This window comes from Kitasatospora sp. NPDC015121, from assembly GCF_055562955.1.
Genome location: NZ_JBVHEH010000006.1, coordinates 1 through 163,874, shown reverse-complemented (window position 1 = coordinate 163,874; position 163,874 = coordinate 1). Strand labels below are relative to the sequence as shown.

At 76.2% G+C, this 163,874-nt stretch carries 121 protein-coding genes and 1 pseudogene; 65 read left to right on the top strand and 57 right to left on the bottom strand.

What is annotated here, in order from left to right; translation table 11 throughout:
• Together ACZ3J7_RS10690 and ACZ3J7_RS10685 are read right to left on the bottom strand one after the other, a co-directional pair.
• A partial coding sequence (locus tag ACZ3J7_RS10690; protein ID WP_465618993.1) for a hypothetical protein occupies window positions 1-630 on the bottom strand: 630 nt, incomplete at its 3' end.
• A gap of 163 nt (window positions 631-793) precedes the next feature.
• A complete protein-coding gene (locus ACZ3J7_RS10685; RefSeq protein ID WP_465618991.1) occupies window positions 794-1,165 on the bottom strand; it encodes an ArsR/SmtB family transcription factor in 372 nt (123 codons plus the stop codon).
• 100 nt (window positions 1,166-1,265) lie between these two features.
• Here ACZ3J7_RS10685 and ACZ3J7_RS10680 point away from each other — a divergent pair, with 100 nt between their 5' ends.
• From ACZ3J7_RS10680 to ACZ3J7_RS10665, 4 genes are all read left to right on the top strand, one after another.
• Complete coding sequence (locus ACZ3J7_RS10680; RefSeq protein ID WP_465618989.1) at window positions 1,266-3,260, top strand: heavy metal translocating P-type ATPase; 1,995 nt, start codon at window positions 1,266-1,268, stop codon at window positions 3,258-3,260.
• Window positions 3,261-3,357: 97 nt separating this feature from the next.
• Complete coding sequence (locus ACZ3J7_RS10675; protein WP_465618987.1) at window positions 3,358-3,771, top strand: (2Fe-2S) ferredoxin domain-containing protein; 414 nt, start codon at window positions 3,358-3,360, stop codon at window positions 3,769-3,771.
• A 193-nt stretch (window positions 3,772-3,964) separates the two neighbouring features.
• Complete coding sequence (locus ACZ3J7_RS10670; RefSeq protein ID WP_465618985.1) at window positions 3,965-4,465, top strand: RrF2 family transcriptional regulator; 501 nt, start codon at window positions 3,965-3,967, stop codon at window positions 4,463-4,465.
• Between the two features lie 244 nt (window positions 4,466-4,709).
• Window positions 4,710-5,936: an MFS transporter gene (locus ACZ3J7_RS10665; RefSeq protein WP_465618983.1), complete on the top strand. Its 1,227-nt coding sequence runs from the start codon at window positions 4,710-4,712 to the stop codon at window positions 5,934-5,936.
• A gap of 20 nt (window positions 5,937-5,956) precedes the next feature.
• On the opposite strand, the gene ACZ3J7_RS10660 is transcribed toward ACZ3J7_RS10665, so the two are convergent.
• The gene (locus tag ACZ3J7_RS10660; protein ID WP_465618981.1) at window positions 5,957-6,691 is read right to left on the bottom strand and encodes a hypothetical protein; all 735 of its coding nucleotides are present in this window, start codon (window positions 6,689-6,691) and stop codon (window positions 5,957-5,959) included.
• Window positions 6,692-6,995: 304 nt separating this feature from the next.
• Here ACZ3J7_RS10660 and bioB point away from each other — a divergent pair, with 304 nt between their 5' ends.
• From bioB to bioD, 3 genes are all read left to right on the top strand, one after another.
• The gene (gene bioB / locus ACZ3J7_RS10655) at window positions 6,996-8,204 is read left to right on the top strand and encodes a biotin synthase BioB (RefSeq protein WP_465618979.1); all 1,209 of its coding nucleotides are present in this window, start codon (window positions 6,996-6,998) and stop codon (window positions 8,202-8,204) included.
• Window positions 8,204-9,547 (top strand): adenosylmethionine--8-amino-7-oxononanoate transaminase, encoded by a 1,344-nt coding sequence (locus tag ACZ3J7_RS10650; RefSeq protein WP_465618977.1) that lies wholly within the window; start codon window positions 8,204-8,206, stop codon window positions 9,545-9,547. The genes bioB and ACZ3J7_RS10650 overlap by 1 nt, the downstream gene beginning before the upstream one ends.
• A gap of 185 nt (window positions 9,548-9,732) precedes the next feature.
• The gene (gene bioD, locus ACZ3J7_RS10645; RefSeq protein ID WP_465618975.1) at window positions 9,733-10,464 is read left to right on the top strand and encodes a dethiobiotin synthase; all 732 of its coding nucleotides are present in this window, start codon (window positions 9,733-9,735) and stop codon (window positions 10,462-10,464) included.
• A 138-nt stretch (window positions 10,465-10,602) separates the two neighbouring features.
• Here bioD and ACZ3J7_RS10640 read toward each other — a convergent pair whose 3' ends face one another.
• The gene (locus ACZ3J7_RS10640) at window positions 10,603-11,199 is read right to left on the bottom strand and encodes a Dps family protein (RefSeq protein WP_465619366.1); all 597 of its coding nucleotides are present in this window, start codon (window positions 11,197-11,199) and stop codon (window positions 10,603-10,605) included.
• A gap of 260 nt (window positions 11,200-11,459) precedes the next feature.
• On the opposite strand from ACZ3J7_RS10640, the gene ACZ3J7_RS10635 reads away from it, so the two are divergent.
• The gene (locus ACZ3J7_RS10635; RefSeq protein WP_465618973.1) at window positions 11,460-13,583 is read left to right on the top strand and encodes a vWA domain-containing protein; all 2,124 of its coding nucleotides are present in this window, start codon (window positions 11,460-11,462) and stop codon (window positions 13,581-13,583) included.
• Window positions 13,584-13,636: 53 nt separating this feature from the next.
• Window positions 13,637-15,709, top strand: coding sequence for an NAD-dependent DNA ligase LigA (gene ligA / locus ACZ3J7_RS10630; RefSeq protein ID WP_465618971.1), 2,073 nt, complete (start codon window positions 13,637-13,639; stop codon window positions 15,707-15,709).
• Between the two features lie 42 nt (window positions 15,710-15,751).
• Here ligA and ACZ3J7_RS10625 read toward each other — a convergent pair whose 3' ends face one another.
• A complete protein-coding gene (locus ACZ3J7_RS10625) occupies window positions 15,752-15,970 on the bottom strand; it encodes a DUF6480 family protein (protein WP_465618969.1) in 219 nt (72 codons plus the stop codon).
• A 268-nt stretch (window positions 15,971-16,238) separates the two neighbouring features.
• Here ACZ3J7_RS10625 and ACZ3J7_RS10620 point away from each other — a divergent pair, with 268 nt between their 5' ends.
• From ACZ3J7_RS10620 to ACZ3J7_RS10610, 3 genes are all read left to right on the top strand, one after another.
• Window positions 16,239-16,715 (top strand): hypothetical protein, encoded by a 477-nt coding sequence (locus ACZ3J7_RS10620; RefSeq protein WP_465618967.1) that lies wholly within the window; start codon window positions 16,239-16,241, stop codon window positions 16,713-16,715.
• A gap of 190 nt (window positions 16,716-16,905) precedes the next feature.
• Window positions 16,906-17,085, top strand: coding sequence for a hypothetical protein (locus ACZ3J7_RS10615; RefSeq protein WP_465618966.1), 180 nt, complete (start codon window positions 16,906-16,908; stop codon window positions 17,083-17,085).
• Between the two features lie 67 nt (window positions 17,086-17,152).
• Window positions 17,153-19,066 carry an ATP-binding protein gene (locus ACZ3J7_RS10610; RefSeq protein ID WP_465618964.1) on the top strand — a complete coding sequence of 638 codons (1,914 nt, stop codon included), beginning with the start codon at window positions 17,153-17,155 and terminating at the stop codon, window positions 19,064-19,066.
• A gap of 28 nt (window positions 19,067-19,094) precedes the next feature.
• Here ACZ3J7_RS10610 and ACZ3J7_RS10605 read toward each other — a convergent pair whose 3' ends face one another.
• A complete protein-coding gene (locus ACZ3J7_RS10605) occupies window positions 19,095-19,691 on the bottom strand; it encodes a TetR/AcrR family transcriptional regulator (RefSeq protein ID WP_465618962.1) in 597 nt (198 codons plus the stop codon).
• A 95-nt stretch (window positions 19,692-19,786) separates the two neighbouring features.
• On the opposite strand from ACZ3J7_RS10605, the gene ACZ3J7_RS10600 reads away from it, so the two are divergent.
• From ACZ3J7_RS10600 to ACZ3J7_RS10550, 11 genes are all read left to right on the top strand, one after another.
• The gene (locus ACZ3J7_RS10600; RefSeq protein WP_465618960.1) at window positions 19,787-20,365 is read left to right on the top strand and encodes a dihydrofolate reductase family protein; all 579 of its coding nucleotides are present in this window, start codon (window positions 19,787-19,789) and stop codon (window positions 20,363-20,365) included.
• A 57-nt stretch (window positions 20,366-20,422) separates the two neighbouring features.
• On the top strand, window positions 20,423-21,178 hold the full coding sequence (locus ACZ3J7_RS10595; protein WP_465618958.1) for a dienelactone hydrolase family protein: 756 nt from the start codon (window positions 20,423-20,425) through the stop codon (window positions 21,176-21,178).
• 135 nt (window positions 21,179-21,313) lie between these two features.
• Window positions 21,314-21,508 carry a hypothetical protein gene (locus ACZ3J7_RS10590; RefSeq protein WP_465618956.1) on the top strand — a complete coding sequence of 65 codons (195 nt, stop codon included), beginning with the start codon at window positions 21,314-21,316 and terminating at the stop codon, window positions 21,506-21,508.
• 82 nt (window positions 21,509-21,590) lie between these two features.
• Window positions 21,591-21,812 carry a hypothetical protein gene (locus tag ACZ3J7_RS10585; RefSeq protein WP_465618954.1) on the top strand — a complete coding sequence of 74 codons (222 nt, stop codon included), beginning with the start codon at window positions 21,591-21,593 and terminating at the stop codon, window positions 21,810-21,812.
• A 502-nt stretch (window positions 21,813-22,314) separates the two neighbouring features.
• On the top strand, window positions 22,315-23,289 hold the full coding sequence (locus ACZ3J7_RS10580; protein ID WP_465618952.1) for a TauD/TfdA dioxygenase family protein: 975 nt from the start codon (window positions 22,315-22,317) through the stop codon (window positions 23,287-23,289).
• A 33-nt stretch (window positions 23,290-23,322) separates the two neighbouring features.
• Entirely contained in the window at window positions 23,323-24,534 is a 1,212-nt protein-coding gene (locus ACZ3J7_RS10575; RefSeq protein WP_465618950.1) for an ROK family protein, read from the top strand.
• A 50-nt stretch (window positions 24,535-24,584) separates the two neighbouring features.
• Entirely contained in the window at window positions 24,585-26,201 is a 1,617-nt protein-coding gene (locus ACZ3J7_RS10570) for an ABC transporter substrate-binding protein (RefSeq protein WP_465618949.1), read from the top strand.
• Between the two features lie 3 nt (window positions 26,202-26,204).
• Window positions 26,205-27,149, top strand: coding sequence for an ABC transporter permease (locus ACZ3J7_RS10565; protein WP_465618947.1), 945 nt, complete (start codon window positions 26,205-26,207; stop codon window positions 27,147-27,149).
• Window positions 27,150-27,156: 7 nt separating this feature from the next.
• Window positions 27,157-28,002, top strand: a complete 846-nt coding sequence (locus ACZ3J7_RS10560; protein WP_465618945.1) for an ABC transporter permease — start codon at window positions 27,157-27,159, stop codon at window positions 28,000-28,002.
• 34 nt (window positions 28,003-28,036) lie between these two features.
• Window positions 28,037-29,674 carry an ABC transporter ATP-binding protein gene (locus ACZ3J7_RS10555; protein ID WP_465618943.1) on the top strand — a complete coding sequence of 546 codons (1,638 nt, stop codon included), beginning with the start codon at window positions 28,037-28,039 and terminating at the stop codon, window positions 29,672-29,674.
• On the top strand, window positions 29,671-32,007 hold the full coding sequence (locus ACZ3J7_RS10550; RefSeq protein WP_465618941.1) for an arylsulfatase: 2,337 nt from the start codon (window positions 29,671-29,673) through the stop codon (window positions 32,005-32,007). The genes ACZ3J7_RS10555 and ACZ3J7_RS10550 overlap by 4 nt, the downstream gene beginning before the upstream one ends.
• A gap of 107 nt (window positions 32,008-32,114) precedes the next feature.
• On the opposite strand, the gene ACZ3J7_RS10545 is transcribed toward ACZ3J7_RS10550, so the two are convergent.
• Window positions 32,115-32,555: a GNAT family N-acetyltransferase gene (locus ACZ3J7_RS10545; protein ID WP_465618939.1), complete on the bottom strand. Its 441-nt coding sequence runs from the start codon at window positions 32,553-32,555 to the stop codon at window positions 32,115-32,117.
• 154 nt (window positions 32,556-32,709) lie between these two features.
• Here ACZ3J7_RS10545 and ACZ3J7_RS10540 point away from each other — a divergent pair, with 154 nt between their 5' ends.
• Both ACZ3J7_RS10540 and ACZ3J7_RS10535 read left to right on the top strand, forming a co-directional pair.
• A complete protein-coding gene (locus ACZ3J7_RS10540) occupies window positions 32,710-33,486 on the top strand; it encodes a hypothetical protein (RefSeq protein ID WP_465618937.1) in 777 nt (258 codons plus the stop codon).
• Between the two features lie 183 nt (window positions 33,487-33,669).
• A complete protein-coding gene (locus ACZ3J7_RS10535; protein ID WP_465618935.1) occupies window positions 33,670-34,458 on the top strand; it encodes a hypothetical protein in 789 nt (262 codons plus the stop codon).
• Window positions 34,459-34,465: 7 nt separating this feature from the next.
• Here the strand turns inward: ACZ3J7_RS10535 and ACZ3J7_RS10530 are convergent, their stop codons facing one another.
• Window positions 34,466-35,146: a class I SAM-dependent methyltransferase gene (locus tag ACZ3J7_RS10530; RefSeq protein WP_465618934.1), complete on the bottom strand. Its 681-nt coding sequence runs from the start codon at window positions 35,144-35,146 to the stop codon at window positions 34,466-34,468.
• A 298-nt stretch (window positions 35,147-35,444) separates the two neighbouring features.
• On the opposite strand from ACZ3J7_RS10530, the gene ACZ3J7_RS10525 reads away from it, so the two are divergent.
• Entirely contained in the window at window positions 35,445-36,599 is a 1,155-nt protein-coding gene (locus ACZ3J7_RS10525) for an ROK family protein (protein ID WP_465618932.1), read from the top strand.
• Between the two features lie 33 nt (window positions 36,600-36,632).
• Here the strand turns inward: ACZ3J7_RS10525 and ACZ3J7_RS10520 are convergent, their stop codons facing one another.
• On the bottom strand, window positions 36,633-37,304 hold the full coding sequence (locus tag ACZ3J7_RS10520; protein ID WP_465618930.1) for a hypothetical protein: 672 nt from the start codon (window positions 37,302-37,304) through the stop codon (window positions 36,633-36,635).
• A 120-nt stretch (window positions 37,305-37,424) separates the two neighbouring features.
• A complete protein-coding gene (locus ACZ3J7_RS10515) occupies window positions 37,425-38,174 on the bottom strand; it encodes a GntR family transcriptional regulator (protein ID WP_465618928.1) in 750 nt (249 codons plus the stop codon).
• Window positions 38,175-38,415: 241 nt separating this feature from the next.
• Here ACZ3J7_RS10515 and ACZ3J7_RS10510 point away from each other — a divergent pair, with 241 nt between their 5' ends.
• Window positions 38,416-39,219, top strand: coding sequence for an exodeoxyribonuclease III (locus ACZ3J7_RS10510; protein ID WP_465618926.1), 804 nt, complete (start codon window positions 38,416-38,418; stop codon window positions 39,217-39,219).
• Window positions 39,220-39,253: 34 nt separating this feature from the next.
• Here the strand turns inward: ACZ3J7_RS10510 and ACZ3J7_RS10505 are convergent, their stop codons facing one another.
• The 4 genes from ACZ3J7_RS10505 to ACZ3J7_RS10490 all read right to left on the bottom strand — a co-directional run bounded on the left by ACZ3J7_RS10505 (window position 39,254) and on the right by ACZ3J7_RS10490 (window position 42,488).
• The gene (locus ACZ3J7_RS10505) at window positions 39,254-40,306 is read right to left on the bottom strand and encodes an SGNH/GDSL hydrolase family protein (RefSeq protein ID WP_465618924.1); all 1,053 of its coding nucleotides are present in this window, start codon (window positions 40,304-40,306) and stop codon (window positions 39,254-39,256) included.
• Between the two features lie 190 nt (window positions 40,307-40,496).
• Complete coding sequence (locus tag ACZ3J7_RS10500) at window positions 40,497-40,703, bottom strand: heavy-metal-associated domain-containing protein (protein ID WP_465618922.1); 207 nt, start codon at window positions 40,701-40,703, stop codon at window positions 40,497-40,499.
• A 116-nt stretch (window positions 40,704-40,819) separates the two neighbouring features.
• Window positions 40,820-41,437 (bottom strand): sigma-70 family RNA polymerase sigma factor, encoded by a 618-nt coding sequence (locus tag ACZ3J7_RS10495; protein WP_465618920.1) that lies wholly within the window; start codon window positions 41,435-41,437, stop codon window positions 40,820-40,822.
• A 271-nt stretch (window positions 41,438-41,708) separates the two neighbouring features.
• Window positions 41,709-42,488 carry a hypothetical protein gene (locus tag ACZ3J7_RS10490; protein WP_465618918.1) on the bottom strand — a complete coding sequence of 260 codons (780 nt, stop codon included), beginning with the start codon at window positions 42,486-42,488 and terminating at the stop codon, window positions 41,709-41,711.
• A gap of 193 nt (window positions 42,489-42,681) precedes the next feature.
• On the opposite strand from ACZ3J7_RS10490, the gene ACZ3J7_RS10485 reads away from it, so the two are divergent.
• Entirely contained in the window at window positions 42,682-42,909 is a 228-nt protein-coding gene (locus ACZ3J7_RS10485; RefSeq protein WP_465618916.1) for a hypothetical protein, read from the top strand.
• A 153-nt stretch (window positions 42,910-43,062) separates the two neighbouring features.
• Here the strand turns inward: ACZ3J7_RS10485 and ACZ3J7_RS10480 are convergent, their stop codons facing one another.
• From ACZ3J7_RS10480 to ACZ3J7_RS10460, 5 genes are all read right to left on the bottom strand, one after another.
• The gene (locus tag ACZ3J7_RS10480) at window positions 43,063-43,938 is read right to left on the bottom strand and encodes a geranyl diphosphate 2-C-methyltransferase (protein ID WP_465618914.1); all 876 of its coding nucleotides are present in this window, start codon (window positions 43,936-43,938) and stop codon (window positions 43,063-43,065) included.
• Window positions 43,939-43,967: 29 nt separating this feature from the next.
• Window positions 43,968-45,320: a family 2 encapsulin nanocompartment cargo protein terpene cyclase gene (locus ACZ3J7_RS10475; RefSeq protein WP_465618912.1), complete on the bottom strand. Its 1,353-nt coding sequence runs from the start codon at window positions 45,318-45,320 to the stop codon at window positions 43,968-43,970.
• Between the two features lie 695 nt (window positions 45,321-46,015).
• Window positions 46,016-48,520 carry a glycoside hydrolase family 9 protein gene (locus ACZ3J7_RS10470; RefSeq protein ID WP_465618910.1) on the bottom strand — a complete coding sequence of 835 codons (2,505 nt, stop codon included), beginning with the start codon at window positions 48,518-48,520 and terminating at the stop codon, window positions 46,016-46,018.
• Between the two features lie 392 nt (window positions 48,521-48,912).
• A complete protein-coding gene (locus tag ACZ3J7_RS10465) occupies window positions 48,913-50,016 on the bottom strand; it encodes an LLM class flavin-dependent oxidoreductase (RefSeq protein WP_465618908.1) in 1,104 nt (367 codons plus the stop codon).
• On the bottom strand, window positions 50,013-50,819 hold the full coding sequence (locus tag ACZ3J7_RS10460; protein ID WP_465618906.1) for a GNAT family N-acetyltransferase: 807 nt from the start codon (window positions 50,817-50,819) through the stop codon (window positions 50,013-50,015). Before ACZ3J7_RS10460 ends, ACZ3J7_RS10465 begins: the two co-directional genes overlap by 4 nt.
• 715 nt (window positions 50,820-51,534) lie before the next feature.
• Between ACZ3J7_RS10460 and ACZ3J7_RS10455 the strand changes: the two genes are divergently transcribed.
• The 4 genes from ACZ3J7_RS10455 to ACZ3J7_RS10440 all read left to right on the top strand — a co-directional run bounded on the left by ACZ3J7_RS10455 (window position 51,535) and on the right by ACZ3J7_RS10440 (window position 56,145).
• On the top strand, window positions 51,535-52,782 hold the full coding sequence (locus ACZ3J7_RS10455; RefSeq protein WP_465618904.1) for an LLM class flavin-dependent oxidoreductase: 1,248 nt from the start codon (window positions 51,535-51,537) through the stop codon (window positions 52,780-52,782).
• A 29-nt stretch (window positions 52,783-52,811) separates the two neighbouring features.
• Window positions 52,812-54,215 carry an NtaA/DmoA family FMN-dependent monooxygenase gene (locus ACZ3J7_RS10450; protein WP_465618902.1) on the top strand — a complete coding sequence of 468 codons (1,404 nt, stop codon included), beginning with the start codon at window positions 52,812-52,814 and terminating at the stop codon, window positions 54,213-54,215.
• Window positions 54,212-55,045, top strand: a complete 834-nt coding sequence (locus tag ACZ3J7_RS10445; RefSeq protein WP_465618900.1) for a DUF1684 domain-containing protein — start codon at window positions 54,212-54,214, stop codon at window positions 55,043-55,045. The genes ACZ3J7_RS10450 and ACZ3J7_RS10445 overlap by 4 nt, the downstream gene beginning before the upstream one ends.
• 605 nt (window positions 55,046-55,650) lie before the next feature.
• The gene (locus ACZ3J7_RS10440; protein WP_465618898.1) at window positions 55,651-56,145 is read left to right on the top strand and encodes a hypothetical protein; all 495 of its coding nucleotides are present in this window, start codon (window positions 55,651-55,653) and stop codon (window positions 56,143-56,145) included.
• A gap of 209 nt (window positions 56,146-56,354) precedes the next feature.
• Here the strand turns inward: ACZ3J7_RS10440 and ACZ3J7_RS10435 are convergent, their stop codons facing one another.
• Window positions 56,355-57,884, bottom strand: coding sequence for a UDP-N-acetylglucosamine 1-carboxyvinyltransferase (locus ACZ3J7_RS10435; protein ID WP_465618897.1), 1,530 nt, complete (start codon window positions 57,882-57,884; stop codon window positions 56,355-56,357).
• A gap of 213 nt (window positions 57,885-58,097) precedes the next feature.
• The gene (locus tag ACZ3J7_RS10430; protein ID WP_465618895.1) at window positions 58,098-58,790 is read right to left on the bottom strand and encodes a helix-turn-helix domain-containing protein; all 693 of its coding nucleotides are present in this window, start codon (window positions 58,788-58,790) and stop codon (window positions 58,098-58,100) included.
• 115 nt (window positions 58,791-58,905) lie between these two features.
• On the opposite strand from ACZ3J7_RS10430, the gene ACZ3J7_RS10425 reads away from it, so the two are divergent.
• Window positions 58,906-59,658, top strand: coding sequence for an NAD(P)H-binding protein (locus ACZ3J7_RS10425; RefSeq protein WP_465618893.1), 753 nt, complete (start codon window positions 58,906-58,908; stop codon window positions 59,656-59,658).
• A 171-nt stretch (window positions 59,659-59,829) separates the two neighbouring features.
• On the opposite strand, the gene ACZ3J7_RS10420 is transcribed toward ACZ3J7_RS10425, so the two are convergent.
• A complete protein-coding gene (locus tag ACZ3J7_RS10420; RefSeq protein WP_465618891.1) occupies window positions 59,830-60,645 on the bottom strand; it encodes an SDR family NAD(P)-dependent oxidoreductase in 816 nt (271 codons plus the stop codon).
• 182 nt (window positions 60,646-60,827) lie between these two features.
• On the bottom strand, window positions 60,828-61,670 hold the full coding sequence (locus ACZ3J7_RS10415) for an LLM class F420-dependent oxidoreductase (protein WP_465618889.1): 843 nt from the start codon (window positions 61,668-61,670) through the stop codon (window positions 60,828-60,830).
• A gap of 209 nt (window positions 61,671-61,879) precedes the next feature.
• Here ACZ3J7_RS10415 and ACZ3J7_RS10410 point away from each other — a divergent pair, with 209 nt between their 5' ends.
• The gene (locus tag ACZ3J7_RS10410) at window positions 61,880-62,863 is read left to right on the top strand and encodes a cupin domain-containing protein (protein WP_465618887.1); all 984 of its coding nucleotides are present in this window, start codon (window positions 61,880-61,882) and stop codon (window positions 62,861-62,863) included.
• A 23-nt stretch (window positions 62,864-62,886) separates the two neighbouring features.
• On the opposite strand, the gene ACZ3J7_RS10405 is transcribed toward ACZ3J7_RS10410, so the two are convergent.
• The 4 genes from ACZ3J7_RS10405 to ACZ3J7_RS10390 all read right to left on the bottom strand — a co-directional run bounded on the left by ACZ3J7_RS10405 (window position 62,887) and on the right by ACZ3J7_RS10390 (window position 65,591).
• Window positions 62,887-63,795 carry a squalene/phytoene synthase family protein gene (locus tag ACZ3J7_RS10405; protein ID WP_465618886.1) on the bottom strand — a complete coding sequence of 303 codons (909 nt, stop codon included), beginning with the start codon at window positions 63,793-63,795 and terminating at the stop codon, window positions 62,887-62,889.
• An 86-nt stretch (window positions 63,796-63,881) separates the two neighbouring features.
• Window positions 63,882-64,511 carry a hypothetical protein gene (locus ACZ3J7_RS10400; protein ID WP_465618884.1) on the bottom strand — a complete coding sequence of 210 codons (630 nt, stop codon included), beginning with the start codon at window positions 64,509-64,511 and terminating at the stop codon, window positions 63,882-63,884.
• A 71-nt stretch (window positions 64,512-64,582) separates the two neighbouring features.
• A complete protein-coding gene (locus ACZ3J7_RS10395) occupies window positions 64,583-64,816 on the bottom strand; it encodes a hypothetical protein (RefSeq protein ID WP_465618882.1) in 234 nt (77 codons plus the stop codon).
• 151 nt (window positions 64,817-64,967) lie between these two features.
• Entirely contained in the window at window positions 64,968-65,591 is a 624-nt protein-coding gene (locus ACZ3J7_RS10390) for a class I SAM-dependent methyltransferase (RefSeq protein WP_465618880.1), read from the bottom strand.
• Window positions 65,592-65,640: 49 nt separating this feature from the next.
• On the opposite strand from ACZ3J7_RS10390, the gene ACZ3J7_RS10385 reads away from it, so the two are divergent.
• Window positions 65,641-66,216 (top strand): hypothetical protein, encoded by a 576-nt coding sequence (locus tag ACZ3J7_RS10385; protein ID WP_465618878.1) that lies wholly within the window; start codon window positions 65,641-65,643, stop codon window positions 66,214-66,216.
• An 8-nt stretch (window positions 66,217-66,224) separates the two neighbouring features.
• Here the strand turns inward: ACZ3J7_RS10385 and ACZ3J7_RS10380 are convergent, their stop codons facing one another.
• From ACZ3J7_RS10380 to ACZ3J7_RS10370, 3 genes are all read right to left on the bottom strand, one after another.
• Window positions 66,225-69,536, bottom strand: a complete 3,312-nt coding sequence (locus ACZ3J7_RS10380) for an ATP-binding protein (RefSeq protein ID WP_465618876.1) — start codon at window positions 69,534-69,536, stop codon at window positions 66,225-66,227.
• Window positions 69,537-69,633: 97 nt separating this feature from the next.
• On the bottom strand, window positions 69,634-72,531 hold the full coding sequence (locus tag ACZ3J7_RS10375) for an FG-GAP-like repeat-containing protein (protein WP_465618874.1): 2,898 nt from the start codon (window positions 72,529-72,531) through the stop codon (window positions 69,634-69,636).
• Window positions 72,531-75,071 carry a S8 family serine peptidase gene (locus ACZ3J7_RS10370; protein WP_465618872.1) on the bottom strand — a complete coding sequence of 847 codons (2,541 nt, stop codon included), beginning with the start codon at window positions 75,069-75,071 and terminating at the stop codon, window positions 72,531-72,533. The genes ACZ3J7_RS10375 and ACZ3J7_RS10370 overlap by 1 nt, the downstream gene beginning before the upstream one ends.
• Before the next feature lie 189 nt (window positions 75,072-75,260).
• Between ACZ3J7_RS10370 and ACZ3J7_RS10365 the strand changes: the two genes are divergently transcribed.
• Entirely contained in the window at window positions 75,261-75,842 is a 582-nt protein-coding gene (locus tag ACZ3J7_RS10365; protein WP_465618870.1) for a DUF4232 domain-containing protein, read from the top strand.
• A 12-nt stretch (window positions 75,843-75,854) separates the two neighbouring features.
• Here ACZ3J7_RS10365 and ACZ3J7_RS10360 read toward each other — a convergent pair whose 3' ends face one another.
• The gene (locus tag ACZ3J7_RS10360) at window positions 75,855-76,994 is read right to left on the bottom strand and encodes a C40 family peptidase (protein ID WP_465618868.1); all 1,140 of its coding nucleotides are present in this window, start codon (window positions 76,992-76,994) and stop codon (window positions 75,855-75,857) included.
• A gap of 216 nt (window positions 76,995-77,210) precedes the next feature.
• Here ACZ3J7_RS10360 and ACZ3J7_RS10355 point away from each other — a divergent pair, with 216 nt between their 5' ends.
• From ACZ3J7_RS10355 to ACZ3J7_RS10345, 3 genes are all read left to right on the top strand, one after another.
• Window positions 77,211-77,942 (top strand): class I SAM-dependent methyltransferase, encoded by a 732-nt coding sequence (locus ACZ3J7_RS10355; protein ID WP_465618866.1) that lies wholly within the window; start codon window positions 77,211-77,213, stop codon window positions 77,940-77,942.
• Window positions 77,943-77,978: 36 nt separating this feature from the next.
• Window positions 77,979-78,347 carry a VOC family protein gene (locus tag ACZ3J7_RS10350; protein WP_465618864.1) on the top strand — a complete coding sequence of 123 codons (369 nt, stop codon included), beginning with the start codon at window positions 77,979-77,981 and terminating at the stop codon, window positions 78,345-78,347.
• 109 nt (window positions 78,348-78,456) lie between these two features.
• Window positions 78,457-79,449: a universal stress protein gene (locus ACZ3J7_RS10345; RefSeq protein ID WP_465618862.1), complete on the top strand. Its 993-nt coding sequence runs from the start codon at window positions 78,457-78,459 to the stop codon at window positions 79,447-79,449.
• 102 nt (window positions 79,450-79,551) lie between these two features.
• On the opposite strand, the gene ACZ3J7_RS10340 is transcribed toward ACZ3J7_RS10345, so the two are convergent.
• Window positions 79,552-80,514 carry an FkbM family methyltransferase gene (locus tag ACZ3J7_RS10340; RefSeq protein WP_465618860.1) on the bottom strand — a complete coding sequence of 321 codons (963 nt, stop codon included), beginning with the start codon at window positions 80,512-80,514 and terminating at the stop codon, window positions 79,552-79,554.
• Window positions 80,515-80,789: 275 nt separating this feature from the next.
• Here ACZ3J7_RS10340 and ACZ3J7_RS10335 point away from each other — a divergent pair, with 275 nt between their 5' ends.
• The 6 genes from ACZ3J7_RS10335 (at window position 80,790) to ACZ3J7_RS10310 (ending at window position 90,991) form a co-directional block, all read left to right on the top strand.
• On the top strand, window positions 80,790-81,371 hold the full coding sequence (locus tag ACZ3J7_RS10335; RefSeq protein WP_465618859.1) for a hypothetical protein: 582 nt from the start codon (window positions 80,790-80,792) through the stop codon (window positions 81,369-81,371).
• A gap of 10 nt (window positions 81,372-81,381) precedes the next feature.
• Complete coding sequence (locus tag ACZ3J7_RS10330) at window positions 81,382-83,529, top strand: glycosyltransferase family 2 protein (protein ID WP_465618857.1); 2,148 nt, start codon at window positions 81,382-81,384, stop codon at window positions 83,527-83,529.
• A gap of 72 nt (window positions 83,530-83,601) precedes the next feature.
• Window positions 83,602-84,711 carry a glycosyltransferase family 4 protein gene (locus ACZ3J7_RS10325; RefSeq protein ID WP_465618855.1) on the top strand — a complete coding sequence of 370 codons (1,110 nt, stop codon included), beginning with the start codon at window positions 83,602-83,604 and terminating at the stop codon, window positions 84,709-84,711.
• Window positions 84,712-84,793: 82 nt separating this feature from the next.
• Window positions 84,794-89,368 (top strand): glycosyltransferase, encoded by a 4,575-nt coding sequence (locus ACZ3J7_RS10320; protein WP_465618853.1) that lies wholly within the window; start codon window positions 84,794-84,796, stop codon window positions 89,366-89,368.
• A complete protein-coding gene (locus tag ACZ3J7_RS10315) occupies window positions 89,365-89,979 on the top strand; it encodes a class E sortase (protein ID WP_465618851.1) in 615 nt (204 codons plus the stop codon). Before ACZ3J7_RS10320 ends, ACZ3J7_RS10315 begins: the two co-directional genes overlap by 4 nt.
• Window positions 89,980-90,268: 289 nt before the next feature.
• On the top strand, window positions 90,269-90,991 hold the full coding sequence (locus tag ACZ3J7_RS10310) for a carbohydrate-binding module family 20 domain-containing protein (protein WP_465618849.1): 723 nt from the start codon (window positions 90,269-90,271) through the stop codon (window positions 90,989-90,991).
• A gap of 95 nt (window positions 90,992-91,086) precedes the next feature.
• Here the strand turns inward: ACZ3J7_RS10310 and ACZ3J7_RS10305 are convergent, their stop codons facing one another.
• Window positions 91,087-91,527, bottom strand: coding sequence for a hypothetical protein (locus ACZ3J7_RS10305; RefSeq protein ID WP_465618847.1), 441 nt, complete (start codon window positions 91,525-91,527; stop codon window positions 91,087-91,089).
• Window positions 91,528-91,629: 102 nt separating this feature from the next.
• Window positions 91,630-92,061 (bottom strand): ankyrin repeat domain-containing protein, encoded by a 432-nt coding sequence (locus ACZ3J7_RS10300; RefSeq protein WP_465618845.1) that lies wholly within the window; start codon window positions 92,059-92,061, stop codon window positions 91,630-91,632.
• Window positions 92,062-92,209: 148 nt separating this feature from the next.
• Here ACZ3J7_RS10300 and ACZ3J7_RS10295 point away from each other — a divergent pair, with 148 nt between their 5' ends.
• The 8 genes from ACZ3J7_RS10295 to ACZ3J7_RS10260 all read left to right on the top strand — a co-directional run bounded on the left by ACZ3J7_RS10295 (window position 92,210) and on the right by ACZ3J7_RS10260 (window position 102,836).
• Window positions 92,210-94,972: an AfsR/SARP family transcriptional regulator gene (locus ACZ3J7_RS10295; protein ID WP_465618843.1), complete on the top strand. Its 2,763-nt coding sequence runs from the start codon at window positions 92,210-92,212 to the stop codon at window positions 94,970-94,972.
• 176 nt (window positions 94,973-95,148) lie between these two features.
• A complete protein-coding gene (locus tag ACZ3J7_RS10290) occupies window positions 95,149-96,615 on the top strand; it encodes an aldehyde dehydrogenase (protein WP_465618841.1) in 1,467 nt (488 codons plus the stop codon).
• 29 nt (window positions 96,616-96,644) lie between these two features.
• Window positions 96,645-97,721 (top strand): zinc-binding dehydrogenase, encoded by a 1,077-nt coding sequence (locus tag ACZ3J7_RS10285; RefSeq protein ID WP_465618839.1) that lies wholly within the window; start codon window positions 96,645-96,647, stop codon window positions 97,719-97,721.
• Window positions 97,722-97,833: 112 nt separating this feature from the next.
• Window positions 97,834-98,454 (top strand): TetR/AcrR family transcriptional regulator, encoded by a 621-nt coding sequence (locus tag ACZ3J7_RS10280; protein ID WP_465618837.1) that lies wholly within the window; start codon window positions 97,834-97,836, stop codon window positions 98,452-98,454.
• A gap of 153 nt (window positions 98,455-98,607) precedes the next feature.
• The gene (locus tag ACZ3J7_RS10275) at window positions 98,608-99,750 is read left to right on the top strand and encodes a GDSL-type esterase/lipase family protein (protein WP_465618835.1); all 1,143 of its coding nucleotides are present in this window, start codon (window positions 98,608-98,610) and stop codon (window positions 99,748-99,750) included.
• Between the two features lie 116 nt (window positions 99,751-99,866).
• Entirely contained in the window at window positions 99,867-101,246 is a 1,380-nt protein-coding gene (wecB, locus tag ACZ3J7_RS10270; RefSeq protein ID WP_465618833.1) for a non-hydrolyzing UDP-N-acetylglucosamine 2-epimerase, read from the top strand.
• A 10-nt stretch (window positions 101,247-101,256) separates the two neighbouring features.
• Entirely contained in the window at window positions 101,257-101,541 is a 285-nt protein-coding gene (locus ACZ3J7_RS10265) for a hypothetical protein (RefSeq protein WP_465618831.1), read from the top strand.
• Complete coding sequence (locus ACZ3J7_RS10260; protein WP_465618820.1) at window positions 101,538-102,836, top strand: glycosyltransferase; 1,299 nt, start codon at window positions 101,538-101,540, stop codon at window positions 102,834-102,836. The genes ACZ3J7_RS10265 and ACZ3J7_RS10260 overlap by 4 nt, the downstream gene beginning before the upstream one ends.
• Before the next feature lie 138 nt (window positions 102,837-102,974).
• Here ACZ3J7_RS10260 and ACZ3J7_RS10255 read toward each other — a convergent pair whose 3' ends face one another.
• Together ACZ3J7_RS10255 and ACZ3J7_RS10250 are read right to left on the bottom strand one after the other, a co-directional pair.
• The gene (locus ACZ3J7_RS10255; RefSeq protein WP_465618818.1) at window positions 102,975-103,622 is read right to left on the bottom strand and encodes an NUDIX hydrolase; all 648 of its coding nucleotides are present in this window, start codon (window positions 103,620-103,622) and stop codon (window positions 102,975-102,977) included.
• A 125-nt stretch (window positions 103,623-103,747) separates the two neighbouring features.
• Window positions 103,748-104,287: an OsmC family protein gene (locus ACZ3J7_RS10250; RefSeq protein ID WP_465618816.1), complete on the bottom strand. Its 540-nt coding sequence runs from the start codon at window positions 104,285-104,287 to the stop codon at window positions 103,748-103,750.
• A 232-nt stretch (window positions 104,288-104,519) separates the two neighbouring features.
• Between ACZ3J7_RS10250 and ACZ3J7_RS10245 the strand changes: the two genes are divergently transcribed.
• The 5 genes from ACZ3J7_RS10245 to ACZ3J7_RS10225 all read left to right on the top strand — a co-directional run bounded on the left by ACZ3J7_RS10245 (window position 104,520) and on the right by ACZ3J7_RS10225 (window position 113,559).
• Complete coding sequence (locus ACZ3J7_RS10245; protein ID WP_465618814.1) at window positions 104,520-104,933, top strand: hypothetical protein; 414 nt, start codon at window positions 104,520-104,522, stop codon at window positions 104,931-104,933.
• A gap of 4 nt (window positions 104,934-104,937) precedes the next feature.
• Window positions 104,938-105,984: a hypothetical protein gene (locus ACZ3J7_RS10240; RefSeq protein ID WP_465618812.1), complete on the top strand. Its 1,047-nt coding sequence runs from the start codon at window positions 104,938-104,940 to the stop codon at window positions 105,982-105,984.
• Window positions 105,985-106,090: 106 nt separating this feature from the next.
• Window positions 106,091-110,290 carry a CHAT domain-containing protein gene (locus ACZ3J7_RS10235; protein ID WP_465618810.1) on the top strand — a complete coding sequence of 1,400 codons (4,200 nt, stop codon included), beginning with the start codon at window positions 106,091-106,093 and terminating at the stop codon, window positions 110,288-110,290.
• Between the two features lie 65 nt (window positions 110,291-110,355).
• Window positions 110,356-111,399 carry an ADP-ribosylglycohydrolase family protein gene (locus tag ACZ3J7_RS10230; protein ID WP_465618808.1) on the top strand — a complete coding sequence of 348 codons (1,044 nt, stop codon included), beginning with the start codon at window positions 110,356-110,358 and terminating at the stop codon, window positions 111,397-111,399.
• Window positions 111,400-111,603: 204 nt separating this feature from the next.
• Window positions 111,604-113,559 carry an FUSC family protein gene (locus ACZ3J7_RS10225; RefSeq protein ID WP_465618806.1) on the top strand — a complete coding sequence of 652 codons (1,956 nt, stop codon included), beginning with the start codon at window positions 111,604-111,606 and terminating at the stop codon, window positions 113,557-113,559.
• 71 nt (window positions 113,560-113,630) lie between these two features.
• On the opposite strand, the gene ACZ3J7_RS10220 is transcribed toward ACZ3J7_RS10225, so the two are convergent.
• From ACZ3J7_RS10220 to eccD, 13 genes are all read right to left on the bottom strand, one after another.
• The gene (locus ACZ3J7_RS10220) at window positions 113,631-114,296 is read right to left on the bottom strand and encodes a sigma-70 family RNA polymerase sigma factor (RefSeq protein WP_465618804.1); all 666 of its coding nucleotides are present in this window, start codon (window positions 114,294-114,296) and stop codon (window positions 113,631-113,633) included.
• A gap of 138 nt (window positions 114,297-114,434) precedes the next feature.
• On the bottom strand, window positions 114,435-115,685 hold the full coding sequence (locus ACZ3J7_RS10215; protein ID WP_465618802.1) for a S8 family serine peptidase: 1,251 nt from the start codon (window positions 115,683-115,685) through the stop codon (window positions 114,435-114,437).
• The gene (locus tag ACZ3J7_RS10210) at window positions 115,682-119,029 is read right to left on the bottom strand and encodes a right-handed parallel beta-helix repeat-containing protein (protein ID WP_465618801.1); all 3,348 of its coding nucleotides are present in this window, start codon (window positions 119,027-119,029) and stop codon (window positions 115,682-115,684) included. The genes ACZ3J7_RS10215 and ACZ3J7_RS10210 overlap by 4 nt, the downstream gene beginning before the upstream one ends.
• A gap of 88 nt (window positions 119,030-119,117) precedes the next feature.
• Window positions 119,118-120,599, bottom strand: coding sequence for a hypothetical protein (locus tag ACZ3J7_RS10205; protein WP_465618800.1), 1,482 nt, complete (start codon window positions 120,597-120,599; stop codon window positions 119,118-119,120).
• A gap of 113 nt (window positions 120,600-120,712) precedes the next feature.
• Window positions 120,713-137,242 carry an EndoU domain-containing protein gene (locus tag ACZ3J7_RS10200; protein WP_465618799.1) on the bottom strand — a complete coding sequence of 5,510 codons (16,530 nt, stop codon included), beginning with the start codon at window positions 137,240-137,242 and terminating at the stop codon, window positions 120,713-120,715.
• A 77-nt stretch (window positions 137,243-137,319) separates the two neighbouring features.
• The gene (locus tag ACZ3J7_RS10195) at window positions 137,320-137,637 is read right to left on the bottom strand and encodes a hypothetical protein (protein ID WP_465618797.1); all 318 of its coding nucleotides are present in this window, start codon (window positions 137,635-137,637) and stop codon (window positions 137,320-137,322) included.
• A complete protein-coding gene (locus tag ACZ3J7_RS10190; protein WP_465618795.1) occupies window positions 137,630-138,070 on the bottom strand; it encodes a YbaB/EbfC family nucleoid-associated protein in 441 nt (146 codons plus the stop codon). The genes ACZ3J7_RS10195 and ACZ3J7_RS10190 overlap by 8 nt, the downstream gene beginning before the upstream one ends.
• Before the next feature lie 43 nt (window positions 138,071-138,113).
• On the bottom strand, window positions 138,114-140,129 hold the full coding sequence (locus tag ACZ3J7_RS10185) for a hypothetical protein (RefSeq protein WP_465618793.1): 2,016 nt from the start codon (window positions 140,127-140,129) through the stop codon (window positions 138,114-138,116).
• 72 nt (window positions 140,130-140,201) lie between these two features.
• Window positions 140,202-140,651, bottom strand: a complete 450-nt coding sequence (locus tag ACZ3J7_RS10180) for a hypothetical protein (protein WP_465618791.1) — start codon at window positions 140,649-140,651, stop codon at window positions 140,202-140,204.
• Window positions 140,652-140,656: 5 nt separating this feature from the next.
• Window positions 140,657-140,962: a hypothetical protein gene (locus ACZ3J7_RS10175; RefSeq protein ID WP_465618789.1), complete on the bottom strand. Its 306-nt coding sequence runs from the start codon at window positions 140,960-140,962 to the stop codon at window positions 140,657-140,659.
• Window positions 140,963-141,023: 61 nt separating this feature from the next.
• On the bottom strand, window positions 141,024-141,374 hold the full coding sequence (locus ACZ3J7_RS10170; RefSeq protein WP_465618788.1) for a WXG100 family type VII secretion target: 351 nt from the start codon (window positions 141,372-141,374) through the stop codon (window positions 141,024-141,026).
• Window positions 141,375-141,516: 142 nt separating this feature from the next.
• Window positions 141,517-142,977 (bottom strand): type VII secretion protein EccB, encoded by a 1,461-nt coding sequence (gene eccB, locus ACZ3J7_RS10165; RefSeq protein ID WP_465618786.1) that lies wholly within the window; start codon window positions 142,975-142,977, stop codon window positions 141,517-141,519.
• A gap of 129 nt (window positions 142,978-143,106) precedes the next feature.
• Window positions 143,107-144,480, bottom strand: a complete 1,374-nt coding sequence (gene eccD, locus ACZ3J7_RS10160) for a type VII secretion integral membrane protein EccD (RefSeq protein WP_465618784.1) — start codon at window positions 144,478-144,480, stop codon at window positions 143,107-143,109.
• A gap of 209 nt (window positions 144,481-144,689) precedes the next feature.
• On the opposite strand from eccD, the gene eccCa reads away from it, so the two are divergent.
• Window positions 144,690-148,694 carry a type VII secretion protein EccCa gene (gene eccCa / locus ACZ3J7_RS10155; protein WP_465619364.1) on the top strand — a complete coding sequence of 1,335 codons (4,005 nt, stop codon included), beginning with the start codon at window positions 144,690-144,692 and terminating at the stop codon, window positions 148,692-148,694.
• Window positions 148,695-148,726: 32 nt separating this feature from the next.
• Here the strand turns inward: eccCa and ACZ3J7_RS10150 are convergent, their stop codons facing one another.
• Both ACZ3J7_RS10150 and ACZ3J7_RS10145 read right to left on the bottom strand, forming a co-directional pair.
• On the bottom strand, window positions 148,727-149,311 hold the full coding sequence (locus tag ACZ3J7_RS10150; protein WP_465618782.1) for a DUF4240 domain-containing protein: 585 nt from the start codon (window positions 149,309-149,311) through the stop codon (window positions 148,727-148,729).
• A 47-nt stretch (window positions 149,312-149,358) separates the two neighbouring features.
• Entirely contained in the window at window positions 149,359-149,793 is a 435-nt protein-coding gene (locus ACZ3J7_RS10145) for an Imm63 family immunity protein (RefSeq protein ID WP_465618780.1), read from the bottom strand.
• A gap of 32 nt (window positions 149,794-149,825) precedes the next feature.
• On the opposite strand from ACZ3J7_RS10145, the gene ACZ3J7_RS10140 reads away from it, so the two are divergent.
• Together ACZ3J7_RS10140 and ACZ3J7_RS10135 are read left to right on the top strand one after the other, a co-directional pair.
• Complete coding sequence (locus ACZ3J7_RS10140; protein WP_465618778.1) at window positions 149,826-150,803, top strand: NAD(P)-dependent oxidoreductase; 978 nt, start codon at window positions 149,826-149,828, stop codon at window positions 150,801-150,803.
• Between the two features lie 63 nt (window positions 150,804-150,866).
• Window positions 150,867-153,629, top strand: a complete 2,763-nt coding sequence (locus ACZ3J7_RS10135; RefSeq protein WP_465618776.1) for a hypothetical protein — start codon at window positions 150,867-150,869, stop codon at window positions 153,627-153,629.
• Between the two features lie 68 nt (window positions 153,630-153,697).
• Here the strand turns inward: ACZ3J7_RS10135 and ACZ3J7_RS10130 are convergent, their stop codons facing one another.
• On the bottom strand, window positions 153,698-154,555 hold the full coding sequence (locus ACZ3J7_RS10130) for a hypothetical protein (protein ID WP_465618774.1): 858 nt from the start codon (window positions 154,553-154,555) through the stop codon (window positions 153,698-153,700).
• A gap of 379 nt (window positions 154,556-154,934) precedes the next feature.
• Here ACZ3J7_RS10130 and ACZ3J7_RS10125 point away from each other — a divergent pair.
• Window positions 154,935-155,600: pseudogene (locus ACZ3J7_RS10125) on the top strand (AfsR/SARP family transcriptional regulator); the annotation flags it as partial.
• A gap of 85 nt (window positions 155,601-155,685) precedes the next feature.
• Here ACZ3J7_RS10125 and ACZ3J7_RS10120 read toward each other — a convergent pair.
• Window positions 155,686-156,117, bottom strand: coding sequence for a hypothetical protein (locus ACZ3J7_RS10120; protein ID WP_465618772.1), 432 nt, complete (start codon window positions 156,115-156,117; stop codon window positions 155,686-155,688).
• Between the two features lie 252 nt (window positions 156,118-156,369).
• On the opposite strand from ACZ3J7_RS10120, the gene ACZ3J7_RS10115 reads away from it, so the two are divergent.
• The gene (locus ACZ3J7_RS10115) at window positions 156,370-157,008 is read left to right on the top strand and encodes a ClpP family protease (RefSeq protein ID WP_465618770.1); all 639 of its coding nucleotides are present in this window, start codon (window positions 156,370-156,372) and stop codon (window positions 157,006-157,008) included.
• A 1-nt stretch (window position 157,009) separates the two neighbouring features.
• On the top strand, window positions 157,010-157,606 hold the full coding sequence (locus ACZ3J7_RS10110; protein WP_465618768.1) for a ClpP family protease: 597 nt from the start codon (window positions 157,010-157,012) through the stop codon (window positions 157,604-157,606).
• Window positions 157,607-157,634: 28 nt separating this feature from the next.
• Here the strand turns inward: ACZ3J7_RS10110 and ACZ3J7_RS10105 are convergent, their stop codons facing one another.
• From ACZ3J7_RS10105 to ACZ3J7_RS10090, 4 genes are all read right to left on the bottom strand, one after another.
• Entirely contained in the window at window positions 157,635-158,102 is a 468-nt protein-coding gene (locus ACZ3J7_RS10105) for a helix-turn-helix domain-containing protein (RefSeq protein ID WP_465618767.1), read from the bottom strand.
• Between the two features lie 109 nt (window positions 158,103-158,211).
• Window positions 158,212-160,695: a DUF7617 domain-containing protein gene (locus ACZ3J7_RS10100; RefSeq protein ID WP_465618765.1), complete on the bottom strand. Its 2,484-nt coding sequence runs from the start codon at window positions 160,693-160,695 to the stop codon at window positions 158,212-158,214.
• 264 nt (window positions 160,696-160,959) lie between these two features.
• On the bottom strand, window positions 160,960-161,730 hold the full coding sequence (locus tag ACZ3J7_RS10095; protein ID WP_465618763.1) for a polysaccharide deacetylase family protein: 771 nt from the start codon (window positions 161,728-161,730) through the stop codon (window positions 160,960-160,962).
• A 105-nt stretch (window positions 161,731-161,835) separates the two neighbouring features.
• Window positions 161,836-162,828: a LysR family transcriptional regulator gene (locus ACZ3J7_RS10090; protein ID WP_465618761.1), complete on the bottom strand. Its 993-nt coding sequence runs from the start codon at window positions 162,826-162,828 to the stop codon at window positions 161,836-161,838.
• A gap of 220 nt (window positions 162,829-163,048) precedes the next feature.
• Here ACZ3J7_RS10090 and snpA point away from each other — a divergent pair, with 220 nt between their 5' ends.
• Window positions 163,049-163,717 carry a snapalysin gene (snpA, locus tag ACZ3J7_RS10085; RefSeq protein ID WP_465618759.1) on the top strand — a complete coding sequence of 223 codons (669 nt, stop codon included), beginning with the start codon at window positions 163,049-163,051 and terminating at the stop codon, window positions 163,715-163,717.
• Window positions 163,718-163,874: the final 157 nt, after the last annotated feature.

Genomic DNA, 163,874 nt, shown 5'->3' with positions numbered 1-163,874 from the left:
GGGGCGGGGGCCGGCTCCGGGGGGGGGGCGGGGCCGCGGGGGGGGGGGGGGGCCGCGGGGGGGCGCACAGCCCCCCGGGCGGCGCCCCCCCCCGCCGGGGGGGGGGCGGACGACGGCCTCGGCGGCACCGTGCGCGACGTCGGCCGAGAGCAGCACCAGGAAGCTGCCGATCACGCACAGTCCGGCCGGGATGCCGGTGGCGAGCCGGACCAGCGCGGCGCGCTTGGTCTCGTACGCCTCGCGGGTGAGCACCGTGCGGGTGTCGTGGCGCTGCAGGTAGTAGCCGGCCGCGTCCTTGCGGGCGTCCTCGGCGCCGCCGGCGGTGGCCAGGCCGAGGCCGACCAGGCAGAGCGCGATCCCGTACCAGAGCTTCAGCCCGCGCGGCAGGTGCCAGACGTACAGCACGGGGTCGAACCAGCCGCCGTGGCGCGGGCAGGGGATGGCGACCAGGCAGCGCACGAGCGCCGCGAGCAGCAGCAGCCCCACCGCGCCGGCCAGCCCCGCCCACAGCCAGACCGGGGCGACCAGCCGCAGCGGCGGCGCGGTCGCCGCCAGGCAGAGCAGCTCCGCCGCGAAGAGCCCCCACGCCGTGGCGAAGGACACCCGGTGTCCGCCCGTCAGCGCTTCCACGCCCCGCCCCCGTTCCCGATCTTGTGAAACCGGGGCAGCCTACCGCCGCGCCTCCCGCCGCCCCCGCCCGGGTGCCGCGACCGGCTGCGCGGACTCCGCCGACTCCGCCGACTCCGCCGACTCCGACCTCGCCGCAGCCGTCGGCTCCGTCGGTCGGGGCGGGTCAGCCGAGGTCGTCGGGTTCGGCGTCGCTGAGGCCCAGGCGCAGGTGCTCGATGTGGTAGACGGCCTGGTCGAGGAGGCCGGCGACGTGGTTGTCGTACAGCTCGTAGACGATCGAGCGGCCGTTGCGGCGGCCGACCACCAGGCCGAGGTTGCGCAGCAGGCGCAGTTGGTGCGAGCAGGCGGACTGTTCGAGGCCGGCGGCGTGGGCGAGTTCGGTGGCCGCGCAGGGGCCTTCGCGCAGGCGGGAGAGGATGAGCAGCCGGGAGGGCGTGGCCAGGGCCTGGAGGGTGGTGGCGATCCGGGCGGCGCTGTCGGCGTCCAGGGGGGTGCGCGGGACGGCGCTCTTGGCGGGGGAAGCTCCATGACCCATGTCGACCATCGTACAACCGATGCATGAATGAGCCTTCATATGTTCATGTATGGTGGCTCGGTCGCCCTCCCCCGCTCACCCCCCGAGGTCTGCCGCCGCCATGTCCGCCACCCTGACCGAGCGCCCGACCGGGGCCGCCCCTTCCCGGACCGGGGCCGCGCCGCGCCGGCGCACCCGGGTCCTCGCCCTGCCGGAGGCCCGTTGGGCCGCCGCCGCGCTGGCCGCCTTCCTGCTCGCGCTGCCGCTCCAACTGGCGGGCGCCCCCGCCTGGGCCTGGGGCCCGCCGTACGCGCTCGCCTACGCGTGCGGCGGCTGGGAGCCCGGCTGGGCGGGGCTGCGGGCACTGCGCGGGAGGACCCTGGACGTGGACCTGCTGATGGTGGTGGCGGCGCTCGGCGCGGCCGCGATCGGGCAGGTGCTGGACGGGGCGCTGCTGATCGTCATCTTCGCCACCTCCGGCGCGCTGGAGGCACTGGCCACCGCGCGGACCGCCGACTCGGTCCGCGGCCTGCTCGACCTGGCCCCCGCCCGTGCGACCCGACTGCTCGCCGACGGCACCGAACAGAACGTCCCGGTCGAGGAGTTGGCGGTCGGCGAACTGGTACTGGTGCGCCCCGGCGAGCGGATCGGCGCGGACGGCACGGTGCTGGACGGCAGCAGCGAGGTCGATCAGGCGAGCATCACCGGCGAGCCGCTGCCGGCCGCCAAGCGGGCCGGTGACGAGGTGTTCGCCGGGACGCTGAACGGCACCGGCGCGCTCCGGGTGCGGGTCGGCCGGGACGCCGCGGACTCGGTGATCGCCCGGATCGTGCGGATGGTCGAGGAGGCGTCGGAGACCAAGGCGCCCACCCAGCTGTTCATCGAGAAGGTCGAACAGCGGTACTCGCTGGGCATGGTGGCCGCGACCCTGGCGGTGTTCGCCGTCCCGCTGCTGGTCGGCGCGGCCTTCGCGGACTCGCTGCTGCGCGCGATGACGTTCATGATCGTGGCCTCGCCGTGCGCGGTGGTGCTGGCGACCATGCCGCCGCTGCTGTCCGCGATCGCCAACGCCGGGCGGCACGGCGTGCTGGTGAAGTCCGCCGTGGTGATGGAGCGCCTGGGCCGGGTGGACACCACCGCGCTCGACAAGACCGGCACCCTCACCGAGGGCACCCCGCAGGTCACCGACGTCCGCCCGCTGCCCGGCTCCGGCCTGGACGAGGACGCCCTGCTCGCGCTCGCGGCCGCCGTCGAGCACGCCAGCGAACACCCGTTGGCCCGCGCCGTGCTGGCCGCCGCCCGCGCCCGCGGCCTGGCGCCCACTCCGGCGTCCGACTTCGCCTCCACCCCGGGCGTCGGCGTCCGCGCGAGCGTCGACGGCCGCCCGGTGGCCGTCACCGCGCCGGGCACGGCCGTCCCCGGCGCCGCCGCCGGCGCCCTCCCCGCGACCGCCGCAGCGACCGCCGCCGGAGCCGTCGCCGAACTGGAGGAGGCGGGCCGGACGGCCGTGCTGGTCTCCCGGGACGGCGTCCCGGTCGGCGTGCTGGGCATCGCCGACCGCCTGCGGCCGGACGCCGCCGCCACGGTGGCCGCGCTCGGCGCGCTGACCGGGACGGCCCCGGTGCTGCTGACCGGCGACAACCCGCGCGCCGCCAGGCTGCTGGCGGCCGAGGCCGGGATCGCCGACGTCCGGGCCGGGCTGCTGCCGCAGGACAAGGTCGCGGCCGTCCGCGCGTGGGAGGCGGCCGGGCGGCGGGTGCTGGTGGTCGGCGACGGCGTCAACGACGCGCCCGCGCTGGCGGCCGCGCACGTGGGCGTCGCGATGGGCCGGGCCGGCTCCGACCTGGCGTTGGAGACCGCCGACGCGGTGGTGGTCCGCGACGAACTGGCCACCGTACCGGCCGTGGTGGCGCTCTCCCGGCGGGCCCGCGCGCTGGTGGTGCAGAACCTGGTGATCGCCTCGGTGTTCATCACCGTGCTGGCGGTGTGGGACCTGGTCGGCACCCTGCCGCTGCCGCTCGGCGTGCTCGGCCACGAGGGCTCGACCGTCCTGGTCGGCCTGAACGGGCTGCGCCTGCTGCGCGACGCCGCCTGGGACCGGGCGGCCGCCCGGTGAGCCGCCGCCCCCGGGGTAGGGTCACCGCCGTGACCCGAGCCGTGCCCCGAGCCGTGACCCGCCCCCTGACCGCACCCACCACCGCAGGAGCCGTCCGATGAGCCGCCGTTCCCGGGCGAAGGCCGCCGAGCAGACCCCGAGCGCGCCCGCCCGCTGCACCGTCTCGGTCTGCCGGGGCTGCTGCTGCGGCACCCCGAAGGTCCCGGTGCTCGACCACGCCGCCCAGCTCGCCGACCTGCGCTCCTCGCTCGCCGACGTCGCCACCGTCCGCCCCGTCGCCTGCCTGGACGCCTGCGAGCACGCCAACGTGGTCGTCGTCCAGCCCTCCGCCGAGGGCCGCCGGGCGGGCGGCCGGCCGGTCTGGCTCGGCCTGGTCAACGACCGCGACGCGTCCGCCGACATCACCGCCTGGATATCGGCGGGCGGCCCGGGCCTGGCCCCGCTGCCCGACATCCTCGACCTGTACGTCTTCTCCCCGTCCCGCCGCGTGCGGGAGCAGCTGGGCGGCTGAGGCCGCCACCGGCGCCGGCCGGCCACCGGCCGGCCGCGCACCACCCGCCGATGCCGGCGCGGCTGCCGGAACGGGCCGAGGAGGCGTCCGCCCGCGTCGAACCGCTCCACCCGTGACCGCCGGGCCGCAGCGTCGGCGCGCTGCCTCCGCGCCGCTGGCGCGGGCGGGTTCCGGATGGCTAGCATCCAGGATCATGCGGACGAGCGAAGGCGTGGAGTGGGCCCTGCACTGCTGCCTCACCCTGGTCTGGGTGGGCGGCGCGGAGGCGGCGCCGGAGCCGGTGCCGTCGGCCCGGCTGGCGGCGATGTTCGAGCTGTCGCCGACGTACCTGAACAAGGTGCTGCAACGGCTCACCCGGGCGGGCCTGCTGACGTCCGTCTCGGGGCCGCGCGGGGGCGTGCGGCTGGCCCGGGAGCCGGAGCGGATCACCGTGCTGGACGTGGTGACCGCCGTCGAGGGGCCCGACCCGCTGTTCGCCTGCGCCGAGATCCGGCAGCGCGGCGCCGCCGCGGCGGGCGCGGCGCCGCACGAGTTCGCCCGCCCGTGCGGCGTGGCCGGCGCGATGCGGCGGGCCGAACTGGCCTGGCGGCGCGAGCTCGCCGCCCAGACCGTGGCCGACCTGGCCGCGGCCGCCTCCCCCGCCTCGGTGGCCCGGACCCGCGCCAACCACGCCCGCCTGGCGGGCCGTTCGTAACCGGGCCGCGCCTTCGGGCCGCGTCCTCCGTCCGCCGCGCCGAGGCCGACCCCGACGGGCCCGAGGGCCCACCAGAGTCCTGCCGTCCGGGACGCACGTCGCCGCCCCGCCCCGGGCTCCGGGCGTCCGTCTGTCGGATGCGGCCTTCCACGGACCGGCATTCCGGATAAAGTTGATCCCGAATCATTCGGGACACCATACATCCCGAATGCCGTCCGTACGCTTGCCCGAGGAGTGCCCTCCTGTGACCGACGTGCTCAAGGCCCCACCCCGCCGGACCCCCGCCGAGCACGGTCTCGGCACCGTCGCCGTACTCGCGCTCGGCACCTTCGCGGTCGGCACCGACGCCTTCGTCACCGCCGGGTTCCTGCCCGCGATGGCCGCCTCGCTGCACGTGTCGACCTCGGCCGCCGGGCAGTCGGTCAGCCTGTTCGCCGCCGGGTACGCGATCGCCTCGCCGCTGCTCGCGGTGGCCACCGCCCGGCTGCCCCGGCGGACGCTGCTGGTCGGGGCGCTGGTGCTGCTGGCCGTCGCCAACGCGCTGACCGCGCTCGCCCCGAACTATCCGGCGCTGCTGGCGGCCCGGCTGTTCGCGGCGCTGGGCGCGGCGGCGTTCACGCCGACGGCGGGGGCGACCGCGGCGGCGCTGGTGCGGCCCGAGCGGCGCGGGCGGGCGCTGGCGGTGGTGATCGGCGGGCTGACGGCGGCGACCGCGCTGGGCGTGCCGCTCGGCCGGGTGGCCGCCGTCGGGCTGGGCTGGCGCTCCGCGCTGGGGGTGGTCGCGGCGCTGACCGCGCTGTGCGCGCTCGCGGTGCGCCTGGCGCTGCCCGCGCTGCCGGGCACCGAGCCCGTCCCGCTGCGGACCCGGCTGGCGGCGCTGCGCCGCCCGGGCGTGCTGGGGGTGCTGCCGCTGACGGTGCTCGGGATGGCCGCCTGCTACGTGCCGTACTCGTACAGTGTGCCGGTGCTGGCCGCCGTCGGGGTCTCGGGGCGGTCGGCGGTGGTCGCGGCGCTGGTGCTGTACGGGGCGGGCGCGGTGGCGGGGAACCTGCTGGCCGGGCGGTTCGCGGACCGGCGCGGGCCGGTCCGGGTGCTGGCGGTCGGGTACGCGGCGATGGCGGCGGCGTTCGCGGCGATGGCGGGCCTGGCGGCCGGGCACGCCCGGGCCGGGGTGGTGGCGGTCGGGGCGCTGGTGTTCCTGTGGGGCGCGAGCAGCTGGTGCCAGACGCCGCCGCAGCAGCTGCGGCTGCTGGCGGCCGCGCCCGCGCAGGGGCCGCTGCTGGTGTCGCTGAACGCGTCCGGGGTCTACCTGGGCATCGGCACGGGCAGCGTGCTGGGCGGGCTGGTGCTGCCGGCCGGCGCGGCGGCGGTCTTCGCGCTGGCGGCGGCGCTGGCGCTGGCGGCCGGGGTGCTGCTGCGGGCGACGGCGGGGCGGGCGGGCGACGCCTCCGCCGGCGGGGCCACCGGGTGAGCGCTACCGCCGGGTGAGTGCTACTGCATCCACATGAACGGCTGGCCGGCCACGGCGGCGGCGGAGCGGTTGCTGGTGGTGAGCAGCGCGTCGGGGGCCTCCCCGGCGCGCTGGTCGAGGTAGCGGGTGACGGTGATGGTGATGTGGTGGCCGACCAGTTCGACCCGGGTCGCCGACATCGGCTTGACGCCCGCGGCGGGGGCGAACAGGCCGTCCGGGTAGGTGAATTCGAACTCCCCGACCTTCTCCCGGACGGCCTGCAGGGCCTTGCCGGCCGCCTCGGGGTCGAGGAAGCGCAGCACCGTGACGCTGGAGACCACCGGCTGGTCGGAGCGGGTCAGCGCGACGCCCAGCCAGCCCTGGCAGCTCAGCTCGGCCAGGACGTCGCGGGACTTGTCGTTCTGCACGGCCCGGCAGTCCGCCCCGTCCCGGGCGGCCGAACGGCGGGCCCGGTAGCCGTCGTACTCGTAGGCCCGCTGGGACGGGAAGTACCGCTCCGTCAGGAAGGACTGGGACTCGGTCAGCGGCTGGACCGGCTGCCCGTCGGCGGTGGACGCGGCGGGCTTGTCGCCGGTGGACTGGCCGGCCGGGGCCGCGCCCTGCTTCGGAGTCGCGACCACCCAGACCCCGCCGGCCGCGAGCACCGCGACGACGCCCCACAGCACGGCCAGTCGACGCCGCTCACCCGCCGCCCGGTGCCCGGCCGGCGGCTGCTCGTCGTCCGCGCGCGCGGGCGCCCCCCGCTGGATGGTCATGGCGCAGATTCTAAGCAGGTGATCGGACGGTCATTCCTTCGGGTCGAACGCACCCGCACCTTCGGACCGCCCGAGGCCGCCCGAGGTCGCCCGGGTCCATGCGGGACCGCGTGGACCGCGTGGACCTCGCGCCGCCGCAGCCGCTCCGGTCGGGATGCCGGCGATCCCCGGACCGCTCCGCCGGCACCGGGGGTCCGGGGTTCACTGTGAGCGGCGACACTGTGACCACTTGCACAGCTCGTAGGGCGATCTTCTGGCGGGTTCCCTATGGCGGACGCCGGGGCGGCCCGGGCAGGATCGGGCCATGGACCTCCTCGACATCCTGACCGACAAGGGCCTCCGCCGGGAACTCCCCACCCGGGAGGAGGCGCTGGCCGTGCTGGCCACCACCGACGACCAGTTGCTGGACGTGGTCGCGGCCGCCGGCCGGGTGCGCCGGCAGTGGTTCGGCCGCCGGGTGAAGCTCAACTACCTGGTGAACCTGAAGAGCGGCCTGTGCCCGGAGGACTGCTCGTACTGTTCGCAGCGGCTCGGTTCCAAGGCGGAGATCCTCAAGTACACCTGGCTGAAGCCGGACCAGGCCGCCGAGGCCGCCGCCGCGGGCGTCGCGGGCGGGGCGAAGCGGGTCTGCCTGGTGGCGAGCGGGCGCGGCCCGACGGACCGGGACATCGACCGGGTCGCGGACACCATCGCGGCGATCAAGGGCGCGGACGAGGGCGTCGAGGTGTGCGCCTGCCTGGGCCTGCTCTCCGACAACCAGGCCGAGCGGCTGAAGGCGGCCGGCGCGGACGCGTACAACCACAACCTGAACACCTCCGAGTCCACCTACGGCGACATCACCACCACCCACACCTACGCGGACCGGGTGGACACCGTGACCAAGGCGCACGGCGCGGGGCTGTCGGCCTGCTCGGGCCTGATCGCGGGCATGGGCGAGAGCGACGAGGACCTGGTCGACGTGGTGTTCGCGCTGCGCGAGCTGGACCCGGACTCGGTGCCGGTGAACTTCCTGATCCCGTTCGAGGGCACCCCGCTGGCCGAGGAGTGGAACCTCACCCCGCAGCGCTGCCTGCGCATCCTGGCGATGGTCCGGTTCGTCTGCCCCGACATCGAGGTGCGGATCGCCGGCGGCCGCGAGGTGCACCTGCGCTCGATGCAGCCGCTGGGCCTGCACATCGCCAACTCGATCTTCCTCGGCGACTACCTGACCAGCGAGGGCCAGGCCGGACAGGCCGACCTCGACATGATCAAGGACGCGGGCTTCGAGGTCGAGGGCGCCGACCAGACCACCCTGCCCCGCCACCGCACCCACGCGACCGCCGGCGCGGGCTGCGGCGGCCACCAGGAGAGCGCGAGCGCCTGCGGCAGCGGCGGCGGTGGCTGCGGCCCGTGCGGCGGCCACGGCGAGCCGGCCGAGCTCCCCGCCGCGGAGGCCGAGACCGACGAGGCGCGCACCGACCTGGTCCGGGTCCGCCGTCGCGGCGCGGGCACCGAACTGGCCCCCAACGCCTGATGGCCCACCAGGAGAACCCGGACGCCGCCCGGCTGCTGGAACTGGACCGGGCGCACGTCTGGCACCCGTACGGCCCGATGCCGGGCACCGCGCGGCCGCTGCTCGTCGAGTCGGCCGAGGGCGTGCGCCTGCGGCTGGCCGAACCGGTGGGCGGGCACCGGGAGTTGGTCGACGGCATGTCGTCCTGGTGGGCGGCGATCCACGGCTACCGGCACCCGGTGCTGGACGCGGCGGTGCGCGGCCAGCTCGACTCGATGAGCCACGTCATGTTCGGCGGGCTCACCCACCGCCCGGCCGTCGAACTCGCGGTCAAACTGGTCGAGTTGACGCCGGAGCCGCTGCAGCACGTCTTCCTCGCCGACTCCGGTTCGGTGTCGGTCGAGGTCGCGCTGAAGATGTGCCTGCAGTACTGGCGCTCGCTCGGCCGGCCGGAGAAGCACCGGGTGCTGACCTGGCGCGGCGGCTACCACGGCGACACCTTCCACCCGATGTCGGTGTGCGACCCCGAGGGCGGGATGCACCACCTGTGGGGCGGCGTGCTGCCCCGGCAGCTGTTCGCCGCCGAGCCGCCCGCCGGGTACGACGCCCCGACCGACCCGGCGTACGTCGCGCACCTGGCCGAGGTGATCGGGCGGCACGCGGACGAGCTGGCCGCCGTCATCGTCGAACCGGTGGTGCAGGGCGCGGGCGGGATGCGCTTCCACACACCCGGATACCTGCGCGTGCTGCGGGAGTTGTGCGACGCGCACGACGTGCTGCTGGTCTTCGACGAGATCGCCACCGGTTTCGGCCGCACCGGCGAACTCTTCGCCGCCGACCACGCGGGCGTCTCCCCGGACGTGATGTGCCTCGGCAAGGCGCTGACCGGCGGCTACCTGACGCTGGCCGCGACGCTCTGCACCGGCCGGGTCGCCCGGGGCATCTCGCGCGGCGAGGTCCCGGTGCTCGCGCACGGCCCGACCTTCATGGGCAACCCGCTGGCCGCCGCCGCCGCCAACGCCTCCATCGACCTGCTGCTGTCCCGGGACTGGCGCGGCGAGGTCCGCCGGATCGAAACCGGGCTGCGCACCGCGCTCGCCCCGTGCGCCGGACAGCCCGGTGTCGCGGACGTCCGGGTGCTGGGCGCGATCGGCGTGGTACAGCTGGACGCCCCGGTCGACATGGCCGCGGCGACCGCGGCGGCGGCCGAACAGGGCGTCTGGCTACGGCCGTTCCGCGACCTGATCTACACCATGCCGCCGTTCGTCAGCACGGACGCGGATGTCGCCGCCATCGGCCGGGCGGTCACCGCGGCGGCCGCGGCCTCCACCGCCGCCACCAGCGCGAGCGCCGGCGTCAGCTAGAACACCGGGCCACCGGGCCACCGGGCCAGGGTAGGTCGCGGAGTGGGCGGCGGCGGCCCGGCAGGTCTCGGCCGGGCGGTGCGCAGTCGTCGCCGACCCGCTCCGGACCGCCCTGGCCCGCCCTGACCCCCCGACCGCGTCGATCGCCCCCACCCTCCCCTCACCCCGCCAGGAGCACCGACACCATGTCCCCCGTCCTGTTCGTCACCGGCACCGGCACCGAGGTCGGCAAGACCCTGACCACCGCCGCGGTCGCCGCGCTATGCCCGGAACCGGTGGCGGTGCTCAAGCCCGGCCAGACCGGGCTCGGCCCGGACGAGCCGGGGGACGCGGACGAGGTGGCCCGGCTGGCCGGGCCGCTGGTGCGCCCGGTCGAGCTGGCCCGCTACCCCGAGCCGCTGGCCCCCGAGACCGCCGCCCGCCGGGCCGGGCTGCCGACCCTCGCCCCCGAGGACGTCGCCGAGGCGGTGGCCGGGCTCGCCGCCGACCACCGCACCGTCCTGGTCGAGGGCGCGGGCGGCCTGCTGGTGCGCTACGACGAGCGGGGGCGCACCCTGGCCGACTTCGCCACCGCCTGCCGGCACCTCGGCCTGGACGTCGAGTTCCTGCTGGTCGCGGCGGCCGGCCTGGGCACCCTGAACGCCACCGCCCTCAGCGCCGAGGCCCTGCGCCACCGCGGCCTGCCGCTGCGCGGCGTCGTCGTCGGCTCTTGGCCCGCCGCCCCCGACCTGGCCACCCGCTGCAACCTCGCCGACCTCCCCACCGCCGCCGGCGCCCCCCTCCTCGGCGCCCTCCCGGCCGGCGCCGCCGCCCACTCCCCCGCCACGTTCCGCCCGGTCGCCGCCGCCGCCCTCGCCCCGTCCCTGGGCGGCGACTGGGACGCCGCCGCCTTCACCGCCGCCCACCGGAGCGCCTGACGCACCCCGGCCGCGGCGCCTCCCCGCCGTTCGGCCGCAGCGCCGCCCGGCCGCAGCGCCGCCCGGCCGCAGCGGCGTCCGGGCGCGCCGGAGGCCGCCCCCGGGCGGGGGGCGGCCTCCGTGGGGGGGCGGGGCGGGTCAGCCCGCGTTCTTGCCGCTCTTGCGGGTAGCCTTCTTGGCGGCGCGCTGCTCGGTGGGGGCGTCCGCGGTGGCCAGGGTGCCGCTGGAGCTCTCCAGGTGGGCGCGGACGAACCACTGGTACTGCTCCAGGTCGCGCAGCTGCTCGATGAGCAGGTCCTCGGTGGCGGGGTCGATCTTGCCGGCCAGCTCGACGGCGTTGCGCAGTTCGGTGATGACGCCGTTGTAGACCAGGTCGAGGGCGCCCAGGTGGGCGATGGCGTCGGCCCGGCCGATGCTGTAGTCGTCCCAGCCGCGCTCGGCGACCAGGCGTCCGGGCGTGCCGTACGCGACGCCGCCCAGGGTGGCGATCCGCTCGGCGACGTCGTCGGCCATCAGGCGCACCCGGTCGACCTGGGGGTCGAGCATCTTGTGGACGGCGATGAAGTGCGGGCCGACCACGTTCCAGTGGATGTGCTTCAGGGTGAGGTGCAGGTCGTTCAGCGCGTGCAGTCGCCCCTGCAGTGCGGCGATCAGTTCCGCCCCCTGCTCGGTGGTCAGGCCGGGGACGGTGTAGGCGGGGCGGTCGGCGGAGCGGGCCACGGTGGTTCTCCTCATCGCGGGGTCGGTCACGGGGTCGGACACGGGTCGGATCCGAACGGTGTCGTCCTGACGCCTCCCCCATTCCGCGCGAGTCATGGCTATCGATCCGCCGAACGGGTGAACGCCTCCCCTCGTCCGCCGGAGCGGGCGCCCCCCGGGGCGGCGCCCGGCCCGGCCCGCGCGTCCACCGTGGTGACCTGTCTGCGTGGCGGCCGGGGTGTGCGGAGGGCTCGGCATAGCGTCGGGGGATCTGCGGCGTGACGAGAGGACCAGCGATGCGACGGGCCACCGTGACAACTTCCGCCCTGGCCGTACTGGCCGCGCTCGGGGCCGCGGGGGCCGCCCCGGCGGCGGTGCCCGGGCCCGGGGCGGGCGAGGCGGTGGTGACGGTGCGCACGGGCGGGGACCGGACCGGCGCGCAGGCGGTCGGCCCGCTGGCGGGCGTCCGGCTGGGGCTGTTCGCGGCGGCGGGGGACGCGGCGCCGGTCGACCCGGGGTGGGGCGTGTGCGTCTCGGACGCCGACGGCGACTGCTCCTTCACGGTGCCCGGCACCGGCCCCGGCGGAGCCAACGCGGGACGCCAGCTCACGGTGCGGCAGCTGGACGGCGGGGCGCCGGCGGGCTGGTTCGCCAACCCGGTGCTGCGCACGGGCCCGGGCAGCGGCTCGGACTCGGTCGCCTCCCCGTACGCCTTCACCACCCCGGCGCTGGCCGCCGGGAACACCTACCGCTCGACCGCCGACTTCATGGTCAGCGACGACTACAAGAACCTGCCGACGGCCTCCGGCGGGGTGTGGCAGAACTCGCGGGACAACCCGCCGCTGCCCGTGCACTGCGGCCTGGACGTGGCCCTGGTCCTGGACCTGTCGGCCTCGGTCGGCAGTGAGCTGCCGTTCCTGAAGGCCGCCGCCGACCGCTTCACCGACGCGCTGACGGGCACGCCCTCGCGGCTCGCGGTGTTCTCCTTCGACCAGGCCTCCCCGGCGACCAGCGTGGACGCGAACCACCCGGAGCTGCACCCGGTGTCGACGCCGGCCGGCGCGGCGGCGTTCAAGTCGCTGTACGCCGGTTGGACGCTCGGCAAGGGCACCAACTGGGACACCGCGCTGTGGTCGGTGGCGAAGGCCGACCCCGGGTACGACGCGGTGGTGGTGCTGACCGACGGCAACCCGACCCGGTTCGCGGACGACGCCCAGGGCGACGGCTCGCGGACCCACTTCCGGGACGTCGAGAACGGGATCTTCTCCGCCAACTCCGTGAAGGCGGAGGGCAGTCGGGTGATCGCGCTGGGCGTCGGCAAGGGCGTCGAGGGCGACTCCGGGTTGAACCTGCGGGCGCTCTCCGGGCCGACCGCGTACACCGACGGCGGCGACCTGACCGCCGCCGACTACTTCCAGACCAAGGACTTCGCCACCGCCGGGCAGCAGTTGCACGACCTGGCGCTGTCGCACTGCGACAACAGCGTCACGGTGGTCAAGCAGCTCGTCCCGGCCGGCACCACCGGCGAGGACACCACGGGCGCGGTGAACGCCCCGGCGGGCTGGACGTTCGGGGCGAGCACCGGCACGCCGGGGGTCGGCGGGCTGCCCCGAGAACTGACCACGACCGACGACGGAACCGGCTCGGTGGTCTTCCAGCCGGAGCTGGGCGACCTGCCGTCCGCGACCCTGGACATCAGCGAACTCCAGCAGGACGGTTACGAGTTGGTCACCAAGGGCGGCAAGAACGCGGTCTGCGTGAACCTCGACACCGGGCAGCCGGTGGAGGTCTCCGACACCGGCGCGGCCGACCGCCCGGGGTTCGCCCTGGAGCTGCCCCGGCTCGCCGCCGTCAGCTGCACGGTCTACAACCGGCCCGCCGCCGCCGTCCCGGCCCCGGCCGACCTGACGGTGGAGAAGAGCTGGCGGATCGACGGCACCACCCACCCGGAGGGCCGGCAGCCCGCCGGGTTCACCGCCACCGCCGCGCTGACCGGCCCGGGCGGCGCCGGCGCCGCCCCGCAGCCGTGGGGCAGCCCGCGCACCGGCTACCGGATCGGCGACCGGGCCACCGTCACCGAGCAGGCCGAACTGGCCGACCCCGCCTGCGTGTTCACCGACCGACGGATCACCGCGCTGAACGGCGCCCCGGTCGACCTCCCGCTCGGCAGCGCGCTCACCCTGGACACCGCGCACACCCGGGTCGAGATCACCAACACCGTCGAGTGCCACCGCACCAGCCCGTCCCCGTCCCCGTCCCCGTCCCCCGCCCCGGTCCCGCCGGGCGGCGGCGGGCACCTGGCCGCCACCGGCGGCGGGGGCACCGCCGTACTGCTCCCGGCCGCCGGCGGCGCCGCCCTCGCCGGCCTCGCCCTGCTGGCCGTCCGGGCCCGGCTGGACCGGCGGCGCGACGACGACTGAGGCGTCCGGTCGGGACCGGTCGGTTGTCAGTGCGGGACGGAAGAATAACGGTCATGAACAACGCCGCTCCGCTCTCTTCCGGCGACTACGCCGACGCCGTTGCCACTGCCACCCGGGCCGCCGCCGCCTACTACGGGGACGGGACGACGACGCTGGGGGACGACGAGTACGACGCCCTGGTACGGGCGATCGCGGCCTACGAGGAGGCGCACCCGGAGGAGGTGCTGGCCGACTCGCCGACCGGCAAGGTGGCCGGCGGCGCGGCGGAGGGGGACGTGCCACACAGCGTGCCGATGCTCTCGCTCGACAACGTCTTCTCGGGTGAGGAACTCGCCGACTGGGCGGCCTCGTTGGAGCGCCGACTGGGCCGGGCCCCGGCCGGCTGGTGCGTGGAGCCGAAGCTGGACGGGCTGGCGGTCGCGGCCCGGTACGAGGCGGGCGTGCTGCGCCGGGTGCTGACCCGCGGCAACGGCCTCGCGGGGGAGGACATCACGCACACCGCGGGCGACGTGCTGGGCCTGCCGGCCGTGCTGACCGAGCCGGTCGACGTCGAGCTGCGCGGTGAAGTGCTGCTGACGCACGCCCAGTTCGAGGTGGCGAACGAGATCCGCACGGCGCACGGCGCGGTGCCGTTCGCCAACGCGCGCAACGGCGCGGCGGGCACCCTGCGGGCCAAGGACCGGCCGTACCGGATCGAGTTGACGTTCTTCGCCTACAGCGCGATCGGGCTGGAGGAGGGCCTCGGTCACACCGCCCTGCTGGAGCGGCTGGCCGCGCTCGGCGCGAACACCGCGGCCTCGACGGCGGCGGCGCCGCTGCGCTGCGAGAGCCTGGAGGAGGTGCAGCGGCGGGTCGAGGAGATCACCGCGCTGCGCAGTGCGCTGCCGTTCGGCATCGACGGCGTGGTGGTGAAGGCGGACGCGGCGGCGGACCAGGAGCGGGCGGGCTCGGGTTCGCGGGCACCGCGCTGGGCGGTGGCCCGCAAGCTCGCGGCCGAGCACAAGGTGACCCGGCTGCTGGAGGTGGAGTGGGCGGTGGGCCGCACCGGCATCATCGCGCCGCGCGCCGTCCTGGAACCGGTGGTGATCGACGGCGTCACCGTCACGTACGCGACGCTGCACAACCCGGCCGACATCACCCGGCGCGGCCTGATGCTGGGCGACAAGGTGTTCGTCTACCGCGCGGGCGACGTGATCCCCCGGGTGGAGGCGCCGCTGGTGGAGGAGCGCACGGGCGAGGAGCGGCCGATCGTCTTCCCCGCCGCGTGCCCGCGCTGCGGGGAGGCGATCGACGCCAGCGAGCAGCGCTGGCGCTGCGTGCGGGGACGCAACTGCCAGGCGGTGGCGTCGATCGTCTACGCGGCGGGCCGCGACCAGCTGGACATCGAGGGCCTCGGCTCGACCCGGGCCGTCCAGCTCGTCGAGGCCGGCCTGGTCCGCGACCTGGCGGACGTGTTCACCCTGACCCGGGAGCAGCTGCTGGGCCTGGAGCGGATGGGCACCACCAGCGCCGACAACCTGCTCGCCGCGATCGAGACCGCCCGTACCCGCCCGCTGGGCCGCGTGCTGTGCGCGCTGGGCGTGCGCGGCACCGGCCGCAGCATGTCGCGCCGGATCGCCGCGCACTTCGGCTCGATGGCCGCGATCCGCGCGGCGGACGCCGCGACGCTGGCCGCCGTCGAGGGCATCGGCCCGGAGAAGGCCCGCCTGGTCGTCTCCGAGCTCGCCGAGCTCGCCGCCCTGATCGACCGCCTGGCCGACCTCGGCGTCGGCACCCAGGTCACCGAGCCCACCGCCCCCAAGCCGGCGGCGGAGGCCGCTGAGGGCGGGGAGACCGGCGGGGGCGCGGAGGCACCGGCCGCCGGCGGCCCGCTGGCCGGCGAGGCCGTGGTCGTCACCGGCTCGATGAGCGGGGCGCTGGCCGCCCTGTCCCGCAACGAGATGAACGAACTCGTCGAGCGGGCCGGCGGCAAGGCGTCCTCCTCCGTCTCCAGGCGCACCACCCTGCTGGTCGCCGGCGAGAAGGCCGGCTCCAAGCGGGCCAAGGCCGAGGAGCTGGGCATCCGCGTCCTCACCCCCGAGGAGTTCGCCGTCCTGGTCGCCGACCACCTGCCCGTGGCGGTCTGACCCGGCGGGCCCGCTACGGCGGGCGCCCGGGGCGGCGCGGCCTCACCACGCGAAGATCCGCCCGACGGCGAAGACGACGCAGCACACGACCAGCACCGCGATCACCAGCAGCGGAACCCAGCCGGGCCAGGCCGTGTGCAGCTCCACGGACTCGGGCGTGGAGATCCCGTGCGTCGTGGAGGCCTCGCACTCGGGCGTCTCGGTGGGCACGGAGTGGCCGGCCGCCCGCACCGGCGCAGGAACGGAATCGCTGACAGACATGACGTCCTCCCGGGTTCGTCGCCCGCTTCCCACCTTCCACGGTCCACCCGACGGGGCGGATGCACAAAACCGGAACCCGCTCCCGCCCCTCCCGGAGCGGGCCGGGGCGGTGGCCGCCGGCACCGGCGCGGGGTTCGCCGGACGCCGCCCCGGGTACGGACCGGCCGGGGGTGAGGCCGTGGGAACGTTGCTGTGGGGGCCCGTCGTGTGGACGGCGGCGGTGCTCGCGTTGTGGGGAACGCTCCTCCTCCGGGACGGGGTGGGGCTCATGGCGTACGTCGTGGTCTTCGTCGCGATCCTGCTCGGCTGGATGGTGGCGGTGGTCCGGCTGGCGAAGGACCAGCAGGGGGAGGCCGGCAGCATGCTGTTCCTGATGCTGGTGGTCTGGGTTCCGCTGTCCATCACCGGGGTCGGCATGCAGGACCAGCAGATCCTGCACGACCGCGGCGTCACCTCGGACGGCACGGTGGTGCGCACCCACGTCACCTCCGACCCGATGGGCGGCCGCGGCCCCGCCGTGACCGCGGTGGACGTGCGGCTCACGGACGGCACCGTCGTCCGGAACATCGACACCCAGGGCGACCGGCCCGCCCTCGACAGCCGGGTCCAGGTCACCGCGGACCCGCGCGGCACGGTCGCCACCCGCCTGGGACCGGGCCCGGACGCCCCGGGCCGCACGGTCGCCGTCGTCCTGCTGGTCCTGCTGGCGGCCTTCGCCCTCCTCACCGGTTTCCTGCTCGACTGACGACCTTGTGCGGGGCGGCTGGCGGGCCGGGCCCGCCAGGGTGCCGACCCTGCCGCCCGGGCGGCCCACGCGCTCGCCGCCCCGTCCCTCCGTACCGCCTGACGGTTCGTCGACGCCTGAACCTAGACTGCGGTGACCCGGTGGCGCCGACGGCGCCGGGCGGGTGGGAGCGGGCGGAGGGAACGGCGGAGTGGCGGGGCATGGGGCGGGTGCGGTCGAGGCGTCGACCGAACGGCTGCGGGACGGCGGGCCCGGGTCGGTCGTGGTGCGCGGGGCGGCGGGGGCGGGCAGCGGACGGAGCGCGGTGCTGACGGCGGCCTCCGACGCCTGGGGCTGCGTCCTGGAGAGCAGCGACCGGGCCGAGTACTGACCCGCCGCTCCCCCGTCCCCGTTCCCGTTCCCTTCCCCTGACCGTCCTCGTACCGGAGAGCTTCGACGTGACCGACTCCAGCACCGCCCCCGCCGTACCGGTCGATCCCCACCAGCCGCATCCGTACGTGGGCGGCCGGGCGGTGGCGCTGCGCGCGTTGGCGGCCTGGCGGGCGGGCGGGGCGGGCGGGCCGGCGGTGGTGCTGGTCACGGGTGACCCCGGCAGCGGCCGGTCCCGGCTGCTGACCGGGTTCCTCATGCTCTGCGAGCCGTCCGAGCGGGAGCGCTTCGACCTCGCCGCGCTGGATCCGGCGGCCGTGCCGCCGGGCGACCTGCCCGCGCCGCCGGTGTTCGACGCCACCGGGCTGACCGCCCTGCAGCTGCGCTGGCTGGTGGTGGACCACTTCGCGCCCGGCGCCGTCCGCGCGGCGGAGCTGGCCGGGCGGCTGGCCGGGATCGGCTCGCCCGAGCGGCCGGTGACGGTGGTGGTCGCGGACAGCGACCGGGCCGGGGTGCTGACCGGCACGGGCGAGCCCGCACGGGTCACCGACGAGGTGCTGCTGCCGCTGGCGCTCGCGCCCGGGGTGCGGCTGCTGGCCGACGTGGACCGGGCCGAGGCCGAGCGGCTGGCCTCGGCGCTGCCCGCCGGGCGGCTGCTGGTGATCGACCTGGACCGGGAGCCGTGGCGGGACGAGGCGGGGTTGCGGCTGCAGGCCGAGCACATGCTCCAGGACCCGGGCGGGGCGGCCGGGTTGGCGCGGACGGCGGCCGGTCCGCTGGTGGTCCGGCTGGCCGCCTGGTCCTCGCGCAGCCTGCCGGACGGGGTGGCCTGGGCGCCGGCGCCGCCGCCCCGTACCGTCGGTGACGTGCTCGACCTGCAGGCCGGGCTGCACGGCGTGGACGAGCCGACCCTGCGCCGGCTGCTCGCCCCGCTGGCCCTGTCCGGTCCCGGCGAGCCGCTGCCGCTCGTGCTCTGGGCGCCGCTGGCGTCGGCGGTCGCGGGCAGGGACCTCGGCCCGGCCCTGGCGGGCGGGCAGCGCCTGCTGCTGCCGTTCTTCGACCTGGCCTCGACGGCGGAGCGGCCCCCGGCCGTCCGGATCGTGCACCCGGCGCTCGCCGCAGAGGTGCGCGAGCGCTTCGGCGGCACCGTCCGCGAGGTCCGGCGCCGGCTGGCGGCCGCCCTGCTGGCCACCCTCGACGGGGACGGCCCGGGGCGGTGGGCGGGGGCCTCGGCGTACGTCCGGGAGCAGCTGGTCGGGCACGCGCTGGAGGGCGGCCTGCTGCCGGAGCTGCTGGCCGACCCGGGGTTCCTGGTGCACGCCGAGCAGGTGCGGCTGCGGGCCGCCGTCGAGCACCTGGTGGCCGGTGGTACGGAGCTGCCGGCGCTGGCGCGGACCTGGCGGCGGCTGGTGACGCTGTTCGTCCGGCAGCGGCTCGGCCCGGAGCTGCGGGCCGCCCTGCTGGAGCACGGTGCCCGCCAGGACAGCCTGCCCGCGCCGGAGTTCGGCCTGGCGCTGCCGTGGCGCACGCTCTGGGCCCGACCGCTGACCGGGGTGCGCGCGGTCACGGCGGCCTGCGGTCCGGCCGGCGGCAGCCTGCTGGTGGCCCACCGGCCGGACCGGCCGGACGGGGAGCCGGCGTGGGCGGTCTACGACGCGTCGACCGGCGAACCGGTGGTGGGCGACCCGGCCGGGCTCACCCGGCCGACCGACGGGCAGCGGACCACCACCCCGCTGGGGATCAGCACCGGCGTCGACTTCCTGCGGCTGTGGACCCGGGGTGCGGACGGGCGGCCGCCCGAGCAGGTGGCGGTGTTCCTCTCCGCCGAGCCGCTGGGCGGCGCCGACCTGACCCCGGACGGGCTGCTGCTGCTGGCCGACGCCCGGGGCGTGGCCGCGCTGCTGCCGTCCGCGCTGGCCGCGCCGCCCGCGCCGTCTTCTCCGCCCGCGCCGTCCGCTCCGCCCGTCCGGGCGGTGGGCTGAACCGTCCGTCTCCTCCCCCGGTGGCCGGTCAGTTCGCGGTGGTGGCGTCCTCGCCCGCGAGCAGGCGGGCCACCAGGGTGTCGACCAGGCGGGCGCGCTGGTCGGGGGTGAACAGGTCGGGGAGGGTGAGGCGTTCCAGGATCAGCCAGTTGAGCGCGAGGACCAGCAGCTGGACGGTGGTGGTGTCGCCGGGCAGGCCGGCGGCCTGGTGGTAGTCGGCGTTGAACCGGAGGTCTGCGCCGATCCGGCGGGTGAGCACCTCGCGCAGTTCGGGGCGGCGTAGTGCGGCGAGGCGGAGTTCGAGCAGGGCGAGGAAGCCGGTGGGGAAGGCGGCGACGCGGTCGACGACCTGGTGCATGAGGGCGGTGACCCGGGCGGCGTCGCGGGGGCCCTCGAAGCCCTGGGCGAGGGTGTCGGCGTCGGGTTCGAGGCGTTCGTAGACGCGGTCGGCGCACTGGGCGAGCAGGGCGTCCCGGTTGGCGAAGTAGTTGGAGGCGGTGCCGGCGGGGACGGCGGCGCGCTGGTCGACGGCGCGGAAGGTGAGGCCGCGGGCGCCGTCCTCGGCCAGGACTTCGAGCGCGGCGTCGAGCAGGGCGGCTCGCCGTTCGGGGTTGCTGCGTACCATCGCTTGTGACCACTCCAGTCGTAGTGCTACGGTCTTACCACTTCACTCAGAGTACTACGGATGAAGTTCCTGTCCCCCAGCACAAAGGCTCCTGGATGCGAAAGCTCGTCTACTACGTCGCCGTCTCCGTGGACGGCTTCATCGCCGGCCCCTCCGGCGAGTTCGACTTCTACCCGGCGGCGCCCGACATGGCGGCGCACCAGCTGGCCGAGTTCCCGGAGACCATTCCGGTGCAGGGCCGTCCGCGACTCGGCCTGACGGACACCCCCAACAGGCGTTTCGACACCGTCCTGATGGGTCTGGGCGCCTACCGCCCGGGGCTGGACGCGGGCATCCCCAGCCCGTACCCGCACCTGGAGCAGTACGTGGTCTCCTCCTCGCTGCCCGGCACCGACGACCCGGCGGTCCACCTGGTCCGCGCCGACCCGCTGGGCCTGGTGCGGGAGTTGAAGCGGCGGCCCGGCGACGGCGACGTCTGGCTGTGCGGCGGCGGTGTACTGGCCGGCCAACTGCTGCCGGAGATCGACGAGTTGGTGCTCAAGCGGTACCCAGTGGTGGCGGGCGGCGGCCTCCCCGCGTTCGCCGGGGAACTGCGGCCCCGCCCGTTCGCCCCGGTGGAGACCCTGACCTTCAGCCACGGCGGCACCGTCACCACCTACCGCCCCGCCGGATAGCGTGGGCCCCACTGGGCCCGGCCGGATGCCGGGCCGCACGAGGGGGAACGAACGACCATGAGCACGAGCGATGTGACGACCCGTTGGATCCGGCCGGACGGCGCCGGAACGGACCTGTTCCTGGCCGCACCCGCGGATGCGGCCCCGAGGGCCACCGTGGTGGTCGGCCAGGAACTGTTCGGGGTCACCGCCTGGGTGCGCGGCGTCTGCGAGCGGCTGGCCGCCGCCGGGTACGCCGCCGTCGCGCCGGACTTCTACGGGCGGGCGGCGCGGCGCGTCGACCTGCCGTACGACGACGCGGGACGGACCGAGGGCTTCGCGCTGCTGGGCACCCTGACCGCCGAGCAGGTCGCCGCCGACACCGCCTCGGCCCTCGCCGCCGGCGCCGCGCTCGGCGCCGGTCCGGGCCGGGCCTTCGTCGGCTTCTCGGTCGGCGGCCACCTGGGCCTGCTGGCCGGCACCCGGCTGCCGCTGCACGCCGTCGCCGCCTGCTACCCCACCTGGACCCTGGAAGCGGGCACCCCGCTCGCCGACGACGAGCCTCCGCTCACCCCGGCGGGCGCGGCCGCGCTCGCCGCCCACGGCACCGCCGTCCTCGGCCTGGTCGGCGCCGAGGACCACGTCGTCCCGCCCGAGCAGTGGGCCCTGGTCGCCGAGCGCCTCACCACCGCGGGCGTCCCCCACGACCTGGTCAGCTACCCGGGCGTCCCGCACGGCTTCCTCTGCGACCACCGCCCCGCCACCCACCGCCCGACCGAGACCGAGGACGCCTTCAGCCGCATCCTCACCACCCTGGCCGCCCTGCCGGCCTGACCCGCCTCCGCCCCGCCCGGCCCCGCCGGGCGGGGCTCTCCGGTACGCCGAACGGGCGCCCCCACGTCACCCACCCGCCCCGCCGCGCGTTGGACCGGCGTCAGCCCTCCCCCTCTCCCCCGAGGACCCCGCCCCATGCGCACCGCACTCACCACCCTCGCCCTCGCCGCCGCCCTCCTCACCCCGGCCGGCCACGCCCTCGCCGCCGACACCCCGCCCCCCACCCCCAACCAGGGCTACAGCATCCCGGTCGGCGCCATCACCGACCTCGGCGCCCTCCCGATGCTGGGCGGCCTGGGCAACGACTTCGCCCACCTCCTGGGCCAGTAGCAGACCACCGGGCCTCCGCCCCCTTCTCGTCAGGATGACGGAGCACCCGCACGAGGGCCTCCCGTCCCAGCGGGAGGGGACCGTGACCGAGCCGCTCGCGGTCCTCGGGCACCGGCAACGCCCCTGGGCCTCACCGCCCCGGCACGAGTCCGGCGCCCGGGCGGCACTGCGCGGGGGCGGGCCGTGGTGCGCGGACCGGGCCGAACTGCGCGCGTACCTGGAGGAGTCGCGCGGCCTGACCGGGGAGAGGAACCTCCACCGGCTGCTGGACCGGATGGCCGCCCTGCTCACGGCCGAACACTGAGCATCGGATCCCGGGCCCGGGCCGCAGGCCGCGGCCGGGTTGTTTCCGCTCCGGAAGTTTTCCTCGGCCCGGGGTGCCGCGACAAGGGCGTCCCGGGCTTCGTCGTGGGGACGTCACCGGGCCGCAACATGTCGAAATACTCCGCAACACCCGCTCTCATCTGGGGTTTTGGCGATTGACAGCGGGCGTTCGGGCCGAGCACGATGAGCGCCGAGCCCAGTCGCGGTGAGCCGGAAGGAGGGCCGATGCGTACCGTCGTTGTCGTCTGTCGTCCGTCGTGCCCGGTCCCGGTGTGCGTGCGCCGTGGTGGCTGTTGTCGGCGCTGCCGCGGGTAGTCCCGGCCGCCCCTCGCCCTTCCCCCTTCTCCCTTTCCACGTCGCGGTGGTGTGCCTCCGGGCCCGCCCGGTGCCGCGGTGTGTCGTGTCCGGCCTGCGTGGTGCCCCGAGGTGGCGCCGTGGCCGTTCTCCGTCTCGACTCCCCCTGATCCCGAAGGAGTTCCACCATGTCCGTTTCCACCTCCGTTCCCACCGCACTGCGTCTGACCCCGGCGGCGGGGCGGATCGGCGCGATCGTGCACGACGTCAAGCTGGGGGCCGACCTGCCGGCCGAGACGGTGGCGGCGCTGGAGGCCGCGCTGTACGAGCACAAGGTGCTGTTCTTCCGGGGCCAGGAGCACCTGGACGATGCCGAACACGAGGCGTTCGCACGGCTGTTGGGGCAGCCGGTGTTCCACCCGACGGTGCCGAGCGCGGACGGGCGGTACATCTTCGAGCTGGACGCCACCAAGGGGGTGCGGGCGAACAACTGGCACACCGACGTGACGTTCGTGCCGTCGTACCCGAAGGCGTCGATCCTGCGGGCGCTGGAGCTGCCGCCGGCGGGTGGCAGCACGGTGTGGGCGAATACCGCGGCCGCGTACCAGGACCTGCCGGAGCCGCTGAAGGTGCTCGCGGAGAGCCTGCGGGCGGTGCACACCAACGACTACGACTACGCGGCGAACCTGGCGCTGGCACCGGAGTTGGCGGACAACGCCGAGGTGGCGCGGCTGTTCCGGCAGGTGTTCGTGTCGACGGCGTTCAAGACCGAGCACCCGCTGGTGCGGGTGCACCCGGTGACGGGTGAGAAGAACCTGCTGCTGGGGTCGTTCGCGCAGAAGATCGTCGGGGTGTCGGGCAAGGACAGCCGGGCCCTGATCGAGCTGTTCCAGCGGTACGTGGAGCGGCTGGAGAACAGCGTGCGCTGGGACTGGCAGGTCGGCGACGTGGCGATCTGGGACAACAGGGCCACCCAGCACTACGCGGTGAACGACTACGGCGACGAGCCGCGCCTGGTGCGCCGGATCACCCTGGACGGTGACCTGCCGGTGGGCGTGGACGGGCGCCCGAGCCGCCTGCTGGAGCCGGCCGACCCGCCGCGGGTGGCCGGTCTGGTGCCGGCGGCCGAGCTGGAGGCCGAGGCGCTGGGCGCGAAGTCCTGACCGGCCGACCGTAGACAGAGGGGAGTCCACCGCGTGAACGGCACCGTCCGCAGTACCGCCGCGCCCCGGGCCGGGGACGACCGGCGGGAGGCGAACGCCGCCACCGTGCTACGGGCGGTGCTGGACCACGGGCCGGTGGCCCGCAGCGGGGTATCCCGGTTGACGGGGCTCAGCCCGGCGGCGGTGTCCCGGCAGGTGGTGGACCTGCTGCGGCTCGAACTGCTGGCAGAGCGACCGGAGTTGGCGGTCGCCGCGCCGGGGGTGCGGGGCCGTCCGCAGCTGCCGCTGGACATCGACGACCAGCGGCTGGCGGTGGCCGGGCTGCACGTGGGCCTGCCGTACAGCACCTTCGCGCTGCTGGACCTGCGCGGCCGGGTGCTGTTCCGGCAGGAGCTGCCGAACGGCGGGCGGCGCGGCCCGGCGGTGCTGAAGGCGCTGCTGGAGCGGGTGCCGCGGCTGCTGGCGGCGGCCGCGACCGGGTCGGCGGCCGGCCGCCGGGTGCTCGGTCTCGGCGCGGTGACCGGCGGGGCGGTGGACGCCGAGCGCGGGGTGACGGTCCGGCACGAGCCGCTGGGCTGGCGGGAGGTGCCGCTGCGGGAGCTGCTGGAGCGGGCCACCGGCCTGCCGGTGCGGGTGGACAACCACGCCCGGGCGCTGGCGGCGGCGGAGGTGCTGTTCGGCGATCCGGCGGCCCGGCGCTCGATGGTGCAGCTGTTCGTGGGCCACGTGGTGGACGCGTCCATCTCGGTGGCCGGGACGGTGCACCAGGGGCCGCCGTCGGTGACCGGCGACGGCGGGCACCTGCCGGTGCCGGGCAGCACGGCCCGATGTCACTGCGGCCGCCGGGGCTGCCTGTCGGTGGCCGCGTCGGACGACACGCTGTTCGCGGCGGCGGTCGAGCAGGGCGTGATCGCCCGGCCGGACCGGCAGTTGCTGCTGGCGGCGGTCCGGTCCGGCGACGCCCGGGCCGACGCGCTGGTACGGGCGCGGGCCTCGGTGGTGGGCGGGGCGCTGGCCCTGCTCGCCGACGTGGTCAACCCGGACCTGCTGGTCCTGACCGAGACCTTCGCGGTGGCCGACCCGGTCTACCTGGACGTGGTGCGCGAGGAGTTCGCGCTCCGTTCGCACCTGCACCGGGACGCCTCGCTGCTGGTGGCGCAGCGCTTCGGCGCGGACGCGCTGGCGGTGGCGGCCTGCGCGCCGGTGCTGGGCGAGCTGTACGCGCGCCCGCTCCCCGGCTTCTGAACCCCCCTTGCCATTCATTCGAACTCGCTTCTCCCGAAGGACTGTTGACGATGACCGTGTTCTCCGCCGGCTCCGGTGGCCCGCTTCCCCGGCTCCCCCTCCCCGCGCTCTCCCGCCGGGCGCTGCTGCGCGGCTCGCTGGCGGGTGCCGGTCTGCTGGCGCTGTCGGCCTGCCGTTCGGCGGCGGACTCCTCGCCGGCGGCGGACGCGGCGGGCGCCGCAGCCTCGCCGCGCCGGGGCGGGGTGCTGACGGTGGGTGTCGGGGTGGACTTCACGCCGGCCCTGCTGTTCGCGCAGAGCGCCAACTCGCTGCTGCAGCGCCTGGTGTTCAACACGCTCACCCGCTACGACGAACAGCTGCGCCCGCAGCCGGAGTTGGCGAAGAGCTGGGAGGTGGCGGCGGACGGGCTGAGCGTGACGCTGAAGCTGCGCGACGACGTCACGTTCCACAGCGGGCGGAAGTTCACCGCGGACGACGTGGTGTTCGCGGTGAAGAACCTGCAGAACCCGGTGCGTTCGGCGCAGCTGCGGTCGACGGCGCTGACCGTGGCGGACTTCCGGAAGAACGGCGACTTCGAGCTGACGCTGGTGCTGGCGCACCCGGTGTCCAACCTGTTCGACCTCTTCGAGTTCATGATCATCCCGGATTCGGCGAGCGTCGAGGACGCGGTCGCGGGCACCAGGCTGATCGGCACCGGCCCGTTCACCTTCACCGACCGCAAGCCGGGCTCCTCGCTGAGCTTCGCCCGCAACGAGAAGTACTGGAACCCGGGCCGGCCGTACCTGGACGGCGTGGAGATCAAGGTGATCCCGCAGGCCGAGACGCTGCTGTCCTCGGTGAAGACCGGCCAGGTGCACCTGTCGTACGCGGTGCGCGGCAAGGACGTGGCGACGCTGAAGGACGACAAGCGGTTCCGGATCACCCAGTACGACACCGGCGCGGGCGCGTTCTACATCGGCGCGAACCTGTCCTTCCCGGAGGTGCGGGACAAGCGGGTGCGGCAGGCGATCGCCTGGGCGATCGACCGGGACCGGCTGGTGCAGCAGGCGCTGGGCGGGTACGCGACGGTCTCCTCGGTGCCGTGGCCGAAGTCCTCCCCGGCGTACCGGGAGGAGGACGCCAGGCGCTACCACCACGACCCGGAGAAGGCGAAGGCGCTGCTGAAGGAGGCGGGCGTGACCTCGCTGTCGCTGCCGCTGGCGCACCAGTCGGACGCCGGCTCGACGGCGGTCGCGCAGATCCTGCAGTACGACCTGAAGCAGGTCGGGATCGAGGTGCAGCTGCAGCCGGTGGACTCGCCGACCATGCAGAAGCAGCTGATCTCGCAGTCCATGCCGGCGCTGTGGACGCTGAGCCACAGCTTCTCGCAGGCCCACCCGGCGACGCTGGCGGTCAGCGCGTACCCGTTCAACGAGGCGAAGAACACCTCGAAGTTCTCCTCGCCCGCGTACACCGAGGCGGTGCAGAAGGCCTGGAACCGCTCGGACGCGGACAGCCCGGAGGCGAAGGCGCTGTACCAGCAGGTCACGGACATCCTGCTGGACGAGCAGTTCATCGTCGACCTGGCGATCGCCGGGCTGGTGGAGGTCGCGGGCGCGCAGGTGCGCGGCGTGACGCTGAACAAGTACTCGTACCTGGTCCTCGACGACGCCTACCTGGCGGGCTGAGCCGTGCGGACCTTCCTGTTCAAACGGCTGCCGAGCGGGCTGGCGGTGCTGCTGGCCGCCTCGTTCGCGGTGTTCCTGATGCTGCGGCTGATCCCGGGCGACCCGGCGACCACGCTGGCGGGGCCGGACGCCTCGCCGGCCACCGTCGCGGCGATCCGGGAGCGGCTGGGGCTGGACGCGCCGCTGCTCTCGCAGTACCTGCACTGGCTGGGCCAGGTGCTGACCGGCGACCTCGGGCCGAGCTACGCGATCGGCGGGCAGGTCTCCGGGCTGATCGCGGACGGCCTGGCCGCGACCGTCCAGCTGACCCTCGCCGCGCTGCTGCTGGTGGTGGCGCTGGCCGTGCCGACCGCGCTGTACGCGGTGTCGGGGCGGCGGCGGGCGCTGACCGGGGCGCTGCGGGCGCTGACCACGGGGGCGCTGGCGGTGCCGCCGTTCGTGACCGGCGTGGTGCTGGTGCTGGTGTTCGCGGTGGGCCTGGGCCTGCTGCCGGCCGGCGGGCACGCCTCGCTGTTCGACGCGCCGGACCTCGCGGTGCAGTACCTGGCGCTGCCGGCGCTGTGCCTGGCGCTGCCGAGCGCGGCGATCCTGGCCCGCTACCTGCAGGACGGCCTGGAGCGGGCGCTCGCCGAGGACTACGTGCGCACCGCGACGGCGCTCGGGGTGTCGCGGCGCCGGATCCTGTGGCGGCACGCGCTGCCGAACGCGCTGCCGCCCGCCGTGACGGTGCTGGGCCTGCAGATCGGGCAGCTGATCGCGGGCGCCGTGGTGGTGGAGCGGATCTTCGCCTGGCCGGGCCTCGGCCAGCTGATCGAGCAGGGCGTGGCGCGCCGCGACTACCCGGTGGTGCAGGACCTGCTGCTGCTGGTGGTCGCCGGGTACGTGGCCGTGCAGCTGCTCACCGACCTGGTGTACTCCTGGCTCGACCCGCGCGTGCGGTGGGAGTGATGCGACGATGACCACGATCTCCCTTCCCCCGGTTGCCCGTTCGCGCAACCGCTACGTCGCCGGGCTGCGGTCCTGGCGGGGCGTGACCGGCCTGGCGCTGGTCGGGACGGTGGCGCTGGCGGGGCTGCTGGCCCCCTGGCTGACCGACGCCGACCCGAACGCGCAGGGCTCGCAGGCCCTGGCCGGGCCGAGCGGGGACCACCCGCTGGGCACCGACGACATCGGGCGGGACCTGCTCAGCCGGATCCTGCACGGCATCCTCACCGACCTGTCGATCGTCCTGACGGCCGTTCCGGCGGGCGCGCTGGTCGGCGCGGCGCTGGCCCTGCTGGCGGGCACCTCGCGGGCCGCCGACCTGGTGGTGCAGCGGCTGTTCGACCTGGTGCTGTCCTTCCCCGGGCTGATCCTCGGCCTGGCGGTGACGGCAATCCTCGGGCCGGGCCGCTGGCCGGTGGTGATCATCATCGCGCTGGCCGAGATCCCGTACTTCGGGCGGCAGTTGCGGGCCGGCGTGCTGGTCCAGCGGGAGCGCGAGTACGCGCTGGCCGCCCGGGTCGGCGGCGCGGGCCGGGCCCGGGTGCTGCTGCGGCACGTGCTGCCGAACGCGGTCGACCCGCTGATCGTGCAGGCCGCGGTCGCCCTCTCGGTGGGCGTCTTCATCGAGGGCGCGCTGAGCTTCCTCGGTCTGGGCGTCCGCCCGCCGGAGCCCACCCTGGGCAGCCTGATCAGCGGTTCGGTCGCCTACCTGGACACCGTCCCGGTGCTGGCCGCCGCTCCGCTGGCGGTGACCACCGCGCTCGTCCTCGGCTTCACCCTGCTGGCCGAGGCCCTGAACCGGGGCGTGCGCTCGTGAACGCCCCGATCCGTCCGAACCGGAGGGCAGCCCGATGACCGAACTGATCACCCGTCCTCCACTGGACGGACAACACCCTTCCCGCACCGCCGAGTTGCTGCGGGTGCGCGAGCTGCACGTGGCCTTCGGGGAGCGGGTGGCGGTGCGCGGGGCGGACTTCGCGCTGGGGCCCGGGGAGAGCCTGGGGATCGTCGGCGAGTCCGGGTCGGGCAAGTCGACGACGGCGCTGGCGCTGCTGCGGATGCTGCCGGCCGGGGGCCGGATCACCGGCGGGGCCGTGGAGCTGGACGGCCAGGACCTGGCGGGCCTGCCGGAGGAGGCGCTGCGGGCGGTGCGCGGCAAGCGGATCGCGATGATCTTCCAGGACCCGATGTCCGCACTGAACCCGGTGCTCTCGGTGGGCCGCCAGCTGGACGAGGCGCTGCGGGCGCACGGCGAGCGCCGGCCGAAGGCCGAACGGGCGGCGCGGGCAGTGGAGTTGCTGGAGCTGGTGGGCGTGCCGAAGGCTGCCTCCCGGCTGGGCGACTTCCCGCACCGGTTCTCCGGCGGCCAGCGCCAGCGGATCATGATCGCCCTGGCGCTGGCGCACGACGCCGAGGTGCTGGTCGCGGACGAGCCGACCACCGCACTGGACCCGACCGTGCAGCGGCAGATCCTGCGACTGCTGGCCCGGATCAACCGGGAGCGCGGCACCGCGCTGGTGGTGATCAGCCACGACCTGGGCGTGATCGCCGAGACCTGCTCCCGGCTGCTGGTGATGCGCGACGGCGAGGTGGTCGAACAGGGGCCGGTGGACAGCGTCCTGACGAATCCCCGGCACGCCTACACGAAGTCCCTGCTGGCCGCCGTCCCGCGTCTGGACGCCCCGTCCCGGGCCGCCGGGAACAGCACGCCGGGGGCGGAACCGCTGCTGGTGGTGCGCGGGTTGGCGAAGGGCTACGGGCCGCGCCGGCGCCGGACGGCGGCGCTGGAGGACGTCGACCTGGAGCTGCACCCGGGTGAGACGCTGGGCCTGGTGGGCGAGTCCGGCTCGGGCAAGTCGACGCTGGCCCGGGCGCTGGTCGGCGCGCACGCGCCCGACGCGGGCAGCGTCACCTTCGACGGGCGGCCGCTGGACGGCCGCCGGGCCCGGCGGGAGATCCAGATGGTCTTCCAGGACCCGTACGCCTCGCTGAACCCCCGGCTGACGGTGGGCCGGATCATCGCCGAGCCGCTGATCGCGCACCGGATCGGCGACCGGGCGCAGCGGCAGGCCCGGGTGGCCGAACTGCTGGAGCAGGTGGGCCTGGAGGCGTCGGCGGCGGCCCGTTCGCCGCGCGAGTTCTCCGGCGGCCAGCGGCAGCGGATCGGCATCGCCCGGGCGCTGGCGCCGGAGCCGAGCGTGCTGGTCTGCGACGAGCCGGTGTCGGCGCTGGACGTGTCGATCCAGGCCCAGGTGATCGATCTGCTGGCGCGCCTGCAAAGGGAGTTGGGCCTGGCGGTGCTGTTCATCGCGCACGACCTGGCGGTGGTCCGGCAGGTCAGCCACCGGATCGCGGTGCTGCACCGGGGCCGGATCGTCGAGAGCGGCCCGGCCGACCGGGTGATCACCTCCCCCGAACACCCTTACACGGCCGAGTTGTTGGCGGCCGTCCCGTCCCTTCCCCCCGCGACCTCCGGGAGCCTGTTGTGAGCAAGACCGACGAGAGCGGCCACCGGCGCGACCCGTACGCGGGCTTCCCGGGCCGGGTGGGGCGGACGTTCGGCGAGTCGGTGCCGTCCTGGCCGCAGCGGGTGCGTCCGCGCGCGGGGGCGCCGAACGTGGTGGTGGTGCTGGTCGACGACCTGGGCTACAGCGACATCGGGCCGTTCGGCTCGGAGGTGCCGACGCCGACCTTGGACGGCCTGGCCGAGCGGGGCGTGAAGCTGGCCAACTACCACACCATGCCGCTGTGTTCACCGGCCCGGGCGGCGCTGCTGACCGGCCTGAACCCGCACCGGGTGGGGTACGCGTTCGTGGCCAACGCCGACCCGGGCTTCCCCGGGTACGGGATGGAGATCGCCGACGACATCCCGACCCTGGCGCAGACCCTGCACGACGCCGGGTACGCGACGTACGCGGTCGGCAAGTGGCACCTGACCCGGGACTCCGCCTCCTCGGCGGCCGACAACCGGGCCAACTGGCCGCTGCAGAAGGGCTTCGACCAGTACTACGGGGTGCTGGAGGGGCTGACCAGCCTGTTCCACCCGCACCAACTGGTCCGGGACAACTCGCCGTTGGACATCGACGAGTTCCCGGACGGCTACTACTACACCGACGACATCACCGACCAGGCGATCGGCATGGTCAAGTCGCTGCGGGCGCACGACGCCGACAAGCCGTTCTTCCTCTACCTGGCGCACAACGCGGTGCACGGCCCGCTGCAGGCCAAGCCGGCCGACCTGGCCCGGCACCGGGGCCGCTACGACGGGGGCTGGGACGAGCTGCGGGCCGCCCGCTTCGCCCGGCAGCTGGCGGCCGGGCACTTCCCGCCCGGCACCGAGCTGCCGGAGCGCAACGGCGAGGCCGGGTACGAGGTCGGCGCGTGGGACGAACTCGACGAGGTGCAGCGCGCGTTGTACGCCCGCTACATGGAGGTGTACGCGGCGATGGTCGACAACGTCGACCGGAACCTGGGCCGGCTGACCGCCGTGCTGGAGCAGCTCGGCGAACTCGACAACACCATCGTGGTGTTCACCTCCGACAACGGCGGCACCGGCGAGGGCGGCGCGGAGGGCACCCGCAGCTACTTCAGCCGCTTCGTCCACCACCCGAACCTGCCCGCCGACTGGAACCCGGACGTGCGGCGGGAGATCGACCTGATCGGCGGCCCGCAGTCACTGGTGCACTACCCGCGCGGCTGGGGCATGGCCTCCAACACGCCGTTCCGGCTCTACAAGGGCCAGACCCACGCGGGCGGCGTGCGCGTCCCGTTCGTGCTGTCCTGGCCGGCCGGCCTGCCGCGCGCCGCGGACGACGACGGGGTGCGCGGCCAGTACCAGTACGTCACCGACCTGCTGCCCACGCTGCTCGAACTCACCGGCGTGGAGAGGCCGCTGGAGCGCGGCGGGGTGCCGGTGCAGGAGCTGGACGGGGTGTCGTTCGCGTCCGTGCTGCGCACCGCCGGGGCGCCCTCGACCCACCCCGAGCAGTACTGCGAGATGACCGGCAACCGCTCGTACTACCGGGACGGCTGGAAGCTGGTCACCCTGCACCGGCCGGGCGCGCCCTACGACGACGGCGAGTGGGCGCTGTACGACCTGCGCACCGACCCCACCGAGATCCACGACCTCTCCGCCGAACACCCGGAGCTGGTGAAGGAGTTGGCGCAGGCCTGGGAGGACGCGGCCTGGCGCGACGGGGTCTTCCCGCTGGCCGACGCCTCCGGCGGCTTCGTGCTGCGCGGCCCGGCGGAGGAGGCGCTGCGCCGCCCGGTGACGCTGCTGGCCGGCACCCCCGAGCTGGAGCGCTACCGCTCCTCCCGGCTGGTCGCGTTCCGCTCGTTCACGGCGGAGGTCGCGCTCGACCACCACGGTGCGGACGACCAGGGCGTGCTGGTCTCGCACGGCGATCAGGGCGGCGGCTACAGCCTGTACGTGGAGGACGGCCGGCTGCGGCTGGCGTACAACCAGTACGGCGAGCTGTTCGAGGCCGACGCGGGCGAACTGCCGCCCGGGGCGCACCTGGTGGCGCTGGAGGCGACGGCGGTGGCCGACCTGAAGTGGCGGTTCGAGGTGCGGGTGGACGGGGTGGTGACGGGCGCGCTCGGGCCGGTGCACCAGCTGATCGGAATGGCGCCCTTCCAGGGCATCAGCGTCGGCGTGGACCGCAAGTCGCCGGTCTCCTGGCCGCTCTGGGAACGTCACCGCTCGTTCCGCTACACCGGCGCGCTGCGCTCGGTCACCTACCTGCCGGGCCCGGCCGCGCCGTACGACCCGGAGACGGTGGTGCGGGCCCTGCGGGAGGCGGCCGCGGCCTTCGAGTAGGCGGCCCTCGCGTAGACGTCCCTCGCGTAGGCGCTCCTCGCGTTGGCGTCCCTCGCCGCGCAGGCGGCCTTCGAGCGGGGCCGTCCGGAACCTCCTGGCGCGCTCTGTCAGGAGGTTCCGGGCGCGCCGTCCAGCGGCCTGGTCCAGCGCCGCCACTGGTCCTCCCGGCCGTAGCCGGCGGCGCGCCAGGCGGCCTGGCCGAGGCCGTTGTGCTCCAGCACCATCGCGTCGGAGCGCCGGCCGCCGGCCTCGGCGAAGCGGGCGTGGGCGGCGTCGAGCAGGGCGGTGCCGATGCCCCGGCGGCGGGCGGCGGGGTGGACGGCGAGGCGGTAGAGGTGGCAGCGCCAGCCGTCCCACCCCGCGATGACGGTGCCGAGGATCGCACCCGCGTGCTCGGCCAGGATCAGCGCCGCGCCGTCCCGCTCCAGCAGCCGGGCCACGCCCGCCCGGTCGTCGCTGATGCTGGTGCCCTCGGCGGCCTCGGCCCAGAAGGCCAGCACCGCGTCGACGTCCTCGGGGCGCGCGGCCCGCAGTTCGTACTCGCTCATGTCGACGTTCCTATCACCCCGGTTCAGCACCGTGCCAACGGGTTCCGGACGGCCGACCGGGCCGGGGCCCCTTGACGGTCCGGGCCCGGGCCGGGAAGGTGTGGCGCACTCCCTCGCACCGCACCCATCGACCCACCCCACTCCCGGAGATGGCATGCGTGCACCCTTGTCCCGCCCCCACCGCCCCCACCGTCCCGAGCGTCCCCACCGCCCCGACAGCTCCCGCCGGCACCGGCGGCGCGCCGGCGACGGCCTGCCGGTGGCCGCCGTGTTCGGCGCGGTCGTGCTGGCCGCGACGGCCACCCTCGGCCTCGGCGGTTCGGCATCGTCCGCCGAGCCGCCGCGGATCGAGGTGATCCGCAACGGCACCTTCACCGCGCCCCCGGCGCACACCGGCACCCCGACGGACTGGCTCTGCCAGGAGAACGTGTCCGTCCTCTACGACTCGGACAACGGGCGCCGGCTGGTGGGCAGCCCCACCGCCGACGACTTCGCCTGGTGCACCCAGCGGGTGACCGTGCTGCCGAACTCGACGTACACGCTGGACGCGAACGTCCGCGGCCCGTACGTCTTCCTCGGCACCGAGGGCGGCGGGCCGGGCGAGACGGTGCAGAGCTGGTCGAACGACCCGGACTGGAACCTCCTCAGCGTCACCGTGACCACCGGGCCCGACACCACCTCGCTGCTGGTGCGCCTGCACGGCTGGTACGGGCAGGAGCCCTACCAGGTCGGGCGGGTCAGCATGTTCGGCCCGGGCGTCCTGCCGTCCTGGTGCATCCCGCCGAGCTGGACCGGCGCGCCGCCCAGCAGTGCGCCCCCCAGCCGCACCAACACGGCCAGCCCCGGCAGCACCGAGAACGACACCATTCCCCCACGCGTCACGGAGAGCCCGAGCTTCCGGCCCACCGGTCCCTGCCCCAGCCAGCGCTGACCCGATCCGCCCGACCCGCCCGACCGTTCGACCTGACCGTCCGTCACCTTCCGGCCCGCACACCCGAGAGCGCGGGCCGGAAGCGGCCTTTGCCAGCCCTTGACGTACGCCCGCGGCATCCCGCATCGTGTGCTCACTCCCTCGCACCGCTGCCCCGTCCACCTCCCCCACCCGGAGTCCGGCATGCGTGCATCCCCACCCCGTCGCCACCGCGACCGCCTCCCGCTCGGCGCGGTCGCCGCGACCTCAGTGCTGCTGGCCACCTTCGGCTTCGCCGCCCTCGGCTCCGGCAGCGCCCAGGCCGCCCAGGAGGCGGTCCGGGACGGCTCGTTCCTCCAGCCGCTGGCCGACAACTGGACCTGCGACGGCGACGTCCGCCGCACCGACCGGGGCATCGAGGGCCGCCCCGGCGGGTACGACTTCGCCGGCTGCACCCAGCAGGTCGAGGTCAAGCCCTACACCACCTACGACCTGACGGCGGACGTCTCCGGCGCGTACGCCTTCGTCGGCGTCACCGGCGGCGACGTCGAGGCGGTCACCCTGTGGGCGGACGGACCGGAGCAGACCCGGCTGCACGCCGTGGTGCGCACCACCGGGACGACCCGCTCGCTGACCGTCTCCTTCCACGGCTGGTACGGACAGGGCCCCTACCAGGTGCGGCGGGTGTCGCTGTACGACAGCTACAGCGGACCGTCGGCCTGCCCGGACATGACCGGGGTGCCGCCGAGCTCGCCGCTGCCGTCCCTGCCGACCCGGACCTCCACCCCGACCGCGGTGGCCCGGACCGTCCCGCCGAGCCCGGACGCCGGCGGCAGCGGCCCCGCCCCGACCTCGGCCGCCCCGACCCTGCCCACCGCGCCCCCGCCGAGCTCGGCCGGCCCGACCTGGACCGGCCCGTCCTGCCTGATCCCGCCGTCGGCCCCGCCGTCGACGTCGTTCAGTCCGCTCCCGCCCCGGCCGTCCGAGACCTGACGCCGTGTCAGCCGCGCAGCGCCCACACCGTGGTGGCCTTCTCCGCCGCGTCCTCCAGGTCGGCGGCGACCGGGACGGTGTACTCGGCGAGCGCGGTGAAGCGCCCGCGCGGCAGGTAGGCCCGCCCGGGGTCGCCGACCACCACGGTCGCGCCCCGGGCCGCGGCCCGCTCCAGGAACGGCAGGAAGCGGGCCGCCATCGCCCGCTCGTAGAACACGTCCCCCGCCAGCACCACCTCGTCCGGCCCGCCGTCGCCGTCCAGCACGTCGGCCAGCTCGGCCGCCACCGCGACGCCGTTCAACTCGGCGTTCACCGCGATCGAGGCCACCGCGTACGCGTCGATCTCCGCCGCCCGGACGGCGGCGGCGCCGCTCAGCGCGGCCGCGACGGCGACCAGGCCGGAGCCCGCGGCCAAGTCCAGGACCCGCCGTCCGGCGACCAGTTCGGGATGGTCCAGGACGTACCGGGCGACCGCGACGCCGCCCGCCCAGGGGAACGCCCAGAACGGCGGCGCCAGCCCCTCACGGCCGCGGTCGCGCTCGGTGGTCTCCCACAGCGCGATCGCGTCCCCGGCCATCCGCAACCGCACCTCGGGCACGAACGGCACCGGCCCCGCCGCCGTGTGGGCCCGGACGAAGTCGGTGTCGGCGGGCGTGGCCTGACGCACGGTGGCGGTGTCGTTCCCCATGGCGCCCAAGCTTAGGGCGTCGGGCGGACGGCCCCGCGCCACCGGCGGGTCACCCCGTGATCACGGACGACGTACCGTTTCGATACCGAAGCCGTTATGAGCTGCGGAAACGCTCGCCCCCCGGCGGGCCGCACGAGTACGATCCGGACCAGACGCCCCGGTCGCGGCACCCCACGGTGCCGGGCCTCGGCGGAAGCTCCGCGCGGGCCCGCACCGGTCTCACCACGGCCGGACGGGCGGCACCGCGCTCCACGGCACCGCGCGCCAGGGCAGTCGCGCGAAGCGGAAGGGCAGCGACTTGACGGACCGGCTCACCGGAGGGGACTCCTCACTGCTGCGGCGCATCAACGCGGCGGTCACCCTGCGGTCGTTGCGCGACGGCGAGGCCGTCACGCTGACCCAGCTCGTCGGCGACACCGGGCTGTCGCGGCCCACCGTCGAGGGCGTGATCGAGGGGCTGCTGGAGTCCGGGCTGGTCGCCGAGGTCGAACACGTCCAGGAGTCCGGCCGGCAGCGCGGCCGCCCGGCCCGCTGGTTCCGCTTCCGCGCCGAGGCCGGGCACGTCCTGGGCATCGAGATCGGCGTGCACGACCTGCGGGTGGTGCTGGCCGACCTGGCCGGCGAGATCCTGGCCAGCCACGCCAAGGAGGTGGACGAGTCGGTCGAGGCCGAGGAGCGCCTCACCCTGGTCCGCACCACCGTCGGCGAGGTGCTGCGCAAGGCCGGCGTCTCCCGCGACAGCCTGTGGGAGGTCGCCGTCGGCACCCCCGGCATCGTCGACCGGGACGGCACCGTCCGGCTCGGCACCGCGATGCCCGGCTGGACCGGCCTCGACCTCGGCGCCCGGCTGCGCCGCTCCTTCCGCTGCCCGGTGGTGATCGAGAACGACGCCAACCTGGCCGCCATCGCCGAGCACTGGAAGGGCGCGGCCGTCGGCAAGGGCGACGTGGTGTTCGTGATGGCGGGCCTCAGCCCCGGCGCCGGCTCGCTGATCGGCGGCCGCCTGCACCGCGGCCACGGCGGCGCCGCGGGCGAGATCGGCGCGCTCCACCTGCTCGGCCAACAGGCCACCCCGGAACGGCTGCTGTCCACCACCGGCAAACCGCTCGACCCGCTGGACGAGGCCGCCGTCGCCCGCGTCCTGCGGCTGGCCCGGGAGGGCGACCAGGTCGCCCAGATCGCCATGGACCGCTTCCTGGGCCGCCTCGTCCACGACGTCACCGCGCTCGTCCTCGCTCTCGACCCGGAACTCGTCGTGGTCGGCGGCTGGGCGGCCGGCCTGGACGGCGTCCTGGAGCCGCTGCGCGAACAGCTCGCCCGCTACACCCTGCGCGCCCCCGAGGTCGCGCTCGCCGGACTCGGCTCCGAGGTGGTCGCGATGGGCGCACTGCGGGTGGCCCTCGACCACGTCGAGGAGCAGCTGTTCGCCGTCGACCCGCCCGCCGCGCGGTAGCGGACGGACCGGACCCCGCCCGCCGCGCGGCGGTCAGGGCAGGCAGAGCAGGTCGTACTCGCCCTTGAGCCGCCCCCGGGCGTGCGCCCGCATCCGGTGCGCGTACCGGGGGTCGTGCTTGAGCGAGTCGTAGCCCGGGTGGTCGTCGGGCGGTATCAGGCCGGCGGTGGCGGCGAGGTAGACGTCGAAGCCGGGGTACATCAGCACCGCGTACGGCAGGTCGTCGACGTCCAGCGCGAACACCGGGTACTCGCCCAGCTCGTCGCGCTCGCCGTTCGGGCCGACGGACAGCACCCGGCGCGAGTCGGAGCCGCCGGGCAGCAGGAAGCACTCGCCGAACAGCGCGGAGAACGGCTCGAAGCAGGAGCCCCACATCTCGCCGTACTCCTCGACGGCGATCTCGCCGAGGGTGCGCGGCGCGAGGGCGCCGCCGCGGTCGAACCAGCCGTGGCGCTCCAGCATGCCGCTGTCGTACGCCAGCCAGGCGCGCAGGCCGGGCGACAGCGGGTGGCCGCTGGGGAAGGACTCGATCGCGCGCGGGCGCAGCGCGCCCTCGACCCACGGGCCGGCGAACCGGTTGTGGTCGAGCACCAGCCGGGACGGGTCGGTGGCGACGGCCGCGATCGCCCGTTCGACGAGCGCCCGGCCGTGTTCCGCGTCCCGCTCGCGCTCCGCGCCCCGTTCCGTCGTGTCGGTCGAACCCATCGTCGCGCCCCCTGTTCACCGTCGGTCAGTGGGACAGGAGCGTAACCCCGGGCACCGACAGTGCTTCTGACGGGGTGTCAGACAACCGGGTCGGACCGGGGCCGGGGGGCGCCGCCGGGGTCAGACCGCGGCGGCGACCTGGACGGCCACGCCGGACTCGCCGAAGGTCAGCTTGCAGGTGTCGGCGCGGTAGGTGGAGACGGCGACGGCGGCCAGTCGGCCCGCGGCGGCGTACTGGGTGGTGACCACCAGCACCGGGGTGCCCGGGGGGCGCTCCAGCAGCGCGGCCTCGGCGGTCTCGGCGACGCCCAGCTCGACCGAGCGGGACTCGCCGTCGACGCCGATCCGGTCCAGCTGGCGCAGCACGCCGCGGGCCCGGTCGTTGCCGTCGACGACCACCGCGAGGTGCGGCAGCGCGGCGGAGGGGACGTGCAGCGACTCGGCGGCGACCGTGACGCCCTGGACGGTGCGGACCCGGCGCACGGTGTGCACCTGGTCGCCCTCGGCGAGGTTCAGGGTGCGGGCCAGCGCGGCACCGGCCGGGCCGGTGGTGCAGTCCACCACCGCCCAGTCCTGGCCGCCGCGGACCGCGCCGGCCCGGCCGGCCTCGCGCCCGGCGACCGGGATGCCCACCCGCGGGGCGGCGACCAGCGTGCCGATGCCGCGGCGGCGGACCAGGCGGCCCTCCAGCTCCAGCTGGTCCAGGGCCTGCCGCAGGGTGGCCCGGGCCACGCCGAAGCGGGCCGAGAGCTCACGCTCGTTGGGCAGCACCTGCCCGGTGGAGAACTCGGTGTCCATGGTGCGCAGCAGCACCGTGCGCAGGTGCCAGTACTTAGGCTCCGCCACCGCCGCGAGCGTTCCTTGCCCCACCGTGTCCTCCACCCTGAGGGACGACAGGCCCACCGCGACTCCCCGTTTCGGCAGGTGGGGGAGGCGGGCTTTATCCGTCCTTCTTTATTAAAGGTCTTTGCAGTAAGTGACAGTAGAGGGCGCCCCGGGAGATGGTCAAGACCAATGGGAAGGGTTCCTCGCGGATCGCCCACCGGCCGGGTACGGCGCCCCGGTTCGCCCGGAATGCCGGATTGTCGGAGCCGACCGGTACCCTCGCTGCGTGCAAAGCATCGTCACGACAGCCAACGTCAACGGGATCCGGGCGGCCGCCAAGAAGGGCTTCCTGGAGTGGATCGACGCCACCGAGTCCGAGGTGGTCTGCCTGCAGGAGGTGCGCGCCGAGACCGCCCAGTTCGCCGAGGTGCTCGCCCGCCTCGACGGCTGGCACGCGGTCTGGGCCCCCGCCGCGGCCAAGGGCCGGGCCGGGGTCGCCGTGCTGTCCCGCCGCGCCCCCGAGGCCACCCGGATCGGCTTCGGCTCCGCCGAGTTCGACGTCACCGGCCGCTACGCCGAGCTCGACCTGCCCGGCCTGACGGTCGCCTCGCTGTACCTCCCCTCCGGCGAGGTCGGCACCGGCCGGCAGGACGAGAAGGAGCGCTTCATGGCCGAGTTCCTCGTCCACCTCGGCGAGCTGCGCGTCCGCGCCGCCGCCGAGGGGCGCGAGGTGCTGGTCTGCGGCGACTGGAACATCGCGCACCGCGAGGCCGACCTGCGCAACTGGAAGGCCAACCAGAAGAAGGCCGGCTTCCTGCCCGAGGAGCGCGCCTGGCTCTCCCGCGTCCTCGACGAGCACGGCTACGTCGACGTGCTGCGGCAGCACCACCCCGACCAGGAGGGCCCCTACTCGTGGTGGTCCTACCGCGGCCGCGCCTTCGACAACGACGCCGGCTGGCGCATCGACTACCAGATGGCCACCCCCGACCTGGCCGCCCGCTGCACCACCGCCCGCGTCGAACGCGCCGCGACGCACGCCGAGCGCTGGTCCGACCACGCACCGGTGACGGCCGCGTACGAGCTCGGCTGAACCCCGCCCGCGCCCGGGCGGCCGCCGGCGGCCGTCAGCGGCCGAGCAGTGACCCGAGCGCGGCGGCCACCTGCTCGGCCTGGCGGTCGCGGCCCCGCTCGTCGGGGTGCACGTACCAGGGGACCGGCTGCCCGCCCAGGGTGAGCCCGGAGTCCTCCAGCAGGCCGCCGACGCCCCGGTCGGGGCCGGCGCAGGCGCTGCTGTCCCCGGTGCGGTCGTAGAGCCCGACGTAGGTGGCGCCGCCGGCCTCGGCGGTCCGCCGGGTGAGTTCGTCCAGCCGCCGCTGGAGCCGGTCGAAGAGCGGCAGCGCGTCCGGCGGGACGTCGGCGAACGGGGGCTCGGGCTGGCCGGGGGCCGGGGTCAGGCAGGCGGTCGGGTCGGCGGGCACCATCCGGGGGTAGCCGACCAGGACCGGCCGGGCCTCCGGCGCGGCGAGGCGGATCCGGGCGAGCAGCTCCGCCAGTTCGGCCGCGACCTGCCCGAAGCGCTCCTCCAGCCACTCCCGTCCCGGCCCCTCCTCGAAGAACTCCCGGCACTCGGCGGCGGGCCGGTCCGGGTCGACCGGGTCGCCGGGCATCAGGGGCTGTGTCCGGAGCGCGGCGGAGCACTGCTTGAGGACCCGGCCGAAGCTCAGCGTGTTGCCACCCGCGCTGCCCACCACCAGTCGGACGTCCGGGCCGAGCGCGTCCTGCTGCGGCGGGGCCTGCCGGTCGGCGGTCAGCCGCTGCGGCGTCCAGAAGTCGTGGACGGCCGCGCCCGCGCAGGAGACGTCCGCCCGGACGTCGAGCGGGACGCCCCGCTCCGCCAGCCGCCGGGCGGCGACGGCCGGGTAGTTGGTGACGGCCCGGAAGCAGAGCGGCCCGTCGCCGTCCGGGCGGACCGGGGCGAGGCCGAAACCGGAGGTCAGCGAGTCGCCGAAGAAGACGGTCGGCACCCCGGCCGGGGCCGGGGCCGGGGCCGCGCCGCCCGCCGGGGCGGCGAGCGCCGGACAACTGCCCAGGACGGCGGCGGTGACGGCGGCGACGACCGCCCGCCGCAGCGCCGTGGTCCTCGTCCTGCGGATGGCCGTGGGCACGGCTGTGGGCATGGCCGTGGGCATGGTGGCGCCCTTTCGTCGGGGTGGTGCGGATCGTGACGCCACGCATTCACTCACACGCGTGGCGTCACGGTCCGCCGGTCCGGCACCGCCCGCCGGGCCCGGACCGGCGGGCGGGGCCCCCGAGATCACCCCATCCGGTGAACGGCCGTCCCGGGCGCGCGCCACCCCCGCCGGTCGGTCAGATCCGGCCGGTGAGCACGAACCCGGCCTCGTCGACCGCGGCCCGGACGCCCGCCTCGTCGACCTCCCCGGTGACGGTGACGCGTCCGGCCTTGGCGTCGGCGGTGACGGCGGTGACGCCGGGCAGGACGGCGAGCCCGGCGCTGACGGTCCGCTCGCAGTGGCCGCAGCTCATGCCGTCGACGGCGAAGACGGTGGTGGTCATAGGACGTGCTCCCGTTCGGTGGGTGTTTCCGTGCCCGTCCACGACAGCGCACGGCAGGTGGCGGGGGCACCGGGACACGCGGCCGGGTGCCCCCATCGGATGGAGCCGGGAACCGTTCAGGCCGCGCGGGCGACGGGTGCGCGGGCGACCAGCGCCCGGTCGGCGTGTTCGGCGTCGGCGAGTTGCCTGATCAGGACGGTGCGGGCCCGGTTGACCCGGGAGCGGACGGTGCCGACCGGGCAGCCCGTCAGTGCGGCGGCCTCCTCGTAGGGCAGGCCGAGCAGCGCGGTCAGCACGAAGGCGGCGCGGCGCTCGGCGGGCAGCGCGGCGAGCAGCTCGCCGAGCGCGACGCCCTCGTCGAAGCCGGGCAGACCGCGCGGCTGGGCCCGCTCGGCGGCGCCCTGCCAGTCGTCGGTGTCCAGCAGCCGGGGCCGGCAGGCGGTGAAGCGGTGGCGGTCCACGACGGTGCGGCGGGCGATGGAGAGCAGCCAGGTCCGGGCCGAGGAGCGGCCCTCGAACCGGGGCAGGCTGCGCAGCGCCCGCAGGTAGGTGTCCTGGGTGAGGTCGTCGACGGCCTGGGGGTCGCCGGCGAGGCGGGCGACGAACCGTCGCACGTCGGCGCGGGTGGCGCGGACGAACCGTTCCACGGCGGCCGGGTCGCCGCCCCGGGCGGCCAGCGCCCAGGCGGTCACCGCCTCGTCGTCGGCGCGCGGTGCGGGCAGGGCAGGGGTCATCTCGGGAGGTCCTTGCTCGAAGCCGGAAGGGAAGCGGGGGCGGCCCCGCCCGGCCCGCCCCGCCGTCCTCCGCCGCCCTGAGCCGTCACGGTCCGCAACGCACCGGGGCGCACTGGAACGCACCGGAACGCACCGGAGCGCGCCGGACGGACGGCGGGGTCGCGGGGAGGGGTCCGGGGGCGGCCGCGGGACCGGTCCTGGGCGCACGGCAGCCGCGCCGCCGCCCGCGGAGGGGCGGGCACGGCGGAGCTCCGGCGCACCGGACGGGCCGTCAGCGGACGGCGGACACCGCCGGCGGTCCCCGGGTGACGAGCGAGTGGAGGTGCGGGCGCGGCCTCGGCCGGCGCGCCGTCCGCCGGGGCCGGCCGAGCCGGCGCGGAACGGCCGGGCGGGCGGCCCCGAGCAGCAGCAGGACGGGGGCGAACAGCCGGACGGCGACGGTGCGGGCCAGCCCGTGCGCGGCGCGCTCGCCCGCCGCCAGCCACAGGCCGAGCAGCAGCGCGGCCAGCAGGTGCGCGGCCAGCATGCCGAGCGTGGCGCCGTGCTGGTGTGACGGCGCCACCACGCCGGGCAGGTGGGCCGCCACCGACATGCCGGGCATGCCCGGCATCGCGGCCGTCGCGGGTTCGTCCAGCGGGACGACGGCCATCCCGTCACCCGGCGCGATCCCCGCCGCCTCGACCAGCCGCGCCACCTGCGCGTCGCTCAACCGCCCGGCGCCGCCCGGCGGTCCGGTGTCGCACAGCAGCAGCCGCGCCCACCGCGCGGCGAGCCCGCCGGGGGCGGGCGGGGCGGTCGCGGCCTGGCCGAGCGCGAACGCGGCGTGCAGCGCGGCCTGGACGCCGACGGTCAGCGCCGTGACCGGCAGCGGTCCGCGCTCCCGACGGCCGGTCAGCCAGCCGAGCGCCCCGGCGCCGCCGAACGCGGCGAGCAGGGCCGGGCCGGGCACCGGCGTGCCGGACACCAGGACGTGGGCGGTGGCGGCGAGCAGCACGCAGGCGGCCGCGAACACCGCGGCCCGTGCGGCCCGTCCGACTCGTCCCGATTGCATGGCGGGCCCATCGTCGCACCCTCCGGCCCCGCACCCGGGGGACCCTTCCCCGCCCCCGCCGGTGTGACCTGGATCACATGATGGTGCCGGGAACTCGAACTCCCCGCCGGACGACGACTGTTCCGGCCCCTTCCCGGGGGCCCGCCACCACCCCCGACCCGGACCGGCCGGTCCTGGACAGGAGAGCAGCACCGTGCGGGAGACCCTCGTTCCGATCGCCACCTTCTGCGGCAACTGCGACTGCGGCTGCCCGCAGTTGTTCCTCGACGCCGACGCCCCCGAGGAGCGGCGGGTGCGCCTCACCGACGACTTCGGGCAGCGGATCCAGATGAGCCGCGAGCAGTTCGCCGACCTGCTCGCCCAGGCGAAGTCCGGCGCCCTGGACGGAGCCCTCGTGGACGGAGCGGCCGTCCCCGCCTGACCGACCGCCCGCGCCGGCGGCCGCCCGCCCCGGGCCCGGCCTGATCGGGGTGCCCGCGCCGCGCCGCCCCCGTCCGCGTGCTCCCCGCCACGGACGGACGGCCGGCCCCGCGCACCGCGGGACCGGCCGTCCGGCCGTGCGCGCCCGGGGGCGTCAGACCCGGTCGGCCGCGATCAGGACGTACTGGAAGGACCCGTCCTTGTACGACTCGATGAAGGCCTCCTCGATGCCGGTGACCAGCGAGGAGGTGGCGCGCAGCTCCCAGTAGGGCAGCGTGTCGGGGGTCAGGTCGATCACGGCCTGCGGGACGAGGCGGTTGTCGGCCATCGCGCGCAGGTACTCGCGGCGGGAGTGGATGTTGCACTCGAAGTGGGCGTTGATCTGCGAGACCCACTTGGAGGGCTGGCCGTAGCGCGGGTTCCAGCAGCCGGTGATGGTGACGTAGCGGCCGCCGACCTTGAGCACCCGGGAGTGCTCGGCGAACAGGTCGTGCAGGTCGACGTACATGCTGGACTCGTTGTTCCACGAGCCGGACATCTGGCCGTTCTCGAACGGGGTGTCGAGCATGTTGCAGACCCGGGAGCGGACGTGGTCGGCGATGCCGAGCTCCTGGACGCGGCGGTTGCCGAACTCGGCCTGGGTGCTGGAGAGGGTGACGCCCTCGACCTTGCAGCCGAAGCGCTGGTGGGCCATCACCATCGAGCCGCCGCGGCCGCAGCCGGCGTCCATCAGGGTGTCGCCGGGCGCGATCGGGCCGAGGTGGTCGAGGAGCACCTCGGCCTGCGCGGACTCCAGCCGGTGCAGTTCGGTGATCAGCTTCTTCTCGTACTCGCTGTCCTCGGGGGTGCCGAGCGCGGCGGTGTCGATCTCGCCGATGCCGTAGTGGTGGTGGTACAGGCCGTCGACGTCGCCGAGGCGCAGGTTGACCGGGCGGGCCTCGTTGTTCCAGTAGCGGGCGATGTCGCCCTGGTAGGCGGTCGCGGGTGCCGGGACGAAGGCGGAGGCGGTGCCGAGGTCGGTGCTGGTCATGTGATCGGTTGTCCTTATCTTGCCGGTGCTTACCAGAAATCGGGCAGGCTGTAGCGGAAGGTGTTGGTCTGGTGCCAGTGGTGGTTGCCGTCGACCCAGGCGGCCACCCCGCGCAGGAAGCGCAGCAGCGGCGGGGCGGGACAGGCGGCGGCCAGCGCGGCCGACTCCGCCTCGAAGGCGCGCATCAGCTCGTTGTGCACCTCGACCGCCTTGAGGTAGCCGTCCTTGTCGGAGAGGCCCTCGCGTTCGGAGATCACCACCGGGAGGTTGAGGTGCCGGCCGGGGCTGGCGAGCTCCTTGGTGTACGAGTACAGGTCGTTGACGATCGTCGTCGCGTTGCTCGCCAGCGCGATGACCCGCTGGGTCGCCGGCATCGCCTGCAGGTCGGCGGGCAGCTCGTAGCCGCCGACGGCGTCGGTGATGGTCGGGCACGGGCGGAAGTTGTTGAACTGGCGCATCGCCAGGTACTCCCACACCTCGGGCACGTGGTCGGTCTCGGCCCAGGCGGCCTCCGCCAGGTAGCCCAGGTGCAGCCGCGCCATGTCGTGCCGGAACCGGTCGGCCTGCGTGGGGCTGGCCGTCTCGGTGAAGTAGCGCATCGCCGAGTGGTAGGCGCGGCGCGGGGCGTCCGCGCCGAGCGACTCCGTCCAGCCCGGCGCGTACTCGGCCGTGGTGTGCAGCGGGTCCAGCGCGGTGTGCGCGAGCAGCAGCCGGCTGCCGAGGCCGACCGGGGAGCCGCCGTGGTCCTCGCAGTAGCAGTCGTCGACCGCGTTCTCGGCGACCATCAGCCGGGTCGCCAGCATCACGTGCTCGACCGTCGGGGCGTCCGGGTGGCAGGCCACCATGTAGCGGCCGACCGAGAAGCCGTCGAACTGGCCCTCCCACTCGTCCGGGAACAGGTCGACCTCGTCGACCGCCCAGTCCTTGATCCGGCGGCTGACCTCCGCGACCCGGACGGGGTCGGGCTCCGGGATGGGGTGGAAGTACAGGCCCGGCACCGGCACGCCCTCCACGGCGGCGGGCGGCGGCACCGGCGGCGCCGTCTGCGGCGCGGGCGGCGGGGAGGCCCGGAACAGGCTGCCCGTCCCGAGCCCGCTGGGACCGCGCAGGATCCGCCGCAGCCCGTCCGACGGCGCGGCGACCTCCGGGGCGGCGGCCGGCTCGGGGAGGAGCTGCGCCGGGGCGGCCTGCGCGGGGACGGTCGCGGCGGCGCCCTCCGCGGTCCCGGCGACGGCGGAGGCGGCGGCCGTCGCGGCCACCGCCTCGGCGACCGCGGCGGCGGCCGCGGCCAGGAACGGCGGGAGGGCGGGGTCGGACAGGGCGGGGAACCCGGACGGTGCGGACGGAGCGGGGAGCGGCGAGGAGAGCCCCGGGTCGGGCATCCGTGACTCCTTTCCTGGGGTGAGGGGCGGTCTGATCGGAACCGTGGCGAGGCCTCGCCACTGCTTGGGGGTGCGTCGGCCCGGTGCGCGCGCTCGCGGCGGGCCGGACGCGGCGGGGTGCTCGACGGTCGGTGCGCGGCCGTCGCCCGGCCGTCCGGGCTCCGGGGTCCCCGGGCGCGCGGACGGTGGCGGGCGGCCTGCGGCCGTCCGCCACGAGGGGGTCTCGTGGTCAGCCCGCCCGGGGGGCGTCCGGGGACGCGATCGGCGGCTTCGCCCGCGTCCGCGGCGGCACCGGTTTCGCGACCGGGCCGGTCTCAACGGTCATGGGGCGAACGCTCCTCACCAGCGGGAAAGATGACGAACCGTCAGGCCGTGCGGACGACTCGGTCGGATCTTGAGGAACGCTAGTGCTCCGCCGACGGCCTCCGCCCGGGTGGCGGGGGGTATTTACCTCGATACGGTGATCTTGCCGATCTCGATGTTTACCCGCCCGACCGGCGCGATTTCAGCCAGCCGGTCCGCACCGTCCCCGAACCGCCCCGCTTCCGGCGGCCCCGCACCGGGCACCGGCGGTTTCCGGCCATCGAGCGCCGCTGCCGTCGCACGCGAAGGCCCCCGCCCCGCGCACGGAGGCGGGGACGGGGGCGGGGTGCTCGCGCGCGTGCGCGGGGGTGTTCCGTGGGGCGGGGCGGGGGTCAGGCCGCGGCGCAGGCCCGGCCGTTCAGGGTGAAGGCGGGCAGCGCGGCGGGGGTGCCGCTCGCCTGGAACCCGAAGGAGGCCGTGCCGCCCGGGGCCAGCGTGCCGTTCCAGCCCGCGTCGACGGCGGTGACGGCCGCGCCGCTCTGGACCACCTTGGCGTTCCACGCGTTGGTGACCGCCTCGTTGCCCCGGTACGTCCAGGCGAGCGTCCACCCGGAGACCGTCGTGCCGCCGGTGTTGCGCACGGTCACGTCGGCGGTGAAGCCGTTGCCCCAGCTGCTGCCCACCGCGTAGGCCACCGTGCAGCCCGCGGCCGGCTGGCTCGGGCTGCCGCTGGCCGACGGCGACGGGGACGGGGAAGACGAGGGCGAGGGCGAGACGGACGCGGACGGGGACGGGGACGGGGACGGCGAGGGGGAGACCGACGCGGACGGCGACGGGCTCCCGCCGCTCCCGCCCGGCTCGGCGCCCCACTGCGGCACTCCCCCGTCCAGCAGCCGGATGTTGGCCGCGTCCACCGGCGTCGAGCCCGGCACCAGCGAGATGCCCTGGTACGACCAGTCGTTGGTGGGGTCCCAGGCGCCCGCGGAGGCGATCCGGAACTGCACCTCCTTGCGGTAGGCGGACTGCCCGGCCGGGGCGATCACGGTGTTGGAGCAGTCGACCGTGACGTAGTAGGTGGACCCGGAGTGGAGCGTGGGGCCGCTGACCGTGCCGCACTGGTTGTAGTTGGTGGTGAGGGTGATCTGGCTCGGGCTGACCCCGGGTTCCAGGGTGAAGTAGTAGCGCAGCGAGGCGTTCTTGAGCGGGCGGGCCGGCCAGGCCGACTTGTCGATCAGGTACGCCTTGATCTCGGTGAAGTTGGTGCCGGCGGCGTTCACCGAGGCCTGGACGGACATCTCCGGGCCGTCCGGGGTCTCCCGGGGCGGGAAGTCGGCGAGCGGGGTGCCGCCGTACTCGCCGTAGAGCCGGGCCAGCGCGCCGGTGAAGGCGGCGTTGTAGTCGGTGGCGACCTCGTTGTTGACGTAGTTGGAGCGGTCGTCGGTGTAGGCGTCGTCGGCCGAGCTGGGGCCGCCGACCAGGGCGCCGATCAGGGTGTGCCGGCTGCCGACCGGGTTGGTGAGCTGGTCGGTCCAGGAGCCGTGCGCGGTGCGGTGGTGCGGGTTCTTCGGGGAGTTGGCGCCGAAGCCGATCAGGTAGCTGGACTTGCGGGGGTTGTCGCCGAGCGCGTAGCCGATCTGGCGGACCGCGAAGTCGTGGTAGCGGGCCTTGCGGACCGGGTCGCCGGTGAGCGTGTCGGAGTAGAGCAGCGCCACGAAGGAGGTGTTGGCGGCGTACCGCAGCGACCCCCAGGAGTCGAGGACGGCCTCACCGCCCGGCGAGTACTTCACCTGGCTGCCGTTGACGCCGACGGTCCACCAGTCCAGCCAGCGGTTGGCGTCGTCGACGTACTGCTGCTTGCCGGTGAGCTGGGCCAGCAGCACGTAGGCGCCGTAGGACTTGTCGTCCCAGGCGATCGTCCACTTGTACGACTTGGTCGTGGACTGCGGCTCGGTCGACAGGTTGGCGTAGTAGCTCTCCGCCTTCGCCAGGTAGGCGCTGTCCCCGGTGGCCTTGTAGAGCCAGATCGCGCCCCAGACCAGCTCGTCGTTGTAGCCGCTCCAGGAGTTGTAGTAGCCCTGGGCGTCCTTGATGCAGTCGCTGTACTTGCCGCGGTAGGTGTCGGCGAAGGAGTACAGCTGCTTGGCGTGGGTCAGCAGGGTCGCCGCGTACGCCGGGTCGCTGTCGGCGAACACCATCGACGAGGAGGCCAGCGCGGCGGCCGTCTCCCCCGCCAGGTCCGACCCCGGGCAGGAGGCGTCGATCCTGTACGCGGGCCGGGCCATCGGCAGCACCTCGGCCGGGCCCCACCAGGCGTGGTCGGCCGAGCCGCCGCCGACCTGGCCGTAGAGCACGTTCGGGGCCGGGTGCGCCTTGATCAGGTAGTCGTCGACGAAGCGCAGGTTGTTCTTCAGGTACGTCAGCTGCCCGGAGGCGGTGTACGCCTGCTTCTCGGCGATGCCGCCCCAGGCCAGCATGGTGGTCGAAGCGGCCATCGGCAGGCCGAACTTGACGTGGTCGCCGGCGTCGTACCAGCCGCCGGTCAGGTCGAGTCCGACGTCCTTGCCGTCGTCCAGCGCGGAGTCGCCGCGCCAGCCCACCCGGTTGGTGGCGGGCAGCTTGCCGGACTGCTGGGCCTCGTAGAACAGCAGCGACTTCTGCAGCGCCTCGCCGTAGTTGAACGCGGACGCGGCCGCGGCGGACACGGTGCCGGCGCCGTCGGCCGCCGCGGCCGGCTCGGTGTGCAGCGGCAGCAGCGCGGCGGCGGCGAGCACCCCGGCCGCGACCAGGCCGAGGACGGCCCGGCGGGCGACGCCGGGCGGACGGGACGGACCGGACGGGGCGGCGGTGGGGCGGCCGGGACGGGACGAGCCGGGTGGGGGTGCGGCTGCGTGGGGCATGGCGGTGGCGTCCTTCCGGGACGGCTGCGGGGTGGGGGCAGCCGACCGCACGGCCCTGACCTGCCCGAACGCAATGGGAGCGCTCCCACATCGCGGTCGGCTCGGGAAGGCGCGGGCAGGCGGTGGGCGGCGTCCATGGTGTCCGCGCCGCCGCGTCCGTGTCAACGCTCGCCCTGGAAGTTACACGGCCGGGTTGACGGACCGACGAGGACCGACGAGGACCGGCCCGCCACGGACGTCGAACGGGTCGCGGGCCCCGGTGGGCCGGCGGGTGTCACGGCCCGCCGGCCCGTCCTACGGGTGAGGCTCCAGCGTAGGCGGGGCGGCGGGGAGGACGGCAGGGGCCGAACGTCCCGGGCGGGGGACGTTCGGGCCGCTCGTGGCGGCCGGGGTCAGAGCAGCGGGCGGACGTGTTCGGCGAAGGTGTAGGCCTCCTCCAGGTGCGGGTAGCCGGAGAGGACGAACTCGTCGACGCCGGCGTCCCGGTACTCGGCGAGGCGGTCGGCGACCTCGCGGTGGCTGCCGACCAAGGCGGTGCCCGCGCCGCCGCGGACCAGGCCGATGCCCGCCCACAGGTTGGGGGCCACCCAGAGGCGGTCGCGGCGGCCGCCATGCAGGTCGAGCATCCGGCGCTGGCCGACCGACTCGAGGGCGCGCAGGCGCTGCTGTCCGGCGGCGATCGCGGCGTCGTCGAGGTCGGCGATCAGCGCTTCGGCGTCCTGCCGGGCGCGGGCGGCGGTGGCCCGGCTGAGGACGTGCACCCGCAGGCCGAAGCGCGGCGAGCGCCCCCGGGCGGCGGCGAGCGCGCGCACCCGGGCGATCTTCTCGGCGACCCGTTCGACCGGTTCGCCCCACGTCAGGTAGGTGTCGGCGTGCCGGGCGGCGACGTCGAGCGCGGGGGCGGAGGAGCCGCCGAAGTAGATCCGGGGCAGCGGGTCGGGCGGGCGGCGCAGGTGTCCGTCGTCGATCCGGTAGTGCGGGCCGGCGTGGTCGTACGGGGTGCCGCGCCAGGCGGTGCGGACCACGTCCAGGAACTCGTCGGCCCGGGCGTAGCGTTGGTCGTGGTCGAGCCGGTCGCCGTAGCCGCGCTGTTCGGCGTCGCTGCCGCCGGCCACCACGTTGAGCAGCAGCCGGCCCTCGGAGAGGCGTTGGAAGGTGGCGGCGGTCTGCGCGGCGAGCGCGGGTTCGACCAGGCCGGGGCGGAAGGCGACCAGGAACTTGAGCCGGCGGGTGGCGGCGATCAGCGCGGCGGTGGTGATCCAGGCGTCCTCGCAGTGCGCGCCGGTCGGGGTGAGTACCGCCTCGTAGCCCAACTGGTCGGCGGCCTGAGCGAGTTGGGTGAGGTAGCCGAGGGTGGCGGGGCGCCCGGCGGCCGCGGGGCCCCCGGCCGCGCCGCCGATGCCGGTGCCGTGCGCGGCGCCGCCCAGGTCGCGGGCGTCGCCGCCGGTCGGCAGGAACCAGTGGAACGCGGCGGGCGGCCGGGCCGGGGCGGTCACGGCCGGGCCCCGCCCTCGGCGCGGAGCGGGGTGCGGGCCACCAGGAACTCGGTGCGGCGGCGCAGCGTGAAGCCGATCGACTCGTACAGCGCGATCGCCTTGGTGTTGGCCGCGGCGGCGTGCAGGAACGGGTGGTCGCCGCGCTGCTCGATGCCGTGCGCGACGGCGCGCACCAGGCGGGTGGCGAGGCCGCGGCCGCGGTGCTCGGGGGCGGTGCAGACGGCGCTGATCTCGGTCCAGCCGGGCAGCCGCAGCCGCTCGCCGGCCATCGCGACCAGCCGGCCGCCCTCGCGCAGGCCGAGGTAGCGGCCGAGCACGACGGTGCGGGGCAGGAACGGGCCGGGCGTGGTGCGGGCGACCAGGTCGAGCATCTCGGGGACGTCCGCGGGGCCGAGCCGGACGGCCTCGGGCGCGGGCTCGGTGCGCAGCGCGGTGGCGATCAGCTGGACGCCCTCGCCGCCGTCCACCACCTCCCAGCCCTCGGGCGGGGTGGCGGTGAGGGGCAGCGTGGTGCCGGGCGGCCCGGCCAGGGCGGCGAGGTCGCGCCAGGCCTGCGGGTCGGCGGGGTCGGCGAGCGCGGTGAACGGCGAGACGTCGAGGGGGTAGCGGGCGGCGCGGCCGAGGCGTTCGGCGAGGTGGGCGTGCGGGCCGGTCAGGGCCGCCCAGATCGGGTTGTCGAGCAGCGCGACGGCCTCGGGGGTGAGCAGCCGGGCCAGTGCGTCGTCGGCAACGACGGCAACAGCGGCGTCGGAGGTGTCGGTGGTGTCAGTGGTGTCGGTGGGCAGGGTGGTGCGCGGGGTCATGGCGGTACGGCTCCTGGTGCGGGACGGGCGAGCGGACGTGCGGCGAGCGGCGCACGGCATGCGGCGGGTTGCTTCAACCGGCCGGACAGAGCGCGCTGTTGACGCGCAGCAGGTCGACGGGCCGGTCGAGGTACACCTCACGCTCCGCTGCCCGCACCGCCTCCGCCTCCCGCACGTCCCGGCCGTCCCCGCTGGTCCTCGTCGGCCGTCCCGACCCCTGTCGCGGCCAAGCTAGGCCGGGGTCCGACGGGATGTCAACGGCCGTCCGCCGGGCCGGGACCGGTGGTTCGTTACCGCTGTATGAACAGCGTTGTGCCGGGCCGGGGTGCGGGGTTACGGTGCGAGGACGGCGGCACCCGGGCGGTGCCGCGAGGCGCGGACGGGAGGTGACGGCGGTGCGGGCACTGGAGCGCGAGGTGTACCTCGACCGGCCGGTCGACCTGCTGCGGGTGAGCGCCGCGCTCTGTCCGGCCTGTCCGGTCGGCTGACGCCGCCCCTTCCCTCCGCCCGCCGACGCCGCCGCGCCCTCCGCGCGCCCCGGACGCCCTCCCCGAGCAGCCCTCGGACCGCCCCGGCGGTCGACGATCGCCGCAGCCACCGCGACTCCGGTCCGCCACCGCTCCCCGCACCGCTCCGCATCGCACCGCCCGCGCCCCGGCCTCCCGGCGCTTCAGCACCTCCCCAGCTCCTCCGCGTGAACAGGAACCGGTCCACCATGTCCGCATCCCCAGCAGTACCCCAGTCCCCCGCCCCCCTCCACCTCGCCGTCGCGCTGGACGGCGCCGGCTGGCACCCCGCCGCGTGGCGGGAGCCGGAGGCCCGGCCGAAGGAGCTGTTCACCGCCCGGTACTGGGCGGACCTGGCGGCGGAGGCGGAGCACGGCCTGCTCGACCTGCTGACCATCGAGGACGGGCTGAGCCTGCAGTCGGACCACCCGTTCGAGCCGGACGCGCGCACCGACCGGGTCCGCGGCCGGCTGGACGCGGTGCTGGTGGCGGCCCGGATCGCGCCGCTGACCAGCCACATCGGGCTGGTGCCGACCGCGATCACGACGCACACCGAGCCGTTCCACCTCTCCAAGGCGGTGGCCACGCTGGACTTTGTGAGCGAGGGCCGGGCGGGGGTGCGGGTGAAGGCCTCGGGGCGCAACGACGAGGTCCGGCACTTCGGCCGCCGCGAGCCGCTCGACCTGGAGCTGGAGGACCTGGACTCGCCCGCCTCGCTGGCCGGGCTCGCCGAGCTCTTCGGCGAGGCCGAGGACTACGTGGAGGTGCTGCGCCGGCTGTGGGACAGCTGGGAGGACGACGCGGAGATCCGGGACGCCGCGACCGGCCGGTTCATCGACCGGGAGAAGCTGCACTACATCGACTTCGAGGGCCCGCGGTTCTCGGTCCGCGGCCCGTCGATCACGCCCCGCCCGCCGCAGGGTCAGCCGCTGGTCGCGGCCCTGGCCCACCGCGGCGAGCCGTTCCGGCTGGCGGGCCGCTCGGCCGACCTGGCGTTCGTGACGCCGCGCGACGCGGACGACGCCCGGGCGATCCTGGCCGAGATCCGGGCCGCCCAGGAGGCCGCCGGGCGCGCGGCGGAGACCCTGCACGTCTTCGCCGACCTGGTGGTCTTCCTGGAGGAGCGGCCGGGCGCGGCGGCCGAGCGGCTGGCCCGGCTGAACGGGACGGCGGGCGCCGAGTACGCCAGCGACGCCCGGATCTTCGCCGGGACGCCCGTCGAACTGGCCGACCTGCTCGTCGAGTTGGCCGAGTCCGGGCTGACCGGATTCCGGCTGCGGCCGGGCGCGCTGCCGTACGACCTGGAGCGGATCACCCGCGGCCTGGTCCCGGAGTTGCAGCAGCGCGGGCTGTTCCGCACCGCCTACGAGGCGTCCACCCTGCGCGGCCTGCTGGGCCTGCCGCGCCCCGCCAACCGCTACGCCACCGCCGCCGCACCCGCCACCGTCCGCGCCTGAACTCCGAACTCCGAAGGAAAGCACCAGACATGAGCAACGAGAACAGCAGCAGCGGCGGCGGCGGCGACAGGCCACTCAAGCGGATCCACCTGGCGGCGCACTTCCCGGGCGTGAACAACACCACGGTGTGGAGCGACCCGCAGGCGGGCAGCCAGATCGCGTTCAGCTCCTTCGCCCACCTGGCGCGGACCGCCGAGCGCGCCAAGTTCGACTTCCTGTTCCTGGCCGAGGGCCTGCGGCTGCGCGAGCAGAACGGGCTGATCTACGACCTGGACGTGGTCGGCCGTCCGGACACCTTCGCCGTGCTGGCGGCGCTGGCGGCGATCACCGACCGGCTCGGCCTGGCCGGGACGATCAACTCGACGTTCAACGAACCGTACGAGGTGGCACGGCAGTTCGCCTCACTGGACCACCTCTCGGCGGGCCGCTCGGCGTGGAACGTGGTGACCTCCTGGGACGCCTTCACCGGTGAGAACTTCCGGCGCGGCGGGTTCCTGCGCGAGGAGGACCGGTACGCCCGGGCGCAGCAGTTCCTGGAGGCGTCCTGGCGGCTGTTCGACTCCTGGCGCGGGGACGAGGTGGTGGCGGATCCGGCGTCCGGCACGTTCCTGGGCGACCCGGACGCGGGCCGTTTCGCCTACCGCAGCAGCGAGTTCGACATCGCGGGCCGGTTCGACGTGCCGCGCGCGCCGCAGGGCCGTCCGGTGATCTTCCAGGCCGGCGACTCCGAGCAGGGCCGCGAGTTCGCCGCCGCCTCGGCGGACGCGATCTTCTCCCGGCACGGGACCCTGGACGCGGGCAAGGCGTTCTACGCGGACGTGAAGGGCCGGCTCGCCAAGTACGGCCGTGCGCACGGGTCGTTGAAGATCCTGCCGGCGGTGACCTTCGTGCTGGGCGACACCGACGCCGAGGCGCACGAGAAGGCCGAGCTGGTGCGCCGGCAGCAGGTCAGCGGGCAGACCGCGATCCGGCTGCTGGAGCAGGTCTGGAACCGGGACCTGTCCGACCACGACCCGGAGGGGCCGCTGCCGGCGGCGGATCCGCTGGTCGGCGAGCACACGGTGGCCCGGGGCCGGGCCTCGGTCCGGATGAACCGGGACCCGCAGGCGCTGGCCCGCGAGTGGCGGGCGCTCGCCGAGGCGAAGAACCTGTCCATCCGGGACCTGGTGATCGAGGTGTCCGGCCGCCAGTCCTTCGTCGGCACCCCGGCCCGGGTCGCCGAGGAGATGAACCGCTTCGTCCAGGAGGATGCCAGCGACGGCTTCATCCTGGCCCCGCACCTGACGCCCGGCGGCCTGGACGAGTTCGCCGACACCGTCGTGCCGCTGCTCCAGGAGCGCGGCGTGTTCCGCACCGAGTACGAGGGCAGCACCCTGCGCGAACACCTGGACCTGCCCGCTGCCACCACCACCTCTCCCCGGGAAGCGATATGACGACCATTCAGGAATCCACCGGCACCGAGGAGTTCACCCGCGCGTGGGAGGAGTGGCACGCCGCCAGCCAGCGCGCGCTCGCCGACCCGCACGGCTTCCTCGCCGTCACCGGCCTGCACTGGCTGGACACCGAACCGACCCGCTACCCGGACGCCCCGGGCGCCTGGTCGACCGGCCCGGACGGGGTGTGGGTCGAGCTGGACGAGGGCGAGGAGCTGGTCGTCGACGGGGAGCCGGTGCACGGCCGGCACCACTTCGGCGTGCTGCCGGAGCGGGCCAGCCAGTACGCGACCGCGGGCGACGCGGTGGTCGAGGTCGCCAAGCGCGGCGGCCACGACATCCTCCGCCCCCGGCACCCCGACAACCCGCTGCTGCGCGACTTCACCCGCACCCCGACGTACGCGCCGGACCCGCGCTGGGCGCTGACCGGCCGCTACCTGCCGTTCGACGCCCCTCGGCCGGTGACCGTCGGCGCGGCCGTCGAGGGCCTGCAGCACGTGTACGACGCCCCGGGCGAGGTCGAGTTCACGCTGCCCGACGGCGGCGGCACGCACCGGCTGACCGCGTTCAACGGCAACCTGCCGGGCAGCCTCCAGGTGCTGTTCACCGACGCCACCTCGGGCGTCACCACCTACGCCGCCAACCGCGCGCTGAACATCCCGGCGCCGGACGGGCAGGGCCGGGTCACGGTCGACTTCAACCGGTCCACCAACCTGCCGTGCGCCTACACCGACCTGGCGACCTGCCCGCTGCCGCCCGCCGAGAACCGGCTCCCGGCGGCGGTCGAGGCCGGCGAACGGATCCCACTGGAGCGCGGCGGCCAGCCGTAGCGACCACTGACCCGGAGCCCGGTCCGGAGCCCGCTGCCCGCGGGCCCCGGACCGGGCTCCGCGCCGGTTCAGCCGATGGTGCCCTGCGGCCCCGCGCACCGGACGAACAGCGCGGGCACATCGACAGCCGCCCGCCCCCTCACCAGTAGCCGAGGAACGGTCACCACCCGGCGAGGACGAGACGCAGAAGGCGGTCACCACCCTGCGGTCTCCATTCGAACAGTGTTGCTTCAAGCCAGTTATTGACAACTATTGATCGGAGACCGCCCACCCAAGGACACACCCGCTCCGGCCCTGAGGTGCCCCCACCCCGGTCAACCGGCCGGTCCGTGGCAGGGCAGGTGACCGCCTCGGCTTGCCGGGGCGGATCCTGCCGTTCGCTTCGTACCGAACGCCCTGGCAGTGCGGCGCGCCCTGGCCGAGGCCCAGGTCATCCGTGGCGCGGGTGGCGGCCGGAACGCAGCGGACCGCGCCGGGGCGCTCTTGTCGCTGTCCCGTGCCCCTGACAGTCTTCCGGCGCGCACCTCGCTGCGGCCGGGCATGGTCACGGCCCCGTCCCGCCCCAGCCACCGCCCCCGACGGACGAACCGACAGGAGTGCCTGCCATGCCGCGTACGAACTCCCGCGCGCTGCCCGCCGCCACGGTGACGGCCGCCCTCGCCCTCGTCACCGCCTTGACCACGGCAAGCGCCCCGGCGGCCGCCGCGCCGTCCCCCTCGACCGGGGCTGCCGCGATCACCTCGGGCTCCTGGGCGTGTTCCGTTCCGTCCGGCTACACGTACACCTCTTCGCGCAGCTCCTACACCTGCTCGGGTGGCAGCGGCTACCGCACCACCGAGTTCTACGTCGAACCGCCCGCCGAGGGCCTGTGGGCCTGCGCCACCGTGCCCGGCTACACCTACACCGGGGTCGCGAGCAACTACACGTGCTCCAGCGGCGGGAGTTACAAGACCAACCAGTTCCTGCTCTACAAGCCCGTGACCGGCATGTGGGCCTGCTCCGTGCCGTCCGGGTTCACGTACACCGCCAGCCAGCAGAACTACGCCTGCTCCGGCGGCGCCGGCTACACCACCACCCAGTTCCTGCTGCGCGCACTCTAGGCGCCGAGGGCCCGACTCCCGAGAAGGCGGGTCCACGGCTGCCGCCCTCCCCGCGAGCGCGGACGGGGTCGACCGTCCCCTCGACGCACGAGCCGGCCACGGACGTGCGGCGAGGGGTCGCCCGGACGTCAGCCGGGCGGCCCCTACCGCGCTGGTGCGATGTCTGCGACTCCTGCGAGGCCTGCGAGGTCGCGGGGTGCGACGGCGGCTCAGATGTCGCGGAAGACCTCGATCTGCGCGCCGACCGAGTTCAGTCGGGCCGCCAGGTCCTCGTAACCCCGGTTGATCACGTAGACGTTGCGCAGGATGGAGGTGCCCTCGGCGGCCAGCATCGCCAGCAGCAGGACCATCGCGGGGCGCAGCGCCGGCGGGCACATCATCTCGGCGGCCCGCCAGCGGGTGGGGCCCTCGACCAGGACGCGGTGCGGGTCCATGAGCTGGACGCTGGCGCCGACCCGGCCGAGTTCGGTGAGGTAGACCGAGCGGTTCTCGTACACCCAGTCGTGGACCAGGGTGGAGCCGTGCGCGCAGGCGGCGATCGCGGCGAAGAACGGCAGGTTGTCGATGTTGATGCCGGGGAACGGCATCGGGTGGATCTTGTCGATCGGCGCGACCAGCTTGGAGGGGCGCACGGTGAGGTCGGTCAGCCGGGTGCGGCCGTTGGCGGCCGGGTACTCGGGGCCGCGCCCGCAGTCGAGGCCCATCTCCTCCAGGACGGCGAGCTCGATCTCGATGAACTCGATCGGGACGCGGCGGATGGTCAGTTCGGAGTCGGTGACGACGGCGGCGGTGAGCAGGCTCATCGCCTCGACCGGGTCCTCGGAGGGGGCGTAGTCGACGTCGGCGTCGATGACGGCCTTGCCGTGCACGGTGAGCGTGGTGGTGCCGATGCCCTCGACCCGGACGCCGAGCAGCTCCAGGAAGAAGCACAGGTCCTGGACCATGTAGTTGGCGCTGGCGTTGCGGATGACGGTGGTGCCGGGGTGGCGGGCGGCGGCGAGCAGGACGTTCTCGGTGACGGTGTCGCCGCGTTCGGTCAGCACGATGGGGCGCTGCGGGGAGACGCCGCGGTCGACGCTGGCCCGGTAGCTGCCGGTGGTGGCGCTGACGTGCAGCCCGAACTGGCGCAGCGCGGCCAGGTGCGGCTGGACGGTGCGGGTGCCGAGGTCGCAGCCGCCCGCGTACGGGATCTCGAAGCGGTCGGCACGGTGCAGCAGCGGGCCGAGGAACATCAGGATGCTGCGGGTGCGCCGGGCGGCGTCCTCGTCCATGCCGGAGAGGTCGAGCCGCGCGGGCGGGGTGATCTCCAGGTCGGTGCCGTCGTTGGTCCAGCGGTGGCGCACGCCGATGCTGGCGAGGACCTCCAGCAGGCGGTAGACCTCCTCGATCCGGGCGGCGCGCCGCAGGGTGGTGCGGCCGGTGGTCAGCAGGGACGCGGCGAGCAGGGCGACGCAGGCGTTCTTGCTGGTGCGGACCTCGATGGCGCCGGAGAGGCGGCGGCCGCCGACCACCCGCAGGTTCATCGGTCCGGCGACGCCGAGCGAGACGATCTCGCTGTCCAGCGCCTCGCCGATCCGGGCGACCAGGTCGAGGCCGATGTTCTGGCCGCCGGACTCGATCCGGGCCACCGCGCTCTGGGTGGTGCCGAGGGCCGCGGCGAGCTGGCTCTGCGTCCAGCCCTTGTGGGTGCGGGCGGCACGGACGAGCTTGCCGATGCGGGAGAGGTAGTCTTCGGTCACCGCGTGAACATATCTCACCTGTGCGATACGGCGCACATCCACTGGCCGGGCGCGGTCATGCCGGGATGCGGACCCCGGTGCGGCCGACGGCTCACTGCCGACCGGCGCCCTCCTGCCGCCCCGGACGGCGGCGGGCGCCACCATGACGGAGCAGCAACGCAGTTGACGGAGCAGCACAACCACCGGGAGCGGCGCCGGAGGCCAGCACGGGGTTCAGGCGGTGCAGGAGGTCGCGGCGGGGTAGCGGCCGGCGCTGAACGCGGCCGGCGGGACGCCCATGAAGCGGCGGAACTCTGCCGTCATGTGGGACTGGTCGTAGTAGCCGGCCCGCGCGGCGATGTCCGCCCACCGGCCCGGGTCGGCCGCGAGCACGGTGCGGACCCGGTCGATCCGGGCGAAGTGCTTCGGCGACAGGCCGGTGGCGTCGGTGAACAGGGTGTGCAGTCGGCGCTCGCTGATCCCCAGCCGGGCCGCGGTCTCCGTGACGGTGCCGCCGGCCAGCAGCCGCACCGCCTCCTCCAGCCGCTCCGACGGCTCCGGGCGGCCGGCCAGCGCCTCGCCGAGCGCGGTGACCGGGTCGGCGGCGAGCCGGTCGACGTCCAGGCCCAGGCCCGGCAGTTCGCGCAGCGGCAGGACACCGTCGGCGAGGCCGTGCAGCGAGCGTCTGAGCAGTTGCTGGGCGCGGCCGGGCCGCATCCGGACCCGTACGCACGAACGGCCGGGCGGGGCGACCCGGTAGGCGGCCCGGGTCCGGGGGCCCTGCACGATCAGCTCGCGCCGGTCGGCGCGGACGATCAGGGTGGTGGCGTGGTCGGGCACGTCGACCGCCGACGGTCCGGCGGCCGTGGCGATGTCGATCCCGGCCACCCAACTCCGCAGGGCGGGCGGTAAGACGAGTGCGTTCATCGGGCCAACGATACTGCCGAAACTTCCTATCCCCCTGTGCTCGGACCTTGCCACTGTCTGGGACATGATCCTTGTCACCGGTTCCACCGGAACCATCGGCAGTCACGTTGTCCGCGTGCTCGGCGAACGGGGCCTGCCGTTCCGGGCGATGTCCCGCCGCGAGCGCCCCGGCGGCGTGCGCGCCGACTTCGACGACCCGGAGGCGCTGGCCCGCGCGGTCGCCGGCGTCGACACCGTCTTCCTGCTGACCGCGCCCCCGCTGCCGACCGCCGACCACGACCTCGCCCTGCTCAAGGCCGCGCGGACGGCGGACGTCCGCAGGGTCGTCAAGCTGTCCGCCCTCGGCACCGGCGAGCGCTTCGAAGGGGGGACGGTCGGCGCCTGGCACCTCGCCGCCGAACAGGCCCTCCGGGCCAGCGGGCTGGCCTGGACGATCCTCCGCCCCGCGGGCTTCGCCTCCAACCTGCTGCGCCACCGGGCCCTGATCCAGGCCGGGGAGCCGATCCCGGACCTGGTCGGCCACGCCCCGCAGGCCGTCGTCGACCCGCGGGACGTCGCCGAGGTCGCCGTCGCCGCCCTGACCGACGACGCGCACGACGGACAGCGCTACGACCTGGCCGGCCCCGAACTGCTCACCCTCGCCGACCAGGCCGCGATCCTGGCGGACGTGCTGGGACGGCCGGTCCGGACCACCGAGTCCCACGCGCTCAGCTGGCTGCCCGTCGGCATCGCCACCGACATCGGCTGGGCCCGGGCCGGCGGCGCGGCCCACCTCACCGACCACGTGCCGCGGGTGCTCGGCAGACCGGCGGGCACCTTCGAACAGTGGGCCCGCGACCACCGGGAGGTGTTCGCGGCGACGCCGTGAACACCCGCCCCGCCCCGTGCCGTCCCGCGCTCCCCCAGCGGCAGGCGGCACCAAGGCCGAGCGGGAACCGAAGCGACGCACCGTCGGTTCCCGCTCAGCACGCCGCCCGGGCCCCTCGCCCACCCGGCGCCGCACCTGCTCAGCCCCGCGCCCGCTCAGCCCTGCACCCGCTCAGCCCTGCGCCCGGGCGGCCAGGTCCTGCCACTCCGCCCAGACCTTGAGGCGCTCCGCGTAGAGGGCCGGCAGCATCTCGTCGCCCTGGGTGCCGAAGAACACCCGCAGCGGCGGTTCGTCCGCGTCGACGACCTCCAGCAGTGCCCGGCCGGCGGCCAGCGGGTCGCCGAAGTCCAGCGTCGCCATGAAGGCGCCGAGCGCGCCGCGGACTTCGTCGTAGGCCGCGATCGGCTCCGACTGCACCGCGGACGAGCCGCCCCAGTCGGTGGCGTAGGCACCCGGCTCGACGATGGTGACCTTGATGCCGAGCCCGGCGACCTCCTGGGCCAGCGACTCGCTCAGCCCCTCCAGCGCCCACTTCGAGGCGTGGTAGCCGCCGACCAGCGGCCAGGCGGCGACGCCTCCGGTGGAGGAGATCTGCACGATGTGGCCGCCCCCCTGCTCCCGCAGGTACGGGAGCGCCGCCTGGGTCACCCACAGCACACCGAACAGGTTGGTCTCCAACTGGTCGCGCAGCGCCTGCTCCGACAGTTCCTCGACCGCACCGAACAGCCCGTGGCCCGCGTTGTTGACCACGACGTCCAACCGGCCGAAGTGCTCGTGGGCCCGCTCGACCGCGGCGAAGACCGCAGCCTTGTCGGTGACGTCCAGCCGGAGCGGGAGCACCCTGTCGCCGTGGGCGGCGACGAGGTCCGCGAGGGACTTCTCGTCGCGGGCGGTGGCCGCGACCCTGTCACCGCGCTCCAGCGCGGCCTCGACGTAGCGGCGGCCGAAACCGCGGGAGGAACCGGTGACGAACCAGACCTTGCTCATGGGAACTCCTTGTGGATCACGTGACGTTGGGGGGGCGGATCGGACAGGGATGTCCGCGCATTGATGACGGGACATCGGTGATGGGACATCAGTGACAGAACATCGGTGACCGGACATCAATGACGAGGCATCAATGACAAGGCATCGATGACGGAGCATCGGTGACGTGACACGGAAACCGCTCAGTCCCGGAAGCGTTCGACCAGTGGTGCCGCCGAGTCCAGGAAGTCCTTGACCTCGGCGTCCTCGGCCGGTGGCGCGTAGAGCACCGCCCGGTCGACGCCGACGGCGCGCAGGCCCTCCAGGACGGCCGGGTCGGGCTCGGCGCCGAAGACGGTCACGGGGACGTGGGCGCGGCCCACCGCGCGGCCCGCCTGCCGCAGTTCGGCGATCCGGGCGGACAGTTCGTCCAGCGGCATCCCGGCGTGCGGCATCCACTCGTCGCCGAAGTCGAGGACCCGGCGGGCGACCCGGGGGCCCGAGCCACCGACCAGGACCGGCGGGTGCGGGGCCTGGCGCGGCTTGGGCCAGGACCAGACGGGGCCGAAGTCGACGTGCTCGCCGTGGAATTCGGCGACCTCGTTGGTCCAGATCTCCCGCATCGCCCTGACCCGCTCGGCCAGCACGGCCCAGCGGCGCCCCGGCTCGGTGCCGTGGTTCTCCAGTTCCTCGGAGATCCAACCGGCGCCGACCCCGAACAGCACGCGGCCGCCGGAGAGGACGTCGAGCGAGGCCACCGCCTTCGCGGTGGTGAGCGGGTCCCGCTGCGGGACGAGGCAGATGCCGGTGGCGACCTTCAACTCGGAGGTGGCCGCCGCCGCGTAGGTGAGGGCCACGAAGAGGTCGTGGGTGTGCGAGAAGTGCGGGGGCAGCTCCCCGACCTCCCGGCGGGTGCGCTCGCTGGCGGGAAGGTGGGTGTGCTCCGGCAGGAAGAGCGACTCGAAGCCGCGCTCCTCCACCGCCCGGGCCAGTGCGTCGGGGCGGATCGCGAAGTCCGCGGGGAACATGGCGATTCCCACCTTCATGCTGCTTCCTTCCATCGCACCGGGCCGACGACCGCCCCCTGACACCAGGTCAGGACCGGTCGGCTCGCCGCGGCTGCTCCTGCTCGTCGTTGCCGTGGTTCCACCTTAAGAAGTGGCGCACCAGACGATCCATGACAGAAAAGCTAGGAAAATTGTCCGATCCTCTCGTCCACGGGACGGTGGGGTGGTCCGTGGCTAGAGTGCTCGACATGGACGTACTCGCGGACATCCTGGCCGCCACCCGCTTCGGCGGCGTACTGCTGGCCCAGTTGCGCTCCGGCCGACCCGACTGGGGCTGCGGCATCGACCCGGCACCCACGGCCGGCTTCCACCTCGTCGCCGAAGGCGTCTGCTGGCTGCGGACGGCCGACCGGCCCCCGCTGCGCCTGGTGCCGGGGGACGTCGTGCTGCTCCCCCGGGGCGCCCGGCACGAGTTGGTGGGCGCGCCGGATTCGACGGCCGTGCGCTACGCCGAGTTGGAGGCCGAGCACCCGCCGGGCCGCGACGGGGTGCTCGACCTGGGCGGCGGCGGCCCGGCGGTGCGGATCGTCTGCGGCAAGTTCACGCACGAGGGCGAGGCCGGAAGGCACCCGGTCCTGGCCGCGCTGCCCGAGGTCATCCACGTCCCGGGGGCGGGCGCCGACGCCGAACTCCAGGCGACCGTACGCCTGATCGCCGCCGAGACCACCAACCGGCGCCCCGGCGCCCAGGCCCTGGCGACCCGGCTGACCGACGTGCTGTTCGTCCAGGTCGTCCGCACCTGGCTGGAGCGGCTGGACGCGGAGACCGAGGCCGGCCCGGGCGCGGAGACGGAGGCGGCCGGCCCCTCCTGGCTGGCGGCCCTGCGCGACCCGCGGATCGGCGGTGTGCTCTCACTCCTCCACGACGATCCGCAACGCCCTTGGACGATGGAGCAGTTGGCGCGCACCGTGGCGATGTCACGTCCGGCGTTCGCCCGACGTTTCAAGGAGTTGGTCGGCGACAGCCCGCTGGCGTACCTCGCCGGGCTGCGGATCGACCGGGCCGCGCGCCTGCTGCGCGACACGGACGACCGGGTCGGCGACATCGCCCGCGCGGTGGGCTACACCTCGGAGTTCGCCTTCTCCCGGGCGTTCTCCCGCCGCCACGGCACCGCGCCGGGCCGCTACCGCCGCGCGGCTCCGGCCCCGGCTCCGGTCCTCCTGGGGGTGTGACCGGCCACCGTCCCGCCCGGCCCTCAGCGCCCCCGCCGGGCCCGGACGTACTCGCGGGCCAGCAACCGCAGCAGGCCCGGCTTCGCGGGGCTCGCGGAACGGCGCGGCAGCGCGCCGAGGTCGGCGCGGGCGGCGGCGGCGGTGAGCCGTTCGACGCCGACGATGCAGCGGATCATCGGCCGGTGCTCGGGGGGCGCGAGGTCGACCAGGGTGCCGCTCGCGGCGCGGGCGCGGTCGGCCCGGTCGAGCAGTTCGCCGAGCAGCGCCCGGACGGCGGGGGTGTCCCGGGCGCCTTCGAGGTCGGCGCGGGTGACGCCGTGCGCGGCCAGCGCGTCGGCGGGGAGGGTGAGGCGGCCGTCGGTGAGGTCCTCGGCGAGGTCGTTGACGAAGTCGAGCCGCTGGCTGGAGTCGATGAACGTCCGGCAGGCGGCGCGGTAGGCGCGCTGGTCGCCGTCGGGGCCGAGCAGCGCGGCGACCACCAGGAAGCCGGGCAGCGAGTACCCGTCGAGGTAGGCCTGGTAGTCGTCCTCGGTGGCGAAGCCGGTGAAGTCGAGGTCGGCGTCCGCGGCGGCGAGGAAGTCCAGCACCCGCCCGCGCAGGACCGGCCGGGCCGCCGCGCTGGCGAGCAGCGGGCGCAGTTCGGGGTCGTCGGTGCGCCCGGCGTCGAGCGCGGCGGTGACCTCCGCGCGCCAACGGGCGGACGCGGCGCGGCGGGTGTCGACCGGGCCGCTGTCGAGCAGGTTGTCGGTGTGGTGCATGAACGCGGTCGCCGCGATCACGTGCGGGACGGTCGCGGGCGGCAGCAGCAGCCCGGCGGCCAGCACCACCTCCCGCTTGTAGGCGGTGACCCGTTCCCGCTGCCGCCCGTACGCCTCCCGCAGCGCGGGCTCCCGCACCCCGGCCGCGTCCAACGCCCGCTCCCAGCCGCCCACGCGCACCCGTTCCCTCGTCCGTCCCCGCCGCCCCGACCCATCCTGCCAGCACACCGCGACCGCCCGGACCGGGTCCGGGGCCGGGCTCAGGTGGTCGCGGTCGCCGTCGCGGTCGCGGTGCGTCGGCCGCCGTACGAGGCGACCAGGGCGTCGGCGACGGTCTCCGCGTCCGCGGCGGCCGGTTCCGCCGGGTACTCCGGCAGCAGGTCGTCCCAGACCGGCAGCCAGGAGCCGAACAGCTGCACCTGGCCCTCCGGGCGGGCGAAGAACCACAGGTGCAGGTGCGCGGCGCCGTCGCCCAGCCGGTAGACGTGCGCCCGGGCGACGTGCGGCAGCGCCTGCACGTGCCGGACGATGTGGGTGGTCAACACGCCCAGTTCGGCAGCCAGTTCGTCGGGGAGCTCGGCCAGGTCGCAGTGGTCGCGCGGGTACAGCATCAGCGCCAGCGGCACCCCGACGCCCGCGACTCGGTCGAGCCGCCAGTGGTCGGTGAACCAGAGGCCCACGTCCCGCTTCCGGCAGATCTCGCAGTCCGCCGGGTCCTCGCCGTGCCGCGCGGGCTCGGGCAGCACCGGTGGCCGCAGCGGCGAGACCCGCAGCCCCTCCTGCTCGAACGGGCTGATCTCCCAGCCGGTCATCCGGGCCAGCGGGAGCCGGAGTTCGGCGTCGGCGGCCGCGCGGGCCCGGGCGTGGAACTCGTCAGGTGTCAAAGCCATGATCGAGAGCCTAGCCCCGACCGTCGACGCCCGGACGTTCGATTCGATCATCCGCTCGTTCGATCATCCGTTCAGAGGCCACCGAGTCCCGGCGGGTCCTCGAACGGCGGGGTGCACCCGGAGGAGGGCCACCTGATGGCCCGGTCCAGCTCGACGGGCCTGCCGTAGCAGCCGCCGGCGGGGCCGACGCGGGTCACCCGGCCGGCCGGCACCATGGCGGCCGGCCCCACCTCCGCGACCGCACGCCGCCCGCCGGCCAGGTACGCGAGCTCGTGGACGGTGAACTCCCGCTCCGGTGGCCGCACTCGCGCCGCCGCCTCCCGGTACGTCCGGTACGCCTACCGATATCTGGCGGCGGCACCCCCGATCAGCGCGGCCCCACCGCCGACAGCAGGATCCACCACTGCACGACCCGCTCCCCCTCGGCGGCCGGCCGTCCACACCGTTCCCCCGCCGTCAGGGCCGGGGCGGCTTGTGCCAGGTCAGCGAGTAGCGGCGCAGCACGTGCCGGCGGTAGCGGACGCCCGGGAGCAGGCGGCGGGCCTCGGCGCGGACCTGGGCGTAGCCCATCCGCGGGTCGGCCACCGGCATGCCCACCGGACCGCGGGCCCGGCGCAGCAGTTTGACGGCCCGGACGGCGGGGGCGGCGGCGAGGGTGACGGCCCACTCGCGGAGGGTGGCCTCGCGGGCCAGGCCGACAACCACCAAGGTGCCGCCGGGGCGCAGGAGTTCGCGCATCCGGGTGAGCGCGGCGGTGAAGTCCATGTGGTGGACGGTGGTCACCGAGCAGATGAAGTCGTAGCCCTGGGCGGGGAGTTCGGCCGTGAGGAAGTCGGCCTCCAGGAAGTCGACGCCGGGCCGTCCGGCGGTGCGGCGGCGGGCCTGGGCGATCATCTCCGGGGAGCGGTCGATCCCGGTGACGTGTCCGGCCCGTTCGCTCAACTTCCGTGCCAGCAGCCCGTCTCCGCAGCCGACGTCGAGCGCCTCGGCGCACCCGGCGGGGACGCGGCGCAGGATGCCCGGGTGGCGGGCGACGTTGGTGTTCCAGTAGGGATCCCCATGGGGGTCGGGCTCCGGCATCTTCCCATCGTAGGCTGGCCGGGGACGGCGCGGGGCTTGGAGGGTCGGGGTGTTGGTGGGGTCGCGGGCCGGGTTCGGCCTGGAGTTCCGGTTCGGGCTGGGCGGGGGCCTGCTGTGCGTGGACGTGCACGTCGGCGGTCGGCACGTGAACGCCCGGGACCACGCGTTCTACCCGCCGCTGCTGGTCAGGAAGCTCGGGGACGAGCTGGCCCGCTTCCGCGCCCCGGCCGGCCCGCCGCCCGCCGTCCGGACCGATCCGGTGGCGTTCTTCCGGCTGGCCGAGGCCGGCCGGTACGAGGACCGGGAGGACGGCGAGGAGCGGGACGACCGGGAGGACGGCGGAGACGGCGGAGACGGGCGGGAGCTGGCCCGGTGCGCGTTCCTGGAGTGGGGCGAGTGCACCGACGACGTGAGCGCGTTCGCGTTCCCCGAGGGCGAGGCGGTGCACCTGGCCGTCCGGTTGCGCGAGGACGGCGGTCCGGCCTGGGGCACCGGGGCCCGGCGGGGGCCGACGGTGGTGACGCTGCCCCGGTCGGAGCTGGTGGCGACGCTGGAGCGGGCGCGGGCCGTCGCCGACCTCGAACGGGCCGCCCTGCGGGCCCGCCGGGACGCCCCGGCGGGGTGAGGCGCGGGTCAGTCCGCTCCGAGTTCGGCGTGCAGGCCGAGCACCCGGGTGAGGCCGGACGGGTACGGGAGGGTGCGGGCGAGGTGGTCGGCGCGGGTGAGGGCGGTGCGGGCGGCGGTGCGGTCGCCGAGGCGGGTGGCGGCGGTGGCGTGGGCGATCAGCGCCTCGGTCTCGGCGAGGCGTTCGCCGGTGCCGCGGGCGCGGGCGGCTTCGGCGGCGGCGATCCGGGCGGCCTCGGCGGGGCGGCCGGCGGCGAGGTGGGCGTAGGCGGCGAGTTCGGGGGCCTGTTCGGTGGCGTCGCCGAGGACGGCGAGGGCGGTGTCAGGGTCGTCGTCGCGCAGCGCGAACAGGGCGCGGGCGCGCCGGACTTCGTGGTGGGCCTGCTGGTCGCCGGGGGTGCCGGCGCGGTCCAGCAGGGCGGCGGCGCGGGGGCGGTCGCCGGTGCGCAGCAGGACGCGGGCGAGGACGGCGAGGGCGTAGGGCAGGGACCAGGCGTCGTCCCAGTCGGCGGCGGCGACGGCGGCCTCGGCGTACTGGGCGGCGGTGTCGTTCTCCTCCAGCAGGAGGTGGAGTTCGGCGAGGTTGAGCTGTTCGAAGGCGGTGGCCATCGGGTCGCCGGACTGCCGGGCGTGGTCGAGGGCCTGGCGGCCGAAGCGGACGGCGTCGTGCAGGCGGCCGTGCCGGCGGGCGTTCTCGCGCAGGGTGGAGAGCACCGAGCCGAGCAGGGTGGGTTCGCCGTAGGCCTGGGCGGGGGCGAGGGCGCGGTCGCCGGCCCGGCGGGCTTCGCCGAAGCGGCCGGCCAGGCCGAGGTTGATGGCCTGCATGGCGTGCGAACGGGCTTGCAGGAGCTGGCCGGTGGGGCCGGGGACGTGTTCGGCCGGTTCCTGGGCGCGCCGGGCGGCGGCGTACGCGTCGGGGTAGCGGCCGCGCATCTTGCCCAGTCCGGCGTGGGCGAGGTGGTGCAGGGCGCGGGCTTCGGGGCCGGTCCGGTCGGTCGGCGGGTGGGTGTCCAGCACCTGGGCGGCGGCGGCGAGGTCGCCGGTCCGGAACAGCGTCTCGGCGAGGTGGGCGGCGGTGGCGACGGTGTCGTCGTGGTCGCCGCGGGCCAGGAACTCGGCGAGGGCGGCGCGCAGCACCTCGGTGGCGCGGCCGGGTTCGCCCATCCGGCGCAGGACCTGGCTGTGCGCGAGGCGGGCCCGGGCGGCGTCGACGTCGAGCCGGGCGACCAGGTCGCGGTAGTAGCGGTCGGCGGTGTCGTTGGCGTAGAGCGCGGCGGCGCGTTCGGCGGCGCGGCGCAGGTAGTCGGCGGCGCGCGGGTCGTCGGCGCGGGTGAAGTGCGAGGCGAGGGCGTCGACGGCGTCGGGGCGGCGGCGCTGGACGGCCTGGGCGTAGGCGCCGTGCAGTTGGCGGCGGCGGACGGCGGACAGGCCGTCGTAGCAGGTGAGCCGGACGAGGGGGTGGCGGAAGGCGAGTCCGGCTTCGGCGCGGCCGGCGATGACGACCTGGCGTTCTTCGACCAGGGCGGCGGCGATGGCGTGTTCGACGGCGTCGGCGGCGGCGCCGCCGGTGACGGGCGGGTGCAGGGCGTGTTCGGCGACGTCGAGGAGTTCGGCGAGGGCGGCCTCGCCGCCGGCCACCGAGAGGGCTTCGACGAAGCGGCGGGCGTGCGGGTCGAGCCGGGCGAGGCGTTCGCCGACCAGGTCGCGGACGCCCGCCGGGGGGTGCGTCGGGTCGTCCCCGAACTCCGTTCCGCCACGGGCGAGTTCGAGGGCGAACAGCGGGTTGCCGAGTGAGAGCTCCCAGACCTCGGGGCGGGGCGGGCGGCCGGTGGCGTCGTGGACGGCGGCCAGCACGGCGGCCTCGTCGAGGCGTCCCAACTCCTCTCGGGTGGCGAGTTGTTGGCGGAGCATGGTGGCGACGGCGCGGCGGCGGGCGTCGCCGTCGGGGAGTTCCTCCTCGCGGTAGGTGGCGAGGAAGCGCAGCGGGGTGCGGCGGTCCCGGGCGCGTCGGGCGAGGTGGCCGAGCAGTTGGTAGGAGCCGGTGTCGGCGGCGTGCAGGTCATCGAGGACGACCAGCACGGGGCGGGTGGCGGCGAGGTCGCCGAGCAGGGCGGTGCCGGCCCGGAACAGGCGGTCGCGCTGCTCTTCGGGGCTGCGCGCGGCGCCGGTCGGGACCTGGCCCAACGAGGGGAGGAACGCGGCGAGTTCGGGGTACTCGGCGCCGACCCGGGCGCGTTCGGCGGGGTCGTGTTCGGCGAGCCAGCCGTCGAGCGCGTCGGCGAAGACGCCGTAGGGGGTGTGGTCCTCGGCGTCCTGGCCGCTGCCCCAGAGCACGGCGGTGCCGTCGGCGGCGGCGCGGCGGGCGGCTTCGCCGGCCAGGCGGGTCTTGCCGATGCCGGCTTCGCCGGTGAGCAGCCGGACGGGTGGTCCGGCGGGGGCCAGTAGGCGGCGCAACTCGCTCTCGCGGCCGTGCAGTCGGGTGGGTGCGGCGCTGCGCAGCCGGGCCGGGAGGGCGGTCGCGGCGGGGGCGGGGGCGGGGGTGGCGGCGAGGGCGGCGCGGTGCAGGCGTTCGGTCTCGGGGCCGGGGCGGATGCCGAGTTCGGTGTCGAGGGCTTCGCGGCACAGGTGGTACTGGCGCAGGGCGCGGCGGCGCTGGCCCTGGCGCAGGCAGGCGTCGATGAGCAGGCGGTGGGCGAGTTCCTCGGCGGGGCTGGTGGTGAGGACCTGTTCGGCGCAGTCGGCGGCGTCCTCGGGGCGGTCCTGGTCGAGGTGGGCGGCGGCGAGCCGGAGCAGCAGGTGTTCGCGCAGCCGGTCGAGTCGGCCGCGGCGGGCCTGGGCCCAGTGCGCGTACCGGTCCTCGGGGAGCAGTTCTCCGGCGAACTGGGCGATGGCGTAGGTGAGTTGTTCGATCCGGCCGTCGATCAGGGCGTCCTCGGCGGCCTGTTCGGCGTGGTCGGCGTCGATCCAGACGGCGGCGGGGTCGAGTAGCAGCAGTCCGCCGTCGGCCTTGAGGTAGGAGGAGGCGGCGCGGGGGGCGAGTTCGGGTTCGAGGGCGTGCCGGGCGGCGTGCAGGGCGACCCGGAGGCTGCCGGCGGCGGCGGACGGGTCGGCGTCGGGCCAGCAGGTCTCCATGGCCTGTTCGCGGTGCAGCCGGTGGCCGGGGGTGACGGCGAGCAGCTTGACCAGGGCGCGGGCGCCGGGCCGGGGCCAGCGTTCGGCAAGTGGCGGTCCGGAGTCGCGTTCGGCCCGGAATCCCTCGAAGAGGTAAAGGCGCAGCATGGGTGGTGCGGTGTCCGTCCGGTCGGTGTCTGTTGCGCCCATGAGGCCGGTAACTGTACACGAACAGGCCGGGTACCCCGCAGGCCGGCGCCTGCGGGGTACCCGGTCCCCCACGTGTTCAGGTGGTCGTGCGCACGGCTCAGGAGAGCTTGTACGTCGTCATCTGGTGAATGCCGTTGTCGATCGAGAGGACGCCGCCGCCGAGCAGTCCGGCGGCCCGGTTGACGCCGAGGGCGTCGAAGTTGAGCGAGAGCATCTCCTCCTTGCCGTCGCCGTCCAGGTCGACGGCGAGGTAGTCGCGGCCGCCGCGCGCGGTGGCGGACCCGATCGAGGAGTGGAAGGCGTTGCCGTCGCCGACGATCGCCGGGTCGTAGGCGGCGAGGCCGCCCTCCACGCCGCCGACCAGCAGCTTCCGGCCGTCGGGGCCGGTGATGAACTGGGCGGTGCGCAGCGGCGCGGTGGTGGAGGTCCAGCGGTCCTCGCCGTTCGCGAGGTACTGGCGCAGCACGCCGAAGCCCATCTCCTGGAGGCCGTCGCCGTCCTCGCCGGTGAAGAAGTCGCCGTGCGACCAGGGGCCGCCCGCGACCTTCCGGTGCAGCACCTCGCCGGTGCGGCCGTCGCGGATCTCGGTGACCGACATCGGGCTGACCAGGTCGGTGCCGCCGCCGCTGACGCCGCCGGGGACGGCCGACAGGAGCCAGGTGTAGACGACGGCGTGGCCGTCGGCGTACGGGATCTTCGGCGAGGCGTAGACCGCGTGGTCGAGCAGCGCGCCGTGCAGCTTGCCGTCGACGGCCTCGGCGGGGGCCTTCGGGTCGGCCTGCCAGAGCGGGGTGCCCTCGGCGGCGTCCAGGGCGACGCCGTTCTGCACGGAGTCGCTCTTCCGCAGGGCGTTCACGCCCGCGTACTGGACGAACACCTTGCCCTCGGAGACGACGGCGTCGGAGAAGACCACCTCGCCGGAGCCGGCCGGGGCGGTGTGCGTCCACAGCGGGGTGCCGTCGCCCTCGTAGGCGCGCAGCGCGTCGGTCGGGACGAGGATCTCGGCCTTCCCGTCGCCGTCCAGGTCGGCCAGGGTGACCGAGCGGACGAACGCCCCGCCGCCGTCGATGGTGGTGAGCACCTTGCCGGTGCGGCCGTCGAGGACGGCGGTGGCGGTGTCGGCGGCGACCACCACCTCGGGCTTGCCGTCGCCGTTGACGTCGCCGGTGGCGACGGCGTGCACCTCGCCGGGGACGGTGGCCCGCCACAGCTGCTCGGGGGTGCCGGTGAGCAGCGAGCGCCCGGAGTAGGCCCAGACGCCGTCGGAGCTGCCGCCGGCCACGACGTCCTGGCGGCCGTCGCCGTCGAGGTCGGTGGCGGCGGCGTGGTCGAGGTCGCCCTGCAGCGGGGTGAGGCTCCTCTGCTTGCCGTTGCCGAGGTTGTAGGTGTGGACGTTCTGCTGCTGGTCGACGGTGCGCACCACGCCGCCGTCGACCTGCTGCAGGCGCGGCGAGGCGGCGGTGCCGTCGACCTGCCAGCGGACCTTGCCGTTGCCGTTGTAGGCGGTGAGCCTGCCGTAGCGCAGGCCGGAGACGTTCTCGGCGGTGTCGGTGGCGCGGCCGTCCTGGGAGCTGGCGACCAGCGTGTCGTCGACGATGTCGAGGGCCCAGGTGCTGGGGCCGTCGCCGGAGTCGACGCTGGGCTTGGTGGTGCTGGTCCAGCGGACGGTGGAGCCGTCCTTGCCGTCGAGCACCCGGATGGTGGTGGCGTTGACGTAGCCGTCGGGGCTGAAGGAGTCCTCGGCGACGGCGTACGCGCCGCCGTTCCCGCCGAGGTCGCCGATGGTGAGCGCGGTGGGCAGCACGTTGGTGCGGGTGTCGAGCACGGTGCGGGCACCGGTGGCCAGGTCGTAGCCGACCACGGAGTAGGCCAACTTCTCGGTGTAGTCGGGCTGTTCGAGGGCGACGACGCGGTGGCGGGCGGCGTCCAGCTCCAGCGTGCGGCCGAACAGGTCGCCGTCGGTCCGCCAGCCGGGGGTGCCGTCGGCGGTGTTCAGCACGAAGGTGGTACCGCGGCCGGGCGCGGTGGTGGTCCCGCGCCGGTCGAAGGAGACCGCGACCTTGCCGCCGCCGAGGTCGAGCAGGTCGCCCCAGGCGGCCGCGCCGGCCTCGCCGGTGTCGTACGTCCAGGTGGAGGCCGGGGTGAGCTTGCCGTCGGCGTCACCGAACCTGATCCCGGTCAGGGTGGCGGTGGCGGTCTTGGCGGCGCTGGTGTTCTGGCGCGGGGCGTCGGAGACCAGCAGGGTGCCGTCGACGATCCGGACGAGGGTGGTGGAGGCGTAGAGCTTGGACCACAGGGTCCTGCCGGTGGTGCCGTCGAGCACGGTGACGAAGGAGCCGTAGGTCAGCGTCGAGCCGGGCGAGGTGAACGGCCGGTACGGGTTGTCGCCGACCGAGGCGGCGATCACCAGGTCGGGCACGCCGTCGCCGGTCAGGTCGCCGGTGTCGTAGCCGCGTGCCGAGGAGGAGCTGAACGGGTTGACGAAGTTGAACGCCAGCGGGATGCGCGCCGGGTAGGGCTCGACGTCCCAGGGGCGCAGCGGCTTGACCTGCCAGTCGGCGTACAGCGAACTGTTGGTGCGGGCCCAGGCGGTGGAGCCGTCGGCCCTGTGCAGCTGGACGTTGCCGAGGCTGTGCACGGTGAAGTAGCCGCCGTCGGAGCCCGCGGGGGCGGTCGCGGCCACGCCGCGCACGCCCTCCAGGACGGAGCCGGCGGTGAACGTCACCGGCGCGTGCGCGTCCAGGTGGCTGCCGCTGCCGCCGGTGCCGCCGCTGCCCTCGGGGGCGCTGTCGGCGCTGTCGGAGGCGGTGGCCCGCGGGTAGGCGTCGGCGCTCAGCCGGGTCTCCAGGTCCTGGGCCTGCCGGTCGGTCAGCTTGATCACGCCGTCGGTCCCGGCGGCGGGGTCGGCGGCCAGCGCGTGGGGCGCGGCGGTCAGGGCGAGGCCGGCGGCGACCAGGGTGGCGGCGAGCCGGAGGGCGCGGCGGTGGGTGGTCATCACTTGGCTCCCTGGGTGAAGCGGATCGCCGAACCGTTGGTCAGCACGGCCTGGTCGAAGGAGTACTGGAGGGCGTCGGTGCCGGCCTGGTTCTCCAGGCCGACGGTGGCGCCGGAGCCCGCCCCGGGCACGTTCTGGTACTGGAAGGTGACGGCGCCGGTGGCCTCGTCGAACAGCACCTCGAAGCTGACCCGCTTCGCGCCGTCGGACACCAGCGGCACGTTGTCCCAGACCACGGCGAAGGTGCGCCTGCCCGGGGTGCCGGTGGTGGCGGTGCTGACGGTGGCCTTCCTGTCGAGGGTCAGGTCGTCCCAGAACGGGGCGACGACGCCGTTGGGCCGGGCGGGCGAGGGCAGCGCGGTGTTGGCGTAGTCGCCGATCCGCGGCTCCAGGAAGTCGACCAGCCCGTTGGTGGTGACGGCGGCGCTGGTGTACGTCACGCCGTACAGCGTCACCGGGAACGGCAGCGCGACGGTCTTGGCGTCCTCGTCGCCGCTGAGCGCGACCTTGCTGCTGCCCTTGACCCAGCCGTACGCGGCGGGGGCGCAGCTGGTGCCGGAGTCGTCGGTGCGGGCCGGGGTCCGCACGGTCTTCGTCACGTCGGCGGCGACGGCCAGCGGGCCGGTGGACACGCCGTTGCAGAGCACGGGCTGGGCGGGCTCGACGGTCAGCGTGTAGGCGCCCTCGGCGACCTGGCCCAGGCTGTACGAGCCGTCCTGGCCGGAGACCACGGGGGCGACGGGGGTGCCGGTGAGTTCGACGACGGCGCCGGCCAGCGGCTTGCCGGTGACGTCCAGGACGGTGCCGGTGACGGCGTGCCTGGCGACGGCGGTCATCGCCAGCGGGACGTCCTGCGGCTGCCCGGCGGCGACCGTCAGGCCGTTGAGGGCGAAGTCCGCGTAGCCGTAGCCGGAGGCGGCGACGTCGTAGCTGCCGGGGGCCAGCGCGAGGCGGTAGGAGCCGTCGGGGGCGGTGGTGACGGTGCGGGTACCGGTGGCGTCCGAGCCGATCCTGACGGTGATGCCCGCGAGCGCGGCGCCGGTGGCCCGGTCGGTGGCCCTGCCGGTGATGTTCACGGCGGTGTGCGGGGCCAGGTCGACGGACTTGAGGATGTCGAGCTTGCCCTCGCCCCAGACGTTGTTCATGCCGGGGGTGCCGCCGCAGTGGGTGTCGTCGACGTCCCGGGCGCCCTGGTCGAGCAGCGCGCGGGTGCCGTCGATGTCGCCGATCAGCGAGGGCGCGGCGGACCAGAGCAGCGCGACGGCGCCGGCCACGTGCGGGGTGGCCATCGAGGTGCCGGACTCCGCCATGTACGCCGAACCCGGCCAGGTGGAGCGGACGTTGACGCCGGGCGCGGATATGTTCGGCTTGGCCGAGCCGTCCACCAGGGACGGGCCGAAGCCGGAGAAGTTCGCGATCCTCCCGTTCGCGTCGTACGCGCCGACGCCGTACGAGGGGGCCTGCGAGCCGGGGGCGTGCGAGGTCGAGCAGGTGGTGCCGTCGCCGTCGTTGCCGGCCGCGAACGCCTCGAAGATGCCCGCCGAGTTCCAGGCCTCGACGATGTCCTGGTAGAAGGTGGTGTCGCCGCCGCCCCAGGAGTTGTTGACGATGTCCGGAGCCAGGTCGGGCCGCGGGTTGTTCCCGTTGTGGTCGGTCGGCGCGAGCATCCACTGCCCGGCCTTCAGCAGGTACTCGTCCGAGCACTGCGAGGACTCGCAGCCCTTGGCGGCGATCCACGTGGCGTTCGGGGCGACGCCGATGCCGTTCCTGGCGACCATGGTGCCCATCGTGTGGGTGCCGTGGCCGTTGTTGTCGCACGGGGTGCTGGGGGTGGCGCAGGTGCCGCTCGGGTCGTAGAAGTTGTAGTCGTCGGTGAAGGTGCCGTCGCCGTTGTTGCCTCGGTAGTTGGCGACCAGGTCGGGGTGGTCGTACTGGACGCCGGAGTCGACGTTGGCGATCACCACGCCCTCGCCGCGCGCGTCGTACTGCGCCCACACCTGGTCGGCCCCGATGTCCTTGACGCCCCACTCGGGCGTGCCGTCGCCCGCGTCGGTGGTCGCGGCCGTCGCGGCCCGGACGTCGTCCAGGTGGTACGTCCGCGCCTTCACGATCCGCCGCACGTCGGCGCGCTTCGCCAGTTCGGTGACCAGTCCGGCGCCGCCGGTGACCTGGACGGCGTTGGCGATCCAGTAGTCCTGGTGGCCGACCCTCCGCTCGTCCAGGAACTTCCGCAGCGGGGCCTGGCTGCGGGTGGCGGTGTCCTGGAGCTCTTGGAAGGCGGCCCGTGCCTTCGCCGCGTGCGAGCCCTTGCCCTTGGTCTTGCCGAGGTCGGCGCGGTCCTTCAGCACCACGAAGAACGTGGCGTCCTGCCCGCCCGCCACCGCGCCGGTCAGGGCCGGGTCGACCTGGGCGGCGGCGGACGGGGCGGGGGCGGCGGCCATCGCGGCGGGCAGCGGCGAGCCGGCCAGGCCGGCCGTCACGGTCAGCGCGGCGGTGGCCCAGAGGGCCGTTCCGCGCCGGGTCTGTCGGGGCAGGTGCATCGGGGAGTCCTCCAGGGAGGGAGCGGGGGATGCCCCGAAAGCTAGACAGCGGCCGTTACTGCGGAATTACAGGCTCCGCGGCCGCGCCCGGCCTGCGTTGATCCGTTGTTGATCCGGCTGCGCCAGCATGGCCGCACGCCGGGCCGGGAACGCCGCCCGGGCCGCCGAACGACGAGTGGGACGACCGACATGCACCTGCGCCACCTGCCCGCCGCCGTCCTGCTCCCGGCCCTGGGCCTCGCCCTCGCCGCCTGCGCCCAGCAGCCGCCCGCCCCGGCCGGTGCCCGGGCCGCCGCCGTGCCGCCCGCGCCCGCCGCACCCGTGCCGGCCACCACGACGGCGGCGGCGATCCCGGTCCAGGCGGTGCGCGACAGCGGCGGCCGCTGCACCGCCGACGACCTGCGCGCCACCGTCAGCGCGCGGAGCGGCGAGCGGGCCGCCGAGCAGATCGAACTGACCAACCGCAGCCCCACCCCCTGCACCATGACCGGCTACCCCGCCGTCGACCTGCTCAGCGACACCCGCGCCTGGACCCTCCCGCCGCGCCCCGGCGCCGGCGTCCGCACCGTCACCCTCGCCCCGAACGGCACCGCCCGCGTCACCATCGACTACCAGCCCCGCACCGGCCCCGCCCAGGACGAGTTCAAGGTCACCGGCATCGCCCTCACCCCGCCCGGTGACACCACCCCCCTCACCTTCCACTGGGAGGGCGCCAACCCGCGCCCCGGCACCGCCACCGCCCACGTCGGCCCGGTCACCGCCACCCCCTGACCGGCCTCCCGCTCAGCCCTGCGGCGCGGGCGCCGGGTCCGGGGCGGCGGCCGGGTCCGGCGCGGGCGCCGGGGCACCGGTCGGCGCGGGCGCGGCCGGCGCGTCCGGGTCGGGGCGGACGGCGCCCAGGACCGGCAGCATGGTGACGGGGGCGAGCTTGACCACGGTGCCGGTGTGCGGGGCGTGCACGACGGTGCCGCCGCCCAGGTAGAGCGCGACGTGGCCGGCGTCGCCGTGGTAGATCACCAGGTCGCCGGGGCGCAGGTCGCGCAGCGCGACGTGCCGCAGGTCCGCCCACTGCTGCTGGCTGGTGCGCGGGATCGGCCGGCCGGCGGCCAGCCAGGCCTGCGAGGTGAGGCCGGAGCAGTCGAAGGCGTCGGGGCCGGTGCCGCCCCACAGGTACGGCTTGCCGCGCTGGGCGAGGGCGAACTCGATCGCCTTGCGCCCGGCCTCGGACGCCCCGCCGCCGGGCCCGGCCAGGCCGGCCGCGAGCAGTTGCCGGCCGGCGCCGTCGGCGAGTGCGGCCTCGCGCCGCTCCAGCTGGCCGAGTTGCTCGGCGGTGGCGGTGGCCAGCAGCTGTTCGGTGCGGGCGGTGCTCTCCTTGGCGCGGTCCAGGGCCTGGTGGGCCTCGTCCGCGGCGGCGGCCGCCGACCGCTCGGCCTGCGCGGCCTGTTCGGAGGAGAGCACCATCCGGTTGCGGGCCTCGCGCAGGTCGCGCAGCACGGCGGCGGCGCTGCGCGCGTCGGACGCGGCGCGCTGGCGTCCCTCCAGGAAGTCCTCGGGCCGGTCGGTGAGGAACAGCCGGGCCAGCGTGCCGAGTCCGCCGTTGCGGTACTGCTCGGCGACCAGCCGGGCCGCCTCGGTCTGGGCGTCGGCGAACCGGCCGCGCTGCTCCTCGGCCTGCCGGGCGGCGTCCGCCGAGGCCTGCCGCCGCCGGGCCGACTCCGCGGCGGCGGCGGTGTAGTGCTGCTCGGCGACCTCGGTGGCGTGCCGGGCCTCGTCGACGTCCCGGGCCAGCCGGTCGAGCGCGGCCTCCGCTCCGGCGGGCGGCGGCGGGGCCGGGTCGGCGGCGGCCGGGGCCGCGGGGGTGAGCAGGAGCGTTGCCACCAGCAGGGCCGCGGCCCGCCAGGATCGGGGTGTGCCACGGGACACCGGTGTCCACCGTCCTCGGTCTGATGATCGGAAACCACCGACACTGTGGCACCGACCCCCGCCCGCCCCGGGGACCTCGCCTCCCGGGACGCCCACACTCACCCGCGCGGCCCAGCCCGCCGCCGCACCCCCGGCAAGCCGCCCGGGACCCGCCCGTCCGCCCGTCGTCCGCCTGTCGCCGCGCCGGATCGCGGGCGGGTGCGGCAGGGTGGGGGGATGAGCCTGATGGAGCAACCGGACTACGCCGTCAGTTCCGAGTTCTACGACCTGCTGCAGGCGGAGCCCGACCGGCGGCGGGCGGAGGACTGGTTCGCCGGGCCGGCGGACCGGGCCCGGCACGGGATCGTCGACTTCGGCGCGGGCACCGGGATCGTCACCCAGGTGCTCCTGGAGTCCTCGGGCGTCCCGGTGCACGCCGTGGAACCCGCCCCGGCCATGCGGACGGTGCTGATGTCCCGGGCGGCGGCGCTCGGCGCGGACCGGCGGGCCCGGTTGACGGTGCATCCGGGCCGGGCCGAGGAGGCCGGGCTGGAGGCGGTCGCCGACCTGGCCGTCGCCGCCAACGTGGTCGGCTGCGTGGAGCCGGCCGCCCGGCGGGCCCTGTGGCGGGCGGCGGCCCGGGCCCTGCTGCCCGGCGGGGTGCTGCTGTTCGACCCGCCGCCGACCGGAATGCCGGACGAGGCCGAGGAGTTGGCCGGTTTCGGTCCGGTCCGGATGGGGGCGGACAGCTACCGGGCCGACGTCACCCGGATCCCCGACCGGGGCGTGCTGCGGATGGTCTTCCACTACCGGGTGGAGCGCGCGGGCCGTTCGGTGCGCGGCGTCCGGGAGGAGTTCCCGATGTGGCCGGCCGATCCCGCCGTGCTGGCGGAGGAGACCTCGGCGGCGGGCCTGGAGCTCGTCCCCGCCCCGCACCCCGCCCTGCTGGCGGCCCGCCGGCCGGCCTGAGCCGCCCCGGGCCGGGCCGTCTGCCACAATCACCGGATGCTGACGATGGGTTCGGTGGTGCTGGGCGTGGCGGACGTGCCGCGCGCGGTCGCGTTCTGGACGGCGGCCCTCGGGTACGCCCCGCGCGGGGACGGCGACGAGCGGTGGGCGGTGCTGCTGCCGCCGCACCCGGGCGGGGTGCAGCTGGCGCTGGGCCGCAGCGCGAGCCCGGTCCAGGAGCATCCGCGGGTGCACCTGGACCTGTACGCGGCGGACGCCGCCGAACAGGCCGCCGAGGTGGAGCGGCTGGTGGGCCTGGGGGCCCGGCGGGTGGCGTGGGACAGCTACCCGCCCGACCCGGACTTCGTGGTGCTGGCCGATCCGGACGGCAACCGCTTCTGCGTGATCGACACCGCGCACGGCTGACCCCGCGCCCCGCCCGCGGGCGGGCCGGCACCCGGCATGACCGGCGCCTTCCGGGGTAGCCGCTCCTCGCCCCGGGCGGCAGACGGCCGTCCGAGCGCGAGAAGGGGACGTGACCACGGTGCAGAAGATCATGAGCGGGTACGACGGTTCCCCGGGCGCGCGGGCCGCGGTGCGGTGGGCGGGCGAGGAGGCCGCGCGGCGGGGCGCGGAGCTGACGGTGCTGCGGGTCTGGCCCTGGCTGGGTCCTTCGGAGCCCGACGGCCCCACCACCGACCCGGTCCGGCGGGCCGAGCACGCCGACCTGGAGGCGGTCGCCCTGGAGGTGGCCGCCGCGCACCCGGAGCTGGCGGTGGCCGTCCAGGCGGCCGCGGGCCCCGCCGCGGACGCCCTGGTGGACGCCGCCGAGGAGTACGACCTGGTGGTGCTCGGCTCGCAGGGCCCGGGCGCGATGGCCGAGTTGCTGGGCGGCTCGGTGGCCCTCGCCGTCGCCGGGCGGGCCGGCTGCCCGGTGGCGCTGGTGCGGGAGCGGCCCGCCGAGGAGGACGCCCCGCTCACCGAGCCGGAGGCCCACCTCACGGCCTCGGCCGCCCTCCCCGTACCGGAGGGCGCGTCGCTCACCGCCTCGGCCGGGCCGGACGTCGCGCTCGCGGTGGCGGAGCCCGCTCCGGCGGCGACGGCGCGGCAGAGCGAGGTCGTGGTGGGCGTGGCGGGTGAATCCTCGCTGCCCGCCGTCGAGTTCGCGCTCGCCGCGGCGGCCCGCTCGGGCGGCCGGGTGCGGGCGGTGCACGGCTGGGACATGGTGCCGTTCTGGGCCGGCGCGCCCGGCTGGGTGCCGCCGGACCCGGACGCCGACCGGCAGGGCGCGCGGATCGCCGCCGACCTGGACCGGATGCTGGACGCCGCCCGCGCCGCCCACCCCGGCGTCGAACTGACCGTCGAGGCCCCGCTGGGCGGCGCCGCCGACGGACTGCTCTCCGCCGCCGAGCACGCCGACCTGCTGGTCCTCGGCCGCCACCCGCACCTGCTGGGCAACCTCGGCGGCCTGGTCCACGCCGCCGTCCGCCGCAGCACCGCTCCGCTGGTGCTCGTCCCGCACGACTGACCCACCGCCCGCACCGGTCCGCCCCGACCCCGCGACGCGGGACCCGCCGCCCCCGACCCGCCCGCCGGGCCGGGGGCGGACCGCTGCCCCCACCGCGCCCGTTCAGCGCACCAGTCGGCCCCGGGCCCGGGGCCCGGCCCAGCGGGCGAGCAGCTCGCGGTCCTCGTCCCGGCCCGCGGCGACCACGTTGACCAGCCGGGCCCGGTAGGTGGGAGCGAGCAGCGCGGACGGGGCGCAGGCGGTGACGGTGTTCCGGGCGGCGTCCACCACGTGGACCTCCTCGTACGCCTCGGCCAGCAGCGCGGCGAACTCCTCGGCGTCCGCGCCGCACTCGGCCAGCTGCGGCGGGCAGAACTCGGCGAACAGCACCGGCCGGTCGCGCCGCAGCAGCCGGCGGGTCCCGCGCAGCGCGTGCACGTCGTAGCCCTCGACGTCGACCTTGAGCACGTCGACCCGGCGCGGGCCGCCGTGCTCGGCGAACAGTGCGGGCAGCCGGGAGTCCAGCGCGACCTGGCGGACCGTCAGCCCGTCGCCGCCCTGCGCCGCGACCCGGTGCAGGCCGATGTCCTCGGCCAGCCGCAGGGTGGTGCGGCCCTCGGCCGGGCCGACCGCGTGCGGCTCGACCCGGACGGTGAGGCCGGGACGGCCGGGGTTGCGGCCCAGGTTCGCGGCCAGCCGGGCCAGGTTGTCGGGGGCGGGCTCGTAGCAGACCAGCAGCCCGTCGGCGGGCAGTGCGCGGGCCGCCAGGCAGGCGTACACGCCGAGGTTCGCGCCCACGTCGACGACGGTGCGGCGGTGCGCGCACACCTCCTCGAACAGGTCGAGTTCGCGCTCCTCGTAGAAGCCGCCGAGCAGGCCCGCCGCGATCGACGCGCTGGCCGTCGGCACCGCCAACTCGGCGCCGCGGAACGGCGCCAGCACCTCGCCGTGGCCGTGCCCGGCCTGCACGCACCAGCGCATCACCCGCCCGGCCAGCGGCAGCCGGCCCACCGCGCTGCCCTTGAAGCACCACCGGCCCGCGCGTACCACCGCGTCCGCCGTCCGCCTGCGCAACTTCCCCGTCACCGGTCCCGCCTCTCCTGCGCGCCGCCGTCGACGCGCGCCGCTTCCGCTGTTCCGCTGTTCCGCTGTTCCGCCGATCAGGTACCGCCGATCGGCCCCGGCGGGGAGCGGCCACCCCGGGGCGGCGGTACGGACCACCCGGGCGGCTCAGCGGGCGCCGGGCCCTCCGGGTGAATCCCGTCGTGACGGTGCGTCAGCGAACCGGTGGCGGTCAATGGCTGTGCGGGCAGCCCGGGTGAACGCGCCCGGGTCCGAACCCCCTCCTGTCAGGAGCCCACATGACCAGTCCCCCCAGGGGCGTGCTGCGCCGCGGCGCGGTCGCCCTGCTGTTCGTCTCCGGCGCCGCGCTGGCCGCGCCCGCCCCGGCGGTGGCCGCACCGGCGTTCGACGCCCTGGCGCCCGCGGCGGGCAGCTACCCGCTCAGCACCGGCACGCTGAGCGCGTCCGGCCGGACCACCGGCCTCGTCCCGGGCAGCAGCGTCACCGTCTCCGGCGGCGGCTACCAGCCCGGCGGGACGGTCGAGTTGACCGTCACTCCGGGCGGCGCCTCGCTCGGCAGCGCCACCGCCGACGCCTCCGGCACGTTCACCAAGACGTTCACCGTGCCGGCCGGCACCTCCCCCGGCAGCTACACCATCCGGGCCACCGGCCCGGCCGCGCGCGGCGGCACCCAGGTCGACTCGCTGACCGTGCAGGTCGTCGGCAAGGGCGGCCGCCACCTGGCCGACACCGGTGGCGCCGCCACCGCCTCGGCCGGCTGGAGCGGCGGTGAGGCCGCGGGCGTCGCGGCGGCCGGGCTGGCGCTGGCGGCCGGTGCGGCACTGGCCGGCCGGCGGATCCACCGCAGGTCGCGCGGTTGAACGGGCGGCGATGACGCGACCCCCGGCATCCGCCCACGCGGTGACCGCCGACGGGCCGGTGGCCCGGGACTCCGCCGAGGAGTCCCGGGCCACCGGCCCCGGTCTGCCCACCGGCCCGACCGCGGCCCTGGCCGGCTTCCTGCTCGCCCTGCGCGGCCTGGCCGACCTCGGCCTGCACACCGCCGCCGGCCACCTCCTCGGCCCCGACCGCTACGGCGCGCTGGCCGCCCTCCTCGGCCTGCTCGCGGCGGTCGGCGTCGCGCTGGCCGCCGTCCAGACCGTGGTCGCCGCCGCCGTGCTGCGCGCGGGCGCCGCGACGGCGTCCGGCGGAACGGTGTCAGACGGGACGGCGTCAGGTGGTGCGGCGGGCGTCGTCGTCGATCCGCGGCCGCTGCTGTGGCGGGCCGTGCGGTGCGCGGCGCCCGTGGTGCTGGTCGCCGGGGCGGTGGCGGTTCCGGTGGCGGGGCTGCTGCGGCTGTCCGGGCCGCTGCCGGTGGTGCTGACCTCGGCGGCGCTGGTGCCGGGCACGGCGGTGGCGGTGCTGTGGGCGCACGCGGTGGGGAGCCGGGGGCCGGTGGCCGCGTCCTGGCCGCTGCTGGGCGGGGCCTGCGTCCGGCTGGCGGGGGCCGGGTTCGCGCTGTGGTGCGGGGCGGGGGTGGGCGGGGTGCTGGCGGCGACGCTGGTCGGCGAGTGCGTGACCGCCGCGCTGCTGTTCGTCCGGCTGCCCGCGCGGCGTCCCGGTGCCGGGACGCTGCGGGTCGAACCGCGGGTGCTGGTGCGGTCGGTGACCGGGTTCGCGGGGCTGTGGGTGCTGACGGGAGCCGATCTGCTGTGCGCCCGGCACTGGTTGAGCGGCGCGGCGGCCGGCGGGTACGGCGCGGGCGCGCAGCTCGCCAAGGCCTCGCTGGCCTGCGCGAACCTGATCGTGCTGCTGCTGCTCGGCCGGTTGGCCTCCGCGGACCGCCGCACCGCCGCCCGGGCGCTGGCCCGGGGGCTGGGCGCGGCCCTGCTGGCGGGGGCGGGCACGGCGCTGGTGCTGATGGCGGGCGGCGCCACCGTGCTGCCGCTGGTGTTCGGTGCCGGTTTCGCCGTCGGCCCGGGGCTCGGCCTGCTGCTCGGGATCGACGCGACGGCGCTGCTGGTGCTGACCGTGCTGCTGCACTACCGGGCCGCGCACGGCGGCGCCCCGCTGGGCGGTTGGGCGGGCGCGGTGGCGTTCCCGCCGCTGCTGGCGTGCCTCCCGGCCACCGCGCAGGGCATCGCCGCCGCGCACGCGCTGGCCGTCCTGCTGGCGGTGGCCTGCGCGCTGCCCGGCACCGGCCTGCGCCTGGGCGCCGCCGGGCCGGCCCTGCCGGCCGCCCGGACGGAGCCCGCGGCCGTGCACGAGATCGACCGGGTTGCCCGGGTCGAACTCAGCGTGGTCGTCCCGTACTACAACCCGGGCCCGGCGGTCGCCCGCCACCTGGCCGGGCTGCTGCGCGTGCTGGACCGGCACGGCGCCAGCTACGAGGTGCTGGCCGTCGACGACGGGTGCACCGACGGCAGCGGCCGCCGGGTCGCCCGGCTCGGCCACCGGCGGCTGCGCCGGCTCGGGCACGCCGCCAACCGGGGCAAGGGCGCCGCGCTGCGCACCGGGTTCCGGCAGTGCCGGGGGCGCTGGATCGCCTTCATCGACGCGGACGGCGACCTGCCCGCCGAGCTGCTGCCCGGGCTGCTGGACGCGGCCCGCCGCGACGGCGCGGACGCGGCGGTCGGCGTCAAGCGGTTGCAGCACGGGCGGGTCCGGCAGGTGTGCTCGGGGGCGTTCCGGCTGCTCGCCCGGGTGCTGTTCCGGCTGCCGGTGCGCGACACCCAGACCGGGCTGAAGGTGTTCCGCCGCGAGGCGCTGGCCGGGGTGCTGCCGCTGTGCCGCGAGGACGGCTTCGTCTTCGACCTGGAGCTGCTCGCCCTGCTGCACCGCCACGGCCACCGCCGGATCGCCGAGGTCCCGGTCACTGTCCGCCCCCGCACCGGCAGCACCGTCCGCCCCAGCACCGCCCTGCGGATGCTCGCCGAAGCCCTCCGCCTCGGCGCCCGCCTCCGCCTCACCCCCCGCCGCCCCGCCGCCACCGCCGACCCCCGGCCCGTCCTGCGCGCCCTCCCCGACAACGCGGGCTGACGCACCACCAGCCCTTCCCCTCCCCTCCGATCCACTCCCCTCCCATCCCGTCCCACGAGCCGAGCCGAGGCCATGCGCATCTGCGTCTTCAACTGGAAGGACACCGCCCACCCCGAGGCCGGCGGCGCCGAGGTGTACACCCACGAGGTGCTCACCCGGTGGGCCGCCGACGGGCACCGGGTGACGCTGGTGACCGCCGCCGTGCCCGGGGCGCCCGGCCGGGAGTCGCGGGAGGGGGTGCGGATCGTCCGCGGCGGCGGCCCGCTGGGCGTGTACCGGGCGGCGCGGCAGTGGTACGGGGCGCACGGCGCGGGCCGGTTCGACCTGCTGGTGGACGAGGTGAACACCCGCCCGTTCGGCTGCGCCGCCTGGTCGGCGGGAACACCGGCGGTCGCGCTGGTGCACCAGGTGGCGCGGGAGATCTGGGACGCCCGGTTCCCGGCGCCGCTGTCCTGGCTGGGCCGGTACGTCGCCGAGCCGCACTGGCTGCGGTCGCTGCGCGGGACGCCGGTGCTGACCGTCTCGCCGTCCAGCCGGGACTCGCTGCGCGCGTACGGCCTGCGCGACCTGCACCTGGTGCCGGAGGGGCTGACCCGGCGGCCGCGTCCGGCGGTGGCGCGCGAGCAGGCGCCGACGGTGCTGTTCGTGGGGCGGCTGTCACCGGTGAAGCGGGTCGACCACGTGCTGGCGGCGTTCGGGTTGCTGCGCCGGCGGATGCCGGCGGCCCGGCTGTGGATCGTCGGCGACGGCCCGGAGCGGGCCCGGCTGGAACGGCTGGCCCCGCCCGGGACGGTCTTCCACGGGCGGGTGCCGACCGCGCGGCGGGACGAACTGCTGGCCCGGGCCCACGTGTTGGTGGCGACGTCGATCCGCGAGGGCTGGGCGCTGGTGGTGGACGAGGCCGCCGCGATGGGCACCCCGACGATCGGCTACCGCCGTCCCGGCCTGTGCGACTCCGTCCCCGCCGCGGGCGGTCGGCTGGTCGCCCCGCACCCGGCCGCGCTGGCCCGGGAGCTCGCCGAGCGGCTGCCCGGGCTGGTCGCCGCCCCGGCGCCGACCGGCTGGGCGGGCGGCGCGCTGCCCTGGGACGAGGTCGCGGAGGCCGTGCTGCGCACCGCCGTCGAGGCCGCCGCGCTCTCCCCCCGCCTCGCCCCCGCCGCCCCGGGCGGTGCCCCGCGATGAACGCCCCCGCGTCGCACTCCCCCGCGCCGTACGCCCCCGCGATGAACGTCCCCGCCCTCCGTGTCCCTGGTGGTGTCCGCCGATGACCGCGCTGCTCCCCGTTCCCCGTCGTCGTCCCGCCGCCGTCGCCCCGCCGCGTTCCGCGCGGCGGGTGTGGCGGGCCGTCCGGGGCGTGGTGCACCGGCACCGGGACGGGCTGGTGCGGCTCGGGCTGCCGGGGGTGCTCGCGGCGGTGCTGCCGCTGCTGTGGTTCCGGCCGGGACGGGAGTTCGCGACGGGGGACGTCGGGCCGTTCCGGCGGGCGGCGCTGGGGGCGGAGCTGGGGAGCGTCTGGGGGCACCAGATCACCGGGACCGGCGGGCCCTCGTACGAGGTGGTGCGGCTGCCGGACCTGCTGCTGGTGCGGGGGTGCGGGCTGCTGGGGCTGGGCCCGGGCGTCGCGCAGGCGGTGTTGTACGCGCTGGTGCTGGCGGGGGCGGCGACGGGGGCGGCGCGGCTGGCGTCGGTGTGGCTGCGGCACCCGCTGGCGGCGGCGACGGCGGGGCTGCTGGCGGTGGTGAACGTCTACACGCTGGTGTCGCTGCTGAACCCGCTGCCGGTGCTGGCGACGGCGCTGGTGGCGTGGTTCGGCGGTCACCTGCTGCACGCGGCCGCCGGGCGGCGGGTGCGGGCCCGGACGGTCGCGCTGACCTCGCTGCCGCTGTGCTACCTGGGGATGAACCCGCCGCTGCTGGTGGTGACGGCGGGCGCGGTCGCCGTGCTGGCGGCGGTCGCCGCGCCGCTGACCGGCGGGCGGTACCGGCCCGTGCTGCTGCTGGTCGGACGGGCGCTGCCGCTGCTGGTGCTGGCGCAGCTGTGGTGGCTGCTGCCGCAGGCGGTGACGCTGGCGGGCGGCGGGGCGGGGGCGGACTTCAGCGCGCAGACCAACGTGCGGGCCTGGGCGTGGACGCAGGTCCGCAACACGCTGCCCGACATCCTGGCGCTGAACGCGCACTGGGGCTGGACGCACGCCGAGTACTACCCGTTCGCGGCGGCGGTGGACCGCGCGCCGTGGGGCGCGGCGCGCTGGCTGCCGGCGCTGCTGGCGCTGGCGGGCGCGGTGCTGCCGCCGGGGCCGCGCCGCACCCGGTGGGCGCTGCGGGCGGTGGCGGGGGCGACGGCGGTGCTGGTGCTGCTGTGCAAGGGGCTGCACCCGCCGCTGGCGGCCGTCAACGGGTGGCTGTACGCGCACCTGCCGGGGATGTGGCTGTTCCGCGAGCCGATGAGCAAGTTCGGCGTGCTGCTGGTGCTCGCGGTCGCGGTCCTGGCGGGCGCGGCCGTGCAGCGCGCCCTGGACGCCGACCGGAGGTCGCTGCGCGCGGCCGCCGCCGTGCCGGTGGCCGCCGCGCTGGCCTACCCGTGGCCGCTGTGGACGGGCGCGGTGGTCACCCAGGCGCGGCCGCCGCTGCCGTCCGCGTCGGTGGCCGTCCCGGCGGACTGGCAGCGGGTCGCGGACGCGGCGAACCGCTCGGCCGCGCCCGGGAAGGTGCTGGAGCTGCCGTTGCAGGGCTACTACCAGGTGCTGACCGACTGGGGCTTCCACGGCGTGGACGACGTGCCGCGCGGCCTGCTGACCCGGCCGCTGCTGCAGCGGCTGCCGGGCGGCTACTTCGACAACGCGTCCGGCCCGGCCCGGCTGCTCGCCCTCGCCGAGGACGGCCTGGCCGCCGGGGACCGGGACGGCGCGGACGCGGCGGCGGGCGCGCTGCGGGCGCTGGGCGTCGGCCAGGTGCTGGTCCGCCGCGACCTGCGGACGACCGCGGGCGACGCGCCCACCGCCGACCCGGCCGCCCTCGCCGCCGCCCTGGACCGCCTCCCGGGGGCCCGCCGGACCCTGGCCACACCGGTCGCCGACCTGTACGAACTCCCGTCCGCAGCAAACGAGTTGGGCGATGAGGGCGGGCTGCTGCTCGACCCGGCGGCCGACCCGCGCACCACCGCCGGGGCCGCCGCCCTCGGCGCGGCCACCACGGCCGACCCGGCCGTACCGGTGGACGCGGCCCGGCTGGCGTTCACCGCCCCGGGCGGCGCCGCGCTGCACCTGCGAGCCGGCGGCGGCCCGTACGCGGCGCGCGCCGACCGGACGGCGGGCACCGCGTACCTGCCCGAGCGCACCGCGGACGGGGTGCGGCTGACCGACGCGGGCCGGGCCGCCGTCGACGGCGCCGCGCTGCCGGCCGCGCCCGAGCTGCGGTTCGACCTGCCCGCCGGGGCGACACCGGCCGCGCTGCTGGTCGGTCCGGAGGTGCTGCCCTGGGAGCCGGGCCGCCCGGTGCCGGTCCGCCCGGGCGACCGGGTCGCGGCCGCCCTGGCCGACGGCCCGGACCTGACCGGCCCCTCGGACGCCCAGGCCGACGGCGGCTGCGGCGGCGCCACCACCCGTACCGAGGAGGGGAGTTGGGAGCTGCGGGCCGAGCCGGGCGGCAGCGCCTGCGTCCGCCTGCCGCTGGCCGGGGCGGCCGCCGACGGGCTGCTGGAGGTCGCCGTCGAGTACCGGGGCAGCGCGCCCCGGATCTGCCTGTGGCAGGACGGCCCGGGCAGTTGCGCGGTCGAGCGCCGGCTGCCCGCCGCCGCCGACTGGCGGACCTTCCGCACCGCGCTGCGGCTGGCCCCCGGCACCACCGGCGCGGTGCTGTACGGGTACGCGGACGCGGACGGCGCCCGCCCGGCCGACGCCGCCTACCGGGCCGTGGACGCCACCGCGCTGGGCGTCGTCGCCGGGGCCGGCGCCGCCGCCGACCCGGTGCCGCTACCGCTCGGGCCGGGCGCCCACCGGGTCACTGCCGACCCGGGCCTGCCCGCCGCCGGACCGCCCGCGTTCAGCGCCCTGCAGGACTGCGGCCGCACCGACGGGCGCGGCTTCGCCGAGGCCGGCCTGACCGCGACGGCGCTGGGCACCGACGGCGTCCGGCTCACCGCCCGCGCCCACACCGCGTGCGTCAGCGTGCCCGTCGACACCTTCGAACCCGGCACCGGCCACCGGCCCGGCAGCTACCGGCTGACCGTGGACTACCGCACGCTGAGCGGCAGTCCGGCCCGGCTGTGCCTGTGGCAGGACGGCCCCGACCGGTGCGCCGAACTGCCGCGCACCGCCGATGGCCCGCGATGGCACACCCTGGAGACGGTGTTCACCCCGCCCACCGGCGTCCGCGCCCTGGCCCTGTTCCTGTACGCCGACGGGGACGACGCGGGCCGCACCGAGGTCGAGTACACCGGCCTGCGCCTCACCCCCGTCCTGCCGCTGACCGTCCGGGTCGACTCCGCCGCCCCCGCGCCCGCCCCGGTGGCCGCCGTACCGGACGGCGCCGGGCGCTGGCGGGCCCGGCTGGCCGGCGTCACCGGGCCGGTCGCCGTCACCCTGCCGGACTCCGCCGACCCGCGCTGGGAGCTCACCGGCCTGCCCGCCGGCTGGAGCGCCCGTCCGCTCACCCTGGACGGCTACCGGGCCGGCTGGCTGGTCGACGGGCACGGCGACGCCGAGCTGCGCGTCGCGTTCGGGCCGGACCGCTGGTGGCGGCCGGCCGTCGGGCTGTCCGCCGCGACCGTGCTGGCCTGCGCGAGCGTCCTGCTGCCGGGCCGGCGCCGCCCCTCCCGCGCCCCCGCGCCGCTCCCCGTCCCCGCTCCGGCCCCCACTCACGACAGCGACTCCGCCCCCGCCCCCGCTCGCGCTCACGCTCACGACACCGACACCGACACCGACACCGACACCGAGAGGCTCCCGATGCCCGCCGACCCGCCCGCTCCGCCTGCGCCCTCCGACCCGTCCGACCCGCCCCGGATCGCCGTGGTCGTCCCCACCCGGGACAGCGCCCCGCAGATCGGCCGGCTGCTCGACTCGCTGGTGCAGCAGCGCGACGGCCTGGAGGTGCTGGTCAACGAGGACGCCCGGACCGGCCAGCCGCTCGCCCCCGCGCTGCCCGCCTTCCACGCCCGCGGCCTGGACGTCCGGCTCGCCCGCGACAACCCGTCCCGGGCCGCGGGCCGCCGCCGGGGCGTCCGGTTCACCAGCGCCGCCGTCGTACTGCACCTCGACTCCGACATGACCGCCGGGCCCGGGCTACTCGCCGAGTGCCGCCGCCTGATCGAGGACGAGGGCTACGACGCGCTGGTGATCCCCGAGGTCTCGGTCGGCGAGGGCTTCTGGTCGCGCTGCAAGGTGCTGGAGAAGCGCTGCTGGGACGGCGACCGGGCCGTCGAGTCGCTGCGCTGCCTGCGCCGCGAGCTGTACGACCGGGTCGGCGGCCACGACGAGGAACTGGTCTGGTCCGAGGACAAGGACCTCGACCTGCGGGTGCGCGCCGCCGGCGCCCGGATCACCACCACCCGCAGCGTCCTGATCCACGACGAGGGCCGCACCACGCTGCGCGCCGCGATGCGCAAGAAGGCTCACTACGCCGCCACCGCCGGACGCTACGCCGCCCGCCACCCCCGGCACTTCGCCGCCCAGGCCGGTCCGTGGCGGCTGCCCGTGCTCGCCGCCCGCGCCTGGCGGCTCAGCCGCGACCCGCTGTTGACGGGCGGTCTGCTGCTGCTCAAGACCTGCGAGTTCGCCGCCGCGGGCACCGCACTGCTGGCCGCCGCCCTGCCCGGCGCGCACCGCGGCGGCGCCCGCGGATGAGCACCGCCCCGCGTTCCGTCATCGCCCCGCTCGCCGCCGCCCTGCTGCTGGCCTGCGCCGCCGCGCCCGCGTACGGGCCGGGCGCGCCGGCCGCCGTCCCGCCGCCCGCGGCCGCCCCCGCGGCGCCCGCTCCCGTCGCGCCCGTCACTCCCGTCGCGCCCGGGACCGAGCTCGGCACCCTGACCATCCCTCGGCTCGAACAGCTCGGCCTGTCCGCCCGTTTCACCGTCCGCGAGGGCGTCGAGCGCGACACCGTGCTCGACGGCGGTGCCGTCGGCCACTACGAGGACACCCAACTCCCGGGCGAGCAGGGCAACCTGGGCCTGGCCGCGCACCGCAACGGCCACGGCGAGCCGTTCCGCCACCTCGACCGCCTCTCCCCCGGCGACCAGGTGGTCCTGCGCACCCCCGGGGGCACGTACACCTACGTCCTGGACCGGGAGCTCCCCGAGACCGGCGCCGACAACTACGCCGTGCTCGACCCCGTCCCCGCCCAGGCCGGCTACACCGCCCCCGGGCAGTACCTCACCCTGACCACCTGCACCCCCGAGTTCACCTCCCTGTACCGGCTGGTCTGGTGGGGCCACCTGATCTCCAGCACCTCAGGATGAAAAGTTTTGCGTCACCTTACAGAAAGCCTTTCATGACATCCGGATGTCGCGGGGCGAACGGGAGGATGCCACCGCCCCCTCCTCCCGTTCGCCCCGCGCCGCCGACCAGCAGGGGAGCATGGCGTTCACTACTTGAACGAAAAATGCTGAGTGAACCCACACGATGACCTGAACTTGACGGCGATCATGGCCGGAGGGCGGAATCCGTGGCTTCTTCCGTTGATCTCATGTTGTGATCAACGGGTGCTGACACCGCGTCAGCACCGACGGAGAAGAGACGGGAAGACCCATGACCGCCGTACCGCCCCGCACCGCCGCCACCACCTGGTGGCGTCCGCTCCTGCTCGTGGCCGCCCTGCTGACCGGGCTGCTCGGCATCGCCGCGCCGGCCGGCGCCGCCACCGCCGAAGCGACCGTCCAGGTCACGGTCTCCGCCCTGACCAACCCCGGCGACACCGTCCTGATCAGCGGGAACACCCCGGAGCTCGGCAACTGGAACCCGGCCTCGGCCGTCCCCCTGCACACCACCGCCCAGAGCTACCCGTCCTGGACCGGGTACATCCAGATCATCGAGGGCAGCACCGCGCAGTACAAGTACCTGATCCGCAGTAGCACCGGGGCGGTGACCTGGGAGAGCGTCCCGAACCGCACCGTCACCCACTCGACCACCACGGTCACCGCGATCAACGACCGCTGGAACGTCGGCAGCGGCGCCCCGGTCGCCTCGACCTTCCGCGTCACCGCCACCACCGCGTACGGGCAGGGCCTCTACCTGTCCGGGAACCTCGCGGAGCTCGGCGGCTGGAACCCGGCCTCGGCGGTCCCGCTGACCACCGGCTCCGCCACGTACCCGACCTGGACCGCCGGCCTGCAGCTGCCGCCCAACACCCCGGTCGAGTACAAGTACCTGATCAAGTCCCCCGACGGCAGCGTGGTCTGGGAGGGCGGCGCCAACCGCACCACGACGACCCCGGCCACCGGCACCTTCACCGTCACCGACAGCTGGCACTGAGCACCGCCGCGAAACCGCGAAACCGCGGCACCGACCGCCCGGCACCGGACCGCGACGTCCGGCGCCGGGCGGTCGGGCCCGGTCAGGAGGCCCGGTCAGGAGGCCCGGTGGTCGAGGGCGGGCAGTCGGACCACGAGGTCGGAGGGCCCGGTGACGGCGCGGGCGTCGACGGGGCGCAGACCGGCGAAGGCGCAGGCCTGGGCGATCGGCCGGTGCCGGTACAGGTAATCGGCGAGGACCTGCCCGGGCGCGCCGTGAGGCGTCGGGCCGCCGCCCGGATGCAGGTCCCAGCCCTCGACCGCGCCGTCGCGGACGGTGGCGCCCTGGTTGCCGCTCTTCGGATTGACGTAGAGGCCGTAGCCGACCGTGCCGACGGTCAGTCGGGCCAGCACGCCCGGGGTGGACGGGGTGGAGCCCCACGGCTGGGTGACGACGCAGCCGCCCGGGACGGTCGTGACGCCGACGATCAGCAGCGCCTCCTCCTCGTCCCACTCGTACGGCCGGGCGAGGAACCCCGCCAGGAACCCCTCGGACACGGGCGCCGCACCCAGGCGGCGGACCGCTTCGGCGGCGTCGATGCCCGCGACGCAGGCCAGGCCGGTGCCCTCGTAGTGGAACTCCCCGAGTGCGTCGATGAGTTACCGGGCCGTGCGGACCTGCTCCCGTTCGGCCTCGGTCAGTTCGGCCGGGGGGACGGCCGCTCCCGCTCCGGTGGCGGGGAGCGCGAACAGGCCGGGGTCGGGCCCGGCCAAGGCGAGGCGGGCCGCCGACCAGCCGCCGAGCTGGGGACGCCGGGGGTCGGCGCCGGCGGCGACCAGGGCCCGGGCGTTCTCCGGGCGGCCGGCCAGGACGGCCGCCCACAAGGCGGTCGTCCCGCCCTGCGACGCGTCCACGTCCGCGACCCGGGCCGCGAGTTCGGCCACCGTCTCCGGGGAGCCGTGGGCCGCCGCCAAGTGCAGCGGGCGGGCGCCACCGCCGTAGTCCTCCGGATCCGCGCCCGCGTCGAGCCGGGCCCGGACCGCCGCGTGGTCGCTCCAGCCCTCCCACCGGATCCCCGCCCAGCCCGTCATCGCGCCCCTCCGGTCGATTCCGTCCGCACGTCCGCACACTGTCGCAGTCCGCTCCGACAACCGCTCGGCCGGGGCGGGCGACCGCGTGCCGGCCGGGGCCGGGCAGCCGGTAGGGTCCGTCCCGGAGCGGGCGATCTTGGAGGGTGCGGTGGAGTTCCGGCTGCTCGGGGCGGTCGCGGCGGACGGGGCCGGCGGCGAGGTGCGGCTCGGGCCGGAGCGGCGGCGCGGTCTGCTGGCCGTCCTGCTGCTGTGCCGGGGCCGGGCCGTTCCGACCGCCCGGCTGGCCGGGGCGCTGTGGGCGGGCGAGCCGCCGGCGAACGCCCGGGCCGTGGTGCAGACCCACGTCTCGCGGCTGCGCGCCCTGTTCGCCGGGCACGGCGCCGACCGGCACGGCGTCCGGTTGGAGACGGTCGGGGACGGCTACTGCCTGCACCTGCCCGAGGCGGCGCTCGACCTGGGACGCTTCCGCGCCCTGGTCGCCGGGGCCGGGGCCGCCGGACGGGACCCCGCGGACGCCTGCGCGGACCTGGAGCGCGCGCTGGGCCTGTGGCGCGGCCCGGCGCTGTCCGGCACCGGCGGCGGTCCGCTGCTGGACTCCTGGCGGCAGACCCTGGAGGACGGCCGGGTGGGCGCCGTCGAGCTGCTCGCCGAGCAGCACCTGCGGCTCGGCCGGCCCGGGCGCGCCGCCGAGCTGCTGCGCGCCGAGACCGCCGCGCACCCGCTGCGCGAATCGCTCGCGGCCGGGCTGGTGCTGGCCCTGCACACCGCCGGGCGGACCGCCGAGGCGCTGGAGTGCTACCGGCGCACCCGTGACGCGCTCGCCGCCCGGCTCGGCGTCGGCCCGGGCGCCGCACTGCGCGCCGCCCGGGCGTACGTCCGGCACGGCGCGCCGCCCGCCCCGGCGGCTGCTCCGGACGCCGGCCCGGTCCCGGGCGCCGCCGGCTCCGCGCCCCCGCCGACGCCTGCGCTGCTGCCCCTGCTGGCGCCCCCGCCGCCGCGCGGCTTCCACGGCCGGGAGGACGAACTCGCCGCGCTGGACGAGGCGTTGAGGCCGGGGCCGGAGGGGCCGATCGCCCTGGTGACCGGGCCGGCCGGGGCCGGCAAGACCGCGCTCGCACTGGCCTGGGCGCACCGGCACGGCGGGCGCTTCCCGGACGGCGTGCTGTTCGCCGACCTGGGCGGGTTCGGCGACCGGCCGGACCGCGAACTCGGCGACGTGCTGGGCGAGTTCCTGATCGCGCTGGGTGTCCCGCCGAAGGAGCTGCCCGTCGGGGCCGCCGCCCGGGCGGCCCGCTACGAGCAGTTGACCCGCTCGCGGAGGGTGCTGGTCGTGGTCGACGACGCCCGGGAGTCCGCGCGGGTCCGGCCGTTGCTGCCGGCCGGGGCCGGCTCGGCCGCGCTGGTCACCAGCCGGCACCGGCTGCCGGGCCTGGTCGCCGCCGAACTCGCCCGTCCCGTCCCGCTGACGGTGCTGTCCCCGGAGGAGTCCGTCGGGCTGCTGGCGCGGGTCCTCGGTCCGGGGAGGGTCGCCGCCGAGCCGGAGGCGGCCCGCGAACTCGCCGATCTGTGCGGCGGGTTGCCGCTGGCGCTGCGGATCGCCGCCGCCAAGGCCGCCGTCGACCCGCACCGCGGGCTGGCCGCCCTCGCCGGGCAACTGCGCGACGGGCAGCGCCGGTTGGGCCGTCTGACGGCCGAGGAGCTGAGTGTCGCCAGTGCGCTGCGGCTCTCCCACGAGCAGCTGCCGCCCACCGCGGCCCGGCTGTTCCGGGCGCTGGGCCTGCACCCGGGCCCGCTGGTCGACCCGCCCGGCGCCGCCGCCCTCGCCGGCCTCGAACCCGACGCCGCCGCCGAGGCGTTGGAGCAACTCGCGGCCATCCACCTGGTCGCCTGGACCGGCCCCGAGCAGTACACCCTGCACGACCTGGTGTGGCTGTACGTCCGCCGACTCGCCTCCTCGTTCGGCGCGTCGGAGCGGGAGGCGGCGCTCTCCCGGCTCGCCGACCGGTACCTGCGCACCGGGCTGGCCGCCGACGCGGCCGTCGCGCCCGACAGTCCGCCGTGCTGCGAGCCGCCCGCCGACGACCGACGCCCTCGGGCCGGGGCCGGGGCCGGGTTCGCCGGCCCGGCGCAGGCGCTGCGCTGGCTGGCGGCGCACCGCGAGACGCTGGCCCGGGTGGTCGCCTCGGTCGCCCCGGTCGCCCCGGACCGGGCCTGGCAGTTGGTGCTCGTCCAGTGGCCGCTGATCGTCCGTCGGACCCGGGACGGCTGGGCGCCGCTGCTCCGGCAGGCCCTGGACGCGGCGACGGCGGCCGGCCATCCGGACGGTGAGAGCCAGGTGCGGGCGCTGCTCGGCTGGGTGCTGTTCGCCGAGCGGCGGCTCGCCGAGGCCGCCGCCTGCCTCGCCCCGGCCCCCGGTCTCGCCGACCGGGCCGGCAGCCCGGTCGGCCGGGCCGTCGCCCTGGTCAACCTGGCCGCCGTCCAGGCCGCCCGGGGCGAGACCGCCGCCGCCGACGAGGGCCTGGCCGAGGCCCTGGAGACCGCGCTCGCCACCGACAACCGCCGCACCGTGACCCTCGCCCTGCACCACCACGCCCACCACCTGCTCGCCACCGGCCGTCCCCGGCCCGCCCTCGAACAGGCCCTGCACGGGCTGGAGTTGGCCGACGGGCGGACCCCCTTCGCCCACCGGGTCCGGCTGCACACCGCCTGCGGCGGGGCGCTGACCGCGCTCGGCCGCCACCCCGAGGCCCGGGCCCGCCTGCACCTCGCCCTCACCGAGGCCGAGCAGCGCGGCGAGGACCGCGACACCGCCGAGGTGCTGCGTTCGCTGGCCCGCGCCGAGGACGCCGCCGGAAGGGTCCGGGTCGCCGTCGGGCACTGGCAGCGCGCCGAGCGCCTCAGCCCGCTCTGACCCCGCCGCGCCGACCCCGCCGCGCCGACCCCGCCGCGCCGACTCCGGCCCCGGCCCCGGCCCCGGCCCCGGCCCCGGCCCCGACCGGACGATCCGCCCCCGACTGCCCGGCCCTGGACTCTAAACAGTCAGCTGTGTACGTTTAAGGGGTCAACGCAGAGCAGAAGGAGTCGGCCATGGCCGAGGCACCCGCCGTACACGGCACCCTTTTCATCGGCGGACGGTGGGAGACCCCCGCCGGAACCGACACCATCGAGGTCGTCTCGCCGCACGACGGGGCGCTGCTCGGCCGCGTCCCGCACGCCTCGCCGCAGGACGTGGACCGGGCGGTGGCCGCCGCCCGGGAGGCGTTCGACCACGGGCCGTGGCCGCGGCTGCCGCTGGCCGAGCGGCTCGCGGTGCTGGAGCGGATCCAGGCGCTGATGCTGGAGCGCAAGGACGAGTTCGCCCGGGTGATCAGCGCGCAGAACGGTTCGCCCGCCTCGTTCAGCGCGGTCAACCAGGCCGCGGCGGCGGCCGTGCAGTACGGGCTGGTGGCGGCGGCGGCCCGGGAGTTCCCGTTCGAGGAGCGGCGCGAGGGCCTGCGGCAGCCGCTGCTGGTGCTGCGCGAGCCGGTCGGGGTGGTGGCCGCGGTGGTGCCGTGGAACGTCCCGCAGTTCGTGACCGCCGCCAAGCTGGCGCCCGCGCTCGCGGCCGGCTGCACGGTGGTGCTGAAGCCGAGCCCGGAGACGCCGCTGGACGCGTACCTGCTGGCCGGGGTGTGCGCGGAGGCGGGGCTGCCGGAGGGCGTGCTGAGCGTGCTGCCCGCCGACCGGGAGACCAGCGCGTACCTGGTGGCGCACCCGGACGTCGACAAGGTCTCGTTCACCGGGTCGGTGGCCGCCGGGCGCCAGGTGATGGCGTCCGCCGCGCAGCACCTGGCCCGGGTGACGCTGGAGCTGGGCGGCAAGTCGGCGGGCGTCGTGCTGCCGGACGCCGACCTGCCGTCGACCGTGGCCGCGCTGGTGGCGGGCTCGCTGCTGAACAACGGGCAGGCGTGCGTCGCGCTGACCCGGATCCTGCTGCCGGCCTCCCGGTACGAGGAGTTCGCGGCCGCGCTGACCGCCGCCTTCGACGGGCTGCGGGTGGGCGACCCGCTGGACCCGGCGACCCAGGTCGGGCCGCTGGTGTCCAAGCGGCAGCAGGCGCGCAACCTGGACTACATCCGGATCGCCCGCGAGGAGGGCGCGCGGCTGCTGGCCGGCGGCGGCGTCCCGGCCGGGCTGGAGGCGGGCGCGTACGTGCGGCCGACGCTGTTCGGCGAGGTCACCAACGACATGCGGATCGCCCGCGAGGAGGTCTTCGGTCCGGTGGTCTGCCTGATCCGGTACGCCGACGAGGACGAGGCGGTGCGGATCGCCAACGACTCCGAATTCGGCCTGTCCGGTGCGGTGTTCACGGCCCGCACCGAGGAGGGCGTGGCGCGCGGCGTCGAGCTGGCCCGCCGGATCCGCACCGGCACGTACACCGTGAACGGCTTCACCATCGACCTGCGCGGCCCGTTCGGCGGCTACAAGAACTCCGGCGTGGGCCGGGAGTTCGGCGCCGAGGGCCTGGGCGAGTACCTGGAGCACAAGACCGTCGCCCTGCCCGCCACCGTCTGACCGACCGTCACTTCCCGGGAGTAACCACCATGTTGGCTGCAATGATCACCGCTCCGGGCGCCACCGCGCTGGAGGTACGCGACGACGTCGAGGCGATCGGCTTCGGCCCCGGCACCGTGCGGGTCGCCATCCGGGCGACCAGCCTGTGCCACTCCGACCTGTCCGGCATGAACGGCACGATCCCGGCGCCGATGCCGCTGGTGCTCGGCCACGAGGGCGCCGGCGAGGTGCTGGAGGTCGGCGAGGGCGTCACCCACGTCCGCCCGGGCGACCGGGTGATCGTCAACTGGCGGCCGTCCTGCGGCGAGTGCGCCTGGTGCGTGCGCGGGCAGGGCCAGCTGTGCCAGAGCGGCAACGCCGCCATGACGACGCCCGCGTTCCGCTCCGGCGGCCAGGACTTCTTCCGCTTCATGGGCGCGGGCACCTTCGCCCAGGAGGTCGTGCTGAACGCCGGCTTCGCCAGCGCCGTCCCGGACGGCATCTCGTACGACGCGGCCGCGCTGATCGGCTGCGGCGTCACCACCGGCGTCGGCGCGGTGTTCAACACGGCCGGGGTGCGGCCGGGCGAGAGCGTCGCGGTGATCGGCTGCGGCGGCGTCGGGATCAGCGCGGTCCTCGGCGCCAAGGCCGCCGGGGCCTCGCACGTGGTCGCGGTCGACCCGGTCGCGGCCCGCCGCGAGTGGGCGCTGTCCTTCGGCGCGACGGCAGCCGTCGCCCCCGAGGCCCTGGCCGACGCGGTCGCGGACGCCACCGGCGGCCTCGGCTTCGACCACGTGATCGAGGCGGTCGGCCGCCCCGCCACCTTCCGCTCCGCGTACGACGCCACCCGGCGCGGCGGCAGCGTGGTGCTGGTCGGCGTCGGCGGCGCGAAGGACGGGTTCCCGATCAGCATGTGGGAGCTGTCCGCGGGCGAGAAGCGGGTGCTGCCCTCGTTCTACGGCGGCGACACCGTCACCCGCACCTACGCCCGGATCGCCGAACTGGTCCGCACCGGCCGGCTCGACCTGGAGCGGCTGATCACCCACCGGCTGCCGCTGACCTCGGTCAACGAGGCGCTGGAGCTGATGCGCAGCGGCGAGGCCCTGCGGATCGCACTGACCGTCTGACCCGGCCGCTCGGCCTCCGGCCGTGTCCCCGGCGCCCTCCGAGCGGGCCGCCGGGGGCACGGCCGGTGCGGGTCGTACGGGCGGGGGCCCGGCGCACGGATAGGATCCGGACATGCCCGCACCGACCGACGCCGCCCGGCAACGCCGGGTCCAGCAGCGCGCGCTGGAGACCCGTGACCTGCTGCTGCGCGCGGCCGTGGACGTGCTGTGCGACAGCGGGTACGCCGGGTTCTCGACGCTCGCGGTGGGCGAGGCCGCCGGGGTGAGCCGGGGGCGGCTGGTGCACCACTTCCCGACCAGGAACGCGCTGGTCGAAGCGGTCACCGACCACCTGGCCGGCGCGTACGCCGCACTGGCCCCGGCACAGGCCCGGCAGTTGGCGGCCACCCCGCAGCCGGACCGGGCCGGGCAGGGGCTGGAGATGATCTGGCGGCTGATGAACACCCGGGACTACCAGGCGTTCCTGGAGCTGCTGATCGGCACCCGGCACGATCCCGAACTGCGGCCGGTGGTGCGGGAGTTCGAGCGCCGCCTGGAGAACGAGCTGATGACCGCCGTCCGGACCGTCTCCGGCCCGGCCGCCGACTCGCCGGAGTTCGCGGCCTCGCTGCTCACCGCGCTGCAGGCGATGCGCGGCCTGCTGCTGATCTCCTCGGCCGGCGGCCACGACCTCGCCGCCGACTGGGCGGTCGTGCGCGAACGGCTGCTGCTGCTGTTCCGCCCGGCGGCCTGACGGCCCGGCGCACCGGAGCCGCCCCGCCCACCGGAACTGCTCCATTCGGATGCGAACGGGCCGCCTCCCGTAACCTCCGGGCGGGCCGCTGCCGAAACCGTGGGCATGACCTCTTCTTCTTCTCCTTCCTCGCGTTCGCGCTGCCGTCGCGGAGTGGCGGCGCTGGCCGCCGCCGTGTGCGTGGCGGGTGCGACGGGCCTGGCGCCCGCGCACGCGTCCGGTGTCCGGGCGCCCGCGGCGGACGCGCCGTGGGTGGTGTCGCTGGGCGACAGCTTCATCTCCGGTGAGGCCGGGCGCTGGTCCGGCAACAGCAACGAGTCGGCGCTCGGCTGGTCGCGCACCGACCGGGCGTACGACCCGGCGACCGACGAGAGCGACCCGGAGCGGGTGTACGGCGCCTCGTACGAGAACAAGTGCAACCGCTCCGACGTCGCCGAGGTGCAGTCCCTCACGCTGGACGTGCGCAAGCTCAACCTGGCCTGCTCCGGGGCGACGTCGACGGCCGTGAAGCTGCCGGAGCACGGCGGCGAGCCGTTCAAGGGCGAACCCTCGCAGGCCGGGCAGCTCCAGGAGGCGGTGACCGGGCAGCCGGTGCGGGCCGTGGTGGTGTCGATCGGCGGCAACGACCTCGGGTTCTCGGACATCATCACCGGCTGCACGAAGGAGTTCCTCAAGCCCTTCGGCGGCTCCCCGTGCGCGCCCGACGCCGCCGAGCAGGTCGAGGAGCGGCTGCCCGGCGTCCGGCAGGCCGCGGTCGACACCCTCGCGGACGTGAGGACCGCGCTGGAGCAGGCCGGACACGAGGCCGGCTCGTACCGGCTGGTCCTGCAGTCGTACCCGTCCCCGCTGCCCGACGCCGGCCGGATCCGCTACCCCGGGGAGAAGTACGACCGCCTGACCGAGGGCGGCTGCCCGTTCTTCGACCAGGACCTCACCTGGGCGCACGACGACCTGGTCCCCGAGATCAGCGCGACGCTGGCCGAGGCGGCCCACGAGGCCGGGGCGGAGTTCCTCGACCTGTCGCGCTCCTTCGAGGGCCGCGAGGTCTGCTCCACCGGCACCCGGCAGGCCGACCTCCAGCACCCGCCCACCGGTGAGACCAGCGAGTGGATGCGCTTCGTGACCTCCGGCGTCGGCCAGGGCCAGCTGCAGGAGTCGCTGCACCCCAACGCCTTCGGGCAGCGGGCCCTCGGCACCTGCCTGAGCCTGCAGCTGGAGCAGCCCGCCGCCGACCGGCGCTGCGCCAACACCCCCGGCAAGGGCCCCGACGCGATGGTGCTGGAGCCCGCCGGCTGACCCCGCCCGACCGGCACCCCGCTCAGCCGGGCGGCGCAGCGCGGCGGGTGCCCGCGCGCCGTCCGGCCGAGGATGGTGAGCGACCGGGTCCGTGTCGGCAGGCAGGAGGGCGCTCGGTGGTGGAGCAGGCGGACGGCCCAGAGGGCGAGGACGGGCGGGCCCGGGTGCTGGTGGCGGTCGGGACCAGGCCCGAGGCGATCAAGATGGTGCCGGTGATCCGGGCGCTGGCGGCCAGCTCCCGGCTGCGGCCGCTGGTGGTGTCGACCGGTCAGCACCGGGAGCTGCTGGCGGAGGTGTTCGACCTGGCGGGACTCCGGCCGGACCTCGACCTCGCCGTGGGGGCGCCCGGGCTGCCGCTGAACCACCTGTTCGCCCGGGTGCTGTCCGGCCTGCAGGACGCCCTCACCGAGCGCTTCGGGCCGCACGGGAGCGGGCCGGCCGGCGCCCAGGGATCGCCCGACGCCCCGGGGCCGGCCGGGGCTCCGGGCTCGGCCGACCGGTACCCGGTCTGGGCGCTGGTGCACGGCGACACCAGCTCGGCGGTGGCCGTCGCGCTCGCCGCGTTCCACCTGCGGATGCCGGTCGCGCACGTGGAGGCGGGCCTGCGCACCCACGACACCAGCGCGCCGTTCCCGGAGGAGCTGAACCGGCAGCTGATCGCCCGGATCGCCGCCTTCCACCTGGCGCCGACCTCGCTGAACGAGGAGAACCTGATCCTGGAGGGGGTGCGCCACGAGCAGGTGTTCGTGACCGGCAACACCGCGATCGACGCGCTGCTGTGGGCCGCGTCCGCCGACCGGCCGGGCGGCGAGCGGCCGACCGGGGTGCCCGCGCTGGACGCGCTGCTCGCACGGCCCGGCGCCGACCCCGGCCGGCCGCTCGTGGTGGTGACGGCGCACCGGCGGGAGAACCTGGCCACCGGCGGCCTGGGGCACGTCGCGCAGGCGCTCGCGCAGGTCGCGGCGGAGCGGCCGGAGACGGTGTTCGTGCTGCCGCTGCACCCCAACCCGGCCGTCCGGGCGCAGCTGCGGCCCACGCTCGGCGGGCTGCCGAACGTCCTGCTGACCGAGCCGCTGTCGTACCCGGTGTTCGCGGCGCTGCTGCGCCGGGCCGCCCTGGTGGTGACCGACTCGGGCGGCATCCAGGAGGAGGCGCCCGCGCTCGGCGTGCCGGTGCTGGTCACCCGGGACGCCACCGAGCGCACCGAGGGCGTGGACGCGGGCACCCTGCGGCTGGTCGGCACCGAGTCCGGCGCGGTCGCGGCGGCCGTCCGGCACCTGCTGGACGACGGCGCGGCGCGGACCGCGATGGCCGCCGCCGAGAACCCGTACGGCGACGGGCGGGCCGCCGAGCGGATCGTGGCCGCGCTGGAGCACCTGACCTTCCGCACGCCGAAGCCGGCCCGGTTCGGCAGCGGCTACCAGCGGGCGGTGGTGCTGCGGGCGGCGGGCTTCGGCGAGTCGGCGATCCGCCGACCGGGCCGGGCCGCGAGCTGAGGGGGCGGCGGTGCGGCGACACGGGACGTGGGGGCGGCGGCTGCTGTCGGTGCTGCTCGGCACGGGCGGGCTGCTCGCCGGCTGGGCGCTGGCGGCTTCGGACCGGCCCGGCGCGCACGCGGCCCGGCTGGTGCTGCGCGACGGCGGGCTGACCCTGGCGGTCGCGGCCGGGCTGTTCACCGCCGTCGCGGCGCTGGCCTGCCTGCTGCGCGCGGTGGGTCTGCCGCCCCGCCGGGACGCGCCGGTGGCGGGGCCGGTGCCGACGCGGCCGGAGCGGCGGGGGAGGCGCGGGTGAACCTGCCCGGGGACGTGTTGACGACCGTCGCGCTGCTGGTGCTCGGCTACGGGCTGACGTACTTCGTCGCGTTGCAGGTCTCGGGTCGGCTGCGGGCCCGGGCGGAGCGCCGGGAGGGGGCCGGGGCCGCCTCCGGGGACGGCGGGCCGGTGTTCTGGTTCGTGGTGCCCTGCCTGGACGAGGAGGCGGTGATCGGCGCGACCGTGGCCAACCTGCTGGCGCAGGACCCGCGGGCCCGGGTGACCGTGGTCGACGACGGGTCCGCGGACGCGACCGCCGCCCGGGCGCTGGCGGCCGACGGCGGCGAGGGCCGGGTGGAGGTGCTGTCGCGGCGGCCGCCGCAGGCCCGGCAGGGGAAGGGCGCGGCGCTGAACGCGGCGCTGCCGCACGTGGCGGACGCGGTCGGGCGGCTGGGGCTGGCCGAGGACCGGGTGGTCGTGGTGGTGATGGACGCGGACGGACGGCTCAGCCCGGACGCGCTGGCGCACGTCGCGCCGCTGTTCGCCGATCCGGCGGTCGGCGGCGCGCAGTTGGCCGTCCGGATCCGCAACCGGGACCGGCTGCTGACCCGGATCCAGGACGCCGGGTTCTGGGGCGCGGCGGCGACCGCGCAGTACGGGCGCGACCCGGTCGGGACGGTCAGCCTGGGCGGCAACGCGCAGTTCGCCCGGCTGTCGGCGCTGCGCTCGGTGCCGGGCGCGCCGTGGACGGACTCGCTGACCGAGGACCTCGACCTCGCGCTGTCGCTGGCCGTCCGGGGCTGGCGGCTGCGCACCACCAGCCTGGCGCACGTCGTCCAGGAGGGCCCCGAGCAGCTGCGGGCGCTGCTGCGCCAGCGCACCCGCTGGGCACAGGGGCACATGGTCTGCGCGGGGCGGATCGGCGAGGTGTGGCGCGGCTCGCGGCTGGGCACGGCGGCGGCCCTGGAGCTGGCGCTGTACCTGCTGCAGCCGTGGTGCCTGGCGCTGCCCTGGTCGGTGCTGGCGCACCTGCTGGCGGTGCTGGGCGTGCTGGCGACGGTCGCGGTGGGGGCGCACGCCGGGGCGGCCGCGGCGGTGGGCACGGCGCTCGCCGTGTACCTGCTGGCGTTCGCGCCGCACCTCTACCAGGCGTCGCTGTACCACCGCCGGGCGGGCGGCTACGGCTGGTGGCGGTCGGTCTGGCTGCACCACGCCTCGTACCTGCTCACGTACGTCACCTACCTGGCGACCTGGCGGGCGCTGTGGCGGATCGTCCGGGGCCGGACGGACTGGGCGAAGACCCGGCGGGTGGCGGCGGCCGCGAAGGCCGGGTGACCCGGCGGACGTCGGACGCCGGACGTCGGACGCCGGACGTCGGACGCCGGACTGGCGACATGTCGACTCCGGCGCCCGCGCCCGCCGTTCCCGCCGCCGACGGTCGAACCGGGGTGGGTGCCGCGCGGTGACGGGCGCTCAGTCGTGCGGGCGGCCGTCGATCAGGACGGCGGTGCGGCGGCTGCGGTGGGCGGCCCGGAGGGCGGCGAACCAGGGGCGCTGCTCCGGCTGGAGGTAGGGCAGCCACTCGGCGTACTTGCGCCAGGCGCAGCTGTCGTGCTCGGGGCTGAGGCGCACGGGGTGGCCGGTCCGGACGGGCGGCGCGGCGTAGGCGAAGTCGATGACCGGGGGCCAGCCGTCGGCGGCCGAGCGGTAGTCGACGGCGAGCGGGCGCAGCGGCCCGGTGGGGCGGTGGCCGGTCTCCTCGGCGAGTTCGCGCAGCGCGGTGGCGGGCGGGTGCTCGCCGGGGTCGGCGAGTCCGGCGGGCAGCTGCCACCAGGCGGGGTGGCCCGGGTAGGGGCGGGCCTGGTGGAGCATCAGGATCCGGTCGTCGGTGTCGGTGAGCAGGACGGTGGCGGAGACGACGTGCGGCGGGAGCGCGGCGGCGAAGGCGGCGGGGTCGAGGAACGCGTGGGTCGGCTCGGTCCGGTGGGTGGGCGTGGAGGTCAGGGTCGGGGTCCTTCCGGGCGGTTCCGTGGTCTTCTCCGGCGTTCGACCCGCCCGGAGCGAACGGGTTTCGGTTCGCGGCGGAGCGTCACCCCGACGAGGCGGGGGAAGCGGAGGCAAACCCTCCCCAGGCGGATCGGTGCCGTCGGGCCAAGCCTACGGGCCCTCCGACGAACCCCCCGACGGACCACGGCCTTCCACGGCTGACGCCCCGTCCGCCCGCCGGGCCCGGGGCGGCCGCCGCCTCAGGCCCGGCGCAGCACCACCGCGTGCTCCGACCGCACCATTCGCAGCATCGGGCACCGCGCGTCAGCCGCCGCCAGCAGTCCCGCCAGCACCTCCTCGGGCACGTCGGCGCGCAGCTCCACGTCGGCCGTCAGGTCGTACGGGACGGCGGGCGCGTCGGTCGGCACCCCGAAGAACCGGGCGTCGTTGTTCCGGGCCCGGACCCGCACCTCCACCCGGTCCAGCGGCACGTCCTCCAGCGCCGCCAGGCACAGCACGGTGTGCGTCAGGCAGGTACCGACCACCGCGCACAGCAGCTCCGGCGAGGACGGCCCCAGACCGTACCCGCCGATGTCGGGGCCGCCGTCCCCGAGCAGCGACCACTCCCCCACCCGGACCTTCCGCACCCCCGTCGCGTCGTCGGCCACGCAGACCGCCGCGATCTCCTCGTCCCAGTCCGCACTGCTCGGCCGCCGCCGCGCGGCGTCCCGCATCGCCGCGCCCTTCTCCTTCAAATGCTGGGCCAGTCCCGGACGTTGGGTCGCTGTCGTGTTCGTCATGGCCGGTAGCGTACGGGGGCGCCGAGGCCCCGGGGCGGCCGGCGCCCACCGGATCCACCCGCTTCCCACACGATCGACTACGGCTCTGTCACGATCGCGCGGCGAACCTCCGGACGGCACCACGCCACCGGCCCACCGGTGGCTACAGTGCCCGCACGGGGGTGGGGACCGACCGGGAGCGCGGGCCAGACCCGGCCGGCGCCGGTCGGACGACCGGGGGGGGGGAGCCCGAGTGCTCGACAGGAAGAACGCGGTGCGGCTCGCCGGGGCGTGCGCGCACGAGTCCGAGATCCGCCGGCGGCTCCGGGACAGCCCGCTGCGGGCGGCGACGCCGCTGGACGCCGTCCTGGCACCGGACCGGGACGTGCGGGAGCTGCCCGGCCTGCTCGACGCGCTGCACCGGGCGCTGCGGGCCACCGGCGACCGGCGCGGGCTGGACGCCTACACCGGCCCGGGCCGGGTCAGTGACCGGAGCCTGTTCACGGCGGGGGTCGACCACGCCGTGCCGGTCGAACCCGTCCTGCTGTGCCCGCTGGCACGCTGCCTGCGCCACGACGCGCCCGACGCCTCCGACGCGCCCGACGCCTCCGGCGGGACGCCCCGGTGCGCCGTGAACGGCGCACCGCTGCTGCGCCGCGAGGACTGAGGGCGTGGGCGGCGTGCTCGCGGAACTGGGAAAGAAGCTCGCCGAGAAGTGGCTCACCCTGCTGGTCCTGCCGGGCGCGCTCTACCTCGCCGTCGCGGTGGCCGCGGCCCGGCTCGGACACGCGCACCCGTTCGACGCCGCCCGGCTGGCCGACCGGGTCGGCGCCTGGGCGAAGGCCCCCGCGCTCGGCACCTCCGGCGGCCAGGCGGTGCTGCTCGTCGCGGTGGGCCTCGCGGCCGCCGGGGTCGGGGTGGTCGCCCAGGCGCTCGGCTCCCTGGTCGAACGGCTGCACCTGGCCGCCGACTGGCCCGGCTGGCCCGTCGGCGCCCGCACCTGGGCCGACCTCGGCACCCGGTGGCGGCAGGCCCGCCTCCGGCGCCGGCGCGAACGGGCCCGCCGGGCCCGGGCCGTGCTCCACGTCGCGGCCCCCGCCGCCCGCCCGGCCGCGCAGGCCGCCCTGACCAGGGCGCGCGCGGCCGTGGGCCGGACCGGCACCGAGGATCCCGTCCGCCCCACCTGGAGCGGGGACCGCGTCCACCTCGCCGCGCTGCGCGTCCAGGACAGCTACGGGCTCGACCTGACCACGCTGTGGCCGCACCTGTGGCTGACCCTCCCCGACCCGCCGCGCACCGAGGTCACCGCCGCCCGGCAGGCCCTGGCCCGCGCGGCGACGCTCACCGCCTGGGCCGTGCTCTACCTGCCGCTGGCCCTGTGGTGGTGGCCCGCGCTGCTCGTCGCGGCCGTCCTCGCCCTCACCGGGCACCACCGCTTCCGGGCCGCCGCCGACGCCTACGCCACCCTGCTGGAGGCCGTCGTCCGGCTGCACGCGGCCGACCTGGCACGCCGGCTCGGCCTCGACTGCCCGGGCCGGCTGACCGCCGCCGACGGCGCGCGCCTGGCCGGGCTCCTGGCCCCCGGCCCGCTCCCGTCCGCCGGGGCGGCCGGTGCCCCCGCGCCGCCGTCCGCTCCCCCGCCCGCTTCCCCGGGCGGTACCGCGGGCGGTACCGCGGGCGGTACCGCGGCGGCGCCGCCGCCCGGCCTGGTCCCGTAGGACCCGCAGCACCCGCAGCACCCGCAGCACCCGCACCGACCCGACCCGACCCGGCGCGGCACGTCCGCCGCGGACCGGTCCGCACGAAGGACGAGTGGACGACGACATGACGCGCACGGCACGACTGGCCGCGCTGTGGACCCGGATCAACCGGTCCGACACCGAGGAGGACCCGACCCTGCTGTTCGAGCCCGCGGGGCTCGACGAGGCCCGGGCAGTGGCCGGGTACTACGCGGACGGCGACCCCGACGCGGCGTACGTACTCGGCTGGTTCCACTTCTTCCGCTACCTGGCCCTTCCCGAGGGCGCGGACCAGGACGACTTCGCGGCGGCCCACGAGGCCTTCGGGCTGTGCTTCTTCCTCGGCCGGCCCGACGACCCCGACCTCCCCGACCTGCCCGAGGACATGCTGCCGGACCTCGCCGGGGCCGCCGTCCCGGAAGCCACCGAGCTGCTGCAGCGCTCGCAGTTCTCCCCCGACCCCGGCGTCCTCTCCCACGCCGTGGAGCTGTGGCGGCGCATCGTCCGGGCCACCCCGGCCGACCACCCCTACCGGGCCGACCGGCTGTTCCACCTCGGGCTCGCCCTGGACGACCGCTACCAGCGGCTGGACGACCCGGCGGACCTGGACGCCGTCATCGCGGCGGGACGGGAGGCGGAGGCCGCCGGCCCCGCCGACTACCCCGACCGGGCGCTGCGGCTGAACAACCTGGGCAACGCCCTGCGGCGGCGCTTCGGGCGGCGGACCGAAGCGGCGGACCTGGCGGAGGCGATCCGCGTCCTGCGCCTCGCCGTCGACGTCTCGATCGACGCCTTCGACCGCCCGCTCGTGCTGCTCAACCTGGCGCTGGCGCTGCGCGACAGGTTCGCCTGGGCGGGCGCGGAGGCCGACCTGGACGCGGCGGTCGCGCGGGTGGAGGAGGCGGTGGCCCTCACCGTCCCCGACCACACCGACCGGCCCCGGCTCCTCTCCCTCCGCCAGGAGTTGGCCGAACTCCGGGCCGGGAGCCGGGAGGTGCGGGCGGGCACCCGCGACCTGGTCGAGCGCCTCGAGGCCGCGCTGGCCGCCTCGGCCGGCGCCGCCGACCGCGCGGAGCGCCTGTTCGACCTCGGTGAGGCCCTGCGCCTCCGATTCCTGCACACGGGCGTGGTGGCGGACCTGGACGCCGCGGCCGACCGCTTCCGGGAGGCCGTGGCAGCGACCCCGCCCGGCCACCCCGACCGGGCCAGGATGCTGTGCCTCCTCGGCGAGTGCCTGCGCCTGCGCTACCTCAGGACGGAGCGGCCGGCCGACCTGGAGGCGGCGATCGACCGCTTCGGCGAGGCGCTGGCCGCCGCCCTCGACCCGGACGAGCGCGCCACCCAGCGGTTCCACCTCAGCGGCGCGCTCATCCACCGCGCCCTGGACCGGCGGGCGCTCCCGGACGTGGACACCGCGATCGACCACCTGCGGCGGTCCGCGGCCGCCGTCCCGGGCGACCCCGCCGAGCCGGCCGGTCCCGCCGACCGGCCCGACCGTCCCGACCGCCCCGACCGGACGACGCGGCTGGAGCGGCTCGCCCACGCGCTGCAGGTGCGCTTCCAGCTGACCGGTGCGATGGCGGACCTGGACGCCGTGATCGACCACACCCGCGCGGCGGTCGCCACCGCCCCGCCGGACCACCCCGAACGGGCCTCGCTCCTGGTCGCGCTCGGCGGCGCGCTGGGCAAGCGGGGCGAGTTGACGGGGACGCCGGCGGATACCGAGGCCGCCATCGGGCACCTGACGGAGCTGCTGGAGTCCTCGTCGGCCGAGGTGCCGCACCGGACCGGCGTCCTGAACAACCTCGGCGGCGCGCTCCGGGCCCGCTTCGAGCGCACGGGCGCGCTGGAGGACCTGGATGCCGCGATCGACCGCTTCCGGGCGGCGGAGGAGGCCGCCGAGGACGACGAGGAGCGCGCGATCCCGCTGACCAACCTCGGCAACGCCCTGCGGGACCGGAGCGAGCGGCTGGCCACGGCGGCGGACGCCGACGCCGCCGTCGCCTGCCTGACCCGGGCGGTCTCCCTCACCCCCGCCGGCCACCCGCAGCGCGCGGTCCGGCTGTCCAAGCTCGGCATGGCCCTGCGCTCCCGCTACGACCGGACGAGCCGGGTGGCGGACCTGGACGGCGCGATCAACTGCTTCACGGAGGCGGTGTCCCAGGCCGGGGGCACCCCCGGCCTGGCCGGCGTCCTGACCAACCTGGGCGGCGCGCTCCGGCGCAGGTTCGAACGGACGGGGTCGCCCGCCGACCTGGACGCGGCGATCACGCGCATGACCGAGGCGGTGGCCGCGGCTACGGCGGACAACCTCGAACGGGTCGCGATGCTGACCAACCTGGGCGGCGCCCTCCGGATCAGGTACGAACGGACGAAGTCGCCCGCCGACCTGGACGCGGCGATCGGCCACCTGGAGGAGACGGTGGCCGCCGTTCCGGCCCACCGCCCCGACTACGCACTGGGGCTGTCCAACCTCGCCGACAGCCTGCTGGCCCGCTACCGGCGGACGGAGCGACCCGCCGACCTGCGCGAGGCGATCGCCTGCCGGCTGGCGGCCTCGAAGGTCCGGTCCGCGTCCCCCGGCCGCCGGATCACGGAGGCGGGCCAGGCGGCGGCCCTGCTCGCCGCGGCGGGCGACCTGGCCGCCGCCGCGGACGCGGCGGAGAGCGCGGTCCTGCTGCTGCCGCAGGTCGCGCCCCGGCGCCTGGAGCGCGGCGACCAGCAGTACGCCATCGGGCACTTCGCCGGACTGGTGGGCGATGCCGCCGCGCTGGCCCTCGCCGCCCCGGGCGGCACGCCCGCCGGACGGGCCGAACGCGCCCTGGGACTGCTGGAGACCGGCCGGGCCGTCCTGCTCAGCCAGGCCCTGGAGACCCGCAACGACCTGACCGACCTGCGCGGGCGCCGCCCCGACCTGGCCGAGCGCTTCAGCGACCTGCGGGAACGGCTCGACAGCCCCGCCGACACCACCGCACCCGGCCCGGCCGCGGCCGGGCCGCCGCGCGAACGGCACCTGCTCGCCCGGGACTTCGCCGACCTGCTGGTGGAGATCCGCGCGCTGGAGGGCTTCCACGCCTTCGCGCTGCCGCCCGCCCCGGCCGAGCTCCGCGCCCAGGCGGCCCACGGCCCCGTCGTGGTGTTCAACACCAGCGCGTACCGCAGCGACGCGCTGCTGGTCACCGAGGGCGGCGTCCGGGCCCTGCGCCTGCCGGACCTGGCCCTGCAGGCGCTGCTCGAACGGCTCGACGTCTTCCTGCGGGCGCGGCAGGGCACGTCGAGCCCGGACCTGGCGGAGCGGGTCGCGGCCGAGGCCGCCATGGTGGAGGTCCTGCGGTGGCTGTGGGACGCGGCCGTGGGCCCGGTGCTGCGGGCGCTGGGGTTCCACGGGCAGCCCGGCGACGGCGCGGACTGGCCCCGGGTGTGGTGGGTGCCGGGCGGCCTGCTGGGGCTGCTCCCGCTGCACGCCGCGGGGCACCACGACGACCCGCGCGACCGGCCGGACCGGCGCACGGCGATGGACCGGGTCGTCTCCTCCCACACCCCGACGGTCCGCGCGCTGCGGCACGCCCGCGAACGCGCCCGGTCCGCCGCGGGGGCGGGATCGACCGGGCCGGCCCGGAGCCTGGTGGTGGCGATGCCGACCACGCCCGGGCTGCCCGGCGACGGGTGGTTGGAGCACGTCGGGGAGGAGGTGGCGGCCCTGCTCGACCGGCTGCCCTCCCCGATGCTGTTGCGGGAGCCGGACCCCGGGGAGGGTCCGGCCGGCCCGGGGGCGCCGGTGCCGACGAAGGCCGCCGTCCTGGGGCGGCTGCCGGAGTGCGCGATCGCGCACTTCTGCTGCCACGGTTCGAGCGACCCCGCCGACCCCTCCCGCAGCCTGCTCCTGCTGCACGACCACGCGGACGACCCGCTGACCGTCGCGGGCCTGGCCGCCGTCGAGTTGGGACGGGCCCGGCTGGCCTACCTCTCGGCCTGCCGGACGGCGGCCGTCGACACCGCCGAGCTGCTCGACGAGGCCATCCACCTCACCTCGGCCTTCCAGCTCGCCGGGTTCCCGCACGTGATCGGCACGCTGTGGGAGATCGACGACGAACTCTCGGTCACGGTGGCCGAGTTGTTCTACGAGGAGCTGGGGCGCGGGGCCGGGGGCCTGGACCCGGACCGCTCGGCGCAGGCCCTGCACCGGGCCGTCCGGCTGGTCCGCGACGGCTACGGCCTGCCCGCCCCGATGGACCTGGGCGGATCGCCGTCGCTCTGGGCCGCGTACCTGCACGCGGGCGCCTGACGCCCCCGGGCGGGGCCGTGGTGGGATGGGGGCCGGAGACCGGCCGGGCGGAGGGAGGAACGGGGATGACGGAGGGCGGGAGCGCCACCGGGGCGGAAGCCGTGCGGGTGGACGAGGCGCGGGCGCGCGGGCTGGTGCTGGGGGCCGCGCTGGGCGACGCCGCCGGGGTGGTGCGGGGGCGGTGGCCGGAGCAGGGGGTGCTGCGGGTCGGCGTGGCGACGCAGTTGGGGGCGTTCACCGTCGAGGGGTTCCTCCGGGCGATGGTGCGGTGGCACCACCGGGGCATCTGCCATCCGCCGTCCGTGGTGCGGGCCGCGTACGGGCGGTGGGGCGTGCTGCAGGGCGTGCTGCCCGGTCCGGCGGGCGGGCGGCTGGACGGGTGGCTGGCCCAGGTGCCGGAGCTGCGCGAGCGGCGCGGTTCGGCACCGGCCACCGTGGCCGCGCTGGTCACCCGGTCGTTCGACGGGGCCGCCGGCCGGAGCCGCGGGGCGCACGCGCTGACCCGGGCGCTGGCGCTGGCCGTGCCGCGGGCGCTGGGGCGCGGCGACGGCTACGCCACGACGGTCCGGGAGATCGCCGCGCTCACCCACGGCGCGCCGGACGCGCAGGAGGCCGCCCTCCAGGGGACCGCGCTGCTGGCGCACTGCCTGACCGGCGCGGACCCGCTGCCGCACCTGCCCGCCGCGCTGGCCGCCCTGCCGGTGCCGCCCGACGCCCTCGACGTGCTGCTGGCGGGCGCCGCGGACGGCCCGGACCCGGGCGTGCTGGCCCGGCTCGCGCCCGACGCGACCGCCGTGTCCGCGCTGCTCGGCGGCCTGTACGTGCACACCCGCTTCCCCCGCCGGACGGACGTCGAGTCCGCGCTGCGCTTCGCCGCGACCGCCGCGCCCGACCCGTGCTCGGTCGCGGCCACCGCGGGCGCGTTCCTCGGGGCCGCGCACGGCGTCGACGCGCTGCCGGTCGCCCGGCTCGCTCGGCTCGAACTGGCCTGGGCCCTGGACGTCCTGGCCCGCGACCTGCTCCGCGAGGTGAGCGGCCCCTCCCCCGGCGGCGGCGCGTACACCGAGGCCACCGACCCGTACTGGACGCTGCGCTACCCCGGCGGCTGAGCGGCGGGAGGCTGGCGGCGGGGCGGAGCGGGAGGGGGCGGGGGCTGGCGGCGGGAGGGGCGGCGCGGGAGGTTACGTACTCCGTTCGGGCGAAACGTTCAGGTCACGGGGTCTCCCCCGGGAAAGCGAAATCCCGCCTCCAGGCGGCGCAGGTCGGTGGCGGCGGCGGGTGGGCGGCGGGGTGGCGTCGCCTTGCATGGCGGCATGTCAACTCTTCGACACGGGCGTCCCCGCACGCTCCGGTCCGACTCGCTGCTGCCCTGGGTGCGGCAGACCTGTGCCCCCCGGCGGCGGCCCGCCGTCTCGTCCGCGGCCTGGCGGTCGCTGTTCGCGGTGACCGCGCCGGCCGGTCTCGGTCTGCTGGCCGGGCGGCCCGCCGAGGGGGTGATGGTGGCACTGGGGGCGCTCTCGGCGGTGCTGACCGACGTGGCGGCCGCCTACCGGCACCGGGCGATCACCATGCTGCTGCCGCAACTGCTGGGCGTGGGCGGGGCGTTCGCGACCCTGGCGGCCGAGGGCACGGCGTTCGCGCCGTACCTGCTGCCCGCGCTGGGGGTGCTCGCGGGGACCCTGGCCTGCGTCAGCCTGGAGGGCTCGCTCGGCGCGATGATCCTGCTGATGGACGCCCAGGTGGCGCTGGACCTGCCGCTGCCCGGCCCGCTCTGGTGGCCGCCCGCGCTGCTGCTGCTGGGCGGCCTGTCGGTGGTGGCGCTGGCGCTGGCCGGACGCCCGTTCTTCCGCGGCCGGGCCGAACGCGCCCTGCTGGCGCAGTGCCTGACGGGCTGCGCGGCCGTGCTGGAGCCGGATGCGGCGGGCCCCGCCGGGACGGCGCGGCGGCGCGAGCTGCACGACGCGCTGGAACGGGCCCGGCACACCGGCGCGGTCGGCGGCAGCCCGCTGCTGGCCCGCCACCTGCCCGGGCTGCTGGAACTCGCCGAGACGGCCTCCTCGGCCGGGGCCCGCGGGCTGAGCTGCGACGCGGCACTGCGCGAGCGGCTGCGCGCCGAGGCGGAGCGGATCGCGGCGGGACGGCTCGTGGCGGAACGGCCGGGCGCCGGGGCGGACGCGGCGTGGCCGGTGGCGGGCGGGCCGCTGGACGCGCGGTTGGCGCGGGCCGCGCGGGCGGCGGTGCGGGGCGGGGACGCGCCGGGCGCTGCGGGCGTGCCGGCCGTACCGGTCGCGCCGGGCGACTGGCGGGACGGGCGGCGGCGGGCGGTGGCCCGGGCGGTGCTGACGGACCCGAGGTCCTGGCTGGGCGGCCTGCGGGTGGGCCTGGCGCTGCTGCTGGCGGGCGCGGCGGCCGGGTGCGTCGGCCTGCCGCACCCGTACTGGGCGGTGCTGAACGTGACCTTCGTGTGCCGTCCGGACATCGGGCCGGTCGCCGGCCGTGCGCTGGAACGGTTCTGCGGCACCGCGCTGGGCCTGCTGGGCAGCGGGCTGGTGCTGGCCTGCGCCGGTCCCGACTGGGCGCTGCTCGCCGTCCTGGCGCTGGCGGCCGGACTCGTCCCGGCGCTGTCCGGCACCGGCTACCTGTACCAGGCGGCGGCGCTGGCCACCGTGGTGCTGATGGTCACCCAGCTCGCGGGCGACCCCGGCCTGCCGCTGCTGCTGCCCAACCTGGCGTGCTGCGCGATCGGCTGCCTGGCCTCGGTGCTGGCCTGCGAACTGCTCAGCCCGCGCCGTCGGCAGCAGGTGGTGGCCCGCCGGCTGGCCGTCGCCGTCGAGCAGACCACCCTCGCGCTGACCCCGCACCGCCCCCGTACCGTGCTCGCGCCGCACCTCCAACTCGCCAAGGCCCGAGCCGAGTTCGAGCGCGTCCGGCGCGAGCCGCCGTGGCGGCAGGGCTCCACCGCCCGGTGGGCCGCGCTGATCGAGGAGGTCGAACGGACGGTCGAGGCCGCCCTCACCCCCGCGCCCGCCCCCGCCGACCACCACCACTTCGACACCACCCGCCACCACCTGCACCGCCTCGCCGACCGGCTGCACCGGCTCGACGACCGGCTCCCGGTGCCCGACGACGGGCTCCCGGTGCCAGACGGCCGGCTCCCGGTGCCAGACGGCCGGCTCCCGGTGCCCGACGGCCGTGTCCCGGTGCCCGACGGCCGTGTCCCGGCCCCGGCCGAACCGCGGATCGAGCGCGGCCCGCGGGTCGCCTGGTGACCCGCGCCGCTTCCGGGGGTCGGGTGCGGCGTGCCGGGGCCGTGGCGGCGGCCCCGCGCGTGGCGCCGCGGCTACCGCTCGGCGCCGGCCGTGCCCCGGGCCTCCAGGATCGGTCGCAGCGCCCGGGTCGCGTAGAAACTGCGCGACTTGACCGTCCCGGCCGGGATGCCCAGGACGGCGGCGGCCTCCGTCACCGAACGGCCCCGCATGTGCAGTTCGACCAGCACCTCCCGGTGGTGCGGCGGCAGTTCGGCCAGTGCCACCGCCATGTCGCGGGCGTCGAGGAGCTCGTCGTACGGGTCGTGCGTCCCGGCGTGCTCCTCCGGTGCCTCGTCGAACACCTCCCGGGCGCGGGCCGACTGCATCCGGTAGTGGTCGATGGCGATCCGCCGCGCCACGGTGAACAGCCACGGCCTGCTGTGCTCCGGCCCGCGCCGGATCGCCGACGGGTTCTGCCAGGCCCGCAGCAGGGTCTCCTGGACGATGTCCTCGGCCTTGCCCCGGTCGCCGCTGGTCACCCGGAGCATCGCCCGCAGCAGGTAGCCGCCGTGCAGCCGGTACAGCTCCGCCAGGGTCGCCTGGTCGAGGGTGGCCCGCTCGGCGGCGGGCGGTTCCACTGTCGTCGGTTCGGCCGTCGTCGGTTCGGCCGTCGTCGGCTCGGTTGTCCTCGGCTCCGTCGTCGTCGGTCCGGCGGGTGGGTGGGTGTGCTCGGTTCGTGCGGCAGCGTCGATGGCCACGGCGGTTGAGTCCTTCACAACAATCGTCGGCTTTGGGCAAGCCGCCCCCGCTTGGCCCGCCACCACTTGCCGAGCATGTTGCCGGGCGCCGCCAACGCCGCACGAACGTTCCGCCAACGCCCTGGCAGCGTACGGCTGTCAGGCGTCCGCGCGGCGGCGGGCGGCCCGGCGGGCGGCGGTGGTGAGGGCGACCGCGGCGGCCAGGGCGGCGCTGGTCGCGGCGACGGCGGTGGCCCGGGTGGTGGCGGTGCGGTCGGGAGCGGGCGGGACGGTGACCGGCGCGGGGCCGGGCGGGGTGCCGGTGGGCGGGGTGGTGGCGGCCGTCGCGGCCACCGGGTCGACGGTGCCCCAGCCGAGGCCCGGGTCCGGCAGCGTGCCGCCGGGGCGGTACGCGGTGGACTCCAGCCGGGCCGCGAGCCGGCCGGCCGTCAGGCCGGGTTCGCGGGAGAGCACCAGGGCCGCGGTGCCGCCGACCAGCGCGGCCGCGCCGCTGGGGCCGGCGGAGGTGACGTGGCCGCCGCCGGGGCCCGCGGCCAGCAGTCCTTCGCCGGGGGCGGCCAGGTCGACCCGGGCGGGGGCCGGGCCGCTCGCGGTGCCGGTCGCGGTGGGGGCGCCGCCGGGACCGACCGCGGCCACCGCGAGGACGCCCGGGTAGCCGGCCGGGTAGACCGGGTCCCGGCCCGGCTGCCCGTCGGGGCCGGCCGGGGCGACCAGCAGGACGTCGTGGGCGGCGGCGTACCCGACGGCGTCGGTGAGCGCCTGGCTCGGCGCGGGGACGGGCACCCCGACCACGGCGATCCGGGCGCCGCCGTCCACCGCGGCCCGGATGCCCTGGGCGAGCAGGTCGGGGGTGGTGGTCCCGGCGTCGTCGGTGACGGCGACGGCCAGCACGGTCGCCTCCGGTGCGATCCCGACCGGCCCGGAGGCGCCGGCCCGGCCGGCCTCGGGGCGGGCGGCGACCAGCGCGGCGAGGAAGGTGCCGTGACCCACGCAGTCCCGTCCGGAGCCGCCCTGCCCGTACATCCGGGGCCCGAGCCGGAGCCGCCCGGCCAGCGCGCCGCCCTCGGCGCCCGCCGCCGCGTCCACCCCGGAGCCGAGCACGGCCACCGTGACCCCGGCGCCGCGCCCGCGGGTCCAGGCCTCCTCGGGCCGCAGGTACACCCGTTCCCAGGGCGTCCGGTCGGCGGGCCTGCCGGAGCGCGGCAGGCAGCCGCTCTGCTGGACGTCGGGGCGCAGCTGGGTGACGGCGGGCGGGTCGGACGCGGTCGGTGACGCGCCGTCGGCCGCCGCGCGGCCGGCCGCCGGGCCGAGCACGCCCAGTGCGGCGCCCAGCACGGCGCCCAGCACGGCGGCGAGGGCGGCGGCGCGGGCGCCGGTGGTCCGGTTCACCCGGTGCTCCCCGCCGCGATGTCCTCCGGGAGCAGCAGGCTCAGCTCGGAGAGGTCGGCGACGTCGAGGCGGCCGAGGCGGCGGGCCTGGCGGGTGAGCATCGTTTCGAGGGTCTGGCGGGCGTAGCGGCCGTTGCCGAAGGCGCGGTCGCGGGGGACGGTGGCGAAGTGCCGGGCGAGGGCGGCGAGGGTCTGCGGGGCACAGGTGTAGCCGGCGGTCTCGGCGTGGCGGCCGACGATGGTGACGAGTTCGTCGTCGGTGTAGTGGCCGAACTCGATCTGCCGGGTGAAGCGGGAGGCCAGGCCGGGGTTGGAGGCGAGGAAGTGCCGCATCTCGTCCTCGTAGCCGGCGGCGATGACCACCACCTCGTCGCGGTGGTCCTCCATGAGTTTCATCAGGGTGTCGACGGCCTCCTGGCCGAAGTCGGCGCCGCTGCCGTGCCGGGGCGTCAGGGTGTAGGCCTCGTCGATGAAGAGGACGCCGCCGCGGGCCCGGTCGAAGGCCTCCTTGGTGAGCTGGGCGGTGTGGCCGATGTAGCGGCCGACCAGGTCGGCGCGGGCGGTCTCGACGAGCTGGCCGCCGGGGAGGACGCCGAGTTCGGCGAGCAGCCGGCCGTAGAGGCGGGCGACGGTGGTCTTGCCGGTGCCGGGCGGGCCGGCGAAGACCAGGTGGTGGCTGATCCGGGCGGTGGGCAGGCCGGCCTCCTCGCGGCGGCGGGTCTGCCGGAGCAGGTCGACCAGGTCGGCGACCTGCTCCTTGGCGGCGGGCAGGCCGACCATGGCGCGCAGTTCGGCGAGCGGTTCGGTGCCGTCGCCCCGGCCGGCGGGCGGGGTGTCGGCGGGGGCGACGTCCTCGGCGAGGAGCTGGGCGAGGTCCCGGTCGGAGACCTCGGGGCCGGTGGCGAGCCGGGTGGCCTGCCGGTCGACCATCTCCTCGAAGACCTTGCGGGCGGCCCGGCCGTTGCCGAAGTCCTCGCCCCTGGGCAGTCGTTCGAACAGGGTGCGGAGGGCTTCGGCGGTGCCGTCGGCGAGTTCGTAGCCGTGGCCGGCGGCGGTGCGTCCGACGATGGTGACGAGTTCGTCGACCGAGTAGTTGGCGAACTCGACGGTGCGGCTGAACCGGGAGGCCAGGCCGGGGTTGGTGGCGAGGAAGTCGGTCATCTCGGCGGAGTAGCCGGCCACGATGACCACGACGTCCTCGCGGTGGTCCTCCATCAGTTTGACCAGGGTGTCGACCGCCTCCCGGCCGAAGTCGGGGCCGTTGCCGCCGCCGCCGGTGGAGAGGGTGTAGGCCTCGTCGACGAAGAGGACGCCGCCGAGCGCGGAGCGGAACACCTCGGTGGTCTTGAGCGCGGTGCCGCCGATGACCGCGGCCACCAGGTCGGCCCGGGTGACCTCGACCAGGTGGCCCTCGCGCAGCACGCCGAGCTCGGCCAGGATGCTGCCGTACAGCCGGGCGACGGTGGTCTTGCCGGTGCCGGGCGGGCCCGCGAAGACCAGGTGGCGGCTCATCGGCAGGGCGGGCATGCCGGCCAGTTCGCGGCGCCGGGCCAGTTTGTTGAGGTTGACCAGGGTGGCGACCTGCTCCTTGACGCCGGCCAGGCCGACCAGTGACTCCAGCACCTCCAGCGGTCCGGCCGGGGCGGTCGGCGGCCCGGGCTGCTCCGGCTCCCGGGCGGGGGCGGCGGCGGGGGCGGCCGGATCGGCGGGGGCGGTCGGAGCGGGGGCCGGGCTCGCGGTGGCGGTGCCGTGGGCGTCCGGCCGGCCGTTCTCCTCGCTGGTCAGCTCCTCGACCGCGAGCCGCTCGCTGGGCACCACCTGCCGCAGGCCGGAGCCGCGGTTGCGGGAGAGCGTGCAGTCGGTGAGCCGGACGGGCCCGTCGGAGTCGGTGCGGACGCCGTCGCCCGCGTTCTCCTCGGCCGTGAGCCGGACCAGCACGGCCCGCGCCCCGGCGCCCAGCCGCACGCCGTGGCGGCGGTTGCCGGTGCAGCGCAGCCGGGTGCCGTTCAGCTCGGCGCCGTCCTCGGCGGTGACGCCGTCCTCGGCCGAGCCGGACACCTCGCAGTCGCGCAGCGTCGCGGTGCCGACCCGGCCGACCAGCACGCCGGAGCCGCCGGAGCCGCGCACCGAGGTCTCGCCGATCCGGGTGTCGGCACCGTCGGCGATCCGGATCCCGGACCGGCCCGCGTCCAGCACCTCGCCCTTCTCCAACTGCCCGCGCCCGTCCCGCAGCGCGGCCACCCCGTCCGCGCCGGCCCGGTGGACGGCGGTGCGGCGCAGCCGCGGGTTGGCGCCGTCGGTGATCAGCACGCCGGTGCCGGTGACGTCGCGGACCTCCAGCCGGTCGACGTCGGCGGCGCTGTCGCCGGTCAGCTCCACCCCGTCCGCGCCGCACTCGCGCACCACGGTGCGGTGCAGCACCGGGCCGGACGAGTCGCCGACCCAGATGCCGGTGCCGTGCGCGCCCGCGACCTCGCAGTCCTCGAAGGTGCCGCGGGAACGGGCGGTGACGTGGATGCCGTGGCCCGCCGTGCGCAGCGCCCGGCAGCCGCGCAGCCGCGGGTCGGTGCCGCCGGCCAGCGCGAAGCCGTGGCCCGAGGTGGCGGTGACGGTGCACTCCTCCAACACGACCTGCTCGGTGGAGCTGATGTACACGCCGATGGTGGCGTCCCGGACGGTGGTGCGCAGCAGGCGGGTGGTGCTGCGCTCCTCCAGGGCGACGCCGGGCTTCTCGGTCACCGAGATGTCGCAGCCCTCGAAGGTGCCCCGGGCCTGGCCGTTGGCGCACACGCCGTTGCCCCGGGCGTCGCGCAGCACGCAGTTGCGCACCAGCGGGTCGGCGTGGTCGCCGATCACCACGGCCGAGCTGCCGAGGTGCTCGATCACGCAGTCCTCGATCACGCTGCCGCCGGTGGAGGTCTCCACGACGCCCGCGCCCGCCGGGTTGGTGACCCGGCAGCCGCGCATCGCCAGCGAGCCCTCGCCGCGGGTGAGCAGCGCCGTCCAGGAGCTGCCGACGATCTCGCAGTCCTGCATCGCGGCCTGCCCGCGCGGCACGTCGACGGTGGGCAGCTCCTCGTCCTGGCCCTGCAGGACCAGCCCGGTCAGCTGCACGGCCTCCGCCGTCACCTGGACCACGCAGCCGCGCCGGGCGGTGATCCGGACGCTGCCGCGGGCCTCGGCGGCGGTGATGGTGACCAGTTTGCCGATCACCAGGTTCTCCTCGTACCGGCCCGGGCGCACCGAGATCACCGCCCCGCTGCGGGCCGCGGCCAGCGCCTCGCCGATGGTGCGGTACCGGCCGTCCCGCTGCTCCGGACAGACCGTCAGCACGTGGCGCGACATGGGCTTGGGCTTCCTCTCCCCGGTGGTTCCCGGTGGCTCTCGCGGTCAGGCTGTGCAGGCGGTGCGGGCGGTCAGGCGGTGCGGGTGGTCAGGCGGTGCAGTCGGCGCGCACCGCCGAGGCCGCGTGGTGGGCCTTGTCGAGGGCGGCGCTGCCGTAGTCGATGCCGCGGTCGTGCAGCATCACGGCGAGCTTCCCGGCGGTCACCGGGAAGGTGCCGGCGTTGACCCACTTGCCGCGGTTGGCGGTCTGGTCGATGGTGAAGGCGCCGATGGTGCCCTCGCCGGTGCTGAAGTAGCGCTGCACCGTGTAGTACGAGGGCTTGCCGCCGACCACCTTCGGGTCGCCGCTGTTCGGGACGAACACCGAGAGCTTGCAGGTGCCGCTGGTGATCGGCGCGGTGTTGAACGCCCACAGCACCGAGCCGCTCGCGTCCTTGCCGCTCGCGCCGGACATCGGGACCGACACGTACGAGCCGTTGCAGCCCGAACCCGCGTACCCGTCGGCGGAGTTGGTGGTCCAGCCGGTGGTGCCCTCGGCCCAGCGGCCGTTCTGGTCGATGCCGGTGGCGCAGCCGAGGCCGGCGACGGCGCTGAAGGACGGCGCGGCGGGCGCGGAGGTCTTCGCCGGGGCCGGCGGGGGGACGACGGGGGCCACGCCGCCGGTGCCGGTGCCGCCGGTGCTCCCCCCACCGGTGCTGCCGCCGCCGGTGCCTCCCCCGCCGGTGCTGCCGCCGCTGCCGGTGCTGCCGCCGCCCGTGGCGCCGCCGGTGCCCGGCTTGGTGGCCGGGGCGGTGGCGCCGCCGTTCGGGGTGCCGGACGCGCCGGTGGGCGTGCCGCCGTCGGCACCCGGCGACGGGCTGGACGAGTCGCGCGGCAGCGGCGAGGCGCCGTCGACCGGGACCGCGACGGCGGTCGGGTCGTTCGGCCCCGGGGTCGGGATCAGGTCGCCCAACTCGGGCCCGCCGAGCGGGCTCGGCTCCGCCCGGCCGACCTCGGCGGCGCCCTGGTGGTCGCCGCCGGAGAGCGCGAACGGCAGGCCGAGCAGCAGCGCGCCCGCCAGCACCGCGGCGATCACCACCGGCTTGCGCACCCGGCTCCGGCGCTCCGGGCCCTCTTCCCCGCCGTCCTCGTCGTACCCGTTGTCGTCGTACCCGCCGTCGCCGGGCCCGGCGGCCGGCGGTGGCGCCGTCCCCGGCTCGGCCTCGGGCTCGGGCTCGGGCTCGGGGGACAGGAAGGGGAAGACCCGGGGCGAGGTGCGCGGCGGGCGGGGCGCGCGGCGGCCGTCGGCGGCGGCGGGCTCGGTCCGGCCGTACTCGGGCACGGCGGGCGCGGCGGCGGCGGGCTGGGCTTCCGACTGCGGCTGCGGCTGCGACTCCGGCTGCGGCTCCGGCCGTGCTTTGGTCGGGGCGGTGGCCTGGCGCTTGCGGTTGGGGTCGGGCAGCACCCGGCCGTACGTCGGCCCGGGCGTGCCGGCGCCGGCGTCCGCGTCCTCGATCTCCCAGGCGACCGGCGGCAGTTGGATGCCGCCAGCGGTGCCCTGCGGGCCGTTCCCGTCCGTGCTCGTACCCACCAAAAGCTCCTCGGCTGCCTAGCGGTCCGGTCTGCGGGGGCGTCCGGCGCCACCGGCCCGTACGCGCTCCCACCCCGGAGGTACGGCCCGGCCCGGCCCGGCGGTTCACCCGTTCACGGGTTGAGCGCCCAGAGGATGTCCTCCTCCGAGCGCCAGCCGTTGTCGGCGGCGGCGCGGAGGTCGTCCAGGGTGGGGGTGCCCGCGCCGTCGTCGCGTCGGCCGAGCCAGCGCTCCATCCGCTTGAACAGCTCCTGGAGGTCGACGCCGGTGGGTTCGGTCCGTCGCGCCGGCGGCAGCAGTTCCCGGACCAGGTCGGTCACCTGCCGGTGGTCGGCGCCGGCGAGTTCGGCCAGCAGGTGGGCCGTGCGGAGGTGGGTGCGGCCCTCCTCGGTGTGGACGGTGAAGCCGGGGCCGAAGGCCGCGTGTCCGATCCGGACGAGGCCGGCCAGCCGGCTGCGGCGGTCGGCGTCGAGCGGGAGCAGGCGGCCGTCCTCGTCCCGCTCGGGGTGCAGCAGTTCCCGGGCGTCCTGGAGCAGCTGCGGGTCTCCGTTGAATCTCAGGTCGCCCTCGGGAACGGTTTCACTGAAAGCAAGGAAAGTGTCGCTCGGCACCTTGCTTTCCCTGGTGTCCGCGAAGGGGATGTCGACGGTGAACGGCACCACGCCGCTCTCCCTCCCCAGCTCCCGCCCGCCCTGGAAGGCGGTCGCCTCGACCCTGGCGTACCCGCTGTAACGGGCCATCTCGGTCGGGTACTTGCCGTTGGAGACGGTCTGCCCGGCGCCGCCCTGGCCGCCGCCCTCGCGGACCGTCCGCTGCGCGCCGAGCACGAGCGCCGGGGTGTGCGAGAAGTCGCCGGAGAACCCGAGGCCGACCCGCGCCTGGCCGCCGGTGCTGCCGGCGGACAGCTCGGTGACGGTGGCGCCGGACGCGAAGCCGTTGGCCGGGCTGAGCTCGACCTTGGCGTCCTTGCCCTGGTAGTCCAACTCCAGGATCTTCACCCCGAGTTCGATGCTCCTCCCACCGCCGAGCGGCCATCTCCCCGGCTGGGTGGCGGAGGCCGGGTCGGTGCCCCCGGTGGCGCCGGAGAACAGCGCGGAGAGGTAGCTGTGCGTGGTGACGTTCCGGGCGACGTCGGAGCCGCCGCCGAAGTGCTTCGCCTCCAACTCCCGCACCATGTCCTGCACTCCGCCGACGTCGCCGAGCCAGCGCAGCACGTCGGTGTCGCCCAGCCCGCGCTCCCAGACCCGCGCCGGCGGCACCCGGACGGCCTGCTCCCCGTCCGGTGCGAGCGGCAGCGTCCGCGCCGCCTTCGCGCCGGACGCGACCGGCTTCACCACCGGCCCGGTCTCGCCCGTCTCGACGAGGGTCTCGAACCCGACCCGGGCCGTGCTCCGCAGCACCACCTTCGGGCCGAACAGCGGCTTCCAGGTGATCGTGAACTGCAGCTCCGCCTCGCCCCGGTAGGCGCTGCCCGGCACCTTGGCCTTGGTCGCCGACCCGGCCGCCACCGACCGGGTCAGCGCCTCGATCCGGTCCTGGCCCCGTCCGTGGGTGCCGGTCACCCCGATCGTGACCGGCACCGCGGCCGGGACGGTGCCCGCCACCCCGACGCTGGTGCTGTGCCCGCGGCCCGCGCCGGAGTGGGTCTCCGAGCCGGAGTCGACGAAGCCGTGCTGCACGTCGGTGCCCGCGTTGAACTCGGTGGTCCCCGCGGCTCCCAGGTGCTCCATCCGCCCGAGCAGCACCGTCTCCGTCTCGACGGTGACCCGTCCGGAGCGCAGCGGGAACCGGTCGCCCGCCAGCATCCCCTTCAGCCTGGCCTGCAACCGGTCCGGCGTGAGCTCCGCGACGAGCGCCTCGCGCGCCCGCGCCCAGTCGCCGCTGCCGAACAGCCCCTTCGCCGCCCGCCCGACCGCGACCGCCGCGGCCACCGCCGACTTCCGGCCCTCCGCCGTCCCGCCCTGCTGTTCCCGCGCCGCCGCCTTCCAGCGCCGTGGCCCGTCCTCCAGCTGGTCGACCAGCGACTCCCCCAGCGTCCGCCGGGGTCCCCCGGCGGGTTCGGTCACGGAGTGGATGTCGGTGACGATCGCCGAGGAGTCCAGGCGGTGCCGTTCCAGGGACTCCGCCGCCTTCTTCGCGGCCGCCTCGGCAGCCGCCTCCTCCGCGGCGGCCTTCCTCACGGCGGCCTGCTCCGCGGTCTCCCCCGGCCTGGCCTTCGGCACGTCCTGCGCGAGGGTGTCCCGCAGCGGGACCGCCACCCGGGCCCTGGCCTGCGCCGAATCCGTGACCGGAGGTCCGTCCGCCCGCCCCAGCCGGGTGAACCTGACCTCGACGTCGTACACCGCGTCGAGGTCGAACACCACGGCCTCCTCGACGTGCTTGCCCCGGTTGGCCACCGACCCGACGACGTCCACCGCCTCGCCGTGCGTCCGGTCCCTCCGCCGGACGTGCCCCAGGTTCAGCTCCGCCGCCAGCGCCTTGACCTTGCCCTGGACCCCGCCCGTGCCCCGGACCACCCGGTCCCGCACGTACCCCTGCCCGTGGGACGTCCGGCTGCCGGACTCGAACTCGTACGCCTTCACCCGGCCCGGCGGCACCGGCTCCCCGGCCTTCCCGTGCGCGACCGGCTCCCGCACCTTCGCGGTGAGGGTGATCTCCGCGCTCCACAGCCGCCCGCCGAGGGTCTCGGTGAGCTTCGCCCCCCGGCTGAGCCGGGACAGCTGCCCCTTCAGCACCAGGTGCGTGAAGGCCCGGTCGATCCGCCGCTCGTGCTCCGCCGTCAGCGTGTGCCTCGCCTCGACGATCGCCTTCACCTTGGCACGGACCTCGGCGGTGCTGCCCAGGCTGTGCACCACGTAGGACGCGTTCAGCTCGTTGCGCTCCCGCACGCGGGGCGGCAGGGCGGGGACGGGCGGCTCGCCCTCCCGCCTCCTGCTCCCGTCCGCGTCCGCGTTCCCGTTCCCGTTTGCGTTCCCGTTCGCCTCCGGCTTCCTGCTCGCGCCCTCCTCGTCCGGTTCGGGGCGGTTGAAGTCCCTCTGTCCCCTGGGGAGTTCGCGCTCGACGGTGCTGTTGCGGTCCAGGCCGATCTCGATCCGGACCGTCTCCTCGGCCGACGTCGTCCGGCCCTTCGCCCTGACCTCGACGTTCACCGTCAGCTCGGCGCCGTAGAGGACCTGCGGCAGCTTGTACTTGCCGTTGGCGACGACGCGTTCGTTGCCGCGGTCGCGCCAGCCGGCGCGGTTGCGCTCCTGGCCGCTGCCGACCACCGCCGCCTCCAGGCCGATGCCGGCCGCACCGACCTTGGCCTTCCCGCCGCCCAGGGCGTGCCCGGTGTCGGTGCGGGAGAACAGGCCGCGGACCTCGCTGAGGGCGTTGGTCTCGTTCACGGGGTTGAGCTCGGCCTGCTCGTCGGCCCGGCGGTGGGTCAGCCTGTCGAGCCGCGCGGTGAAGGCGACGACGATGCCGTCCTTGCCGCCCAGCCTGACCTCCAGCCGCTCGCCCCTGGTCATCGCGGTCATGTGGGCGGCGAGTTGCGGCAGGTTGACCGCCCCCAGCGCCTCGGCCCGGATCCCCGCCCAGTCCTTCCCGAAGTGCTTCCGGCCGTTCTCGTCCAGCACCTCGCGCAGGGCGGCCGTGCCCTCCAGGTCCCGCACCACGACCGTGTCGTCCAGGCCGTTCGCCCAGATGTCGTCCACCGGGCCGGGGAGCCGGTGGGTCGGCGCCTCCTCGACGCCCCCGGCCTCCGTCACGGTCTCCGGCTTCGGGAGGAGGGGCCGCTCCTCGGTGTCCCGGCGGTCGACCAGCAACCGGACGTCCGCCTCGCCGGCCGCCTTCCCGGGCTTGCCGTTGAAGGCCATCGTGAACTCGACGGTGCCGTCGTACAGGACGCCGGGCACCTTCGCCTTGCTGGTCAGCTGGGACGTCAGGCCGCTGCCCTCGATCACGACGCCCTCCCGGCCATGCCGCTGGTTGGCCCCGCCGTTGACCACCCCGTTGCCCAGGACCGGTCCGGTGGTGGGGAACAGCGGGAACTGCCCGGCGTGCCCCCGGCTGCGCTGGCTGCCGCTCGCCTGCTGCACGACGGTGCCGATGTTGAACTCGGTCGCCTCCGTCACGCCGGCCACCCGCAGGTCCCTGACCTTCGCGGTGATGTCCACCCAGGCGAGGGGCGCGCCGTCCGCGTCGGTCAGCAGCACGGTGATCGGCTCACCCGCCGTGGCGCTCTTCAACTCGTGGTGCAGCCGGGCGAAATCGACCTCGGCGAGGATCTTCGCCCGCAGCTCGGGCCAGTTCTCCCGCACCTCCGCCGCCGCCTCGGCCTGCACCTGGTCCAGCAGCAGCTCCACCGGCGTCCTCCGCGTGGCGTCCGGCTGTTCGGCGTGCGGCTGTTCGGCGTCCGACTGCCGGGCGCGCGGGGTCAACTCCAGGACGATCTCCTGCCCGCCGATCCGGCCGTCCTCGCCCAGCCGGGGCGGGGGCACCAACTCCACGCCCTCCGGCGCCGGCCGGTGCCTCGGCACGGCGACGGCCAGGCCGACGCTCACCGGCTCGGTCGTCCCCGAGCCCGACCGCACCGGGGCGCCCTTGTAGCGCAGACCACCGAAGTCCAGTTCGAGGGCCATCGTGGAGTCGTACACGACCGCGTCGACCGAGGTCTTCGAACGCGCCACCACACCACTGACCTCGGCGTACGTCTCGCCCTGGCCGCGATCGTGGAAGTAGCCGACCAGCTCCGCCAGTTCGATGCTGTCGTTGGTGTGCCGGACCTGGCCGCCGACGCCGAACTGCCACTGCCTCTCGCCGCGTCCGCCGACCACGACGGACCGGTCCGCCCCGTTCTCGAACTCGATCTTCGTGCGCCCCGTCCGCCGCTCCGCCCGGTCGAGCGTGCCGCGCAGCACCACCTCCCCGCTCCACCCCCTCCCCCGGAACGGCGCCCGCCACGTCTCCCCCCGGGACACCGCCGCCAGGATCGGCCGCAGCACGGCCGCCCCGAAATACGCCTCCGCGAAGGCCCGCACCGCCGCCCGGTCACCGTCCGCCGTCGCCGACAGCACCTCGATGACCTTCTGCCGCACGGCCGCCTCGTTCTCGGTCAGCGCGAGCACCAGGTCCCCGCCCTCGATCACCGTCTTCGGCGGACGCCGCGCATCCTCCGCCTCCTCGCGCTCACGGCGCTGCTGCGCCTCCTCCGCGAGCCTGCGCTTCGCCTCTTCTTCCTCGCGCTCGCGCCGCTGCCGCTCCTCCTCCGCGAGCCTGCGCTTCGCCTCGTCCTCCTCGCGCTCGCGCCGCTGCCGCTCCTCCTCCACGAGCCTGCGCTTCGCCTCGTCCTCCTCCCGCTCGCGCCGCTGCCGCTCCTCCGCACGCTGCAACCGCGCGTCCTCGTCTGCCGCCCGCTCCGCACGCAGCTTCTCCGCAGCCGCCTGCTGCTTCGCCCTCGCGTCCTCCTCCTGCTGCGCACGCTGAACCTGCTCGGCCTCCTCCCTCGCCTTCGCACGCTGCAACCGTGCGACCTCCTGCTCCGCCCGCTCCGCGCGCAGCTTCTCCACCTCGGTCTGCTGCCTCACCTCCGCCGGCTTCTCCTGCTGCTCCTCCCTCGCCTTCGCCTCCTCCGCCGCCGCCTTGGCGGCTTCCTCCTCAGCCTTCGCCCTCGCCTCCGCGTCCGCCTTCTCCCGCAGCACCCGCGCAGCCTCCTCAGCCTTCGCCTTCTCCGCCGCCGCCTTGGCGGCTTCCTCCTCGGCCTTCGCCCTCACCTCCGCGTCCGCCTTCTCCCGCAGAACCCGCGCAGCCTCCTCGGCCTCCGCCTTCTCCGCCGCCACCTTGGCGGCTTCTTCCTCAGCCTTCGCCTCCGCGTCAGCCTTCTCCCGCAGGACCCGCGCAGCCTCCTCGACCTCCGCCTTCGCCTTGGCGGCTTCTTCCTCGGCCCGGCGCTTCTCGTGGTCGTCCGGCTTGGTGCCGGCGTCCTTCCGGGGGTAGGCGAGTTCGACGAGGGGGGCGTGTTCGGGGCCGACGGTGTCCGGGGATTCGTGGGTGGTGCGGAAGCGGATGCCCAGGGCGTGGGCGAGCAGGGACGGGAGGAGGTCGGAGTCGGTGGGGGGCAGCGGGTCTTCCGGGTCGCCGAAGCGGTTGCGGAGGGTGGTGAGGGCCTGCTGGTGGAGCAGTGCGCCCCCGGGTTCCTCCGTCCGGTGGCGGGGGCTGGTGTCGACGAGGGCCAGGAGGCTCGGGGGGAGCCTGCGGTTCGGGGTGTTCAGGTAGTCGGCGATCGCCTCGCGCAGGACCCGGACGGGTTCGGGGTCGGGGCCCAGGGCGGGGTACCTCCGGGTGAGGTCGCGGACGAGGTCGGGGACGGTGGTCGCGAGGGTGGTGAGCAGGGCGGGCGGGGGCGGTTCGCTGGCTTCGTAGTGGTTCCGCGCGCCGTCGCGGTAGATGTTGAGGGGCCGTCCGTCCTCCGGCCCGACCAGTTGGTCGGCGCCGCCGCCCACGGCCACCACGCGCAGGCGCAGGCCCAGGGCGTGGGCGAGGACGGCGGGGAAGCTGTCGCCGTAGTCGGAGTTCCAGGCCCAGAGCCGGACGGCCCTGAGCAGGTTGTCGCGTTCGCTCCGCAGCATGGTGTCGTCCAGGCGGCGGGTCCGTTCGTGGACGAGTTCGGCGAGGTGCCGGTGGTCCAGGGTCTCGGCGGTGGCGCGGTCCTCCGGGGCGAGGTGGGCGAGCAGTTCCTCGCGGGACAGTCGCCGCGTCCAGCCGGCGTCGCTGCGCTCGAAGAGCCCGCTGATGGCCTGGAGCCGCACCTCTTCGTAGCTGAGGTCTCCGGCGGCGGCGCGTTGGCCCGGGGTGAGGAGCGCGCGCTGCTCGTCCGGGTGGTACCGGCTCTCGTTGAGGTCCCGGACCCGGAGGCTCCGGGTGATCTCGGGCGGGATGTCCGCCAGGTCGAGGCCGGCGAAGTGCCGGGCGATCCGTTCGATGAGCCGGCGCGCCGTCGACTTCTCCCGCAGGGGGTGTCCGGCGACCAGGTCGGGGGCGCTGACGCCGACCGCGTGGAGCAGGCAGAGTCCGTCGTCGGGCACGGACAGCCGTCGGCCCACCGGCGGGCGGCCGTCCCCGCCACCACCGCCACCACCGTCCCCGTCCTTGCCGCTACCGCTGCCGCTGTCGCTGCCGCCGCCGCTGCCGCGCCGGAGCATCGGTTCGGCCATCTCCACGTCGGGCCCGGGGTCGGCGTGGATGGGTTCGTGCCGGTAGGCGGTGATGCGGCCGTCTTCGGTCTCGACGACGAAGTGCTGTCCGGCGAGGTCGCCCCGGTGGACGGTGGTGCCGGGGCGCTGCGGGTCGGGGGTGCCGGGGGTGTTGGTGCGGACGAAGTTGGCGGCGAAGCGGGCTTCGGCGGTGCTCCAGTGCGGAGGCGGGGCGGGGTCGTCCCCGGGGTGGAGGGCGGGGTGGAAGGCGGCGTCGGTCTCGGCCCGGCGGTCGCCGAGCAGGTCGGCGGTGGCGGGGCGGCGGCCGGTGCCGGGGGCGGCGGGGAGGTCGAGCGGGGCGGGGGTTTCGGTGGGGAGCCGGTGCCAGCCGTCGGCGGGGGGTTCGCCGCCGAGGTCGCGGAGGTACGCGTGGAGGTCGCCGTCGGCTTCCTCGGTGATCCGGGGCAGCAGCGTGTCGAGGTCGACGGGGTCGTCGGGGTGGGTGAGCGGGGTGCTGGAGTGGGCGCTGTCGGGGTCGGGGGTGAGGGCGAGCCGGATCCGGACCAGGGGGTCGGTGTCGTCGGTGAGTTGCCGCAGGTGGGCGTCGAGGGCGTCCTGCAGGCGGGCGAGGTGGTGGTCGAGTTGTTCGGGGGTGGCGCCGGGGGCGTCGAGGTGGAGCGGGACGAGGAGTTCGACGCCGGCCTGTCCGCCGGCGAAGCGGACGTGCCGGATGCCGACCGGGTCGGTTCCGGCGGGTCCGAGGGCGCCCCACCGGTGTTCGGTGGTGGTGGTGACGGCGTGGTCGCGCCAGTCGGTGTGGGGCTGGTCGGGGGTGGGTCGGTGGTCGAGGTGGCGGCCGTCGCGGGTGAGGCCCTCGATCCGGACCGGGAACTCGTCGTCGGGGAGGTGGGCGAGGCCGGTCCAGCGCCAGGTGCGGCCGTCGGCGAGGAGTTCGGCGTCGGTGGCGTGGTGGTAGGCCTCGTTGACGGCGGTTTCGATCTCGGCGCCGCCCCACTCCTCGGGGTAGAGGGTGTGCGGGCCCTGTTCGGTGTTGCGGTGCCAGTGCGCGGCCCGGCCGGCTTCGGGGCTGCCGGGGGTGACCCGGGGGTCGAGGAACCAGACGGGGGCGAGCTGGACGCCGTTCTCGTGGGTGTGGACGACGGGGCCGACGATGACGCCGCGGGCCGGTCCCGAGCTGCCGGAGGGGCGGTAGTGGACGCCGGTCAGGGTCTGCCGGTCGCCGTACAGGGTGTGGTCGACGGAGCGCTGGTCGATGGGGTGGTCGGTGCGGCGGGGCGGTTGGAAGTCGGGGCGGTGCAAGCCGCGCTGGTCGTCGGAGGGGCGGAAGGAGGCGAACCGGTCGCCGCGCAGCTCGCCCTCGATCCGGACGCCGGCGTACTCGCCGACCCAGTGGTGGCCGAGTCCCGCGGGGCGGACGGTGCCGTGGCGCAGGGCGTGCAGGTAGGCCTGTTCGGCGGCGTAGACGACCTGGTCGGAGGTCCAGTCGTCGGGGAACATCATCCGGGTGCGGCGTTCGCGCGGGGCGGCGTTGTCGTCGGCGGCGCGGCGCGGGCCGCCGCCGGGGGCGGGGTTCTCGGCGCGGTAGGTGCCGTTGGGGTTGGCGGTGCCGGGGACGGGTCGGGGGCGGGGGCGGGCGTCGCCGAGCGGCGGGGCGAGGTGGCCGGTGCCGTCGCCGTCGGGGCCGTGCAGGGCGTGCTGCCGGGCGGTGCGGTGGAAGGCGGCGCGGGCGGGGAGCCCGTCGGGGCGGGGGTGGTCGGTGGGGGGCCGGTCGTCCTGGCGGCGGGCGAGGTCGATGACGGAGCCGAGTTGGCGCAGGTTGCGGGGCTGGAGGTGGGCGTTGTCGTGTTCGACGAGGTCGTCGGCGCCCCAGTTGAAGGTCTCGGGGTGGATCCGGCCGTCCTGGTCGATCCGGTCGGCGCCCATCAGGCCGCCGTCGGCGTAGACGGGGCGGCGGGCGCCCTCGGGGTTGCGGTACTCGTCGGGGAGGCCGAGGTGGTGGCCGAGTTCGTGGGCGAGGGTGGGGCCGCTGGTGTCGAGGTTCCAGTGGTGGGCCTCGACCTCGTGGTCCGCGCGGTGGACGGTGACGGTGCTGTGCGGGTCGGCGGCGGGGTCGGTGGCGGGGTCGACGAACCGGACCCGGACCCGCAGCAGGTCGCCGTCGGGCAGGCGCTGGCCCTGGTTGTAGACCCGGTCGACGCCGAGGCGGACGCGTTCCAGGAGCTGTCCGAGCCGGTCGGCGTCGCCGGGCCGGAGCCGGCTGGTGTCGAGGCCGATCCGGAGGGTCAGCACGGTCTCCCGTTCACCGTCCGGGAGGTCGTTGCGGTGGACGTCGAAGTGCTGGGCCCGCTGGAACGGGGTGAGGGTGCGGGCGGGGTCGGTCGGCGGGACGACCCGGACGGGGACGGCCCGGTAGTCGGTGACGACGCCGTCGTGCAGGGTGACGTCGATGCGGACGCCGGCGTGGTCGCCGCGCAGCACGGCGGTGCCGGTGGCGGGCAGGGCGACGCCGGTGGCGATGGCGTCGGCGAGGATCCGGTTCACCGCGAACCGGCCCTGTTCGAACGTCCAGGCGGGGGGCAGGTCGTGGCCGGTGGCGCCGGGCGCCCAGTGCGGCCAGGACGGGTGGCCCGCCTCGGTGCCGTCCGTCCACGCGGTGCCGGGGGGCTGTTCGGGCCGGGGGCGGCCGGTCAGCAGGTAGCCGGGCCGACGGGGCGGGGCGGTCGGGTCGGTGGCGGGCGGGTGCGGGGCGGGCGGCTGGTCGGGGGTGGGGCGGTGGGCCTGCAGGGTGCCGTCGGGGTGGGCGAGTCCCTCGATCCGGACGCCGCCGGCATCGCCGACGAAGTACCGGCGCCCGTCGGCGAGCGCGAGCTGCCGCAGCGGGGCGGCGGCGGCCGTCCGGGCCTGCTGGTGGGCGTGTGCGGCGCTCCAGGTCGGCGGGTAGTGGACGTGGCCCTGGTCGTGGGCGGGGCGCCGCCAGTTGGACGGGAAGGCGGCGAGCGGCGAGTCGGGCCGGATGCCGGGGCGGAGCGTCCAGTCGTGGACGCGCACGGTGCCGTTGGGGCCGACCTCCGGGGCGGGGTGTGCCGGGTTGCCGCGCGGGCGCAGCAGACCGGCGGTGGCGCCGTCGGGGGTGTGCGGGCGGTGCCAGAGGCCGTCGGCGTCGAGGTAGAGCGAGGGTGCGGCCTCGGGGCGGAACGGCTGGGCGGTGTGCGGCCCGACCGGGCCGGTCGGACCGGTCGGGCCGGTCGGGGTGTGCGGGGTGTGGGGCAGGGCCGTGGTGCCGGGGCGGGCGGGGCGGTACTGGGAGGGGAAGCGCTGGCCGGGGACGGCCCGGTAGTCGACGATCAGGCCGGTGTCGGGGTCGGTGCGGTACTCGAGGTCGACGACCTGCTGCCGCAGGGCGGTGTGCTCCTCGCCGGTCGCCGGGTCGGTGCGGTGTTCGGTGACGGTCCCCTGCCGGTAGCGGACGACGGTGTAGTCCAGGCCGGTGGCCGGGTCGGTGCGGGTGCCGGTCTGCCGGGCGTCGCGGAGGGCCTGCTGGGCTTCGGCGACGGTCCAGCTGCGCGGCAGGCCGCGGCCCTCGGGGGTGAGGCCGGGGGCGAGGGTCCGGGTGCTCCAGGCCTGTTCGGCGGGCGGGTCGAGGGTGACGGTGGCGGGGCGGTGGCCGGTGCCGGGGGTGACGGGTTCGCGCAGCGGGGCGCTGGTGCGGTGCGGGTCGCCGTGCGGCTGCCAGTCGGTGGCGGGGTGGGCGGCGGCGAGTTCGCGGGCGAGCGCGCGCACCGAGGGGTGGCCGGGGCCGAACAGGGCGGTGAGCGCGGCGTCGAGGTCGGGCGCGCGGCCGGCGGCCTCCGCGGAGAGGGCGAGGCGGCGTCCGCCGCCCTGCACGGAGCGGTCGCGGTCGAGCCGGATCCGGACCGGCGGGTCGCCCGCGGTGTGCGTGTCGAGGGCCTGCTGCAGGGCCTTCCAGTACGCGTCGCCGGTGCGGCGGTTGACGTCGTAGTGGAGGTCGAGGCCCAGGGTGACGGTGAGTTCGACGCCTTCGCGGCCGTCGGCGAAGCGGGCGTGCCGGACGGTCACCGGCCCTTCGGGGCGCGGGTGTTCGGCGGGCGGGGTCAGTGCGGTGACGTCGGCCTGGTGCCAGCGGGTGCCGGGCTGGTCGTCGGCGGGGCGGTGGACGAGGTGGCGGCCGTCCCGGGTGACGCCCTCGATCCGGAGGGTGGCGGTGCGGCCGTCGGGGGTGCGGACCTCGGTCTCGCCGACCCAGTGCTCGGGGCCGGTGCCGTCGGGGCCGGGGCCGTCGGGGCGCGGGTCGCGCCGGTTGCGGTAGGCCGCCTCGACCGCGTCGTGCACGTCGGCGACGGTCCAGTGCTCGGGGTACATGGTGTGCGGGGGCCGGTCGGCGGGGCGGTGCCAGCGGGTGGTGAACCGGGCGAGCGGGGCGCCGGGGGTGACGGTCGGGTCGAGGTACCAGACCTCCGCCCGGTAGGTGCCGTTCTCGTGCAGGGTGTCCTCGACGGGCCTGATCCGGATGCCGTGGGCGTCCCGGGCGGCGTCCTTCGGGGCGTGGTGGACGCCGGTCATGGTGTGCCGGTCGCCGTACTGGAGCAGGTCGTCGCCGGGCAGGTCGAAGGCGCGCCGGGTGGGGCGCCAGGGCAGGTGGGCGGGGGCGTCGAGGTCGGCCTGGCGGTCGGCGGGGCGGAAGGAGGTGAACTCGCCGGCCCGGACCTCGCCCTCGATCCGGACGCCGCCGTACTCGCCCTCCCAGCGGTGGCTGTGCGGGCCGGTCCGGGTGGTGCGGCCGTGGCGCAGGGCGTGCAGGTAGGCCTGTTCGGCGGCGTAGACGGCGTCGTCGGCGGTCCAGTGCTCGGGGAAGACGGTGCGGTGGCGGGCCGGGGGGCGGCGGTCCGCCGGGCTGCCGGCCAGGTCTCCGGCCAGGTCGGAGGGGCGCGGGACGAGGCGTTCGCCGAGGGCGTCGAGGTACGACCCGGACCGCCGGTCGGGGCCGCCGACCACCTGGAAGGTGCCGTTGCGGTGGGTGCCGCCGGGCAGCGGGGCGGGGCGTTCGCGGCCGGAGCCGGGCGGGGCGTACAGGTGGCCGCCGCCGTGCGGGCCGCCGTACAGGGCGGTGCGGCGGGCGTCCTCGTCGAACCGGGCGCGCGGCGGCAGGTCGGCGGGGTGCGGCCGCGGGGCGGGGTGCGGGAGGTCGGGGTGCGGGAGGGCGGGGGCGCCGGTGCGGAAGGCGTGGTCGACGACGGCGCCGAGCTGCCGCAGGTTGCGGGCGTGCAGGAGGGCGCCGCTCTCGTCCTGGCGGCCGCCGCGGACCGGCCGGTCCTGGTCGAGGGCGAGCAGGCCCTGTCCGTCGCGGTACCAGGTGCCCATCAGGCCGCCCTCGGGGTGGATCGGGCGGAAGCCCCTGCCGGCCTCGCGGTACTCGTCGGCCAGGCCCATGGCGTGGCCGAGTTCGTGGGCGACGGTGACGCCGTCGTCGCGCAGCGTCCAGTTGTGGACGTCGCTGCGGTAGCCGTCGCGCTGGATCGTCACCCGGTGGTGGGCGGCGGCCGGGTCGTCGACGAACACGACCTCGACCCGCAGCCGGTCGCCGCCGGGCAGCCGCTGGCCCCGGTCGTAGACGTCGGCGACACCCTGCCGGGCGCGCTGCCGGAACGCGTCGAGGGCCCGGGAGGCGGCCGGGTCGGCGGGGTCGAGGTGGCGGGTGTCCAGGTGCACCCGCAGGGTGATCAGGGTCTCGGTGTCGCCGTCGGGCAGCAGGTGGCGGGTGGCCTGGAAGGACTCGAAGGCCCGGGCGGCCTGGCCGCGGGCGGCCGGGGCGGTCGGCGGGCGGACCTCGCGGGTGCCCAGCACGGTCGGCGCGGCCTCGGGGGCGGCGGAGCGCTGGGGGCGGAAGCGCTGGTCGGGTTCGCCCCAGACGTCGGTGATCAGGCCGTCCTCGACCCGGACGTTGAGCTTCACCCCGGCGTGCTCGCCGCGGACCACCGCCGGGGCCGCGCGGCCGTCCCGCGGTTCGCCGGCCGGTTCGGAGCGGCCGGTGCGGAGGACCTGGTGGGCGGCGTGCCGGGCGTCCGCGCGGGACCACTCGGCGGGCAGGCCGCGCCGGGGGTCGTTCCAGGCCTCCTCGGAGAACGCGGCGCGGGGCGCGGCCTCGTCCGCGCTGAGGCGCAACTCCCGTACCGGGGGCGCCTGGTGGAGTTCCGCCCCGAGCCGGTTGTACAGCTCGTCCAGGTCGGTGTGGTCGATCAGGTCGGGCAGCGCCCGGCGCAGCCTGAGCGGTGTCCCCGCCGGGGGCGGCGCGGTCGCGGGGACGGCGGGGTCGTCGGTGAACTCCAGCCGCAGCCGCACCGGGATGCCCGCCATGCCGTCCTGCTGGCTCTCGGTGTACCGGTCCGCGAGCCTGCGCAGTTCGTTGCGGGCCGCGGCGGTCCGGGCGTCCGCGTCCGGCCCGGCGGGCCGCTCCAGGCGGACCCGGCCGGTGAGTTCGAAGCCCTCCTGTCCGCTGTCGAAGCGCACCCGGCGGACGGTGACCGGGCCCGTCCCGGGCAGCGGCACGGCCTCGCCCCGGCCGGTCACCCCGTCCTCGTGCCAGCTCTCGTGGCGGTGCTGCTCGGCAGCGGGGCGGTGGAGCAGCAGGTTCCCGGCCGGGTCGAAGAACAGCTCGATCCGCACGCCGTCGGCCGCCCCGTGCAGCAGCAGCCCGTTCTCCAGCTGCTCCCACCGCTCCGGGTGCCGCGCGACCGTCCGGAGGTGCCGCTGGAGGTCGGCCCCGCTCCAGTGCTCCGGGTAGTAGTGCAGCGGCTCCCCCGCGTCGGCCGGCCGGTGCCACCGGGTCCGGAAGGCGCTCAGCGGGGAGCCGTCCTCGACGTCCGCGTCGCGCCGCCAGCCCTCGTCGTGCCGGACGACCCCGTTGGGCAGCCGGCGCACCTCCGGTCCGGTGGCCTGCGGCGGGCGCGGCAGCCCGCCGTCCGCGGTCACCGGGTACCAGCCGTCCACCAGCCCGGCGGCCGGCGGCGGCGTCGGCTGCTGCGGGTGCTCGTGCGGCGGCGGCACGGGGACCGTCCCGTCCTGCTCGACGGGGTGCGGCACCGACGGCGGCGCCACCTGCTCGGCGGGGCCGCCCACCAGGTTCGGCTGCCCGGTCTTCGGGAGGTCGGGCAGCTCGTCCGCCTCCTGCTGCCGGTGCTGCGGCTGCTCCCGGTGCGGGGGCTGGTGCTGCTGCTCCTGGTGGCCGAGCAGCACGGACGCGATGCCCGGGGCCTGCCGCTCGGTGTCGGCGAGCGGTTCCAGGACGGGGTGGCGGCTCTCGGTGGGCGTCTTCGCCGGGGGCGTCGGCCGGTGCTGCGCCGGGGGTGCCGCCAGGTGCTCCTCCCGGGACCGCAGGGGCGGCTGCCCGGCCGGCGGTTCCACCGTCGGCTTCCCGCCGTTCCCGCCCGGGGCGGCGAGGTGCCCGCCGCTCTCCGTGGGCACCTTGACGGCGGGTCCGGTGGCGGTGACCGGCCCGGTGTCGCCGGTGTGCCCGCCGGTGTGCTCGTCGGAGTGCCCGCCAAGGTCCTCGCCTGGCCGGAGGTCGGCGTGTTCGAGCAGCGACTGGAGCAGCTCGGCGACCTCGGGGTCGGCCGGGGGCGACGCGACCGGCTTGCCGGAGGCGTGGCCGATCGCGTCGGAGAGGTCCTCCAGGGTGCCGCCGCGCAGCTTGGCGACCTCGTACGCGCCGGGGTGGCCCATCCGGGGCACCGGGAACGGCACGACCTTGCCGGAGGCGAGGCTGGCGAGGGCGGCGAAGCTGATCGGGTGGTGGAGCGGGAAGTACTCGGAGGCGCCCGCGCCGACCGCCTGGTACTGCTGCTCGTGCACCCACTGCTGGTAGCGGGTCATCACCGGCTGGGCGCCGAGGTGCAGGACGTGGCCCATGGCGCCGGTGAGCACGCCGCCGAGGAAGCTGCCGGCGGTGACGGTGAACTCGTGGTTCTCGCCGAAGATCAGGTTGTAGAAGCCCTCGGTGAGGACGTTCTGGACGCCGCTCTGCAGGTAGCCGCCGAGCGCGACGCCGAGGTGGTAGGCCCGGTTGCCGCCGGTGATCCCCTCGGCCAGGTCGGGCAGGTGGGTGCCGAGCATCTCGACGTGCCGGGCGGAGAGGCCGGCCGCCTTGGGGTCGACGCCCTTGAGGACGTCGCCGAGCGCGGTCCTGAGCTCGCCGCCCGGCACGGCCCTGGCGCCGGAGCCCGCCGCGTGGGCCGTTCCGGAGCCCGCCGCGTGGGCGGCCCCGGCGCCCGCCGCCTCCTTGAGGGCGGTCCGTTCGGCGGCGCCCAGCCAGTTGCGGGTGAAGGCCTCGCCGAACTCGCGGCCGAGCGCCCGGGCCGCCTCCTTGCCGCCGAGCGACTCGCCGAGGTGCTTGGCGAAGATCTTCCCCATGTCCTTCTCGAAGATCTCGGCGAGGGTGCCCCTGCCGACCTTCCCGAAGCCGTTCTGCAGCTGCTCGGTGGCGGCCTCCAGCAGGTTGCCGAGTTCGCGGGCGAGCGCCTTGGCCTCCTTCTTGGTGAAGCTCAGTTCGGCGAGCTCCTTCTCGGACTTGGCGAGCACCTGCTTGCCGAGGGAGCCGAGCGAACCCGTCCGGCCCTCCTTCTCGGCGGCCTCCTTGGCGGCCTTCAGCAGGCCCTTGAGGCCCTGGAGGTCGCCGCGCACCAGGTAGTCGCTGAGCTTGTCGGCGATCAGCTTGCCGCCGCTCCTGCCGAGCAGCTTGCCCAGCAGCTTGCCGAGGCCGAGGCCGAGCAGGCTGAGCGGGCCGCTGATCACGCCGCCGATCACGCCGAACAGGGCGGCCTGCTTGGTGTACTCCTTGTCGACCTCCTTGCGGTTGCCCTGGCCGATCTGGACGCCCTGGATGATGCCGTCCATCAGCAGGCCGCCGACCAGGCCGGCGAAGGTGTGCATCAGGATGGTCTTGAGCAGGTACTTCATCAGCGCCTGCAGGGCGACCTTGGTGAGCAGCTTGCGCAGCACCAGGCCGGAGAGGCTGGCGCCGAAGCTGAACGGCGCCCAGAAGATCGCCAGCGCGATCTCGACCATCAGCTGGACGAGTTGGGCGATGGCCATCCACTTGGTGTACTCGACGGCGTTGGCGACGTCGCCCGCGCAGTCGGCGAGCTTCTTCGCGGTGGCCCCGGCGGCCGTGACGTAGTCGTCGCCGCCGGTGCCGCCGATGAAGGACTTCAGCTCCTGCGAGAACGCCTCCATGGTGGCGCCCTCGCCCTGGCGCAGGCAGGCGGCGGCGACCTTGGCGATCTGCTCGCGCAGTTCGGGCATCTCCTCGGCGAAGCGCTCGTAGGCGTCCCGGACGTCGCGCAGCTCGCCCTCGCGGATCTTCGGCCAGGGCATGCCGGTGATCGCGCTGAAGAAGGCCGCCGTCGAGGAGTTGACCTCGATGGAGGAGTGGGACACGGGAACCGTCCTCGCCTGGGTGCGCGTCGCTCGCCGTCGGGGCCGCCGGGTGCCGGGCCGCCGGGCCGCCGGGCCGGTCAGAGCTTGGAGTTGATCGTCCTGGTGCCGTCGTCGTCGGCGCGGTCGAGCGCGTCGGAGTAGGTCACGCCGCCCTCGTAGAAGCGGCCCATGCTGGTCTGGATCCTGGTGACCAGTTCGGTGAGGATCCGGGTGCCCTCGTCGACCTGCTGGTGGTACTGCTTGCCGATCTCGTCGTCGCCGCCGACGTGCAGGTTGCCCCGGTTGATCACGTCGAGGTTCGCGTTCACCTCGCCGACCAGTTCCCGGAGCCGGTCGAACTCGGTGAAGGTGCCCTTCAGGCCCGAGTTCTTGGAGGTGTTCCTCGGTTCAGCCACGGAACTCCTCCTGCCGGTCGGTCCCGCGCGCCCGGGTGCCGGACTCGCCGCCGGGGCGCATCGCGTACAGCGGGGCGAGGAGGTCGTCGAGCTCGGTGCCGCCGGTCATCGACAGCCGCAGCGTCTCGCCGAGGCCGTCGAAGCGTCCGATCCGGGCGGCGATCCGCTCGCCGACGGTGGCGCGGGCCTCGTTGAGGACGTCGGTGAGGACCTTGCCGAGCTCGGCGGGCGCCATCGACCGGTAGGCGTCGGTGTGGAAGGTCAGCGCGACGACCTGGCCCTGCGAGCCGACCTTGGCGGTGACCATCCGGTCCTTGGTGGTGGCGGAGGCGGTGAGGTCGTCGAGCTCGCGCTGGACGGCCTCGGCCTTGGCGAGTTCGGCCTGCATCTCCTCCATGGCGAGGGCGATCTGCTCGGCGAACGGGTTGCTCATGTCGGTCCTTCCGGTACGGGGGGTGTGTCTCGCCGGCGGCGGGTCAGCGTCCGATGACGCCGTGGACGGCTCCGGTCTCGGTGCCCCAGACCTCCTCGTCCTCGGCCAGCCAGGTGGTGCGCCGGCGGTCCTTCTCGCCGGGGGCGCCGCCCGCGCCGGCGCCGCCGGGGGGCATCATCGGCGGCATGCCGGAGGAGCTGGTGGCGGTCTGCCGGCCGGTCAGCAGGGCCTGTTCCTCGGCGGCGGCCGCGGCGGCCTTCTGGGCGGCCGCCCGTTCGGCGTTGGCCTGTTCGACGGCGGCCCTGACGGCGACCGGGTCGCCGCCGTTGACGAGGGCGCGGGAGCTGAGGCCGCCGCCGGTGCCGGTGAGGCCGGGCAGCCCGCCGAACGAGGAGCCGCCGCCGGAGCCGGTGCCGCCGGAGCCGAGGCCGCCGGTGGTGTAGGTGAAGCCGCCGGTGCCGAAGCGGTTCGGGGCGAGCAGGTCGTCCCCGGAGTCGCCGGCGTAGCTGTCGGTGATCAGCTGCCGGTACTGCGGGACGGGGTTGCCCTTGGCGTCGCGCAGGGTGCCGTCGGGGCCGATGGTGTAGTCCTTGCCGGCCAGCATCGGGTTGCCGTTGGCGTCCAGCACGGGCTTGCCGTTGGCGTCGACGATCCGGCCGTCGTCGGTGATCCGGGAGCCGGCGGGCAGCGTGACAGGCTTGGTCGAGCCGCTTCCGGTGCCGGTGCCGCCGCCGGTGCCGCCGGTGCCGAGGCCGCCGCCGCCGATCAGGTCGAGCCCGCCGGAACCGGTGCCGGTCCCGCCGCCCGTGCCCGTCCCGCCGCCGGTGCCGCCGCCGAGGTCGAGGCCGCCGCCGGAGCCGGAGCCGCCGGTGCCGCCGCCGAGGTCCTTGATGTCCTTGATGCCGGCGCCGCCGCCGGGGCCCGTGACGTCCTTGGTCCCGGAGTCGCCGCCGCCGGGCCCGGTGATGTCCTTGGTCGGGTCCTTGGTGGGGTCGTCGGTGCCGGGGCCGGTGCTCGGCGGCTCGCTGAACGGCATCCGCAGCTGGGCGGTGCCCAGGGGGTGGTTCTCCATCAGGGTGCGGGCCTGGTTGTAACTGGTCTGGATGGCGCTCAGGGCGGTCTTCGCCGCGTCGTCGAGGGGCTTCAGGTCGGCTTCCCAGACGGCCTTGGCGCGTTCCTTGACGGTGTTCCAGAAGTCGTCCTGCTTGGGGTCGCCGAACTTGGCGCCGCTGAAGGTGACGGTGAACCCGGAGGCCGCGCTGGGGGAGCCGTCGACGGCGGTGGCCGGCTTGCCGCCCTGGTTCTCCCAGAAGTCGCCGCCGCCGCCCTTGGAGCTGGCCTCCAGGTGCACCCTGGCGCCGCCCAGCCCTTCGGCGAGGGCTTTGGCGAGCGCGCGCACCGGGCTGGCCTCGGGGCTGTTGCGCCAGGCCTCCCAGGCGGTGACCAGCGGCTGCAGGACCCCTGCGACGGTGGTGCCGCAGGCGCGCAGCGCCTTGGGCAGGTCGGTGTCGGCGAGGCGGTCGCGCAGGGTCTCCAGCTCGCGGCCGTAGCCGGTCAGCACGGCGGCGAACGAGCCGGCCGCGCTGCCCTGCCAGTCGCTGCCGGGGCTGCCCACGTCGGTCGCCCACTTGCGGGTGACCGGGATCCAGCCGTCCAGGAACCAGGTGGCCTTCTCCAGCATCACCGCCGCGTCCTCGAAGCTGGCGACGCTGATCCGGTCGTTGGCCTTGCTGCTCCACAGCGGGTAGAGCACCCGCGGCCCGTCCCGGAGGAACTTGCCGAACGGGGTGGTCGCGGCCAGGAACTCGTCCCACTTGAGGGTCAGTCCGACGGCCACGCTGCCGTACTTGGTCTCGTTGTTGTAGATGTAGGAGAAGTTCCACGAGAACCAGGTGTCGAAGGCCTGGCCGGCGAGGTCGGCGCCCTTGATGCCGTCGGTGATCTCGACGTTGTGGCCGCCGATCCACTCGGTCTTCGGGTCGGTGACGGCCGACCGGCCGTCCCGGGTGGTGTACTGCGACGGCGCGAGCAGGCTCAGCACGTCTTCCCACTGGTCCACGGCGGTTCCCTCCCTGGGACGGTGCGGTGCGGCCGGCGGGCGGACGGGCCGGGTGGCCCGCCCGCCCGGGCGTCAGGGCTTGCTGGGGGCGGTCGGGTTGGTGCCGCCGCCGTTGAGGACGTCGTCGATCAGCCACATCAGCTGGGCGGCGGTGAGCGCGTCCTCGTGGCCGTCGCCCAGCGCCCAGGAGGCGTGCTTCAGGTCCTCACGGAGCCGGACGGCCTGCAGCGAGAGCGCCCCGAAGTAGGCGTCGAGCGCGCCCGCGTAGCCGCTCAGGGCGGTGACCAGGGCGCCGGGGGCCGGGGTGCCGTCCACCGGGGTGCCGGCCAGCAGGTGGTTGCCGCCCTTGCCGTCGCCGCCGCCCAGGTACAACTTGACGGTGGTGCGCGGCTCGGAGGCGTCGAAGTCGTGGATCAGCCACTGGAGCTTCTGCTCGGCGAAGTCGCGCAGGTAGCTCTCGGTGACCTTGACCTCGCCGCCGCCCCCGCCGCCTTCCGGGTCGTCCTTCTCCTCCTTCGCCACCGGGGTCAGCCCCTGGTGTGGTCGAAGTGGGTGCTGGCCAGCATGTCCGCGTCGCGGATGGTGTCGCGCATCTCGCCGAGGGCCGTCTGGGCCTCGCCGATCTTGGTCGCCATCCGGCCGTCGGCGGTGCTCAGCTGGGCCGAGAAGGTGTCGACCGCGCCGGAGAACTGGCCGATCAGCTCGGTCCCGAGGACGGTCCTCAGCTGGGTCGTGGTCTCCTCGTTCTGGTGGACCATCTGCTGGAAGCTCGCGCCGAGGTCGTCGATCGCCGCGTCGAGGTTGGCGTAGTGCAGTTCGAGGTCGCCGCTCATGGGTCGGGCCTTTCGGTCGGGGTGGCTGGGACGGGCGGCCGCCGGGGGGCGGGGGCCGGGACTACTTCGGGTTGAGCGCGCCCTCGATGTAGTCGGGGAGCGTGCCGCCGCCGCCGATGCCGTGCGCCAGCTTCACGGTGTGCTCGCCCGCGTTGCCCAGCTGGCCCTTGCCGGCCGCCAGCTTCTCCTCGAAGTCCTGGTAGGCCCGGGTCACCTTGGCGTACTCGGCGGCCCACTCCGTCATCTTGTCCTGGTAGACGGTGCTGGCCGCGCCCTTGAAGCTGTCCCGGACGGCGTCGGTGATGCCGTCGATGTGCTGCCGGGTCTGCTCCATCGCCTGGTACTGGCCCTGCACCCAGGCGATCACCCGGTCGATGGCGGCGTCGGTGTTCTTGAACGTGGGCGTGCTCACGTGCGCTGTCCCTCCTCGCGTGGCGCCGACCCGGAACGGACGGCGGGGCGTGTCGCGGGACCGCGCTCGGACACGGCCCGCCAGGGTGAACGGGCGCGCCCCGCGCGGCGGTTCACCGAGTGCGGCGTCCTTCGGCGGCCGCTCACCGGGTGCAGCGTCCTTCGGCGGTCGCGGCGGGCGGGACGACGCCGGCGGCGGTCAGCGCGGCCGGGTCCAGGCTGGGTCCGGTCGGCAGCAGCGACAGCACCCGGCCGGGGACGGCGGCGGGCGCGGCCTTGCCGTAGCCGAGGCGCTCGGCGGCGGCCGCCGAGGCCAGCGGGTACTTCACGCCGCCGTCGGTGACCAGGTACAGCGTCGAACCGTAGCCGCCCCCGGACAGCGCCCGCACCAGCGCGCCCGCGCCGGGCCGCACCGCGATCCGGTCGGCGGGCGCGCAGGACGGCAGCACGCCGGGCTGGAGCGCGGGCGGCAGGCCCAGCACGCCGGCGGCGTCGGGCACGGTCAGCGTCAGCGCGCCCTCGTCCGCTCCGGTGCCCGTCCCCGGGTGCAGCGCCGCGCACAGCGCCCGGTCGGCGGCGGGGCGCAGCAGCGCCGGGGGGCGGTCGGGCAGGCCGGTCGGGTCGAACGCGCCGGCGGCGGGCGCGGAGTGCGCGGCGAGGTCGGCCGCGCCGACCGGGGCGAGGGCGACCCGGCCGCCGCCGTACGCCTCCTGCTGGGTGCGCGGATCGCCCTGGAGCAGGGCGAGTTGGGTCTCGGTGAGCGGGACGAGGCCGCCCTGGGTCAGCAGGTAGCGCTCGGCGCCGGTGCCGGCGAACAGCTGCCCGATCCGGGTCGGCTGGCCGGCGAGCACCGGCCCGGCCCCGCCCCGGCCGGGCACCTCGGGGGCGCGCAGGTCCGGCCCGGCCGGGAACGCGCCCAGGAACGCGGCGGTGACCGGGACGGGCTCGGCGCCCGGGTAGCCGAGGGCGCGCGCCGCGCCGCCCAGCGCGTGCCGGCGGCCGTGCCACAGCAGGTGCTGCGCGCCGTCCGGCCCGGCGACCAGCACCGCCTGCTCGCCCGCGTCCCGCCCGGGCTGCCGGGCGCCGATGCTGACGGCCAGCTGCGGGGCGGCCTTCGCCGCGCCCGCGCCCGTGCCCGCCGTCTGCACGCTGCACACCAGCCAGTCGGCCGGTCCGACCTGACCTGCGGCGGGCAGCCCGTCCGGCGCGCCGACGATGCCGACGGGGGTGCCCCGGCCGGTGCCGTCCAGCGAGCGCGCGGCGACCTGGACGACCGTCAGCTGACCGCCCGCCAGCAGCCGGGCGCTGGCCTCGTTCAGCACGGGGTGCAGCAGGTCGCCGGCGTACAGGTAGCGGGCGCCGGTCTCCTTGACCACCACCAGCGTCCCGGGTTTCTTCCACCCGGTCGCCCCGCCCGGCTTCACCAGCCCGTACACCCCGGCCCCCGCGCCGATCAGCAGCGCGACGGCCAGTCCCAGCACCGCCCCCCGGTTGGTCCGCCCCACCGGCGTGTCCGGCGCGTCCGGCTCGGCCCGCAGCACGCCTGCGGCGACCCGGCCCATCACGAACAGGTGGGCCTGCACCTGGTCGCGTCGGGATTGCATGTCGGGTACCTCCTGGGGGTTGTCACTGCGAAGGACTGACGGACGGCCGGCTCGTCGCCCCGGCGCCACCGGCGCGGCCGACGGCCGCCGGAACCGCCGTCGTGGCGGCGCCCGCCGCCGGAACCGCTCTCATCCGGCGAGCCCCCGCATCGCGCCGTAGAAGCCGAGGACCTGGAGGGCGAGCGGCAGCAGGGCGAGGGCGGTCAGGGTGTGCAGGAGGTCGCCGGCGCGGCCCCAGTACGGGAGGAGGCGGCGGCCGGGGACGGTGCGGGCGGTGATGACGAGGGCGGTGGTGGCGGCGGCGAGCAGGGCGTGCAGCAGGAGGCGGCCGGCGGGGTCGGTGTGCTGGGCGGTGCGGAGGGCGAGCAGGGCGAGGCCGAGGGCGCCGGGGAGGAGGAGGGCGAGGCGTTGGCGGAGGCCGCCGATGTCGCGGGCGTGCAGCAGGAGCAGCAGGGAGAGGTCGGCGACGGTGGCGGGGACGGCCCAGCCGCCGTCGTGGGCGGCCGCGAGCAGGGTGAGGGCGGTGGCGCAGACCGCGCCGACGGCGAGGAAGAGGCCGGCCAGGTAGCTGTCGGCGACCAGGCTGCGGGCGAGGACGTCGTCGGCGGGGAAGGGCTCGATGTCCTGCTGGAGTTCGTCGGCGTTGCGGGGCAGGGCGGGCAGGCGGAGTCCGGAGAGGCGGAAGGCGAGCGCGGGCACGAACGCGCCGAACAGCACGGCGACGGCGGCGGTGACGGCGGCGGCGTGCGTGGCGGGGACGCCGTAGGCGGTGAGGGCGCCCGCGCCGCAGGCGAGGAGGGCGGCGGCGAGCAGGCCGGCGAAGACGGGTCCGGCGCCGGTGAGGGCGAGGGCGAGGACGGTGGCCCCGGCGGCGGCGGAGGCGCCGGCGAGCAGCCGGGCGGGGCCGGTGACGCCGGGGAGCAGGGCGGCGGCCGCGGCGGCGTAGGCGACGCCGGCGAGGGCGAGGGCGGTGCCGGTGGCGGGGTCGTCGAGTTGCCGGGCGAGGGCGCGGCCGCCGGCGAGCAGGGCGAGGGCGGTGAGGGCGGCGGCCGCGCAGCGGGGTGCGGCGGGGCCGGGGAGGGCGAGCAGCAGGAGTCCGCAGCCGAGGGCGGTGAGGGCGAGCGCGAGGGCGAGGTGGCGGGTGGCGGCGGGGCGCCAGGAGTCGCCGCGGGCGAGGGTGCCGGTGCGGACGCCGTCGACCAGGTCGTCGAAGTGCACTTCGGGCAGCGGGGCCTGGCCGGGGCGGAGGTGGAGTTCCTCGCCGTCGCGCAGGCCGAGGGCGTCGAGGGTGCGTTCCTCGTCGAGGGGTGCGCCGCCGGCGCGCTGCAGGACCCAGCCGGAGTGGTCGCCGCCGTCCTCCTCGACGCCGGGTCCGGCCCAGCCGAGGACGGCGGGCAGCAGGTCGGCGAGGACGACGTCGCCGGGGAGGGCGAGTTCGAACGCGGCTCCGGGCGTCCGGAACCTGAGCCGGACCAGTCCGGTCGCCGCCGTGCCACCGCTCATCGCTGTCCGTTCCCCTTTCGCGCTGCCTGCTCCCCCGCCGGAGGAGTACGGGCGGCGCGCCCCGGACGGTTCACCGGACGGTTCGACTGAACCGCGGACCGCCCGCCGCCCGTACGCCTGGGTGGGTCGGCCCGGTCCGTCCCCGGAGGAGGAGAGTCCCGTTGAGCGTGGTCCTGGTCGACCGTCCGCCCCGGCGTCCCGGGCCGGCGATGCCGGACGGCGAGTTGCAGTTGCAGGAGCCGCCGGTGCTGCCGGAGCAGCAGAGCGGCATGAGCAACGTGATCGCGATGGCGCCGATGGCGCTGAGTTCGCTCTCGATGGTGATGATCTTCCTGAACCCGCAGTCGGCGAACGGCCCGCTGACGTACGTGGCGATGGGCATGATGGGGCTGTCGGCGGTGGGCATGCTGGTGACGCAGCTGATCCGGGGCGCGGGTGACCGCAAGCGGCAGTTGCGGGCCGAGCGGCGGGACTACCTGCGGTACCTGGCGCAGATGCGCCGGCAGGTGCGGCGGCACGTGGCGGCGCAGCGGGAGGCGCTGGCGTGGCGGCATCCGGCGCCGGGGGCGCTGGGGTCGATGGTGCGGTCCTCGCGGCTGTGGGAGCGGCGGGCGGCGCACCCGGACTTCGGGGACGTGCGGATCGCGGTCGGCGCGCAGCGCCTGGCGGTGCGGTTGGCGCCGCTGTCGACGCAGCCGGTGGAGGACCTGGAGCCGCTGTGCGCGCACGCGCTGCGCCGGTTCATCCACGCGTACGGCTCGGTCGCGGACCAGCCGATCGCGGTGCACGTGCGGGGCTACGCGCACGTGCTGGTCCGCACCGCGCCCGAGCCGGGGGGCGATGCCCGGCAGGAGTCCGTGCCCGGGGAGTCGGCCAGGGAGTTGGTCCGGGCGGTGCTGGCCCAGCTGGCGTTCTTCCACGCCCCGGACGAGTTGCGGATCGCGGCCGCGGTGGCGCCGGACCTGCGCACCGAGTGGTCGTGGCTGAAGTGGCTGCCGCACGCGCTGCACCCGGTGGACACCGACGGCGCGGGCCCGGTGCGGCTGGTCGCGGACTCGCTGCTGGAGCTGGAGCAGTTGCTGGGCCCGGAGTTCACCGACCGGCCGCCGTACGAGCCGGACACCCAGCCGGGGCGGGACGAGCCGTTCACGGTCGTCGTGCTGGACGGGGTGGCGCTGCCGGCGGGCAGCCGGGCGGCGCTGGCGGGGTACCGCAACGCGGTGCTGATCGACCTGGCCGGGGCACTGGAGTGGCAGCCCGGCCCGCACCGGCTGCGTCTGCAACTCGCGGACAGTCGAGTGGAGTTGGTGAATACCGACCGCAACCGGCAGGACACCTCGACGGTGCTCGGCCGCCCGGACGCGCTGTCCGGCCCGGCGGCGGCCCGGTTCGCCACCGCGCTGGCGCCGTACCGCCTGGGCGACGCGCTGGACGCGGCCGAGCCGCTGAGCACCGACTTCGACCTGACGGCGCTGCTGGACGTCAACGACCTGTACCGGCACGACGTGGCGGCGCGCTGGGCGGCCCGGCCGCCGGGCGGGCGGCTGCGGGTGCCGATCGGCGTCGGCGCGGACGGCACGCCGGTGGAACTGGACCTGAAGGAGTCCGCGCAGGGCGGCATGGGCCCGCACGGCATGCTGATCGGCGCGACCGGCTCCGGCAAGTCCGAGCTGCTGCGCACCCTGGTGCTGGCGCTGGCGCTGACCCACTCCTCGGAGACGCTGAACTTCGTGCTGGTCGACTTCAAGGGCGGCGCGACCTTCCTCGGCCTGGACGACCTGCCGCACACCTCCGCGGTGATCACCAACCTGGCGGACGAGGCGGCCCTGGTCGACCGGATGCGCGACGCCCTGCACGGCGAGCTGAACCGCCGCCAGGAGCTGCTGCGCGCGGCCGGCACCTACAGCTCGCTGCTGGACTACGAGCAGGCCCGGGCGGCCGGCGCCCCGCTGGACCCGCTGCCGACGCTGTTCGTGGTGGTCGACGAGTTCAGCGAACTGCTTTCCGCGCACCGGGACTTCATGGACCTGTTCATCATGATCGGCCGGCTCGGCCGCTCGCTCGGCGTGCACCTGCTGCTCGCCTCGCAGCGCCTGGACGAGGGCCGGATGCACGCCCTGGAGTCGCACCTGTCGTACCGGATCGGCCTGCGCACCTTCTCCGCGATGGAGAGTCGCGGCGTGCTCGGCGTCCCGGACGCCTACCAGCTGCCCTCGCAGCCCGGCAACGGCATCCTGCGCAGCGACACCGCCACCCTGACCAGGTTCAAGTCCGCGTACGTCTCCGGCCCGTACCGGCGCCGGCGCGGCGCGGCCCGGCAGGCCGCGGCGGCCGGGCAGATCGTCCCGTACGGCACCGACTACGTGGCGCCGCGCCGCGCCGAACCCGAACTGCCCGCCCCCGTACCGGAGGACGAGCCGGCCACCACGCTGCTGGAACTCGCCGCCGAGCGGCTGCGCGACGCCGGGCCGCCCGCCCACCGGGTCTGGCTGCCGCCGCTGGAGACCCCGCCCACCCTGGACGAGCTGCTGCCGCCGCTGGCCCCCGTCCCCGGGTACGGCCTGGCCCCGGACGGACGCCCGGCGGTCGGCCCGCTGACCGTGCCGGTCGGCGTGGTGGACCGGCCGTTCCAGCAGCAGCGCGAGCTGCTGACCGCCGACCTGTCCGCGGCCGGCGGGCACGTCGGCGTGGCGGGTGGTCCGCAGAGCGGCAAGAGCACCCTGCTGCGGACCCTGGTGGCCGGGCTGGCACTCACCCACAGCCCGCGCGAAGTCCAGTTCTACTGCCTGGACTTCGGCGGCGGCACGCTCTCCGCGCTGCGCGACCTGCCGCACGTCGGCGGCGTCGCCGGGCGGCACGAGCCCGAGCGGGTGCAGCGCACCGTCGCCGAGGTCGCCGACGTCATCGCCCGCCGCGAACTGCTGTTCGCCCAGCGGAACATCGACTCCGCCGCCGCGTTCCGGCGCCGCCGGGCCGCCGCCGACCCGGTGCTCGGCGAGGAGCGGCACGGCGACGTGTTCCTGGTCGTCGACGGCTGGAACACCGTCCGCGAGGAGTTCGGCGCGCTGCTGCCCGCGCTCGCCCTGATCGCCGGCCGCGGCCTCAACTACGGCGTCCACCTGGTGGTTTCGGCCGCCCGCTGGAACGACGTCCCCAGCGGTCTGCGCGACCAGCTCGGCACCCGCTTCGAACTGCGGCTGGGCGACCCGATCGACTCGGTGATCAACATGCGCGCCGCCCAGACCGTCCCGCGGCTGCCCGGCCGCGGCCTGACCGCCGACCGCCACCACTTCCTCACCGCGCTGCCCCGGATCGACGGCCTCGGCGACAGCGAGAGCCTCACCGACGGCGTCGCCGACCTGATCGACGCCGTCGACGAGCACTGGACCGGCCCGCGCGCCCCGCAGGTGCGGATGCTGCCCGCCCTCCTCGACGCCGCCGAACTCCCGTCCCCCGAAGGACGGTTGCGCGTCCCGCTCGGCCTGGAGGGCAGCACCGTCGCGCCGCTCTGGCACGACTTCGAGGAGTCCCCGCACCTGCTCGTGGTCGGCGACAGCGAGAGCGGCAAGACCAACCTGCTGCGCCTGCTGGTCAACGCCATCACCACCGCCTACACCCCCGCCGAGGCCCGCATCATGCTGGTCGACTTCCGGCGCGGCCTGTACGAGAGCGTCCCCGAGGAGTACCGCCTCGGCTACGCCGTCGCCCTCGACGTCCTCAAGCAGGTCGTCACCGGCGCCGCCCGCGCGATGACCGCCCGGCTGCCCGGCGAGGAGATCAGCCCCGCCCGGCTGCGGCTGCGCGACTGGTGGACCGGCCCCGAACTGTTCGTCCTGGTCGACGACTACGACCTCGTCCCCACCCAGCCGGGCGCCGGACACCCCTTCGCCCCGGTCCTCGACCACCTCGCCCAGGGCACCGAACTCGGCCTCCACCTGATCGTCGCCCGCTCCGCCAACGGCATCGGCCGCGCCTACAACGACGCCCTGCTGCGCCGCCTCCAGGACGTCAACACCCCCGTCACCCTGCTCTCCTGCCCGCCCAGCGAGGGCACCCTCTTCGGCAGCGTCAAACCCCGCCAACTCCCGCCCGGCCGCGCCCTGCACATCACCCGGCGCCGCACCGTCCAGCTCCAGACCGCCCACCTCCCGGAGCCGGAGCCGGAACCCGAGCCGGAGCCGGGACCCGACCCCGAGCCGCCGTCCACGGCATGAGTGCCGACCCGCCGGCGCCGGCCGCCGGAGCGTCAGTCCAGGAAGAGCGCGGCGAGGCGCGGCAGGCGGCGCCGCACCTCGTCGCCGTCGGCGACGTCCCACCGGAGGCCGGCCGGCTCGGTCACGGCGCCGAGCGGGCCGGCCGCCGGGGAGGCCGCCAGCGCCTCGTCGAGCCCGTCCGGCTCGCCGGTGAGGCGGCGGTGGGCCCGGCGGGCCACCTGGCCGAAGTCCTCGTTCCCGATCAGCACGTCCCCGCCGCCGCGCACCGCCGGATGCTCGGCGAGGGCGTCCGGATCGGCGAGCGCGCGCTCGTACCAGTGCCGGCCGAGCGAGATCAGGCCGTCCCGGAAGTCCATGAACCCGTCGTCGGACCACCAGCCCTCGATGAGGAACGCCGCCGCCCACAGGTCGTACCGGTAGGCGTGCTCGCGCAGCTGCCACTGGCGCAGGGAGAACCGGACGACCTCGGCGGGCGTCCGGCTCACCAGCCGCTCCTCGCAGGCCCGTTCGATCGCGGCGGGCCGGTCGCCGACGTCCGGCCGCAACGCGTCGACCTCGGCGCACGCCCCGTCGACCAGGGCCCAGAACTCCTCGACGTCCATCACGGACCGAAGCATGCCAGCCGCCCCGGACAGCTCCGCGCCCGTCCGCCGCGACCGGCGGCTCAGTCGAGCGGGTGGGCGTCGACGTCCGCGAGGCGCACGTCCGGGTACTCGGCCGGGATGTCCGCCCGGAACCGCGCGGCCCACCCGGCGTCGAGGCCGCGCAGCAGGCGGGGCTGCCAGGCGAGCCGGCCGATCCGGGGGTCCCGGTCGGCGGGGAGGCGGCCCCGCCGCTCGCGCTCCCGCCGCCGGGCCGACGGGCCGGTGGCGTCGAGGGCGATCCAGTACAGGAGTTCGTCGAGGTCGGCCGTGGTGCGGCGCCGGAGCTCCCGGCCGAGGTCCACCACGACCCAGTGCAGGACGCCGTCGCGGACCTCGACGTAGGGGTGGGCGCCGTCCCGGGGGGCGAAGGCGACGAGTTCGCGCCCGCCGGCGCCGTCCAGCCCGGCCGCCAGCCCGGCCACGGCCGTCCGCACGTCCTCAAGGGTTATCGTCACATCGACGATTATGGCACGGCACGCACTTTCCGGTGAGCACCCCACTATTTGGTCCGTACTGTTCGGCTCCCCCGGCTTCGCCGAGGATCGAGGCATCGACGAAACCCCGTACGACTTGGGAGGGCAAGGGCGTGCACACGACCCACGGAACCGACGTGAGCATCCTCGGACTCGGCGCGATGGGCAGCGCGCTCGCCGAGACCCTGGTGAAGGCCGGACTGCGGACCACGGTCTGGAACCGCTCGGCGGGCCGGGCGGAGGCGCTCGTCGCCCGGGGAGCGGTCGAGGCCGCCTCCGCCGCCGAGGCGGTCCGGGCGAGCCCGCTGGTGGTCGTCTGCCTCTACGACCACGACTCGGTGCACGAGGTGCTCGACCCGCTCGTCGACGACCTGGCCGGACGGACGCTGGTCAACCTGACCACCACCAAGCCCGAGCAGGCCCGGCGGTCGGCCGCCTGGGCCGCCGGAGCGCGGATCGCCTACCTGGACGGCGGCATCATGGCGGTGCCGACCATGATCGGGCGGCCCGGGGCCTCGATCCTGTACAGCGGCTCGGAGACGGCGTTCCGCGAGCACGCGGCCGTGCTCGACCGGTGGGCGACCGGCACCTACTACGGCGAGGACGCCGGACTGGCGTCGCTCTACGACTTCGCGCTGCTCTCGGCGATGTACGTGATGTTCGCGGGGTTCATGCAGGGCGCCGCCGTGCTGGCGCCCGCGGGGGTCCCGGCGGGCCGCTTCGCGGAGCTGGCCGCCCCCTGGCTGACCGCGATGACCGGCGCGTTCGCCGGGTACGCCGAGGTGATCGACGGCGGCGACTACACGGTGCCGGGCCAGCAGAGCCTGACCTTCTCCAATCTCGGGCTGTTCGTCGAGGCGATCACCGAGGAGGGGGTGAGCGCCGAACCGGTCGCCATGGTCCAGCGCCTCGTCCAGCGGCAGGTGGACGCCGGCCACGGGGCGGAGGGGTTCGCCCGCGTCTTCGAGAGCCTCCGGCACCCGGCCGCCTGACCGCCCGACCGGGGACGCGGGCCCGGTGAACCGGCCGCCCCCTCGCGGCCGTATACCCCGACGATGAGCCTCTCCCGTCCCGGCCGGGCCGCCGGCGCAACCGAGTCGTCCGTCGCGTCCGGCCGCCGTTCCGGGCGGCGGCGGGAGGCGGTGGCCGCGCTGCCCGCCGGGAGCGGCGGCCGGGCGGCGGCGGTGGCGGTGGCCCGGTCGGAGCTCCGGGCGGTGGGAGAGCACTTCGTGATCGCCCCGGCCGGTGCCGACGCCGACGAACTGGCCTCGGCGGTACGGGGGTTGCAGCCGCTGCCGGGAAGCCTGATCGTCGTCGCGGCGGCCCCCGACTCGGCGACGGTGCTGCGCGACCGGATGGCCGACCTGGGACTGCTGGCCCGGGCCCGCGGGGTGTCCACGCTGGTGCTGGCCGCGTCGGGGCTGGCCGCGCTCGCGCCGAACGGGCGGCGGCCCGCCGAAGTGGTCGCGGAACGCGCCGAGCTGCCGGTGATCGCACCGGACGGCCTGGTGGAGATCTCCCCGGACGGCGAGCTGGACGTGGTCGCCCCGGACGGTTCGTCCGCCCCCGTCTCCTGGTGGTACTGCGCCCCCGGCGCCACCCCGCGCCGGGCCCGCCGGGCCGCCCGCAGCGCGATGGCCCCGCCCCCGGCGATCGCCCCGCCCCCCGCCACCGCGTTCGCCGCCAGCGCGTTCGCCGCCCCGTCCGCCCGCCCGCCCGCGCCCGTCGACGTGCGCCGACTGCCCGCCGGCTACTGGCTGACGCACACCGCGGCCCCGCCCGACGGCCCGCTGCCCGGGCTGGGGCTGGCCGCCGCCCCGGCCGGGACGACCGTGCTGGTGGTCGGGACGCCGACCTGCCCGGTGCTGCTGCCCGAGGACTTCGCGGACACCGTCGCCGCCCTGCCCGTCGACACCACCCGGCTGCTGGTGAGCGCCCCGTGGGCCGCACCGGACGAACTCGCGGCGCTGACCGGCACCCTCGCCGGCCGCCTGGCCCGCCCGGTGCAGGCCGCCATCGGGGTACCGGTGCTGGGGCCGGACGGGCCGACCTCCCGGATCCTGGACGCCCGCGGGCAGGCCCGCTGGGAGCCGTACCTGCTGCGGCTGACGGCCGCACCGGGCGAACCGACCGCGCCGTGGGCGTGGCGCAAGGGCCCGGCCGACTGGCGCACCGACGGCCCGGCCGTCTTCGAGGCCTTCCCGTACTGGGCGCTGGAGGCCGTCCCGGCGGGGCTGTGGCTGCGGCCCGAACCGCCGCACGTCCTCACCCCGCGCTTCCGCCGCCCGGAACCGGCCCGGCCGCTGCTGATCGTCGGCGAACGCGACCGGCCGGTGGCCGCCGACGTCTTCGAGGAGCTGGGGAACCTGCTGGACCGGCTGCCGACGACCGGCTCGGAGGGCTTCGGGCTGCTCGTCCACGGGCTGCTCGAACCGGACACGGTCCCGGTCGCCCGCTTCGTCGCCCGCCTGCACGACCTCGACTGGCTCGGCCCCGAACAGCCCACCGCCGGCCCGCCCGCCCCCGCCCCGGTCCGGTACGGCACCGCCGCCGCGCCGCCGCCCCGGCCGCTGCCGACCCCGACGGAGTCCCCCGCCGTCGCCGTCGCCCCCGCCGTCGCTCCCGCCGTTGCCGTCGAACCCGCTCCGCAGCCGACGCCGGAGCCGGAGCCGGAATTGGAGCTGGAGCCGGAACGGGAGCCGCTTCCGGCCCTCGCCCCGCCCGCTCGGCTCGCCACCAGCGGCGGCCCCGCCCCCGAGACCGCCACCGCACCCGCACCGGCACCGGCACCCGCACCCGCACCCGCCACGGCCACTTGGCCCCCACCCGAGCCCGCCCCCGCACCCATGCCCGCCCCCACGCCCTCGCCCTCGCCCACGCCCACGCCCGAGCGCGCACCTGAGCCGCTCCCCCTCCCCGAACCCGACGCGCCGCTCTCCCCCGCACCCCCTGACCCGCCGTCACCAGCGCCCGGACCCGCCGCCACCGCGCTCCGCTACCGCCGCTTCCGCCCGGAGGACGTCCCCGCCCCGCCCGTCGGCGCCAGCAGCGCGGCGGACCGGGACGCCGTCCGGGCGCTGCTCGGCGAGTACTACCACCGCTGTGCGGGACGGGTGGAGCAGGTCTCCACCCGGCTGCCGGCGCTGCGGTCGACGGCCAAGGACGACATCAAGCCGGACTTGGCGGCCGTCCTGGTGCACCACGGCGACACCGGCGTGCCGACCGACCGGGCGGGCCTGGTCGCGGCCGCCCGGGGCGGTGATCCGGAGCTGGCGCCGTTCCTGCGCTGCCTGGGGTCGGGGCTGCGGCGGCTGCCGAGCCACCACGGCGCGGTCCTGCTGGGCGCGCCGGGCGGTACGGATCCGGGGGCGCTGCTGGCCGAGTACGAGGTCGGACGGGTGCTGGTCGAACCGGGGCCGGTCACCGGGCTGTCCGCGACGGTCGCCGAACTACCCTACACGCCGGTCGAGTTCGTCGTCTGGTCGGCCACCGGCCGACGCACCGCCGCCTTCGCCGCCGGGACGGACGAGCCGCAGGTGACCTTCGCGCCGGGCACGTCCTTCACCGTGCTCGCCGTCCTCCCGGCCGACGAGGCCGACAGCGACGGCGGCGTGCCGAGCCGGGTCCTGCTGCGCGAGTCGACGGACGCCGGGGGCACCGATCGGGCCGAACGCGACCGGGCGGCCCTCACCCGCCTGCGGGCCTGGCTCGACCGGCGGGCCCGGATCGACCAGGCCGACCGCCGGACGGTCGACCGCCCCGAGCGCTTCCACCTCACCCCGGGGGTCGCACCGCTGCCGGGCCCCGCCGGGGCCTGACCCCACCGCCCCGCCCGGCCCCGGGGCGGCCCCGGACAGCACCCGGCGGCCGCCCCGGCGCCCACCCGCTACCAGCCCCCCGCCCCACCGTCGGCCCGGACCCCGTGCCCGCGCGCCTCCTCGCCCTGCCGCCCCACCGGCACGCCTTCCACCGGCACGCCCCGCTCCGTACGACGCGCGGTGCCCCTCGCCGCGCCGACCGTACCCGCCGCCGTGTCCGACCACCGGTCGGCGGGCGCGGTCGGCCCGTCCTCGCCGAGTCCCCAGACGGCCGGTACCACCCGCTCGCCAGCAGCCCGCCCGTCCGCCTCCGGCTCGTCCGGCCGCCGGACGGCCGTCGCCTTCCGCAGCGGCGCGGCCCACTCCGTCCGTGCCGCGCGGGCCTCCGTCCGCGCCGCCCCGTCGCGCTTCGGCCGGATCGCCCGCACCTCCCCGGGCCCCAGCTCGGACTCGGGGACCGGCACGTGCTCCCACCCCTCCGGCACCGGCGGCACCTCCCACCCGCCGACGGCAACGCCCCCGCCCGCACCGGCCACCGACCGACCGGCACCGGCAGCGACCCCGAGCCCCGGCAGCGCCGCCGCCACAGGCACCGCAGGCACCGCCACCGCTGCCGTCGCCGTCGCGTCCTGCGCCGACCATTCGTCCAGGCACTCCAGCCGGACGGCGAGGCCGCCCCGGGGTGCCCGGGCCGCGCCCGGCTCGTGCCGGAGTCCGTCGTGGCGGTGCCAACCGCCGTCCGGTGCGCGGTGCTCCAGCGTCAGTTCCCAGTCGCGGGCGGCGGGGACGTCGAGGCGGGCGCCGATCCGGGCGGGGAGCACCCAGGTGCCGTAGGGGGTGCGGGCCACCGCCCGCTGTTCGGGGGCGGTGGGGTCCGTGCCGGTCACGGTGATCCGCCACGCTCCACCCATCCGCAGCACGTCCACGCGAGGCCTCCCGAGCCGTTCCGCACCCGCTGGTTCCGGGGCGGGCGCGTTCGACCCGCCCCCTGCTCGACGGACCGGGGGCCGCCCCCGGTTCACCGGTCGTACCGGTCGCACCGGCCCGGCGGCGACGGCGAACGCCTGACGGCCGGTCAGCGAATTCCGGCCGACCATCACTTGAATGCTGAACTACGACCCGACTGACATCCCGTCCGATTACCGGTTCATCAGGCCACAATTTCCCGACAAACATACGAATACCCGGCCGAAACCTCGACCTCCCGAGGTCAAGGGACGGTCAACCGCGTGTGGCAGACTGCCGCCGGATCTTGGACGTCGTGGACGGAACGCCTAGCCAACCCGCATCCACCTGGGGGAATCCGTGTTCATACGCCTGCTGGGGCCCGTCGAGCTGCGGACCGCCGACGGCCGCGTGGTCGCGCCCGGCGGCCCCAAGCGGTCGGGCGTCCTGGCGCTGCTGGCGCTCGAACTGGGGCGGGTCGTCCCGGTCGCGCGGCTGTCCGAACTGCTGTGGGGCGACGCGGCGCCCGCCCAGTCCCGGGCCGCGCTGCAGGGGCACATCGCCGCCCTGCGCAAGCTGCTCGCCGGCACACCGTTCACCCTGCTGACCCGGACGCCCGGCTACCGGCTCGACGGGCCCGCCGACCAGGTCGACGCCCTCCGCTTCGACCACCTCACCGCCCGCGCCACCGCGCACCCCACCGCCCCGGACGCGGAGGCCGTGGCCCTGCTGGACGAGGCGCTGGGCCTGTGGCACGGCACCTCCGCCCTCGCCGACCTGCCGGAGACGGAGCTGCGCCGCGTCCTGACCGACCGGCTCGACCAGGACCGCACCCGGGCCCTGGAGTGCTGGGCCGAACGCCTGTTGCGCCTGGGCCGCGGCCCGGAGGCGGTCTCCGCACTCGACCGGGCCGTCGCCACCGACCCGCTGTACGAACCGGTGGCCGCCCTGCTGGTGCGCTGCCTGCACCGCTCCGGCCGCCCGGCCGACGCGCTCGCCGCCTACCACCGGGCCCGCCACCGGCTGGCCGACGCGCTGGGTGTCCGCCCGGGCCGGGTCCTGCAGTCGGCGGTCGACGAGGTCCTGGCCCCCGAGCCCGCCGCAACCCCCGTCAGCGGAGCGACAGTTCGGCCAGCAGCCGCTGCACCCCGTCCTCACCGAAGCGGTGCACCAGCAACGCGACCCAGCGCGTCACCTCCTCCCGCTCCGCCCGCGTCCACCGTCCCGCCGACGGGTGCTCGTCGACCACCAGCGCCCGGGCGATCCGGTGCAGCCCGGCCGGTACCTCCGGCAGCTCCCCCACACCCGCCCCGTCCAGCCCACCCGACCCGTCCAGCCCGTCCAGCGCGAGCCGACGGGCCGCCGCCGCCACCGTCCGGGCCCCGGACTCCGCCACCGCCAGGGCACCCCCGTCCGCCCGCAGAGCTCCCGCCGTCCCGTCCGTCGCGTCCGGGCGGTCCGTCCCGTCCGGGCGGTCCGGAACGACGTCCTCCGCTGCCAGCCACGATCCGATCAGCGCCCGGATCTCCGCTTCCCCGTCCATGCGCACCAGCATGCCAGTACCGGCACCTCCCGCCGCCGCCGTCACCGTCGCCCGCCTCCCCCGTCTCCCGCCGGCTCCCGTCGCCGCCGTCCCGTGCACCTGAACGGCCCCCACCCCGTCCGGCGTTCACCGGGCCCCCGGGTGCTCTGCCCGCAGCGAATCTGCGGCGGGCAGAGAAACGTCCGCGAGCGGGCGGCGGGGGGCAACAGTGGAGTGACCGACCCTCCGTCACCTCCACTTCCGGGAGAACCGATGACTCCACTCAGCACGCTCCGCCCCCGGGCGGAGGACGGCGACACCCCGCCCAGCCCGTTCGACGACCACCTGGCGGCGCTGCTGCTGGCCCGCCGGATCGTCCTGCTCGGCACCCAGGTCGACGACGTGTCGGCGAACCGGGTCTGCGCGCAGCTGCTGCTGCTCTCGGCCGAGGACCCGCGCACCGACATCAGCCTGTACATCAACAGCCCGGGCGGTTCGGTCACGGCGGGGCTGGCGATCTACGACACGATGCGGCTGATCCCGAACGACGTGTCGACCCTGGTGATGGGGTTCGCGGCCAGCATGGGCCAGTTCCTGCTGACGGTGGGCGCACCGGGCAAGCGGTTCGCGCTGCCGAACGCGCGGATCATGATGCACCAGCCGTCGGCGGGCATCGGCGGCACCGCGTCCGACATCGAGATCCAGGCGGAGAACCTGGAGTACACCAAGCGCGCCATCGAGCGGATCACCGCCGCGCACACCGGCCAGAGCGAGGAGACGATCGCCCGGGACGGCGACCGGGACCGCTGGTTCACCGCCGAACAGGCCCGCGAGTACGGGATGGTGGACCGGGTGCTGGAGTCGCTCTCCGAGGTCGGTTCGGCCTCGTCCCGTCGACGGGCGGGGCTGTGACATGGCCTCCTACCCGATTCCCTACGTGATCGAGCGGACCGCGCAGGGCGAGCGCTCGTACGACGTGTTCAGCCGGCTGCTGAACGAGCGGATCGTCTTCCTCGGCACCGAGATCGACGACGGCGTCGCCAACGCGGTGATCGCCCAACTGCTGCACCTGGAGTCCGCGAGCCCGGACGAGGAGATCGCGATCTACCTCAACTCGCCCGGCGGGTCGTTCACCTCGCTGATGGCGATCTACGACGCGATGACGTTCGTGCGCTGCCCGATCGCCACCTACTGCGTCGGCCAGGCGGCCTCCACCGCCGCCGTGCTGCTGGCCGGCGGCGACCCGGGGCGGCGCTCGGTGCTGCGCCACTCCCGGGTGCTGCTCGGCCAGCCCGCCAGCGGCGGCCGGCGCGGGACGGTCTCCGACCTGAGCCTGGCCGCGAAGGAGGTGCTGCGGATCCGCGCGCAGGTCGAGGAGGTGCTCTCCCGGCACACCGGCCACCCGGTGGCGACGCTGCGCGCCGACATGGACCGCGAGAAGGTGTTCGACGCCGACGAGGCCGTGGCGTACGGCCTCGCCGATCGGGTCCTGAACAACCGCGTGGTGTGAGGGGGTTCGAGAGGGCGCGGCGGTGGGCTCAGGCCGCCAGGCAGAGCCCGCCGTAGCGGCCCGCGGAGGCCGTCCGGCCGCGCAACGCGCTCGCCGTGGCGGCGGCGCCCGCGGCGGCGCTCACGGTGGCGGTCGCCCGGCGCGCCGAGGCCGCCCGGCGCGCGGCGGCCGCGCCGTGCGCCGCGACGAGTTCCCGCTGGACCAGCGAGAGCACGTCCCCGAGGCCGAGGCCGAGCGCCCGGGCGGCGGCCGCGAGCACCTCCGAGGAGGCCTCCTTGCGGCCGCGCTCCAGCTCCGACAGGTACGGCACCGAGATCCGGGCCGCCTCCGCGACGTCCTTCAACGTCCGCTCCTGGGCGAGCCGTTCGCGCCGCAGCACCCCGCCCACCACGTCCCGCAGCAGCGGCTCACGGGGCTCGGGCTCGACCTGCGGCAGCGGCTCGGGGCGCAGCGGGACGACGCGGGCCCGGGGTGCGTCGGACAGAGGTGTTGTCATCTCCCCAGCCTAGGCACCCCGGGCCGCGGGGGCAGCCCGCGCGGCTCTGCCCTCAGCAGAACGCCGCGCCGGGCCGCCCCCGTTGTCGGCCGTCACTCCCGGCCGGTCGTCACTCCTTGCCGGGCACCGCCAGGATGCACAGCAGCGAGCAGGCCACCGCCGAGGAGGGCGCGGTGGTGGTGGGGGTGGTGCCGGCGGGCGCGTTCGCGGCGACGAAGCTGGCGGACGCGGTGTTCTTCAGCGGCAGGGCCAGCAGCAGCGAGTCGCAGTAGACCTGGCGGCTGGTGCCGGCGGCCAGCGCGAAGGTCCCGGCGGCCTGTCGGCAGGCGGGCGTGCTGGGGTCGTTGACGGTGACAGCGGCGGCGTCGACGGGGCCCGCGTTGGTGACGGTGATCCGCCAGTGCGCGGTGCCGAGCAGGCCGAGCAGGCCGACGGGGCTGGTCTTGGCCCAGGGGCCGGGTCCGCCGGGTGCGCAGTCGCGGGTCAGGGCGGAGCCGCAGATCTCCTTCTCGACGGTGACCTTGGGCTGGCAGCCGGTGCCGGGCGCGACGGCGGTGGTGACGGTGTTGGAGGTGAGCGCGCCGGTGGTGTCGGTGCCGTTCGCGGTGTTGCTGACGGAGGTGGTGGTGCAGGCGGCGGCGACGGTGGTGCGGAAGCAGATCTGCGGCGCGTCGCCCCGGTAGTCGACCACCAGCATGGGGTGGTTGGTGGTGCTGAAGTCGCCGGTGCTGGTGAGCACGAGCTGGGCGGTGACGGTGAGCGCGGGGTGCGCCACGGGGTCGACGCCGGTCAGGTCGACGGTGCCGTCGGCGCCGAGCGGCGGGACGGTGACGGGCGCGCCGCCGGGGTCGGTGACCAGGACGCGGGAGGCGTTCAGGTCGACGTGGGTGAGGTCGATGTCGGTGATCCGGGCCCGGCTGTAGCCCTGGATGTGGCCGGTGCCGCCGTCGCAGTAGAAGTCGGTGGGCTTGAGGGTGACGGTGGCGCCGCTGTGCATGCAGGGGCTGGCGGCGGTGGCCGGGTCCATCGAGAACAGGATGCCGGCGTCGCCGAGGCCGATCAGGCAGCGGGTGGTGCTGTCGTACGCGTAGCCGTAGTCGCGGGTGACGCCGCCGTTGGCGCTGGGGTGGGTGGCGGGCGCCGGGAAGCCGGCGCAGGGGGCGGCGGCCGTCCAGTCGTAGCAGAAGGTGGTGCCGTTGCCGCCGCTGCCGCCCCAGGCGGGGAAGTAGCTGCGGGTGCCGCTGTCGGTGGTGACGGTCTCGGGGTCGAAGGTGAGGGTGCCGCCGCCGAGGCCGGAGAGCACGGCGGGGGCGGTGAGCGGGGAGCCGTCGACGGCGTAGCAGGTGACCAGGACGGCGGGGCCGCCGTTGGTGCTGGTGCAGGCGCCGTTGGGCTGTCCGGCGGTGTCGTACGAGGTGAAGGCGTCGTAGGTGTTGTAGCCGGCGCTCGGTGCGGCGGTGTGCGGGGTGGTCCAGCCGGCGCAGGTGGTGTTGGTGGCGGTGTCGAAGCAGCCGATGGCGGGCGGTCCGCTGACGCTGGAGCCGCTGCCCAGCGGGGCGGAGGAGGCGAACACCTTGTCGCCGACGGCGGTCACGCCGCCCTGGTAGAGCGCGGTGGGGGTGCCGGGCAGGTCGTGGTTGGGGGCGACGACCGGGCCGTAGGGCTGGCCGGCGCAGGGGGTGCGGGCGGGCAGGGCGAGGCAGAGGATCTGGCCGGTGCTGGCGACGGCGTACAGGTTGCCGCCGACCTCGACCAGTCCGGCGAGGCTGTTGGCGCTGCTGGGCGAGGTGCCGTTGGCGGCCAGCGCGGTGTAGCCGCAGTTGGCGTGGGCGGCCAGGTCGAGGCAGCCGACGCCGACGCCGGCGGTGGTGCTGGCGGGGTAGTACAGCAGGTTGGGCTGCTGCGGGTCGAGGACGTACTTGGAGGTCAGCGGGCTGCCGAGGTCACCGGTGTTGCCGGTGCCGAGCGGTCCGGCCGCGCTGTTGAGCGGGCGCGGCCAGGGGCCGCCGGTACAGGGCTGGCCGGTGGTGAGGCTGCTGCAGACCACCTTGGCGGCGGCCGGGGAGGCGTGGTGGTAGATGCTCCACGCCTGCACCTCCCCGGTGGGCGTGCGGTACAGCACGGGCGTGTAGCCGTCGCCGCCGGTGGCCTGCGCGGTCGGCTGGACGGGGGCGAGCAGCAGCGGGGACAGTTCCGTCCCGCCGGGCCGGGCGACCGGGTTCTCGGCCCGGACGGCGACGGTCGCCGTCCCGGGGTCGGTGCTCTGGAAGGTGCTGCCGTCGGTCGACCAGGACGGCGTCCAGCCGGGCGGCACCTGCAGCGAGCCGGGCACGTACGTCTGGGACGCGCCGGCCCCGCTGATCGGGTCGGTCACGGCGGCGGGCGCGGGGGCGTCCCCGGCCGCGCCGTTGCGGTACTGGACGGTCCACTTGAGGGTGTCGCCGTGCTCGGCGGTCGCGGCGCCGGGGTGGGTGACGTTCTGCACGCCCTTCACCAGCGAGGATCCGGCGGCGACGTTCGGTCCGCTCGGCTGGTCGGCGGCGGGGGCGGTCCCGCCGAGGCCGAGCAGCAGCAGGGCGGTGCTGACGGTCACCGCGAGGGCGGTGCGGGCGGTGCCGGCTCCACGGGGTCGGCGATCCGGGGTCGAAAGGGGCGGACGCGGGCTTTTCAGCACTGTTTCTCCACCTCGGGTGAGCAGTCGGCCCGACTGGTCGTCAGGCCACACCGCCGCCCAGGCTAGGGCGCCGAACTCCCTTTTCGTGGCCCGATTTTCCTATCGATCTCATGATGACCGAATATGACTGCGACTTTGCCCGCGGAAAACGAACTCCCGCCCCACGCTCGAAAATTCTTCCCATTACCGGTAAATCGTGCCGGGCTTCGCCACGCCGGGTGCGAGCAACTGGTCGACGGTCACGAAGGTGTAGCCCTGCGCGGCCAGCCCCTCCAGGACGGCGGGCAGCGCGGGCACGGTCCCGGCGTGCAGCGGGTGCAGCAGCACGATGCCGTCCCGCGCGGCGCCGTCCAGGACCCGGCGGGCGATCAGCGCGCTGTCCTCGGTGGCGTAGTCGCGGGCGGTCACCGTCCACAGCACCTGGGCCATGCCGAGCTCCCGGGCGATCCCCGAGACCCGGTCGTCGGTGCGTCCCTCCGGCGGCCGCATCAGGGTCGGGCGGCGGCCGGTGAGCTGCTCGATCGCGGCCGCGGTGCGGTCCAGCTCGTCCCTGACCCGGTCGTCCGGGACCTCGGTGAGCCGGGCGTGGGTCCAGGTGTGGTCGCCGACCGCGTGGCCCTCCCGGGCGATCCGCCGCACCAGCTCGGGGTACCGGTCGAGGTCGCGGCCCTCCAGGAAGAAGGTGGCCCGTCCGTGGTGGCGGGCGAGCAGGTCGAGGACCGCGTCGGTGGGTTCGCCGGGGCTGCCGTCGAAGGTGAGCGCGATGCACTTCGCCCGCGCGCAGTCCACCTCGCCCGCCGCCACCGTCCCCCCGCCCTGCCGCCGCGCCTCCGCGGGACCGACCGTGACCATCTCGAAGCTCCGCACGACCGCCACCACGACCAGCGCCGCGACCGCCAGCACCGCGACCCCCAGCAGCAGGAAGAACCGCGGCCGCTTCCGCACCATTGTCATACCGGCGACCCTACATTCCTCCTTTCACCCGATTCGACCACCGCCGCCCGGCCTCGATTCGCCCACGCACCTCCGCGAAGCGGCGGGAGGCGTCCTCGACGACCGTCACCCGGCCGGAGCGACCGGGGCGGCCGGGGCGAGCAGGGTGTGCAGGGAGCGGTTGTGGCGGCGCAGCCAGGCCAGGTACGCGGGGTTGCCGCCGGCCAGGTCGAGGTAGGCGTGGCAGAGGTCGACCCAGAGGCCGTCGAGCGCCGGGCCGCCGACGGTGTCGGGCCGCCAGGTGAGCAGCAGCCGGACGGCGAGCGGGTCGCCGTGGACGGGGCGCAGCACGGTGCCGGGGCCGGGCGGCGAGGTGGGCTGGCAGGGGCGGACGGCTTCGCCGGAGGCGACGAGTTCGGCGGCGGTGGCGTTGTCCCGGACCTGGACGACCCGCGGGTCGAGTCCGGCCTCGGCGAAGGCGCGGCGCAGTGCGGCGTACTCGTGGTCGGCGGTCGGGTCGACCATCCAGGTGTCGTGGGCGAGGTCGGCGAGGCTGACCACGGGCCGGCCGGCGGCAGGGTGGGTGGCGGCGAGGGCGACGAACTGGGGTTCGCGGGCGACCAGGACGCGCTGCTCGGTGCCGGCCGGCACGTGCAGCGGGAAGCCCTCGCTCTCGTGGACGAAGGCGATGTCGAGCTGTTCGGCGGCGACCAGGTGAAGCAGGGCGATCGCCGAGATGTCGATGTGGATGGTGGTCTCGGTCTCCGGGAGCCGGTCGTGGATGCGGCGCAGCCAGGCGGCGACGGCGCGGCTGCCGACGCTGCCGATCCGGAGCCGGCGGCGGCCCGGTCCGGCGGCCTCGGCGCGGGCGGCGGCGACCAGGGCGTCCAGTTCGGTGATCACGGGTCGGGCCCGGGAGAGCACGGTGTGGCCGAGGGCGGTGGGGCGGCTACCGGTCCGTTCGCGGGTGAACAGCCGTCCGCCGATGGACCGTTCGATGCGGTGCAGCTGGGTGGTCAGCGACGGCTGGGTCATGCCGAGTCGACGGGCGGCCTTGCGGACGCTGCCGGTGTCCGCGATCGCGCACAGCACTCGCAGGTGTCGGACGTCGAGCTCCATCACGGGAGCATAGCCAGGCACCCCGCGTCTGCCAAGAGCATGTCAAAGGATGCCCACGCAACGCCAAGTCCTCCGTCCCGCAAGGGTATTGGCCCGGACTATCGCCGGTTGCCATCTCCGCGCCCCGGCCGCCCTGCCCCAAGCTCGGTGCAACCACTCACCACCGCGTTCCGGGCGGCCTCCCCACGCCGCCGGGACCCGCGAAAAATGGAGTCCCCACATGAACCGCTCCATGACCGTGCTCGCCGCCGCCCTCGGACTGGTCCTCTCGGTCGGCACCGCGGCCACCGTGCCCACCGCCGCCGCGGCCGCCACCCCCTCGGCCGCCACCGCGGCCACCACCGCGGCCACCAGCCAGGGCTACACCCCCACCGCGGGCCTCGCCAAGTCCTCCGAGGACGCCAACAACAAGGCGTTCTACGAGGCCGTGATGAAGTCGGCCCGCGCCAAGCAGTCCGCCAACCCGTACCTGCTGGTCGTCGCCGTCACCTACGACGCCAGCCAGGCCCCGACCTTCCGGACCACCATCTCGCAGAGCGCGCAGATCTGGAACTCCTCGGTCACCAACGTCCAGCTCCGCTCCGGCACCAACGCCGACTTCCGCTACTACGAGGGCAACGACTCCCGCGGCTCGTACGCCTCCACCGACGGCCACGGCCGCGGCTACATCTTCCTCGACTACGCGCAGAACCGGCAGTACAGCTCGCTGCGCGTGGTCGCCCACGAGACCGGCCACGTCCTCGGCCTGCCCGACCACTACTCCGGCCCCTGCAGCGAGCTGATGTCCGGCGGCGGCCCCGGCACCTCCTGCACCAACCCGTACCCGAACGGCACCGAGCGCAGCCGGGTCAACAGCCTCTGGGCGTACGGCCTGGCCGCCGCCGGCTGACCCGGCCCGGCCCGGCGGCCCCCTCCCCGAGCAGGTGCGGGCCGGCTCGGAGGGGGTACCGACGGCGGAGGGGGGGGGCCCCCCCCCCCGGGGGGCCCCCCCCCCCCCCCCCCCCCCCCCCCCCCCCCGGGGGGGGCCCGGCCCCGGGGCGGGCGGG

Bases quoted from the DNA above. Each gene is read 5' to 3' on its own strand.
- bioD (WP_465618975.1), top strand. From the start codon at position 9,733: ATGTCCCCCGTCCTGTTCGTCACCGGCACCGGCACCGAGGTCGGCAAG.
- ACZ3J7_RS10600 (WP_465618960.1), top strand. From the start codon at position 19,787: ATGCGAAAGCTCGTCTACTACGTCGCCGTCTCCGTGGACGGCTTCATC.
- ACZ3J7_RS10640 (WP_465619366.1), bottom strand. From the start codon at position 11,199: ATGAGGAGAACCACCGTGGCCCGCTCCGCCGACCGCCCCGCCTACACC.
- ACZ3J7_RS10095 (WP_465618763.1), bottom strand. From the start codon at position 161,730: ATGACAATGGTGCGGAAGCGGCCGCGGTTCTTCCTGCTGCTGGGGGTC.
- ACZ3J7_RS10680 (WP_465618989.1), top strand. From the start codon at position 1,266: ATGTCCGCCACCCTGACCGAGCGCCCGACCGGGGCCGCCCCTTCCCGG.
- ACZ3J7_RS10685 (WP_465618991.1), bottom strand. From the start codon at position 1,165: ATGGGTCATGGAGCTTCCCCCGCCAAGAGCGCCGTCCCGCGCACCCCC.
- ACZ3J7_RS10620 (WP_465618967.1), top strand. From the start codon at position 16,239: ATGGCGTACGTCGTGGTCTTCGTCGCGATCCTGCTCGGCTGGATGGTG.
- ACZ3J7_RS10370 (WP_465618872.1), bottom strand. From the start codon at position 75,071: ATGCACCTGCCCCGACAGACCCGGCGCGGAACGGCCCTCTGGGCCACC.
- ACZ3J7_RS10430 (WP_465618895.1), bottom strand. From the start codon at position 58,790: ATGAACGCACTCGTCTTACCGCCCGCCCTGCGGAGTTGGGTGGCCGGG.
- ACZ3J7_RS10650 (WP_465618977.1), top strand. From the start codon at position 8,204: ATGGCCCACCAGGAGAACCCGGACGCCGCCCGGCTGCTGGAACTGGAC.
- ACZ3J7_RS10150 (WP_465618782.1), bottom strand. From the start codon at position 149,311: ATGCTTCGGTCCGTGATGGACGTCGAGGAGTTCTGGGCCCTGGTCGAC.
- eccCa (WP_465619364.1), top strand. From the start codon at position 144,690: ATGCCGGACGGCGAGTTGCAGTTGCAGGAGCCGCCGGTGCTGCCGGAG.
- ACZ3J7_RS10390 (WP_465618880.1), bottom strand. From the start codon at position 65,591: ATGCCGGAGCCCGACCCCCATGGGGATCCCTACTGGAACACCAACGTC.
- ACZ3J7_RS10250 (WP_465618816.1), bottom strand. From the start codon at position 104,287: ATGACGAACACGACAGCGACCCAACGTCCGGGACTGGCCCAGCATTTG.
- eccB (WP_465618786.1), bottom strand. From the start codon at position 142,977: ATGCAATCCCGACGCGACCAGGTGCAGGCCCACCTGTTCGTGATGGGC.
- ACZ3J7_RS10325 (WP_465618855.1), top strand. From the start codon at position 83,602: ATGCGCATCTGCGTCTTCAACTGGAAGGACACCGCCCACCCCGAGGCC.
- bioB (WP_465618979.1), top strand. From the start codon at position 6,996: ATGGACCTCCTCGACATCCTGACCGACAAGGGCCTCCGCCGGGAACTC.
- ACZ3J7_RS10110 (WP_465618768.1), top strand. From the start codon at position 157,010: ATGGCCTCCTACCCGATTCCCTACGTGATCGAGCGGACCGCGCAGGGC.
- ACZ3J7_RS10365 (WP_465618870.1), top strand. From the start codon at position 75,261: ATGCACCTGCGCCACCTGCCCGCCGCCGTCCTGCTCCCGGCCCTGGGC.
- ACZ3J7_RS10225 (WP_465618806.1), top strand. From the start codon at position 111,604: ATGTCAACTCTTCGACACGGGCGTCCCCGCACGCTCCGGTCCGACTCG.
- ACZ3J7_RS10535 (WP_465618935.1), top strand. From the start codon at position 33,670: ATGCGTGCATCCCCACCCCGTCGCCACCGCGACCGCCTCCCGCTCGGC.
- ACZ3J7_RS10490 (WP_465618918.1), bottom strand. From the start codon at position 42,488: ATGCAATCGGGACGAGTCGGACGGGCCGCACGGGCCGCGGTGTTCGCG.
- ACZ3J7_RS10355 (WP_465618866.1), top strand. From the start codon at position 77,211: ATGAGCCTGATGGAGCAACCGGACTACGCCGTCAGTTCCGAGTTCTAC.
- ACZ3J7_RS10210 (WP_465618801.1), bottom strand. From the start codon at position 119,029: ATGTCGCGCCACGTGCTGACGGTCTGTCCGGAGCAGCGGGACGGCCGG.
- ACZ3J7_RS10590 (WP_465618956.1), top strand. From the start codon at position 21,314: ATGCGCACCGCACTCACCACCCTCGCCCTCGCCGCCGCCCTCCTCACC.
- ACZ3J7_RS10595 (WP_465618958.1), top strand. From the start codon at position 20,423: ATGAGCACGAGCGATGTGACGACCCGTTGGATCCGGCCGGACGGCGCC.
- ACZ3J7_RS10120 (WP_465618772.1), bottom strand. From the start codon at position 156,117: ATGGACGGGGAAGCGGAGATCCGGGCGCTGATCGGATCGTGGCTGGCA.
- ACZ3J7_RS10495 (WP_465618920.1), bottom strand. From the start codon at position 41,437: ATGACCCCTGCCCTGCCCGCACCGCGCGCCGACGACGAGGCGGTGACC.
- ligA (WP_465618971.1), top strand. From the start codon at position 13,637: ATGAACAACGCCGCTCCGCTCTCTTCCGGCGACTACGCCGACGCCGTT.
- ACZ3J7_RS10520 (WP_465618930.1), bottom strand. From the start codon at position 37,304: ATGGGTTCGACCGACACGACGGAACGGGGCGCGGAGCGCGAGCGGGAC.
- ACZ3J7_RS10530 (WP_465618934.1), bottom strand. From the start codon at position 35,146: ATGGGGAACGACACCGCCACCGTGCGTCAGGCCACGCCCGCCGACACC.
- ACZ3J7_RS10675 (WP_465618987.1), top strand. From the start codon at position 3,358: ATGAGCCGCCGTTCCCGGGCGAAGGCCGCCGAGCAGACCCCGAGCGCG.
- ACZ3J7_RS10175 (WP_465618789.1), bottom strand. From the start codon at position 140,962: ATGAGCGGCGACCTCGAACTGCACTACGCCAACCTCGACGCGGCGATC.
- ACZ3J7_RS10300 (WP_465618845.1), bottom strand. From the start codon at position 92,061: ATGACGGGCTGGGCGGGGATCCGGTGGGAGGGCTGGAGCGACCACGCG.
- ACZ3J7_RS10445 (WP_465618900.1), top strand. From the start codon at position 54,212: ATGACGACCATTCAGGAATCCACCGGCACCGAGGAGTTCACCCGCGCG.
- ACZ3J7_RS10115 (WP_465618770.1), top strand. From the start codon at position 156,370: ATGACTCCACTCAGCACGCTCCGCCCCCGGGCGGAGGACGGCGACACC.
- eccD (WP_465618784.1), bottom strand. From the start codon at position 144,480: ATGAGCGGTGGCACGGCGGCGACCGGACTGGTCCGGCTCAGGTTCCGG.
- ACZ3J7_RS10235 (WP_465618810.1), top strand. From the start codon at position 106,091: ATGACGCGCACGGCACGACTGGCCGCGCTGTGGACCCGGATCAACCGG.
- ACZ3J7_RS10570 (WP_465618949.1), top strand. From the start codon at position 24,585: ATGACCGTGTTCTCCGCCGGCTCCGGTGGCCCGCTTCCCCGGCTCCCC.
- ACZ3J7_RS10500 (WP_465618922.1), bottom strand. From the start codon at position 40,703: ATGACCACCACCGTCTTCGCCGTCGACGGCATGAGCTGCGGCCACTGC.
- ACZ3J7_RS10670 (WP_465618985.1), top strand. From the start codon at position 3,965: ATGCGGACGAGCGAAGGCGTGGAGTGGGCCCTGCACTGCTGCCTCACC.
- ACZ3J7_RS10285 (WP_465618839.1), top strand. From the start codon at position 96,645: ATGTTGGCTGCAATGATCACCGCTCCGGGCGCCACCGCGCTGGAGGTA.
- ACZ3J7_RS10335 (WP_465618859.1), top strand. From the start codon at position 80,790: ATGACCAGTCCCCCCAGGGGCGTGCTGCGCCGCGGCGCGGTCGCCCTG.
- ACZ3J7_RS10190 (WP_465618795.1), bottom strand. From the start codon at position 138,070: ATGAGCAACCCGTTCGCCGAGCAGATCGCCCTCGCCATGGAGGAGATG.
- ACZ3J7_RS10105 (WP_465618767.1), bottom strand. From the start codon at position 158,102: ATGACAACACCTCTGTCCGACGCACCCCGGGCCCGCGTCGTCCCGCTG.
- ACZ3J7_RS10460 (WP_465618906.1), bottom strand. From the start codon at position 50,819: ATGACCCCGCGCACCACCCTGCCCACCGACACCACTGACACCACCGAC.
- ACZ3J7_RS10455 (WP_465618904.1), top strand. From the start codon at position 51,535: ATGTCCGCATCCCCAGCAGTACCCCAGTCCCCCGCCCCCCTCCACCTC.
- ACZ3J7_RS10545 (WP_465618939.1), bottom strand. From the start codon at position 32,555: ATGAGCGAGTACGAACTGCGGGCCGCGCGCCCCGAGGACGTCGACGCG.
- ACZ3J7_RS10290 (WP_465618841.1), top strand. From the start codon at position 95,149: ATGGCCGAGGCACCCGCCGTACACGGCACCCTTTTCATCGGCGGACGG.
- ACZ3J7_RS10420 (WP_465618891.1), bottom strand. From the start codon at position 60,645: ATGAGCAAGGTCTGGTTCGTCACCGGTTCCTCCCGCGGTTTCGGCCGC.
- ACZ3J7_RS10375 (WP_465618874.1), bottom strand. From the start codon at position 72,531: ATGACCACCCACCGCCGCGCCCTCCGGCTCGCCGCCACCCTGGTCGCC.
- snpA (WP_465618759.1), top strand. From the start codon at position 163,049: ATGAACCGCTCCATGACCGTGCTCGCCGCCGCCCTCGGACTGGTCCTC.
- ACZ3J7_RS10605 (WP_465618962.1), bottom strand. From the start codon at position 19,691: ATGGTACGCAGCAACCCCGAACGGCGAGCCGCCCTGCTCGACGCCGCG.
- ACZ3J7_RS10540 (WP_465618937.1), top strand. From the start codon at position 32,710: ATGCGTGCACCCTTGTCCCGCCCCCACCGCCCCCACCGTCCCGAGCGT.
- ACZ3J7_RS10450 (WP_465618902.1), top strand. From the start codon at position 52,812: ATGAGCAACGAGAACAGCAGCAGCGGCGGCGGCGGCGACAGGCCACTC.
- ACZ3J7_RS10440 (WP_465618898.1), top strand. From the start codon at position 55,651: ATGCCGCGTACGAACTCCCGCGCGCTGCCCGCCGCCACGGTGACGGCC.
- ACZ3J7_RS10410 (WP_465618887.1), top strand. From the start codon at position 61,880: ATGGACGTACTCGCGGACATCCTGGCCGCCACCCGCTTCGGCGGCGTA.
- ACZ3J7_RS10505 (WP_465618924.1), bottom strand. From the start codon at position 40,306: ATGCCCACAGCCGTGCCCACGGCCATCCGCAGGACGAGGACCACGGCG.
- ACZ3J7_RS10625 (WP_465618969.1), bottom strand. From the start codon at position 15,970: ATGTCTGTCAGCGATTCCGTTCCTGCGCCGGTGCGGGCGGCCGGCCAC.
- ACZ3J7_RS10660 (WP_465618981.1), bottom strand. From the start codon at position 6,691: ATGACCATCCAGCGGGGGGCGCCCGCGCGCGCGGACGACGAGCAGCCG.
- ACZ3J7_RS10400 (WP_465618884.1), bottom strand. From the start codon at position 64,511: ATGGCTTTGACACCTGACGAGTTCCACGCCCGGGCCCGCGCGGCCGCC.
- ACZ3J7_RS10635 (WP_465618973.1), top strand. From the start codon at position 11,460: ATGCGACGGGCCACCGTGACAACTTCCGCCCTGGCCGTACTGGCCGCG.
- ACZ3J7_RS10230 (WP_465618808.1), top strand. From the start codon at position 110,356: ATGACGGAGGGCGGGAGCGCCACCGGGGCGGAAGCCGTGCGGGTGGAC.
- ACZ3J7_RS10310 (WP_465618849.1), top strand. From the start codon at position 90,269: ATGACCGCCGTACCGCCCCGCACCGCCGCCACCACCTGGTGGCGTCCG.
- ACZ3J7_RS10480 (WP_465618914.1), bottom strand. From the start codon at position 43,938: ATGACCAGCACCGACCTCGGCACCGCCTCCGCCTTCGTCCCGGCACCC.
- ACZ3J7_RS10415 (WP_465618889.1), bottom strand. From the start codon at position 61,670: ATGAAGGTGGGAATCGCCATGTTCCCCGCGGACTTCGCGATCCGCCCC.
- ACZ3J7_RS10560 (WP_465618945.1), top strand. From the start codon at position 27,157: ATGACCACGATCTCCCTTCCCCCGGTTGCCCGTTCGCGCAACCGCTAC.
- ACZ3J7_RS10475 (WP_465618912.1), bottom strand. From the start codon at position 45,320: ATGCCCGACCCGGGGCTCTCCTCGCCGCTCCCCGCTCCGTCCGCACCG.
- ACZ3J7_RS10380 (WP_465618876.1), bottom strand. From the start codon at position 69,536: ATGGGCGCAACAGACACCGACCGGACGGACACCGCACCACCCATGCTG.
- ACZ3J7_RS10555 (WP_465618943.1), top strand. From the start codon at position 28,037: ATGACCGAACTGATCACCCGTCCTCCACTGGACGGACAACACCCTTCC.
- ACZ3J7_RS10135 (WP_465618776.1), top strand. From the start codon at position 150,867: ATGAGCCTCTCCCGTCCCGGCCGGGCCGCCGGCGCAACCGAGTCGTCC.
- ACZ3J7_RS10350 (WP_465618864.1), top strand. From the start codon at position 77,979: ATGCTGACGATGGGTTCGGTGGTGCTGGGCGTGGCGGACGTGCCGCGC.
- ACZ3J7_RS10580 (WP_465618952.1), top strand. From the start codon at position 22,315: ATGTCCGTTTCCACCTCCGTTCCCACCGCACTGCGTCTGACCCCGGCG.
- ACZ3J7_RS10470 (WP_465618910.1), bottom strand. From the start codon at position 48,520: ATGCCCCACGCAGCCGCACCCCCACCCGGCTCGTCCCGTCCCGGCCGC.
- ACZ3J7_RS10315 (WP_465618851.1), top strand. From the start codon at position 89,365: ATGAGCACCGCCCCGCGTTCCGTCATCGCCCCGCTCGCCGCCGCCCTG.
- ACZ3J7_RS10280 (WP_465618837.1), top strand. From the start codon at position 97,834: ATGCCCGCACCGACCGACGCCGCCCGGCAACGCCGGGTCCAGCAGCGC.
- ACZ3J7_RS10330 (WP_465618857.1), top strand. From the start codon at position 81,382: ATGACGCGACCCCCGGCATCCGCCCACGCGGTGACCGCCGACGGGCCG.
- ACZ3J7_RS10090 (WP_465618761.1), bottom strand. From the start codon at position 162,828: ATGGAGCTCGACGTCCGACACCTGCGAGTGCTGTGCGCGATCGCGGAC.
- ACZ3J7_RS10320 (WP_465618853.1), top strand. From the start codon at position 84,794: ATGACCGCGCTGCTCCCCGTTCCCCGTCGTCGTCCCGCCGCCGTCGCC.